The following is a 228,820-nucleotide window of genomic DNA, read 5'->3' on the forward strand; positions in this document are numbered from 1 at the left end:
CTGCAGCGCGCCCATGTCGGTGGCGAGCGTCGGCTGGTAGCCCACAGCCGAAGGGATACGGCCCAGAAGTGCGGACACCTCGGACCCTGCCTGGGTGAAGCGGAAGATGTTGTCGACGAAGAACAGAACGTCGGTGCCGGACTGGTCGCGGAACTGCTCGGCCAGTGTCAGACCGGTCAGAGCCACACGCGCACGCGCACCGGGAGGCTCGTTCATCTGGCCGTAAACCAGTGCCACTTTCGACTCGTCGAGCTTTTCGAGGTTGATAACGCCCGATTCGATCATCTCGTGATAGAGGTCGTTGCCTTCGCGCGTCCGCTCGCCGACACCGGCGAAGACCGAGTAGCCCGAGTGCACTTTGGCGATGTTGTTGATCAGTTCCATGATGAGAACCGTCTTGCCCACACCGGCGCCGCCGAAGAGGCCGATCTTGCCGCCCTTCGAGTAGGGGGCCAAGAGGTCGATGACCTTGATGCCGGTCACGAGGATCTGGCTTTCGGTCGATTGCGCATCGAAACCGGGGGCGGGCTGGTGGATGGCGCGGCGCTCGGTCGCCTCGACCGGCTTGCCTTCGTCCACGGGCTCGCCGACGACATTCAGGATGCGGCCCAGAGTGGCGTCGCCCACCGGCACCATGATCGGCTCGCCGGTATCGGTGACGGTCTGGCCGCGCACCAGACCTTCGGTTGCGTCCATCGCGATGGTGCGGACGGTGTTTTCGCCAAGGTGCTGCGCGACTTCCAGAACAAGGCGCTTGCCGTTATTGTCGGTTTCCAGCGCGTTCAGGATGGGGGGCAGCTCGCCGTCGAACTGCACGTCCACGACGGCGCCGATCACCTGTGTGATTTTGCCTTTGGTTGCCATTGTCATCTCTCTCCGGGTTCTCAGAGCGCCTCGGCGCCCGAAATGATCTCGATAAGCTCTTTGGTGATCGCGGCCTGACGCGAGCGGTTATACTGGATCGTCAGACGGTCGATCATGTCGCCCGCATTGCGCGTCGCATTGTCCATGGCGGACATCCGCGCGCCCTGCTCGGAAGCGGCATTTTCCAGAAGAGCGGTGAAGATCTGCGTGGTCACGGAACGCGGCAGCAGGTCTGCCAGGATCGCTTCCTCCGAGGGCTCGTATTCATAGAGCATCTCGGCGCCGGCCTCTTCCGGTACTTCGGCGGGAATGATCTGCCGGGGCGTCGGCACCTGACTGATCACCGATTCGAAGCGGTTGAAGAAGATCGTCGCGACATCGAATTCGCCCGCATCAAACATCTCGAAAATCTTCTTCGAGATGTCGGAGGCGTTCTCATAGCCCACGCGCTTGACTTCCGACAGGTCGATATGGCCGACCAGATGGGCGCCCAGATCGCGCTTGAGCTGTTCGCGGCCCTTCTTGCCGACCGTCAGGATCTTGACGGTCTTGCCCTCGCTCACCAGTTTTTCCGCCCGGTAGCGCGCGATTTTCACGATGGACGAGTTGAACCCGCCGCACAGCCCGCGCTCTGCGGTCATGACGACCAGCAGATGCGTCTGGTCGCTGCCGGTTCCGGCGAGAAGTTTCGGTGCCGTGTCCGATCCCGCGACAGAAGCCGCGAGACCATTGACCACATCGGCCATCTTTTCGGCATAGGGGCGCGCGGCCTCAGCCGCGTCCTGGGCGCGGCGGAGCTTCGCCGCCGCGACCATCTGCATGGCTTTGGTGATCTTGCGCGTCGATTTGACGCTGCCGATCCGGTTTTTCAGATCCTTGAGGCTTGGCATGAGTTGACCCTCTTACCCGCCCTCAGGCGAAGTCTTTCGCGAATTCGTCGAGCGCTGCGCGGATCTTCTCTTCCAGTTCGCCTTTCACCTTGCGGTCATTGTTGGTGATGTCATCGAGCAGCGCCTTGTGCTTGCCGCGCAGATGCGCCAGCAGGCTCTTCTCGAAGCGACCCACATCCTTGACCGCGATAGTGTCCAGATAGCCTTGGGTGCCTGCGAAGATCACGCAGACGATCTCGGCATTGGTCAGGGGCGAATACTGTGCCTGTTTCATCAGCTCGGTCAGGCGCGCACCACGGTTCAGCAGCTTCTGGGTCGAAGCGTCGAGATCCGAGCCGAACTGCGCGAAGGCCGCCATTTCGCGATATTGTGCGAGTTCCAGCTTCACCGGACCGGCGACGGATTTCATCGCGTCGGTCTGGGCCGAAGAGCCCACGCGGCTAACACTCAGACCGGTGTTCACAGCCGGACGGATACCCTGATAGAAGAGTTCCGTTTCCAGGAAGATCTGACCGTCGGTGATCGAGATCACGTTGGTCGGGATGAAGGCCGACACGTCGCCGCCCTGAGTTTCAATGATCGGCAGTGCGGTCAGCGAGCCCGAGCCGAAATCCTCGTTCAGTTTCGAAGAACGCTCCAGCAGGCGGGAGTGCAGGTAGAACACGTCACCGGGGTAGGCTTCGCGGCCCGGCGGACGACGCAGCAAGAGCGACATCTGGCGGTAGGCCACGGCCTGTTTCGACAGGTCATCATAGATGATCAGCGCGTGGCGGCCATTGTCGCGGAAATGCTCGGCCATCGAGGTGGCGGCATAGGGGGCAAGGAACTGCATCGGTGCCGGATCGGACGCGGTAGCCGCGACGACGATCGAATATTCGATCGCGCCGGTTTCTTCCAGCTTCTTCACCAGCTGCGCCACGGTCGAGCGCTTCTGGCCCACAGCGACATAGATGCAGTAGAGTTTCTTCGACTCGTCGCTGCCAGCAGCCTCGTTATAGCTTTTCTGGTTCAGGATCGTGTCGAGCGCCACAGCGGTCTTGCCGGTCTGACGGTCGCCGATGATCAGTTCTCGCTGGCCACGGCCGATCGGGATCATCGCGTCCACCGATTTCAGGCCGGTTGCCATCGGTTCATGCACCGATTTCCGGGGGATGATGCCGGGGGCTTTGACATCGGCAATCGCGCGGCCGGACGCCTCGATCGGGCCTTTGCCGTCGATCGGGTTGCCAAGCCCGTCCACCACGCGGCCCAGCAGGCCATCACCCACCGGCACGTCCACGATGGATTTGGTGCGCTTGACGGTATCGCCTTCTTTGATGCCGCGGTCATCGCCGAAGATCACGATCCCCACATTGTCGGTTTCAAGGTTCAGCGCCATCCCGCGGATACCGCCGGGGAACTCGACCATCTCGCCGGCCTGAACATTGTCCAGACCATGCACACGGGCGATCCCGTCACCGACCGAGAGCACACGGCCCACTTCGGCAACTTCGACATCCTGACCGAAGTTCTTGATCTGCTCCTTGAGGATGGCAGAAATCTCAGCAGCTTGGATACCCATTATCCGACCTCTTTCATGCTGTTCTTGAGGGCCGCGAGCTTCGCGCGGATCGAACTGTCGATCATTTGCGAGCCCACCTTGATGACAAGACCGCCGATGAGGGTTTCATCGACGGCCAGTTTGAGATTGATGTCCTTGCCGACACGCGCTTTCAGCGTTTTCACGAGATCGGCCTGCTGTGCGGTGCTCAGCGGCTTTGCCGATGTGACCTCGGCGGTGATCTCGCCTTTCTCGGCGGCAATCAGGGCGCGCAGGCTGGCCAGCACTTGCGGCAGCGTAAACAGGCGCCGCTTGTTTGCCATCAGCCCAAGCGCGCCGGTGACGGTCTGCGAAAGCTTCATTTTCTTTGCAACAGCGGTAATCGCATTGGCCACCTGGTCGCGCGAATAGACCGGCGAGGTGACCAGGCTGCGCAGATCGGCGCTTTCGGTCAGCGCGCCATCCAGCGCATTGACATCACTTTCGAGGGATTTGAGAGATTTGGACTCTTTGGCCAATTCGAAGATTGCCGTGGCATAGCGCTGGGCTACACCAGAGGAGATCGAAGCTGGTTCGGACACGTCCACCCTTCCATCTGTTCTGCACCCAGACCTCGCGCTGGCCTGATGCGATGACTGCTACTTACGACGCGGCATGTGAATTCGGCGCGGGTTTAGCAGAGGGGTTTTGATGCTGCAACCGCCAAGGTCACGTTCTTGTAAGCGATGGGACGATTAATTCACACGCTTCTGCGACAATCCGCCTCAGGCTTGCGCTACCAACGCCCCTTGCGGCGTATATAGCGCGCGCAGGCGCCCCGCCCGGCGGGGCGCAGCATGTGCGGGAAAGCTGATTCTGTCATCCTTGTTTTGGCCCGATTTCCGTCCGGATCCGCCAGGCCGGGCGGGTGACAGTCGGGCGCACCGGGTCCAGAATGCGCAGCGGTTTGCGCTCGCGCACCGCCAGTCCCGAGGCGCCGGGCGCGTCCGGGATGCGCGTGGCCTCGACCAGCAACACGCCGCCTGCAGGGTAGCGCGGCAGGCGCTGGCCCAGATTTTCGAGCACCATGGCCCAGCTCAGCCAGCTCTTGCGATCCTTTGGCGGAAAGAACAGCGCGCTGGAGGTCGCGTTGACCGCAAAGCCATGTTCGCGCAGCAAGGCCTCGACCTGCCGCAGCGAATAGGGGCGGCCAAGGGCGAAGGGCGTGCCCTCGTTGCGCGCCCAGAGCCCCGAGCGGTTGGGCACGATCAGCATGACCCGCGCGCCGACCTTGAGCACGCGCGCGATCTCTTCCATCAGTGCTGCCGGGCGTTCCGAGGTTTCCAGCCCGTGCAGCACCACCAGCCGGTCGATACTGTCCGACGCGAGCGGCCAGCTTGTTTCCTCGACCAGCACCGAATGGTTCTCGGTCTCGGCAGGCCAGTGCAGCACGCCCTGTTGTGCGGGCATCAGCGTCATGACGCGGCTGGCCTGTTCCAGAAAGGGGCGCAGCAGGGGGGCAGCGAAGCCGAAACCCGCGACCGACAGCCCGGTGACCGACGGCCAGCGCAGTTGCAACTGATCGCGCATCGCCTTTTGCGCCGCACGGCCCAGATGGGTCGTGTAGTAGAAATCGCGCAGGAAATAGACGTCCTGATGCATGCGGCCCTGTCCGGTCCTGTTGGTTGCGTCGGGCAACGGAATGTCCCAGACTGCCCCGACCTTATCGCAATCCAAGGAAAATGCCATGCCTCTGGAGATGATCGCCATTCCCTGCCTGCGGGATAATTACGCCTATCTGCTGTATGATCCAGAGACCGGACGCACGGGTGTTGTCGATGTGCCGGATGTGGCCCCGATCCATGCTGTGCTTGACGCCAAGGGCTACCGGCTGAGCGATATCTTCATCACCCATCACCATGATGACCATATCGGCGGGGTGATGCGCCTGCGCGAGGATACGGGCGCGGCGGTCTGGGGCGCGCGCGCGGATGCGCATCGTCTGCCGCCGCTTGATCATGCGCTGGACGAGGGCGACAGCGTGACCCTGGGTGCGGCGCAGGGCAGGGTGATCGAGGTCTCGGGGCATACGGTCGGCCATATCGCCTTTCACTTTCCCGAGAGCCGTCTGGCCTTTACCGCCGATAGTCTGATGGCGCTGGGCTGCGGGCGGCTGTTCGAGGGGAGTGCCGCGCAGATGTGGGAGAGCCTGTGCAAGCTGATGGCCCTGCCGGATGAGACGCTGATCTGTTCGGGCCATGATTATTCCGCCGGAAATGCGGCTTTTGCGCTGCATGTCGATCCTGAAAATGCCGATCTGAAGGCACGGGTCGCCGGATTTGACGCCGACCGCGCGGCGGGCCGCCCCATGGCTGTGGTGCCGCTTGGGCTGGAGAAGGCGACGAACCCTTTTCTTCGCGCCGGGCAGCATTATCTGAAGCAGGCGCATGGGCGTGAGAGCGCGTCCGATGCCGAGATGTTTGCCTATCTGCGCGACCTGAAAGACACGTTCTGAACGACCATCTCGCAGGCAGATCATCACGAAACTTGCCAGATTTCCTTGCATCCGGCAAAGTTGAAGAAAAAGCTCTTGAAGGACGGTGAATAAAACCGAAATTTAAGAAGAAGAGGCGATGCTGGAAACCGGGGACTGTCCGGTGACCACCCAGGAACAGGAGCGTCTGACGTGCCGAGCTTTTCAAACACTCTGGAGCAATCCATCCACGGGGCGCTGGCGCTGGCCAACACCCGGCGGCACGAATTCGCAACGCTTGAGCACCTGCTGCTTGCGCTGGTTGACGAACCCGATGCCAGCCGGGTGATGCTCGCTTGCAATGTCGATCTGGACGAGCTGCGCAAGACCCTGCACGAGTTCATCGAGGAAGAGCTGTCCTCGCTTGTGACCGATATCGAAGGGTCGGAAGCCGTGCCCACGGCGGCCTTTCAGCGCGTGATCCAGCGCGCGGCGATCCATGTGCAAAGCTCGGGCCGCAACGAGGTGACAGGCGCGAATGTGCTGGTCGCGATCTTTGCCGAACGCGAATCGAATGCCGCCTATTTCCTGCAGGAACAGGATATGACGCGCTATGATGCGGTGAATTTCATCGCCCATGGGGTGGCGAAGAACGCGAAATATTCCGAAACCCGGTCGGTATCGGGCGCGGAAGAGGAAGAGACCGAGCAAGGCGCCAAGGCCGAAGAAAAGGCCAAGGAAACCGCGCTGGGCAAATATTGCGTCGATCTGAACGCCAAAGCGCGCAAGGGCGAGGTGGACCCGCTGATCGGGCGTGCCTCGGAAGTCGAGCGCTGCATTCAGGTTCTCTGCCGTCGGCGCAAGAACAACCCGCTTCTGGTGGGCGATCCGGGCGTGGGCAAGACCGCGATTGCCGAAGGGCTGGCCAAGAAGATCGTCGAGGGGGAAACCCCGGCCATTCTGGCGCATTCCACCATCTTCTCGCTGGATATGGGCGCGCTGCTGGCGGGCACCCGCTATCGTGGCGATTTCGAGGAGCGGCTGAAATCGGTGGTGCAGGAGTTGGAAGATCACCCCGATGCGGTGCTCTTCATTGACGAGATCCACACGGTGATCGGGGCCGGGGCCACCTCGGGCGGGGCGATGGATGCCTCCAACCTGCTGAAACCCGCGCTGCAGGGTGGCAAGCTGCGCTGCATGGGATCGACCACCTATAAGGAATTCCGCCAGCATTTCGAGAAGGACCGCGCCTTGTCGCGCCGGTTCCAGAAGATTGATGTGGTGGAGCCGACGGTTGAAGACTCGATCAAGATCCTGATGGGGCTGAAGCCCTATTTCGAACAGCATCACGACATTCGCTACACCAATGACGCGATCAAGCAGGCGGTGGAACTGGCGGCGCGCTATATCAATGACCGCAAGCTGCCCGACAAGGCCATTGATGTGATCGACGAGGCGGGCGCGGCGCAGCATCTGCTGCCCGAGTCCAAGCGCCGCAAGACCATCGGCCCGAAAGAAATCGAGGCCGTGGTGGCCAAGATCGCGCGTATTCCGCCGAAGAACGTGTCGAAAGACGACAGCGAGATGCTGCGCGATCTGGAAGCCTCGCTCAAGCGGGTGGTTTTCGGGCAGGATGCGGCCATCAATGCGCTGTCCTCGGCGATCAAGCTGGCGCGTGCGGGTCTGCGCGAGCCGGAAAAACCCATCGGCAACTATCTCTTCGCCGGGCCGACCGGGGTGGGCAAGACCGAGGTCGCCAAGCAACTGGCCGATACGCTGGGTGTGGAACTGCTGCGTTTCGACATGTCGGAATATATGGAGAAACACGCGGTCAGCCGTCTGATCGGGGCCCCTCCGGGCTATGTCGGGTTCGATCAGGGGGGCTTGCTGACCGATGGCGTCGACCAGCACCCGCATTGCGTGCTGCTGCTCGATGAGATCGAGAAGGCGCATCCGGATGTCTATAACATCCTGCTGCAGGTCATGGATCACGGCAAGCTGACCGATCATAACGGCCGGACGGTGAATTTCCGCAATGTGATCCTGATCATGACCTCGAATGCCGGGGCTGCAGAACAGGCCAAGGCCGCGATCGGCTTCGGGCGCGACCGGCGCGAGGGTGAGGATACGGCGGCCATCGAGCGCACCTTCACGCCCGAATTCCGCAACCGTCTGGATGCGGTCATCAGCTTCTCGCCGCTGCCGCGCGAAGTGATCATGATGGTGGTCGAGAAATTCGTGCTGCAACTGGAAGCGCAGTTGATGGACCGCAATGTCACGATTGACCTGAGCGAGGATGCGGCTGCATGGCTGGCCGAGAAGGGCTATGATGACAAGATGGGCGCGCGTCCGCTCGCCCGTGTCATTCAGGAGCATATCAAGAAGCCGCTGGCGGAAGAACTGCTGTTTGGCAAGCTCGCCAAGGGGGGCGTGGTGCATGTGCGGCTGCGCGACGGGGCCATTGTGCTGATCACCGAAGGGCCGGATGCCAAGCAGATCACCGGGAACAACCCGCCTCTGCTGACGGCGGATTGACCCCGCGCCCCAGGAAAATATGCGCGGCGTCCGGGTCTCCGGGCGCCGTTTGCGTCTGAAAGTCCCCCCATGCTGATCCCCATTCGCGACCATAACCCCTCGGACAAGCGCCCCTATGTCACCTGGGCGCTGCTGGCGGCGAATGTGGTGATCTTCGCGCTCTATCTGCCGCTGTTCAGCGATGATTTCGCGCTGATGCATTTCTTTTACGACTGGGGCATGCTGCCTGCGCGGCTCAGCGCCGGGCAGGGATATGAGACGCTGATTTCGCATCAGTTCCTGCATGGCGACCTGTTTCATCTGGGTGCCAACATGCTGTTTCTGTGGATTTTCGGGGATAATATGGAAGAGGTCTGGGGCCACTGGAAATTCCTTGGCTTCTATCTTCTCTGTGGTCTTGCGGCGGCGGGGCTGCAATACGCGACCGAGCCCGGTTCGACGATTCCGATGGTCGGGGCATCCGGGGCGATTGCCGGGGTTCTGGGCGGCTATTTCCTGTTCTACCCGCGCGCCCGCGTCGATATGTTCCTGTTTCTGATCGTGATTTTCCGTATCATCCCGGTCCCCGCCTGGCTGGTGCTGGGAAGTTGGTTCGTGCTGCAGCTTCTGGGCGGGATTGGCGGGGCCATCGAGGGGGATGGCGTGGCCTATTGGGCGCATGCGGGGGGCTTTGTCGCGGGCGTGCTTTTCTGCCTGCCGCTCTGGCTGCGGCTGGGGGGACGCAGCTTCTGGGAGAAGTGCCACGGTACCCCACCGCATGAGGAAGCGCGCTACCGTTTCGTGAAAACCAGCGTGCCTGCAGCGGGAAAAAAGAAAGGGGTCAGGTTCAATCCCTGGCGGCGCTGAGCGGGCGCAGGCGCGCTGTAACAGTTGCGCAACATGGGTCTGAAAAGCCACGCGTCCGGAGTGATCCTGACTGTGCCGGGCTGCGCGACTGTGCTATTCACACGGAGTTGAATTTTGATGCTCCGGTTTCTGTATTCCACTGATCGTTCTCCACTCATTTCGGGAACCCTGTCGTGATCCTGCGTCTTGCTCTGGCGTTATTCCTCGGCCTTGCCGGTAGTGTTGCTGTTGCGGACTCTCCGCGTGTGATTGCAAGTCTGGGGCAGCAGATGACAACCAACGACCCTGAAGCCTATCTACGCTACATGGGCGCGCCGCTGCTCTATGGGGTGCAGCCTGTTCTGGGGCTGTCGGTCGCCGCGAACGGCGCGGGCTGGATCGGGGCCGGGGCGGCCTATACTTACCGGCCGGAGATGCAGGGGCTGTTCCTGCGCGTCAGTTCGATGGCGGGGTTGTATCGCAAGGGGGCGGGCAAGGATCTGCACGGTCCCGTCCAGTTCCGCACAGCGCTTGATCTGGGGATCACGCAGCCCAATGGCATGGAATACGGCATTGGCGCGGATCATCGCTCCAGTGCGCGGATCTACCAGCCCAATCCGGGGCTCAATACGCTCTATCTGTTTGCGTCGGTGCCCTTGCGCTGATCGGCGCGTCAGCTCAGCGGCACCACGCAGTCACAGATGCGCAGCCGCACCCGCGCGCCGACATCGATCATGGCGCCGGCCCCGGAAATCACCAGCATGCAGCGCTCGCCCTCCTGCACCCAGTAAAGCTGGTCATGGCCGCGGAATTCGCGCCCCACGACCGAGGCCGGGCCCTCGGGATCGGGTTCGAGCATGATCTGCTCGGGCCGCACGGACAGCGACACCGCGCCATTGGCCGCGCGTGACAGCGGCAGGGTGCCGAATTCGGTCTTGACCTCCATCCCCGAGGCGGTGCCGGTCAGGATATTCGAGCGCCCCATGAAAGAGGCCACGAAAGCCGAAACCGGGTTGCGGTAAATCTCGTCCGGGGTGCCGATCTGCAGCACGCGCCCCTTTTCCATCACCGCGATCCGGTCGGCGACGGCCATGGCCTCTTCCTGATCATGGGTGACAAGGATCGCGGCGGATCCGGCTTCTTTCAGCAATTTGCGCACTTCCTGCCGGGTTTCGACCCGCATGGCGGCGTCGAGATTCGAGAAGGGCTCATCCAGCAGCACCAGCGGCGGGGCAACGGCCAGCGTGCGCGCCAAGGCCACGCGCTGTTGCTGCCCGCCTGACAACTCATGCGGTTTGCGCGCGCCAAGCGCCTCCAGCCCGACCAGCGCCAGCATGTCGCGGGCGCGGGATTCGGCCTGAGCGCGGGGCAGTTTGCGCAGGCCGAATTTCACATTGTCGAGCACATTCAGATGCGGAAACAGCGCATAATCCTGAAACACGAAACCGATGCCGCGCGCTTCGGGGGGCAGGTGGGTGATATCGCGCCCGCGGAGCGTGATGCGGCCTTCATCCGGGGTTTCAAACCCGCCGATCATGCGCAGCGTCGTGGTCTTGCCGCAGCCTGACGGGCCCAGCAGTGCCAGCATCTCGCCTTCGCCCAGATCGATGCTCACGCGCTCGACGGCGGCGGACTCGCCCTTGGCAAAGGATTTGCGCAGGCGTTCCACGCTCAGAAGCGTCTTTTTCGGTTTGACCCGATAGCCCAGCGGCGAGGCTTCGGCGGGCATCTTGAATGAGAGGGTCTTGGGCAGGTTTGGCATTTCATCCTTCATCGCGCGCTATCCGCCCTTCTTGTCATGGCGCAAAACGACGCCCACGAAAAGGGCCGAAAAGCCCATGATCGCGGCGGCATAGGGGGCGGCCTCCATCAGCATGCCCTCGGAGGTGCGCGAGAACATGGTGATCGAGAGAGGGCGGAACCCGGTCGGCGCGAGCAGGAAGGCGATGGGCAATTCCTTCATGGCGATGACGAAAACCAGCACCATGCCCGCGATGACACCGGGGCGGATCGTGGGCAAGGTGACGCGGGCGAAGACCGAGAAGGGGCCATGCCCCAGCGCGCGCGCGGCTTCCTCGACCGAAGGTCGCGCCTGATAGAGCGCGGAACGGATCGGGCCGAGCGCGAGCGCGAGGAAGCTGAGCGCATAGACCGTCACCAGCAGGAGTTGCGTCTGATAGAGGAAGCGTGCAGCGTTGAGCGAGAAGAAGACGAAGGCCAGCGCAAAGGCCAGCGCGGGCACGGCATAGCCGACAAAGGCCAGCCGGTTGATGAAGGTCGAAAGCTTCGAGGGGTAGCGCACGGCCAGCACCGCGACCGGCAGGGCCATGGCCGCCGCCATCAGGGCAGCAGGGACCGCGACCGATAGCGATTGCGAAAAGGCGCGGATCAGCGCGGGCAGCACGGCAGGCAGGTCATCCAGCCGCACCATCCAGAAGCTGAGCACCGCGACTGGCAGCCCGATTGAGGCGAGCACCACGACCCCGACGAAGCCCCAGCCCAAGGCTTGCCCCAGCGGCCCGAGGGTCAGCCTGCGCCGCCCGATCCCGGTGCCCGATCCGGTGCGCGCGTAATGCGCGCCTTCGCGCAACCGGCTTTCCCACCAGACCACGGACAGGGCGATGGCAATCAGGATCAGCGCCAGCCACGCGGCATAGACCCGATCAAACGCGGCGGAATACTGGATATAGATGGCGTAGCTGAACGCCTCGTAGCGCATCAATGCGACCGCGCCGAAATCGCCGATGACATAAAGCCCCACGACCAGCCAGCCCGCCATCAGCGCGGGCATCAGATGGGGCAGGGTGACGCGGGTGAAGACCTCGCGCGGGGTGGCGCCCAATGCGCGGGCGGCTTCTTCCAGTGATTGGTCGAAACCGGAAAACCCGGCGCGCAGGTTCAGATAGATATAGGGGAATGTATAGAGCGAGAGCGCCAGCGTCGCCCCCAGCAGCCCGTCGATGCGCGGCAGCGTATAGTCAAAGACCTGCGCCATGAAGCCCGACCGCCCCGAGAGGCCCAGAAGCGCATAGGCCATCACATAGCCCGGTGTCGCGAGCGGGATCACCGCGAGCAGGTTGACCAGCCTGCGCCCGCGCAGATCGGTGCGGCTGACGAGCCAGGCCAGCGGCAAGGCGATGGCGGTCGACAGCGCCAGCACAGAGGCGACCAGCAGGGCCGTGTTCCACAAGAGCATCCGCGTGCGCGGGCGCAGGATCAGCGATTGCACGGTGGCGAAATCGGCCTCGAAGGCGCGCAGTGCCAGCCAGATCAGCGGCAAGAGCATCAGCGCGCCGATGGCAAGGCCAATGGCGGAAAAGATGAGACGGGCCGCCGGGATGCGGCGGCCCATCGGCAGGATTTGGGTCAGCGTGCTCACAGCACCCCGAGATCGCGCAGCATCTGCAACGTTCCTTCAAGATCGGTCAGGGTGTTCAGATCAACTTGCGGCGCTGCGGTCAAGACCTGCTCCATGTTCAGCATCCGCCCCGTCGGAATTGTCGCACCCGGCACGACCTCGAATTCCTGCACATCCGAGACGAAGAATTGCTGCGCCTTGGGCGAAAGCAGGAACTCGACGAATTGCACGGCCTCGTCGCTATGGCCGGAGCTGTTCAGCACGCCCACAGCGGCGACCAGAAGCAGGTTGCCGATATCGCCATCGTCAAACAGCGCCTGATCGACCGGGGCTTCGGCATCGCGCGAGAGGGCGCGGCTGACATAATAGTTGTTGGTGATGCCGATATCGCCTTCGCCGTCCAGGATGGACTGGACAATGGCCGTGTTGTTGCGCACGGCAATCGGTTCATTGGCGATCAGGGCTTCAAGGAAGGCGCGGGTCTCCTCCTCGCCGATGACCGCACGCATGGCGGTCAGATGGCCATGCAGCGCGCCATTGGTGGGGGCCCAGACCACGCGGCCCTTCCATTCGGGCGCGGTCAGATCGAAGATCGAGCCGGGCAGCTCGTCATCGCTTACACGGTCGGTTGCGCGGGCCATGATCCGGCCCCGGCCCGAAGTGGCGACCCAGCGGTTCTCCGCGTCGCGATAGGCGGCCGGGACCGAGCCCACAACCGCTTCGGGCAGCGATTGCATCAGTTCCGCGACGGCGCCCAGCGCGGTCGCATCCTGCGCCCAGTACAGGTCTGCGGGCGAGGCATCGCCTTCTTCCTGCAGTAGCACGGCCAGTTCGGCAGTGCCCGCATAGCGGACATTCACAGTGATCCCGGTCTGGGCGGTGAAGGCTTCGATGATCGGCGCGACCAGCGGTTCACCACGGCCGGAATAGAGGGTCAGATCTGCCAGTGTCGGCGTCGCGGCAAAGGCGGCCAGTGCAAAGACAGAGTTGCGAAGAAAGCTCATGGTGTCACCCCTTGGGACAGTTTCAGATCCATGCAGGAACAGGATCCCGGTACCGCGCGCCTGCGCTTCCCTTTCGCAGTGGCCTGCTCAATTCCTACTGATACGGTCAGTTATTATACCCGAGTGGTTTCGTCAACAACCTTTGCGCAGGAAATGACGCGTGGATGGGGATTGCCGATCCGGCTGCGCTTCGCGCATAGTGCGGGCAGAACAGGTGAGGCAAGGCATGACACATCCCCGCAATCCCGGCACAAGGCTGGACACAAGCGTCTTCACCCGCGTCAACCGTCCTGCAAGCGAGCGCCGGGCGGCATCGCTGGTGACACGGCGGTCACTGAAAGGCGCGCATCAGGCGGCGTGGCTGCTGAACGCGATTGCCTGCATGGATCTGACGACGCTCGCGGGCGATGACACGCCGGACCGGGTGCGCCGTCTCTGCGCCAAGGCGCGGCGGCCCCTGTCGGACGAGATCGTCGCCGGTCTGGGCCTGCCCGAGATGCCGAAAACCGGTGCGGTCTGCGTCTATCCGACGCTGGTCGCGCCTGCGGTCAAGGCGCTGGAAGGGGCGGGCATCCCGGTGGCCTCGGTCGCGACGGGGTTTCCGGCGGGGCTGATGCCGCTTGATCTGCGGCTGGCCGAGATTCGCTATGCGGTGGATCAGGGCGCGGCAGAGATTGATATCGTCATCACCCGCGCGCATGTGCTGGGCGGCGACTGGGCGGCGCTGTATGACGAGGTGGCGGCGATGCGCGAAGCCTGCGGCGCGGCGCATCTGAAAGCGATTCTCGCAACCGGTGATCTGGTGACGCTGACGAATGTCTATGCGGCCTCGATGGTGGCGATGCAGGCGGGGGCGGATTTCATCAAGACCTCGACCGGCAAGGAAGGGGTGAATGCGACCCTGCCTGTGGGGCTGACCATGTGCCGCGCGATCCGCGATTACCGGGCGGCCAGCGGGCATATCGTGGGGTTCAAACCGGCGGGCGGCATGAAAACCGCCAAGGACGCGCTGAACTGGCAGGTCTTGATGCGCGAGGAACTGGGGCGCGACTGGCTGCGGCCTGATCTGTTCCGGCTGGGCGCCTCAAGCATGCTCGCCGATATCGAGCGGCAATTGTCGCATCATGTGACCGGGCGCTACGCCGCCCATCACCGCCATGCGCTGGCCTGAGGAAAGACCCATGCCGACCATCACGGAGATCCTTGAGACCATGGAGTATGGCCCCGCACCCGAAAGCGAGACGCTGGCCCGCGACTGGCTGAAACGCGGCCCGTTCGGGCATTTCATCGGCGGCGGTTTCACCAAACCGGCGGCGTTGTTCGAGACCCGCAACCCGGCGCGGGACGAAGTGCTGGCAGAGGTCTCGCAAGGCAGCGAGGCGGATATTGACGCGGCGGTGAAGGCTGCGCGCAAGGCGCAAGGGCCATGGGCGAAGCTCTCCGGCCACCAGCGCGCGCGGTATCTCTATGCGATTGCGCGCCAGATCCAGAAGCGTGAGCGGCTGTTTGCGGTGCTGGAGGCGCTGGATAATGGCAAGCCCCTGCGCGAGGCGCGCGACGGGGATGTGCCGCTGGCGGTGCGGCATTTCTACCACCATGCGGGCTGGGCGGAACTGGTGGTCGAGGAATTTCCGGGGCAGGCACCGCATGGGGTCTGCGGGCAGATCATTCCATGGAATTTCCCGCTGCTGATGCTCGCGTGGAAAATCGCGCCTGCGCTGGCGGCGGGCAATACGGTGGTGCTGAAACCTGCCGAATACACGCCCCTGACCGCGCTTTTGTTTGCCGAAGCCTGTATCGAGGCGGGGCTGCCCAAGGGGGTGGTCAATATCGTCACCGGTGACGGCACGACCGGGGCGGCGCTGGTCGCGCATGACGGTGTGGACAAGATCGCCTTCACCGGCTCGACCGACGTGGGCCGCGAAATCCGGCGCGCGACCGCGGGCAGCGGCAAGGCGCTGACGCTGGAACTGGGCGGCAAATCGCCGTTTCTGGTCTTCGCCGATGCCGATCTGGATGCAGCGGTCGAAGGCGTGGTCGATGCGATCTGGTTCAATCAGGGCGAGGTCTGTTGTGCGGGCTCGCGGATACTGGTCGCGGAAAGCGTGGCTGCGCGTTTCACCAGCAAACTACGCGCGCGGATGGAAACGCTGCGCGTGGGGGAACCCTTGGACAAATCCACCGATATCGGCGCGATCGTGCATCCACGCCAAGCCGCGCGCATCCGCGATCTGGTGGCGCAGGGCGTGGCGGCGGGGGGCGTGGTCCATGCGGGCACGGCGCCCGAAGGGTGTTTCATCGCGCCTCAGGTGATGCTTGAAGTATCGCCTGCAAATCCCTGCTTTACCGAGGAAATCTTTGGCCCGGTTGCCGTGGTCTCGACCTTCCGAACGCCGGATGAGGCGATAGAACTCGCCAATAACACGCGCTATGGGCTGGCGGCCTCGATCTGGTCGGAGAACCTGACGGTCGCGATGGATATGGCCGCGCGGATCCGGGCCGGGGTGGTCTGGATCAATGCGACCAACCTGTTTGACGCGAACGCGCCCTTTGGCGGCATGCGTGAGAGCGGTTTCGGGCGCGAAGGCGCGCGCGAGGGGATGGCGGCCTATCTGCGGCCCAGGGCCGCGCTGGGCAAGGCAAGCGCGCCTGCCGGGATCGACGCGCTGCCGCAACCTGCCGCAATCGAGGGGATCGACCGCACCCACAAGCTCTATATCGGCGGGGCGCAGAAACGCGCGGATAACGGGCAAAGCTATGCGATTGTCGAGAAGGGCAAATTGCGCGGCCATGCACCGCTGGGCAGCCGCAAGGATATCCGCAACGCTGTGGAAGCGGCGCATAAGGCGGGCAAATGGACCGCGATGAGCGGCCATCAGCGCGCGCAGGTGCTGTATTTTCTGGCCGAGAATCTGAATGCGCGGGCGCAGGATCTGCGCGCCTTCGCCAGCGCCAAAGAGATCGACACCGCGATTGCGCGCGCCTTCTATTATGCGGCCTGGGCCGATAAATTCGATGCCCGCGTGCATGACACGCAAGGCGCTCATGTCACGCTGGCGATGAAGGAAGCTTACGGCGTGATGGGGCTGATCTGCGGGCAGGAAGCCCCTCTGGCGGGGTTCCTGTCGCTGGTCCTGCCTGCGATTGCGCTGGGCAACCGGGTTGTGGCGATCCCGGCGCAGGCACAGCCCTTGGCGGCGCTGGAACTGGCGCAGGTTTTCGCCTGTTCGGATGTTCCGGGCGGGGTGGTCAATATCGTCTCGGGCCCGGTGGGGGAACTGGCGGAGACGCTCGCCGCGCATGATGACGTTGGGGCCCTTTGGTGTGCCGAGCCTGCGCTGACGGGGCCGGTCGAGCGGGCGTCGGCGGGAAATCTGAAACCGGTCTGGACCGTGCCAGACGCGCAGGCACAGGGGGCCGACTTCCTGCAGGCGGCGGTGCAGATCAAGACCATCTGGGTGCCCTATGGCGCGTGATGCGGCATCGGTCTTAACAGTTCATTAACTGCGGGTTGCCTAGAGTAAACGCCTTGGCGCGAGGCGGGTGATATGCAGGGACGGGCGGCACGCGAATTGGGGCAGGCAGCGCGCGCGGCGGCGCCTCCCGTGCTGGAACTGGCCGTCCATCGCAAGACCGATGCCGCGCGCCGTCCCCTCGGCACGATCCTGCAGGAAATGGGCGCGCTCTCGCAAGACGGGCTGGTGCGCGCGCTGGAGATACAGGCGTCACAAGCCGGGTTTCTGGGCGATATCCTGCTTGCGCATGGGATGATCACCGAGACGGACCTGACCACCGCCCTGTCGCGTCAGTTCAGCACCAGTTTCCTGACCTCGGACGCCCCCTTGCCCGATCGCCGTCTGATCGAAATCCTTGGGGTGCGGCGTTGTCTGGCGCTGTATTGCCTGCCCTGGGAGCGGGCAGGGGATGTCACGGTCGTGGCCTGCGCCCGGCCCGCGCAATTCGGGTTCTATCGACCGGAACTGGAACGGATTTTCGGCCCGGTCGCCATGGTGCTGATCAGCGAGACCGATCTGCACGCGACCCTCCTCAAGACCCAGCGCACGCGGCTGAAACTCTGGGCCGAAACCTGCGTGGACGAAAGGGAAAGCTGCCGCATGCTGCAAAGCCGCAGCTTCGGACGGGTGCTGCGCTTTGCCGTGCTGGTGATCGCCGCGCTGGTACTGCTGGCACCGCAGGCCGCCCTGCTGGGCCTGACGCTGATCGCGACGGGGTTTTTGCTGCTCACCTCGCTGCTGAAACTCGCGGCTGCCATCGCTGTCCATCGCAGGCCCCCAGCACCAGAGCCGAGGATCCGGCTCTTGCGCGCGCGCAGGCCCATTGTGTCGATCATGGTGCCGCTTTACAAGGAACCGCGCGTGATCCCGCGGCTGATCAACCGGTTGTCACGGCTGACATGGCCGCGCGAGTTGCTCGATATCCTGCTGGTGGTCGAAGAGCATGACCATGCCACGCGCGCGGCGCTCGACGCCTGCGCCCTGCCACGCTGGATGCGGGTCGTGCCGGTGCCGGATGCGCCGCTGAAAACCAAGCCGCGCGCGCTGAATTATGCAATGCTGTTTGCGCGCGGCGCGATTATCGGGGTCTATGATGCCGAGGATGCGCCCGAGCCGGACCAGATCCACCGCGTCGTGAAATGCTTTCAGGACGGCCCGCCCGATCTGGCCTGCGTGCAGGGGGCGCTCGATTTCTACAACGCGCGCACCAACTGGCTGTCGCGCTGTTTCACCATCGAATATGCGACATGGTTCCGCATCGTGCTGCCGGGGATGCAGCGTCTGGGGCTGGCTGTGCCTCTGGGCGGCACGACACTGTTTTTCCGCCGCGATATTCTGGAGAGCCTTGGCGGCTGGGACGCGCATAACGTGACCGAAGATGCCGATCTGGGCATCCGTCTGGCGCGGCATGGCTATTACACGCAGCTTCTGGACACGGTGACGCTGGAAGAGGCGAATTGCCGCGCGGTGCCCTGGGTCAAGCAGCGCTCGCGCTGGCTGAAGGGCTATGCGGTGACATGGCTCGTGCATATGCGCGCGCCGCGCGCATTGTGGCGCCAGCTTGGGGCATGGCGGTTTTTCGGGGTGCAGCTGCTGTTTCTGGGCACATTGGTGCAATTCATGTTCGCGCCGCTGTTGTGGAGTTTTTGGCTGATGCTTGCGGGTCTGTCGCATCCGCTGCAGGCAAGCATCGGCGGGCCGGTGATGCTGGGCTTCTTTGCGGTGTTCGTGATGTCCGAAGCCGTCACGCTGAGCGTAGGTTATCTGGCGCTTGGCGGCCACAGGCACCGGCATCTGCGGCTCTGGCTGCCCACGCTGCATGGCTATTTTCCGCTGGCGGTGCTGGCGGTCTACAAGGCGCTGTGGGAATTGATCTCGGCCCCGTTCTACTGGGACAAGACCGCGCATGGCGAGCATGGGGCGGCATGCGATCAGGTCACGGTCGCGGGCGGCCTTGTCGCAAGCAGCTAGACCTGCGCCGCGCATCCCGCTAGCACAGAGAAAAACACGGGGTAGGCATGCTGTATTTTCACAAGGCCGGGCTGGTTTTTCTGGCGACACCGAAATCGGGCAGCACGGCGATTGAACGTGCGCTGACGCCCAAGGCGGATGTGGTGTTCCAGAATGACCCGAATTTCAAGCATTGCATCTTCCAGCGCTATCAATGGCGCGTCGAGAAGATGATCGGCATGTTCACCGACCGGGTGCCCGAAACCCTGGCCATGATCCGCGAACCCGAGGACTGGCTGGGAAGCTGGTTCCGGTTCCGCCACGGGGCCTGGCTGAACGGCACGCCGCGCAGCACGCGGGGGATGAGTTTCGATCAGTTCGTCGAGGGCTATCTGAGCGAGGCGCAGCCGCCCTTTGCGGCGGTCGGCAGCCAATGGAAATTCCTGACCCATCCCAGGACCGGCGAGCGGGTGCAGCATATCTTCCGCTATGACGCGATGCCCGCTTTCGTGGGCTATCTGGAAGCGCGGCTCGGCTGGTCGATTGAGGTCGAGCGGCACAATGTCTCGCCCGATTGGGAGATCACGCTCTCAGCGCCCTTGCGCGCGCGGCTGCGGGAGCAGTTCGCGGCTGATTATGCGCTGTATGAGGGGGCGCTGACCCGCGCGCCGGGCTGAGGCGCGCGAGAAGCAATTTCAGAAAAAGTTGACAGACTTTGTCGGTTCGAAATTGCGACAAGATATCAATGCGCCTCGGCCCAGTTGTCGCCAGTACCTGCATCGACGACCAGTGGCACGCTGAGTTTGACCACAGGCTCTGCCGCCGCTTCCATCACCTCGCGCACGCGGGCGATCGTGTCCTCGATGGCGTCTTCGGCCACCTCAAACACCAGTTCGTCATGCACCTGCAACAGCATTTTCGCAGGCAAGCCCTCGATCACATTCGGCAGGCGGATCATGGCGCGGCGGATGATATCGGCGGCTGTCCCTTGGATCGGCGCATTGATCGCGGCACGTTTGGCGAATCCCGCGCCGGGGCCTTTGGTGTTGATCTCGGGCGTATGGATGCGCCGCCCGAAGAGGGTTTCGACCCGGCCATGCTTTTTCGCGAATTCCACCGTGGCATCCATATAGGCGCGGATGCCGGGGAAGCGCTCGAAATAAGTGTCGATAAACGCCTGCGCCTCGCCGCGCGGGATACGCAGGTTGCGGGCAAGGCCGAAGCCGGAAATGCCGTAGATCACACCGAAATTGATCGCTTTCGCGCGGCGGCGGATTTCCGGGGTCATCTCGGACATGGGCACGCCGAACATCTGAGATGCGGTCATGGCATGGATGTCTTGTCCGTCACGGAAGGCCGCTTTCAGGCTGTCGATCCCGGCAATATGCGCCAGAATCCGCAGCTCGATCTGGCTATAGTCCAGCGCCACCAGTTTCATGCCCGGTTCCGCAACAAAGGCGGTGCGGATGCGGCGGCCTTCCTCGGTGCGGATCGGGATATTCTGCAGGTTCGGATCGGTCGAGGCCAGCCGCCCGGTCACAGCGCCGGTGATCACATAGGAGGTGTGCACGCGGCCTGTCTCGGGGTGGATATGGTCCTGCAGCGCATCGGTATAGGTCGATTTCAGTTTCGAGAGTTGCCGCCAGTCCAGCACGCGGGCGGGCAGGTCATGGCCTTCGGCGGCCAGATCTTCCAGCACATCCGCACCTGTGGCATAGGCGCCGGTCTTGCCTTTCTTGCCGCCCTGAAGTCTCATCTTGTCAAACAGGATCTCGCCCAGTTGCTTGGGGCTGCCCACGTTGAACGTCTCGCCCGCAAGTTCGTGGATTTCGGCCTCCAGCCCCGCCATTTTCTGCGCGAAGGCGTTCGACATGCGCGAGAGCACATCGCGGTCCACCTTGATCCCGTGCCGTTCCATCTGCGCCAGTACCGGCACCAGCGGGCGCTCCAGCGTCTCATAGACCCGCGTCACCTGCGACTGGTGCAGGCGCGGCTTGAACATCTGCCACAGGCGCAGGGTCACATCGGCATCCTCGGCGGCGTAGCGCGTGGCTTCGTCAATCGGGACCAGATCGAAGGTGATGGCGGATTTGCCGCTGCCCAGAAGCGTCTTGATCGCGATGGGTTGGTGGTTCAGGTAACGGTCCGAGAGCGTGTCCATCCCATGCCCGTGCAGGCCACCATGCAGCGCATAGGACATGAGCATCGTGTCGTCTATGGGCGCGACATGGATGCCGAGATTTGCGAAAATCTTGGCGTCATATTTCATGTTCTGCCCGATCTTCAGGACAGCCGGGTCTTCCAGAACGGGTTTCAGCGCCCTGAGCGCGTCCTCAAGCGGGATCTGCCCCTCGACCAGATCGGCACTGCCAAAGAGATCACCACTGCCCGCGCGGTGGGCAAGCGGGATATAGGCCGCGCGCCCCGCTGCGGTGCAGAGCGAAATGCCCACGAGATCCGCGCGCATCTCATCGAGCGAGGTGGTCTCGGTATCGACCGCAACATGGCCGAGTTCCTCGATATCCGCGATCCACTGCGCCAGCGTGTCCAGATCGCGGATGCAGATATAGTCCGCCTGCGCGAAATCGGGCTGTTCGGGGACGGCGCTGGGCGCGTCAGGTGTTACCTGCGGGGCGGCCACCGGCAGGGCCGGGGGCTCGGTGCCGAAATGATCGGCGACACGGCGGGTCAGGGTGCGGAATTCCATCGCGTTCAGAAAGCCCAGAAGCGCTTCGGCGTCAGGCGCGCGCACCTCCAGATCCTCTAGGGTGAAATTCAGCGGGGTCTGCTCGTCAAGCTGCACCAGCCGTTTGGAAATGCGGATCAGATCGGCATTGTCGATCAGTGCCGCGCGCCGCTTGGGCTGCTTGATCTCGCCTGCGCGCGCGAGCAGGGTTTCCAGATCGCCATATTCATTGATCAGAAGGGCGGCAGTCTTGATCCCGATCCCCGGCGCACCCGGTACATTATCGACCGAATCGCCCGCCAGCGCCTGTACATCGACCACCCGCTCGGGGCCGACGCCGAATTTCTCGACCACTTCCTCGACGCCGATCTGCTTGTTCTTCATGGCGTCCAGCATCTCGACCCCGCCGCCGACAAGCTGCATCAGATCCTTGTCCGACGAGATGATGGTCACGCGCCCCCCAGCTTCGCGGGCCTGCCGGGCGAGGGTGGCGATGATGTCATCGGCCTCATAATCCTCGATCTCGATCGTGGCGAGGTTGAAGGCGCGGCTGGCCTCGCGGGTGAGCGGGAATTGCGGGCGCAGATCCTCGGGCGGTTCGGGGCGGTTGGCCTTGTAGAGATCATAGATCTGGTTGCGGAAGGTTTTCGAGGAATGATCGAAGATCACCGCCGCATGGGTCGGCGCGTCAGCGCTTGCGCCGTTCTCGCCCAAGTACCGCCAGAGCATGTTGCAAAACCCTGCCACGGCCCCCACAGGCAGCCCGTCGGATTTGCGCGTCAGCGGCGGCAGCGCGTGATAGGCGCGGAAAATATAGGCCGAGCCGTCGATCAGATGCAGGTGATGGCCTTTGCCGAAACTCATCTTGCGGCGCTCCTTGTCAGATCCGGGTGGCTGTGATTAGCTGCGGCCCCGGTGTTTTCAAAGGCAGGTATTTCACATGCGCCACGCGGCTTCAATCTTGGCTTTCGGCAGTTTCCTGTCCCTGCCTGCCGCAGCGCTTGAGCTGCCCGATTGCGTGAGCCGCCCCAATGATGCCAGCAGCTGCAGCCCCGTTGTGGCCTGCATGCCCGGCGATGGGGTGTATCTGGTGGGCCGCGCCATCGGCTGGAACGAGGGCGCGCTGGAAGGGGTGACGAATACCGGCCTGTCCTGCAGCGGCACATGGCGGATCGGCCAGAGCCTGCGGCTGGGCCATGCCGAATTTTCCTGCGATGACGGGCTGGCGGGGCAGATGATCTATTACTATCAGGACAGTGCGACCGGAACCGCGCGCGGCACCGGGCTGATCAGTGGCTTCGGGCGCATCCGCGCCTGGTCGGGCCATAATATCCGGCAGTTTCTGGACCAGAGCGGCGCGCGGGTTGAGGGCGAGGTGATGTGCGGCGAAACGCCGATGCTGCTGAGTTGATGGACCTGCGCGGGCACCGGGCTGCGCCTGTTCAGAACAGGGTCAGGATCAGCCCCATCACTGCGCAGGCCAGCGCCGCATAGCCGCCGTCAATCGCAGCCAGCCGCAGCGGGCGCTGCGAGAACAGCACATTGAGCGTGATCCACGGCGCGATGAAGAACAGCCCCACCCCCAGCCCAGCCAGAAACCCGCCCCCTGCCGAGGTGACGCCCGATCCGGCCAGCATGTGCCGCATCATCCCGGCAACGACAAGAATGCACAGAAAGGCGCCGCCATAGGTCAAGGGGGACGCGCCGCCTTCGGGTTGGCCGGATGCGTCCAGCTTGATGCCAGCCGCGGCGATCCACGGTTTCGACAGCAGATTGTACCATACCGCGCCCAAGGCAAAACCGGCCAGAGCGGCAAGGATTACGGAAAGCACGGCCATCGCGGCCTCCTGCGCAGGGGTGACATCTTACGATATCAGCCTGCCCGCGATCAGGCAAAACCTTTGCGCCGGTTCAGCCCGCAGCTTCGCCAGCGTGATCGCGATGGATGAAGCGCTTGTCGCAATAGGGGCATTCGACCATGCCGGTCTCATGGCTGAGCGACAGCCAGACGCGCGGATGCCCCAGCGCGCCCTCGCCGCCGTCGCAGCAAACGCGCGTCGCGGTCACGATCTCGGTTTCGGGGGCGTCATGGGAGGTGGAAATGCTCATCTAACAAGCCTCTTGCAGGGATCGTCTCTTGATACAGGAAGAAGCGCCGGAACCACAAGCCTCAAGCAGGGGGCCTCAAGCAGGGGGCCTCAAGCAGGGGGCGGGCCATAGGCATTGGCTTCCGCATCGCCTTTCAGGATACCCAGTTCGATCAGCGCCCAGATGCCGACGCCCAGGCTGATCAGCCCGACCAGCATCGACGGCATCCCCGGCATGCTCTCGGCTCCGGGAACGCCGGGGACCGTCCGATAGCCGATGCGGAATGTGTCGATCAGCGTCAGCAGCAGGCCCGGCGCGATGAAGATCGCAAGCTTGGGCATGGGCGGCTGGCCCCGGTCCGCGAGCCGCTTGGTCCCCAGCGCCAGCCAGGGGTAGATCATGCCCAGCGTGACCAGCAGGACCAGCAGCCGCCCGAAGAGGGACTCGCCGAAGATGACGGTTATCAGGCCAAAGAGGATCACCGCGGCGACAACCAGCAGGATCACCCCCAGCCAGTATTGTCCCCGGCGGATGCGCCCGTCGAATGATGTCAGCAATTCCCGCATGGTCACTCTCCTTCGCATGAATATCTGTCCCACAGCCTGACCGCGCGACGCGCCCACGTCAACCCGGCGCTGCGGCAGGGTGCTTTTCATTCTGCGCGGGATTGTTATCTATGCCCCAGACAGAACGGAAAGGCCGCATATGACACAGCATGCCATCGAGATCACGGGACTGCGCAAGACCTATGTGGGCGGCAAGGAGGCGCTGAAAGGTGTCGATCTGACCATTCCGGCGGGCAGTATCTTCGGCCTGCTGGGGCCGAATGGTGCGGGCAAATCGACGCTGATCAATATTCTGGCCGGGCTGGTGAACAAGACCAGCGGTCAGGTGCGGATCTGGGGGTTTGATCAGGACGTGAACCCGCGCCAGTCGCGCGCGGCCATCGGGGTCATGCCGCAGGAATTGAACATGGACCCGTTCTTCACCCCGCGCGGCGCGCTCGATGTGCAGGCGGGGCTTTACGGCGTGCCCAAATCCCAGCGCCGGACGGATGAGATCCTGGAGATGATCGGGCTTGCCGACAAGGCCGAAGCCTATGCGCGCACGCTTTCGGGGGGGATGCGCCGCCGCCTGCTTCTGGGCAAGGCGCTGGTGCACGGGCCGCGGGTGCTGGTACTGGACGAGCCGACAGCGGGCGTGGATATCGAGCTGCGCCAGATGCTCTGGGCCAATGTGCGCAGGCTCAATGCGCAGGGTATGACCATCATCCTGACCACGCATTATCTGGAAGAGGCCGAAGCGATGTGCGACGAGATCGCCATCATCAACCATGGCGAGGTTGTGGTGCGCGACCGCACCACCGCCCTGCTGGGGCGGCTCGACGCCAAGACGCTGGTATTGCGGCTGGAGGTGCCGGTTCCGGGGCTTGTGCTGCCCGAGGGCGTGAAGCCAGAGCAGCGCCCGGATGGCAGGCTGGCGCTGACCTATCCGCGCAGCGCGGTCAGCGCGGGTGATCTGCTGGCGGCCGTGGCGCGGGCCGGGGGCGTGGTGGTCGATATCTCCAGCGAAGAGCCGGATCTGGAAGATGTGTTCCTGTCGCTGACTTCGGGGCGGGCGGCGTAGCGCTCAGGGCGCGACGCTGGCCCAGCCGCAGGCGGCTGCAAGGGCCACCGGATCAAGGCCCGTGTCCACCGCCATGGCTTGCCGCACGCCCCGCGCGCGCCAGTTATGCAGCCGCGCGCGCCAGAGCTGATGGCCCATGCGCGAGATCTTGATGATCGGGCTGCGCAGCGGCAGCCGGTCGGCCCATTTGCGCTGCAGATAGGCATAGGCCGCCCCGAATCCCTGATCGAGATTGTCCTTGTAGCCGTCATTGTGAATGAGCGGCAGCGCGCAGGCATAGGCCCCCAGCCCCTTCGCGCGCGCCTGCGTCACGATATCGGTGCCATAGAGATGCCAGCCCGGCAGGTCTGTGTCCCATGTGAGCCCGGCACTGCGGCGCATGACGATCAGGAGTTCGTCAAAACTCTGCACCGGCTGGGGGCTGAGCGCCACATGCCCTACGATCTGCCCCAGTGAGGACGACCAGACCGGCCCCCAGCCGCGCGCGTGATCATCCACCCCGTATGCGCCGATCAGCGCCCAGTCGGGATCGCGCGCTGCCACTTCGGCGATGCGCGCGCGCAGCAGCGCGTCCCAGCCGGGCGGCAGATAGATGTCATGATGCAGGAAGATGAGGATATCCTCGCTGGTCTCGCTCATCCCCTGCGCATAGGCTTTGGCTGCAGAAGCGGCGCCCTCAATCACGCTCAGCGGCAGCGACTCCAGTAGGGGCGAGCGGGCCAGATTATCCCCCAGAATGCCCGCATTGTTGCTGGCGCAGATCAGTCGCATCTCAGTCATCCGCGCGCGCAGCGTCGATATTGCGGATGCTCAGCCGCACGATCCGGTTGCCCTCGCGCTCCAGCACCTTGAAGCGGCAGCCGTAGAAGGAGAACACTTGCCCCGCATCGGGGATCGACTGCGCCTCATGGATCACCAGCCCGGCCACGGTCACGGCTTCCTCATCGGGCAGCGACCAGTCCATGGACCGGTTCAGATCGCGGATGGTCATGGTGCCCTCGACAATGACCTCGCCATCGGGGCGTGTTTCGACCTCGGGGGCAGAGGTGGTGTCATATTCATCCTCGATCTCGCCCACGATTTCCTCAAGAATATCTTCCAGCGTGATCAGCCCGTGCAGCGCGCCATATTCATCCACCACCAGAGCGAAATGCCGCTTCAGACGGAGGAATTCCTTCATCTGCTCATCCAGCGGCGTGGTTTCGGGCACGAAATAGGGCGGGCGGGCCAGTTTGACGACATCCAGCGCGCCGATGGCATCATAGGTGCCACCCGCCTCGACCACCAGCCGGTGCATCTCGCGCACCAGATCGCGGGCATAGAGGATACCGATAATATTCTCCTGTTCCCCGCGATACATGGGCAGGCGCGAATGCGACGAGTTGATACATTGCGCGATGATATCTTCTACCGGATCATCGGCATTCACCACCTCGATCTGGCTGCGGTGACGCATGATTTCCTCGACCGTGCGTTCAGACAGATCCAGCGCGCCCAGAAGTCGGTCGCGATGTTCCTTCTCGACCGAGCCGGTCGAATGCCCCAGCGCCAGCGTGCCCGCGATTTCGTCCTTCACCGACAGGATGTTGCTTTCGGGGTCGATGGTCACGCCGAACAGCGCCAGCACCCGGCGCACGATGAAGCGCACCACCATGACCACGGGCGAGAAGATCGCAACCACGATGCGCAAGGGCGCAGCCACGCGCAGGGCCGCGCTTTCGGGGTTGGAAATCGCATAGGTCTTGGGCAGCACCTCGGCAAAGACCAGCACCAGCAGCGTCATGATCAATGTGGCCAGCGCCACGCCACTATCGCCGAAGAGCCGCGTGAACAGTGCCGTCGCCAGCGAGGCGGCAAGGATATTGACCAGATTGTTGCCCAAGAGGATCGCGCCGATCATGCGCTCGCTGTCCTCGGTCAGATGCAACGCCTTTTCGGCACCCGGCACGCCCTTGTCGGCCTGCGCTTTCAGCTTGCCCCGGCTTGAGGCCGTGAGCGCGGTTTCCGAGCCCGAGAAGAAGCCCGAGATGACCAAGAGCAACAGAATAGCCCCGGCTGTGATCCAGAAGGCCGTATCAAGAAATGTGGCGGTATCGCCCATAAATGTTCAATTCCTGCACCAGTGACGCGGCAAGCGCCTGATCCTCTCTTAAGTCCTTGCACTGCGCGCGTCCAGCGCCAGACCGCCGGGACTTGACGCTGGCCTGCGGATTGGCCATCAGGTCGGGCATGTTCGCCTCTGATACTCTTGACCAGATCACCCGCCGTTTCGGCTATCTGGAAGCCCGCCTGATGGCGGGGGTCGCGCCCGAAGAGATCGCGGGCGTGACCCGCGATTATGCGGAACTCAAACCCGTCGTGGCGCAGATCCATGCCTATCAGCGTGCGCTGGCCGACCGGGCCGAGGCCGAGGCGATGCGCGGTGACCCCGAGATGCGCGCGCTGGCCGAAGAGGAACTGGCCCGCGTCGAGGCGGAACTGCCGGCGCTGGAACATGCGCTGCGGCTGGCGCTCTTGCCGAAGGACGCGGCAGACGCCCGCCCCGCGCTGGTCGAATTGCGCCCCGGCACGGGCGGCGAGGAAGCCAGCCTTTTCGCCGCCGATCTGCTGCGCATGTATCAGAAATACGCTGAAACGCGCGGCTGGCAGGTGCAGATGATCAGCTTCTCGGAAACCGAGATCGGGGGCCTGCGCGAAGCGGTGCTGCGGATCGCGGGCGAGGGGGTGTTCGCGCGGCTGAAGTTTGAGTCGGGCGTGCACCGGGTCCAGCGCGTGCCAGTGACGGAATCGGGCGGGCGGATCCATACTTCTGCGGCAACAGTGGCCGTGCTGCCCGAGGCCGAAGAGGTTGATATCGACATTCCCGCGACAGATATCCGCATTGATACGATGCGCGCGTCCGGTGCGGGCGGGCAGCATGTGAACACCACCGATTCGGCAGTGCGGATCACGCATATTCCCACCGGGATCGTGGTCACGAGTTCGGAAAAATCGCAGCATCAGAACCGCGCCATTGCGATGCAGGTGCTGCGCGCGAAACTCTTTGACATGGAGCGCCAGCGCGCTGCAACCGAGCGCGCGGATGCACGGCGCGCGCAGGTGGGCTCGGGGGACCGGTCGGAGCGCATCCGCACCTATAATTTCCCGCAAGGCCGGATGACGGATCACCGGATCAACCTGACGCTCTACAAGCTTGATGCGGTGATGCAGGGCGATCTGGACGAGGTGATCGACGCGCTGATCTCTGCCGATCAGGCCGCCAAACTCGCCGAGATGGACGGCTGATGCAGGCGCAGGTGCTGCTGGCCGAAGGGGTGGCTGCGCTGCGCGCTGCCGGGATCGAGGGGGCGGCCCGCGATGCCCGCTGGCTGATGGCGCATGCACTGGATCTGGGTCTCGACCGGCTGACACTCGCGCTGCAGGATCCGGTGACAGAGGCGCAGGCGGCGCGGTTTCAAGCGGCGATTGCCGCGCGCGCACACCGCCAGCCCGTCGCGCAGATCACCGGCCAGCGGCTGTTCTGGGGGCGGTTGTTCCGGGTGACGCCCGATGTGCTGGACCCGCGCCCCGAAACCGAGACCCTGATCGCCACGGCACTGGAACAGCCCTTTGGCCGCGTGCTCGATCTGGGCACTGGCAGCGGCGCGATTCTGGCGACACTTCTGGCAGAATGCCCCGAGGCGACAGGGACGGGCGTCGATCTCTCGCCTGCCGCACTCGGGGTTGCGCAGGGCAATGCGCAGGTGCTGGGCGTCGCGCCGCGCGTGTCCTTCCTGCACTCGGACTGGTGCGCTGGCGTCTCGGGGCAGTTCGATCTGATCGTGTCGAACCCGCCCTATATCGGCGCGGGCGAGATTGCGGATCTTGCGCCTGAAACCCGCGACTGGGAGCCGCGCATGGCGCTGGTGCCCGAGGGCTGCGACGGCACCGGCCTTGCCGCCTATCGCGCGATCGCGGCGCAGGCGCCTGCGCATCTGGCACCGGGCGGGCGGCTGATCGTCGAGTTGGGGCTGGGGCAGGGGCCCGCGGTGCTGGCGCTTTTTGCGCAGGCGGGGCTGACATCCGGGCGGCTGGTCGATGATCTGACCGGGCGCGCGCGTGTGGCGCTGGCCTATTCGCCCTGACCGCAGGACTATGGCAAATCTGCAAGATCGCGCTCAAATGACAGTTTTTGCAGAGTTAGGGCTTGTCAGAGGCCGCATGGCATGCCAAGTGAAATACAAGGTGAGCCAAAAAATCGTGGCTTGCCCGGTCATTCCCTTTCAGCAGTCTGGTTTGTCCGACATGTGACACTCAAGACGGGACTGCACTCTGTGCCATCTTCGGCAGGATAGAATCACGCATGAGATCACCCAATAAACGTTCGCGTTCGAAATCGAACCGCCCCAAAACGCTTGGCAATATCGTCAACCGTGTGTTCGACAGTTCCGGCCCCGAGGGCAAGGTGCGCGGCACGCCGCAGCAGATCATCGAGAAATATCAGGTTCTCGCGCGCGATGCGCAATTGTCCAATGACCGCGTGGCCGCCGAGAATTTCCAGCAGCATGCCGAGCATTACACCCGCATGCTGGCCCAGGCGCAGCGCGAATTGCAGGCCGAGCAGGAAGCCCGCCGCCAGAACAATGACGAACGCAACCGCCAGCCCTATGATGATCGTGGACAGGATCGCGGTCAGAACCAGCATGGCGGCAATCACAACCAGCATGGCGGGCAGCATGGCGGGCGCCGCTACGACCAGCGCCGTCAGCAGGAAGATGCAGGCCAGCAAAGCGCCGTGAGCCGCGACACCGCGGCACAAGAGGCATTCTCGGTGCAGGATACCGACAGCGCGCCGGAAGAGGATACGCTGGTCGAGACCCCCGAAAGCAAATCCTCGACCGAGGGGCCGCGCGCGCCCGAGCCGGTGGCGCAGGATGCGCCCGCCCCTGCTGCCCCCGCGCCAGAGGCTGACAGCAAGCCCCAGCGCAGCCGCAAGCCGCGCGCCCCGCGCGCGCCTGCTGCTGCCCCCGAGCCCGCGCCGAGTGAGGCGGAGGGCGCGGCCAAACCGCGCCGATATGTGCGCAAGCCGCGCAAACCCGCCGAATCCGCGTCGGATGAAGTGACGCCTTCGGCAGCCGAATAAGCAATAAACGCCCGTGTCACATCGTGCCACGGGCGTCATTCTATGGGCCGTCCACCTGTCGCGTCAGTTCAGCATACGGGCTCGCGCGGGTCGTGCCTTGCGATAGGCCGAAGGCGGCTCGCCGATATGCTGGGCGAAGGCGCGCGCGAAATAGCCTGCCGTCGAGAATCCCAGCGAGCGGGCGATATCCTGTACCGGAATATCGGTTTCCAGCAGCAGCTTGCGGGCTTCGAACAGGCGGCGTGCCTGCATCATCGCAAGCGCGGTCTGTCCGCAGCTTGCCCGGCAGGCGCGTGTCAGATGTGTGGCCGTCACCCCCAGCGCGGTCGCGTAATCGCTGATATTGAGTGCCGATCCGAATTCGCGCTCCAGCAGCGCGGCATAGCGCGCGGTCAGGCGTTCATTGGCGTTGAGCTGCGGGCTGGGCTGGGCGCCCTCTTCGGTCCTGTCCTGACTGCGCCGGTCGAGCCAGATCGAGAGCAATCCAAGCTGGTGATAGGCCGCTTTCTGGGCCAGCGGGCGGCCGCCATCCAGTTCGCGCTGCACGGAATCGATCAGATGCGCGACTTCGGCATGCTGGGACGCTTCGCGCAGCCGCAGATGCAGCGGTAGTTTCGGCAGATCAAGCCCGTGATCCTGCCCGAAATAGACAGCGGTGCCCTGCACCCGCGTCATCGCCTGAAACCCGTGCAGGGTGCCTGCGGGAATGAAGATCGCATTATGCGGATGAAAGCCGCGTGTGCTGCCGCCCAGATTGATGCGCCCCTGTCCCTGCGTGATCCACAAAAAGACCGGCTCGCGCAGGGCGCGCATTGTCTCAAGCTGCCATTTCGGGGCCGCCGCCAGTTTCGAGATCGGCACAAGGCGCAGCCGGAGCATCGGTTCGGGTATCTTGTTCATGGTGGTCTTGTCCCCCCGGATAAGGGCGAGATTAGGACACAGGCGCGACGAAGGAAGCCTTTTTTGCTCACGCGGGCGTGAAAATTTCTGTGCCGGACAGGGGGCGTTGCAAAACGGTGACTCTTCAGGCGGGGGGCGCAAACAGGTCCAGCCAGTCCTTCATGCGGGTGCGAAACCAGGTGCGCTGGCGTTTCGCATATTGGCGCGTGGCAAGTGTTGCGGCACTGACCGCCTCGTCCCACGACATCTGGCCTTGCAGATATGCGATCAGTTCCGGCGCCCCGATGGCCTTGGCCCATGGCGCGCGCGGATCCCAATGGGGCAGGGCGGCGCGGGCCTCCTCCAACGCACCTTGCGCCATCATCTCAGCGAACCGTCGGGTGATTCGCGCGTCCAGCCAGTCAACCTCGGGCCGCAGCACATAGGCGGTACACGCGGCGCGGGGCAGCAGGGGCGGCGGGGTCTGGTCCTGCCATGCAGCCAGTCCCTGTCCGGTCGCGTGCAGCACCTCCCAGGCGCGCTGCACGCGGGCGGGGTTGGCGCAATCAATGCGCGCGTGGGTCTTGGGGTCGATCTCCTTCAGCAGCGTCGCCAGCCCCTCTTGTGCCAGCTTTGCATCGGCGCGCGCGCGGATCGCTTTCGGCGTGGGCGGGATTTCGACCAGCCCTTCGGTCAGGGCGCGGAAATAGAGCCCGGTTCCGCCCACGATCACCGGGTTGGGGTGATCTTTCAGCACATCCGCCACAGCGCGCAGCCAATGGCCCGCCGACCAGTCCTGATCGCGCCCTACATGCCCATAGAGAAGATGCGGTGCGCGCGCGCAATCTGCATCATCCGGGCGGGCCGAGAGCACTTGCCACATATCATAGACCTGCAGCGCATCGGCATTGACGATCACGCGCCCCTGCGCCTGCGCCAGACAGAGCGCCAGCGCCGATTTCCCGCTCGCCGTCGGACCGGCCAGCAGGACGGGACGCGCCGGATCGGGCGGCGCGGTTCTCAGCCTTGCAAGGGCCCTGTCCAGAGGGTCGGCGTTTTTCGCCATCTGCGCCTGCTTTGCGATTGAACCTGCGCCCGTTTTCCGACATTTTGCGGGGCGATGAAAGCACCGGGTCTGCATTTTGTGCGACCTCGCGCGCCCGGCAAGAAGGACCGCCCCATGACCGACACCCCCCAGACCGCCTATAGCCGCGTCATGCTCAAGATTTCGGGCGAGGCATTGATGGGGGATCAGGGCTTCGGGTTGCACCCGCCGACAGTCCAGCGCATCGCGCGCGAGGTGAAATCGGTGCATGATATGGGCGTCGAGATTTGCATGGTGATCGGCGGCGGCAATATCTTTCGCGGGCTGCAGGGCTCGGCGCAGGGGATGGAGCGCACCCAGGCCGATTACATGGGGATGCTGGCCACAGTGATGAACGCGCTCGGCATGCAGACCGCGCTGGAGGATCTGGGCGTCTTTACCCGCGTGATCAGCGCCATTCCGATGGATCAGATTTGCGAACCCTATATCCGCCGCCGTGCCGTGCGCCATCTGGAGAAAAAGCGCGTCTGCATTTTCGCCGCAGGCACCGGCAACCCCTATTTCACCACCGATACGGCGGCGGCGCTGCGCGCCTCGGAAATGGCCTGCGAGGCGATCTTCATGGGCAAGCAGGTGGACGGCATCTATGACAGCGATCCGAAAACCAACCCCGACGCCACGCGCTATGACGATATCAGCTATGACGAGGTGCTGCGCGCGAACCTGAAGGTGATGGATGCCTCGGCCATCGCGCTGTGTCGCGACAACAAGATGCCGCTGATCGTGTTCGCGCTCGATGAGCCGGGCGGTTTCAGCGGTATCCTGCGCGGCGAAGGCACCTATACGCGGGTCCATGCCTGAGCAAAGGCGCATCAAGACTTACAAAATCGCGACAGGCGCGTTAAAACGCGCCAAAGCCCTCTGCGGGCGGGTCGCTTAGGACGGGGAAGAGCACCATGTCAGATGATCTTGAAATCGATCTCGATGATCTCAAGCGCCGGATGGACGGTGCCATGTCGGCGCTGCGCACGGAATTTGCCTCGCTGCGCACCGGGCGCGGATCGGCCTCGATGCTCGATCCGGTGATGGTCGAGGCCTATGGCCAGATGACCCCGGTCAATCAGGTGGGCACCGTCAACGTGCCAGAGCCGCGCATGGTCACGATCAATGTCTGGGACAAGTCCATGGTCGGCAAAGTCGAGAAGGCCATTCGCGAATCGGGGCTCGGGATCAATCCGCAGCTGAATGGCACGATCATCATGCTGCCCATTCCCGAGCTGAACGAGGAGCGCCGCCGTGAATTGACGCGCGTGGCCGCACAATATGCCGAACATGCCCGCGTCGCGGTGCGCAACCTGCGCCGCGACGGGATGGATCAGGTCAAGAAAGCCAAGGCGGCCGGCATGAGCGAGGACGAGCAGAAGCTCTGGTCCGAGGAAATTCAGGAATTGACGGACAAGTATATTGGACTTGTGGATCAGACCCTTGAGGCCAAGCAGGCCGAAATCATGCAGGTCTGATGCGCGGTCCGCGTAAAGGATAGTAATATGAAAATGGACCAGCCCCGACCGGGCGGCGGCGACCCGGAAGAAAGCAGGCTTCATGTCGCCGTCATCATGGATGGCAACGGGCGCTGGGCGAAGAACCGGGGCTGGCCGCGTCTGGTGGGCCACCGCAAGGGGGCAGAGCGCGCGCGCGAACTGGTCGAGGCCTGTCCGCGTCTGGGCATCCGCTACCTGACGATCTACGCATTCTCGACCGAGAACTGGTCGCGTACCACCGAAGAAGTGCTGGGCCTGATGTCGCTCTTTGGCCGCTACATCAAGCGCGAGGCGAGCCGGATCAAGAAAGAGGGTGTGCGGATGCGCTTTATCGGCGACCGCGACCCGCTTGATCCCAAGCTTCAGGCGCTGTTCGAGTGGATCGAGACCGAGACCGCGCATAATGACCGCGTGCATCTGACGGTCGCGATCAATTACGGCGGGCGCGACGAGATTCGCCGCGCGACGCAATCCGTGGTGCGCGCAGTGCAGGCGGGGACGCTGGATCCGGATGCGATCACCGACCGGACGCTCAGCGCGCATATGGACACTGCCGGGCTGCCGGATCCGGATCTGGTGGTGCGCACCTCGGGCGAAACGCGGGTGTCGAATTACCTGCTTTGGCAGGCGGCCTATGCCGAATATATCTTCACCCCCGTTCTCTGGCCCGATTTCACGCCGGATATCATGGCGGGTTTCATTGAAACCTATCGCCAGCGCGAGCGCCGTTTCGGGGCGGCCCCGGCATGAGCGGGACTGGGGCCAGCTTCACCGACCTGCGCGCCCGCGCGCTCTCGGGCATCGCGATGGCCGTCGTCGGCATCGGCGCTGTCTGGGCCGGTGGGATTGTCTTTGACCTGCTGGTGGCCGTGCTGGTGGGATTGATGGTCTGGGAACTGACCCGGATGCTGGACGCTGACGCAGGCTTCGGCAAGGCCGAGGCGCAGGGGATCACTGCCGCAGTTGCGATTCTGGTCTTCTGGCTGCAACTGGCCGGGGTGTTCCTTCTCGGGGCCGTCGTGCTGTCCATCGCACTTCTGGCCTGGCGTTTCCCGAAGGATCGCGGCATCGCGGCAGCCTATCTGGCGCTCATCCTCTTTGCCGGTCTGGGGCTGATGGGGTTGCGCAGCGATTTCGGCATGGTCTGGGTGCTCTGGCTGGTGCTTCTGGTCATCGGCTCGGATGTCGCGGGCTATTTCGCCGGGCGCATCATCGGCGGGCCGAAGCTCTGGCCGCGCGTCAGCCCCAAGAAAACATGGTCGGGCACCGTCGCAGGCTGGGGGCTGGCGGTGGTGATCGCGCTTGCCTTCATGGGGCCGCTCAATGCGGGGGCTGGGCTGATCCTCGCCTCGGTTCTGGTCGCGATGGCCGGGCAGGCGGGCGATATCGCCGAAAGCGCGATCAAGCGCCATGCGGGCGTCAAGGACAGCTCGACCCTGATCCCCGGTCATGGCGGCGTGCTGGACCGGTTCGATGCGATGATCGCGGCGGCGCTGATGGTGCTGATCCTCGCCGCGCTTGGCCTGCTGGGCTAAGGGGCAGGGGATGCGTGTCTCGGTCTTTGGCGCCACCGGCTCGATTGGCGAGAGCACATTCGATCTGCTGCGCCGCCGCGACGATATCAGAACGGTTGCCCTGACCGGCGGGCGCAATGTGACGCGGCTGGCCGAACAGGCGCGCGAATTGCGCGCGGAACTCGCGGTCACAGCGCATGACGATTGCTACCCCGCCCTGAAAGACGCGCTTGCGGGCAGCGGGATCGAGGTGGCAGCGGGCACAGAGGCCCTGATCGCCGCCGCCGAACGCCCGGCGGATTGGGTCATGTCGGCGATTGTGGGCGCGGCGGGGCTGGTGCCGGGGTTCCGCGCTTTAGCGCAGGGCGCGACACTGGCGCTGGCGAACAAGGAATCGCTGGTGACGGCGGGGCCGCTGCTGATGCGGGAGACCGCGCGCCATAGCGCCCGCATCCTGCCGGTGGACAGCGAACATTCCGCCGTGTTTCAGGCATTGGTGGGCGAGGATATCGCCGCCGTCGAGCGCGTGATCATCACCGCCTCGGGCGGGCCGTTCCGGGGCTGGTCGAAAGACCGGCTTGCCAAGGCCACACTCGCACAGGCCCAGACGCATCCGAATTGGGCGATGGGCCAGCGCATCACCATCGATTCGGCCAGCATGTTCAACAAGGCGCTGGAACTGATTGAAACGCGGGAATATTTCGGGCTGGAGCCCGCACAGATCGAAGCCGTGGTGCATCCGCAATCCATCATCCATGCGCTGGTGGGCTTCCGCGACGGGGCGCTGATGGCGCATATGGGGGCACCCGATATGCGCCATGCCATCGGCTATGCGCTGAACTGGCCCGAGCGTAGCGAATTGCCGGTGGCGCGGCTCGATCTGGCACAATTGGGCCAGTTGAGCTTTGAAGCCCCCGATCCTGACCGCTTCCCCGCCCTGCGCCTCGCGCGCGAGGTGATGGAGCTGCGCGGCCATGCGGGGGCGGCCTTCAATGCCGCGAAAGAAGTGGCGCTGGATCAGTTCATCGCGGGCCGGATCGGGTTTCTTGACATGGCCGCGCTGGTGGAACGCACGATTGACAGTCTTTTGTCCGACTCTGGCCTTACTTCGCCCGTAGAGTCGCTTGAATCCGTCATGGCCATGGACCAAATGGCCAGAGAGGTCGCAGGCCGCTTTGCCGCCGCAATGGCCTGACCTGCAAGACGACATAAAGGGGAATAGGTTTGGATCTGGTCGGGCTGCTGCCGAGTTTCGGGAATTTTTTCTACACGATTGCGGCGTTTATCGTCGTCTTGTCGATCATTGTCGCCGTGCATGAATATGGCCATTACATCATCGGGCGGCTCTCGGGCATTCATGCCGATGTGTTCTCGCTGGGCTTCGGCCCGGTGCTGGCACGGGGTACTGACCGGCATGGCACGGTCTGGCAGGTCGCGGCCATCCCTCTGGGCGGCTATGTGAAATTCGCAGGCGATGCTTCGGCGGTGTCCTCGAAGGACGAGGACGGCATGGCGCGCATGTCAGCGCGCGAGCGCCGCCGCACCATGCATGGCGCGCCGCTCTGGGCGCGGGCGGCAACTGTGGCGGCAGGGCCGGTCTTCAACTTCATCTTCGCCTTTTTCATCTTTGCCGGGCTGATGATGTATGAGGGCGTCGCGATTGACGAGCCGGTCGTGGGCGAGATCACGCCCTTGCCCGCGCAGCCTTTCGAACTGGCGCCCGGCGACCGGATCCTGGCGGTCGAAGGCATGGAAACCGCGACACTGGCGGATTTCGTCAACAGCGCCGAACATCTGCCCGCGCAAGCGGTGCTGGCCTATACGGTCGAGCGCAATGGCCGCGTGATCGAGGTGACGGGCCCGCATCCACAGCCGCCGCTGGCCGGCAGTGTGGCGCTGAAATCCGCGGCGCGCGACGCGCAGATGCAGCCCGGCGATGTCATCACCGCGATCAACGATACCGAGATTGCGACTTTCAGGGAGCTGCGCGACATGGTTGCGGCCTCGGGCGGCAATCCGCTGGAACTGCGGGTCTGGCGCGACGGGACCGAACTGGACCTGACCATGCAGCCGCGCAGCACCGATCTGCCCTTGCCCGGCGGCGGGTTCGAGACGCGCTATCTGATCGGGCTGACCTCGGGCGCGGTCTTCGATTACAGCACCCGCACCCCCGGCGTGCTGGAGGCCACGGGCATTGCCGCCGATCAGGTCTGGCGGGTCATCCGCACCTCGCTGGAGGGGCTGTATTACATGGTTGTCGGCCAGATCAGCACCTGCAACCTGTCCAGCCCGATCGGCATTGCCGAAGCCTCGGTCGCCAAGGCCAGTGACGGTCTGAGCGAGTTCATCTGGTTCATCGCCGTTCTGTCGGTGGCCATCGGGCTGCTGAACCTCTTCCCCATCCCGCCACTGGACGGGGGCCATCTGGTGTTTCACGCCTATGAGGCGGTGATGCGCCGTCCCGCGCCCGATCAGGCGGTGCGCGTGCTGATCACGCTGGGTCTGGCGCTGGTGCTGACGCTGTTCCTGTTTGCCATCTTCACCGATCTGACCTGCTGAGCGCACCGGACGCGCCGCGCAAATACCACGCCTTTGCCCCAATCCTGCCCGAATTGGCGATGATCCTGGGGCAAAGGAGAGCGGTCATGGCCCATATCGACGCGGAACTTCACAATGCACGCCTGTTCTGGGCGACGATCCGGGACCGGGTTCTGATCGTGGGCCTGATCGCGATGGCCATGCTGCTGGCCAGCGTGATCGCCGCACAGATCGGATACGCGCCCTATACGATGTGACACAGGCCGCCGCCCCTGACATTCCGCCCTTCCAGCGCCGCAGTTCCTGCGGCGCTCATTCATTCCGCAAGATGTCGCAGGCCGCTACGCCAGCAGCCTGTGACCCGCAGGCTGCGGTGGCCGCGTTTTCCCCCGATTGCTTTGACAAGGCAGGAGAGACTCGCTAGGCAGAGAGCAATAAAAATGCGGTAAGGTGGGGCCCGTCATGCGCGGAGATAACAAAGTATTGCCGTCGCGCAAGCAGGGGGTGGCGTGGGGGCGTCACATCTTCTCAGCGGCGATTTTTTCTGTATTCACAGCAACTAATCTTGGTTTCGCCGGTTTCGCCGAAGCCCAGACCTATCGGTTCAACACGATTGCGATTGATGGCAATATCCGGGTGGATGATTCTACCCTTTTCGGCATTGCGGGAATCGGTCGTGGTCAGCAGGTTTCGGCGGGGCAGCTCAACGAGGCCTATGCCAATCTGGCCGCCTCTGGCCTGTTCGAAACAGTGGAACTGGTCCCGCAGGGCAACACACTCGTGATCCGGGTGCGCGAATATCCGGTCATCGGGATCGTGAATTTCGAAGGCAATCGCCGGATCAACAATGACGCGATTGCGGAAGTGGTGCAGACCCGTGGCGGGCGCGTGCTCTCCCCTTCGGCGGTTGAGGCCGATGCCCGCGCGATTGCCGAACTTTACGCGCGCCGGGGCCGGACCGCAGCGGAAGTTACCCCCAAGGTCATCCCGCGCGGCAATAATCGCGTCGATCTGGCCTTTGAAATCCGCGAAGGCAATGTCGTCGAGATCGAGCGCATCTCCTTCGTCGGCAACCGGGCGTTTTCGAATTACCGCTTGCGGCAGGTGCTCAACACCAAACAGGCGGGTGCGTTGCGCTGGCTGATCCAGCGCGATACATTCGTGGCCGAACGCATTTCGCTGGACCGCCAGTTGCTGACCGATTTCTACCTGTCACGCGGCTATGTCGATTTCGAGGTGCTTTCGGCCACCTCCGAGATTGCCCGCGAGCGTGACCGGTTCTTCCTGACCTTCAATATCCGCGAAGGGCTGCAATATCGTTTCGGCAATATCAGCGTCGTCAGCGAAGTCGAGGGCATCAGCGCCGCCGATTACGAGCGCGAACTGCGCCTGCGTCCGGGCACGATCTTCTCGCCCAATGTGCTGGAGCAGAATATCGCCCGCATGGAGCGACTGGCCGAGCACCGGGGCCTGCGCTTCATCCGTGCCGAGCCGCGCTTTACCCGCAACAACCGCGACCAGACGATTGATGTGGAATTCGCCATCGTCCGCGGGGAGCGGATCTTCGTCGAGCGGATCGACATCCAGGGCAACACCACCACGCTGGACCGCGTGGTGCGCCGCCAGTTCGACTCGGCCGAAGGCGATCCGCTGAACCCGCGCGAAATCCGCGAAGCTGCTGAACGGATCCGTGCTCTGGGCTATTTCTCGGATGTCTCGGTCGAGCCGCGTCAGGGCAGCGCGCCCGATCAGGCGATTGTCGATGTCGAGGTCGAAGAGACCACGACCGGTTCGCTCGGGTTTTCGGTCAGCTATGGGGCTTCGCAGGGGATCGGCTTCGGAATCAACTTCTCCGAGATGAATTTCCTTGGGCGTGGGCAGCAGGTTGCGATTGCCTTCAACACGGTGCGAGGCTCGCGCGATCTGTCGGTCGATTTCACCGAGCCAGCGCTGTTTGGGCGTGACCTGTCCTATTCGCTGGGGATCGGCTACCGCGAGACCAGAAGCTTCTTCTCGGATTTCGACACGCGCGAGGCATTTTTCAACAATGCCATCGGCTTTCCGGTCAGCGAATTCGGACGGCTGCAACTGCGTCAGGGTCTGGTTGCAGACCGGCTGCGCGGGTTGGATGATCCAAGTGACCCGAAGTTCAGTGATCCGGCAAATACCGACCCGCAACCATCGTCGCGCCTGTTCGCGGATCAAGCTGCGGGCACCGCCATCACCGGCTCGCTGGGCTACAGCTACACGCTGGACACACGCAATGTCGGGATTGACCCGTCGCAGGGCTATGTCGTCAGCTTCAGCCAGGATTTCGGTGTTGGCAATCAAAGTCGGCGTTTCGTCAAATCCGAAGCGCGTATCGGCTATGAGATGAAGGTCTTCAACGAAGATATCACGCTGCGCGGCGATGCGCGCGCGGGCCTGTTGCACATGATCAGCGGCCAGTCGCGCTATCGCGAGCGGTATCAGCTTGCCAATGTGATGCGCGGCTTCGCACCCGGGGGCTCCGGTCCGCGTGACTTCACGGCGACCAATAATGATGTCCTGGGCGGCAATCGCTACTTTGCCCTTCAGGCCGAAGTGCAGTTTCCGCTGGGCACGCCCGAAGAATACGGGCTGAGCGGCGGTCTCTTCGCGGATGTGGGCTCGGTCTGGGGCGCGGATGGCGTGTCTGGTCTGACGCCTGCTGTGAATACTTCTGATGGCGGCGTGGACTATAACAAGATGCATGTCCGCGCCACGGTCGGGGTTTCGCTCTTCTGGGACAGCCCGCTCGGGCCGCTGCGGTTTGACCTGTCGCGCGCCGTGCGCAAGCTTGACCGCGACCGGACCCAGAGTTTCGACTTCTCGATCGTGTCACGCTTTTGATGCGACTGATCGCTGGACTGGCGGCGATATTCGGGGCGGCAGGTATGACACTTGCCGCCCCCTTGCATGCGCAACCGACGCTTGAATTCTCGCTGGGCGAGCGCGCGGATAATCTGGCGGCCCAGCGACTTTTGCTGCGCACCATTGATGAGGAGCGGCTGTTTCGCAACTCGCAATTCGGCGCGCGGGTTGCCGCCGAGATCGAGGCCGCTTCGCGCGCATTGGAGGCCGAGAATGAGCGGCTTCTGAACGAGTTGACAGCGCGCGAGGAAGAACTGACCGAGTTGCGCGCGGTCCTCAGTGTCGAAGAGTTTCGCAACGCCGCTGCGGCATTTGATGTGCAGGCCGAAACCATCCGGCGCGATCAGGCGGAAAAGCGGCAGCGCCTTGCCCAGTTCGAAGATGCCGAGCGCCGTCGATTCTTCAGCGAATCCGCCGCTGTCCTGCAAGAGGTTCTGGGCCGCTCGGGCGGGTTGGTACTGATTGATGCGCGCGCAGTGATCATCGGTGTGCCTGGGCTCGACATCACCGATGAGGCCGTCGCCGGCATGGATGCCGCAATCGGCGACGGGGGCGCACCGCCTTTCCCGCTCTCGGTGCCCTGAGGGCCCCCCAGCGCTTGCCAGCGCTTGCCAGCCCCAGCCTGCCTTGCTAGATCGGTCGCGCATGCCTGTCGCGCGGCGCGCGTCTGGCCCAGATTGTCGAAAGGACCAAGATGACCGACACCGTTCCAGCTACGGCGGATCTCGCCACGATCATGCGCATCATTCCGCATCGGTATCCGTTCCTGCTGATCGACAAGGTGCGCGATGTGGTGGCCCGGACATCCGCCGTGGGCATCAAGAACGTGACCTTCAACGAGCCGCATTTTCAGGGCCATTTCCCCGGCACCCCGATCATGCCCGGCGTGACCATTGTCGAGGCGATGGCCCAGACCTCGGCGGTACTGGTCGGTCTGTCCATGGGCTTTGGCGACAAGGCCCCGCTGGTCTATTTCATGTCCATCGACAAGTGCAAATTCCGCCGCAAGGTGGTGCCCGGGGACGTGCTGGAACTGCATGTGACAGTCAAGCGCGGTTCCACCAAAATCTGGAAATTCGAAGGCGTGGCCAAGGTCGACGGGCAGGTGGCGGCAGAGGCCGAATTTGCCGCAATGATCGACCTGAATGCGACGGTGGTCGAGTGAGCGAAGCCATGATCGACCCCAGTGCCGAAATTCACCCGATGGCCGTGGTCGAACCCGGCGCGCAGATCGGGCCGGGCTGCAGGATCGGACCTTTCGCTGTGGTCGGGCCAGAGGTGACACTGGCCGAAGGCGTCACGCTCAAACCCCATGCCCATGTGACGGGCTGGACCGAGATCGGGGCCGGGACGACCGTGTTTTCCTTCGCCTCGGTGGGCGAGGTGCCGCAGGATCTGAAATATGCAGGCGAGCGCACGCGGCTGATCGTGGGCGCGCGTTGCCGCATCCGCGAGAATGCGACCCTGCATATCGGCACCGAACAGGGCGGCGGCGTGACCCGTGTGGGCGACAATGTGTTGGTGATGGCGGGCGCGCATGTGGGGCATGACGCGCAGGTGGGCGATAATGTGATCCTTGCCAATTACGCGGGCGTCGCGGGCCATGTCACCATCGAGCGCAATGTGATCGTAGGCGCCTCTGCCGGGCTGCACCAGTTCATCCGTGTGGGCGAGGGGGCGATGATCGGCGCGCTGACACGGGTGACGCATGATGTGATGCCCTTCGGTCTGGTCTCTGGCCCTGACGGCGAATTGCACGGGCTGAACCTGATCGGGTTGAAGCGGCGCGGGATGGAGCGCGAACAGATTTCAGCCTTGCGCGCGGCCTATAAGCGGCTGGCGGGCGAAGGCGCCTTGACCGATCTGGCACAGGCTTTGCTTGATGAGGGTGCCGAGGATGCGGTCGCACAAATCGCGCGCTTCTTCACCGGCGAAGCCGGTCGCAACTTCCTGCGCCCGAAATGAGCCGCATCGCCCTGATTGCCGGTCGCGGTGGGCTGCCGGGGCTTCTGGCCGAGCGTCTGACCACCGAGGGGCAGACCCCGCTTCTGGCCGAGCTGGAGGGGTTCGAGAGCCTGAGCCGCGACACTGGCGATGTGCTGGGTTTCCGGCTGGAGCGGCTGGTGCCCTTCCTTGACCATCTGCAGGATCACGGCGTCACCCGCGCGGTATTTGCCGGTGGCGTGCATCGCCCGCGCCTTGACCCCGCGCTGATCGACCCTGCGACAATGCAGCTTCTGCCGCGCATCATGGCGGCGATGCAGCAGGGCGATGACGGCACCCTGCGCGAGGTCATCACCCTGATGGGCGAATGGGGGATCGAGGTTGTGGGCGCGCAGGATATCTGCCCTGATCTGGTGGCGGAACCGGGGGTCTTGGGCGCGCATCAGCCGAAACCCGGCGACAGGCAGGATGCGGCGCGCGGCTTTGACATCCTGCGCCTGACCGGGGCTGCGGATGTGGGGCAGGGCTGCGTTGTGGCGCGCGGCCAGTGCCTTGCGCTGGAAGCCCTGCCCGGAACCGATGTCATGCTGTCCCATCTGGCGGGGCTGCGCGCCGATGGGCTGGCGCTGCCCGATGGGGGGGTGTTCTGCAAGGCCCCGAAATCCGGTCAGGACCGCCGCATCGACCTGCCCGCGCTGGGGCCGCAGACCGTGGCCCGCGCGCATGAAGCGGGCTTGCGCGGGATCGCCTTTGAAGCAGGCGGCGTCTTGCTGATCGAACGCGCCGCCATGATCGCCCGCGCCGATGAACTGGGGCTTTTCCTGCAGGCTGTGGGGCCCGTGTGAGGGTCTTTGTCATCGCCGGTGAGCCCTCGGGCGACAAGCTTGGCGCGGCGCTGATGGCAGGGCTGCGTGAGCTTGCGCCAGACACCCGGTTTACAGGCGTTGGCGGCGAGGGCATGGCGGCGCAGGGCCTGACCTCGCTTTTCCCGATGTCCGATCTCAGCGTCATGGGGCTGGCCGAGGTGCTGCCGCGCCTCAGACTGCTGCGCCGCCGGATCCGGGAAACCGCTGCCGCCATCGCAGAGGCAAAGCCCGATCTGGTCGTGACCATCGACAGCCCGGATTTCTGCCTGCGCGTGCTGCGCGCGGCGCGCGCCGCCCGGCCTGATCTGCCGGTGGTGCATTACGTCGCGCCTTCGGTCTGGGCCTGGCGTCCGGGGCGCGCGCGCAAGATGGCGCCGCTCGTCGATCATGTGCTGGCGCTGCTGCCGTTTGAGCCGCCCTATATGGAAGCGGCGGGCATGAGCTGCGATTTCGTGGGCCATCCGGTCGTGTCTGAGCCGCGCGCGACGGAGAGCGAAATCGCCGCCCTGCGCGCGCGGATCACTGGGCCGATCTGGCTGGCGCTGCCCGGATCGCGTGGCGGCGAGATCGCCCGCCACGCGCCGCGCTTCGGGGCCGGTTTGGCGCAGGTCTTGCCCGAAGGGGCCTGCGTGCTGGTGCCAACCGTCCGCGCCTGCGCCGAGCAGATGCGCGCTGAAGTGGCGCGCTGGCCCTTCCCGGCACGCGTGCTCGATGATCCGGGCGACAAGCGCGCCGCCTTTGCCGGGGCCGAGATGGCGATCGCGGCCTCGGGCACGGTCTCGCTGGAACTGGCCGCCAGCCAGACCCCCATGGTCATCGCCTATGATCTGAACCCGCTGACGCGCTGGCTGGCGGAACGGCTGATCCGGCTCGACACTGTGACATTGGTCAATCTGGTCTGCGAGAGCCGCGCCATCCCCGAATGTCTGGGCCGCAACTGCACGCCTGAGCGGATCGCCGCAAGCCTGCAGGTGCTGCGCGACAGTGCCGCGGCGCGGGTGGCGCAGCGGCAGGCGATGGCGCTTGCGATGACGCGGCTGGGTCAGGGCGGAGAGGCGCCGGGCCTGCGCGCCGCCGCCTCGGTGCTGCGCTTCATGGAGCGCCACGCGCGATAAGCGCTGCGCTCAATCCTCATGCTGGGCATGGCGCAGCCAGTAGCTGTGATCGCCGCGGCTGGCGGGGCTGGCCTCTGCCGCCTCGGGTTTGCTGCTATAGAGCGGCACCTGCTGCAACAGCCGCCGCAACCGCCGCAGCGCCAGCGGTTTCGTCATCAGCAGAATGCCATTATCCTCGGTCTGCTGGATCAGATCGGGGCTGTGATTGGCGGTGATCAGAACTGCCGGGATCGGACCATGCTGCGCGCGCAGGCCCGCCACCACCTCCAGCCCTGTGGCCCCGGCATCCAGTTGATAATCCGCCAGGATCACATCCGGCGGCACGCCAAGTTCGGCAAGTTGCGCCTCGGCCTCTTGCAGGGTCGTCGCCTCGATCGGGCTCGCGCCCCAGTCTTCGAGCAGCCCCATCATGGCGTTGCGCACCTCTGCGTCATTCTCGACAACCAGAACCAGCAAATCCTCCAGCGCGCCGCGCGGGGCGTCATGCAGGGGCGGGGCGGCAGTATCGGTGGCAGGCGCACTGGCGCGCGGCACCGTGACGCTGAACACCGTGCCCCGACCGACCACCGAGCGCAGCGCCAGCGGATGATGCAAAAGCGCGCAGGCCTGTTCCACAATCGCCAGCCCCAGCCCCATGCCACTGTCGCCGCGCGCGGGGTCCAGCCGGGTGAATTCCTCGAAAATATCAGCCTGCCGGTCCTCGGGGATGCCGGGGCCAGTATCCCAGACCTCGATGCGCAAACTCTGGCCTCGCGGGCGCACCCCCAGCACCACGCGGCCCTGTTCGGTATAGCGAATGGCATTCGAGAGCAGGTTTTGCAGGATACGTTTCAGATATATCGGGTCCGAGGTGACATGCGCGCTTGTCACATGCACGCGCAGATCCAGCCCCCGCGCGCGCGCCACCGGCAGAAACTCTTCGCGCAGCCGCTCCAGCATCGGGGCCAGCGCCAGCGTCTCGGGCTTCGCGCGCGCCGCGCCGATATCGAATTTCGAGATATCGAGCAGCGCGCCCAGAATCTGCTCGACCGAGCCGAAGGCCGAGACGATCCGTTCGGTCAGACGCGCCTGCGCAGGCGTCTGCTCCATCGCACTCAGCGAGGCCAGAAACAGCTTGGCCGCGTTCAGCGGCTGCAACAGGTCATGGCTGGCCGAGGCCACGAAACGCGATTTCGAGGCATTGGCGCGTTCCGCCTCGTCGCGGGCGGATTCCAGCTCGACCGTGCGCGCCCGCACCCGCGCTTCCAGCGTCTCATTGAGCCGGTGCATCTCCGCGATGGCGCGGCGCTCCTTGGTCAGATCATTGACCGAGATCACGAAACCCCGGTCCGGCATGGCCTGCGCCGAGAGTTCCAGCACCGCCCCCTCATCCTGCACGATCTCCAGCGTCAGCGGCGGGCGATAGGGCGGGCCGTTCACCCAGTCGGTCAGCGTGGCGCGGATATTGCTGCGTCCCAGTTGCCGCCGCCGCATCAGATTGTTCAGCAGCGCGGCAAAGGGTGTGCCCGTGGCCAGAAGATCGACCGGGGGCGAGAAAAGCTCGCGCAGCCGCCGGTTCCAGCCTGCAAGCCGGGCTTTTGCATCAAAGATCATCACGCCCTGATCAATGTGATCGAGCGTCGCGCGTACCATCTGCGCCTGTTCATCCAAGAGCTTCGTGCGCTCTTCGCGGGCATTGCGCACCATGTTCGTGACATCGGTCTGCGTGACCGCCGTGCCGCCCGAGGACATGCGCTGTTCCGAGACCTGAAGCCATTGATCCTCGACCAGCGGCACCATGAAATTCACATCCCTGCGCCGGTGGCTTTCCAGCCGCTGCGCCACCCAATCCTGCCGTGTGAGCTGTTCGGGCAGCGTCAGCGCCCGGCTTTCCGACACGATCCGCACATAATCGCGAAACGAGAGTCCCGGCCCGATCCGGCGGCGCACATCGGGCAGATCGGCGCAGAAACGCGAGTTCCACATGGTCAGCCGGTCCTGCCCGTCGAACATGGCAAAACCTTCGCTCATCGCCTCCAGCGCGTCGGTCAATGCGTTGCGGGCGCGGACGGCTTCGCGTTCGGCCTGCGAGAGCCGCGCATTGGCGATGCGCAGCCGGTCCAGTGTTTCGGCCAGATCGCGGGTGCGGCTGCGGATCTGGCTTTCCAGTGCGACCACATGGCTAAGCTGGCCGATGGGGCGGTTCGGGCTTTGCGTCGCGCGTTCCGACCGGTCCATGAGCGCGGCCACAATGGCGCGCAGCCGCGCATTCTCCTCCTCAAGGCTCAGCCCGTCGGTCAGGAAATCCTCAAGCATCGGCCACTGCATCCGTATGAGAGGTCACGAAATCGGTGGCGGTCAGCGCATCGGTGTCTTCATCAGGGGGGTAGAAGGCCAGCCCGGTAAAGGTCTGGTTCACATGCACCAGATTGAACTGCTCGCCATAGGTGTTGAAGCCCGTCACCCCGTAGCGGTCCAGCACGGCCGAAATGCGGTGCCGCGTCTGGCTGTGTTCGGCCTCCAGCCTGCGCAGGATACAGTCGCAGGCCAGAATCGCGGGCTTCTCGCCATTGGGCGCAAGGCGCGAAAGCTCGCGCTCCAGATGCGCCTCCAGATCGGTGCTCTGCGCCAGCCGCAGCACCAGCCCGGTCTCGATGGCCGAGAAGAAGCGCAAGGTGCCATCGGGTTCCACCCGCTGGATGGCCAGAACATGATGCGCATCGCCGATTTTCGAGACGACCGGATTGGCCGCAAAGGTGAACGGCGAGAGTTGTTCAGGATCCTTGCCCAGCACGCGCGCATATTCCGGGCCTGCGGGCATGCCATTGATCGCGCGCACCAGCCGCTGCCCCGGATCGGCATCGGTCACGACCATGCGCTTGTCGGTGGGTTCCAGATGATCGAAGCGAAAGGCGGTCACGCGGCAGGGCGTGCGCAGCACCGCAAGCACGGCGGAATCGCTGGTGAACCGGCCCTGATGCATGACAAAGGTCTTGCCGAAATTCAGCCCGTCACCTGCCGAGCCGCCGACCAGCGGGCTTTGCCCCAGCGCCTCTGAGAGGGCCCAGACAAGCTGATCCTCCATCAGCGACAGGCCATCGGTCAGCAGAAACGCCACTTCATTGGCCCAGTCGGCGGTCGAGAAGGTGACTTCGGCGCGCAGGTTGAAGGCCAGATCTCGCGCGCGCTCGGGCTCGAAACTGCTCAGATCGGCCAGCCGCCCGGTGGCCACGCGAAACAGGCTGCGTGGCAGCCCAAGGGCCACGATCTGCCCTTCCAGATAGCCGCCCTTGCCGATCTCGCCCGCCGTGGTGCAGCCGATGATCTGCGTCGCCCGCGCCACCGGCAGCAGCGCCGCTTCGATCTTGGCCAGGTCATGGCCCTCGCCGACAAACAGCACGATCAGCGCCAGATCTTCGGGCGCGATCTGCGCCAATATCTCGCGCATCGCCTCTGCACTGTCAGGGGCCGCAGATTGCGCATGTGCGATGAATGGCTCTGACGCTTGCATCCAGCACCCCTCCCATGGCTGTCAGATCCGTCTTTGCACCAAATCTAGCGCAGCTTGCGGGCGCGGCGCAAAGGATTTGCGCCCGCGCGCGCTCAGGGCGTGCCCTTGTCGCGCAGAAGCTGGGCGAAACTGACCGAATTGGCGATCCGCACCGCCTGGGTGCGGCTTTGCGCCCCGAGCTTGCGCAGGATCGCGGTGACATGCGCCTTGACCGTGGTCTCGGAAATCGACAGTTCATAGGCGATCTGTTTGTTGAGATACCCCTCGCAGACCAGCGCAAGAATCCGCCCCTGCTGCGGGGTCAGATCATTGAGCCGGTCAATCGTGCTGCGCTCGCCGTCAGTGTCCGTGGTCTTCGAGGGCGCGGTATAGCCCTGCGGCAGATAGATCCCACCTTGCCCGGCCGCACGGATCGCGGTCACAAACGCCTCGCGCGGGCTGTGCTTCGGGACGAACCCCGCCGCCCCCGCATGCAGGACCGCCGTGATGATCCGGTCCTCGGACATGGAGGAGACCACAATCACCGGCACACCGGGGGCCGCGTTCCGCAGCCGCGTCAGCCCATCCAGCCCCGCCACATCGGGCAGGTTCAGATCCAGCACGATCGCATCCACTTCCAGCCCCGCGCGGATACGTTCCAGCGCCTTGCCCAGCGAACTGGCGGTCTCGATCCGCGCGGTCCCCAGCGCCTCGGACAGCGTCATCTGCAGCGCTTCGCAAAAGAGCGGGTGGTCGTCGATCACCAGTATCATCTCGTCCCTCTTTCCGGCGACAGCTTCCATGGTAATCATTGTTTCGCGCATGCGTCTGCTCTGTTCTTGCCGTCGACCATACTCCCCGGACTCAGGATAGGACGAAAACCCGGCGCTGAGGCCCCCCCAATAAGTCTTAGGCGCGCGCATCCAGCCGCCGCGCCAGATGCATCAGCGCCAGAAGATAGCCCTGCGTGCCGCAGCCTGCGATCATCGCATCGGCACGGGCCGCAACATAGGAATGGTGCCGGAACGGCTCGCGCTTGTGGATATTCGAGATATGCAGCTCGATTACCGGCCCGTCATAGGCATTGAGCGCGTCCAGAATGGCGACAGAAGTATGCGTATAAGCGCCTGCATTGATGACGATCCCCTGCGCCGCCTGCCGCGCCTCATGGATCATCTCGACCAGCGCGCCCTCATGGTTCGACTGGCGGAAATCCACCTCCAGCCCCAGAGCAGCGCCTTCCGCGGCACAGGCGCGCGCCACATCGTCAAGCGTCTCATGCCCGTAAATCTCGGGCTGGCGCTGGCCCAGCAGGTTCAGATTGGGGCCGTTGAGAATGAAAACCTTTGGCATGGGGGTGCGTCCTGCATGGCTACACATCCCTCATGCCACAGCATCACGCGGCTGAAAAGCCTGTGACTATTCGGGCCGCGCGCGGATGATCTTGGCGAAAGGTCCGAAAATCTCGGCATTGGCGGCGATCACCTCGCCGCGCTCCAGCATCTCGGCGCCCTCGCGGATCGGGCCGACAAAGCCGCCCGCCTCGCGCACCAGCAACAGCCCCGCCGCGATATCCCAGGCGTTCAGCTCGCGCTCCCAATAGCCATCATAGCGCCCCGCCGCGACATAGGCGAGGTCCAGCGCCGCCGCCCCCCAGCGCCGCACGCCGGCACAGGCGGGCATCAACTGCGCCAGATCATGCAGCGTCGCGGGCAGGGTTTTCTTGGCCGCAAAGGGCACGCCGGTCGCGAAAACGCACTCGATCATCGCGCTGCGGTTCGACACGCGCAAGCGGCGGTCATTCATGAAGGCGCCCGCGCCCTTTTCGGCCACGAACAACTCGTCCTTCGCCGGGTCGAACACCACCGCCGCCACGATCTCGCCCTTGAATTCCAGCGCGATGGAGACCGCCCAATGCGGCAGACCGTGCAGGAAATTGGTGGTCCCGTCCAGCGGGTCAACGATCCAGCGGCGTGTCGGGTCTTTGCCCTCGACAGGATCGGATTCCTCGCCGCACCAGCCATAATTGGGGCGCGCTTCCATCAGCATCTCGCGGATGATCTTTTCCGAGGCGATATCGGCGCGGCTGACGAAATCGCCCGCGGATTTCGAGGAGACCTGAAGGTTCTCGACCTCGCGGAAATCCTTGACCAGCGACCGCCCCGCCTTGCGGGCGGCGTTGATCATGATGGTGAGGTTGGCACTGCCTTGCATCGCTCTCGCTCCTGTCGCGGTCCTGAGAGCGGGCTATACTTGGGGATGGGGGGGAAGGGAAGGGGTTACAGCCAAGGATGATGGCACAGTATGGGCGGTATGAGACCTTTCATCTTTCTACGAAAACAGTTTCTTGATTTGCTTCGCGGCCCTATCAAATTCTGGATAAACAAAACTCTCACTAATTCCTATTGACCCTAGGGCTATTAAAAAATTATGCTTTGATTCTTCAGAGATATCGATAACTGTTTTCTTGATATTGTGTCGAATAAGATTGTTGTCAGACAATAAGTCATTCAGCCCAAATCCGAGAAAGGCGCCAGATTGAGCGGCAATTCTTGAGTTGCTCTTCTTTGGAAGTATGACGTCAGGCTTGAGTAGGTCAATGGGATCAATCTTTCCCTCAAAGTGAGGCTTTTCCTCGCGGATGAACTGGGTGAGGCGTCTTGCATTGCGATACTTGTTAAAGTTCTCAATGACATCTTTCCATTTGTCTGGAAACTCTTCTCTCCAATCTAAAAGTTTCTTTCTTTTGAACTTTTCTCCCAGCACTTTTTCGCATGACGCAAGAATGCATAGCTTTAAGGATGTATGTTCGACAGGGCTAAGCTGTGCCAAGTTTGATTTGCAGCTCACTGCGTCACTGAGAAAGAACTTTGTGCTTCCCTTTGGAACGTCTAAAACGACGATCTGGCCGCGATTCTTCGTGTGGGATTCGCATGCAAAGTAGAGCGCTATCAATGGATTTACTGTTAGATCCAAGAGGCGAGTTGGAATTCCATAATGTTGTGCTCGAACAAGTTTGTCAAAAAAGTATTTGTCCCTATCAAACTCTTTTGGACTCTCTGCCATCGCTCTATAAATTATGTTCTTCTCGTTCTTTTTGAGACTGCTTGAGCGAAATACCGAAGGTGTTAGTGTGAAAGATATGTCAGGATGCCCTCTGTAGAAAAGATCTCCTGTTGAGGCGTTTGAAAGCCTTTCAATTTTTCTGATGTATCCTGTCAAGGATGTAACTGACTTCGGCATTGAGGAGCTTTCGATGATATGGTTTACTTCTTGTGCGATGAGTTTCTCAAACGAGATCCACGGTGTCGACTAGTGTAAGAAATTAATCTATCGTACTTTTCTGTTTCCTACTATCTTATCTTTGTGAATTTGTCCGAAAATTACAAAGGCAACGTCGGCGTTAGCGTTGCTCCGTCGAATTCCTCACCCCCTTTGCAACTTCACCGGCTCCGTCCGCGCCAGCCTTAGCACATGCGCCATGAAGGGCTTGCCCGCATCCTCCTCGCGCACCGCCGCATAGAGACGCCGGGTCAGCCCGCCCTCGGTCAGCCGTTTCGTCACATAATCCGCATGATAGCGCACCTCGCGCAGCACCCAGTCGGGCAGCACCGCCACCCCGCGCCCCGAGGCCACCAGCAGCAATATCACCGCCGTCAGTTCCACCTGCCGGATCGCGCGCGGCTCGACCTTGGCAGGCGTCAGAAGCTGGGTGAAGATATCCAGCCGCGTGCGCTCCACCGGATAGGTGATCAGCACCTGATCGCGGAAATCCTCGGCCTCGATCCACTCGCGACCGGCCAGCGGGCTCCCCGAGGCCGCCACAAAGACCGGTTCATAATCAAAGAGCGGCAGGAAAGTGACGCCCTCGATCTCTTCGGGGTCCGAGGACACCACCAGATCCACCTCTTCACGCCGCAAAGCGGGCAGGGCATCGAAGGCCAGACCGGGGCGGATATCGACATCGACATCGGGCCAGGCCTTGCGGAACTGCTCCAGCACCGGAAACAGCCAGTCGAAACAGGCATGGCATTCGATGGCGATATGCAACCGGCCTGAACTGCCCTTGCGCAGCCCGGTGAATTCCTCCTCCAGCGCCGCCACACGCGGCAGGATATCTTCCGCCGCGCGCAGCATCTTCAGCCCCGCCGCCGAGAGTTTCAGCGGTTTCGAGCGGCGCGCGAACAGCTCCACCCCCGCCTGTTCCTCGATCCCCTTGACCTGATGCGACAGCGCCGATTGCGTCATGTTCAAGAGATCCGCCGCCCGCGCCAGCCCGCCCGCGTCGTGAATGGCCTTGATCGTGCGCAGATGGCGGAACTCGATATGCATGTCTGGCTCATAATCGTGTTGAAGATAATGAATTGGTTTCACATTCGCGACTGTGACACAAGGGGGCATCAAAACCGGAGCATACACCATGACCACGCCGAATGTGTCTTTCGAGTTCTTCCCGCCCAAGACGCTGGATGCCAGCTTCCGGCTGTGGGACACGGTGCGCATGCTCTCGCCGCTCTCGCCGTCCTTCGTGTCGGTGACTTACGGCGCAGGCGGCACCACCCGCGCGCTGACGCATGAGGCCGTCACCACCATCGGCGCGCAATTCGGGCTGAATGTGGCCGCGCATCTGACCTGTGTCGATGCCACCCGCGCCGAGACACTGGCGATTGCCGAGAGCTACGCCAAAGCGGGCGTGACCGAGATCGTGGCGCTGCGGGGCGATCCGCCCAAAGGGCAGGGCGGGTTTCAGGCCCATCCCGAGGGCTTTGCCCATTCGGTCGAACTGATCGAGGCACTGGCCGCCACCGGCAATTTCAAACTGCGCGTGGGCGCCTATCCAGAGCCGCACCCGGATGCCGCCGACAATCTCGCCGATGTGCGCTGGCTGAAGCGCAAATTCGAGGCGGGCGCGGATAGTGCCATCACGCAGTTTTTCTTCGAGGCGGACACATTCCTGCGCTTCCGCGACACCTGCGCGCGCGAGGGGATCACCGGGCGCATCATTCCCGGCATCATTCCGATCGGCAACTGGCAGGGCATCCGCAAATTCGCACTGGCCACCGGGGCGAGCGTGCCCGCATGGCTGGACGAGGCGTTTGAGAAAGCGCAGCGCGACGGGCGCGAGGAGCTGCTGGCGACCGCGCTCTGCACCGAGCTTTGCGACAAGCTGGTGCGCGAGGGGGTCGAGGATCTGCATTTCTACACGCTCAACAGCCCGCATCTGACCCGCGATGTCTGCCATGCGCTGGGCGTTCAGCCGCAGGTCGCGCTGGAGAATGTGGCGTAAGAAGCGCCCGCCCGATGCAAGCCGATACGCCTCAAAGGTGCTGGCCGATGCTGTCGCATCGGCCACTGTCGTTTCACCCATGACACTCCCCGCTTGACCCTGCGGTGAAAACCTCTTAGCGCAATGCTCAGGCCTCTGGCCCGTGGCGCTTTGTTTTCCGGATTGCGGGCCACGTTAAACATGCCGCTAAAGAGGTCAGGGCGCAGCCCCCGGCCTTTGAATCGGTCCGGGGGTTTTCTTTTGGCCGAAAGGGTCGGGCGGGATGACACAGGATTGGGGCAAGCGCACGAAGCTCGTGCATCAGGGCGCGCGGCGCAGCCAGTATGGCGAAGTGGCCGAAGCCATCTATCTGACGCAGGGTTTCGTCTATCCCAGCGCCGAGGCGGCCGAGGCGCGGTTTGTCGAGACCGGCGCGGATGAATTCATCTATGCCCGCTACGGCAACCCCACTGTCGCGGTATTCGAGGAACGGATCGCGGCGCTGGAAGGGACCGAGGATGCCTTTGCCACCGCCTCGGGCATGGCCGCCGTCTCGGGCGCGCTGAGCGCGATGCTGCGCGCAGGCGATCATGTCGTCTCCGCGCGCGCGCTCTTTGGCTCATGCCTTTATATCCTGGAGGAAATCCTCGCCCGCTACGGGGTCGAGATCACCCTGGTCGATGGCACGGATCTCGATCAGTGGCGCGCGGCGGTGCGGCCCGGCACCAAGGCGGTTTTCCTTGAAACCGTCTCGAACCCGACACTCGAAGTCATCGACCTGAAATCCGTGGCCGAGATCGCCCATGGCGTGGGCGCGCAGGTGGTGGTGGATAATGTCTTTGCCACGCCGGTGTTCAGCCGCGCGACCGAGCTGGGCGCGGATGTGATCATCTATTCCGCCACCAAACATATCGACGGGCAGGGGCGCGCGCTGGGCGGCGTGATCTGCGGCACGCGCGAGTTCATCCGCAATACGGTCGAGCCCTATATGAAACACACAGGCGGCGCGCTCTCGCCCTTCAATGCCTGGATCATGCTCAACGGGCTGACCACGATCGACCTGCGGGTGCGCGCGCAGGCCGCGTCCGCGCAGGCCATCGCCGAAGCCTTGCAGGGCGATCCACGTCTCGCGCGCGTGATCTATCCCGGCCTGCCCGATCACCCGCAGCATGCGATTGCGAAAACCCAGATGGGGGGCTTCGGCACGGTGCTGTCGCTCGATCTCAAATCCGGGAAAGAGGCCGCGTTCAGATTGCTGAACGCGCTGAATGTCGCGGTGATTTCGAATAATCTGGGCGATGCGCGCACCATCGTCACCCATCCGGCCACCACCACCCATCAGCGCCTGCCCGAGGATCAGAAGATCGCGCTTGGCATCACCCCGGGCCTGATCCGCATGTCGGTCGGGCTGGAAGATGTGGCGGATCTGATTGCAGACATTCGCGCGGGCCTTGATATGATCTGATTGCGCGATCCCCGCGTATTCTTGTGGAAAAGCGGAAACCACTGCCTATCTTTCAGGGGCGGAGAGGAAGGAAATCCCACAATGAACCTGCATGTTCCCAGTTTCGACACGGCGCCCAGCCGTGAAGAGGCCGAAGCGGCCCTTGATCTGCTGCGCCGATTCAGTGATGCGGCCCCGGCCGAAGAGAAGGCGGAACTGGAAGCGGCGGTCACAAGCCTGATGCCCGCCGCAGGCTATCCGCTGCTCAATCGCGACTATCCGTCCGATTTTGCGGTGGACACGGCCTATAAGGCAGGACTGCCGGACCTGCAGAACGGCCCTGCGAGCCTGATCAAGGGCGCCAAGGCGGCGATCCAGCATGTGGGCATCTCGAATTTCCGCCTGCCGATCCGCTACCACGCGCGCGACAATGGCGATCTGACGCTGGAAACCTCGGTCACGGGCACGGTGAGCCTGGAGGCCGAGAAGAAGGGCATCAATATGAGCCGGATCATGCGCAGCTTCTACGCGCATGCCGAACGCACTTTCAGCGCCGATGTGATCCGCGCGGCGCTGGACGATTACAAGACCGATCTGGACAGTTTCGACGCGCGTATCATGATGCGTTTCAGCTTTCCGATGAAGGTGCAGTCGCTGCGCTCGGGGCTTTCGGGCTATCAGTATTACGATATCGCGCTGGAACTGGTGGATCTGGGCGGGGTGCGGCAGATGTTCCTGCATCTCGATTATGTCTATTCCTCGACCTGCCCCTGTTCACTGGAACTGAGCGAACATGCCCGCGCGACACGCGGTCAACTGGCCACACCGCATTCGCAGCGCTCGGTCGCGCGGATCTCGGTCGAGGTGCTGGAGGGCGCGAAGCTCTGGTTCGAGGATCTGATCGAGCTGTGCCGCGCGGCGGTGCCGACCGAGACGCAGGTCATGGTCAAGCGCGAGGATGAACAGGCTTTCGCGGAACTGAACGCGGCCAATCCGATCTTTGTCGAGGATGCGGCGCGCAGCTTCTGCGCCCAACTGGAGCGCGAGGCCCGGATCGGGGATTTCCGCGTGGTGGCCAGCCATCAGGAAAGCCTGCACAGCCATGATGCGGTCAGCGTGCTGACGCGCGGGCCGAGCTTCGAGGCGGCAAGCCTCGATCCGCGCCTCTTCGCGACGCTGTTTCATGTTGGCTGAGGCTGCGCGTAAGGTGCGTGCTGAGCACGCACCCTACCTTCGCACCGGAACGCCATCGCGCAGGGGCGGTTTCGTGACACAAATCCGGCTCAGCCTGACCCCATGAGCACGCAAATCCTGTCTGCCACCCTGAACCCCGCGCTGGATCTCTCCGCGCGGGTGCCGCGCATGGAAGCCGGGCCGAAACTGCGCCTTCAGGCGCCACTCATCGAGCCGGGTGGCGGCGGGGTCAATGTCGCGCGGGTGATCCACGAGTTGGGCGGGGATGTCCTCGCCTGGGTCGCGCTGGGCGGCGCAAGCGGGGCGCAGCATCTGGCGCTTCTGCGCGCCCTGGGCGTGGCGGTGCATGGCTTTGACGCCCCTGGCGAGACGCGGCAAAGCTGGGCAATCACCGATTCCTCGGGTGATCAATACCGGCTGCAACTGCCCGGCCCGGACTGGGCGCCCGAGATCGGGGCGGCGGCACTGGACAGCATTCTGGCGCAGGCCACCGGGCTGGTGGTGCTGTCGGGCAGCCAGCCGCCGGGGCTGGACGCAGGCTTTGCGCAGCGGCTTGCGGCAGGGCTGGGGCCGGGGCGGCTGCTGGTCGATACATCGGGCGATGCCCTGATCCGCCTGCTCACCCGGCCCGAGACCCCGCTCTGCCTGTTGCGGCTTGATCAGGCCGAGGCAGAGCTGCAGGCCGGTCATCCCTTTTCCGACCCCGGACATGCCGCAGCTTTCGCCCAAGCGCTGCGCAAGCGGGGCGTGGCCGAACTGGTCGCCATCGCCTGCGGGGCGGATGGCAATATCCTCGCCACGCCTGACGGGGTATTTCACGTCCGCCCGCCGCAGGTGAAGGTCATCAGCAAGATCGGCGCAGGCGACAGTTTCACCGGTGCCTTCACGCTGGCGCTGGCGCAGGGGCAGCCGCCGCGAGAGGCGCTGCGCCTTGGCACCGCCGCCGCCGCCGCGACGGTCATGAGCGCGGGCAGCGCGCTTTGCCGCGCCGCAGATGTCACCCGCCTGCAGCGCGACTGCACGCTTGCACAGCTTGACGCTTGACACTCGACCATCGCGGCGCGAAGGCTGCACCCCATGCTGAACCTGCGCCCTGTCTTTCATCTGATCGGCCTTCTCAGCCTGACTCTGGGCGTGCTCATGCTGATCCCGGCTGCGCTGGACTGGCGCTCGGGCAATGACAACTGGCATGCCTTCGCGCGCGCCAGCTTCCTTGTTTGCCTGATCGGCGGGGTCGCGGCGATGGCCACGCGGCAGGCGCTGGCCGACGGGCTGGGGCGGCGGCAATCCTTTCTGCTGACCGCGAGTGTCTGGGCGGTGCTTCCCGCCCTTGGCGCGCTGCCCTTCATCTTCGGCGCCCCCCATGCCAGCCCCACCCATGCCTTGTTCGAGGCGCTTTCGGGCATGACCACCACCGGCACGACAGTGTTCACCGGACTTGATGATCTGCCGCCGGGCGTGTTGCTCTGGCGCTCGATGCTGCAATGGCTGGGCGGGCTTGGCATCATCATCGTTGCGCTGGTCTTTCTGCCGGTCCTGCGCGTCGGCGGCATGCAGCATTTTCAGGCCGAGGCGTTCGACACGATGGGCAAGGTGCTGCCGCGCGTCTATGATATCTCGATGGGGCTGTTGCAGGTCTATATCGGGCTGACCCTCGCGGCCATCATGTCCTATATGGCCTATGGCATGAACGGGTTCGACGCGATCAACCATGCGATGACGACCATTGCCACGGGCGGGTTTTCCACCTCTGACCAGTCCTTCGCGAAATTCACCGGCCCGCTGGAATATGTGTCTGCCCTCTACATGATCCTCGCCGGGCTGCCCTTCATCCGTTTCGTCCAGCTGGTCGGGGGATCCTGGACGCCGCTGCTCAGGGATGTGCAGGTGCGCGCCTTCCTGCGCTGGTCGGCTTACGCGGTGCTTGTGATCATCGTCTACCGGCTGATGAACAGCGACGACCACCCGCTTGATGTGCTGCGCGGCACCCTGTTCAATGTGGTCACCCTCATCACCGGCACCGGCTATGGCAGCGAAGCGGTCGATGGCTGGGGCGATTTTCCGCTGCTGGTCATTGTGCTGATGGGCTTTATCGGCGCCTGCACCGCCTCGACCGGCTGTTCGCTCAAGGTGTTTCGCTACCTTGTGCTCTTCGAGGCTATCCGCGCCCAGATGCAGCGCTTGCGCCGCCCGCATGAGGTGGTCTCGCTCAAACTGGGGGGCAAACGGCTGGAAGAGGACGTGATTTCCTCGGTCATCGTGATGTTCACGGTATTTATCGCCAGTTTCATGTTGTTGTCAGTCGGGCTGTCATTGACCGGCCTCGGATTGCGCGCTTCAATGACAGCGGCCTGGACCTCAATTTGCAATATCGGCCCGGTTTTTGGGCCGGAAGTCGGAGCTACCGGCGCGGTTGATAGTTTCCCCGAAGCCGCAAAATGGCTGATGATGCTGGGCATGTATCTGGGCAGGCTCGAAGTTCTGGCGGTGATGGTGCTTTTGCTGCCGCGCTTCTGGCGCGGCTGAGGAGGGCGCGGCATGAAACCCTTTCTGATCCTCCAACTGCGCCCCGAGGCCGAGGCCGCGGATGAAGAGTTTTCCGCCATCCTGCACCGCGCCGGGCTGGGCGAGGGGGATGTCCACCGCATCCGGCTGGACCAGACCGCATTGCCCGAGACGCTGGCGCTCGCGCGCTATTCCGGGGTGATCGTGGGCGGCGGTCCGGGCTGCGTCAGCGATCCGCCCGAGGAAAAAGACCCGGTCGAGGCCCGGATCGAGGCGCAGATCCTTGGCCTGATGCCGCGTATCGTGGCCGAAGACCTGCCCTTTCTGGGCTGCTGTTACGGGATCGGGATATTGGGCCGCCATCTGGGCGCGCCGGTCAGCAAAGCGTATCACGGCGAAGCTGTCGGCCCGATCACCTGCACCCGCCGCCCCGAGGGCGCGGATGACCCGCTGCTGGAAGGGCTGCCCGACAGTTTTACCGCGCTGGTGGGCCATAAAGAGGCAATGGACGCTCTGCCCGAAGCGGCGACCCATCTGCTGGAAGGGCTGCACTGCCCGATCCAGATGCTGCGCTACCGCGATCGCGTCTATGCCACGCAGTTCCATCCCGAAGCCGATGGCGAAAGCTTCGCCTTGCGCATCCGCGTCTATCGCGAGAAGGGCTATTTCCCGCCCGAGGCGGCAGACAGCCTGACCGCGCGGGTCAATGGTGTCGATACGGTCTATTCAGGCCGTATCCTTGCCAATTTCGTGCGTCACTTCGCGCAAGGGTGACGCGCCGGGCCTGAAACGGAAGGTGATGGGGGCGGTCCGGGGGGCGCGGGTGATCCGCAGCGTTGCGCGCTCTCGCGCGGTCAGAAGCGCCCGCTCACGGCCCGCCCGCCCACCCTTGCCATTCGCGGGCGCTGTCCGGGCCAGTGGCCCGGACGGGTCAAGCCCGCAGGCTCAGTTCCAGCACGACACCAGCACGGTCAGATCGCCCGCGACCCGCGTCAGTACTTCGGGCGGCATCACCACATCCTCGCGCAAGGTGCCGCTGGAGACGCTCGCCGTGTCCAGAAACGCCCGGATCGCCGGGGCCGGGACCGCATAATTCACATCGCCCGGCAATTGCCGCGCGCCATCCTGCGGGGCACCGGCCAAGAGCCCGATCACACCGCCATTGCTGCCGAAAACCGGCCCGCCCAGATCGCCCAGCCGCACTTCTGCACTCAGCCGCAAACGGTTATCCTCGCCCGCCAGTCCGCGCAGATCCTCGATCCGCCCGAAGGTCAGCACCGGGCGCGTCATCATATCCTCGAAAGAGAAACCCGAAATGGTGATTTCCGAGCCAAGGCTCGCATCACGATCCTCGAATTGCGCGAAAGCCAGCGGCACCAGCGGCGTTTCCGGCTTCAGCACGGCCACGCCAAGCGCCTCATCCACTGCATGGACGCGGGCGTTATAGGCTTCGTCAATCGTGATCCGCCCGCATTGCGCCACGGCATCCGCCTTGGTCAGAACTGTGCCGGTTGCGTCGATATAGAAGCCAGAGCGCGAAAACTCCGGCCTGCGCACCGACAGCCCCGCCAGCAGCGCGTCGCGCTGCACCGTGCTGGGCTGGCCCGCGCTCTCGGGCAGCACACCGGGCAGGGTGGCGAAACTCGCCTCCATCATCGGCAACACGCGCGCCATCTGCTCATCGCGCTCGGGTGTCCAGATCAGCGTATAGCCCTTCACCGCGCCGTCGCGGAACTGCGCGAATGTATGCGAGCGCAGGCTGTCATTCTGCCCCGTCAGCAGAAAGGAATTCTGCCGCCGCTCGCGTTCGCCTTCCAGCGGTACGATGTCCAGCGTCTGCATGATCTCATACATGCCGAACAAGGTGGCCTGCGTGCCGGGCTGGCTGATCAGCAGCACCTGCACCCCGCTGTCATTCTTGGCGCGGAAATGCGCGAATGGTGTCTCGTGGCGGTCAAATTCCACCATCGCCATGGGCAGGTCGATGCTGATCCCCGCTGTCTCGTCGCGCATATTCTGCATGCCAAGCGCGGCCAACTCGCCGAAATAGCCCCCGATCAGCTCTTCCCGCTGGCGCGTGGTCAGAACTCCGGTGGGCTCATGCCCGTTCGCCTCCTGCCATGCACTGATCGAGCGTCGCGTGCCGGGGCCGAAAGCCGCGTCAATCGCCATGGTGTAATGGCCGAACCATTGCAGCGCCGTCTGGATCTCGGCGCGCTCATCACGGCTGAGCGCCCGCTCATTGGCTTGTGCTTCGCGCAGGGTTTCCTCGGGTTCCGGCTCCGGCTCTGGCTCAGGTTCCGGCTCCGGGATCGCGGCAAGCTCCGTTTCCTCCTGCACTTCCGGTACAGGGGCCTCAGCCAGCGCCTCCGGCGCGGCTTCGGGCACGGGTTCTGCCTCAGGCGTCAGGGCAGGGCGCTCTACCCCATCCGACGGAAAGACCTGCTCCAGATAATCCAGCCCGTTGCTGACAAAGGCATCCGCCGGAATCGCCCCTTCCGCGCGCAACTGACGCCGCACGGTAAATGCATCCACCTCGCTCTCATAGGGACCGATGCTCAGCGCATACCAGTTGCTTGGCAGCAGAAAGCCGCTGATATTGCCCAGCCGCTGATTGAGCAACTCGGCGCGTTCCAGCGTGGTCTCTATGTCGCGATGTGCCTCAACCTGCACCCAGCGCTGCTCCTGCGCCTGAACCGATCCTGTCGCAATCAATGCAAAAACCGAGGCCGAGGCCGCCAGCCCCCCCCAGCGGCGAAAATATGCCTTCATTCCCTGTGCCCTTCCAATATCCTTGTCTGGCAGTGCTGCAGCGCCGCGGGAACAGGTTTGTCCGTTGACCCTGTGCGACAGCTTGCCTATTGAGACGCAGCATTAAGAATATCTGCGCAACAGACAAGAGGCGGCCATGGGTGAACGCCCTGAAATCCGATCACAAAAACCCCAGAGCTTTCAGGAAATCATCCTGAGGTTGCAAAATTACTGGGCGGAACAGGGCTGCGCCGTGCTGCAACCCTATGACATGGAAGTGGGCGCAGGCACATTTCACCCCGCCACCACGCTGCGCGCGCTGGGATCGCGGGCATGGGCGGCAGCCTATGTCCAGCCCTCGCGCCGCCCCACTGACGGGCGCTATGGCGAGAACCCGAACCGCTTGCAGCATTATTACCAGTATCAGGTGATCATCAAACCCTCGCCCCCCGATCTGCAGGAACTCTATCTCGGATCGCTCCGCGCCATCGGGATTGATGATGCGCTGCATGATATCCGCTTTGTCGAGGATGACTGGGAAAGCCCGACTCTGGGCGCATGGGGTCTGGGCTGGGAAGTCTGGTGCGACGGCATGGAAGTGTCGCAATTCACCTATTTCCAGCAGGTCGGCGGGCATGATTGCCGTCCGGTCTCGGGCGAGCTGACCTATGGTCTGGAACGTCTGGCCATGTATGTCCTGGGCGTGGATCACGTCATGGACATGCCCTTCAACGCCCCCGATGCGCGTATCCCGCTCAGCTATGGTGATGTCTTCCGCCAGACCGAACAGGAATATTCGCGCCATAACTTCGACGGCGCCGATACCGACAAACTGTTCCAGCATTTCAAGGATGCCGAGGCCGAATGCCAGCGCCTGCTGGGCTTTGACCCGAGCGACCCGAAACTGGGGAACCGCGCGAATATCATGGTCCACCCGGCCTATGACCAATGCATCAAGGCCAGCCATCTCTTCAACCTTCTGGATGCGCGCGGCGTGATTTCCGTCACCGAGCGGCAAGCCTATATCGGGCGGGTGCGCGCGCTGGCGAAGCTTTGCGCGGATGCCTTCGTGCAGACCGAGGCGGGCGGGGCCTGATGGGAAAATTCCTCGTCCTCCTGCTGGTCGCCTGCACTCTGCTGGCCGGGGTCGGCGCGTGGTATTTCCAGACCCGCGCCTTCTATGACCGCCTGCCCGAACAGACGACCATCCAACTGACCCCGCTGGCCGCAACCAGCGCGCAGGACTTCCCGGTCACGAATTTCCGCGGCATCGACAGTGACAGCTCGCCCATCCGCTACCGCGCCTGTTTCGACATCACTGTGGACGCCGCCCAACTGACCCCCTATGAGCGCGCCACCCCCCTGATCGCGCCGGGCTGGTTCGACTGTTTCGATGCCGCCGCGCTGAGTGACGCGCTGGCAGAGGGAAGCGCGCAGGCGGTGCTGGGCGTGGCCAATATCCGCTACGGCATTGATCGCGTCATCGTCCTGATGGACGGGCGCGGCTATGCCTGGCACCAGATCAACCCTTGCGGCGCAGCCCATTTCGACGGCGATCCCGTGCCGCCCGGCTGCCCGCCGCCCCCCGAACGCTGAACGCTGAACGCTGAACCGAACGCCAAGAGGCCCCAATGGCTGACCTTCTGATCGAGCTTTTCTCCGAGGAAATCCCTGCGCGGATGCAGGCGAATGCGGCGGATGCGCTGAAAAAACTGATGACCGATGGTCTGGTCGAGGCCGGTCTGACCTATGCGCATGCGGCCGCCTTCGCCACGCCCCGCCGCCTGGTGCTGGCGCTGCAGGGCCTGTCCGAGCATTCCCCCCGCCTGACCGAGGAACGCCGCGGCCCCAAGGTGGGCGCGCCCGAACAGGCGATCGAGGGCTTCCTGCGCGGGGCAGGTGTCGCGCGCGAGGCGCTGGAGATCCGCGACGACAAGAAGGGCCAGGTCTATATCGCCACCATCGTCACCGAGGGGCGCGCGGCCCCCGTGATCGTGGCCGAGGTGCTGGAACGCGCGATCCGCAATTTCCCCTGGCCGAAATCCATGCGCTGGGGGTCGGGCAGCTTGCGCTGGGTGCGCCCGCTGCATTCGATCCTGTGTATCCTCTCGCGCGAGGACGGGGCCGAGGTCGTGCCGCTGGACGTGGACGGGATCGTGGCGGGCAACCAGACGCGCGGCCACAGATTCATGGCGCCGGACGCATTTTCTGTAAGCAGTTTCGAGGATTACGCCGCGAAGCTGAAGCGCGCTTTCGTCCTGCTGGACCCGGCCGAGCGCGCCGATCATATCTGGAACGAGGCCAGCCAGATGGCCTTCGCCGCCGGGCTGGAACTGGTCGAGGACCGGGGATTGCTCTCCGAGGTCGCGGGGCTGGTGGAATGGCCGGTGGTGCTGATGGGCCGGATCGAGGAGCGCTTTCTCGACCTGCCGCCCGAGGTGTTGCAGACCTCGATGCGCGAGCATCAGAAATTCTTTTCCGTGCGCGACCCGAAATCGGGGCAGATCGTGGCCTTTGTCACCGTCGCGAACCGAGCGACGGTGGATCACGGCGCGACGATTCTTGCGGGCAATCAGAAGGTTCTGGCGGCGCGGCTGTCGGATGCGAAATTCTTCTGGGACAATGACTTGCGCGTGGTTCTTGAGAAAGGACTCGAAGCGATGGGGGCGGGGCTCAGCGATGTGACCTTCCACAACAAGCTGGGATCACAAGCCGACCGCGTGGCGCGGATCGAGGCTCTGGCGCGCGAGATCGCGCCGCTGGTCGGCGCGGATGCGGATCAGGTGGCGCTGGCTGCAAAGGTGGCGAAGGCCGATCTGCGGTCAGAGATGGTCGGCGAATTCCCCGAATTGCAGGGGCTGATGGGCAGCTATTACGCCCGCGCCGCAGGGCTTCCCGAGGATGTGGCGCGCGCCTGTGTCGAGCATTACCAGCCGCTGGGGCCGTCGGATTCGGTGCCCTCCGCGCCGGTCTCGGTGGCTTTGGCATTGGCCGACAAACTCGACACGCTGACCGGATTCTGGGCGATTGACGAGAAACCCACCGGCTCGAAAGACCCCTATGCGCTGCGCCGCGCGGCGCTGGGGGTTATCCGGTTGGTGTTTGGGAATGGGGTTCGGGTAAGTTTCAAAGGCATCATTCAACTACATAAAGATATCGTCGTGCTGGATATAATCGCGGGTAAGCACTTTGCGGATGAGCAGGCTGCGGCCCTTCGTGAAGCTCGAACTCAGCTAAGTAGAGCGCGCGCCGTTTCTAATTTGAATGTCAATGCGATTTCCGCGGCTGAGGCTGCGGTCAGAAAACTTGAAAGCGATGCATCTACGACTGTTCACGAGGTTCGCGCCGCACTGCAACTGCTGTTAAATCTTGAAGCCGACCTCCTCACCTTCTTCCACGACCGCCTCAAGGTCCATCTGCGCGATCAGGGCATCCGCCATGACGTGATCGACGCTTGCCTTGCCATGCCCGGCAACGACGATCTAACCTTGCTGGTCAAACGCGCGGAAGCCCTCAGCGCCTTCCTGAAAACCGCAGATGGCGAGAACCTGCTGCAAGGCTTCAAGCGCGCCAATAACATCCTCAGCCAGGCCGAGGCCAAGGACGGGGTGGAATACAGCTTCGGCCCCGATCCCAAACTGGCCGAGACGGACGCGGAACGCGCGCTTTTCACCGCCCTCGATCAGGCCGAAGCCGCGATCAGCCCCGCCATGCAGGCCGAGGATTTCGGCGCGGCGATGCAGGCCATGGCCGGTCTGCGCGCGCCGATTGATGCGTTTTTCGAGGCGGTGCAGATCAATGCCGAGAACCAGATCCTGCGCCGCAACCGGCTGAACCTCTTGCACCGCATCCGCGAGATCTGCCTGCAAGTGGCCGATCTGACCCGCGTCGAAGGGTGAGCTACGAAACGTAGGGTGCGTGCTCAGCACGCACCCTACCTGCCACCGCATCTATCGCCGCCAGCGTCCGCGCGCTGGCCCCGCCATGTTCCGCCAGAAACCGCGCAATCGCCGCCTGATCCGCCTGCGCCTCTTGCCGCAATTCCGCCAGCAACGCGGGCAGATCCGGCACGCTCACCGCGATCCCCGCGGCTTCGGCCTCGACAAACGGATATTCAATCGTCCATGTCACCGGCCCGGTCAGCACCGGCTTGCCCAGACTCAGCGCCTCGATGATATTATGCGCCCCCTTGGGCGTGAACCCCGCCCCCACGATCACCCGATCCGCCAGCGCAAGGTAGAAATACATCTCGCCGAAACTGTCGCCCACCAGCACATCAACTCCGTCGAGCGGCGCTGTCGCCGCCAGATCCGCGTCCAGACACTGGCTGCGCCGCGCCACAAGCAGCCCCGCGCCCTCCAGCCCTTGGACCACCGCATCAAACCGCTCCGGCGCGCGCGGGACATAGACGAAAAGCGGCGCCTCCGCGCCCTGCATCTGCAGGATCAGATCGCGGTAAAGTGCTTCCTCATCCGCAACCCCGCTGGCAATGGTGATGACCTCGCGCCCGCCAATTTGGCCGCGCAGCGCGGCCCCCGCGTCCAGATGCGCCGGCGGAATCGGCTGGTCAAAGCGCAGCTCCCCCGTGACCTGCAGATTGCGCAGACCGACCGAGCGGAACCGCTGCGCCTGCAATTGCGATTTCACGAAAGCCCCGTCAATCGCCCCGATCAGCCGCTGGCGCAGCCGCAAGCCCCGCCCGTCGCGCGCCAGCGGCCCTTCAGCATATTGCGCATTGCATAAGTACAGCGGCACCCCCATCGCGCGGCAGGTGAAGATCATCTCGGGCCAGATCTCGACCTCCAGCGGCAGCCCGATCCGGGGGCGGCAGGCACGCAGAAACCGGCGCAGCGCGAAGGGCATGTCGAACGGCGCCCAGACCACCGCCACCTGCCCGCGCGCGATCTCGGGCGCAAACAGCCGCTGCGTCTCGCGCCGCCCGGCAGGGGTGATATTGGTGACAATCACCCGGTCGCCCCGCGCCAGCATCAACCGGATCAGCCCCTGCGCCGAGCGGATTTCACCAAGGCTGACCGCATGCACCCAGATCGCGCCCTGCGGCAGCGGGGCCGGATAAAACCCGAAGCGTTCCGCGATATGGCGGCTGTAATCGGCATCGCGCCGCCCGCGCCGCCACAGATACAGCAGCACCAGCGGCCAGAGCAGCAGCCAGGCCAGCCGGTAGCCCCAGAGCGCCAGGCGCAGGATCATGCCCGCCCCTCCATCAGCGCCAGCAGATCGCGCGCCAGACGCGCCGCATCGGCGCGCGCGGCCTCGACCAGCGCGGTTGCGTCGCGTGGCGGGGCAGGGGATTGCAGCGCCTGCGCCAGTTCCCCGGCGGTGATCTGCCGCGCCAGCCCCTCGGCCTGCAATTGCGCATAGTCAGTGGCGAAATTCGCGGTGTTCGGCCCGTGCAGCACCGGCAGGCCCAGACAGATCGCCTCCCAGGGGTTATGCCCCTCGACGGGACCAAAAGAGCCGCCGATCAGCGCGCGACTGGCCAGCCGATACCAGAGCCCCATCTCGCCGAATGTATCGGCCAGCCAGATCGCCATGTCCGGCCCCGGCACGCCACCCGCGCTGCGCAGCGCATAGGGCAGCCCGGCGGCGTCAAGCGCCTGCAGGATCTCGGGCGCACGACCGGGCAGGCGGGGGGCAAGGATCAGCAGCCAGTCTGGGTCTTGCGCAAAAAGCTCTGCCTGCGCGGGCAGCGCTGCGGCCTCGTCTTCCGGGTGGGTCGGGGCCGCGACCCAGATCCTGCGCCCCGCCAGATGCGCGCGCAATAGCGCAAGCTCCGTTTGATCCACCGCCAGCGGCGCAGCAGCGGGTTTGAGCGCGCGCATCACCCGCACCGCGCGCCCCGAGAGCGCGCCGATATGCGCCGCACTCTGCGCGTCCTGCGCCGCGATCAGTGCGAAACGGCGCAGCATGTCGCGGTAAAGACCGCGCGCGCGCTTGCGCCGCGCCAGCGCGCGCGCATTCATCCGCGCATTGACATAGGCCAGCGGTACGCCGCGCGCGGCCGTGTCGCAGATCAGACCGGGCCAGAGATCCTGCTCGGACCAGATCGCCAGATCGGGCCGCCAGTGATCCAGAAAGCGCTGCGTATAATCCGCCACATCCAGCGGCAGCGACTGATGCACCACGCGGGGCGGCAGATTCGCAGCCATCACGGCACTGGCCGACCGCGCGGTCGAGGTGACAAGCACCGATACACCGGGCCGCGCCTCCTGCAGCGCCGAGATCAGCGGGCGCAGCGCCAGCACCTCGCCCAGCCCCACAGCATGCAGCCAGATCAGCGTGCCCTCGGGCCGGGGCAGACTGGCGCGGCCCTGTTTCTCGCCCATGCGCGCGGGGTCTTCCTTGCCCTGCCGCAGCCTGCGCCGCAGCGCCAGTTCCGCCAGCGGGCGCAGCAGCGGCCGCGCCGCGAGATAGAGGCGCATCTGCCAGCCGTCACGCCTGCTCATGCTGCGCCGCCCCTCGCGCGGGCGGCGGCTGGTCGGTCACAGCGGTCGGCTACTCTCTGGATCATGGCGCGGCTCATATCACCTGCCAGTGAAGTGGTCGAGAACCAAAGCCGCCCCGCGCCCCTTAGCATTACTGCAGCTTTGGCCACGGTCACGAATTAGCTGCGAAAGAAGTTTCCAAACCGCTTGCAATAAGGGAGTTTCTCGATTTATGTGGGTTTCATGTTAGGGCTAACGCCCGCGCGTTTGGAAATTTCCCAGGGAAGGGCGACAGCAACAATGCTCAAGGCACAGGACTGGTGGCGCGGATCGGTCACCTATCAGATTTACCCCCGCTCCTTCATGGATAGCGACGGCGACGGGATCGGCGATCTCAAGGGCATTACCGAACGGCTGGATCATGTCGCCTCGCTTGGCGTCGATGCGATCTGGCTCTCGCCGATCTTCACCTCGCCGATGAAGGATATGGGCTATGATGTCTCGGACTATACCGGCATCGACCCGTCTTTCGGCACGATGGAGGATTTCGACGCGCTGATCGAAAAAGCCCATGGGCTCGGGCTGAAAGTCATCATTGATCAGGTGCTGTCGCATGCCTCCGACCAGCATCCGTTCTTCATCGAGAGCCGGTCCTCGCGCGACAATCCCAAGGCCGACTGGTTCGTCTGGGCCAATCCCAAGCCCGATGGCTCGCCGCCCAATAACTGGCAGGCCATTTTCGGCGGGCCGGGCTGGGAATGGGATGCACGGCGCAAGCAATACTACCTGCACAACTTCCTGCGCGAACAGCCCGACTGGAACCTGCATAACCCCGAGGTGCAGGATTATCTCTTGGGCACCATGCGCTTCTGGCTGGAACGTGGCGTAGACGGGTTCCGCCTCGATACGGTCAATTTCTACTTCCATGACAAGCATCTGCGCGACAATCCGGCGAATTTCCTGCCCTGGGGGATGGATGCCTTCCGCCCCTATGACATGCAATATTGCCTGTTCTCCAAGAACCAGCCCGAGAATCTGGCCTTTGTCGAACGCATCCGCGCGCTTCTGGATGAATTCGACGCACGCACCACTGTGGGCGAGGTCGGCGACAGCCATCATTCCATCGAGCTGATGGGCCAGTATACTTCCGGAAAACGCCTGCATATGGCCTATTCCTTCGAGATGCTGGGGCCGAATTTCTCGCCCGATCATTTCCGCTCGCGGATTGAAGAGTTCTTCAGGAAAGCCCCCACCGGCTGGCCTTGCTGGGCGTTTTCCAACCATGACGTGCCGCGCCATGTCGGCCGCTGGCTGCCCCATGCGCAGGACAGCGATGCGCTTGCCAAACAGGCAGCGGCGATGCTGCTGGCTTTCCGTGGCTCGATCTGCCTCTATCAGGGCGAGGAACTGGGGCAGGTGGACACAGATCTGGAATTCCACGAACTGACCGACCCCGAAGGCATCAATTTCTGGCCCGATCACAAGGGCCGCGATGGCTGCCGAACGCCGATGGTCTGGGAAGCCTCTGCCGCCAATGCCGGATTCTCGCAGGCCAACGCGACCTGGCTGCCGGTGAAGGCGCCGCAGGCCGCGCGCGCGGTCGATACGCAATCGGGGCCGGACTCGGTGCTGAATTTCTACCGCCAGATGCTCGCCCTGCGCCGCTCCGAGGCCGATCTGCAAGAGGGCAGCATGGCCTTTCTCGACCTGCCCGACCCGATTCTGGGCTTCACACGCGGCGAGGGGCTGGTCTGTCTTTACAACCTGTCGCCGAATGACGCCGAATGTGAAACCAATGAAACGCTTGCGCCACTGCTGTCGCAAGGTGTTACACTGGGCGGGGACAGGATTGCTTTCGCGCCCAATGGTTTCGTAATCGCCCGCAAGACGGCTGCATAAGGAATTGCTCATGACCGACGCTCTGCCGCCGCATATGACCTCGGATGATCTGGAGCGACTGATGCAGGGCCGTCATGACCGACCCTTTGACGTGCTCGGCCTGCATGATCATGGGGGCAAGCGCTGGCTTGTGGCGATGGCACCGGGGGCAGAGGCACTGGAGGCGAAATTCGCCCGCAAGAACGTCGCGCTCCAGCGCCTTGCCGGGCCGGTTTTTGCCGCCTCCGTGCCGAAGTCGAAACATCCCTACAGTCTGCGTGCAAGCTATGCCGATGGCGCGGTCTGGGACCATGACGATCCCTACCGTTTCGGCCCTTGCTTGGGCGAGTTGGACCAGTATCTTCTGGGTGAGGGCACGCATCGCCAGATCTGGCAGGCGCTGGGCGCACATGTCACCACGCATGAGGGCGTGACGGGCGTCCATTTCGCACTCTGGGCCCCGAACGCGCAGCGCGTCTCCGTGCTGGGGGATTTCAACCACTGGAACGGCGCGCAATTCCCGATGCGGCGCGTCGGGCATACCGGCGTCTGGGAATTGTTCATCCCCGCCCTCGGCGAGGGCGTGATCTACAAATACGAGTTGATCACGGCGCATGGCCATGTCGCGCAGAAGGCCGATCCGGTAGGATTCGGCGCTCAGCATCCCCCCGCCACGGCCTCGGTGGTGCGCGATATCTCGGGCTACGCCTGGCGCGATGACGCATGGATGAAAAGCCGCGCCATCACCAACCGCCGCGATGCGCCAATCTCGATCTACGAGGTGCATCTGGGATCGTGGAAACGCCGCTGGGAAGAAGATGGCCGCCCGCTTTCCTACCGCGAACTCGCCACCGAACTGGTGGAATATGCCGTGGATATGGGCTTCACCCATCTCGAATTCCTGCCCGTCAGCGAATTTCCCTTCGATGGCTCCTGGGGTTATCAGCCCGTGGGCCTCTATGCCCCCACGATCCGTTTCGGCCCGCCGCATGAATTCCGCGATCTGGTGGAAGCGGCGCATAAGGCCGGGCTTGGCGTGATCCTTGACTGGGTGCCGGGGCATTTCCCGACCGACGCGCATGGGCTGGCGCAGTTCGATGGCACGCATCTTTATGAACATTCCGACCCGCGCGAAGGCTTCCATCAGGACTGGAACACGCTGATCTACAATTACGGCCGCACCGAGGTGCGCAATTTCCTGACCGCCAATGCGCTCTATTGGTTCAAGGAATACCATATCGACGGGCTGCGCGTGGATGCGGTGGCTTCCATGCTCTACCGCGATTATTCGCGCAAAGATGGCGAATGGATCCCCAACCACATGGGCGGGCGCGAGAATTTCGAGGCCATCGCCTTCATGCGCGAGATGAATACCGTCGCCTATGGCGAGGCTGATGGCATCATGACCATCGCCGAGGAATCAACCGCCTTTCCCGGGGTCTCCAGCCCGGTCGATACCGGCGGGCTTGGCTTTGGGTTCAAATGGAACATGGGCTGGATGAATGACACGCTGCGCTATATCCAAAAAGACCCGATCTATCGCAGCTATGATCATCATCTGATGACCTTCCCGATCGACTGGGCCTGGACCGAGAATTTCATCCTGCCGATCAGCCATGACGAGGTGGTGCATGGCAAGGGCGCGATGATCGACAAGATGCCCGGCAATGAATGGGAGAAATTCGCGAATCTGCGCGCCTATTACGGCTATATGTGGGGCTTCCCCGGCAAGAAACTTCTCTTCATGGGCTGCGAAATCGCGCAATATGGCGAATGGAACCATGACAGATCGGTGGATTGGGACGCGCTCGCGGGCGAGAACCATCGCGGCGTTCAGGCATTGGTGCGCGATCTGAACCGCGTCTATCGCGACACGCCCGCGCTCTACCGGCGCGATTGCGAGGCGCCGGGATTCCAATGGATCGCCAATGACCCGTCGATCTCGAAACTCGCCTTCGCACGCTACGGGCTGGAAGGCGACGCGCCGGTGCTGGTGATCTGCAATTTCACCCCCATCGAGCGCAGCGACCTGCCCGTGGGCGTGCCCGCCGCAGGGCATTGGGAGGAAGTGCTCAACACCGATGCCGCGATCTATGGCGGCGGCAATCGCGGCAATATGGGGGGCTGCGACACGCTGGCCGAAGACTGCGACGGCATGGCGCAACATATCCGCATCACACTGCCGCCGCTTGCGACGGTGATATTCCGCCTTCGGGCAAAGGATTGATTGACCCAAAGGTTCAGGGAGGACTGGGATGGCTGAAACTTCAAGACTGGCACAGCGCTCGATGGCATTCGTGCTGGCGGGCGGGCGCGGCTCGCGGCTGAAGGAACTGACCGACAACCGGGTGAAACCGGCGGTCTATTTCGGTGGCAAGACCCGCATCATCGACTTCGCACTCTCGAACGCGCTGAATTCGGGCGTCCGCCGCATGGCGTTGGCCACACAATACAAGGCGCATTCCCTGATCCGGCACTGCCAGCGCGGCTGGAACTTCTTTCGCGCCGAGCGCAATGAATATCTCGATATCCTGCCCGCCTCGCAGCGCATGGGCGAGGAGATGTGGTATCGCGGCACCGCCGATGCCGTGACCCAGAATATCGACATCATCGACAGCTACGGCATTGAATATATTATCCTTCTGGCCGGTGATCACATCTACAAGATGGATTACGAGCTGATGCTGCGCCAGCATGTCACGCAAAAGGCCGATGTGACGGTCGGCTGCCTCACCGTCCCGCGCGAGGAAGCGACCGCTTTCGGCGTCATGGCCGTGGATGACGACAGCCGCATCACGTCCTTTCTGGAAAAGCCCAAAGATCCGCCCGCCATGCCCGGCCACCCGGACAAGGCGCTGGCCTCGATGGGGATCTATGTCTTCACCTGGTCCTTCCTGCGCGACCTGCTTCTGCGCGATGCCGAAGACCCCAATTCCAGTCATGATTTCGGCAATGACCTGATCCCCGAGATCGTGAAAAACGGCAAAGCGGTCGCGCATAAATTCGACGATTCCTGCGTGCGCGATCCCGGCGCCGAGGCCTATTGGCGCGATGTCGGCACGATTGATGCCTTCTGGCAGGCCAATATCGACCTGACCGATTTCACGCCGACCCTCGATCTGTGGGACAAGAACTGGCCGATCTGGACCTATTCCGAATCCGTGCCGCCCGCGAAATTCATCCATGACGAGAAGGACCGCCGCGGCATGGCGATTTCCTCGATGGTCTCGGGGGGCTGCATCATCTCGGGGACGGAAGTGCGCAATTCGCTTCTGTTCACGCAGGTCCATACCAATTCCTATGCGGTGCTCGATCATGCGGTGGTCCTGCCGCATGTCGTGGTCAACCGTTCGGCGCGGCTCAGGAAATGCGTGATCGACCGGGGCGTGGTCATTCCGGCAGGGCTTGTGGTCGGCGAAGACCCGGTGGAAGATGCGAAACATTTCCGCGTCACCGAGAAAGGGATTACCTTGATCACCAAACCCATGATCGATGCATGGAAAGCCGCACAGTGACACGCGTTCTGTCGGTTGCATCGGAATGCGCCCCGCTGGTGAAAACCGGCGGGCTCGCGGATGTGGCCGGCGCGCTTCCGGGGGCGCTGGCGGGCGCAGGTGTCGAAATGCGCACGCTTCTGCCGGGCTATCCCGCCGTCATGGCCACGCTGGAAGGGGCCGAGATCTGCGCCCGCCTCCCGGACTGTTTCGGGGGCGCGGCGCGTGTCATTGCGGCCACTGCATCGGGCCTCGATCTTCTGGTGCTCGATGCCCCGCATCTCTATGACCGGGGCGCGGGGATCTATCTCAGCGATACCGGCCGCGACTGGCCCGACAATCCCGAACGCTTCGCCGCGCTGTCATGGGTGGGTGCCGAAATCGCGGCGGGCCTGCTGCCCGACTGGCGCCCCGAGATCCTCCATGCCCATGACTGGCAGGGCGGGCTTGCCCCCTATTACATCGCGCGCGGCCCTGCGGCGGGGCAGGTGCGGAGCATCGTCACGATCCACAATATCGCCTTTCAGGGGCTGGCCCCCGCCAGCCGCCTTTCGGCCCTCAAACTCGATTCCGCCGATTTCACCCCCGAAGGCTTCGAATATTGGGGCCAGATCTCCGCGCTCAAGGCCGGGCTGATCTTCGCCGACCGGATCACCACAGTCTCGCCCACCTATGCCGAGGAACTTCTGACACCCGAATTCGGCATGGGGTTGCAGGGCGTGCTGATGGTCCGGCAGGATGTGCTCTCGGGCATCCTCAACGGCATTGACACCAGTGTCTGGTCGCCCGAACTTGACCCGCTGATCACCCCCTATGACACGCCAGCAGGCAAGGCCGCCAATAAATCCGCCCTGCGCGCCGAGTTTGGCCTGCCAGAGGCCGAAGGGCCGCTTTGCGTTGTCATCTCGCGCATGACCGAACAGAAAGGGCTCGATCTGCTCTTGCAGGCGCTGCCTGCGCTTACCGACCGGGGCGGGCAGCTTGCGGTTCTGGGCAGCGGCGATCCGGCGATGCAGGCCGCGTTCGAGCGCGCCGCGCGCCATCCCAATGTGGCCGTGCGCATCGGCTATGACGAGGCGCTGTCACACCGGATGATGGCGGGGGGGGATGCAATCCTTGTGCCCTCGCGCTTTGAACCCTGCGGCCTGACCCAGCTTTACGGGCTGCGCTACGGCACCCTGCCGCTGGTGGCGCTCACGGGCGGGCTGGCGGATACGGTCATCCCTGCCACGCCCGCCACGCTGGCGGCCAAGCCCGTCGCAACCGGCATCCAGTTCGCGCCGGTCACAGCGCAGGCGCTGGCCAGCGCACTGGCCCGGCTTTGCGGGCTTTATGCCCAGCCAAAACTCTGGCGGCAGATGCAACGCAATGCTATGGCCCAGCCTGTCGGATGGGATCATTCGGCCGCTGCTTATGCGGCGCTTTACAAGGGCTTGCTTGGCATCACGACATGATCAGTTCGTTTCAGCTTACGGCTGGCCGTCCCTATCCGCTGGGGGCCACATTCGACGGCGAGGGCGTGAATTTCGCGGTCTTCTCGCAAAACGCGACCCGCGTGACCCTGTGCCTGTTCGATGCACAGGGCAACGAGACCCTGCTGATCGACCTCTCCGAGCGCGATGGCCATGTCTGGCACGGCTATATCTCGGGCATGCGTCCGGGCCAGCAATATGGCTACCGCGTCCACGGCCCCTATCTGCCCGAACAGGGGCATCGCTTCAATCCGCACAAACTGCTGATCGACCCCTATGCCAAGAAGCTGACCGGCCATCCGGTCTGGAATGATGCGCTTTATGGCTACCGCATCGGTGATCCGCTGGGGGATCTGAGCTACGACACGCGCGATTCCGCGCCCTTCATGCCGCGCTCGGTCGTGGTGGACCCGGCTTTCAGCTGGGACGCCAACAAGGGGCGGCCCAGCCATAGCTGGTCGGAAACCGTGATCTACGAGGCGCATGTCAAGGGCCTGACCGCCATGCGCAGCGATATCCCCCATGCGGGCAAGTTCCTCGGGCTCGCCTCCGACCCGATGCTGGAGCATCTGACCAAACTCGGGATCACCGCGATCGAACTTCTGCCGGTGCAGGGCTTTGTCGATGACCGCTTTCTGACCGAGCGCGGATTGCGCAATTACTGGGGCTATATGACCTATGCCTTCTTCGCCCCCGAGCCGCGCTATATGTCGGCAGGCGAGATTGCCGAGTTCCAGCAGATGGTCGCGCGCTTCCATTCGGCGGGCATCGAGGTGATCCTCGATGTGGTCTATAACCACACGGCAGAGGGCGACCAGCGCGGCCCGACGCTCTGTTTCCGGGGTTTTGACAATGCCGCCTATTACCGGCTGGCCGATGACCGGCGCTATTTCATCGACGATACCGGCTGCGGCAACACCATCAACATGGACCATCCTTTCGCGCTGCGGCTGGTGATGGACAGCTTACGCTACTGGGTCGAGGTGATGCATGTCGATGGCTTCCGCTTTGATCTTGCCTCGACACTGGCGCGCACCGGCGGCATGTTCGACCGCGACGGCCCCTTCTGCCGCGCGGTCCGGCAGGATCCGGTGCTCAATCGGGTGAAGCTGATCGCCGAGCCCTGGGATATCGGCCATGAGGGCTATCAGCTGGGCGCCTATCCCGCGCCCTTCCGCGAATGGAATGACAAATATCGCGACACGGTGCGGTCTTTCTGGCGCGGCGATGACGGGCAGGCGCGCAAACTCTCGCGCCGCATTTCGGGCTCCGCGCTGCATTTCGACCATGACGGTCGGCCCGCCACATCCGCTGTCAATTTCCTGACCGCGCATGACGGGTTCACGCTGATGGATACTGTCAGCTATGCCAGAAAGCACAACCTCGCCAATGGCGAGGAAAACCGCGACGGGCATGACCATAATTTCTCGGATAATTGCGGCCATGAAGGGCCGAGCGATGACCCCGACGTGCATGCCTGCCGCGCGCGCCGCCGCCGCAACATGTTTGCGACCCTGATGTTCAGCCAGGGCACGCCGATGATCCTTGCCGGTGACGAGATCGGCAATTCGCAGGGCGGCAACAACAACGCCTATGCGCAGGACAATCCCATCGGCTGGGTCGACTGGGACAAAGCCGATACCGAATTTCTGGAGTTCTGCCGCGCCGCCATCGCCTTTCGCAAGAACAATCCGATCCTGCGCCAGAAACGCTTTCTGCATGCCAAACCCCGACCGGAAGATGGCATGCCCGATATCTTCTGGCGCAAGCCCAATGGCGCGGTGATGCGCGACGAGGACTGGAACCGCCACGATCTGCGCTTTCTGGGCGTGGAAATCCGCATGGCCCATTCCACCCCGGCCTATGAACGCCAGTTTGACGCGATCTTTGTCGTGTTCAACAATGGGGGCGATGTGAAAGTCACCATGCCCGAGGCGCAGGATGGCCAGTTCTGGCGCCGCGTCTTCGACACGACCGATCTGACCATGGAACACCCGCCGCTTGTGGCCTCGCTGGTCAAGGGCAATTCGGTGGCGGTGTTCAAGATGACCAGGGACGCGCCAACCCGCGCGCGCCCGCAACGCAGGGGGAAAGAGCAATGAGCCAGATCCAGATCATCCCGACCCAGCCCATTGCGGGCCAGAAACCCGGCACATCGGGGCTGCGCAAGAAAACCTCCGTCTTCATGGAGCCCCCCTATCTGGAAAACTACGTTCAGGCGATCTTCGAGGGGATTGGCGGTGTGGCGGGCCAGACGCTGGTCGTGGGCGGCGACGGGCGCTATTTCAATGACAGTGCCGTCGCGGTGATCCTGCGCATGGCCGCCGCCAATGGTGCCGCGCGCTGCATCGTGGGGCAGGGGGGGCTATTGTCCACGCCCGCGGCCTCGCATCTGATCCGCAAGCGCGGGGCCGATGGCGGGCTGATCCTGTCGGCCAGTCACAATCCCGGCGGGCCAGAGGCTGATTTCGGCCTGAAATACAACGGCCCCAATGGCGGTCCGGCAACCGAGGCCGTGACCGACCGCATCTTCGCCCGCACCCTCGATATCACCGAATACCATATCTGGGAGGGCGACGCGCCCGATATCGGCCTGATCGGCGAGGCGCATCTGGGCGCGATGGTGGTCGAGGTCATCGACCCGATCACCGATTATGCCGATCTGATGGAAAGCCTGTTTGATTTCGCCGCGATCCGCGCGCATCTCAAGGGCGGCTTCCGCCTCCGCTTTGATGCGATGCATGCGATCACCGGCCCCTATGCGCATGAGATTCTGGAAAACCGCCTAGGGGCCGCCCCCGGATCGGTCGTCAACGGCACGCCCTCGCCCGATTTCGGCGGCGGCCATCCCGACCCCAACCCGATCTGGGCGCATGAGTTGATGACGGCCATGTATGCCCCCGACGCCCCCGATTTCGGCGCGGCCTCGGATGGCGACGGCGACCGCAACATGATCGTCGGGCGCAACTGCTATGTCAGCCCCTCGGACAGCCTTGCGGTGCTCGCCGATCTCGCACATCTGGCACCGGGCTATGCGGATGGCCTCGCAGGTGTGGCGCGCTCCATGCCCACATCCGCCGCCGTGGACCGTGTGGCGGCGGCCAAGGGGATCGACTGTTTCGAGACACCCACAGGCTGGAAATTCTTCGGCAATCTCCTTGATGCAGGCCGCGCCACGCTTTGCGGCGAGGAATCCGCCGGGACCGGCTCGAACCATGTGCGCGAGAAGGACGGGCTCTGGGCGGTGCTGCTGTGGCTCAACATTCTGGCCAGCACGGGCAAGGGCGTGTCCGAGCTGATGGCCGATCACTGGGCGCGCTACGGGCGCAATTACTATTCGCGCCATGATTATGAGGAAGTGGATAGCGAGGCGGCGAATGCCCTGATAGCCGATCTGCGCGCCGAATTGCCCGCGCTGCCGGGCAAGGTCTTCGGCGCGCTGACCGTCGAGCGCGCGGATGAGTTTTCCTATGACGACCCGGTGGATGGCTCGCATGCCGCAGGGCAGGGGATCCGCGTCTATTTCACGAATGGCGCGCGCGCCGTCCTGCGCCTTTCAGGCACCGGCACGGCAGGGGCCACGCTGCGCGTCTATCTTGAAGCGCTGGAAACCGACCCCGCCGCGCTGCACCAGGATCCGCAGACGGCGCTGGCCGATGTCATCACCGCCATTGACGCCATCGCGGGCATTGCCGCGCGCACGGGCCGCACTGGCCCCGATGTGATCACCTGAGCCATGGCCCGCACTGCGCCCGCCTCCGAACTCTATGATCTGCGCGCCGCGCGCAGCGCGCCCGATCTCTGGCCGATGCTGGAACGGCTCTATGGCGGCCATCCCGACCTTGCCGCCATGTCCGCCGCGCTCCGCGACGAGATGGCGCGGGCATGGAAGGCCCGTCCCGCAGATCTGAAACGCCTCGATCTGCAACGCGATCTCGAACCCGACTGGTTCCTGCGCCCCGATATGGTGGGCTATGCCGCCTATGCCGACCGTTTCGCAGGCTCGATCAGCGCGATCGAGGGCAAGCTCGACTATCTCGACGGGCTGGGCGTGCGTTACCTGCATGTCATGCCTTGCCTGAAGCCCCGCAAGGGGCCGAATGACGGCGGCTATTCGGTGCAGGATTACCGCCGTATCAACCCGGCCTTAGGCAGCATGGCCGATCTCGAACGGCTCGCGCGCAAGATGCGCGGGCGGGGCATGTCGCTCTGCGTCGATCTGGTGCTGAACCACACGGCGCGCGAACATGACTGGGCGCAAAAAGCGATTGCGGGCGAGAAAGCCTATCAGGAATACTATTACATCTTCGATGACGACACCCTGCCGCGCCAATATGAACAGACGCTGGTCGAGATCTTCCCCAATGACGCGCCGGGCAGTTTCACCTTCGTGCCGGAACTCGGCAAATGGGTCTGGACCACCTTCCATGAACATCAATGGGATCTGAACTGGTCGAATCCTTGGGTGTTTCTGGAAATCTCCAAGATCATGCTGTTTCTGGCCAATAAGGGCGTGGATGTGCTGCGCCTCGATGCCGTGGCCTTCATGTGGAAACGCATGGGCACCCGCTGCCAGTCCGAACCCGAAGTGCATATGATCCTGCGCGCGCTGCGCGCCGTCTGCCGCATCGTCGCGCCCGCCGTGATCCATCTGGAAGAAGCCATCACCGCGCCCGCCGAAATGCTGACCTATCTGGGCACGGGCGAGCATGACGGGCGCGTGGGCAATCTCGCCTATCACAACTCGCTGATGGTGCAATACTGGTCGGCGCTTGCCTCGCGCGACACCAAGCTGATGCGCCATGTCCTGGCCACGCATTTCCCCGAACGGCTGAGCAACGCCACTTACGTCACCTATCTGCGCTGCCATGATGATATCGGCTGGGCCGTGACCGATGAGGACGCCGCCGATCTGGGCTTTTCGGGCGCGGCGCATCGCGCCTTTCTGTCGGATTTCTACGAGGGCAGCTTTCCCGGCAGCTTCGCCAAGGGCGCGCTCTTTCAGGAAAACCCGGCCACCGGCGACAAGCGCATTTCGGGCACATTGGCCTCGCTCACCGGGATCGAGTCCGGCCCGGAACAGGCGGAACTTGCCGTGCAGCGCATGCTGCTGGGCGTGGCCCTGATCGCCAGCTACGGCGGCGTGCCGATGATCTATATGGGCGACGAGATCGCGCTTGCGAATGACTGGTCCTATCTCGACAATCCGCTGCACGCCCCCGACAGCCGCTGGCTGCACCGTCCGGTGATGGACTGGGACAGGGCCGATGCGGCCGAGAGTGACCCGGCCAGCCCGCAAGGGCAGGTGCTGCAGGGCACGCGCGCGATCCTGCACCGCCGCGCCGCCTTGCCGCAGCTTCATTCCGGCGTGCCGACCCGCATCCTGCATCCCGAGAATACGCAGGTTCTGGCCTTCGCGCGCCTCGCTCCCACCGGGCCGGTGCTCTGCCTGTTCAACTTCACCGAAGCGGTGCAGCGCATCCCCGAGGGTTGGCTGCGCGCCCAAGGGGCGGAAAAGATGCATGATCTGCTCTCGGGCCATGATATCGGCCTGCATGACGGGGCGCTGGTGCTCCTGCCCTATGCGCGGGTCTGGATGATCTGAGGGCTGGCCGCGAGAGGTGTAAAGACCCGGCCTATGGCCGGGGCGCCCCGCTGCGCGGCCTCACACCTCGACCCGATAATGCAGCCCGTCTGTCTTGATCCAGGAAAGGCGCAACTCCACAGGCTGTTCCGAATAATCCAGCGCCACCCGGCGCACCAGCAGGACTGGCGCGCCCACAGCCAGACCCAGTTCGCGCGCACAGGCCCCGGTCGCACGATCCGCCGTGATCTCTTCGCGCGCGCGATGCACGGTCGCGGCATATTCGGTCTGGTAGAGCTGATAAAGCGTGTTCGGCAGCACCTCCGGCCAGGTCTCCAGCGCCTTGAACCGCGCGGCATCCAGCAGGATATGCTCATAAAGGATCGGCACCCCGTCGCCTTCGCGCACGCGGGTAATGCATAGCAGATCCGCCCCCGGCTCGACCCCCAGCGCCTGCGCCTCCTCGGCATTGGCACTGCGCCGCCCCCGCGCCAGTACCCGGCTTTCGGGGCGCAGCCTGCTGCCATCGGCGCGGCGCATGTTGAAGAAGCGAAACAGCACCGCATCGCTGTCATGGCTTGCGACCACCGTGCCCTTGCCCTGACGGCGCAGCACCACCCCCTCGGCGGCCAGATCCAGCAGCGCCTTGCGCAATGTGCCCACCGCCACGCCATAGTGTTCGGCCAGTTTGATCTCGGGCGGCAGATAGGTTCCGGGCGACCATTCCCCGGCTTCGATCCGGGCCATCATCAGATCACGCAACTGCCGGTGCAGCGGCTGGGCAAAGGGACGCGCGGGGATTGGGCGGGGCATAGGGGGCCTTTCGGGGATGGGCGTTGACACTTCTCTATTATATAAACTATACAGCTTTCAAGCAACGGTTTTCGTGAGTCGTCCGCCCCACAGGAAGAATGATGACAGAGCTTGAAATATCCCTGCAAACCGCGACCGAACTGGCGCTTTCGGCCTTCACCACTGCCGGAATGCCCCAGGAGCTGGCCCTGCCTGCTGCCCGCGCGCTGGTCATGGCCGAGCGCGAGGGGCTGCCCTCGCATGGTCTGGCGCGGGTGCCCTTCTATGTGGCGCAGATGCGGGCAGGTAAGGTGCGGGCTTCGGCCGCACCGCAGGTCACAACAGATGGCGCGGTGATCCGCGTCGATGCCGGTTTTGGTCTGGCTTTTGCCGCGATCGAGGCCGGTGCGCAAGCCGCCCGCGCTGTCACCCGCGATCTGGGCGTGGCCGTGGTCAGCGTCACCCATTCGCATCATTTCGGCGTCGCAGGACAAGCGGTCGAACCTTTCGCCCGCGAGGGTCTGATCGCGCTGGCCTTCGCCAACGCCCCCGCCGCGATGGCCCCCTGGGGCGGCAATCGCGCGCTTTACGGCACCAATCCCGTGGCCTTTGCCTGCCCGCGTGCGCAGGGTGCACCACTGGTCATTGACCTGTCGCTCAGCCATGTCGCCCGCGGCAAGGTGATGCTGGCGCAGAAGGCCGGAAACCCCATCCCCGCCGATTGGGCGCTGGACCCGGATGGCAACCCCACGACCGATGCCGATGCCGCGATGGCGGGCACCATGCTGCCCTCGGGCGGGGCCAAGGGCGCAGCCCTTGCGCTGATGGTGGAATTGCTGACGGCAGGGCTCGCCGGGGCACAATTTGGCTATGAAGCCAGCTCGCTTTTCGACGATCAGGGCCCGCCGCCGGATCTCGCGCATTTCCTGCTGGTGCTGGACCCGGCGCGCTTCGCCCCCGGCTTTGCCACGCGCGCCGAAGCGATGTTTCAGGCCATCGAGGCACAGGAGGGCGCGCGCCTGCCCGGCTCGCGCCGCGCCACCGAACGCGCCGCCCGCGCCACGACACTCCGAATTTCCCGGACCCTGCATGACACGCTTGCAGATCTGGCCACCATCTGACCGACCTGAAGGGAGAGAGCACCATGACCACCCATCCGCAACTGCTTGTCCATGGCAAGGCCGATAATGTCGGCGTCGTCGTGGTCGAGGGGCTGACCGCCGGCACTGACATGCTTTGTGTCTGCACCGAGGATAACAGCGATTTCCGCCTGACCGCGAAAGCCGATATTCCCATCGGCCACAAGGTCGCGCTGCAAGACCTGCAGGCAGGCGATACCGTCCTCAAATATGGCGAGGATATCGGCAAGATGGTGGGCGCGGCGGAACGCGGCGGCCATGTCCATACCCACAATCTTAAAACCAAGCGCTGGTAAGGGGGAACGATCATGGCTTTTGATTTCACGCAAGAAACCGTCAAGGCTTGGCGTCGCGAGAATGGCCGCGTCGGCGTACGCAACCATGTGCTGATCCTGCCGGTCGATGACATTTCCAATGCCGCCTGCGAGGCTGTGGCCAATAACGTCAAGGGCACGATGGCCATTCCCCACGCTTATGGGCGTCTGCAGTTCGGCGAGGATCTGGATCTCCATTTCCGCACCATCATCGGCACTGGCGCGAACCCGAACGTGGCCGCCGTCGTCGTCATCGGGATCGAGCCGGAATGGACCAAGATCATCGTGGACGGCATCGCCAAGACCGGCAAGCCGGTCGAGGGGTTCTGGATCGAACAGAATGGCGATTTCGAGACGATCCGTCGCGCAAGCTGGAAAGCCAAGGAATTCGTGCATTGGGCCTCGGAACTGCAGAAGGAAGATTGCCCGCTGACCGATCTCTGGGTCTCGACCAAATGCGGCGAGAGCGACACCACGACCGGGCTTTCCTCCTGCCCGACCGTCGGCAATATGTATGACAAGCTCCTGCCGCACGGGCTTTACGGGGTGTTCGGCGAAACCTCGGAAATCACCGGGGCCGAGCATATCTGCGAAAAGCGCGCCGCCAATCCCGAAGCAGCGGCCAAATTCATGAAGACCTGGAAAGCCTATCAGGACGATGTGATCGAGCAGTTCAAGACCTCGGATCTCTCCGACAGCCAGCCCACCAAGGGCAATATTCTGGGCGGCCTCACCACCATCGAGGAAAAGGCGCTGGGCAATCTGGAAAAGATCGGCCGCACATCGACCTATATCGACGTGCTCGAACCGGCAGAAGCCCCGGCCAAGGGGGCAGGGCTCTACTTCATGGACACCTCTTCGGCGGCGGCGGAATGCGTGACCCTGATGGCCGCTGCGGGCTATGTCATCCACACATTCCCCACCGGGCAGGGCAATGTGGTCGGCAACCCCATCGTGCCGGTGATCAAGATTTCCGGCAACCCGCGCACGCTGCGCACCATGGCGGAACATATCGATGTCGATGTGACCGGCGTTCTGACCCGCGAAATGACCATTGATCAGGCGGGTGACGCGCTGATCGAGATGATCAAGCGCACCGCCAATGGCCGCATGACGGCAGCCGAGGCGCTGGGCCATCGCGAATTCTCGATGACCAAGCTCTACCGCTCCGCCTGATCCGGCGCATCTGTCATGACGCAGGGGCGGGCTGCAAGGCCCGCCTTCCTTCTCCCGCGCCCCCGAGAGGCCCGAATGACCCCCATCGCTCGCCTGCGCGCCTTCGCCACGCCCCTCGCGCCGGGGCTGATGCTGGCCGCGACCATCGCCGCTGCAGCAGCCTTCCTTGGCGCGCATTACGGTGCGCCGGTGATGCTGTTTGCGCTTCTGCTCGGCATGGCGTTCAACTTCCTGCATCAGGACGGCCCCTGCCGCGCAGGTATCGAATTCGCGGCGAAATTCATCCTGCGGCTGGGGGTGGGGCTTCTGGGCATCCGCATCGCGCTTGATGACGTTGCGCAGATCGGGCTGACGGGCGCGGGCGTGCTGGCGGGGCTGATCGTGCTGACCATCGCGACCGGCTTCATTGTGGCCCCGCTCTTCAGGCGCCAGTGGCGTTTCGCGCTCCTGACCGGGGGCGCGGTGGCGATCTGCGGGGCCTCTGCCGCGCTCGCCATCGCCGCCGTCATCCCGCGCAATGACAAGACCGAGCGCAACACGCTCTTTACCGTCATCGCGGTCACGGCGCTCTCGACCATCGCCATGGTCGCCTATCCGCTGCTGTTTCAGGCGCTGGGCTTCACCGAAGTGCAACAGGGCTTCCTGATCGGCGCCACCATTCACGATGTGGCGCAGGTGGTCGGCGCAGGGTTTTCGGTCTCGGATGCCGCGGGCGAAATGGCCACCATTACCAAACTCTTCCGCGTGGCCATGCTGCCCGTGGTGCTGGTCGCGATCGTGCTGCTGCTGCGTGCAACCGGCACCGGGGCAGGGCAGGGCAAGATCCCGCTGCTGCCATGGTTCATGGTGCTGTTTCTGGCCCTCGTGGTGCTTGGCAGCGCGGTTGATCTGCCCGAGCTTCTGGTGCTGAAGCTTGACACGATCTCGCGCGCCTGCCTGATCACCGCGATTGCGGCGCTGGGCGTCAAGACCTCGCTCAAGACGCTGACCGCCGTGGGCGGCGGCCATCTGGCCATCGTGGTGATCGAGACACTGGCGCTTCTCGCCCTCGCCATGGCAGCACTCCACTGGCTCAACCTGTTGTGATGGGGATTCCCGCTCGACACTCTGGCCCGCTTGCCCTATAGCGCGGGGTTTGATGCGCACCTTGCGGGTGCCAGCCCCAAGGATTCCCTGACGATGATCGCTACCCTGAAAGAAGCCCTCACCGAGCGCGGCTTCGACACGATGACCGATGTGCAAGAGGCCGTCACCGCGCCTGAACTGGCCGATGCCGACCTGCTTGTTTCTGCGCAGACCGGATCGGGCAAGACCGTGGGCTTCGGCCTTGCCATTGCGGGCACGCTGCTGGGCAGCGACGAGCGCTTCGGCCCGCCCGCCCTGCCGCTGGCGCTGGTGATCGCCCCCACCCGCGAACTGGCCTTGCAGGTGCAGCGCGAGTTGCAATGGCTCTATGCCAAGACCGGCGCCAAGGTCGTGTCCTGCATCGGCGGCATGGATGCGCGCGACGAGCGCCGCGCGCTGGAACGCGGCGCGCATATCGTTGTCGGCACGCCGGGGCGTCTGCGCGACCATATCATGCGCGGGGCGTTTGATATGTCCGACCTGCGCGCTGTGGTGCTGGACGAGGCCGATGAAATGCTCGATCTCGGCTTCCGCGAAGACCTCGAATACATGCTGGGCGAAGCGCCCGAGACCAAGCGCACGCTCCTTTTCTCGGCCACCGTCCCGCCCGCGATTGTCGAGATCGCCAAGACCTATCAGCGCGACGCCGTGCGCGTGACGACGATCTCGCGCGGCGTGCAGCATAGCGACATCTCCTATCAGGTGGTCAAGGTCGCCGCCTCCGAGGCCGAACACGCCATCATCAACCTGTTGCGCTTCCACGATGCGCCTGCCTCGATCGTCTTTGCCAATACCCGCGCCACGGTCGCGCGTCTGGCGGCACGCTTTGCCAATCGCGGCCTCTCGGTCGTCAGCCTTTCGGGCGAACTCAGTCAGGATGAACGCAGCCACGCGCTGCAATCGCTGCGCGACGGGCGCGCGCGGGTCTGTGTGGCCACCGATGTCGCCGCACGCGGGATCGACCTGCCCAATCTCGATCTGGTGATCCATGCCGATCTGCCGATGAATACCGAAGCGCTCCTGCACCGCTCTGGCCGCACCGGTCGCGCCGGGCGCAAGGGCGTCTCGGTCCTGATCGCGCCGGATCGCGCCGCAGCCAAGGCCGAGCGCCTCTTGAAATGGGCCAAGATCAACGCCGAATGGGTGCCCCCCCCCACCGCCGAGGAAATCCTTGCCCTCGATGAACAGCGCCTGCGCGAAGCCCCGGTCTGGCAGGGCGAGATGACCGAGGATGAGGCGCGTTTCGCCGCAGACCTGCTCACCGAGCGCAGCCCCGAAGAAATCGCCGCCGCCTGCCTGCGCCTCTACCGCGCGGGGCTCTCCGCGCCCGAAGATATCGAACTGGCCCCGAACCCCAAGGCCCGCCCCGAGCGCGCCGCTTTCGGCCCCTGGGTCTGGTTTGAACTCTCGGTGGGTCAGGACAAACGGGCCGAAGCGCGCTGGCTGCTGCCGATGCTGTGTCGTGCCGGAAATCTCGACAAATCCAGTATCGGGCGGATCAAGGTGCAGACCAGCACGACCGCTGTGGAAATCGCCGAAAGCGCCGCCCCGGCGCTCATCGCGCGTCTGGGCGACAGTGGCGTGCTGGAAGAAGATATCACCGCCCGCAAGCTCGACAGCGCCCCCGACGATACCCGCACCCCGCGCGCCGCACCCCGGCCCGAACGCCGCGAGCGCCCGCGCGACGACCGCCCCGCACGCCCGCGCGATGATGCGGCGCCGAAGCCCCGCTGGTCCGACGCGCCCGAAGGTCCGCGCAAATCCGCGCCGCGCCGCGATGGCGAGACCCCCAAACCCCGCTGGTCTGATGCGGGTGACGCCCCGCGCAAACCCTACAAACCGCGCCCGTCCGACGCGCCCGAAGGCCCCGCCCGGACGCCGCATCGCGCCTTTGCCGAAGATCGCGCGCCGCGCGCCCATGGCAGCGACAGCGCGGATGCCCCGCGCAAACCCCGCCACGCCAAACCCGCGCGCCCCGAGGGCGGCAAGAGCTACGGCACCCCCCGCCCACAGGGCGGCAAGCCGACATACGGCACCGACCGGCCTAAAGGCCCGCGCCCCAGTGGCCCGAAAGGCGCACGCGGCAATGACCAGACCCCGCGCAGCAATGACGCCGCGCCCGCCCGCGCCGAGGGGGCCAAATTCCGCGCCGGTGCCGCCAATGTCTCGCAGCGCATGGAACGCCCCGGCAGTGCCAAGCCGAAATCTGGGGGCAAACCCTTCGCGGGCAAGCCGGGCGGGGCAAAGCCCGGTGCAGGGAAATTCGGTGGCCCCAAACCCTCTGGCTTCAAGCCGCGCGGCCCGAAGCCCGGCGGCGGTAACACGCCCCCGCGCCGCAAACCCTGAGCAGTCAAGACAAATCCCGCACCGGCCCATAGCCGATGCGGGATTTTTCATGGCGCTGGATAGCGATTGCCGCCCCGGAACCGGGCAGGGACCGCAACTGGCGCCCTTCCCGATCAGCCTGCGCCTCAGCCCGCTTTCGGGCCCCCAGACTTCAACTTACCCAACTTCGTCTTGCCGAAAAATACTCTCACTGAGTGGCAACGGGCCGCAAGGCCCGTCCCCCGTCAACAGCGCCTGCGGCGCAGCCTGCCCAGGCTGGTTGAGGTGCACTCTGAGCGGCAGAAGTCCCGCGCCTGTCGCATCAGCCTCAGCGTGACACTGTGCGCGCATTCTGCGCGCCGCGCACGATGATGCGGCTTACTCCCTGCAGGCGGGCCGTGGAAATCTTGACCCCCGCCGTCACCGTGCGCGAGGCTTCGGTCGACACGGCAGTCGGCCCACGCGGCGCGGCCAGAACGAATTCATAGATCAAGGCGCCGTCCAGCGGGCGCTCGTCATTGACCGGGCGCAGTTCCGCATCCCACCAGCCCTGCGTCTGCGTCACACCGCTTGCGCGCAGCAGTGCGCCCCCGGTGGTTGGAATGACTTCCATCTCGGTCACGACAGGCACCAGCGCGCGCCGGTCAACGGTCGTGTCCCAGCCTGCGCGCGGGGCCAGCGTCTCGGTGCTCTCGCGGCCGAACCAGTTCATCGGATTCAGGCGCGACTCGCGCATCGTCCCGCAGGCCCCAAGGGCAAGCACCATGGCCAGCGCGGCGAGAAGGGGCTTTGTCATGGAGAGTCCTTCCGATGGATCATGGAAAACGGTTTGGACTTTGGGTAGCGCAATAACGCCGCTTTGAAAAGTGCCTCGCAACAGCGCAAGGGCTTTTGCGGCGCAATCATGGGCGGGGCGCAGGGCTCTGGACCTTTGGGCCGCCAGAGCTTAGCTATCGGGCGAAAGTGAAGGAAGACCGCACCGATGGCCACAGCCCGTTTCGAGGAAATCGCCGAAACCTTCGAGTTTCTGGACGACTGGGAAGACCGCTACCGCCATGTCATCGAGCTTGGCCGCGCCATGCCACCGATGGACGCGGCGCTGAAATCGCCCGCCACCAAGGTCGAGGGCTGTGCCAGTCAGGTCTGGATCCATCCGGTGGTCGAGGGGGAAGGGCCCGAGGCGCGGTTCGATTTCGCAGGCGACAGCGACGCGATGATCGTGCGCGGGCTGATCGCGGTGCTGCATGCGCTCTATTCCGGCCTCAAGCTGCGCGAGGCCGCACAGGTCGATGCGATCGCTGAGCTGGCACGGCTGGGGCTGGATGAGCATCTCTCCTCGCAGCGCTCGAACGGGTTGCGCGCCATGGTGGGCCGGATCCGGGCGCTGACCTCGGGCGCCTGAGGCGTCAGCGCGGACGGCGCGCCGGATCGTGCCGTTGCAGTGAGTATTTTTGGCAAGAAAATGAGCCAAGGCTTGCGCATTTGCAGGCTTTGCGTCTATGCCGTGCCGACAGGTTTTCAGGGGAGTGAGCATGAGCCGCGCATTTGTTTTTCCGGGTCAGGGGGCGCAGACGATTGGCATGGGCAAGGCTCTGGCCGAAGCCTATCCTGCGGCCAGAGCCGTCTTTGACGAGGTGGATGCAGCACTTGGCGAGAAGCTCTCAAGCCTGATCTGGGACGGCGACATTGCGGACCTGACGCTCACCGCCAATGCCCAGCCTGCATTGATGGCGACCTCGCTTGCCGCCCTGCGCGCGCTGGAGGCCGAAGGCGTGGCCGTGACGGATGCGGCCTTTGTGGCGGGCCATTCGCTGGGCGAATATTCGGCGCTGGCGGCAGCGGGCGCGCTGGAGATCGGCGATGCCGCGCGGCTGCTGCGCATCCGGGGCCGCGCCATGCAAGAGGCGGTGCCAGTGGGCCTGGGCGCGATGGCAGCCCTGCTGGGGCTCGATTTCGCCACCGCGAGCGAGGTTGCGGACGAGGCCGCGCAGGGCGAGATCTGTCAGGCCGCCAATGACAATGACCCGGCGCAGGTCGTGGTCTCGGGCCATAAAGGCGCGGTCGAGCGCGCGGTCGAGATTGCGAAAGCGCGCGGCGCCAAACGCGCGCTGATGCTGCCGGTCTCCGCGCCCTTCCATTGCGCCCTGATGCAGCCCGCCGCCGAGGCGATGCAGGCGGCGCTTGCGGATGTGACCCTGCGCGCGCCCCTCGTGCCGCTGGTCGCCAATGTCCGGGCCGAGGCCGTGTCCGACCCCGACATGATCCGCGCGCTGCTGGTCGAGCAGGTCACAGGTTCGGTGCGCTGGCGCGAGTCGGTGGCTTGGATGGCCGGGCAGGGCGTGAGCGAATTCTGGGAAATCGGCGCGGGCAAGGCGCTGTCGGGCATGATCAAGCGCATCGCGCGCGAGAGCGCGACACGCAATTTCGGCACACCCGAGGATGTGGCGGCGGTAAACGCCTGATCCCTCTCAGGGGATGATGCGGGCGTATTTCACGCCAGCGAGCGAGGCGCCCGCCATGATCCCCGACTGGCCGAACACCACTGCGATAACGGGTGAGAATTGCGTCGTCGTCTCGGTCCCCATCGAGCCGCCCTGCGTGGGCGTCGCATAGCGCAGATCGGCGCTCGCGGCCCAGCCCGGCGAATAGCGGAAATCCGACAGCGCCTGTTCGGTCATGAAAAACAATGCATGGGCATATTGCTGCGCCCCGGCCTGCAGCCCGAAACTGGCGCGGGTGGCGGAATAGTAATCCACCGTGGCGTCATTGATGCGCAGCGCGCCGCGCCCATAGGCCCCGCCAATGAACAACCCGCCCTCGGTCACGACCGGAATATAGAGGATGCCGCGGGCATTCTGGAACAGCTCGTTCAGCCCCGGATAATTCGAGCGCAGATAGTCGCGTGCCGCATCGACACGGGCATCCAGATCCGCCGCGCCCTGGCTGCCGATCGGATTGGAACAGGCCGCAAGCGCCGCAATCGCGGCCAGCCCGGATGTTGCGAATACCCGCCGGTTCATCTGTGTCATGTCTCTGCCTCTGCTCATGGTGCCTGACGCACTCTCGGTATTGTCAAGTGATAGCCTGAAAACAGAGGCTTGTCACCCGCAACAGGCCCTGCATGGGCCGAATCGGCAAGGCTTCGCCGCGATCAGCCGCGCAGGGCGCGCGCCACGCGCGGCGCGAAATAGCTCAGCACCCCGTCACAACCCGCGCGTTTGAACCCCATCAGGCTCTCAAGCATCACCTTCTCGCCATCAAGCCAGCCATTCTGCGCCGCCGCCATCAGCATCGCATATTCCCCCGAGACCTGATAGGCGAAGGTCGGGCGCTGGAAGCGATCCTTGGCCGCGCGGCAGATATCAAGATAGGGCATTCCGGGCTTGACCATGATCATATCCGCCCCCTCGGCCAGATCGCGCGCGATGCAGGCAAGCGCTTCCTGCGCGTTGGCCGGGTTGATCTGATAGGTCGCCTTGTCGCCCACCAGACGGCCAGAGGCGCCCACCGCATCGCGGAAGGGGCCGTAAAAGCCGGAGGCGAATTTCGCCGCATAGGACAGGATCGCGACTTGGCTGTGACCCTCGGCCTCCAGCGCCATGCGCAGCGCCCCGATCCGGCCATCCATCATGTCGGACGGCCCAAGGATATCCGCCCCCGCCTCGGCCTGCGCCAGCCCCATCCTCACCAGCGCGGCGACGGTTTCGTCATTGACGATTTCGCCATTGACCACCAACCCGTCATGCCCGTTGGCATTGTAAGGGTCGAGCGCGATATCGGTCATCACCATCAGATCGGGCAATTCGCGCTTCAGAAGCCGGATCGCGCGATTGGTCAGGTTCTCGGGATTCCAGGCCTCGGCACAATCCTCGGTGCGCAGGCTCTGATCGGTATAGGGAAAGAGGCAGATCGCGGGAATGCCGAGATCATGGGCCTCTTCGGCGGCCTGCAGCATCCGGTCAAGCGACAGCCGGGCAACACCGGGCAGCGAGGGGATCGGCTCTTCCACCCCCGCGCCATCGCGGATGAAGACCGGCCAGATCAGGTCGCGGGCGCTCAGGCCCTGTTCCTGCACCATCTCGCGCAGGGCGCGGGTGCGGCGCAGACGGCGCATGCGGGCAGCAGGAAAGGGGGCAGGGGTCATGGGTCCGGGCCTCTCAAACAGATGTCAGGGACTTGGTGCCATGCGATGGAGCGGAAGGGAAGCCCTCTCGGCTGGGGTAGGGTGCGTGGTCACCACGCACCCTACGGCGCTTCACCCGATCTTAAGTATTATGCGCGAGGCTTGGCCCATGTCCCAGTATCGCCGCCCCCGCATCCCCGGTGCCACCATCTTCTTCGAGGTCGTTCTTGCCGAACGCCCGAGCGATCTGCTCATCCGCCATATCGGGCTCTTGCGCGACGCCCTGCGCCAGACCCGCGCGGATCACCCGTTCGATATTCTGGCATGGGTGGTCCTGCCCGACCGGATGCTCTGCATCTGGACCCTGCCGGAGGAGGATAGCGACTATTCCACGCGCTGGCGGCTGATCAAGGCACGGTTCTCGCGCGCCCTGCCGCCGGGCCGGCGGCGGGTCTCGCATATGCGCCGTGGCGAAAGGGGGATCTGGCAGCGGCGTTTCTGGGAACACCATATCCGCGGCCATGCCGATCTGCAGGCGCATCTGAGCCTCTGCCGCGACAGTCCGGTCCTTGCGGGTCTCGTGTCCGATCCGCTGGCCTGGCCCTATTCCTCCTTCACGCGCGCGGCGGCAGGTAGGGTGCGTGCTGAGCACGCACCCTACGGCAGGATCTGCAACCAGACCCAGCCTGTCACCATCACCCCCAGCGTGCCGATCAGCACCGCAGAGGCCGCCACCCGTTTCGCCCGCCCATAGAGATTGGCAAAGACATAGGCATTCACCCCCGGCGCCATCGCCGCTGTCACCACCGCCGAGCGCAGCGCTTCGGTCCCCAGCCCGAAGGCGCGTGCCAGCCCGTAGGTGATCAGCGGATGCACCACCAGCGACAGCGCCACCACATAGCCGATGGTGCGCAGATCGCCCTCGGGCCGGTAGCGGTAGAGCACGCCCCCCAGCCCGAACAGTGCCACCGGCAATGCCGCGCGCACCATCATGTCCAGCGCCTGATCGGCGACCCCCGGCATGGGAAAACCCGTCAGATTCACGACGAAACCCAGGCCGATGGCAATCACCAGCGCATTGCGGAACATCGCCGAGAACACCTGCCGCGCCGTGTCGCGCAGCCGCCCCCCGCGATTGCGGATCAGCTCCATCGAGGTGATCCCCACCGCATAGCACAAGGGCGAATGGATCGCGATGATCGCATAATTGGCCGCCAGCGCATCTGACCCATAGGCGCGTTCCGTGATCGGCAGACCCAGCAGCACCGAGTTGGAAAACAGCGCCACGAAACCGATGGCCACGCAATCCTCCCAATCCCGCCTGAACAGAACCCGCGCGCCGAAAAATCCCAACCCGAACCCCGCAAGCGCGCCGGTATAGAAGGCCACCAGCAGCCGCCAGTCGAAATCCTGCGCCAGATCCAGCCGGGCGATGGCCACGAAAAGCAGGCAGGGCACAGCGAAATTCTGCGCGAATTGCACCACCCCATCGACATGCTCATCCGTGATCAGCCTGCGCCAGCGCGCAACATAGCCAAAGCCGATGACCAGAAAGACCGGAAGGATGACATCCGCCAGCGCCTGCATCGTCTAGACCTTCAGCGACAGGATCATGCCGTCATGCGCGGGCCGGATCTGATCGGGCAATTCCGCACAGAGCGTCGCATAATCCAGATCGACATGCATATTCGTCAGCACCGCCTGCCGCGGCTGCGCCCGCGCGATCCAGTCCAGTGTCATCTCCAGATGCGCATGGCTGGGATGCGGCTTGCGGCGCAGCGCATCGACGATCCAGATATCCAGCCCCTCCAGCATCGGCCAGCTTTCGGGATAGATCCCCACCACATCCGGCGCATAGGCCAGCCCCTCGACCCGGAAGCCCAGCGCATCGACCGTGCCATGATTGAGCCGGATCGGATGCAGCACCATCGGCCCGCCCGCGCCCTCGATCGTCACCGCGCCCGAGATTGTGTTCAGATCCAGAATCGGCGGGTAGGGCGAATTTTTCGGCTGCACGAAGGCATAGCCGAAGCGCGACAGCAGCGCATCCTGCGTCGGCCCATCCGCCCAGACCGGCAGCCGCTTGCGGGTCGTGAACACGATCTGGCGCAGATCATCGATCCCGTGGACATGATCGGCATGGGAATGGGTAAAGACCACCGCATCCAGCCGTGCAATCCCGGCATCCAGAAGCTGGGCGCGCATATCGGGCGCCGTGTCGATCAGGACCTGCGTGCGCCCCTGATCGGTGATCCGCTCCAGCAAGAGCGAGCAGCGGCGGCGGATATTGCGCGGCTCATTCGGGTCGCAATCGCCCCAGACCCCGCCAATGCGCGGCACACCGCCCGAAGAGCCGCAGCCCAGAATCGTCGCGCGCAACTCAGCCATCAGGCAGCCTTTCGGAACAGGCGGTTGAAATTCGCCGTGGTCGCTGCAGCAAATTCGGACAGCGGTAGATCGAAAAGCGCCGCCCCTGCCTCGGCCGTATGCACGGTATAGGCGGGCTCATTGCGTCGGCCGCGATAGGGCGGCGGGGCAAGATAGGGCGCGTCAGTTTCCAGCAGGAGACGCTCCAGCGGCGCCGCCCGGAAAATCGCGCGCAAGCTCTCGCTTTTCGGGAAAGCCGCAATCCCCGACATCGACAGGTAAAACCCCAGATCCAGCGCGGCCTGCGCCAGCCCTTCGCCGGAGGAGAAACAATGCATCACGCAACTGTAGCTGCCTGCGCGATGCTCTTCCGTCAGGATCCGCGCCATATCCTCGTCAGCGTCACGCGCATGGATGATCAGCGGCAACCCGGTCTGGCGCGCGGCCTCGATATGCACGCGCAGGCTTTGGCTCTGCACCCCCGCACTCTCCGCCGTGTAGTGATAATCCAGCCCCGTCTCGCCAATCCCCACCATCTTCGGATGGGCCGCCAGCGCGACCAGTTCTTCCACAGACACCATCGGCTCATCCGCCACGCTCATCGGATGCGTGCCTGCCGCGAAGAAAACCCCCTCATGCGCCTCGGCAATCGCCTGAACCCGTGGCAATTCCCGCAGCTTGGTGCAGATCGTGACCATCCGTGTCACCCCCGCCGCGCGGGCACGCGCGATCACGGCCTCCAGATCCTCGGCCAGTTGCGGGAAATCCAGATGGCAATGGCTGTCAACGATCTCGGGCGGCATGATCTCTCCGGGCGCGGGCTCAGCTTTCAGAGGAACCTGCGCGCCTCTGCTTCGGTCTGCGTGATCATATCAAGCACCACAGCGGCAGGGTCAAGGTTCACCGCGCGCCCATGCCGCGCCCGCGCCCCCAGCGACTGCGCCAAAGCCGCATAGGCGCGCGCCGCCGCGTCATGGGGCGCAAGCCGGGCGAAAACCGCCGCTTCCCCCGGCACAGCCTCGGGTGGGGGGCCGGAAATACCCGCCCGCGCCAGCCGCGCCATGAACAGATCATAAAGCGCGAGCAGCATCGCAAAGCGCGTGTCATTGGCCTTGCCCGCAACCGATTCGGCCAGTTTCAACGCCAGGGCGCGATCCACCCGTGGCACGCCGCCGAAAATCGCCACCAATGCCGCATAGATCTCGGCGCCCCCGCCCTGCGCCAATGTCACCGCCGCGCCCACCGATCCGCCCGAAAGCTGTGCCAATGCCGCGCTGTCCTCGGCAATCCCCGCCTGCGTCAGAGCACCCGCGAAATCCGCCCCCGAAAGCGGCATCAGCCGCAGATCGCGGCAGCGCGAACGGATCGTCGGCAGCAGTTTCGAGGGCTGATGCGCGACCAGCAGCAGAAACGCCCGCTCCGGCGGCTCTTCCAGCGCCTTCAACAGCGCATTGGCGGCATTCGGGTTCATCTCGTCGGCAGCGTCGATAATCACCACCCGCCGCCCGCCATCCGGCGCCGACAGGCCGAAAAACCCGTGCAGCTTGCGCATCACATCCACGGTGATATCGCGCCGCAGATTGCCCTTGTCATCCTGCCCCCGCCGGATCACCAGCAGGCCCCCATCCGCACCCGCGCGCAACCGCCGCGCGACCGGGTGATCCTCGGGAATATCCAGGCTCTCGGGCGGCGGGGGGGCGAACATGCCGCCATCCTCCGGCGGCGTCGCCAGCAGAAACCTTGCAATCTTCCACGCGAGCGTCGCCTTGCCCACCCCGCGCGGCCCGGAAATCAGCCAGCCATGATGCATCCGCCCCGAGCTATAGGCCCGCAGAAACGCCGCTTCCGCGCGTTCCTGCCCGAAGAGCCGCGCCGTCTCGCGCGGATGCGGGGCGCCCTCGATCTGATCGGGCGGCAGAATGTCGCCTGCATCAGCCATCAAGCCGCGCCCTGACCCGTTGCGCCACATCGCGCGCCACATCCTCTGCCGCCCGCGCGCCGTCGATCATCTGGATACGGTCGGGGCAGGAGAGCGCAAGATCGAAGAACCCCGCGCGCAGCGCTTCCTGAAAACCCAGCCCCAATTCCTCGAACCGGTCCTCGCCCGATCCGCGCGCCAGCCCGCGCGCCAGCGCCACTTCCGGGTCCATGTCGATCACGAAAGTCATATCCGGCTCGATCCCGATCACCAGATCATGCAACTGATCCACCAGCCCGCGCAGACTGGCCCGCGCCACGCCCTGATAGACCCGCGTCGAATCCGCGAAACGGTCGGTGATCACTACTGCGCCCCGCGCCAGCGCAGGCCGGACAGTCTTTTCCACATGATCGCGCCGCGCGGCGTTGAACAGCAGGATCTCGGTCTCGGCAGACCAGCGGTCGGGGTCGCCCTCGACCAGCAGCCGCCGGATCGCTTCGGCCCCGTCAGAGCCGCCGGGCTCGCGCGTCAGCACCACCTCACGGCCTGCGCCGCGCAGGCTCTCGGCCAGCGCGCGCGCCTGTGTGGATTTGCCGGAACCGTCGATCCCCTCGAAACTGATGAACAGGCCAGCGGGCAGGGACATGCCTCAGTTCATCACGTCTTGCGCATGCCCCATGACCATGCCCAGCAGCCGCTGCGCCGAGGCCAGGGCGCGCACGCCAAAGCCACCTTCCGCGACCGAGGCCCCGGCCAAGAGCGGCACCCGCATCTCACCCAGTTCCGGCACATCCACCGCGACATGGCCCACCACCTCGCCCGCCGCAATCGGCGCGGGCAGGGGGCTGTCATAGACAACGGTCGCGGCCATATTGCGCTGCGCCATTGCGGGGATCAGGATATCGGGGCTTTCGCCCAGCACCAGCGGCACGGTCTTTTCCGCCCCCAGCCAGACCGGGGCCTCGCCCATCACCTGACCTGTGGTGCCAAGCGAGACCTTCTGGAACTGCCGGAATGCCCAGTTGATGATCGCCTCGGCCTCTTGCCGCCGCTCGGCCTCGCTGTTCAACCCGCCAAAGGCAAAGACGATCCGCCGCTCACCCTGCCGCGCCGATCCGGTCAGCGAATAGCCCGCCTGAGACGTGTAGCCGGTTTTCAGCCCGTCCAGCCCCACACCCGCGCCCAGAAGCGGCACGCGGTTGGGCTGCGTGATCCCGTTCCAGGTGAAGTCGCGCTCGGCCAGATAGGGGTAAAACTGCGGATAGGTCTCGATGATATGTTCTGCCAGGATCGCCAGATCCCGCTTCGACATCAGGTGATCCGGATGCGGCCAGCCCGATGCATTGGCAATCGTGGTGTTGCGCATCCCCAATTCCCGCGCGCGCCGTGTCGCAAGCTGGGCAAAGGCCTCTTCCGTGCCCGCCAGCCCTTCGGCCACGACCACAGTGGCGTCATTGCCCGACAGCACCGCAATCCCGCGGATCAGATCCAGCGCCGTGGGCCGGTCACGCATTTCCAGAAACATGCGCGAGCCGCCCATCGCATGCGCGCGCTCCGAGACTGTGAAGGTCGTGTCCAGCGCCATGCGCCCGTCCTCGATGGCCTCGAACAGCATCAGAAGCGTCATCAGCTTGGACATGGATGCCGGCGGCAAGGGCACATCCGCGCCGCGCTCCATCAGCACGACACCTGTCGTCAGATCGCGCACATAGATCGAGGGCGCACGCGGCTCGAAACCTGCGACCTGAGCGCCCGCAGGGGCCGACAGGCCAAGGGCAAGAATCGCCCCGGCGGCAGCCGAGGTGACAGCATGACGGATGACAGAACGCATGAATTGGCTCCTTCGGGTTGCCTCAGCGGCGGACCGCATAGGCGTCATTAAAGCCCAGGCCCTTGACCCGCGCAAGCATCTGGCTGTGTTCCGCCTGCGTGCTGGCCGGACCGACAACCACGCGCCAGAACTGGTTGCCCGAGGCCTGACCCGGAACAATCCGCGCGCTCAGCCCCGCGCCTGCGGCCATGGATTCCGCCTTGCGGGCATTGGCCTGAACACTGAAAATACCAAGCTGGATATAAGGTTGGGCAAGGGTGCTGGCTGGTGCGGGTGGCGCGGCCACGGGCGCTTGTGCGGCCGGTTCCGGCTCTGCGCCCAGCGTCGCGGCGGGCGCGGCCTGTGCATCCCCCAGAACCTGCGTCGCAATCGCCGACGACTCCATGGCGGGCGCAGGCTGCGGGCTGCGCCGCCCGAAGACCCGCCCGAAGAACCCGCCCTCACGGCGCGGCGCAGAGGCCGCGTCCTCTTCGGGCATGGCGATCAGGAAATCGCCCTCGGCCTCGCCGGGCGCGACCGGCTGCGGCGCGGGGCCAGGCTGCGCGGCGGCGACCTCAGTCCCGGTGACATCTGTGGCTTGCAGCGCATCGGCCGGCGCTTCAGCCATAACGGGCTGCGCCTCTTCGGTGCGCAGCGCCACCACCTCGATCACTGTCGGCGCTCCGGCCAGCATGCCCACGGCATTGGCGGCCTCGCCCGAGACCTGAAAACTTGGCCCCGGATTCATCCGTTCGCGCCGGAACAGCGCGCCGATGGTTTCCTGACCATTCTCGGTATTGCGGATGATCACCCGTTCGGGCGATCTGACATCAGGATGCGCGACCCAGACCCCGCCCAGCGAGGGGCGCCCGTCCCAAAGCCCGTTCTCGCGCTTCGAGAACACCCTGGGATCCTCGATATCGCGGTCCATCGGCCCTGCGCTGCGCGCGGCCCCGTTCCCGTTCGTGCCCGAGCGGGAGCCGGACCCGTCCATACAGCCTGCAAGACTGATACTGACCACGACCGCAAGGCCCAGAAACCGATACTGTGACGTCTGCATACTGCCTCTCTCCGCCTCATGCCGCCCCTGATCTGATGTCAGGTTGTCCACGGGCCATGGGTAACTGCGTTCTTATACTCTGAAACCTGCGGCTCTGACAGTCCGAATGATGCCCCGCGCGGATCGTTGCGCATCCTAGCGGCTTGCCCTGCGACCGAAAAGCGACAGTTCCGTGATCACGACACTGCTCAGCGCCGGTCGCGCCAGCGATTGACCATCGGATAGCGCCGGTCCAGCCAGAAGGCGCGAGCCGTCAGCCGCGTGCCCGGCGCCGACTGGAACCGCTTCCACTCCGAAATCGCCACCAGATGCTCGACCCGCTCGACCACTGCGCGCTCGTACCCCTCGGCCACGATTGCCGCAATCGGCATATCCCGCTCGACCAGCGCCTCCAGAATCGCATCCAGCACCGGATAGGGCGGCAGGCTGTCCTCGTCGCGCTGATCGGGGCGCAGCTCCGCCGAAGGCGGCTTGTCGATGATCCGCAGCGGGATCACCTCGCCCCCCGGTCCCTGCATCCAGTCGCGGTGGTTCGTGTTGCGCCAGCGGCAGATCTCGAAAACCCGCGTTTTATACAGATCCTTGATCGGATTATAGCCGCCATTCATGTCGCCATAGATCGTGGCATAGCCCACCGCGACCTCGGATTTATTGCCGGTGGTCAGCAGCATCGCGCCGGTCTTGTTGGACAGCGCCATCAACAGCGTGCCCCGGATCCGCGACTGCAGGTTTTCCTCGGTCACATCGGGCTCCAGCCCCGCGAACAAGGGCGCAAGCGCGGTCTCCATCGCCGCGCGCGGCCCTTCGATGCTGATCTCGTCCAGCCTGCAGCCCAGCCGCCGTGCAAGATCCGCCGCATCCTCTAGCGAGTGAGAGGCGGTATATTCCGAGGGCAGCATCACGCAATGCACATTCCCCGCCCCCAGAGCATCCGCCGCGATCACCGCCACCAGCGCCGAATCGATCCCGCCCGAGAGACCCAGAACCACCTTGGTGAAGCCTGATTTGCCCAGATAATCGCGCAGCCCCACCACCATGGCGCGGTAATCCAGCTCCCATTCCCCCGGCAGCACCGCGCGCGGCCCGATCTCTGCCCGCCAGCCGTCAGTTCCGTGGACGAAATCCACCGTGGCGATCGCTTCCTCATGCGCAGGCATCTGCAGCGCCAGTCGCCCGCCGGGATTCAGCACGAATGACGCCCCGTCAAACACCTGATCATCCTGCCCGCCGACAAGGTTCAGATAGACCAGCGGCAGCCCGGTCTCGACCACCCGCGCCACCATATGCGTCATCCGCGTGTCATAGCGCCCCCGCGCATAGGGCGAACCATTGGGCACCAGCAGCAACTCCGCCCCCGATTCCGCCTGCGCCTCGGCCACATCCTCAAACCAGGCATCCTCGCAGATCGGCGTGCCGATCCGCAGCGGCCCCGCCCGATAGGGCCCCGAAATATCGCCCGAGGCGAAGACCCGCTTCTCGTCGAAGACATCCGCGTTGGGCAGATGATGCTTGCGGATCACTGCCGCCAGCTTGCCGCCCTCCAGCACCGCGAAAGCGTTATAGAGCCTGCCCCCCTCCACCAGCGGCACCCCGATCCCGAGCCTCGGCCCCTCGGCACAATCGCGCGCCAGCGCGTCGAGCGCGTCGCGCAGATCGGCCTGAAAGGCCGGACGCCAGACCAGATCCTGCGTCTGATATCCCGCGAGAAACATCTCGGGCAGGGCGAGCATATCGGCCCCCTCGCGCTTGGCGGCGTCCCATGCCGCGCGGGCCTTGGCGGCATTGCCGGAGATATCGCCCAGAGTGGGGTTCAACTGCGCGAGGGTCAGGCGGAAACGGTCGGACATGCGGCGCTCTTTGGCTGGTTTCGGGCTGACATATCATGTTGACGGGCCGAGGGAAGCCGAAAGGCGCTCTCTGGGCGGGGGGGGGTGTTCTCGTGCGGGAAAAGAGGGCAGCGCCTGCCGGGGGAGGCGTTGACGCGCGGCGGTCCGGTGAGCAAACGACGGCTTTGGGCCCGAAATAATGATGCCGATCAACTTGGAGTGTGCTCAGCGCCCGAGATGATCCACAGATACCACGCTGATAAAAATTCGAGACCCGCGTATTTCAACTGTGCCGCTTCCGCTGATGGTGCAAAGCTCTGAAAAGCTGAACATAAAGCCTGATCCGGCGCACTCAGTTTCTACCTTCTCTCGAATATCGCGCCCGGTATCCATTGTGACACCGAAAGGCTCACGATCCTCATTATAGAAAGTAAAATCGCGATCACTGGAGTTGTATCGTATGCGCCCGGAGAAGGTGATCTCAGATCGGTCGACGGACGACAGATATTGAGCGAGCGGGACCGTATCCGCAAGTGCATGCGAGCCAAAGAGCATTGCCAGAGTAGAGGTGATGGTCGAGGCGCATTTAAAGATCAATTTCATCGTGACTTCATTTCCGGTTGCTGGGGTTTATCCGCTGTTGGTTCTCAACAATGATGACTTCTCTTGCGCCACCTAAGCTGAGCACAAGGCCGATAATCAGAAAGATCGTTCCTAAAATGAGGCCAAAGAATGTTGCGACCCCAGTAACTGCAATTCCTGCAAGTCCTGCACCTATAGCCGTAAAGGCTTCGGTACCGTCGCTAGTGGAACCAATAACTTCAGATGCGGCGCGACCCGAAAGAAGAAATGCGGATAATGGGAGCGCGAAAACTGACGCCCCAAGCGCCAAGAACCCGCGACCGAACGCTCGACGGATCGTCGGAGCAAAAAAACAAAGGGCCGTGCAGATCAGGATCACAGCTAATACCAAGAGCGGTGCCGTTTGATCTGTGTCAGAGTGAAAGGCTGCAAACGCTGGACTCAACGCAGTCACGGACAAAACGCCAAAAAACAAACCTATGACGATACGGAAGGTTGCTTTTATTACGAGCATTCATCGACCTTTGAGGTGGAACTAAGAAAAACTGACATGAAAGACCAACTCAAGCAACCGTTCAGCGCCGCGCTGAATACCGCCACTCTGCCGCCCCCCTCACAGCCGCGCAAGGCAAAACCCCTTGCCAGCCCCAGCGCACCCGCTTACCCTCGCCCCCAAAAGTCCAAGGGAGTTCCGCGACATGCCCCAACGCCCCCCCTATACAGGCGCGATGATTGCCGCCCTCACTCTGGCCCTTGCCGCGCCCCTTCATGCCCAGACCGATGGCACCCTGTCGCGCCAATATGACGATGGCGGCATCTATGAGGGGGAATTCCTCGACGGTCTGCAGCACGGCACCGGCACCTACCGGCTGCCCAACGGGTTCGAATATTCCGGCGACTGGGTCGCGGGCGAGATCAGCGGGCAGGGCGTCGCCCGCTACCCTTCGGGCGCGGTCTATGAAGGCGCTTTCGCCGCCGGTCGCCCGCATGGCACCGGGCGCATGACCTTCGCCGATGGCTCCAGTTATGAGGGCGAATGGGTCGAGGGCCGGATCGAGGGGACAGGCACCCGCCACTTCGCCAATGACTCCCTCTATGAGGGCGATTTCATCGATGGCCAGCCGCAGGGCGCAGGCACCCTGACCCGCCCCGATGGCTACCGCTATGAGGGGGATTGGGTCGCGGGCCTGCGCGAGGGCAGCGGCACCATCACCTATCCCGATGGCTCGGTCTATGAGGGCGAGATGCAGGCCGATCTGCGCCATGGCAACGGCATCCTGACCAGCCCCGACGGGCTGCGCTATGAAGGGGACTGGCTGGAAGGGCAGTTGCACGGGCAGGGCGTGCTCACCCAGGCCAATGGCGATGTCTATACCGGCGGCTTCCGCGCCGGGCTGCGCGATGGCGAGGCGCGGGTCGAACAAGCCGACGGGCTGGTCTTCGAGGGCAGGTTCGTCAATGACATGCGCGAAGGGCCGGGGCGGCTGAGCGGCGAAGACGGCTATCTGTATGAAGGGACATGGGTCGCAGGCCAGATCGAGGGCGAGGGGCGGCTGACCCAGCCCGATGGCTCGGTCTATGAGGGCCAGTTCCGCGGCGGCCTGCCGGATGGCACCGGTCAGATCACCTATGCCGATGGCAGCACCTATGAGGGGGAATGGCGCGAGGGTCAGTTCGAGGGCGAGGGCCGCGCGGTCTTTGCCGATGGCGGCATCTATGAGGGCGGCTTCGTGCAGGGCCTGTCCGAGGGCGAGGGCGTGATGAGCTTCGCCGATGGCCGCGTCTATACCGGCGAATTCCTGGGCGGCGAGATGCACGGGCAGGGCGAGATGGTCTTTCCCGATGGCTCGGTCTATCGCGGCGAATTCGCCGAGGGCACGCGCGAGGGCGCGGGCCGGATCGAACTCGCCGATGGCTTTGTCTATGAGGGTGCGTGGTCCGGCGGCCAGATCACCGGGCAGGGGGTTGCCACCTATTCCACCGGCGATGTCTATGAGGGCGAATTCCTCAACGGCCAGCGCCACGGCAGGGGCGTGTTGCGCTACGCCACCGGCGAGGTGCTGTCGGGCGATTGGGAAGACGGGCGCATGACCGTGCGCGACGACGACTGAATTCTCCTGCGGGCGCGGCGGCGCAAGGGCGATCAGCCCGAGACGCCCTGCGCCCACTGCGCCCGACCCTTCGCATGACGCAGGACATAGGCCAAGTTGCGCTTCTGTCCCGTCTGCGACCGGTCCGGGGCAACAGCCTCAAGCGACAGCCTCAGCGCGCAAGGGCCGCGCGCAGGGCCGGTGCGAATTCCGGGTGATCATAGATCGTGTTATGACCGGTTTCCAGCCGCGTGACCTGCGCCTGTGGCAGGGCTGCGACCAGCGCCTCGGCGCGGGCAGGCGGGATCACCTCATCGCGGCGCGCAAGGATCAGGTGGATCCCGGCATCGCTGCGCTCCAGCGCATCCAATGCGTTCATGTCATGGCGAAACAGCAGCCCCACAGGCGCAAACGGATAGATCTGCCGCGCCACGGCGCTCAGGCTGTCAAAGGGCGTGACCAGCACCACCCGCGCCAGCGCGCGTTCCGCCGCCAGATGGGCGGCAATGCCTGCCCCGATGCTGAACCCGACCGCGATCACGCCCGTGGCCTCCGCTGCGATCAGATCATGTATCGCCTCGGCATCCGCCATCAGCGCCTGTGCCGAGGGGCGGCCCGTGCTGGGCGCATAGCCGCGATAATGGAATGTCACCACGTCATGTTCCGGGGCGATCTGATGCAGGAACAGCGCCATGGCTTCGGCATTCCAGGCATTGCCGCCAAAGCCAAGGATCACAGGCCGCGCCGGATCGCGCCCGGCAATCCGGACGCCCTGCAAGGTTTCGCCGCCCGCGCTGGTCAGTTCCAGCCGCGCGGTGCCCGCAGGCAGGTCCGGGGCCGGGCCGACCAGCGCGCGGGGAAACAGGAGCGAGGTCTGAAACGCGGCGAGCAGGGCGATCAGGGCGATACCGAGGGCCGCAAGGAGAAGCAGAAATTTCGCCAGCGTCCCCATCACTCCGGCACAGTATCCGCGCGCGGCATATGCGGTTTGATGTCGATCAGCGGGGTGCCATCGACCGCATCAATGGCGTCAATCCCGATGATCCCGCTCTCCATGTCGATTTCCAGCACCTTCACCACCCCCATGCCGATCGGATTGGGCCGCACCGGCGAGCGCAGGTTGAAAGTGCCGGTTCCTTCACTCCGGTGGCGCGGCACCTGCCGCAGAAGATTGCGCGGCGCATGGCTCATCCAGTAGAGCAGCACCAGCGCGTCGCCTGCCGCGATCCCATCAAGCGCGGGGCGGAACTGGGGCGCGACATGCACCCGCGCAGGAGCGCCCCTTTCGCGGGCCTGACGCAGGTTCTTGGGGCAGTCATTCAGGCTCCAGCGGCTTTCGATCCGGCCGATGAAGGTCACGCGTTCATGAAAAACGATTTCAGAATCGAGCAATAATTCGCCCTTACGGGCCTCAAACCGGCTCATCTGATGCATCACTTGAAGAACGCCCGCGAAACCCTTGGGCTACAACGTATTTTTCGGAACTGTCCGAGCGGCTGGCCGGGGGCTTCACATTGGCGACTTTCTTGAAGTTTTTCTTCAGAAGTTGCTGCAATTCGCCTTCCGCACCCCCTGCCAACACTTTGGCAACGAATGTGCCGCCCTCTTCCAGCACATCGAAGGCGAAATAAGCCGCCGCTTCGCAGAGCGCCATGATCCGCAGATGGTCGGTCTGCTTGTGCCCCGAAGAGGCCGCCGCCATATCCGACATCACCACATCCGCAGGCCCGCCCAGCCAGACCTTGACCTGTTCTTCCGCGCCTTCCTCAAGGAAATCAAGCACATGCGCCTCGGCCCCGGCCAGCGGCTCGACCTCTTGCAGATCGACGCCCAGCACCGTGCCCACGCGCTTGCCCTGTTTCTCGCCCAATGCATTGACGCGAGCTACCGCGACCTGCAGCCAGCCACCGGGCGCGCAGCCCAGATCGACCACGCGCGCGCCGGGCACAAGAAAGCGGTATTTATCGTCCAGTTCCAGCAGCTTATAGGCCGCGCGCCCGCGATAGCCGTCACGCCGCGCGGCGGCGACATAAGGGTCATTCAACTGCCGCTCCAGCCAGCGGGTTGAGGACAGCTTACGCCCCCGCGCGGTCTTGACCTTGACCCTCAACTCGCGCTGACCGCGCCCGGATGTATTCTTTGTCGTCATAGACTTAACATGCTTTCTTCAACTTGTCAGATCAAGTACGCCATCGCGGCTCATCTGCGCGAACAAGAGCCCTTCGCGCAGACCGCGATCCGCGACCGACATGCGATCAGTGGGCCAGACCCGCATCAGCGCGGTCAAAATCGCAGCGCCCGACATGATCTGCGTGTGCCGGTCGCGCCCGATTCGCGGATCCTGCCGCCGCCCGATGGGCCCAAGCGCCAGATATTCGCGGATCACCTGATCGACCTGCGTCGAGTTCATCACCAGCCCATCGACCTTGTTGCGGTCATAGCGTTTCAGCCGCAGATAAGAGGCGGCCACCGTGGTGATCGTCCCCGAGGTGCCGATGATCTGGAATTTCTCATGCGCCGTGCCGTCGCGATAAGGCGCGAAAGCTTCAAGTTGTTCCTCGAAATACCAGCTCATCAAGGCAAAACGCGCGGCATCATCGTCGACTTCGCGGAAATAATCCTTCAGCGTGGCCACGCCCAGCGGCACCGAAATCCAGTCCACCACATGCGGATGCCCCTGGGCGGGTGCGCGCATGAACGGGCCGCGATGCATGGCCATGATCGCATTGCCGCGCTTTTCGGGGGCGACGCGGGACAGGTCGATCCACACGAGTTCGGTCGACCCGCCGCCAATGTCGATGACCAGCAACTGCTCGGTATCCGGCGCCACCAGCGAGGCACAGGAGACCACCGCCAGCCGCGCCTCTTCCTCGGCGGTGATGATATCGAGCCGCAGCCCGGTTTCACGCTGCGCGCGGCGCACGAAATCGGCTGAATTGCGGGCACGGCGACAGGCTTCGGTCGCCACCAGTCGCATCCGGCGCACGCCATGATGCTCCAGTTTCGTGCGGCAGATGCGCAGCGCCTGCAGCGTGCGCTGCATCGGCCGGTGCGACAAAAGCCCCGAACTTTTCAACCCGGTGCCCAGTTCGACGGCCTTGGAGAAGCTGTCCACAACCTCAAAATGCCCGCCCTGCGGGCGAGCGATCAGCATGCGACAACTGTTCGTACCCAAATCCAGCGCCGCATATAGCTGCGGTCGGCCAGATCCGGGGCGGCGCGGTGCCTTTTCCGAAGGGGGGCCGGCAGCATCGGGCTGCAGGTCCAAAGGGGTCAGGGAAGCGCCCGCGCCATCGGGACGCTCGGGCGCCATATTTCGCCCTCCAAACTCAAGTTGATGTGAAGGTAATGCGCCCGGCGCACTTAAGCAAGAGTTTGCATGCCGGTCGGATGCAACGCCGCATGCGGTTGCCGTCATAATCTAGTTGAGAAAATTGATGACGGGGTGCTCTCGCCAAATGCCGCGCCCCTGCGTTAGAAGCAGGTCGGCGAACCGGGCTGCGCTGTCGCTTTGCGGATATCGCAAGCAGATCCGGTCGCTTAAGGACTGAGGGCAGGCCAGGGAAAGGACCGCATGATGGCGCAGCTTGTGATCGTATATTGGCGCGATATTCCGGCGCAGGTGATTGTCGGCAAGGGCCGCAAGGCGCAGAAGATCCAGCTCTCGGAACGCTTTGAGCAGGCGATTGACCGCTGTGCCATGAAGGTCGGCGCGAAGGATGCCGATGCCTATCTGGCCGAATGGCGCAAGGCCGCCCCGGTCGAGGTCGCTGGCAGTGACGAAGATGTCGCGAAAACGACCGCATCGGCGCTGGAAGCCGAGTATGACACCGACAGGCTGAAAGCTCTGATCGCCAATGATGGTTGGGCGTAAGGGAGCCGGTCTTGTCACGCTCGCACCTGCTGGAGGGTCTCATGTCGCTTCTGAATTTCCGCCGTTCGGCGCCCGCTGCCCCTGTACAGAACGGTGCTGTCGAGGCCCTGATGCAGGGTTTTTCTCTGGAAGTGATGCCGCGCACCGCGGAAAAAGTTGCGGATTTCCGCGCGATCCTGCCCGAGGGCACGCGGGTCTATATCGCCCATATCGAGGGCACGCCGATTGCGGATATGGTCGCCACCGCCGCGCGGCTGCGGGCCGAGGGCATGGAGCCGATGCCGCATTTCCCGGCGCGTATCATCGCGGATCGGGCTGAACTGGGCGATTGGGTCGCGCGCTATCAGGGCGAGGCCGATGTGCGCGAAGCGCTGATGCTGGGCGGCGGGGTCACGACCCCTGCGGGCATTTACGACAATTCGATGCAGTTGATGGAAACGGGTCTGTTCGACGGGTTCCGGCGGCTGCATGTGGCGGGCCATCCCGAGGGCAACCGCGATATCGACCCCGATGGCGGCGCGCGCGTGATTCTGGAAGCGCTGCGCTGGAAAGAGGAATTCGCCCGCGCCAAGGGCATCGACATGGCCATCGTGACGCAATTCGCGTTTGAATCCGCGCCGATCATCGACTGGGCCGCGGGGCTGCGCCGCGAAGGTATTGATCTGCCGGTGCATCTGGGTGTCGCCGGGCCTGCGAAATTGCAGACGCTGATCAAATTCGCCATTGCCTGCGGGGTTGGCCCCTCGCTGCGCGTGCTGCAGAAGCGTGCCAAGGATGTGACCAAGCTGCTGTTGCCGTTTGAGCCCACGGATCTGGTGGCGGATCTGGCCGCGCATAAGGCCGCGCATCCCGAATTTGCCGTCGAGGCATTGCATTTCTTCCCGCTGGGGGGGATCAAGGCCAATACTGACTGGACCATCGCGCAAGGCGGGGCTGCGGCCCGGCCTGCATCCCACGCTTAAGTTTCTGGAGAGAGCATGACCCGCACTGTGATTGAATCGGCCACCAAGACGGTCGTTATCGGTTTTGACGAACCTTTCTGTGTGATCGGGGAGCGGATCAATCCGACCGGCCGCAAGAAGCTGGCGGCGGAACTGGAACTGGGCGATTTCTCGACGGTCGAGAAAGACGCGCTGGAGCAGGTGGCCTGCGGGGCGACGGTGCTGGATATCAATTCGGGTGCGGTGTTCTCCAACAAGATGGCCGAAGATCCGCGCTATGCGGATAACAATTTTGTCGAGCCGCCCCTGATGCGCGAATTATGCGCACGGGTGCAGGCGCTGGTGGATGTGCCGCTGTGCATCGACAGTTCGGTGCCCGAAGCGCTGAAAGCGGGGCTGGAAGCCTGTAACGGGCGGCCTCTGCTGAACTCGGTGACGGGTGAGGAAGAGCGGCTGGAGGTGATCCTGCCGCTGGTCAAGAAATACAATGTGCCGGTGGTGGCGATCTCGAATGATGACACCGGCATTTCGGAAGACCCGGATGTGCGTTTCGCGGTCGCGAAGAAGATCGTCGAACGCGCCGCCGATTTCGGCATTCCGGCGCATGATATCGTGGTGGACCCGCTGGTCATGCCGATTGGCGCGATGGCGACGGCGGGGCATCAGGTGTTCCGGCTGGTACGCCGGTTGCGCGAGGAACTGGGCGTGAACACGACCTGCGGCGCGTCGAATATCAGCTTCGGTCTACCCAACCGGCATGGGGTGAATGCGGCCTTTCTGCCGATGGCGATTGGCGCGGGCATGACCAGCGCGATCATGAACCCGGTGCGTTCGGTCGAGATGGAGGCCATTCGCGCGGCCAATCTGCTGATGAACCATGACCCGAATGGCGGCGCGTGGATCGGGCTGTCCAAAGTGCTTGAGGCGATGAAGGACGGCACGAGTTTTGCGGAAGCCTCGCGCGCAGCGATGGATGCGGGCGCGCGCACGGGCGGGCGTCGCGGCGGGCGGCGCGCGCGCTAAGGCCCCTATACAGCGTTTCGGTGCAAGGCGGGTGTCAGCCCGCCTTCACTTGTTTTTACGGGCCGAAGCTAGCGCAGCAGACGCGCCAGAAAGCCGCTCAGATCATCCGTGTGGTGGTGGATATGCGCCGCTTTCAGGGCTTGGGGCGCGACATGGACGGTGCGCATGCCCAGATCATGCGGCACGAGCAGATTGCGCGGATCATCCTCGAACATGGCGGCACCTGCAGGCTCCAGCCCGTCGCGGCGGAACACCTGCCCGAACGCCTCGGCCTGGGGTTTGGGGTGATAGCCTGCATCCTCGATGCCATAGACCGCATCGAACAGGCCCGAGAGCCCGCGCGCCTCAACCACGCGGCGGGCATAGGGGGCAGAGCCGTTGGTATAGACAATCCTGCGCCCCGGCAGGGCCTTGATGCGCGCGCGCAGCTCTGCGTCAGGGCGGAGCACGGAAAAATCGATGTCATGCACATCGACCAGATAGGGCTCGGGATCGAGGTCATGATGCGCCATCAGCCCGGCCAGCGTGGTGCCGTATTCCGCCCAGTATTTACGGCGCAGGCGCGTGGCCTCGGTCTCGTCCACCTTCAGCGCCTGCATGACATAGGCGGTCATGCGCGCCTCGATCTGGTCGAAGAGCCGCATTTCGGACGGGTAGAGCGTGTTGTCGAGGTCGAAGACCCAGGCGCGCGTGTCGCGGAAATTTTCTGTTTGCATGGCTGGAACTCTAACCTTGCCGGGCGCACAGGCAAGGGATGAGGGCTTGCTATCCCCCTCAAAAACAGGCTTTTGTGAGAGCAAATCCCTGCGAGTGCCCCATGACCGAGACCAGACCCGTGAAAGACGCCTATACGCTGATCCTGGAAGCCATTGATAACGGCATTTACAAGCCCGGCGACCGGCTGGTGGAATCGGAACTGGCCGAGCGTTTCGGGGTCTCGCGCACGCCGATCCGCGAGGCGTTGCAGCGGCTGGAGACGCAATCGCTGCTGACGCGCGACGGTCGGTCGCTGATCGTGGCCTCGCTGGATCACAATCAGCTGGCGGAGCTTTATATCGTGCGCTCGGAGCTGGAGGGGCTGGCCGCACGGCTGGCCGCGCGCCACGCCACGACCGAGGAAATCCGCCTGCTGCGCGCGATGATCGAAGAGGATCGCAAGCTGATCGACGATCCGCAGGCTTTGAGCCGGGCGAACAAGCGCTTTCACAAGCAGATCCATCTGGCCTCGCATAACCGCTATCTGGTGCAGCAACTGGATCTGGTGCATCGCTCGATGGCGCTCTTGGCCACGACCTCGATTTCCTTTGAGGGGCGGGGGCAGCAGACGCTGGAAGAGCATCACCGCATCGTGGAAGCGATTGCCGCAGGTGACGGGGACCGCGCCTATGAGGCGCTGAAAGCGCATATCTCGCTCGCGTTCGAGACCCGGCTCAGGCAGGATTCGATGGCGCTGGAGCGCTATTCGGTCTGAGGCTTACAGGTAGCGGCGCGCGTGGCGCTGGCCGAGGCTGGTGAGGATTTCATAGCCGATGGTGCCGATCACATCGGCCAGCGCATCGACGCCTTGATGCGGGCCGAGCAGGTCCAGCCATTCGGGCGGCTCCGGCGCGTTGCTCACGTCGATCGTCAGCAGATCCATCGAAACGCGGCCGACAAGCGGGCAGGGGGTGTCGCCCGCCCAGAGCGTGGCCTTGCCCGAGAGCGCGCGGCTGATCCCGTCGGCATAGCCTGCGGCGATGGTCGCCAGACGCATGTCGCGGGGGGCAGTGTAGGTGTTGCCATAGCCCACGGTTTCGCCCGCCATCACATCGCGGATCTGGATCACGGGGATTGACAGGCGCACGACTGGCTGCGCGTCCATGAAAGGGGCCGCGCCATAAAGCCCGATGCCGGGGCGGGTGATCTCGAAATGATACTCTGGCCCCAGAAGCACGCCGCCGGTGGCTGCAAGCGAGCGCGGCACGCCGATCCCGTCGGTCATGCGGCGGAAGGCGGCCAGTTGCTGCGCGTTCATCGGGTGGTCGGGCTCATCGGCGCAGGCCAGATGCGACATCACAAGCTGCGCGCCCTGTGCCAGCGCGATTTCGGCCACGGCCTCCCATTCGGGGGCCTCCATGCCCAGCCGGTTCATGCCACTGTCAAGCTGGATGCCGAAAGGATGGCCGGGCAATGTCTCCAGATGCCGCGCAAGCTGTTCGGCAGAGTTCAGCATCGGGATCAGTCCGGCCTCGGCAATCAGGCGGCTGTCGCCATCCATATGGCCGGAATAGACATGGATCGGCAGGTCGGGGCCAAGGGCCGCGCGCACGGCGATGCCTTCTTCCGCGACGGCGACGAAGAAGCGTCGCGCACCGGCATGGGCCAGCGCATGGGCCACATGACCCGCCCCCAGCCCGTAGCCATTGGCCTTGACCGTGGCGGCGGTCTGCACGCCGGGGCCTGATTTCGCGTCAAGTGCGCGCCAGTTGGATTGAAGCGCGGAGAGGTCGATGGAAAGCTGTGCCTGTGCCATGCGCGATCAAGTGCTTGAAGCCTTGGCCGTCGTCAAGCGGGAAATCCGCGCGCGCGCCACCCGCGCGGGTGGCGCAGCCGCATCCTGGCGCATCAATGCCCGAGAATCTGGCTCAGGAACAGTTTGGTGCGCTCGGATTGCGGGTTGTTGAAGAAGGCGTGCGGCTCGTTCTGCTCGACGATCTGGCCCTGATCCATGAAGATCACGCGGTTCGCCACGGCCTGCGCGAAGCCCATTTCATGGGTGACGCAGAGCATGGTCATGCCCTCTTCGGCAAGCGAGATCATCGTGTCGAGCACTTCCTTGATCATCTCGGGGTCCAGCGCCGAGGTGGGTTCGTCAAAGAGCATGATGCGCGGGCGCATGCAGAGCGAGCGGGCGATGGCGACGCGCTGCTGCTGGCCCCCGGATAACTGGCCCGGATATTTATGCGCCTGTTCGGGGATCTTGACCTTCTCCAGGAAATGCATCGCGGTCGCTTCGGCTTCGCGTTTCGGGATCTTGCGCACCCAGATCGGGGCCAGTGTGCAGTTTTCCAGAATCGTCAGATGCGGGAAGAGGTTGAAATGCTGGAACACCATTCCGACCTCGGAGCGTACCTTGTCGATATTCTTCAGGTCGCTCGTCAATTCGGTGCCATCGACGATGATCTGCCCCGCCTGATGCTCTTCCAGCCGGTTGATGCAGCGGATCAGGGTTGATTTGCCCGAGCCGGAGGGGCCGCAGATCACGATGCGTTCGCCCCGGTTGACGGTCATGTTCACGTCGCGCAGCACATGGAAGCTGCCATACCATTTGTTCATGCCGGTGATCTGGATCGCAACCTCGTCGGTCACTTTCATCTGGCTGGTGTCGATCTTGCGATCAACCGGGAGTTCGATAACAGGTTCGGTCATGGTCCTGTCCCTTCCTGAGTTAGCGATGGTCGGTTTTCAGCTTGCGCTCTAGATACATCGAGTAGCGCGACATGCCGAAACAGAAGATGAAGAAGAGCGCACCGATGAAGATGAACAATTCCCAGTAAATGCCGTTCCAGTTGGTATCGGCGCGGATGGCATTGGCCAAAGCGAGCGGTTCCAGAATGGCGATGAAAACCAGCAGCGTCGTGTCCTTGAACATGCCGATGAAGGTGTTGACGATGCCGGGGATCGAGATTTTCAGCGCCTGCGGCATGATGATCAGGCGCTGCGCCTTCCAGTAGTCCAGCCCCAGCGCATCGGCGGCTTCATACTGGCCCTTGGGGAGCGCTGCGAGCCCGCCCCGGATCACTTCGGCCATATAGGCCGAGGCGAAGAAGGTCAGCATGATGATCACGCGCAGGATCAGATCAAAACTGGTGCCCGGCGGCAGGAAGAAGTTCAGCAGGAGCGAGGCGAAGAGCAGGAGCGTGATCAGCGGCACGCCACGGATAAACTCGATGAAGACGACGCAGACGGTCTTGATGAACACCATATCCGACTGCCGCCCCAGCGCCAGCAGGATGCCCAAGGGCAGCGAGAGCGAGATCGCCGAGACGCCCACGATCATCGAGATCAGGAACCCGCCGATCCGGTCGGAACGGACGAAATCCAGCCCCAGCGGCATGATGGAATAGAGCGCCGAATCGAGCGGCCCTGCGGCGAAGACCCACCACAGCACCGGTGCGAGAATGGCGGCGAAGATTGCGGCCAGATTGTTGAGTTTGCGCATGAGGAGATAGGCCAGCGCGCCGACCCCGAAGCCCATCAGCGCCGTAACCGGGAACCAGAGCGAGCCGCCCCAGATCAGGTGATAGCCGATAAATGGGTAGAGGGCGGAGAAGGCCAGCATCCGGCGCGGCAATCCGGTGAAGAGCACCGGGGCCAGCGCCACGAACAGAAGCAGCAGCGCCAGTACCGGACGCCAGTAGAGGGCAGGCGGGTAGAAGCCGAAGAGAAGCTGATGCCAGCGATCCACGATCACGGCGAAACAGGCCCCCGAGGTGCCGTCCAGGATAGCACGACATTCCGAAAGCGACCCGGCACGCCAGACCGAATTCAGCAGCCAGGGGCTGATCCCGCTGACCAGCCAGAAGATGACCAGCAGCGAGATCAACGTCAGGCCGGTATTGATCCAGCCGGAGAACAGGTTCTCATGAACCCATTTCACGGCACCGGTCTGACTGCGCGGCGGGTCTTGTGGCGCAAGCATGGTCTCGCGCACATAGCTGACAGTCTGGGCGTGGGTATCGCTCATCCTACCGCTCCTTCAGCTTGATGCGGGAATTATAGACATTCATCAGCGCCGAGATGGTCAGGCTGATCGCGAGATAGGTCAGCATCAGAAGGAACATGCCCTCCAGCTCGCGCCCCGTCTGGTTGATGGTGATCCCGCCCAGCGTCGAGCGCAGATCCATATAGCCCACCGCAAGCCCGAGCGAGGTGTTCTTGGTCAGGTTCAGATATTGCGAGATCAGGGGCGGGATGATCACCCGCAGCGCCTGCGGCAGGATCACCAGCCGCATCGTCTTGCCCGGTTGCAGGCCAAGGGCGAAGGCGGCCTCGGTCTGGCCTTTGGTAATCGCGAGAATCCCGCCGCGCACGATCTCGGCAATGAAAGCGCCGGTATAGAAGCTCAGGCCCAGCCACATCGCAAGGAAGGAGTTGCGCAGATGCGTGCCGCCCGCGAAATTGAAGCCGCGCAATTCGGGATAGTCCAGATACACCCCGAGCGAGAGTTTCACCACAGCCAGCGGGACAAGAAAGATCAGGATCGACTTCCACCAGGTCTTGGGCCGGATGCCCGTTGCGTTCTGGGTGCGGGTCGCGTGCGCAATCAGGGCGCGATTGGCAAAGACACTGCCGATGAGGATCGCGAAGATCAGCAGCCAGTTCAGCGACGGGGCGACCGGCCCCAGTTGCAGTGCGCCCAGATCGGTGGTGAACAGGATCGACGGGATATAGACGCCGCGATTGGTGATCGCGATGGCGTCGAAAATCATGCTTGAAGCCGGATCATCCCCCCGGAAGGCAGACGGCGCCGGCATGCTTTCGGCCATGACCGCGCCGAAGATCAGGATCCAGATCAGGGTCGGGATATTGCGGAAGATCTCGACATAGACTGTGATCAGGCGCGAGACGATCCAGTTGCTGGACAGGCGCAGCACGCCCGCAAGTACCCCCAGAACCGTCGCGAAGATACAGCCAAGGATCGCCAGAATGACCGTGTTCAGGAACCCCACCAGCGCCGCGCGACCGTGGGACATGGTGCTGTCATAGGCGATCGGGCGCTGGTTGATGTCATAGCCCGCCGATTGCCACAGGAAATTGAAGCTGAAACTGCGGCCCAGAAGGCGCATGTTGCTGATCACATTGTCGATCAGCCAGGCCGCCCCCAGCATCAGCAGGAAGAGCGCGAAAATCTGGATGGTGATGGAGCGGTAGCGCTGATCATAGAGCAACATGCTCGGATGAAAGGCCGGTTTTCCGGGTGTGGCGGCCGTCAGGCGCGGATCTGTTGTGCTGGACATGTAAGACCCCGTTCACCGGCTCGGACAGCTTCCGGGCCAGAGGCTTCAATGCGACTGTGGGAAAAGTGAAGGATGCGCATCCGACGGGCGGATGCGCATCCAGGCTTCCCTTAGCGGAAGGGCGGTGCGTAGAGCAGGCCACCCTGCGTCCACTGAGCGTTCAGACCGCGGGCAAGGCCGATCGGGGTCTGGTCGCCGATGGTATTGGCGAAAAGCTCGCCATAGTTGCCGACAGCGGCGATGGCGCGTGCGGCCCAGTCATTGTCGAGGCCCAGCATGTCGCCGAAACCGCCGGTGGTGCCGAGCAGGCGCCCGACTTCGGGGTTGTTGGAGCCGGTTTTCATTTCTTCGACATTGGCCGAGGTGACGCCAAGCTCTTCAGCGGCGATCAGTGCAAAGAGTGTCCATTGCACGATATCAGCCCAGTTGTCATCGCCCTGCCGCACGACGGGACCAAGCGGTTCCTTGGACACGACTTCGGGCAGGATCACATGATCGCCCGGTTCGGCAAAGGCGGCGCGGCTGGAGGCCAGCGCTGAAACATCGTCCGTGTAAACATCGCAGGCACCGGCCAGATACTGCTGCTGGGCTTCGGCCGCAGTATCAACGGGCACCGGCTCGTAGTCCATGCCGTTGATGCGGAAATAGTCGGCCAGATTCAGTTCGGTCGTGGTGCCGGTCTGGATACAGACGGTTGCGCCGTCAAGTTCGAGGGCCGAGCTGACGCCGAGTTCACGGTTCACCATGAAACCCTGACCATCATAATAGTTGGTGCCGACGAAGGTCAGGCTGAGGTCGACATCGCGCGTGAAGGTCCAGGTGGTGTTGCGTGCCAGCACATCCACTTCGCTGGAGGCCAGTGCCGAGAAGCGGGTCTGGCTGGTCAGCGGCACGAAGGTCACGGCCATCGGGTCGCCCAGCACCGCAGCGGCCAGCGCGCGGCAGAAGCCCACGTCGAAACCCTGCCAGACGCCATTCGCGTCCGGTGCGCCGAAGCCGACCTGACCTGTGTTCGATCCACAGACCAGTTCGCCACGGTTCTTCACTTGCTCAAGTGTGGATTGCGCCTGGGCCAGTCCGGCCACAAGTGCTGACGCGGCGAAAGCGCCGACAAAAACGGATTTTCTCATTTCAACCTCTCTGTTGTCGCCGCCTTCGCGGCGGTCTGTCCCGTTGCTCGGGGATGTGCTCTTGCGGCGGTCGCGCGCAAGGCATGCTTGACAGTGAGCCTATTTCCGCCGACCGGTCAAGCGGGGATTCGGCGCGCGCGGATGAAACCGCCCAAAAAACCGTCACTGGCCGCATTTTCGGGCGTATCGTCTGTCGTGTCGGGGATTGTGGTGAAAACGCCCGCTGCCCTCGCCGGGCAGTGGCGATTTCCGGTGCCGCAGCCTTTGCATCGTCGCTGCGACCGGGCGCAGGCAATCATGGGGTGGCGGGCTGTGGGCCGAAGGGGCAGGGGTTTACCACCTGAGATGCCGCGGTCCGAGCCATGCGCCGAGAAGCACCACGCCTGCGATGGCAGTCCCATAGGCGGGCAGGACGAAGAGCATCATGTCCTTGTCGCAATAGAGCGAATAGATGGCCGCCGCGCCACTGCCCGCCACCAGCCCTGCGGTCGCCCCGGACAGGCCCGGATGGAGTGATGCCCCTGAGGACAGCGCCCGGAGCATCGCAACCAGCAATGGCAGCGCCAATGCCGGGATCGACAACAGGCAGATCACGAGGCTGCGCGTCGAGAGCGATTCGACCAGTCCGGCCTGCCCCTCGCGCGCAAGCGCGATCATGAAAGCCGCGAGGGGCAGCGCGAGCATGGCGCCCAGCGCCGCGCCATGGCCGGTGACGCGCTGTCCGGGATGCGCCAGCGCAAGCGCGAAAGCCATCGACAACACTAGAAGAAGCAAGGGCACAAGGGTTTTCAGCATCGTGAGCGATCCCAGTGCCGCCCCGATATCCGGCCGCGGCCCCCAGAAGAGGGCGAAAGCGGTCAGGGATATGGCGGTTGCCACCAGCATGGCGCGGCGCATGCGCCAGCCCACGGGCTGGCGCGGCAGCGTATCGGCTGCGAGGGCGGAGATCAGTTCCTCGGTTCTCATTCGATCATCCTTTCGCGCAGCCGGGCGATGGATTTCAGCGCCCGGTGCAGGGCGGTTCGGACGGCACCTTCGGACATGTCCAGCCGCGCGGCGGTTTCCGCCGTGGTTTCGCCCTTCAGGCCGAAGGCGCGCACGATCTCTGCCGCGCGCGGGTCGAGTTTTCCGAGCACCTTTTCCATATCACGCCCGTCGGTCGGATCTGGGCCGGTCTGCGCCGCCAGCGCCTCGGTGAAATCGTCTATCGAGAGTTCGACACGCCTGCCGCGCGCCCGGAAGACATCCACGACCTTGTGGCGGGCGATGGCATAGAGCCAGGGGCGCAGCGGCGCATCCTCGCGCCAGGTATGCCGCTTGCTGTGGATCGCGAGCAGCACGTCCTGCAGCACATCTTCGCAGCCTGCGGGGCCCAATGCCGCCCCGCGGGCCTGCACCACCCGGCGCAAGAGGGGCGTGATGGCAGTGAGCAAACGATGATAGGCCGCCGCATCCCCGCGATTGGCCGCGCGCATCAGTTCCTCCAGGGTATCGAGATCGTCCAATCCGGTCGATTCCTCTGTTCGGGCCATCGCTGCGGATCGTTACAGAACAAAGCGCAGGGTTTTTCCGTAACCTGTATCCGGGCGCCCTTGGATCACGTCAGTGTGATCCTGCGCGCCGATTGGAGCTTGTCGTGCTGCGTCTTGTTGCCGTTGCGCGACTACGGCGGAAGGGGGGCGTCGCGCCAATTCGCCCTGCTACGGTTTTGCAGCCGTCGCGCGTTCGGGGGGCCGACAGCGGTAATGTCACCATCGCCCTGCGCGCAGGGGTTTTCTTTATCATCAACGCGTTGGAATGGTGCTGCGAGAGAGGATTGAACTCTCGACCTCTCCCTTACCAAGGGAGTGCTCTGCCACTGAGCTACCGCAGCCTGATGCGCGGCTAGGTAGTCGGAAATTCCGGGCGGCGCAACCCTTATCTGGACGGTTTTTCAAACTTGGGCTAGGAGGAGGCATGCGCGAGACGAGATCAGAGAAAACAGGCCAGCAGAAAGCTGCGGATGCGGCGCGCGCCGCGCGGTTGAAAGCGGCGCTGAAAGCGAATATCGCCAAGCGCAAGGCACAGGCGCGCGCGCGCCAAGGCGGGCAGGAGCGCCCGGATAACGATAAAGCATAGAGGGTAGAGCGGATGGATTCGATTGTAGTGAGCGGGAATGGCCCTCTGAACGGGCAAATCCCGATTGCGGGCGCCAAGAATGCCTGTCTGACGCTGATGCCCGCAACGCTGCTGACCGATCAGCCGCTGACCCTGACCAATGCGCCCCGCCTGTCGGATATCCGCACCATGTCGGCGCTGCTCGGCTCGCTTGGCGCCGAAGTCGCCAGTCTGCAGCAGGGGCAGGTTCTGGCATTGTCGAGCCATGACCTGACCTCGCATCGCGCGGATTACGAGATCGTGCGCAAGATGCGCGCCTCGATTCTGGTGCTGGGGCCGATGCTGGCGCGGGACGGGCATGCGGTTGTCTCGCTGCCCGGTGGTTGTGCGATTGGTGCGCGGCCTGTGGATCTGCATCTGCGCGCGCTGGAGGCGATGGGGGCAGAGCTGGATCTGCGCGATGGATATGTGCATGCGAAAGCGCCCGGCGGGCTGAAGGGTGCGCGATTCGAATTTCCCATCGTCTCGGTCGGGGCCACGGAAAATGCGCTGATGGCGGCGACATTGGCCAAGGGCACGACCGTTCTGGTCAATGCCGCGCGCGAGCCTGAAATCGTCGATCTTGCCCAATGCCTGCGGCGCATGGGCGCGCAGATCGAGGGCGAGGGCACATCGACCATCACCATTCAGGGGGTGGCCAGCCTTGGCGGGGCCACGCATCCGGTGGTGACAGACCGGATCGAGCTGGGCACCTATATGCTGGCGCCTGCGATTGCGGGGGGCTCGGTCGAATGTCTGGGCGGCAGGCTCGATCTGGTGCAATCCTTTGCGGACAAGCTGAGCGAGGCGGGCGTCGAGGTCGAGGAAACCGCGCGCGGGCTGAAAGTCACGCGCAACAGCGACCGGCTGCGGGCGGTCAATGTGGCGACCGAGCCCTTTCCCGGCTTTCCGACCGACCTGCAGGCGCAGTTCATGGCGGCGATGTGCACGGCGGACGGGGTTTCGGTGCTGGAAGAGCATATTTTCGAGAACCGTTTCATGCATGCGCCGGAACTGATGCGGATGGGGGCGAAGATCGATGTACATGGCGGCACGGCCACTGTGACCGGCGTCGCGAAACTGCGCGGGGCGCCGGTCATGGCGACGGATCTGCGCGCCTCGGTCTCGTTGATTCTGGCCGGACTGGCTGCCGAGGGCGAGACGGTGGTGAGCCGCGTCTATCATCTGGACCGGGGTTACGAGCATGTGGTGCGCAAGCTTGGCGCCTGCGGGGCGAAGATCGAGCGGATCAAGGGATCATGAGCGACGCGCGATTCGAGGACGGGGCCGAACGCCCGCTGCGGCTGGCAGCACAGGATGGCGAGGATCTGAAAATCCTCTCCGCGCTGGTGCAGGATGCTGTCTTTCCGGTCACGGAAATGGCCTGGGATGCGAAGCGCCGCCGTTTCGCGCTGCTGATCAACCGTTTCCGCTGGGAGGACCGCGCGCGGGCCGAGGCTGCGGGCGATTTCGAGCGCGTGCGCGCGGTGCTGCTGATCAATGACGTGCAGGCGGTGGCCTCGAACGGGATTGACCGCGATGACCGTGACCTGATCCTGTCGCTGCTGGCCATCGAGTTTCACGGCACAGAGGACGGGGCAGGGCATGTGCATCTGATCCTTGCGGGCGACGGGGAAATCCGGCTGGCGGTGGAATGTCTCGATGTGGTGCTTTCTGATGTGACGCAGCCTTACCGCGCGCCATCGCGCAAAGCGCCGAAACACCCCGAGGTGGAATGATGCCGGTTTTTCTGGACAGTGCCGCGCCCGGTTTCGAGGCGCAGTTTTCGGCGCTTTTGAGCGCCAAACGCGAAGAAGCGGTCGATGTGGATGACACGGTGGCGGCGATCATCGCGGATGTGCGCGCGCGCGGCGATGCGGCGGTGATCGAGCTGACGGCGAAATTCGACCGGCTGGATCTGACGTCCGCGACGCTGGCTTTCACGCCAGACGAGATCGACGCGCATTGCGCGCGCGTGCCCGACCATGAGCGCGCGGCGCTGGAACTGGCGGCGGAACGCATCCGCGCCTATCACGCGAGGCAGCGCCCCGAGGATGCGCGCTGGACCGATGCCAGCGGCGCGGAACTGGGCTGGCGCTGGGGGCCGGTGGCGGCGGCGGGGCTCTATGTGCCGGGGGGGCTGGCAAGCTACCCGTCCTCGGTGCTGATGAATGCGATCCCGGCGCAGGTGGCGGGGGTCGAGCGGCTGGTGATCTGCGCGCCGACACCGGCCGGGCAGGTCAATCCGCTGGTGCTGCTGGCCGCGCGGCTGGCGGGGGTCGAGACGGTCTACCGGATCGGCGGCGCGCAGGCGGTGGCGGCGCTGGCCTATGGGACCGAGACAATCGCGCCGGTGGACAAGATCACCGGGCCGGGCAATGCCTATGTCGCCGCCGCCAAGCGGCGGGTCTTCGGGCGCGTGGGGATCGATATGATCGCGGGGCCATCCGAGATCCTCGTCATCGCCGATGCCGAGAATGACCCGGACTGGATCGCGCTTGATCTGCTGTCGCAGGCCGAGCATGACGAAAGCGCACAATCGCTGCTGATCACGACGGATGCGGATTTCGGGCGCGCTGTTGCGGCGGCGGTCGAGACGCGGCTGCAGACGCTGGAGCGCCGCGCCATCGCGGGCGCAAGCTGGCGCGATTATGGCGCGGTGATCGTGGTGCGCGATCTGAGTGAGGCCGCGCGCCTGTCAGACCGGATCGCGCCGGAGCATCTGGAGCTTTGCGTCGCTGATCCCGACGCGCTGCTGGGGCAGATCCGCCATGCGGGGGCGGTGTTTCTGGGCCATTGGACGCCCGAGGCGATTGGCGATTATGTCGGCGGGCCGAACCATGTGCTGCCCACTGCGCGTTCGGCGCGATTCTCCTCGGGGCTGTCGGTGCTCGATTTCATGAAACGCACCACACTGGCGCGGATGACGCCCGAGGCGCTGGCGGCGATCGGGCCTGCGGCGGAAACTCTGGCGATTTCCGAGAGCCTGGAGGCGCATGGGCTGTCGGTGCGGGCGCGGCTGGACCGGCTGAACCGCTGAGGTTTCGCGCGGGCATTGAGCTCGGATTGAGTATTTTTGGCAAGAAAATGAACAGGGGCTTTTCCCTGTCCTGCTGCCGTGACACTCTGGCGCGCGATGGAGGGAAGCATGGTCCGGCTTTGCGTCTTTGATGCCTATGGCACCTTGTTCGATGTCGATGCGGCGGCGCGGGAAAGTGCTGTGCCGGGGGAACTCTGGCCTGCGCTCTCGGCGGATTGGCGGCGCAAGCAGCTGGAATATAGCTGGTTGCGGACCGTGGCGGGGGCGCATGTCGATTTCTGGCAGGTGACGCAGGATGCGCTGGACTGGGCGCTGGCGGCGCACGGGCTGACGGATGCGGGGCTGCGCGCGGAATTGCTGGGGCTCTATCTGCGGCTGGCGCCCTTTCCCGAGGTGGAGCCAGTCCTGCGGGCCTTGCGCGCGCGGGGGATGGCGCTTGCGATTCTGTCGAACGGATCGCGGGACATGCTGGATCAGGCTGTGCGCGGCGCGGGGTTCGGGGATATGTTCGAGGCAGTGCTTTCGGTCGATGATGTGGGCGCGTTCAAGCCCGCGCGCGCGGTCTATGACATGGTGGGCGCGCGGTTTGGCATCGTCCCGCGCGAAGTGCTGTTCATCTCCTCGAATGGCTGGGATATCTGCGCGGGCGCAGCTTACGGGTTCCGCACGTTCTGGCTCAATCGTGCGGGTGCGCCGCCGGACCGGTTGCATGGGCGGCCCGAGGCCGAGGCGCGGGACATGGGCGAATTGCTGTCGCATCTGGAAAGGCTTTGAGATGCCTGAATTCACGGCCCCGGACGGGGCGACGCTGCATTACCGCGATGAGGGCCATGGCAGGGCGCTGCTGTGCCTTGCCGGGCTCACGCGCAATGCGTCCGATTTCGACTATCTTGCCCCGCATCTGCCGCCCCTGCGCCTGATCCGCCCCGATTATCGTGGGCGGGGGCAATCCGACTGGACCGGGGCCGACACTTATACCGTGTCGCAGGAGGGCGCGGATGTTCTGGCGCTGCTGGATCATCTGGGGCTGGATCAGGTGGCGATCCTGGGCACCTCGCGCGGCGGGCTGATCGGCATGTACTTGGCCGCAGTCGCGAAGGACCGGTTGCGCGGGCTGTGCCTGAATGATGTGGGGCCGGTGATCGAGACCGGGGGGCTGGCCCGTATCTCGGATTATGTCGGGCGCAACCCTTCAGCGCGCAGCCATGCCGAGGCGGCGCTGGCGCTGGAGCGCGCGCATCCCGAGTTTTCCGGCCTGCCCGAGGGGCGCTGGCTGGAAGAGGCGCGGCGGCATTTCATCAAGACCGATCAGGGCCTGCAGATCAATTACGACCCGGCGCTGCGCGCGGCGTTTCTGGCCGCAATGACCGGCGGCGGGGGGGATCTATGGCCGATGTTCGACGCTTGCGCGGGGCTGCCACTTGCGCTGATCCGCGGCGAGACATCGACCCTGTTGAGTGCCGCGACCGCAGAGGAGATGCAGCGCCGTCGCCCGGATATGGTTTATGGCGAAGTGCCGGGGCGCGGGCATATCCCGTTTCTCGATGAGCGCGAGTCGCTGCGCGTGATCCATGAATGGTTGGGGATGTGCCTGTGAATATCGACCTGATCCGCGCCGCTGAAGCGCGCCTTGCTGGCCATGCGCGGCGCACGCCGCTTTTATCCTCGCCCTTTCTGGACCGGATCGCGGGGCGGCGGGTGCTGGTCAAGGCCGAATGCCTGCAACATACCGGCAGTTTCAAGTTTCGCGGGGCATGGTCAGCGATCACGGCCTTGCCTGCGGATGTGCGCGGGGTGCTGGCCTATTCCTCGGGCAATCACGCGCAGGGGGTTGCCTATGCGGCGTCGCTGCGCGGGCTTGCGGCGGTGATCCTGATGCCGCGCGACGCGCCCGCGATCAAGATCGCCAATACCCGCGCGCTGGGGGGCGAGGCGGTGCTCTATGACCGCGCGACCGAGGATCGCGATGCGCTGGGCGCGGGCCTGGCGCAAGAGCGCGGGCTGGAGCTGATCCCGCCCTATGATCATCCGCAAGTGATTGCCGGGCAGGGGACGGCGGGCTTGGAAATCGCTGAACAGGCGCGCGCGCTGGGGGTGAGCAAGGCCGAGATGCTGGTCTGTTGCGGCGGGGGCGGGCTGAGTTCCGGCATTGCACTGGCGCTGGAGGCCGAGGCGCCGGAGATGCGCGTGCGCACGGTCGAGCCCGAGGGCTTCGATGATGTGGCGCAGTCGCTGGCCTCGGGCACGGTCGTCACCAATCCGCTGCGTTCGGGCCTGTGCGACGCGATTGTCACGCCCGCGCCGGGGCGTCTGACCTGGCCGATCCTGCAGCGGCTCTGCGGGCCGGGGCTGGTGGTCAGCGATGCGCAGGCGCTGCGCGCGATGGCGCTGGCGCAGGAACGGCTGAAACTGGTGCTGGAACCGGGCGGCGCGGTGGCCTTGGCGGCGGCGCTGTTCCTGCCCGGTCAGATCGAGGCGGACACGGTGATCGTCACCGCCTCGGGCGGGAATGTGGACCGCGATGTGGTTCTGCGCGCGCTTGCCATGGGAGAGAGCGATGCCGAGTGCTGAACTGGGGGATATCCGCCTGAATTATGAGCTCACCGGTCCCGAAGAGGGGCTGCCGGTGGTGTTCTCGAACGGATTGGGATTGAGCCTTGCGATGTGGGAGCCGCTCCTGCCGCATCTGCCCGCAGACTGGCGTATCCTGCGCTATGACCGGCGCGGGCATGGGGCATCACAGGTCTCGCCGCCGCCCTATACGATGGGCCAGCTTGTGCGCGACACGGAAGGGCTGCTTGACCATCTGGGGATCAGGGAGTGTGTCTTCGTCGGCCTGTCGCTGGGGGGCATGGTGGCGCAGGGGCTGGCGGTCAAGCGCCCGGACCTGATCCGCGCGCTGGTTCTGTCGAACACAGCGGCGCGCATCGCCACCGCCGGGATCTGGCAGGATCGCGCCCGTCTGGCCCGCGAGGGCGGGCTTGCCGTGCTGCTGGATGGCACGCTGGAGCGCTGGTTCACGCGCGACTTCCGCGAAAGCCCCGAGGTCGCGCGCTGGCGCGAGATGTTCCTCGCCACGCCGCTGGAGGGCTGGCTGGGCGGCGCGCAGGCCATTGCCGGGACGGATTTCTACACCACGACTGCAGCCCTGACCCTGCCCACGCTTGGCATTGCCGGCGACCGCGATGGCTCGACCCCGCCGGATCTGGTGCGCGAAACCATTGATCTGATCGCGGGTTCCGAATTTGCGCTGATCCGCAAGGCGGGCCATCTGCCGCATGTCGAACAGCCCGCGCACTACGGCGAAATCCTGACGCGCTTCGTGCAGGCGCATGTCACCTGATCCATGTTTCATTTTCTTGCCAAAAATACTCAGACACAGCCGCGCGGCACAGCGCAGCGCCGCCGCTCACAAAACGGCGTTTCCATCCGGCCCGGCCCGCGCTAGGTTGCACAGGATCAGAACAGGCAGACCCGCATGAGTGACACCCAAACCCCCTATCAGGTTCTGGCGCGCAAATACCGCCCCGAGAGCTTTGCCGATCTGATCGGGCAGGAGGCGATGGTGCGCACCCTGCGCAATGCCTTTGCCGCTGACCGCATCCACCATGCTTTCGTGATGACGGGCATCCGTGGTACCGGCAAGACCACCACCGCGCGGATCATTGCCAAAGGGCTGAACTGTATCGGGGCGGAGGGGCAGGGCGGACCCACGACCGAACCTTGCGGGGTTTGCGAGCATTGCGTGGCGATTTCCGAGGGGCGCCATGTCGATGTGCTGGAAATGGACGCAGCCTCGCGCACGGGCGTTGATGATATCCGCGAGATCATCGCCTCGGTCGCCTATCGTTCGGCAAGCGCGCGCTACAAGATCTATATCATCGACGAAGTGCATATGCTGTCGAACAATGCCTTCAACGCGCTGTTGAAGACGCTGGAAGAGCCGCCCGCGCATGTGAAATTCATCTTTGCCACCACCGAAATCCGCAAGGTGCCGGTCACAGTGCTGTCGCGCTGCCAGCGCTTCGATCTGCGCCGGATCGAGCCCGAAGTGATGATCGCGCATCTGGAGAAGGTCGCGAAGGCCGAGGGCGGGCAGGTGGCCCATGATGCGCTGGCGCTGATCACCCGCGCTGCCGAGGGCTCGGTGCGCGACGCGATGTCGCTTCTCGATCAGGCGATCAGCCATGGCGCGGGCGAGACGACCGCCGATCAGGTCCGTGCCATGCTGGGGCTCGCGGACCGGGCGCGGGTGCTGGATCTCTTCGAGCGGATCATGCGCGGGGATGCGGCGGGCGCGCTCACGGAACTGGCCGCGCAATATGCCGACGGGGCCGATCCGATGGCGGTGCTGCGCGATCTGGCCGAGATCACGCATTGGCTGAGCGTCACCAAGATCACGCCCGAGGCCGGAAATGACCCGACCATCCCGCCCGAGGAGCGCGACCGCGGCGCGCAGATGGCCTCCAGCCTGCCGATGCGGGTGCTGTCGCGCGCCTGGCAGATGCTGCTGAAGGCGCTGGAAGAGGTGGCACAGGCCCCGAATGCGATGATGGCGGCGGAAATGGCGATCATCCGGCTGACCCATGTGGCCGATCTTCCCTCGCCCGAGGAACTGGTGCGCAAATGGCATGATGCCACGCCTCCGCCTGCGGGCGGGCCGGGCGGACGGCCTGCGGCGCCAGCGCCTGCAGGCGCTGGCGCCCCGCGTGCCTCAGGCGGGCGCGGTGGCGGTTCCGGGCCACAGGCCGCGCTGGCCGGTGCGGTTCCGGCGCTGGCACATTACCCGGATTTCGACGCCGTGGTGGCGCTGATCCAGCAAAAGCGCGATATGGCGCTGCTGCTGGAAGTGGAAACCACGCTCCGGCTGGTGAAATACAGCCCCGGCCGGATCGAGTTCCAGCCGACCCCGGATGCCGCGCCCGATCTGGCGGCGCGGCTCGCCGGGCGGTTGCAGGGCTGGACCGGCGCGCGCTGGGGGGTCTCGGTCACATCCACCGGCGGCGGCGCGACGCTTGCGGAATTGCGCACGGCGGAAAGCGACGCGAAAGCGGCGCAGGCGCGGGAAAACCCGGTTGTGGCGGCGGTCTTCGCGGCATTTCCCACCGCCCGGATTGCGGAAATCCGCGACCTGCGCGCCCCGGAAGCGGAGGCAGAAGACGCCAGTCTGACCGAGACGGTGGCGGCATTTGATCCCGATTGGGATCCCTTTGAAGATACATGAGGAAAGGCTGACAAGATGCTGAAAGGTTTGGGCGGAATGGCCGATATGGCCAAGATGATGAAAGCCGCGCAGGATATGCAGACCAAGATGGCGCAGCTTCAGGAGGATCTGAAGTCGATCAAGGTCACGGGCGAATCCGGGGCGGGACTGGTCAAGGCCACGGCGACCGCCAAGGGCGAATTGACCGCGCTGGATATCGACCCCTCGATCTTCAATGCGAAGGACAAGGAGGTGGTCGAGGATCTGATCCTCGCCGCGATCAAGGATGCGCAGGCCAAGGCCGAAGCGCGCGCGCGCGATGAAATGGGCCGGATCGCCGAATCCATGGGCCTGCCGCGCGACATGAACCTGCCGCTCTGAGGCGCGCTTGGACCGCGCCCCGAGCGAGATCGAGACGCTGATCGCGCAGCTTGCGCGACTGCCGGGCTTGGGGCCGCGCTCGGCCCGGCGCATGGTGCTGCATCTGCTGCAGCGGCGCGACCAGAGCTTGCGGCCCTTGCTGGCCGCGCTGGAGCGGGTGGCGCAGACCGCTGTGACCTGCCGGCGCTGCGGCAATATCTCGACCCTGCCGGAATGCGAGATCTGCACTGATCCGCGCCGGGCGACCGGCGAGATCTGCGTGGTCGAGGATGTCTCGGGCCTCTGGGCGATGGAGCGCGCGGGTGTGTTTCGCGGGCGCTATCATGTGCTGGGGGGCACTTTGTCGGCGCTGGATGCAGTGGGGCCGGAGGATTTGCGGATCCCGGATCTGCTGGCGCGGGTCGCGGAGGAGGGGCTGCGCGAGGTGATCCTTGCGCTGCCCGCCACGGTCGATGGTCAGACGACCGCGCATTACATCGCCGATGCTTTGGCGGCGCAGGATGTGCAGGTCACGGCGCTGGCGCAGGGGGTGCCGCTGGGGGGCGATCTGGATTTTCTGGATGACGGCACGATCGGCGCGGCGATGCGCGCGCGGCGGGCGTTCTGAGGGGGCTTTGCCCCCTCTGCGGCTGCGCCGCATTCACCCCCAGAGTATTTTTGGCAAGAAAATGATCAGTAGAGGGTGAGGTCCTGGGGCGGGGTGGCGCGATACTGTGCGAGGCGCGACGCGAGGTCGCCCAGATGCAGTTCCAGCTTGTGGCCGTCGGGGTCGAGGATATAGAGCGACGCGCCCTCGGAGCAGTTCACCTTCCAGACCGGGGCTTCCGCGAGGCGGGCGCAGAGGGTGTGATAATCCTCGGGCGTGCAGGAGAGGGCGATATGGCTGTCATCCTCGCGCAGAGAGGGCGTGCCGTGCTCAAGGCAAAGCCAGAGCGTGCCGCCTTCCAGATAGGCCATGCCTTGGCTTTGCGCGCGCAGCGTCAGGCCGAGCCTGCCCTGCCAGAAGGCGAGGCTGCGCGCCAGATCAGAGACCACCAGCGTCACATGGTTGACGCCCGTGATCACCTCAGAAGCCCTGATCGCCCTGCTGCCAGGGCTTGATCAGATTGCCGAAACGGGTGAAGCGGCCCTCGAAGCTGAGTTCGACCGTGCCGATCGGGCCGTGGCGCTGCTTGCCGATGATGACCTCGGCCTTGCCATGCACGGTTTCCATGATCTCCTGCCATTTCGCCATGGCTTCGAGATCATGATCCGAGGGTTTCTCGCGCTCGCGGTAATATTCATCGCGATAGACGAACATGACCACATCGGCATCCTGCTCGATCGAGCCGGATTCGCGCAGGTCCGAGAGTTGCGGGCGCTTGTCCTCGCGGGACTCTACCTGACGCGAAAGCTGCGAGAGGGCGATCACCGGGATGTTGAGTTCCTTGGCGATGGCTTTCAGCCCCTGCGTGATCTCGGACACTTCCTGCACGCGGCTTTCCTTGGACGTGCCGCGCAAAAGCTGGAGATAGTCCACCATCAGCACATCCAGCCCATGGGTGCGTTTCAGGCGCCGCGCACGGGCGGCGACCTGTGAAATCGGCAGGGCAGGCGTGTCGTCGATATAGAGCGGGCAGGCCTCCAGCGCTTTTGCGGCCTCGACGAAGCGGCGGAATTCGGCCTCGGTCATGTCGCCACGCCGGATCTGCTCGGAGGGGACTTCGGCAGCTTCCGACAGGATCCGCGCGGCCAGCTGTTCGGCGCTCATCTCCAGAGAGTAGAAGCCCACGACGCCGCCATCGACCGCGCCTTCGCTGCCGTCATGGCGCATCCCGCGCTTATAGGCTTTGGCGATGTTGAAGGCGATATTCGTGGCCAGCGAGGTCTTGCCCATCGAGGGGCGCCCGGCCAGGATGATCAGGTCGGAGGGGTGCAGCCCGCCCAGTTTCTTGTCGAGATCGATGAGCCCGGTGGAGATGCCCGCAAGCCCGCCATCGCGCTGATAGGCGGCATTGGCCATGTTCACGGCATCGGTGACGGCCTTGAGGAAGCTCTGAAACCCGCGTTCGGCCACGCCCTGTTCGGCGAGTTTATAGAGGCGTTGCTCGGCCTCGACGATCTGCTCTTTCGGCTCCGAGGCCACATCCATTTCGGCGGCCCGCGCCGAAATATCCTGCCCCAGCCGGATCAGGTCGCGCCGTACCGCCAGTTCATAGATCATCTGTGCGTAATCGCGCGCGGCATAGGCGGAAATCGCGGCGGCGGCGATGCGCACCAGATAGGCCGGGCCGCCCAGTTCCTTCAGCCCGGCATCTTCGTCCATGAAGGCTTTCAGCGTGACCGGCGAGGCCAGCGCATTCTTGCGGATGCGCGCGCTTGCGATCTCGAAGATGCGCTGATGGACAGGATCGAAGAAATGTTCGGGTTTCACGAAGCTCGATACCCGGTCATAGACATCGTTATTGACCAGAATCGCGCCGAGAAGTTGCTGTTCGGCCTCGATATTATGGGGCAGACCGATTTCTGCACCACTTTCCCGCGACCGGATCGCCGTGATCTCGTTCATTCCTGTCCACCAGTGCTCTGCTCGATTTTGTCCGACACTAGCAGGATTCGGGGCTGTCGCGCAAATTGTATATTCCTGTGGGCAAGCTGTGGATAAGCCGATCTTGTGGGGCTTCGCGTGTTTTGCCCCCATATGCTGGGGTCGGGGCGCGGGACTGGTCAGCAGGCTTGCCCCTTTGACGGCCATCCGTTAAGCGAGAGCCGCAAGCTTTCAGGGAGCCGTCCGCATGGCGAAGAACAAGGGCCCGAGACGCCCAAGGGCAGAGACGCCCAAGGGGTTCCGCGACTATTTCGGCGCGGAAGTGACCGCGCGCAAGGCGATGCTGGACAAGATCGCGGCGGTCTATCATCGCTACGGGTTTGACGCGCTGGAAACCTCTGGCGTGGAAACGGTCGAGGCTTTGGGCAAGTTCCTGCCCGATGTGGACCGCCCGAATGAGGGTGTCTTTGCCTGGGAAGAGGATGGCGACTGGCTGGCGCTGCGCTATGACCTGACGGCACCCTTGGCGCGGGTGGCGGCGCAGTATCGCAATGACCTGCCGACCCCTTACCGGCGCTATGCGATGGGGCCGGTCTGGCGCAATGAAAAGCCCGGTCCGGGGCGGTTCCGGCAGTTTTATCAATGCGATGCGGATACGGTGGGCGCGGCCTCGGTGGCGGCGGATGCCGAGATCTGCGCGATGCTGGCCGATGCGCTGGAGGCCGTGGGGATCGAGCGCGGGGATTATGTGATCCGGGTGAATAACCGCAAGGTGCTGAACGGGGTGATGGAGGTTGCGGGGATATTGGACCCGGCGGACCCGTCCAAGTTCGAGGCCGAACGCGGGATCGTGCTGCGCGCTATCGACAAGCTGGACCGGCTTGGGGTGGAGGGCGTGCGCGCGCTTCTGGGCGAGGGGCGCAAGGATGAGAGCGGGGATTTTACGAAGGGGGCGGGGCTCAGTAGTGCGCAAGGCGATGTTATCATTGGTTTCTTGAACGCAGGGCAGGCTCATGTTGAAGCCCGAAAGGCTAGGGAGACGCTCCAAAATGAGCAGATTGCTTCGGGGCAAGCCTGCCGGGCGACCTTCACTGGCTCGAATCCGAATTACGCTGTTCTCGGACTACTCGAAGGTTTGGTCGGTTCGTCTGCTGTCGGTATGGAGGGCGTTCGGGAGTTGGAAGAGATTGCTCAGTTGCTCTTCACTCAACGATATTTTGCCGACCGCATCATCATCGACCCCTCCGTCGTCCGCGGCCTCGGCTACTATACCGGCCCGGTCTATGAGGCGGAACTGACCTTCGAGATCAAAGACGAAAAAGGCCGCCCGCGCCAGTTTGGAAGCGTGGCAGGCGGCGGGCGCTATGATGATCTGGTCAAGCGCTTCACCGGGCAGGCCGTGCCTGCAACTGGCGTCAGTATCGGCGTGGACCGCTTGCTTGCGGCCCTCGCGGCCAAGGGTCGGCTCGACACCAGCGCGCAAGGGCCTGTCGTCGTGACCGTCATGGACCGCACCCGCATGGGGGATTACATGGCCATGGTCAATGAGTTGCGCGCAAATGGCATCCGCGCCGAGATGTATCTGGGCAACCCCAAGAATTTCGGCAATCAGCTCAAATACGCCGACAAGCGCCAAAGCCCGGTCGCCATCATTCAGGGCGAGGATGAGGCCGCGCGCGGTGTGGTGCAGGTGAAAGACCTGATCCATGGTGCGCAACTCGCGCAGGAGGCCACACTGGAGGAATGGAAATCGCAGCCTGCCCAGCAGGAAGTCAAACGTGAAGACCTCGTGGCCACGGTGCGCGAGATCATGGGGCGGCACGGATGACACGGGCCGAGGCGCTGGCCGCAACACTTCTGGCCGAGATGCAGGCTGCGGGCGCGGTGCCTGTGGCCGCCGATATCCTGCAACCGGCAGAGACGCTGCTTGATCTTTATGGCGAGGATATCCGCGCGCGGGCCTATGTCACCCATGACCCCGATCTGGGTGAAATGATGCTGCGCCCGGATTTCACCGTGCCGGTGGTGCAGGCGCATATGCGCGAAGGCGCGGAGCCCGCGCGCTATTGCTATGCCGGGCCGGTGTTTCGCAAACAGACCGGCGGGCGGGCGCGGGAATATCTGCAGGTGGGCTATGAGATTTTCGCCCGCAATGATCCGGCGCGCGCGGATGCGGAAGTCTTCGCGCTGTTTGCGCGGTTGCTGGCTGCCTATGATCTGCGGCCCGTCACTGGCGATATCGGCATCCTCAAGGCCGCCGTGGCGGGGCTGACGACCAGCGATCTGCGCAAGACCGCGCTGTTGCGCCATATCTGGCACCCGAACCGGTTTCGCGCGCTTCTGGAGCGTATGGGCGGGCAGGGGCCATTGGCCGGGGCGCGGGCGGATCTGATCGCGCGGCTGCGTGAGAAGCCCACGGGGACGCTGCTGGCAGAGGCGGGGCAGATGCTGGGTCTGCGCTCGGAAGCCGAGATCGCCGCGCGGGTTGAGCGTCTGATTGCGGATGCCCAGACCCCGCCGATTCCGCAGGCGGAAGTGGCCGCGCTGGAGGGGTTGCTGGCGCTGAAATCCCCGGCCTCGGAGGCTCTTGCGCAGATGCGCGCAATGGGATGGGACGCGCTGACCCCTGCGCTGGACCGGCTGGACGCGCGGCTTGACGCGCTGGCGAGTGCCGGAATTGACCCTGCCAGCCTGCCGTTCGAGGCCAGTTTCGGGCGCACCACGATGGAATATTACGACGGGTTCGTGTTCGGCTTCCTGCCCGCGCGTGAGGGGCTGCCGCCCGTGGCGACCGGCGGGCGCTATGATGCGCTGACGGCGGTGCTGGGGCAGGGGCAGGCGATCCCGGCAGTGGGCGGCGTGATCCGGCCCGCGCTTCTGGAGGCGCTGATATGAGCCTGAAACTCGGGGTGCCGTCCAAGGGGCGGCTGATGGAAAAGACCTTTGAGTGGTTCGCCGAACGCGGCATCCGCATGGCCCGCACCGGCGAGGCGCGCGAATATGCGGGCGCGGTCGAGGGGGTGGAGGGCGTGGAACTGGTGCTGCTTTCGGCCAGTGAAATCCCGCGTGAACTGGCGGCAGGGCGCATCCATCTGGGGGTCACCGGCTCTGATCTGGTGCGCGAGACGCTGGCCGACTGGTCCGCGCAGGTCTGGGAACTGGCGCCGATGGGCTTTGGCCATGCCGATCTGATCATTGCCGTGCCGAAATCCTGGGTCGATGTCGAAACCCTCGACGATCTGGACGCGGTGGCGGCGGCCTTCCGTGCCGAGCACGGCTTCCGGCTGCGGATTGCGACCAAATATCACCGGCTGGTGCGCGACTATCTGCGCGCTTACGGGGTGGCGGATTATCAGCTGGTCGACAGTCAGGGCGCGACCGAGGGCACGATCCGCAACCTGACCGCAGAGGCCGTGGCTGATATCACCTCGACCGGCGAGACGCTGCGCGCGAACCATCTGAAAATCCTGCGCGAGGCGCCGGTGCATTGCTCGCAGGCGACGCTCTTTGCGGCGCGCGGGGCGGATTGGAGTGGCTGCAGGGAGGCCTGCGCAGAATTGACGCGGCTGATCGGGGTCGGGATGCCGGATATCGCGTAGCCAGCGCAATGCTTGCACCACGCTCAGTTTTCCTCGTCCGACCGCGAGACCCGAGGCACGAACAGGGGAACCACCGCAAGGATGAGAAGCACCATCGCTGTGGACAGGATGGCGGTGGCTTCGAGGCCCAGTCCGACAATCACCCCGATTCCGGCTGTGGCCCAGATGCTGGCCGCTGTGGTCAGCCCCTCGACCTGATGCGCGGAGCGGTGCAGGATGATCGCGCCCGCGCCCAGAAACCCGATGCCCTGAACGATGCCTTGCAGGACACGTGACATATCGGCCATTGGCATCCCGCTCTGCATCGGACCAATCACGAAGAGGCAGGCCCCGACCGCGACCAGCATATGGGTGCGGACCCCAGCGCTGCGCGCCTTGCGTTCCCGCTCATAGCCCAGAATGCCGCCAAGGATCGCAGCAAGGCTCAGTCGGAGCGCGATGACCGTGATCGCCACGGTATCAGGGATTTCCTGAAATTCGGCGCGGGTCGTGGCCCAGATCTCCTCAAGCATCCTGGTATCCGTTCGCGTCTGCGGCAGCTATTTTTGCAACGCATGTCGCAAGCGTCCGTTCCCTTGCCACGCATGCGCAGGCGCGCAACGTGACTCTGCGCGCGGCGGCCTGCGCGGGGTGGTGGCGCAGGAGCGGCTTATTCTCGCCCGATTTTCGCGCTATGCTGCCGCCGAACAGAGCAGGCGATATCCATGAAGGCCGAGCAATTCGACACCCCGCCAGAGCCCGCCGCGCAGCAAAGCGTGGCGCGGCGGCATGTGTTCTACATTCCCGGCTATGACCCGTTTCCGCCACGGCGCTACCGCGAGCTTTATCGCTGCGAATCGAGCGATCAGGCGAGGATCTCGGGCTACCGGATCAAACAGCGCCCGAGAAAGGGCGAGGGGCCGTATGGCTGGATCGTATCTTCAGACGTCGATGGCATGACCACTGAGGCCGATATCACCATTCTGGAATGGTCAGATATCGTGAAGGATTCGATGCAGGCCGGGATTGCCGCGACCTATTGGCTGCTGGTCAAGACGGCGTGGATTTACCTGTCCACCGGGGTTCTGTTCCGCCTGTTTCGCCTGCGTGCGGGGCCGGGGATTGCGGCGATGTATCCGGTGGTGATGCTCTTGGGGCAACTGGCGCTGGCGCTGCTGGCGGCGGGTCTGGTCGGCTGGGGGCTGTCCTTCCTGCTGCCCGGCTGGCTGGCCTATCTCCTGGGGCTGGGGGTGGTGGTGCCCATCCTGCAGGGGTTTCGCCGCATCGACGGGCGATTTTTCGTGCATTACCTGCTCCTGGATTTCGCCTTTACCGCCAAGCACAAGGGCCGCAACCCGCCCGAGCTAGAGAGGCGGCTGGATGAGTTTGCGCTGCGCATCCGGGGCGCGCTGGAGGATCCGACGCTCGATGAAGTGCTGGTCGTCGGCCATTCCTCGGGCGTGCATCTCGCGGTCTCGGTGCTGGCGCGGGTGATCCGGGCGGGGGGCGTGCCAGAGGGCAAGCTTGGCTTTCTGTCGCTGGGCCATGCTGTGCCGATGCAATCCTATCTGCCGCAGGCGCAGCATCTGCGCGAGGATCTGCGCTATCTCTCGACGCGCGAGGAACTTTTCTGGCTGGATGTCACGGCACCCGGCGATGGCTGTTCCTATGCGCTTTGCGATCCGGTGTCGTCCTCCGGGGCCGCCCCCCGCGAGGGCAAACGCTGGCCCATCGTGATTTCAGCGGTGTTCAGCGAAAGCCTGTCGCCTGAAACCTATCGCAAATACAAGCGCCGCTATTTCCGGCTGCATTTTCAGTATCTCTGCGCTTTTGACCGTCCGCGCGATTACGATTACTTCCTGATCACGGCAGGGCCGCTTTCGCTGGCGGACCGCTACCGGGGCCGCAAATCCTCGGCCTCGGTCAGCCATGCCTGTTATCTGCCCGAGGATCAGCGCCTGCCATGACCCGCCCGCCCATGCCCGCGCACCGGCCTGACCGGGTGCCCTTGTGGCGGCATCTGGCGATGTTCCGGCGCGATATCCTGTCGACGCAGCCCGCGCGGCTCTACCGGGCGAAAATGGCAGAGGTGAAGCTGCCCTTCCTGCATTCGGTGATGGTGAACACGCCCGATCTGGTGCGGCTTGTGCTGCAGGAGCGCCCGCGCGATTTTCCGAAATCCGAGCGCGTGCGCGAAGGTTTGCGGCTGCTTCTGGGCAATTCGGTCTTTGTCACCAATGGCCCGGTCTGGGAGCGCCAGCGGCGCATGATCGACCCGGCTTTCGAGGGCGGGCGGCTGCGCGAGACCTTTCCGGCGATGTGGGACGCGGCGCAGGCCAGTGCCGCCCGGCTGCAGGGGGGCGAGACCGAGATTGAAGAGGCGATGAGCCATGCCGCCGCCGATGTGATCTTTCGCACGCTGTTTTCCCTGCCGATCGAGGATGCCACGGCGGCAGAGGTCTATCAGACCTTCCGCGCGCATCAGCGTTCCGCGCCCATCCTCAACCTTGCGGCGCTGATCCCGCTGCCGCGCTGGCTGCCGCGCTTCTTTCCGCGCGCGACCCGTGAAACGGCGGCGCATATCCGCGAGCTGATCACGCAGATGGTGGCGCGGCGCGCGCGAGAGATTGCCGATGGCACCGCGCCCGATGATCTGGCGACCAAGATCATGACCACGCGCGACCCGGTGACGGGCGAGAGGTTCACCCGCGAGGAAATGGTCGATCAGGTCGCGATCTTTTTTCTGGCCGGGCATGAGACCAGCGCCTCGGCGCTGGCCTGGACGCTCTATCTGCTGGCCACGCATCCCGACTGGCAGGCGCGGCTGGCGCAAGAGGCGCAGGCGTTGCGGCCCTGTATCGAGAGCGGCAGCGCCCCGGATTTCGGGCTGCTGAAACGCTTTCCCCTGATCCGCGACACGTTCCGCGAGAGCCTGCGTCTTTATCCGCCGGTGCCGATGCTGGTGCGCGAAACCCTGCAGCCGGAAGAGTTCCGGGGCCGCAACCTGGGGCGGGGGGCGCAGGTGGTGGTGTCGCTTTGGCATATGGGGCGGCATGAGGCGGTCTGGGACGCGCCGCATGAGTTCCGCCCCGAACGCTGGCAGGAGGCGGCGACCAAAGCCTGCGCGCGCGATGCGTTCCTGCCCTTTTCCAGCGGGCCGCGGGTCTGCACCGGGGCGGGCTTTGCGATGGCGGAAGCTGTGCTGATTCTGGCGCGGCTCCTTTGCGACTGGGAGTTTACAGCCATCGAGGGGCGGGAGCCGGTGCCGATGGCGCATATGACGGTGCGCGCGCGTGACGGGATCTGGCTTCGTCTGAGCGCCCGCACGGTGTCGCCACAGGAAAGCCCCGATATCTGACCGGCGCACCGTTGCCGAGCTGACTGTCCGGCCCGGCACAGATGCAAATCTGCCCGGGGGGCGGGCGAGACCGATTCGAAATCAGCGGTATCGGGCAGGCGAGTCCCGCCGGTGGGTTACCCGCGTTTTCCCTGCCAGCGCCACGAGGCAAGGTGAGACGTCCAAAAAATTAACCTTTTGTCATATCGCGTCATGCAAAGAGGCCCGCGCGACGCCATCGCTTGCGGCAAACCCCGTTGCGGCAGCCTGCCGCTGTGATTCGCAGGCGACAGGCCGGGCGCATTCAGGGGGCCGTCTTGCGGGGTGCGGGCCTATGCGACCTCGGCGTCCGACATCAGACCGGCCCGGAATGTCATCACTGTCACACCACTGTCATAGAGCCTCGCTATCAGCAGCGCATCGAAACAGCCCGGACCGGGCGCTATCCAAAAGGAGCGTTTCATGCGCAACTTCCGTACCCTCACGCTGACAGCTTCGGCATTGGCCCTGAGCGTTGGTGTGGCCAATGCCCAGAATGTCGATCCCAACCTGCCGACCTATGAGGCAGGTTCGGGTGTATCGGGCAACCTGACCTCGATCGGGTCGGACACGCTCAACAACCTGATGACGCTCTGGTCGGAAGGGTTCCGCAGCTTCTATCCGAATGTCGCCGTGCAGATTCAGGGCGCTGGTTCGGGCACCGCTCCGCCCGCGCTGATCGAAGGCACCGCCCAGTTCGGCCCGATGTCGCGCGCGATGCGTGGCTCCGAGATCGAAGAATTTGAAGCCCGCTACGGCTATCCGCCGATCCCGCTGCGCGGCGCGATTGACGCGATTGGTGTCTTCGTGCACCGCGACAACCCTGTCACCTGCCTGAGCCTGCAGGAAGTTGATGCGATCTTCTCCTCGACCCGCGCGGGCGGTGCCGATGCGGCGATCACGACCTGGGGCGAAGTCGGTGCGGAAGGTGAATGGGCAGATCGCCCCATCGCCATGTATGGCCGGAACTCGGCCTCGGGCACCTATGGCTATTTCAAGGATGTGGCGCTGTTTGGCGGCGATTACAGCCCCGAAGTGCGTGAACAGCCCGGTTCCTCGACCGTGATTCAGGGGGTTGCCGCTGATCTGGGGGGCATCGGCTATTCCGGTGTGGGCTATGGCACGGCTGACGTGCGCGCGCTGGAAATCCGTGGCGAGGATGGCAATTGCTATTCGACCGAGGATGCGCCGGAAGGCACCTATCCGGTTGCCCGGTTCCTCTATGTCTACATGAATGTCGATCCTAATGCTGAACTGGAGCCGCTGCGCGCCGAATTCGTGCGCTATGTCTACAGCCAGCAGGGGCAGGCCGATGTGGTCCGCGCAGGCTTCTTCCCGGTGACGGCGCGCATTGCAGACATGGATCTGGAAGCTTTCGGTCTGAAGTAAGATCGCAACTCTCGCGGGTGAGGCAGTTTGCGCTGCCTCACCCTCTCGTTTTTTCCGGCACGCATGGACAGGACCAGATGAGCGACAGCCAAGCCATAAGTCAGACTCAGGAGCGCGCGGCCTCTGCGCGAAAACGCCGGATGACCACCCGCGCCAGCGTCAAGATCGGCGAGCGGGTTGCGGGGGGCGTCATTACGGTCGGTGGCCTGATGGTCATTGTTGCGGTTCTGGGGATCATGGTGTTCCTGTTCCGGGTCGTGGCCCCCCTGATGGCGGGCGGCGAGATGCATGGGTCGGTGCGCCACCAGCTTGCCACGCCTGCGCCGGTGGTCTGGGTGAATGGTGATGAATTCCAGACCCTTTCAACGGTCCTGAGCAGTGACGGCACGGCGCTGACCTATCACCTGCCGACGGGCACAGAGATTTCGCGCGAGGTTCTGGATTTCGAGGGCGCGACGGTCACAGCGATCAGCGGCACGCTGGAACGCGACCGCGTGGCGCTGGGCTTTGACGATGGCACAGTGCGTTTCGCGACGCTGGGGTTTGAAGCGACAGCAACAGCGCAGGCGCGCATGCCGACCGGGCTGAGCGCGCTGACCATGCGCGACCAGCGGCTTGAGGGTCGGGTCTTCACGCGCGTGGGGTCGGGCGATTTCCGCACCCTGTCGGCCCTGTCAGAGCTGCGCACGGTCGAGCAGATCTCGGATGAAGCGATCATTGCGCTGGATTACCGCATCGGCGGCACGCCAGAGCGCCCGATCATCGCTTTTGCGACGGTCGATGCGCAGGGGCAGGTGCGTGTGAGCCGCTCGCGCGTGCAGATCAACATGATGACCGGCGACGAGACTGTGACCACCACCACCACCGACTTGCCGCCCATCGGGCTGCAGGGCGATGAGCAGGTGACGGGGATCCTGCTGTCGGGCAATGCCGACCGCGTACTGATTTCCTCGGATGGCGGGTTCATCTACCGCTATGACCTGCGCAATCTGGACGCCGCCAGCATGGCCGAGCGCCGCCGCGTCGCCGATGACGGGATTGCGGTGACGGCGATGACCTTTCTGACCGCCGAGGATGCGCTGGTCGTGGGCACCGAGCGCGGCGATGTGATGGTCTATTTCCGGCTGCAGACCGGGACCGGCACGACGACAGACGGGCGCGAACTGGTGCGCGCGCGGACCCATGCTTCGATGCCCGCCAGCGTGACCGATATCTCGGAAGCGCAGCGCTCGAAGGAATTTGTCGTCACCGATGCCGAGGGCAATGTCTGGGTCTATCATTCGACCTCGGATCAGGTTCTGATGCGCATGTCGCGCAGCGGCGCGCTGGGGGCCGAGACGCAGGCTATGATTTTCCCGCGCGGCAATGGGGTACTGCTGGCGGCCGAGACCGGTGAGGTGGAAGGCTGGCAGTATTCGCAGGCCCATCCCGAAGTGACGCTGAAAGTGCTCTTCGGCAAGATCTGGTATGAAGGTTACAATCAGCCCGAATATATCTGGCAGTCCACCGCCGGAACCGATCTGGCAGAACCGAAATATTCGCTCGTGCCGCTGATCTTCGGCACGTTCAAGGCGGCGTTCTATGCGATGATCTTTGCCGTGCCGATTGCGCTGATGGCGGCGATCTATACGTCCGAATTCGTCGACAAGCGCGTGCGCGGTACTGTCAAGCCGATGATGGAAATGATGGAATCGCTGCCGACCGTGGTTCTGGGCTTCATTGCGGCGCTGGTGCTGGCGCCGCTGGTCGAGGAATGGATCGGCGCGGTGCTTCTGGGCTTCTTCGCGCTGCCGATGGGGCTGATGATCGGGGCTTTCCTATGGCAGACCCTGCCTGCGCAAATGGCCCTGAAATATGACGGTTTCCCGAAATTCACGCTGATGGGGGTGTCCATCCTTGTGACGGCCTGGATTGCGTCGCGGCTGGGTGTCACGCTGGAACAGCTGCTGTTCTATGGCGATTTCAAGCAATGGACCACGGGCCGGATCGGCACTGGGACACCCTTCATGTTCCTGATCCTGCTGCCGCTGAGCTATTTCGTGACCGCATGGGCCTTCCGCAAGCAATTCGGGCATCATTACCGCGACCTGATCTCGGGCATGGACCGTTCGCGGGCCGGGATGGTCGATGCCGGTCGCTGGATCGCACTTCTGGGGATTGCGATGATCCTGTCCTATGCGGTGGCCGCGCTCCTGACGCTGATCGGCTATGACCCGCGCGGCAGTTTCATCGACAGCTACCAGCAACGCAACGCGCTGGTGGTGGGCTTCATCATGGCTTTCGCGGTGATCCCCAATATCTACACGCTGGCAGAGGATGCGCTGAATTCCGTGCCCGGCCATCTGCGCGCAGCCTCGCTGGCTTGCGGCGCGACGCCCTGGCAGACCGCGCGCTGGGTGGTGCTTCCGACCGCCGCGTCAGGCGTGTTCTCGGCAGTGATGATGGGCATGGGCCGCGCGGTGGGCGAGACGATGATCGTGGTCATGGCGGCAGGCAATACGCCGATCATGGAATGGAACATCTTCTCGGGGCTGCGCACGCTTTCGGCCAATATCGCGATTGAACTGCCCGAAGCGGTGAAGGATGGCACGAATTACCGCGTGTTGTTCCTTGCGGCGCTGACGCTCTTCATCATGACCTTCGTCATCAATACAGGCGCGGAACTGATCCGCCAGCGCTTCCGCAAGCGCGCCTTCAATCTGTAAATCAGGGCTTGGGAACCGATATGACCAGCTTGAACGAACAACTTCCGCCCGCATCCGGTGCTGCAGGTGCGGCTGGCGTGGCCGCGCGAGAGGCGGTCGCCCCGCGCGGGCGGCGGCGCTATTCGGCGGATCTCTCCGCGCTTGGGGAACCCGCGCTCTGGGGTTTCGGGGGCGCGCTTGCGCTCGGGATCATCATGATCGCGCTTTTTCTGATGGTGGTGCTCTATAACGGGGCCACGACATTCTGGCCGAAACCCATCGAGCGCGTGGAGCTGACCGATGGTACGGTGCTTGCGGGTGTCGAGCGGCGCGGCACGATCTTCCGCCCCGATCTGGCCCGACTGGAGCCGGAGGTGCGCGAGACGGTTCAGGAGAATGACGGTTTCGCCTATCGCACGCTCTATCAGACTGCGAATTTCGACCTTTACGGCGATGATTTCCGCTGGGTGGCGGATTTCGAGATCGCCGATGTGACCCGGCCCGCCGAGTTCTACTATTTCGAGCGGCAGGTCTGGGGGGTGTTCGTCGGCCGGATTGCCGGGATGCAGGTCAATGGCGTCGCGATGGAGTATGACCCGGCGGTGTTCCGCCGCGAACAGGCCGCCGCGCGCGAGCGGTTCCGCGAGATCCGCAGGCTGGAGCGCAATGATATCGGGCGCATCAACAATCTGATCGAGCGCGAAAGGCTGAACCAGCGCCGCGCCATCCTGCGCCAGGGCGAGGAAGCTGCAGCGCCCACGATTGCACAGTCACAGGAACGTATCGCGGAATTGCAGGCCGAGTTTCAGGTGCTTCAGGCGCGCGTCAACGAGATCCGGGCGCTGGACCGCGGGTTTCGCGTAACATTGGAAGAGGTCGGCGGGCGTCAGATCGAGCCGGAGATGAGCCAGATCGTGCGCTATTTCGCGGCGAATGACCTGAGCTGGGCGCAGAAACTCGGGATTTACGTCTCCCGTTGGGGCGAGTTCGTCTCGGCAGAACCGCGTGAGGCCAATACGCAAGGCGGTGTGCTGCCCGCGATCTTTGGCACGGTCGCCATGACGCTTCTGATGGTGATCTTCGTGGCGCCCTTCGGTGTGATCACCGCGCTCTATCTGCGTGAATATGCCAAACAGGGGCGGATCACCTCGATTGTTCGTATTTCCGTCAACAATCTGGCCGGTGTGCCCAGTATTGTTTACGGTGTCTTTGGTCTGGGCTTTTTCGCCTATACGATGGGCGGCACGATCGACCAGTTGTTCTATCCTGAGAACCTGCCCAACCCGACCTTCGGCAAGGGCGGGATCCTCTGGGCCTCGCTGACGCTGGCGCTGTTGACGGTGCCCGTGGTGATTGTCGCCACTGAAGAGGCGCTGGCCGCCGTGCCGCGCTCGATGCGCGAAGGCTCGCTCGCCTGTGGTGCCTCGAAATGGCAGACCATCCGCTATGTCGTGCTGCCCAAGGCCCTGCCGGGGATCATGACCGGCATGATCCTGGCGATGGCGCGCGGGGCGGGCGAGGTGGCGCCGCTGATGCTGGTGGGGGTCGTGAAACTGGCACCCGCCCTGCCCATCGACGGCTTCTACCCCTTCATCCATCTGGACCGCAGCTTCATGCATCTGGGCTTCCACATCTTCGACGTGGGCTTCCAGTCGCGCAATTCGGAAGCGGGCAAGCCCATGGTCTTTGTGACCACGCTGCTGTTGCTGACGCTTATCGTGATCATGAACGCCACCGCCATCATCGTCCGCAACCGCCTGAAGCGCAAATACGCCACTGGCCAGTTCTGAGATAGACCCATGCAAGACACACTAGAGTTCGAGCCGACCGCCTATCACTTCAAGACATCCGACGAGGGCACGGCGCTGGATATCCGCGATTTCAACCTGTGGTATGGCCAGAAACAGGCGCTGTTCGACAATAATCTGGAGATCCAGAAAGGGCAGGTGACAGCCCTGATCGGCCCCTCGGGATGCGGAAAATCCACGCTGCTGCGCTGTCTGAACCGGATGAATGATCTGGTCGATGATCTGCGGATTGAAGGGCGGATCACGGTGGATGGTTTCGACATCTATGCCAAGGGCGTCGATGTGATCGCGTTGCGCAAGCGCATGGGGATGGTGTTCCAGAAGCCCAACCCGTTTGCCATGTCGATCTATGACAACATCACCTATCCGCTGCGCGTGGACGGGGTGACAAAGAAATCCATTCTGGATGAAACGGTCGAGCGGGCGCTGCAACAGGCGGCGCTGTGGAAAGAGGTCAAAGACCGGCTGAATGACAGCGCATTGGGTCTGTCGGGCGGGCAACAGCAGCGTCTGTGCATCGCGCGGGCCGTGGCCTCGGACCCGGAAGTGTTGCTGATGGATGAGCCCTGTTCGGCGCTGGACCCGATTGCCACCGCGCGGATCGAGGAACTCATAGAAGAGCTGAAAGGCACCTATTCGATTGTCATCGTGACCCATTCGATGGCGCAGGCCGCGCGTGTGTCGGACAATACCGCCTTCATGTATCTGGGGCGTCTGATCGAATATGGCGATACCGACACGATCTTTACCAACCCGCAGAAATCGCGCACCAATGATTATGTGACGGGGCGTTTCGGGTAAGGGAACCCTCGGGGTCTCAAGCGCAGGATCAGCGGCCCTTCGCGGGGCCGCAGATGGCGTTCCGGTACCGGGCCTGCGCGGGCCGCGCGGCTGTCCCTGATTGGTCACGCTTGGGCCGCTGCAGCGGCGAACGGGCAGGGTCAGCTTGATCTGCCCGGGGCGCTCTGTCACTGTCAGTTCAGTCAAGCGCGTGTCGGTGCAGGGATTGCAGGGAGAAGAATGTCCATGGGGGCCCTGAAGGACCGGCTGAAGCGATCACTGGCCTGGCGTTTGTCAGAGACGCGCCGCCATCTCGATGACCTGACAGGCCGCATCCGCTATGCTGTGCAGCGCCAGACGGGGGCATTGCAGGTGACGGACGGGGCTGTGCAGATGTCAGAGCGTCTGGCCGTCTATGCGCTTTATCCGCAGCAGGGGATTCGGGACAGCCATATCCATGCGCTGCGTGCGCTCTATGATTGTGGCTACACGACCGTCGCGGTCTCGAACCTGCCGCTGACAGAGCAGGATCGCGCCCGGCTGGCACCGCTTTTATGGAAGCTGATCGAGCGGCCGAATTTCGGCTATGATTTCGGTGCCTATCGCGAAGGGATCCGGGCCGTGACCCCGCATCTGGCAGGGGTGCAGCGGCTGGTGCTGATGAACGATTCGGTCTGGTTTCCCTTGCCCGGCGGGGCGGACTGGCCCTTGCAGGCCGAGGGGCTGGGCGTGGATGTCGCAGGCGCGGTGTCGAATTACGGGGTGGCCATGCCCGAGGCGCTGGCGCTGGACGGGTTTCAGTGGCGCTATGATCCGGGTCTGCCCCAGTTTCACTACTGTTCCTTCGCGCTCTCTTTCGGCCCAGTGGCGGTGCAGCATCCCGCATTCACGCGGTTCTGGCGCAGGATTCGTCTGACGGACAGCAAATTCCACACGGTGTTGCGCGGCGAGGTTGCACTGTCGCGGGCCCTGATCGGGGCAGGGCTCAGCCATGCGGAAACCTTGCGGATCAAGGATCTTGATACGCGGCTGGCGGCGCTCTCGACCGCTGATCTGCATCGCTTCGTCGCCGAACTGGCGATTCCCGAGGATCCGCGGCTGGAGGCCCTGCGCCAGCGTGTCCTTGCAGATCCGGAAGGGCCGGGGCAGCGGGTGCGGCTCTATTCAGCGGCGCTCGGGATTGTCGCGCTGACCGGACCGGCCTATGCGATGCCCGCCTATGCCCATGAGGTGCTGGGCCATCCCTTTCTGAAGAAATCGCCCCTGCGCCTGTCGCGCCCTGCGGCCGAGGCCACGCTGCGCCTGTCGCGGCGATTGCCGGGAACGGTCGGGGCCGCGATCCATGCCGAGGCGCTGGAGCTTGCGCGCGCGCGTTTCGGCGAGGGGATCGGAAGCTGACCCCTGCCGCGCCGCGCGCGCCGGGCGGATGTGTCACAGCTGCCGCAGAGTGAAAGAATACGCGCCGGTGCTGGCCTGAGGGGCGGCTGCTCTATATAGATCGGCAACGAGTATGGGAAACAGTGACATGGTTCAGATACTGCCTGACACCGCTCCGGCGAGCCGCGCCCCCGCGCGCGCGCGCATCGAGGCTGTGGGCGCGGGGGCGCATGCCCTCTCCGGTGTTCTGGATCTGCGCAGCCTGCCTGCGATCCTGCCGCAGCTGGAGGCACTGGAGGGGCGCGATGTGCAGATCGACCTGTCCGGGCTGGAGAAGATCGACACGGCCGGGGCCTATGCCCTGATCCGCCTGCGCGCGCGCTTGCAGGAACAGGGCGCGGGGCTGTCGCTGTCAGGGGTGCAGCCCGATCATCAGGCGCTGATCGAGCGTGTGGCGCAATCGCTGCCCAAACCCGAAACCGAAACAGCGGCCCCGCGCAATCTGATGGCGCTCTTTGACACTCTGGGCCGCAAGGTTGTCGATTTGCTGCGGTTTCTGGGCGATCTGCATGCGATGCTCGGGCTGTTTCTGGCGCGGCTGGTCTATGTGATCCGGCACCCGACGGAATTTCGCCTTACCGCGCTCATTCATCATTGCGATCAGGTCGGGCTGAAAGCCGTGCCCATCGTGGCGCTGATGGGCTTTCTGATCGGGGTGGTTCTGGCCTTTCAGGGCTCGGTGCAGTTGCGCCAGTTCGGGGCCGAGATTTTCGTGGTGGATCTGATCGCCATTTCGATCCTGCGCGAATTGGGGATCCTGCTGACGGCGATCATCGTCGCGGGGCGCACGGCGTCAAGCTACACTGCCGCCATCGGTTCAATGAAGATGCGCGAAGAGATCGATGCCATGCGTACGCTGGCGATTGACCCGGCGCTGGCGCTCTTTGTGCCGCGCATACTGGCGCTGCTGATCGTGCTGCCGATCCTTGGCATGCTCGCCAATCTGACCGGCCTGATCGGCGGAGCGATGATGGCCTGGATCGAGCTGGGTATTTCTCCGGGGATGTTCATGGCGCGCCTTCTGGATGACACCAGCCTTGACCATGTGATCGTGGGTTTCGTGAAAGCCCCGGTCTTCGCGCTGATCATCGGGGTGATCGGCTGTCATGCGGGTATGCAGGTTGGCGGCAATGCCGAAAGCCTTGGCGCGCAGACCTCCAGCGCTGTGGTGCGGGCCATTTTCATGGTGATCGTGGCCGATGCGCTGTTCTCGGTCTTTTTCGCGCTGTTGGGGATCTGAGATCATGCCGGAGACCGTCATCGAGTTGCGCGGGATCGTCAACCAGTTCGGGCAGCACCGGGTGCATGACAATCTGGATCTGGACGTTTATCGCGGCGAAGTTCTGGGCGTGGTCGGCGGCTCTGGCACCGGCAAATCGGTGCTGTTGCGCTGCATCGCCGGTTTGCGCCCGCCGCAGGGGGGCAGCGTCCGCATTTTCGGACAGGATGCGCTGAACTGCTCCGAGGCCGAACGCCGCGCCATCGACATGCGCATGGGGGTGATGTTTCAGGACGGGGCGTTGTTTTCCTCGCTGACCGTGCGCGAGAATGTCGAAGTGCCGATGCGCAACCTGCCCGGGCTGGATGCGGGGTTGCGGCGCGAACTGGCGGATCTGAAGATCGCCATGTCGGGCCTGCCCTACAAGGCGGGGGACAATTACCCGTCCGAGCTTTCGGGGGGGATGCGCAAGCGGGCAGGGCTGGCGCGCGCGCTGGCGCTTGACCCTGAAATCGTTTTTCTGGACGAGCCGACAGCGGGTCTCGACCCGATCGGGGCTGCGGCTTTTGATGAATTGATCAAGGCGCTTTCGGAAACTCTGGGCCTGACCGTGTTTCTTGTCACACATGATCTTGATACGCTGCATGCCACCTGTGACCGGATTGCCGTACTCGCGGAAAAACGGGTCATGTACACTGGAACCATGGCCGATATGCTGCATATCGAACATCCGTGGGTGCATGAGTATTTCCATGGGCCGCGTGCGCGGGCGGCGGTGGAGACATTGGAAAGGAATGCCTGACGCATGGAAACCAAGGCCAATTACACGCTGATCGGGATCTTCGCGGCGCTGGGCTTTCTGGGCGTGCTGGGCTTCTTTCTGGCTTTCGGCAAGTTCCAGCTTGATCGCCAGTTCGCCTATTACGAGGTGCGCTTCGACTCGGTCTCGGGCCTGTCGCGCGCCGCTGATGTGCGCTTCGCCGGGCTTCTGGTCGGGCAGGTGACGGATGTGCGGCTGGCGCCCGAAGGCGACGGCACGGTGCTGGTGCGGCTGGAAGTCGATCGCGCAACGCCGGTGCGCGCGGATTCGGTGGCGACTGTGGACAGTTCGGGCATTACCGGCGTGTCTTTCGTGGCAATTTCCTCGGGCTCGACCGATATGCCGCTGATCAATGACCGTACGGACACACCGCGACTGGAGGCGGGGCGCTCGACCATCGCCTCGCTGACCGAAGGTGCGCCGCGCGTGCTGGATGAAACCCTGCGCGTGCTCGAACAGGTCAATCAGCTTCTTGGCGATGAGAATCAGGGCAGGGTCGCGCGCATTCTGGAGAATGTCGAGCAATCCACCGGTGAGGTGTCGCGGGCGCTGGACAATTTCGCGGGCTTTACCGACACGATTGCTGCTGCGACCGAAACCTTTTCCGAGTTCAGCGACAATCTGACCCCGATCCTGTTGCAGGCCGAAAAGACCGTCGAGAGCCTGCAATTCGCCATCGACGAATTCGCGCTTCTGGCGACCGAGTCGCGCATCACCTTCGAGACCGGGACCACGACCCTGCAGACAGTGGATGATTTCGTGGCGCAGGACATGACCGAGATGGTCGCGCAACTGCGCGCGGCTGCCGATCAGGTGGGCGCCGAGATCACCGAATTGTCGCGCGAGGCGCAGGTGACATTCGCGGAATTTGCCCGCACCGGCGCCGCCGCCACGCAGCGGATCGAGGCGCTGGATCCCGCGCTTGCGCGGATCGAGCCGCTGCTGGCGCGGGCCGATACCGCGCTGGAGGCGCTGGAAGCGATGTCGCGCAATGTCGATGCGCTGGTCACGGGTGACGGTGCGCTTCTGGTGGCAGAAGCGCGCGAAATGGTGCAGGCGGCAACCGCAGCCACGCGCAATATCGCGGAAGTGGCCGAAAGCGATCTGCCTGCGATCATGACGGATGTGCGTCTGGCAACCGCCGATATCCGCCGCGTCGTGGCCACGGTCGGGGCCGATCTGGAACAGGTCTCGGGGCGGATCGAGGCGCTCTCTGACAGTGGGGTCAGGACGCTGGATCAGGTGACAGAGACTTTCGCCAATGCCAATGCGACGCTGGCCGCGATCAACCGTGCGCTTGCCACCAGCGAAGGCGCCATTCAGGCCGCCGAGCGCGCCTTTGTCGGGGCGGACCGGGTGATCAATGAAGAGATCGGCCAGATCACCGAAGATCTGCGCGATGTGCTGGGTCGGCTGGGCCGCGCCGTGGATTCGGTTTCCGCCGATATTCCCGAAGTGACCGCCGATCTGCGCCGCACAGCCGAGACTGCTGCGCGCGCCTTTGACGATCTGGGCCGGATGGTGCGCGACAGTTCCGGGCCGGTGCGCGACTTCACCACCACCGGCCTGCCCAATATCACGCAGCTTGCGCGCGAGACCCGTGGGCTGATCACCAATCTTGACCGCCTGACGCGCCAGATCGAACGGAACCCGGCGCAGTTTCTTCTCAATCGTCAGACACCGGAGTTCAGAAGATGACATTTCCCAGACGCGATTTCCTGATGGGCGCGGGGGCGCTGTCACTTCTGTCGGGTTGCGGCGCGCTTTCGGCGATCAGCGATGCAACCACGCCGCTCGATGCTTATGAGCTGCGCGCGCCCGATCTGCCGCAGGCCGGGCGCTCGCTCGCGCGGTCCCTGAGCATCGAGCCCCCCACGACCTCGGGTGCGCTGGATATCGACCGGATCCTGATCAAGCCCAATGCGCTGCAATCGCTCTATCTGCCCGGCGCGCGCTGGTCGGACAAGGCGCCGCTGATGTATCAGACCGTGATCCTGCGCGCCTTTGAGGATACCGGCGCGCTGGCCTATGTCGGGCGCAGGCCGCTGGGCGGGACGGGCGATTTCGCGCTGATCTCCGAGATCACCGATTTTCAGGCGGAACTGTCGGCGGATGGCAACTCGGTCAGCACCCGCATCCGGCTGGTCGCCCGCATGGTGCGCGAGGCCGATGCCCGCGTGTTGTCGCGGCGGAGTTTTCAGGCGGTGGCGCCTGCGGCCTCGACCGAGGCGCTGGATGTGGTCCAGGCATTCAACATCGCCTCTGACGCCGTGCTGAACGATCTGGTGCGCTGGGGGCTGGAGGTGATCGGTCTGCGCCTGCCTGCGGTGTGACGGGCCGCGCGGGCGTATGAGTATTTCGGGCAAGATGAAAGCGAAACGGCTGTGATCCGCGCCCTCTATGACTGGACCCTGTCGCTGGCGCGGCATCCGCACGCGCTCTGGGCGCTGGCTTTTGTGGCTTTCATCGAAAGCTCGGTCTTTCCGATCCCGCCCGATGTGCTGATGGTTGCGATGATCGTGGCGCGCCCCTCACGGGCCTTTATGATCGCCGGGGTTGCGACTCTGGCCTCCGTTGCGGGGGGACTCTTGGGCTACTGGATCGGCTATGGCGCGTTCGAGGCGGTGGGGCGGCCGGTGCTGGAGTTTTACGGCAAGGACGCCTATTTCGCCGAGTTTCAGCAGCGCTACAATGAATGGGGCGCATGGGCCGTGCTGATCGCGGGTGTGACACCATTTCCCTACAAGGTCATCACCATTCTGTCGGGCGTCACCGGGCTGTCGCTGGGGGTGTTTCTGGTGGCCTCGGTGATTGCGCGGGCGCTGCGGTTTTTCGTCGTCGCGGCGCTGCTGTGGAAATTCGGCGCACCGATTCGTGATTTCATCGAAGCCCGTCTGGGGCTTGTCTTTTCCGTGCTGATGGCGCTCCTGTTGGGCGGGTTTCTGGCGATAAGGGTTCTGTGATGCGCAGACAGGTGCAGCTTCTGGCTTTGGCGGGCTCGGCGGGGCTTTTGCTGGGGGCGCTTGCGTTTCAGTATATCGGGGGGATGGCGCCCTGTGCGCTCTGCATCTGGCAGCGCTGGCCGCATCTCGTAGCGCTGCTGGGGGCAGGCGGGCTGGTCATCGCCAACCCGGTTTTCGCGCTGACGGGGGCATTGGGGGCCGCGACATCGGGCGGGATCGGCGTCTATCACACTGGCGTCGAGCGCGGCTGGTGGCCGGGGCCGTCCTCATGCAGCGCCGGGGGCGATCTGTCGCGACTGACACCCGAAGAATTGCTGGCGCAGATCATGGCGGCGCCGGTCGTGCGCTGCGACGAGGTGCCCTGGGAGATGCTGGGCCTGTCCATGGCCAGCTGGAACGCCGTCGCATCCTTCGGCATCGCGGGGCTGTGGCTGGTCAGCCTGAAACTACGTTAATGCAGGCGCAGATCTCGTCTGCTGAATTTGCCGACCTCGAATTCGCCCACGACATGGCGCCATTCGCTGGGCGCAAGTTGCTTGCGATGGGTGAAGCGCACTGAATGCAGCGGCCCGTCGATACTCTCCTGCCAGAATTCGATGAATTCGAACAGGCGTGGGTAATCCGGGGCCAGATCATACTCCTGCCAGACGAAACTGTTCAGGACATGAATGTGATCGGGCATGCGGTAGATCATTTCGGCGGTGGTCAGGCCATAGCCCTTGAGCAGTAGTTCAACCGTGCGTGTTTCCATATGATACCTCTTTTCGCCCCTCCGTGACTCGAATCTTGCCAGAGAAAAGATAATAATCAATGAAAACATATTGTTATCACTGCCCTGTGATGGCTGCCAAAGGAAAGCATTGCGGGGCATTGCACCCTATATCGTGCATCTGATAGAGTGCGCCCAACCATATCTAGAGTATGTGACAGAGCTGCGAGGATGACGTGAGCGATAGCCCGGAAACCCCTGAAAACATGGACGAAACCCCGCCAGCCCACCCCTCGGGCCCGTCGGTCTCCATCACGCAGGAAATGCGCAGCTCGTACCTTGATTATGCGATGAGCGTGATCGTCAGCCGCGCGATCCCGGATCTGCGCGACGGCTTGAAGCCTGTGCATCGGCGTATTCTTTATGCAATGCATGAATCCGGCAACACCCATGACAAGCCCTATCGCAAATCCGCGCGTGCCGTGGGCGATGTGATGGGCAAATACCACCCGCATGGCGATTCAGCGATCTATGACGCGCTGGTGCGCATGGCGCAGCCGTTTTCGATGTCGCTGAAACTGCTGGACGGGCAGGGCAATTTTGGCTCGATGGATGGCGATAACGCGGCTGCAATGCGCTATACCGAAGTGCGCATGGACAAGGCCGCGAGTTTCCTCCTGGCCGATATCGACAAGAACACGGTCGATTTTCAGGACAATTATGACGGGCGCGATCGCGAACCCACGGTGCTGCCTGCGCGTTTCCCGAATATGCTGGTCAATGGCGCGGGCGGGATTGCGGTCGGCATGGCCACCAATATCCCGCCGCATAATCTGGGCGAGGTGATCGACGCGACGCTCGCGCTGATTGAGAACCCCGATCTGACCAGTTCGGATCTGATGGAATTCGTGCCCGCGCCCGATTTCCCGACCGGCGGGCTGATCCTTGGTCGTTCCGGCGCGCGCAAAGCCTATCTTGAGGGGCGCGGCTCGGTGCTGATCCGGGCAAAAACCCATGTCGAGGAGATCCGCAAGGACCGTTTCGCCATCATCGTCGATGAGATCCCCTATCAGGTGAACAAATCGACCATGGTCGAGAAGATCGCCGATGCGGTGCGCGAGAAGAAGATCGAGGGCATTGCCTCGGTCGCCGATGAATCCGATCGCGTGGGCGTGCGGGTCGTGGTGGAACTGAAACGCGACGCGACGCCCGATGTGGTGCTGAACCAGTTGTTCCGCTTCACGCCGATGCAGACCTCTTTCGGCTGCAACATGCTGGCGCTGAATGGTGGGCGGCCCGAACAACTGACGCTCCGCGATTTCCTGACAGCCTTTGTGGGCTTCCGCGAGGAAGTGGTGACGCGGCGCACGGCGTTCGAGTTGAACAAGGCGCGTGAGCGGTCCCATGTTCTCTGCGGGCTGGCGGTCGCGGTGTCGAATGTCGATGAAGTGGTGGCCACGATCCGGGCCTCGGCTGACCCGGCAGAGGCGCGCGAGAAGCTGATGACCCGGCGCTGGCCTGCGGCGGATATCGCGGCCTATATCCGGTTGATCGACGATCCCAGCCACACGATGAACGAGGATGGCACCTATAACCTGTCGGAAGTGCAGGCCCGTGCAATCCTTGAACTGCGCCTGCAGCGCCTGACCGCAATGGGCGTGAAGGAAGTCACCGACGAGCTGGAAGCGCTTGCTGCCAAGATCAAGGATTATCTCGATATCCTGCGCTCGCGGGCGCGGGTGATGGAGATCATCTCGACCGAACTGGCGGAAGTGCGCGACTTGTTCGCGGTGCCGCGCCGGACCGAGATTGTCGATTGGGCCGGTGATCTGGATGACGAGGATCTGATCGAGCGCGAGGATATGGTCGTCACGATCACCTCGGGCGGCTATATCAAGCGCACGCCGCTGGTCGAGTTCCGCGCGCAGCGGCGTGGCGGCAAGGGGCTGTCCGGGATGGCCACCAAGGATGATGATGTCGTCACCACGCTATTCGTGGCCAATACCCATACGCAGCTTCTGTTCTTCACCACCGATGGCATGGTCTACAAGCTCAAGACCTGGCGCCTGCCGCTGGCCGGGCGCAATGCGCGGGGCAAGGCGATGGTGAATATCCTGCCGATTGCCACCGGGGTCAGTATTGCGGCCATTATGCCGGTCGAGCGGCCAGAGGAAGAATGGGAAAACCTGCAGATCGTTTTCGCGACCTCGCAGGGCGATGTCCGGCGCAATGCGCTGTCGGATTTCACCAATGTCATGCGCAATGGCAAGATCGCCATGAAGCTGCCCGAAGGGGTGACGCTGGTGAATGCACGCATCTGCGACGAAAATGACGATGTGATGCTGGTTACATCCTCGGGTCGCGCGATCCGCTTCCCCACGACCGATGTGCGCGTCTTCAAGGGCCGCGATTCGACCGGTGTGCGCGGGGTGCGTCTGGGCGAGGGGGATCGTGTGGTCTCGATGGCCGTGATCCGCCATTTCGAAACCACGCCCGAAGAGCGCGAAGCCTTTATCCGCCAGCGCCGCCTGATTGCCGGTGTGGTCGAGGATGAGGCGGAAGAGGCCGGCGATGAGGCGGTCGAGGCCGGGCAACTCTCGCCCGAGCGCTATGCCGAAATGTCTGCTGCCGAGGATTTGCTCCTGACAATCACGGCGGGGGGCTTGGGCAAGCTGACCTCCAGCCATGACTACCGCATAACCGCGCGGGGCGGGCAGGGGGTTGGCGCGACCGACAAGCAGATGCGCGGCGGTGCGCTGGTGGCGCTCTTCCCGGTCGAGATGGCCGATCAGGTGATGCTGGTCACTTCGGGCGGGCAGTCGATCCGCGTGCCGGTCGATGGCATCCGCTTCCTGCGCCGCACCGGCGGGGGCGTGAAAGTGTTCAACATGAACGGATCGGGCGAGCAGGTCGTCTCGGTCGCGCGCATTGCCGAGGCCGGAGACGAGGACGCCGCGACGGACGAGGCATGAGCGAGGCGCGTCTGCGTGCGGCCCTGGAGGGCTGCGCGCGGGCGGGGCAGCTTGTGACCTATGGCGCGCTGGCCGCCGAGATCGGGCTGGACGGGGCAGGACGGATCGCGCGGCTGACCGCGATGCTTGAAGCGCTGATGGTGGAAGATACGCAAGCAGGCCAGCCGCTGCGCGCCGCGCTGGTTCTGGGCCGGGTCTCGGGTGGGTTGCCCGCACGCGGGTTTTTCCTGAAAGCGGCCGAACTGGGCCATGATGCTAGCGACCCGGCGGCATTTCACCGCGCCCAGATCGCGGCACTGTTTTCTGCCGCGGGCAAGGCAGCTGACCCCTCCGCATGAGACTGCCCGTTCGGCGGGAAATCACCCGCCGGATCGATTTCTGATCCTGCTCTGATCGCGCAGTCGGGCAAGCGTGTTCATCAAGTACTTTCTTGACCTGCGTAAATCCGAGATCAACAGGGCGCGCGCATATCAGAAGGCCGCCCGGTCGGTGCGACCCCATGGGCGATGCAGGCCCGTCATCGCTGTCGGTGCCTGTTGTCCATGCCTGCAGGTCATCGATGATCCAGCGCATCCAGAGGCTGATCCGAGCCAAGCAATTCCTGCACCACATCACGAACATGATTTGCGAAAATCTGCATAGTCTTGGGCCGCGCGGGCCGTTGCAACCGGGCAAGCTGGAACCGGTGGCGCGGTGATTTGGCGAAGGGCACGCAGATCAGGTCCTCACCGGCTTCCGCGCGCGCCAGCAACGCATTGGCAATGGTAATCCCCAGCCCCTCGCGCACGAAGCTGCAAGCCGCGCTGACCGCCTGGGTTTCGATCATGATTTCGGGGCGGACGCGGGCGCTTTCGAATATCTGTTCGAGCTGCACACGAAAGGGGCGGTTGCGGCCCAGCAGGATCAGGCGTTCCCTGTCCAGATCCTGCGGCGTGATACTGGCCCGTCCTGCAAGCGGGTGGGTCTGTGGCATGACCACATCAGTGCCGACCTCGACCAGATCGGTCAGGTCCAGTGCCGGATGGGCGACCGGCGCCTTGACAAAGCCCAGATCCACCCGCCCCGAGGCAACCGCCCCCATGATGTCGTAATAGGACATGATCTCTGCCACCACCTTCACGCCGGGGTGGTCGCCCTGCAACCGGCGCAGGGCTGGCGCGAAGATGCGCGTCACCACCCCCGCAGGTGCCGCAAAGCGCAAGGTCACGACCGAACCCTCACTGCGCGCGCGCAGATTCTCGACTTCGGCCAGCGCGCGCTCAACGCCTGCAAGCAGCGAGACCGCGGTTTCACGCGCGCTCAGCTTGCCATTGGCCCGGATGAACAGCGTCTCGCCCGTGGCATCCTCGAACTCGGCCAGCAACCGGCTGACCGAGGGCTGCGAGATCCCCAGCGCCTGTGCGGCATCCACGGTCGATCCGGTCTGCATGACCGCCCGAAAGGCGCGCAGGTGGCGCAGCTCCATCTATTCGCCTCGCAAATACAACCCTGCCTGGAAATAATAGGATTGCAGCGAATCCCGGTCCAGTCAATCCTTGTGGCAAATCAAAACATGTGCTGGCCCGCCTCTCTGGTCCGGCATGCCATCAGGGAGATGGGTCTTGGTCTTTGTCATCCGACGTCTGCTGCAGGCGTTATTTCTGGGGCTGGTCATGTCGGCACTGGTCTTTGCCGGTATCTTTGCGGTGGGCAACCCGGTAGATATCTTGATCGACCCGGACGCCACGCAGGCCGAACGCGCACGCCTGATCGCGCAACTGGGGCTGGATCGGCCCTTTCACGAGCAGTATTTCATCTTTCTGGGCAATCTGCTGCAGGGCGATTTCGGCAATTCCTTTGTCTATAACCGTCCCGCTCTGACGCTGATTCTGGAACGGATGCCCGCCACACTGGAACTGGCCTTTGCCGCCATCGTGATCGCGGTGGTGCTGGGCATTCCGCTGGGGGTCTATGCCGGGTTGCGCCACGGAACCCCCGGCAGTCAGGCTGTGATGGCAGGCTCGATTCTGGGGTTTTCAGTGCCAAATTTCTGGCAGGCGATCATGCTGATCATGGTCTTTTCGGTCATGCTGGGCTGGTTCCCGGTCTCCGGGCGCGGCGAGGTCGGCACGTTTCTGGGGATCCGCTCCTCGCTCTTCACGCTGAACGGGCTGCATCATATCGCGCTGCCCGCGATCAATCTGGCCATCGGGCATCTGGCGCTGGTGATCCGCCTGGCGCGGTCGGGCACGCGCGAGGTGCAGGCGCAGGATTTCATCCGCTTCGCCCGCGCGAAGGGGCTGTCAGAGCCGCGCATCGTGCTGGTGCATCTCTTGCGCAACATCCTGATCCCGATTGTCACGCTGGTCGGCATGTCCTTCGGCGGGCTGATCGCATTCGCGGTCGTGACCGAGACGATCTTTGCATGGCCGGGCATGGGCAAACTGATCATCGATTCAATCCGCATGCTCGACCGCCCCGTGGTGGTGGCCTATCTCATCGTGATCGTCGTGATCTTCATCATTCTGAACCTGCTGGTGGATCTGCTGTATTCGCTGATCGACCCGCGCATCCGGCTGGACGAGGCGCGGCAATGAGCGTCACCGACACCCAGCCGCCCGCTGCCGCGCCGCTGATCCCCAGGGCGCAGCCACCCGAGCGCCCCGCGGCGCGCATCATCCGCGATTTTGCGCGCTCGCCGCTGGCGTTGTTCGGATTGGCGCTTTTGCTGGTGATTGTGCTGGCCGCGCTGCTGGCACCCTGGATCACCCCGCAAAACCCCTACGACCTGCGCAGCCTGTCGATAATGGACAGTCGCCTTGCGCCGGGCGAGGTTGGGTTCAGCGGAGTGTCCTTCTGGCTGGGCAGTGACGGGCAGGGGCGCGACATGTTCTCGGCCATCCTCTACGGCTTGCGGATCTCGCTGATGGTGGGGCTGATCGCCTGCACCTCGGCGCTTCTCATTGGCCTGACCCTGGGGCTGGTGGCGGCCTATTTCGGCGGGCGTACTGATACCGTCATCATGCGGCTGGTGGATCTGCACCTGTCCTTTCCCCCGATCCTTGTCGCGCTGATCCTCTTGGCCATCCTTGGCCGGGGCCTGGAAAACATCATCGTCGCGCTGATCATCGTGCAATGGGCTACATTCGCGCGCATGGCCCGTGCCACGGCCCTGTCGGAACGTGGCCGCGAATATGTCGAAGCCGCGCAATCGCTTGGCCTGTCGCGTATTCGCATCCTCTTCGGGCATCTCTTGCCCAACTGTCTGCCACCGCTGATGGTGCTCTACACGGTCGAGATCGCAAGCGCGATCGCGCTGGAGGCCACGCTTTCCTTCCTTGGCGTCGGTCTGCCCGCCACGCAACCCAGCCTTGGCCTGCTGATCTCGAACGGCTTCCAGTTCGTGCTCTCGGGCCAATATTGGATCAGCGTTTTCCCCGGCATTGCGCTTTTGCTGCTGATCGTCGCGATCAACCTTGTCGGCGACCGGCTGCGCGATGTGCTGAACCCGCGGAACATCACATGAGCCTGTTGCAGATCGACAATTTGCAGACGCATTTCTTTACCTCTGCCGGGGTGGTGAAAGCCGTCGATGGCGTCAGCTATGCCGTGGACCGGGGCGAGGTGCTGGCCGTGGTGGGCGAAAGCGGGTCAGGCAAATCCGTCACCGGGCTGTCGGTGATGGGGCTGATCGACGCGCCGGGGCGTGTGGTGGGTGGCGCGATCCGCTTCGACGGGCGCGAGATCGCGGGGCTGCCGAATGCCGAGATGCGCAAACTGCGCGGCGCGCGCATCGCCATGATTTTCCAGGATCCGATGATGACACTGAACCCGGTGCTGCGCATCGACACGCAGATGGTTGAAACCATCCTTGCGCATCGTGCAATGTCGAGAAGCGAAGCATGGGCGCTCTCGCGCGACACGCTGGGCCGGGTGGGCATCCCAAGCCCGGATGAACGCATGCGCGCCTATCCGCATCAGTTCTCCGGGGGTATGCGCCAGCGCGTGGCGATTGCCATCGCGCTCCTGAACAAGCCCGACCTGATCATCGCCGATGAACCGACCACAGCGCTGGACGTGACCATTCAGGCGCAGATCCTGCATCTGATGCAGGGGCTGGTCGAGGAAGAGCGCACAGCACTGGTCTGGATCACCCATGATCTGTCGGTCGTGGCCGGTTTCGCCGACCGCGTGGCGGTGATGTATGCAGGCGAGATTGTCGAAGAGGCGCGCACGGATGATCTGATCGCCGCCCCGCGCCACCCCTATACCCGCGGCCTGATTGGCTCAGTGCCCTCGCGCAACCTGCGCGGCAGACGGCTGGCGCAGATCCCCGGTGGCGCGCCGCCCGCGCTGAACCGCCCCGAGGGCTGCCGTTTCGCGCCCCGCTGCGCCTTCTGTACCGAAGGGTGCGAAAGGCCACAGGAATTGCGCGACAAGGTGCGCTGCTGGCGCGCCGCCGAGCTGCCGGAATACGCGGAGGCACTCGCATGACCGCGCTGCTGGAGATGCAGAATATCTCGAAACGCTTCGAGAAAAAGGCCGATCTGGCAATCCGCATCGCGCGGCGGCTGGGGGCGAAAGTGTCCGCGCCCATTGTGCATGCGGTCGATGATGTGACGCTGTCCATTCAACCGGGCGAGGTCGTGGGGCTGGTGGGCGAATCCGGCTGTGGCAAATCCACGCTGGGGCGCGTCGCGGCGGGCATTCATGCGCCGAGCGAAGGACAGCTTCTGTGGAACGGCAAACCCGCCACGCGCGACCCCCAGGCGCGGCTGAAAGTGCAGATGGTGTTTCAGGATCCGATGTCCTCGCTGAACCCCCGCCACCGGATCGACCGCATCATCTCGGAAGCGCCGCGATTCCACGGCCAGATCACCTGGCGCGAGGCCGATGGTTTCGCTGCCGCGATGCTGGAAAAGGTCGGCCTCGACCCCGGCTTCCGCACCCGCTATCCGCATCAGTTCTCGGGCGGGCAGCGTCAGCGCATCGCGATTGCCCGCGCGCTGGCGGTAAAGCCCGAAATCATCGTGGCCGACGAATCCGTCTCAGCGCTGGATGTGTCGGTGCAGGCGCAGGTGCTGAACCTGTTCATGGACCTGCGCGCCGAACTGGGGCTGGCCTATCTCTTCATCAGCCATGATCTGGGCGTGGTCGAGCATATCGCCGACCGTGTGGTGATCATGTATCTGGGCCGCGTGGTCGAGGCTGCGCCCACCGAGGCGCTGTTTGCCAGCCCGCTCCACCCTTATGCGCAGGCGCTGCTGGCCGAAGTGCCGCGCCTGACACGCGGCAAGCGCCGCTTCCAGCCGATCAAGGGCGAAATTCCTTCACCGCTGAACCCGCCATCGGGTTGCCATTTTCACCCCCGCTGCCCGCTGGCAGACGGGGAATGCCGCGCCACACGCCCTGCTTTGCGGCAGGTCGCGGACGGGCGCATCGTTGCCTGCCACAAGGTGGCGGGCGCATAACAGGGAGAGAGATGACCATGACCAGACTATCGCAGTTTCTTGGCGCCACTGCCATTGCCGCGCTGATGGCGGGGACGGCGGGCGCGCAATCGATCACCGCCGGGCTGGCCGCCGCGCCATCCTCGATGGACCCGCATTTCGCCTCCACCGGGCAGAACCAGCAGCTTGCGGCCGTCATGTATGACCGGCTGATCCATATCGCTCCTGATGGCAGTTTCGCGCCGGGGCTGGCCACCGAATGGAGCGTCTCGGAGGACCGGCTGACATGGACCTTCACGCTGCGCGAAGATGTCACTTTCCATGATGGCAGCCCCTTCACCGCCGCCGATGTGGTATTCACCTTCGAGCGCATCCCCGAAGTGCCCAACAGCCCCGCGCCCTTCACCCCGCGCCTTGCCGCGATTGATAGCGCCGAGGCCGTGGACGACCATACGCTGGTGATCACCACATCAAGCCCCGCGCCGGGCCTGCCCACCGATCTGTCGACGATCTACATTGTGTCGCAGAATGTGGGCGATGCGGAAAGCGCGGATTTCGACCGCTCGTCCGCCTCCATTGGCACCGGTCCCTTCCGGCAGGTCGAGTACTCGCCCGGCGAACGTCTGGTGTTGGAGCGCAACCCCGATTACTGGGGCGAGGTGCCCGATTTCGAGCGTGTGACGATCCGCTTTCTGGAAACCTCTGCCAGCCGAATCGCGTCCCTGCAGGCCGGTGAGGTCGATTTCGTCGATGCCGTGCCGCCAAATGATCTGGAGCGACTGGAAGCGACGGAGGGGGTCAGCGTGATTGCCGCGCCCTCCGCGCGCATGGTCTATATGGGCCTCGATCAGATGGAAGACACCACCGTGATGATCGACCCGGCCGTGGGCAACCCGTTCCGTGATGTGCGTGTGCGCGAAGCGCTGAGCCTTGCCATCAACCGCGAGGCGATTGTGGACCGTATCCAGTTCGGCTCGGGCCTGCCTGCCAATCAGTTCGCCCCCGAGGGCATTTTCGGCCATAATCCCGATATCCCCGCATTGGACTATGATCCGGAGCGGGCGCGGGAATTGCTGGCAGAGGCAGGCTATGGCGATGGCTGGGCGATGACCATCCACGGGCCGACCGGGCGCTATGTCAATGATGTCGATGTGTTGCTGGCGGTCGGGCAGATGTGGTCTCAGATCGGTCTTGATATCGAGGTCGAGAATGTGCCGACCAATGTCTATTTCGGGCGCGCGACGGATCGCGAGTTTTCGGCCTTCATGGTCGCGTTCGGGATCACCACGGGCGAAAGCTCGCTTGCACTGCGCAATGTGCTCGGCACCTACGATGCTGATCGTGGCTGGGGCGCGAATAACCGCTTCCGCTATTCGTCGGACGCCTTTGACGCCGCTTTGGCTGAAGCTTTCGAGGCTTTCGAGGATGATGCCCGCGAAGCCGCCCTGCAGGAAGCCGCGCGGATTGCAGCAGAAGAGCACGCGATTATTCCGATCCACTGGGAGGGCAACAACTGGGCGGTGCGCGGGGACATCACCTTCACCCCCAGCCCGGATGGCCGCTCACTGGTCACCAATCTGAGCGCGAACTGACGCCCATGTCCGTGGCCCGCCGCAAGGCGCATGATCGCGCCGTGAGTGACATTATGGTGCCGATGCGCGATGGCGTGCGGCTCGCAACGGATGTGTTCCTGCCCGATGGCGCGGGCCCCTGGCCCGCGCTTCTGGAACGCACCCCCTATGACAAGCGCGCCGCCCGCGCGAATGAATATACCGCCGCCCATCCCGAGGTGTTCGGTCGCAGCGAACTTGCAGGTTTCTTCACCGCTGCGGGCTTTGCGGTCGTGTTTCAGGATTGCCGGGGCCGCTACGGATCCGAGGGGCGGTTCACCAAATACCGGGGCGAGGCCGAAGACGGGTTCGACACCATCGGCTGGATCGCCGGGCAGGACTGGTGCGACGGTCAGGTGGGCATGATGGGCATGTCCTATTCGGCCCATACCCAGATGGCTGCAGCCTGCCTGAACCCGCCCGCACTGGCCGCGATGATCTGCGATTGCGGCGGGTTCTCCAATGCCTATCAGGGCGGCATCCGTTTCGGCGGTGCATTGGAACTGAAACAGGTGACATGGGCCTTTCGCCACGCCCTGCGCTCGCGCGCTGCCGCCGCCGACCCGGTGGCCAAGGCCGCGCTGGAGGCAACTGATATCCGCGCATGGATGGCGCGCATGCCGTGGAAGCGTGGCCATTCACCGCTGTCGCCGGTGCCTGATTACGAGGATTTCCTGTTCGAGCAATGGGAACATGGCGCGTTCGATGCGTCCTGGAAGATCCCCTCGCTCTATTCCGCGGGCTGGTATGACCGGATGCGCCGCGTGCCCTCGGTCCATATTTCCGGCTGGTATGACCCCTATGCGGTGACGGCGGTCGAGAATTTCACCGGGCTCGCGGCGCGCGGGCAGGATGTGCAGCTTGTGCTCGGGCCGTGGACGCATGGCAACCGCTCCCGCACGCATGCCGGCGAGGTCGATTTCGGCACGGACGCGACATTCGAGAACGGCATGGGGCAGGATTTCGTGCAGTTCCGCATCCAAACGTTCCGCCGCCACCTGCGCGGCGAGGGTCTGCCCTTGCATCCGCCGGTGCGCTATTTCGTGATGGGCGGCGGCAGCGGAGGGCGCGGCGATCACGGGCGGCTGCAGCATGGCGGCAGCTGGCGCAGTGCCGCGTGCTGGCCGCCCGAAGATGCCTTTCCCCTGGCGCTCTATCTGCAAGAGACCGGGGCGCTGAGCGCTGCGAAAGCGTCTCATGACGGGATTTGCAGCTACATTGCCGATCCGGATAACCCGGTGCCGACCCGTGGCGGCCCGATAACTTCGGGTGCACCGATGATGGAGGGCGGTGCCTTTGATCAGCGCGAGGGCGCAACCGGCCTGCCCATCGCCAGCCGTCCCGATGTGCTGGTCTTCGAGACCGCGCCGCTGGACGCGCCCCTGACCGTAGCCGGGAATGTTTCGGTGCGCCTTTTCGTCAGTTCTGACCGCCCGACCACCGATTTCACGGCAAAACTGGTCGATGTCTACCCGCCCAGTTCCGATTATCCGCAGGGATTTGCGATGAATCTGACGGATGGCATTCTGCGCGCTGCCTATCACGCCGGGTTCGATGAAGCACGCCCGCTGCCTGCGGACGGTGTGACGATGCTGACAGTTCAGCTTTATCCGACCGCCAACAGGTTTGAACGGGGCCATCGCATCCGGCTGGAAATCGCATCCTCGAACTTTCCGCGATTTGATGTGAATCCGAATGACCAACCGGGCGCAGATCTCTCGCCGAACCGAAGGATTGCCCGAAATTCGATCCATACAGGGGGGGGCACACCGTCATGTCTGAACCTGTCTGTGCTGCCCGATGGCTGAAGCGCCAGCGTTGCGCAATCGTGCCCCGTCAGGGTGACCATAACGGCCCATAGGAGGCGGGCTGCCGCGGCGGGTGCCCCCCGGTACTCTGGGGGGGGCTTGTGACTGCGCGCACCGATTTTCAGCGGGAAGAGATGCTTCAGAGCCGGGCTCCGCGTCGAAGCGCAGGACTTCGGCGCCGCTCCAGACAAAACCAATGACTTGCATGGAGGTCCGACCGAGGCTGCAGCGGCTTGCGTGCTGTATGCGCTGATCCTCGAAATGCTGGTTTTCCGCTCGATGGATTTCAAGGCTCTTGGCGCCACCGCGCGCTCCACCGGGCTTATCACGGCCGTGGTGTTCATCCTAGCGGGGGCAGGTGCAATAGGCAGTTCTGGGCGCCATCGGCGTGCTCTTCGTGATCTCGATCACCTTTTTCACCGGCTGCATGTTTGTCGATCCGATCGTGGTGATTCTGGTTCTGGTCCCGATCTTTGCGCCCGTTCTGAATGCCATGGGGCTGGAGCCGGTTCATGTCGGCGCGATCACCGTGCTGCAAGTCGCCATCGGATCACGATACTTTTTGCTGTCTGGTCTGGGCCTTGCGGCTTTCCAAATGCACCGCACTGAACCAGCCAGACCGCAATATCTGTGCAATGCCGCGCGCATCGGTCCGGTCGGTCTTGTTGCGAATCGCCGACAGCGCGGCATTCACTTGTCGGGCCTCCATGCAGACCATGTAGAAGCCCGTCTCCTTCAGACCAACGCGCCTGAAATGCATGCAGCCCAAGTGTTCCTTTCACTGTTCAGAAGCCAATTCTCTGATGTCGCACTCGAACTTTGAGGCTGGCGAAATTTAGCCAAAACATCAGAAAAACACTGATTTTTCAGTGATTTCATCATCACAGGCGGGATGCCCCCTTTGCCCAAAGTAAGAAAATCCCATTCTACTCAAAAAAACAGCATGACATTCTGCGCGATTTCGTAGATGTTACAAACAGTCCGGACGGCTTGTAAGGAGAGATGATGTCTGACGAATACTCTTCGCGCCTCACGCGCCTGCAGAAATCGCTGCAGTGGCAGGGAGTCGACGCGGCGCTGATCACCTCGACCGACAGCATCTATTACTTGACTGGGTTCAGATATGTGCCCTTCGAGCGAGCCTTTTTCCTGGTTGTCCGTCCCGAAGGGCAAATTGTCGTCGTCACGCCGCGTATCGAGGCGGAGAATATGGCAACGATCCCACTGTCGCACCGGATCGTTGAATATACCGACTACCCGGCCCCGAGCGGCGAGACCTATATGGACGCGCTGAACAGCGTCATCAGCACCTCCGAGACCATTGCGGTTGAGCCCAGCCTGCCCGCCGAGTTGATGGTGGCGGTGCAGGCCTACCAGCCCAAAGTGCTGCCTCTGATTGAAACTCTACGGTTGGTGAAATCTGCGGATGAAATTCGTCGGGTGGAGCGTGCGGCGAAATATTCTGACCTCGGGCTGCGGATGATCATGCAGGCCGCGCGGCTCGGCGAGTCCATCCAGGGCGGCTATGATCGGATCCCCGAGTTGCGCGCCGAGATGATCAAGGGGGAAGGCGCACTCGATCAATATACCAGTACAATCTGGCTCGGTGTCTGGGCCGCGCCTTACAGCGCCCAGCCTCATCGTTTCCCAGAGCCGCAGGATGTCTTTGCCGAAGGACCCAACGTCGGCCTCTCGTTTCTTCGGGTGAACGGGTATTCGGCCGAAACGGAGCGGACATTCTTCCTTCATGAACCCTCCGCGGAACAGGCAGAGGTGTTCCGGGTGATGATCGAGGCCGCGGACATCGGCTATGCGATGCTGCGGCCCGGCGTGAGTTGCCACGAGGTCGACCACAAAGTGATGAGCTTCCTGCGTTCGGAAGGGTTTAGTGACAACCTGCTGCATCGCGTTGGACACGGGATTGGCATGGGCGGACACGAAGGCCCTTGGGTCGCAGAAGGCAGCGACGACGTTCTGGAAGAGAACATGATCATCAGCATCGAACCCGGCATCTACTGGCGCGGGCAGGGTGGCTATCGCCATTCGGATACTGTGCTGATCACTGCGGACGGCTATCGCAAGCTCACCGATTTCCCACGAGATCTAAAATCAATGATCTTGGCCTAACCAAGGCACCTATCGCAGTCTGACAAGGAGGAACATGATGTCCAGACTCAACACGACCAGCCTTCTTTCCCTTCTTACCGCAAGCATCCTTGCGGGTAACGCCGCGGCGCAGGCCGTGACGCTGAACTTGTCGAACGAGTATGCCGCCAACTCGATCCACGGAGTGGGCGACGCGAGTTTCGCCGAGGCCGTGGCTGAAGAAACCGGAGGTGAAGTCGAGATCATCGTCCACTATGGTGGAGCACTTGGATACAAATCTGCCGACCATTTCGATGCTGTGGGCGAGGGTGCACTCGAGATTGCAAACACCTTCGGTGGTGCGCTCGGCGGGCTCGATCCACTTTTCCTAGTGTCCTCGCTTCCGTTTCTTGTGACAACAGTTGAAGACGCAAGGCTACTCTACCAAGCCTCGGAGGAACGCTTCCGCGAGATCTTTGACGATGGCGATCAGATTCTGCTCTATGCCTCGCCGTGGCCCCCATCTGGACTCTGGGGTAGGAAGCCGATGAACAACCGCGATTCCTTGCAAGGCGTGAAAATCCGGACTTACGATAGGAACGGTACGATAGCCCTGAACATACTTGGCGCAAATGCGATAACTATGTCTTGGGCGGATGTCGTTCCTGCGATCTCAACCGGTGCAATCGATGCTGTGCTGAGCTCTGCCGAAGGCGGCGTTAGCTCAAGCTTTGGTGACTATTTCAACAGTTATACAGAAATCTACAACTACGCTATCCCGCTCAACTTCGTTCATATGAACCGCGTCATCTTCAATGATCTCACCGAGTCACAACAAGAAGGCATCATGCGTGCCGCGGCGCGCGTCAACGAGGTGATCTGGGCGGCCATACCTGATCGTTTGGAGGCCACCTATCAACAGCTTGCAGACCAGAACATCACCGTAGTTGCATCGGACAATGAAGAGTTCCGGGTTGCGCTACAGGAAGCTGGCGAAACGACCCTGCTGGAGTGGCTTGCAGTCACGGGCGAGGACGGGCAGTCGATCATCGACGCTTTCGAAGCTTCGCGCGGTGAGTGATCGCCTGCGGGCGGGCGGATCGGTTTCTTCGTCCGCCCGCGACCGAGAAATCAAAACAACAGAGAACGTCCATGCGCATTCTTCAATCAGCCGCAGATTGGGTCTCGAAAGCGGCCATGGCCCTTGCTGCGCTTATCCTGATCTACGCGGTCTGTCACATCCTTCTCGAAACGATCTTGCGCTCTATTTTCGCTACCTCAACGCATGTGCTCTCCGAGTTTATCGGTTTCGCAGTCATGTCAATCACCTTTTTGTCGCTTTCCTGGACGTTGCGCAGTGGCGCGATGATCCGCGTGTCGTTGATCACTGACCGGCTGCCGAGTCTCGTCTTCCGCGCACTCGAGGCGATCTTGGCTTTTATAGGCTTTCTGCTGGTGTCGGGTTTGTGCAGTTTTCTGTTTCGCAACATGGCCAAGGATTGGAGTCGCGGTGCGGTGAGCACGAGTATTGCCGAAGTACCGCTGTGGATACCCGGCCTGATCGCATTGATCGGAGCCTCCTTATTGGCGATCCAGTTGCTGCTGCGCGCACTCAGTGCCGTCTTTGGAACTTTCGCGCGCGAGCATGCTGCCGAGGAGGCGCTTTGATATGGACCCGATACTGACTACAGCATTGGTCTTTTTGATCCTGATCGTCTTCCTCGGCTCTGGGCTCTGGGTGTTTCTCAGCCTCGCACTTGCCGCTGCCGTCTCGCTGAGCCTTTTCATGGGGTATTCGCTGGATCGTATTGGCGCGATTGCAAGCCGCATCATCATGCGCAGTGCAAGCTCATGGGAACTTGCCGCCGTACCAATGTTCATCTGGATGGGCGAGTTAATGTTCCGCACCGATATTTCTGACCGGTTATTCCGTGGCCTGGCGCCGCTTGTTCGGCGCGTCCCGGGCGGACTTCTGCATACGAATATCGCCGGTTCGACTATGTTTGCCGCTGTCTCGGGTTCGAGCGCAGCGACCACAGCCACCGTCGGTAAGATCACAACCACGAAATTGCTGCAACGCGGCTATTCGGAAAGCCTTGCTCTGGGCTCATTAGCAGGGGCAGGCAGCCTTGGCCTTTTGATCCCGCCGTCAATCGTGCTGATCATCTACGGAGTTCTCGCAGAAGTCTCAATTGCCAAGCTGTTCATCGCTGGAATTTTGCCTGGACTGCTCATCGCCATGCTCTATTCGATTTACATTGCTGGGCGCTGCATGATTAATCCTGCACTCGCCCCGGCCGGGGAACATAGTGCCGAGGACGCGCGGCCGCTCGAGATCATCAAGAACCTTTCGCCGGTCGTTTCGATGGTAGTGCTCGTACTTGGCGCCATTTACACAGGATGGGCGACACCCTCAGAGGCAGCAGGGATCGGCGTATTTGTGGCCATTGTTTTCGCCGCAACAACGCGCCAGCTCAGCTGGACGATCTTTGTGGGCTCTCTTTCGGGGGCGCTTAAGACCTCGGCGATGGTCTGCGCAATCCTGATGTGCGCCGCCTTTCTATCTTCTGCGATCGGCTACATGCGTATTCCGCGCGAGATATCTCTGTTCATCGAAGGCCTCGGCATGTCACCGCTCGCACTAATCCTCTGTCTTGCGTTGTTCTACATTGTGCTGGGCTTGTTCCTTGACGGGATCTCGATCATCGTGATGAGCCTGCCGATCACCCTGCCGATTATCGTACAGGCCGGCTTCGATCCGCTCTGGTATGGCATTTTTCTTGTCATCATGATCGAGCTTGGACTGATGACACCACCTGTGGGGTTCAACCTCTTCGTCATCCAGTCAATCAGCGACCGGAATATTGGAAAAGTAGCGCTCTATTCGGTACCGTTCTTCCTGCTGATGTGTCTCGCTCTCACCTTTATCGTACTGTTTCCAGAAATCGTGCTTTGGCTACCAAATGCTCTGACCGCATCCCCGTGAACTCCCCGAAGGAATAGAAATGACTGTTCAGTCCCCTCGTCACCGTCGATCGCAAGAAGAAAGGTCGCAAGATACGCAACAGCGTATCCTGCGCGGGGCGCTCGCCTGCATTACGCGGAACGGCCTTCAAAGGACTTCGACACATGACATTGCTCGGGAAGCGAAGGTGAGTCGGGGCGCGCTTTTGCACCACTATCCGACGCGCGCTGCTCTTCTTGAGGCGGCCTTTTCGCTGTTGTTGGAAGAAGAGGCTAAGCTGATTGAAGAATTCTCCGAGGATCTTTCTCGCGACGGGTCCTCGGTAGCACTTCTGGTCAAGTTCATTCGCGAGCGTTACGCAGGCGCGCTCTTTTCTGTTACCCTGGACTATTTGTCTTTGGCGCGTGTGGACGATGAGACCATGAGTGCGGTCACCCCTGGCGCAAGTAGATACATCGAAACGCTTAACAGACTTTGGGACCGTTGTTTGTCCGAAGTTTCAATACCGGCTGAGCAAAAGCGTAACCTGATGAACCAAACCATGCTGCTGATCCGAGGCATGTCCTTCCAAGCGATCTGGCGACAGGACCCAGCGTATTTCGACAAGGAGCTCGATGCATGGATTCGCGAGTTGGAAACACATTTTCGCGGCGGCTGAGTGCTCCGACATCTTGTGCTGACGGAAGCAATTTCAGCCGATCGAATGTCGATTACGGCGCGAAACAAAGCGCAAAATGAAAGCGGGAATGCAGCAGGAGGTTAACCAGTGCTTTCGAATTCTCTCGACGCCCTCGACAGGGCACATCTTGTCCACCCAGTTGTGTCGCTTCGCGGCCACGAGAAGCGCGGGGTCACCGTGCTGCAGTCTGGACAGGGTGTCTATCTTACCGATGTGAAGGGCAATGTCCTTCTGGATGGGTTCGCGGGCCTTTGGTGCGTGAACGCTGGCTATGGCCATAAATCTATCGTGGCCGCCGCAGCGGAGCAGATGGAGCGTCTGCCCTACGCCACGGGCTATTTCTCTTTCGGCAGTGAACCGGCGATCCGTCTCGCGGCGGAGCTGGCCGAGTTGACGCCCGAGGGACTGGACCACGTGTTCTTCACCTTGGGTGGCTCGGACGCGGTGGACACCGTCATCCGCCTCGTTCGGTACTTCTGGAACGCCCAAGGAAAAACGGAGAAGAAGCACTTTATCGCGCTCGAATCCGGATATCACGGCTCTTCCTCGACCGGCTCCGGCCTCACGGCGCTGCCCATGTTCCATGACAAGTTCGATGTGCCCGGTCCCTGGCAGCACCATATTCCGTCGCCTAATCCCTATCGCCATCCCGCTGGGCCGGACGGCGAACCGATCATCGCGGCCTGCGTCCAGTCGCTGCGCGACAAGGTGGCTGAGCTGGGCGCCGAAAAGGTTGCTGCATTCATCATGGAGCCGATCCAGGGGTCGGGTGGAGTGATAGTGCCGCCGAAAGGCTTTGCCAAAGCCATGGAGCTTGCCTGCCGCGAACTTGGGATACTCTTCATTGTCGACGAGGTGATCACCGGCTTCGGACGTACCGGCCCAATGTTCGCGTGCGAACACGAGGGGCTGACCCCCGACTTCATGACTGTTGCCAAGGGGCTTACCTCCGGCTACGCCCCGATGGGCGCGGCGATAATGTCCCGCCAGGTATACGAGGTGTTGGCAGATGCTGTGCCGGAAGGCGTGGCTCTGGGTCACGGGCTGACCTACTCGGGGCATCCTGTAAGCGCTACCGTCGGGCTGGAGGTCCTCAAACTCTATCGCGGCGGCATGATCGAGAACTCCATCAAAGTCGGTGCCTACTTCGAGGAACGCCTTCGCATGTTCCGGGATCACCCGTTGGTTGGGGACGTTCGCGGCAAAGGGCTGCTCGCCGCGATCGAGCTTGTCAGTGACAAAAAGACCAAAGCAAAATTCGCACCCGAGAAACAAATCGGCGCAAAGCTTGCCGAAGCGGGCTACCGTAATGGCGTGATTTTCCGGGCATTCAATGATGGCACTTTGGGCTTCGCGCCCCCCATCTGCATCACGGAAGCCGAAATCGACATTCTTGTCGATCGGGTTGACGAAACCCTTCAACAACTCTCTGACAACTAAGGAAGACTGAGATGAAACTGACTGATTTCAAAGCCCTGACGTTTGACGTCTACGGCACACTGATTGACTGGGAAACCGGTATGGTGAATGGTCTTGCAGACCTTGTCGCTAAGGTCGACCGGGTCCTCTCTCGCGACGAGATTCTGGAGGCGCATGCCCGCCACGAGTCGAGCCAGCAAGCCTATACCCCGGCCAAAAAGTACAGCGAAATCCTTGAGATCGTTTACAAGCGCTTGGCCGAGGAGTGGGGTGTGGTCTACTCTCGCGAAGAGTGCATCGCCTATGGAAACTCGGTCAAGGACTGGCCTGCATTCCCCGATAGCGAAGGCGCGCTTCAGCATCTCAAGAAGCATTACAAGCTGATCGTTCTGACGAACACCGACAACGACAGCTTCAAAGCCTCCAACGAAAAACTCGGCGTCGAATTCGACGGACGTTACACTGCGGAGGACGTCGGCAGCTATAAGCCTGCTGATCGCAACTTCGACTACATGCTTGAGAAGATGAAGACACTTGGGCTTGAGAAATCTGATATTCTTCACACTGCTGAAAGCATGTTCCATGATCATGCGCCGGCGAACAAATATGGTCTGACCAACTGCTGGATCTATCGTCGGCACGATCAGAAGGGCTTTGGCGCCACGATGAACCCCGGCGAAATGCCGAGCTACAAGTTCCGCTTCAACTCGATGGCAGACTTGGTGAAAGCGCATCAGGAAGAACTGCGCGGCTGACCAAAGGATGCGCGAGAGGAGGAATCGGCTTGCTTGGAAGCCCGATACTCGACCGCATCGATATCGATACTCTCGCGCAACTTCAGGCCCTCGGCGGACTGACCAAAGTCAAGTTGGCGGCCTGTCCCGCTCGCCTTGCCTCTTCTGTGGCGTGATCCTCGGGTCATAGTCACGCCGCATGTTGCGGCGCAAACCAGCCCGGTCGAGGGCACCCGGCACGCGTTGCCGGTTGTCCGCGCGTTGCCGGCGGACTCTGCTGTGCCGGGGCTGGTCAGTCAGGAGAAGGGGTATTGAGGATTAGGCGCCGGGCAGCACGTATCAATGATTTGCCCTTGCACCTGATCAGCCCCTGTCGGCGAACAGCCGGGTCAGGGGTTGGACCACTAGCCACTATTATTCAAAAGACGAAGCCGAAAGAGGATTCAGAATGAGACGAGAAGACAAAGACTTGGGTATGGGCTCAAGCATAACACGCCGCGATCTGTTGCAAGGTGTTGCGATGGTCGGAGCAGGGCTCGCCCTTGCTTCGCAAGGCTCGGCACAAGTGTCCGCACCTGTCCCCAATGGAGAGGTCCCTTCGGCAGATAACTATCCGCCGCTGCGCAATGGCCTGCGTGGCCAGCATCCCGGCGCGTTCGAAAATGCACATGCACTGCGCGATGGGCATGATTTTGGTGCGCCCGAATCCACCGGCGAAACCTATGACCTAGTGGTGGTCGGCGGTGGGCTAAGCGGTCTTGCCGCAGCCTATTTCTTTAAGAAACGCTTTGGCGCGGATGCCCGCATCCTCATCCTCGACAACCATGACGATTTTGGTGGTCACGCCCGTCGCAATGAGTTCCACCACGATGGGAAGACCCTCATGATCAATGGCGGCTCATCATATATGGTTGCTCCTTCCTACTGGACGCAGGATGCACGCAATCTACTGCAGGAACTCGGCGCAATGGAAACCGACCCCAATGGGCGCGGCAACGATGCCATCCGCTCGCGCAATATGGGAACGGCCACTTTCTTCTCGCGCGAGCATTTCGGCCAAGATCTGCTTGTCAAAGGCGGCACCCCGCAAGATGGCGATGCGGCATTCCTGAAGCAAACTCCGCTTTCGCCTCGAGTGCAAGAAGATCTAGTGCGTCTGATCACCGGCGCTGTCGACTTCATGCCCGGTGTTCCCACCCAAGAAAAAATAGCCCGACTGCGCGCCATGAGCTATCGGGATTATCTGTTGAACGTGGCCAAAATCGACCCCGAGGCGGCGCGACTGGTCGGCGGTATCTGGTGTCTGGGTCAGGACATGGGCAGCGCATGGTTTGCCTTCTTCCGCAACAAACCAGGGTTTGAAGGGTTGGGGCTCACGCGTCCATGGGGTTCGCCTGAGAAAGAGGAAATCACCTCGGACAATTTCAGCATGTTGGCAGGCAACAGCGATCTGGCCCGTTTGTTGCTGCGTGATCTGGTTCCCGATGCACTGTCAGCCGGCGGCGTTCCCGAGATCCAGATGACTCGCATCGACTATTCCAAGATGGATGTGGAGGCGAGCAGCGGACGCTACCGCTTAAACAGCACAGTGGTGCGGGTGAAGCCGGTTGCAACAACCAAAGCCCGCCCACTATTCGAGCCTGACAACAGCGAAACCGAGATCACCTATATCCGAGACAATCGCCTACAGACGGTGCGTGGCAAGAATGTCGTGCTTGCCTGCATGAACAATATCATCCCGTATCTGCTACCAGAACTGCCGCAGGAGCAGAAAGACGCTTTGTTCGATGCTGTCCGTTCGCCGAACCTGGTGACCAACGTCATGTTCCGCAACTGGCGCGCCTTTGAACAGGCTGGCGTCAGCAGTTTCACCTTCCCTAAGATGTTCTATGCCCGGATGAGTTTGTTAGAGCAGCGGTATTTCGGCAATTATGTCCCCTCTGAATCACCGGACGAGCCGATCGTCGTCAGTTTCAGCGGCGGCAGCAGTTCGGGCATCGCCAACAGCCGTGACATGGTCGAACAACTCATGGGCGAATATGCACCGGAATTCGGCACGCCGATGGACGACCAGTTTCGGATGATCCGCTACGCCCTTTTGGAGACGCCTTTTGAAGATTTCGAACGCCGCATCCGCCAACAGGCTTCGGATGCCCTGTCAGGGACGGATTTCGATCCGGCTCGCGACATTCTGGGCATTACGGTTAATCGTTGGGCGCATGGCTTTACGGTCGGACGCAACACCCTGTTTGAGCCCGGTGCAGAGCATGAGCCTTCCCCTACGCTTGCCGCGCGGGTCCCGTTCGGGCGGATCACCATCGCCAATGCCGACGCTGGCGGGGTCAGCACGGCGGCCACTGCGATCAACGAAGCTTTCCGCGCGGTGCGCGAACTAGAGCAGCAGACCTTCGGCTTCTACGAAACATTTTGATCTGCACCCTGCCGTTGCGCCTCTTTTGGGCGCGACGGCTTTTCCCCGAAGGAGGTGGCCATGAACTCGATTCTGCCCACAGCAGCAGCCTCAATCTTGTTTACCCTCCCAACATACCTACAAAACACCACCCAGCATCGCTATGCGCGCGCATAGATCTCAATAAACTTCCGTCGGTTTTTTTTGCAGCGCGCGGTCTGGAGAACCCTCGTGCCCTGTTATGGGCAGACGTAGTCAGCGCCCGATCCTTAGAACAAGGCAGCTCCGGGACGAAAACACGGTCATGCGGTATCCAACCCGCGTATGAGAGCTTGTTCAACCGTCGTCTAAGTTCCGTCTCCTACCCTGCGCGTCTACACCACGCCACGTCCGGCCACGCCGGACATTTACCATGCCACAAGGGGTTGACCGAGATCATGAGTGCAGGGCGCTGAAATCGTCCAGCCTCGAGAGTGGTTTGAGAACATGGTTCACCCTGCGCACTGCAGCGGCGGGGATTTAGATACGCAGGACAGACGAGGCGAGTGGATCACTGTTCAGCTATGTCGATCTGGAGGGGGGACTTTGTCTGGCTGCTACTTTGATATCTTCTCCTGTCAGGGTCGAAGAAAACCTTCTCCCTTGCGGCAGAAAGTGCTGAAGACCTGTGCCAATGCCCGCGGCGCGCCTGAAATGCCTGCCGATTTGGTGAAAGCTTCCAATCTTCGCCAACTAGTATTGCAAAGCAACGCAAGACAGGAGCAGAGCCATGTCTCAGGAACAGATCATCTACGACGAATTTGCCAAGGTAGACATGCGGATTGGCCAAGTGATTTCGGTCGCGCCTTTCGCCCGCGCCCGCGTCCCATCCTACAAGGTCGAGGTAGATCTTGGTGATTTGGGTACCCGCTGGTCCAGCGCTCAGATCACCAGTTACCCCGCCGCGAGCTTAATCGGCCAGCAGGTTGTCTGCGTGGTGAACCTGGCGCCGCGCAATATTGCCGGGTTCCAGTCGGAGGTGCTCATCCTAGGTGCAAATAACGATGAGGGAAATGTAATGATCCTGACCCCGGCCGGTGAGGCCGTGGTTGGCAGTCGCATCTTCTAGCAGGAGTCGTTCTCGTTTCATCGCCAGAACATGACGGTTGTGGTGAGGGCGACTGAGGAAGGGAAGACCTTTGGGCATCTGTCGTCACGGGTGGCACCTCTCCTCCAATCCTTGAGACGGCCGAACATGATCTCGATCCGGTTGCGGCTCTTCTAGCGGCGCTTGTCGCGCCTGACGGGCTTTTCGCGTGACTTGCGGCCCGGCAAGCGGGGATTTATCCTCTTGTCTTTCAACGCATCTCTGGACCAGTCGGCGTCATAGCCCCGGTCCGCCGGCAGCCACTCTGCTTTTGGCAAACCGTCCTGCAGGGCGGCCGCTCCGGTGTAGTCGCTTCTGTGGCTGACGCCCGTATCCGCGGCTGGCTTGGTCACTTGAGGCTCGACACCACCAATCATTATGCGAATCCCCCCTTTTTGACCGGGTGCAGCCGTAGAACTCACGCGGCCATTTTCAGTTTCTGGGCGGGGGTGAAGCCGTCGATTCTCATGTTCGGCTGGTCATTGTTGTAAACCTTGGAAGGACGCCAAGACGAATGCATAACTAAATTCTGTCATGTTCGGAACATCGGTTGATCCTGCTGTAAGATCGGCGGCATTCGGCCAATTCTCTGTCTGTTCCGTGTCAGAATTGTTGACGGATGGCTTGGCGCGGGTTCTCCGAACCGACGCTCAGGGGAGATCAACCGACGTGGCAGTGATACACGAACAGATGGCGGCAAAAGGTCAGAAACACCTTCACCTATCATATTTCAGTGAAATTTTCCCCAATGCCATTGGGCCGGTCATCGCCGCGGCTACCCTGACAGTGGCCCGTTCCATCCTGCCGGAGGCCTATATCAGCTTTCCTGGCAATGAGCCCAGCCGCCGCTGCCAAGCAGGGGCAACATGCTGAACGGAGCGCAGCAACATCTGGCAAGCGTGTCTTGGTCGGCGATCATCCCGGGTATCGCGATCACCATCACCGTGGCGAGCTCCGACTTCATCGGCGACGGCCTGCGCAACGCGCTCGACGTGCGCAATGACACTGTATGAGGAGAAAACCGATGCACGAACAAGCCAAACTGGCCGAATATTCCACACCCTATTGGTGGGAAGCCGCCCCGGTCCGACCGGTGGCATCCCAGCAGCTTGCCAAGCGGGTCGATGTGGCGATTGTCGGCGCGGGCTATGCAGGGCTGACTGCTGGGTTGACCCTGGCGCGTGCCGGGCGTGCGGTCGCGGTGTTTGATGCGATGAATCCGGGCGAGGGCGCATCTTCGCGCAACGGCGGGATCACCAGTGGTAGCATCCGGCCGGGACCTGCCGCGATCGCCCGTCGCTTTGGCGAGGCGACTGCGCTGGCCATCGAGGCCGAGGGCAAGACCGCCCGGGAGTATCTTTACGACTTTATCCGCACGGAGGGGCTGGACTGCGATTTCCGGCTGACTGGTGAGTTCAAGGGCGCTTTGGGCTATGACCAATACGAGACCATGGCACGCAGCGCCGACATGTTGGCGAAGCGTCTGGGCATCGAGTCCTATGCCGTGCCGCATACCGAACAGCAAAGCTACATCGGCACCGGGTTTTATCGCGGCGGGACGGTGCGGATGGATATCGGGGGATTGCATCCCGCCAAATTCCACGCTGAACTGCTTCGCGTGGCACTGAACGCGGGGGTGGTGGTCCATGCGCAGACGCCTGTAACCGCCGTAGATCGGGCGGGGCCGGATTTCAGCGTTGCAACGGGGGCCGGAATCGTCCTTGCGCGGCAGGTGCTGGTCTGTACCAACGGCTATACTGATGGCGCAGCACCTTATCTGCAGCGGCGTCTGGTCCCAGTCCGTAGCCGGATCATCGCAACCGAAGTGCTGCCGCCTGACTTGATGGCGCGGCTGATGCCGCGTCGTATGATGATGCGCGAAAACCGTCAATTGGGTTTTTACTACCGGCCATCGCCCGATGGCACACGCATTCTGCTAGGCGGGCGCGACAGCTCGCGCGTGGGCGATCCGGTGGCCCCGACCCAGCGCTTGCGCAACGGCCTGATGCAACTGTTTCCCGAGTTGGAAAATGTGCGCCTGTCACACAGCTGGTTTGGCAATGTCGCCATGAACCGTGACATGCTGCCGCGCATCTTCGAACGCGACGGCATCCTTTATGCCAGTGGGTTCTGCGGGTCCGGTGTTGTCTGGGCGCCCTGGCTTGGCAGCCGCGCAGCGCACAAGCTGATGGGCCACGAGGCCGAGGCCCGCACCGCGTTCGATTTTCGCCCGCCCGCCGCCGTGCCGCTGTATCGGGGCACTGCGTGGTTCATGCCTGCAATCATCCAAGGCTACGCTTTGCAGGATCGTTTTGCAATGTGGCGCGCGCGCAGATGACGGCATCGGGCCACCGTCAGTTTATGGTTGAGATCGGCGATGTGCGGCGGTTCGAGACACCGGTGAAGTAGATAGCCTATCTGGGGTTGGTGCCGAGCGAATAAACGAAGGTATCGAGGGCCTCGTTGAGCGCGTCGTCGCGCTTCGGCGGCCAGGCGGCTGTGCAACGAACCCCGTGTATTTGACGCGATCTGAATGTCCGCTGCCGCCAGCTCCCCCTTGGTTCGATCTGCCCACGTTGCGGATATGGCTAGTGTCCGACCAGCTTGTCGATTGTATTGCGATCGCGAGCTGCTTCGCGCAGTAAATCAAGGCACTGATGCACGCACAAGCAAAATCAACAACTTACCTGGTAGTGGCAATAAATACCCCGAAAGTGGCACGCCAAAATGCGCTTTTTGGCAGAGATGGATCCGCCATTACAGTTCCGGGGCTTCACCGCTCAACTGCATTTCGAATGGCCGCAGGCACGGCAGGTCATGCAGCCCTCGATCATCACCATCTCATAGGCCCCGCAGGCCGGGCAGGATTTGCCGCGGGGGGCCTCGCCCACGGCCATGCGCTCGGCTTCCGGATCGGTTTTCAGCCCCAGCCCTTCGCCCTCGATAAAACCGATGCGGATCAGATGCTGCTCGATCACCCCGCCGATGGCCGCGAGGATCGAGGGAATATAGCGCCCTTCCACCCAGGCCCCGCCGCGCGGGTCGAAGACGGCTTTCAACTCCTCGACCACGAAGGACACATCACCCCCGCGCCGGAACACCGCCGAGATCATCCGCGTCAGCGCCACGGTCCAGGCGAAATGCTCCATATTCTTCGAGTTGATGAAGATTTCAAAAGGCCGCCGATGGCCGTTGATCACCGTGTCATTGATCGTGACATAGATCGCATGTTCCGATCCGGGCCATTTCAGCTTGTAGGTATGGCCTTCCAGCGCGGCGGGCCGGTCGAAGGGGGTGGACAGATAGACCACATCCGCGCCCTTGTCGGCCTCGGGCGCGGCCTCGGTCTTTTCCGAGACCGACAGGACCGAGCCGGTCACCTCATTCGGGCGGTAGGTGGTGCAGCCCTTGCAGCCCATATCCCAGGCCGCCATATAGACATCCTTGAAATCGTCGAAGCTGATATCTTCCGGGCAGTTGATCGTCTTGGAAATGGAACTGTCCACCCATTTCTGCGCGGCGGCCTGCATCTTCACGTGATCCATCGGCGCCAGCGTCTGGGCATTGACGAAATAGGCGGGCAGGGGGGCGTCGCCATGCGTCTCGCGCCAGAGCCGCACCGCATAATCCTCGACCTTTTCCTCGGTGCGCGATCCGTCCTTTTGCAGCACTTTGCGCGTATATTCATAGGCAAAGACCGGCTCGATCCCGGAACTGACATTGCCCGCATAGAGGCTGATCGTGCCAGTGGGCGCGATCGAGGTCAGCAGCGCGTTGCGGATGCCATGGGTGCGGATCGCTTCGCGCAGATCCTCATCCATGTTCTGCATATTGGCGGAGGCGAGATACCCCTCTGCCTCGAAGAGCGGGAAGGCGCCTTTCTCGCGCGCCAGATCGACCGAGGCCAGATAGGCCGCCCGCGCAAGCGCGCCCATCCATGCGTCAAGCTGCGCGACCGCCTCATCCGAGCCATAGCGCAGACCAACCATCAAGAGCGCATCGGCAAGCCCCGTCACCCCCAGCCCGATGCGACGTTTGGCCTGCGCCTCCTGCGCCTGCGCCTGCAGCGGGAAGCGCGAGGCATCGACGACATTATCCATCATCCGCACCGCGACGCGCACCAGATCATCGAGCGCCTGAGCGTCCAGCCTCGCCCCATCGGTGAACGGATCGACCACCAGCCGCGCGAGGTTGACCGAGCCCAGCAGGCAGGCGCCATAGGGGGGCAGGGGCTGTTCGCCGCAAGGATTGGTCGCCGCAATCGTCTCGCAATAGTTCAGGTTATTGGCCTTGTTGATCCGGTCGATGAAGATCACACCGGGTTCGGCGTAATCATAGGTCGCGCGCATGATCCGGTTCCACAGATCGCGCGCCTGCACGGTCTGATAGACCCGGCCCTCGAAAACCAGATCCCAGGGCCCGTCAGCCTTGACCGCCTCCATGAACGGATCCGTCACCAGCACCGAGAGGTTGAACATGCGCAGCCGCGCCGCATCCTGCTTGGCGGCGATGAAAGCTTCGATATCGGGATGATCGCAGCGCATCGTGGCCATCATCGCGCCGCGCCGCGACCCCGCCGACATGATCGTGCGGCACATCGCGTCCCAGACATCCATGAAGGACAGGGGGCCAGAGGCATCCGCCGCCACCCCGTGCACCGCAGCCCCTCTGGGGCGGATGGTCGAGAAATCATAACCGATCCCGCCACCCTGCTGCATGGTCAGCGCCGCTTCCTTCAGCATCTCGAAAATCCCGCCCATCGAATCGGGGATCGTGCCCATGACGAAACAGTTGAACAGCGTCACCGAACGCCTGGTGCCGGCGCCTGCGGTGATGCGCCCCGCAGGCAGGAATTTGAAATCCTCAAGCGCCGCGTAGAAACGGTCCTCCCAAAGCGCGGGATCGGCCTCGACCGCGGCCAGCGCCCGGGCGATGCGGCGCCATGTATCCTCGATACTGTGGTCGAGCGCTGTGCCATCTGCCGCTTTCAGACGGTATTTCATATCCCAGATCTGTTCGGCAATAGGGGCGGCAAAGCGGCTCATGGCGCGTATCCTTTGGGGGGTATGCAGGAGAGGATACAAGATAGGCGTCGCGGGCGGGCGCGTCAATCGCATTACCGGATTTGCCGCACTACCCTTGGCATGGCGCGCAGCAGGCGTATAGTCGCGCCCGCAGAGGCAGGGCAGGGCGCGGCATGAACGGGATTTCACAGGGCTGGGCGCGTTTCGTCGGGGCCTTGGGGGTGACCCAGATCCTGGGCTATGGCGCGGTCTATTACGCCTTCCCGGTGCTTGTGCCCTCGGTCGCAGCGGAATTCGGCATCCCCGAGACCTGGCTTTACGGGGCGTTTTCAATCGGCTTGCTGCTCAGTGCCGGGGTGGCGACCCTTGCAGGGCCTTGGCTGGACCGCTTCGGCGCGCCACGGGTGATGAGTATCGGCTCGATCCTCGTGGCGCTGCTGCTGGCGATGCTGGGTCTGGCGCCGAATGCCATCATCTACATGGGCTGCGTGATCCTGCTCGAAGCGATCAGCTTTCTGGTCCTATATGACGCGGCCTTCGCAGCCCTTGCGCTGGGGGTGCCCACCGGCACCCGCAAGGCGATCACCCGGCTCACGCTGATTGCGGGCTTTGCCTCGACCATCTTCTGGCCGCTGACCGGATATCTGAACGAGGCGATTGGCTGGCGCGCGACCTATCTGATCTTTGCCGCGCTGAATCTGCTGGCGGCATTGCCGCTGCATCTGTGGCTGGCGCGGATTGCCCGTCAGGCGGGCGGCAGGGTCGAGGACAAGCCCGCCCCGGTCATCGCCCCTGACTGGCCGATCCTGACCGGCCCGGCGGCGCGGCAGGGCTTCTGGCTTCTGGCCATCGGATTCGCGCTGATCGCGGTCGTGATCGCGGCTTTGGGTGTGCATCTGGTGCCCTTGCTGCTGGCGCTGGGTCTTGGCTCTCAAGCCTATCTGGTCAGCATGGCGATGGGGCCGACGCAGGTGGCCATTCGCGTGGTCGACGCGACGCTCTGGCGGCGCACCCATCCGCTGACCGTGGCGCTGGTCTCCTGCATGGCACTGATGGCCGCGATCCTCGCGCTGATCTTAGCCAGTGACGGGCTGGGGCTGGCACTGGGTTTCGCGATCCTGTTTGGCGCGGGGCAGGGGCTGACCAGCATCGTGCGCGGGGCGGTGCCGCTGGCGCTGTTTGGCCCCAGCGGGATCGGGCGCAAGCTGGGGCATCTGGCCGCGATGCGTTCGGTCTTCGCGGCGGCGGCCCCCTTCATCTTCGGGCTGGGGCTGACCCGGCTCGGCATGGATGCGACGCTGGTGCTGACCCTTGCGATCACTTTTGCAGGGCTTGGCCTGCTCATATGGCTGCACCGTCTGGTGCAGCGCCAGTCCGCGCGCTAAATGGGGGACATGAGCACCCTTCATCTGATCAAACTTTGCGTCGGCGCGGAACAGGTCGAGGATCTGATCCAGTGGCAGCGCGACCCGCGTGCGCTGGGGCCGGACGGGCTGCCGCGCCATGTGACCCGCATGTGGCCCAAACGGGCTGAAGAATTGCTGAAGGGCGGCTCGCTCTATTGGGTGTTCAAAGGGGTGGTGCTGGCGCGGCAGCGGATTTTGCGGCTGGATGAGGTGATCCGCGCCGACGGGATCACGCGCTGCGGGATCGTGCTGGAACCAGAGATCATCCGCACCGCCGCCGCCCCCAAACGCCCGTTTCAAGGCTGGCGCTATCTGGCGGCGGCGGATGCGCCGCCCGATCTGCCGAAAGCGCGGGCGGGCGATGACGCCCTGCCGCCGGAACTGGACGCGGCGCTGGCGGATCTGGGGCTGCGTTAGGGTTTGTCGTCGAGGGCGCGTTCCAGCGCTTCGCGGATCAGACGTTGATAGGGGATTCCGCGCGCTTTGGCTTGCGCTTTCAGGGCCGCGATCAGGGGTTCCGGCAAGCGCATGGTGATCCGCGCCGATTTCGGCAGGGTTTCAAAGCGCATGGGTTTGAACTGGCTGAAATCGAGGGTTGAGAGGTCTTGATCGAGGAAGTCCTCGGCCTCCGCGTCAGTGGTCAGGACGGGGACGGATTTCGGGGAAGGATCTCGCATAGCGGGCGACCTCTCTTGCGTGCATGTAGCGGGCGCTGATGGGGCGGATTCTGCCATCCCGCCAGCAAAAGGCGATGAAGGCGGCGCGGCCTTCGGGTGTCAGGCCGACAGCGATGAAGCGCTGTTCAGCGATGGTGGAATGTTCCGGGTCAGGGGCGACGTGAAGCCCCGCGCGGAACATGGCCTCGATCTGGGCGCGGGTCAGACCGTGCTTTTCACATTTGGCGCTGTTGCCGTGGTCCCAGTCGAAGGTGATCATAATGTATGTACAAATGTGCGGACGGTCAAGGCCAAGCGCCTCTTTCAGAGCATTTGATATTTTGGGCGATTGTTCCTGAGACTGATTAAGAAATCCTGAACTTCGGCAGGCACGCCTAAATCCTCTACTGAGTGAATTGGTTTGATGCCAGCAGGTAAGATTAGCCCATTCTTGCTTGCGAAGAAGGTAGGAGATAGTTCTTGAAGATATCTAAACTCAGGAAGACAAAAACGTCGCTCATCGCGAAGAACAACAGAAAACAAGGCGTTTGATGCACAATCTGCAAGAATAAAGCACTTATCATCGGTTTTCTTGACCGCTGACAACGTAAATGGATTGATGTGCCTTAAATCGCTTGCTCGATGATCAAGCGGGTTGTTTTGTATTTTCTTTACGAAAGAAATAAGTGAGCTGTACTGCTGATCCCTCGCTTCAATTTTTATACTTACACTGTCTTTATCGATTCCCAGAGTGGCAATAATTCGCCCTAATCTCTCTAAAAGATACTGTGTGACCTTGTTGTAATAATGAGTATTTGTGGAGTTCGCCTGCTGGAGATAATCTAGTAGAGAGAGTTTGTTTGAGATCACTCCAATGATACCAACCGGTAAACTTGAGATGCGCCTTGATAAATAAGCTTTCTCAAAATGGCTCAACTTTTTTGAGTGTTTTCCTGAGCCGAGAAATGGAAGGGAGGAAATTTCTCTTTCGATTGCCTCTCTGTTTCTCTCCCGAAACATAACGGCCGCCATACAAAAATATTGTGTCGGGCCAACAGAGGGGTCTGGCAACACATTTTTGAGACCCGTGTTGCCAGACTCGTCAATCAAAACAGTGAACACCTCACCTCGCAAACTTCTTATACTTCACCCGCTTCGGCTCCAGCGCATCCGGCCCCAGACGGCGTTTCTTGTCCTCTTCATAGGCCTCGAAATTGCCCTCGAACCATTCCACATGCGCCTCGCCCTCAAAGGCCAGAATATGCGTGCACAGCCGGTCAAGGAAGAAGCGGTCGTGCGAGATGATCACCGCGCAGCCCGCGAAATCTTCCAGCGCCGCTTCCAGAGCCTGCAAGGTTTCCACATCCAGATCGTTGGTCGGCTCGTCGAGCAAAAGCACATTCCCGCCCGCGCGCAACAGCTTCGCCATATGCACCCGGTTGCGCTCGCCCCCGGAGAGCAAGCCGACCTTCTTCTGCTGATCGCCGCCCTTGAAGTTGAACGCCCCCACATAGGCGCGGGAATTGACCTCGGCATCGCCCAGCATGATCACATCCAGCCCGTCCGAGATTTCCTCCCACACGGTCTTGTTCGCGTCCAGCGCATCGCGCGACTGGTCGACATAGGCCAGTTTCACCGTGTCGCCGAATTCCACCGTCCCCGCATCGGGCGTTTCCTGCCCGGTCAGCATGCGAAACAGCGTCGATTTCCCCGCCCCATTGGGGCCGATCACGCCGACAATGCCACCCGGCGGCAGGGCAAAGCTCAGATCCTCGATCAGGAGCCGGTCGCCATAGCCCTTTTTCAGCCCGTTGATTTCAATGACCTTGCCGCCCAGACGCGGGCCATTGGGGATGATGATCTGTGCGCGGCCAACCTTCTCGCGCTCGGACTGGCTGGCCTTTTCCTCATAGGCCTGAATCCGGGCTTTCGATTTGGTCTGACGGGCCTTCGCGCCCGCGCGAATCCACTCAAGTTCGCGTTCCAGCGATTTCTGCCGTGCCTTGTCCTCGCGCGCTTCCTGCGCCAGACGTTTGGCCTTCTGCTCCAGCCATGCGGAATAATTGCCCTCATAGGGAATGCCCCGGCCGCGGTCGAGTTCCAGAATCCAGCCGGTGATGTCATCCAGAAAATAGCGGTCATGGGTGACGATCAGGATCGTGCCCTTGTACTCGATCAGGTGCTTTTGCAGCCAGGCGATGGTTTCGGCGTCCAGATGGTTGGTCGGCTCGTCCAGGAGCAGCATGTCGGGCGCTTCCAGGAGCAGCTTGCACAGCGCCACCCGGCGCTTTTCGCCGCCCGACAGATTGGCGACCGAGGCATCATCGGGCGGGCAGCGCAACGCTTCCATCGCGACATCGATCTGGCTGTCCAGATCCCACAGATTCTCGGCGTCGATCTGGTCTTGCAGAGCGGCCATCTCATCGGCGGTCTCGTCCGAGTAGCTCATGGCGAGCTCGTTATAGCGATCCAGCTTGCCTTGTTTTTCCGCGACGCCCTGCATGACATTGCCCCGCACATCGAGCGACTCGTCCAGTTGCGGCTCCTGCGGCAGATAGCCCACGCGCGCACCTTTCGCGGCCCAGGCCTCGCCGGTGAAATCCTTGTCCATGCCCGCCATGATGCGCAAGAGCGTGGATTTGCCCGCGCCATTCACGCCCACAACCCCGATCTTCACACCGGGCAGAAAATTCAGGCGGATGTTTTCAAAGCATTTCTTGCCGCCGGGATAGGTCTTGGACACACCATCCATGTGATAGACATATTGATAGGACGCCATGAGAGTCTCCGCGCGTGATAGGGGTTTTCCTTCCCCTACAAGGGGCAGCGCAGGCGCGCAAGGCTGTAGCAATGACGCAATTTCCCCTGCGTCAGGCGCCTGAGCAACGCGCAACAGGCTTGCCAAACCGGTGCGACTGCGTGCTAATGGGGAAAAGTTGATCAAATCCAGAGCCCCATGCCCGCCACCCCTGTCATCGAGATCCGCGATCTGCACAAGGCCTATGGGTCGCTGGAGGTGCTCAAGGGGGTCAGCATCAATGCTCAGAAGGGCGATGTGGTTGCGTTGATCGGCTCTTCCGGTTCGGGAAAATCGACGCTCCTGCGCTGTTGCAACCTGCTTGAGGACAGCCAGCAGGGCGAGATCCTGTTCAAGGGCGAGCCGGTGGCGTGGAAAGGGCAGGGGCTGGCGCGTCAGCCCGCCAATCGCGCGCAGGTCACGCGCATCCGTACCAATCTGTCGATGGTGTTCCAGAGCTTCAACCTGTGGTCACATATGACGGTGCTGCATAATGTGATGGAGGCGCCGGTTCACGTTCTTAAGCAGGATCGTGCGACAGTCGAGGCCCGCGCCCGCGCGCTGCTTGACAAGGTGGGGATCGGCGACAAGGCCGATGTCTACCCCGCGCAGATGTCGGGCGGCCAGCAACAGCGCGCCGCCATTGCCCGCGCGCTCTGCATGGAACCCGAGGCGCTGCTCTTCGACGAGCCCACCTCGGCGCTCGACCCGGAACTGGAGCAGGAAGTGATCCGCGTCATCAAGGCGCTGGCCGAAGAGGGGCGCACCATGCTGATCGTGACCCATGACATGCGACTGGCGGCGGATGTCTCCGATCATGTGGTATTCCTGCATGACGGCCGGATCGAGGAACAGGGGCCGCCCGAATCCCTCTTCAGATCACCGCAATCGGCGCGGCTCAGGCAATTTCTCAGTCATTCATTCGCTGAGTGACCGAGGGCAACGACCCCAAAACCAAGAAACAGGGAGATACTCGATGAAAAAGACCACTCTGGCCGCTCTGGCCATCCTTTTCGGAACCTCGGGAGTATTTGCGCAGGACGTGCTGCGCATGGGGTCCGAGGGCGCTTACCCTCCGTATAACTTTCTCAATGACGCGACCGGCGAGCTCGACGGGTTCGAGCGCGAGCTGGGCGACGAGATCTGCGCCCGTGCCGAGCTGAATTGCGAATGGGTCATCAATGACTGGGACACGATCATCCCCAATCTCGTCTCGGGCAATTATGACACGATCATGGCCGGGATGAGCATCACCGAAGCGCGGATGGAAGTGATCGCCTTCACCCAGAATTACCTGCTGCCCGAGCCTTCGGCCTTCATCTCTCTGGCCGATACTGATGTCGCGATGCGCGACAGCGGTGTGATCGCCGTGCAGTCGAACACGATTCAGGCAGGTTATGTCGCGGAAACCGACGCCGATCTGCTGGAATTCCCGACACCTGACGAGACCATCTCGGCGCTGCGCAATGGTGAGGCCGATGCCGTACTGGCCGACAAGGCTTTCCTCGCGCCCTATGTGGCCGATTCGGGCGGTGAACTGGTGTTCCTCGGCGATGACGTGATCCTTGGCGGGGGTATCGGCATCGGCCTGCGCCAGTCCGACACTGACCTGCGCGACACGCTGAACGCCGTGATCGACGAGATGAAGGCTGACGGCTCGCTCAATGTCATGATCGAGAAATGGTTCGGCGCAGACCATCCGAAATTCTGACCTGAGAACCGGGGCAGGGCGCGACCCTGCCCCGGATCGCGCATTTCCCCATGTTCAGTTTCTGCACAGACCCCTCGATCCTGCCGGACTGGCAATGGTTCGCCTGTTACCTGACGAATGCGACCCATCTGCAGTTCTACCGCGCTTTCGGCGTGGTGATCGTGCTTTTGGCGATCACCGCCCCTGCGGCACTGGGGATGGGGCTTCTGGGCGCGCTGGCGCTCCGCTCGCGGATATGGCCGCTGAACTGGCTCGGGCAGGGCTATGTCAATATCGTGCGCGGCGTGCCCGATATCGTGTTCTTTCTGTTCGTGCCGATTGCGCTGGGTCAGGGCATCGAATGGGTGATGCACCAGATCCACTGTCCTGACTGGGACCAGCCAATCCGGCAGGGCAATGATTTCATCGTCTGCCGCGAAGCCAAGGTGCCGCCCGTCAACGCGCCCGCCTGGGTGCGCGACATCTATGCTTTCGGCATGGCGGTCACCGCCTTCGCGCTGGTCTTCGGCGCCTTCGTGGCCAACACATTATATGGCGCGATGCAGGCCGTGCCCAAAGCGCAGATCGAGACCGCCGAGGCCTACGGCATGACCCGGCGTCAGGCGTTTCGCCGCATCGTGCTGCCGCAGATGTGGGTCTATGCGCTGCCCGGCCTGTCGAATATCTGGCAGATCCTGATCAAGGCCACGCCGCTTCTCTTCCTTCTGGGCATTCAGGATATCGTCTATTGGGCGCGGGAGCTTGGCGGACAGAAAACCTCGCTCTTCGCCTATCCGCATCCCGACTGGCGCATGTGGTATTTCCTCGGGCTACTGTGCTTCTACCTGTTCCTGACCTGGGCGTCAGAACGCGCTTTCGCGCGGCTGAACACAAGGCTCTCGCGTGGTCAGGCCACGGCCGCAGGCGAACGGATGCGAAAGGCGGCTGCCGCATGAGCCGGACCCTCCTCATTTTCTTGCCTGAAATACTCCGGGGGGCGGCGCAGCCGGGGGGGCAGCGCCCCCCACGCGACCGCGACGCCACGAGGGCCGCCCGATGAGAAGCTGTGCAGAAAGCTTCAGCGAGTATGCGCTGCGTGCTTTGGGACGCGACTACGGCGCGAACCTGCTGCCACGCGGTCTCGACATCACGCTTTGCGATCAGCTTTTCCTGATCGGCGGCGGGCTGATCTGGAATGTCTATTTTGCCTGCCTCGCGCTCGTGATCGGCTTCGGTCTCGCCGTGGTGGTCGCAGTCGCGCGCTTCAGCGAGAACCCGTTTCTCAGCCGCCCCGCCGGGGCCTTCATCTTCATCTTCCGCGGCTCGCCGCTCTTCATCCAGTTCTTCTTCTTCTATTCCGCCTTCGTGCTCTTGCCGCGTGCCGGGATCGACATTCCGCTGGGCTTTCTCACACTGACCGTCAACACATCGGCCCTGACCACCGCGCAGGTGGGCGGCGTGATCGTGCTTGTGCTGAACACCACCGCCTATTCGGCAGAGCTTTTCGTAGGCGCCCTGCGCGCGATCCCGAAGGGCGATCTGGAGGCCGCCGACGCCTATGGCATGTCCGGTTTCACCAAATTCCGCCGTGTGGTCTTCCCCTCCATGCTGCGGCTGGCCTGGCCCAGCTATACCAATGAGGCGATTTTCCTGACCCATTCCACGACGCTTGTGTTCCTCTCGGCCTTTCCCGCGCGCCAGCAATCGGGAGAGGCGTTTTATTACGCGCGCTATTTCGTTGATCAGACCTTCAATCCTTTCGTGGCCTATCCGATCGTCGCGGCCTATTTCATCCTGCTCACGCTCGCGATCATCGGCCTTTTCGGCCTCGCCAACCGGCGGCTGAACCGCCATTTGCCCAAGGTGCAGCGTCCGCGCCTGCGCTTCCGTCCCACATATATTCGGTGATCCATGACGCCTGACCCCGCGCTTCTGCACAATATCCGTGTTGCTGTTGCTGACCTGAATGGTCAGGCCCGCGCCAAGCGCGTGCCTGCGGCACAGTTTGACAAGCTGATGCAGGGCACCTCGAAGATGCCGCTTTCGGCGCTCAATCTCGATATCTGGGGCAATGATATCGTGGACAGCCCGCTGGTGTTCGAAACCGGCGATGCGGATGGTTTCCTTTATCCGACCGAGCGGGGCTTGCTGCCCATGCCCTGGATCGGCCCCGAGGCGGGGCTCTTGCCGATGTGGATGTTCCATGCCGATGGCCGGCCTTTCGAGGGCGATCCGCGCCATGCGCTGGCCCGGATCAAGGCGAAGCTCGATGCGAAGGGCTGGCGCGCCATCACCGCGACCGAGCTGGAATTCTACCTGATCGACGACAGCGAGCCGCAATTCCTGCCGCCGCGCAGCCCGGTCTCGGGGCGGCGCGCCATGGGGGCGGCGACGCTCTCCATGCGGATGCTCGATGAATATAACGCCTTTTTCGACGCGCTCTATGCGGGCTGCGAGGCGATGGGGATCGACGCCGATACCGCCACATCCGAGGCCGGGCCGGGCCAGTTCGAGATCAATCTGCATCATGGCGATGACCCGCTGAAAATGGCAGATGACACATGGCTCTTCAAGATCCTGATCCGCAGGCTGGCGCGTGCGCATGGGATGGCGGCCAGCTTCATGGCCAAACCCTATCCGGCGGCCTCGGGCAACGGGCTGCATATGCATGCCTCGATCCTGGACCGCGACGGGCGCAATATTTTCGACAATGGCGGGCCGGAAGGGTCAGAGGCGCTGCAACATGCCATCGGGGGCGTGCTGCGGCTGATGCCCGCCTCGACGCTGATCTTCGCGCCCCATGCCAACAGCTATGACCGGCTGGTGCCCAATGCCCATGCGCCCACCGGCATCTGCTGGGCCTATGAGAACCGCACCGCCTCGGTCCGGGTGCCGCTCGGGCCGCCGAAAGCGCGCCGCTTCGAGCAGCGTGTGGCGGGGGGCGATGTGAACCCCTATCTGCTGATGGCGGCAATCCTTGGCGCGGCGCTGGTGGGGCTCGAAGACCAGCTTGCCCCGCCCAGGCCGGTCACGGGTGACGCCTATGCGCAGAACCTTCCGCAAATCCCCGGCACATGGGCCGAGGCGCTTCGCACTTTCGAGACCGAGCCCTTGATGTCGCGCCTGTTTGAACCGATGTTGATCGACAATATGATCCGCACCAAACGTCAGGAAATGGCCGGGGTGGCTGCACTCTCCGAACAGGCTGTGCGGGATCTCTATCTGGAATCTGTCTGACCTCTTGCCAGAGCACTGCAGAGAATGCTAAATTTGATCAAATTAAGCGAGGCAGGCATGAAAATCGGCATCTTGCAAACGGGTCAGGCCCCCGAGCCGATCCGCGACAGCATCGGGGACTATCCGGTGCATTTCGCGCGCCTGCTCGACGGGCAGGGTTTTGATTTCGCCACATGGCATGTCGAGGCGATGGAATTTCCCGCATCCATTCATGACGCCGATGGCTGGCTGATCACCGGCTCGCGCCACGGGGTCTATGAGGATCACCCGTTCATCCCGCCACTGGAACAGTTCATCCGCGACGCCCTCGGGGCCGGGGTGCCGGTCGTGGGCATCTGTTTCGGCCATCAGATCATGGCGCAGGCGCTGGGCGGGCGGGTCGCGAAATTTACCGGCGGCTGGGCCGTGGGCGCGCAGGAGTATGATTTCGCGGGCGAGCGGCTCACGCTGAACGCCTGGCATCAGGATCAGGTGATCACGCCCCCCAAGGGCGCGCAGGTTCTGGCCAGCAATGACTTCTGCGCCAATGCCGCGCTGGCCTATGGCCCGCATGGGCTTTCGGTTCAGGCCCATCCCGAGTTCGAGGATGATTTCATCCAGGGGCTGATCGACACACGCGGGCGCGGGGTCGTGCCCGAACCGCTGTTGCAGAAGGCCGAGGCGCGTCAAGGCGGCGCGCGTCACGCAGATGCGATAGCGGCGCGGATCGCGCGCCATTTCAAGACCCATGCGCGGGCAGACACGCCATCGGAGGCCATATGAGCAACTGGCGCGACCAGATCCCGCAAGCCGCCCGTGATTTCCTGTCCGGGCGCAGGCTCGACGAGATTGAATGCATCATAGCCGATATGGCCGGTGTGGCGCGTGGCAAGGCCATGCCCGCCTTCAAATTCGGCGAGGATACCAAATATTATCTGCCGAATTCGATCTTTCTGCAGACCATCACCGGGGACTGGGCCGAGTTCCGCGACGGGGCCGATCTGGAACCGGATATGATCATGCGACCCGATTTCTCCACCGCCACCGCCGCCCCCTGGACAGCGGACTGGACATTGCAGATCATCCATGACGCCGAAGACAGCGAGGGCCGCCCGATCAGCACCGCGCCGCGCAATGTGCTCAGGCGCGTGCTCGATCTCTACCGCGCCGAGGGCTGGCAGCCGGTGATCGCGCCCGAGATGGAATTCTTCTTCGTCGCGCGCAATCTCGATCCCAATATGCCGATAATCCCGCCGATGGGCCGCACCGGACGGCGCGCAGCGGCGCGGCAGGCCTATTCCATGTCGGCGGTCGATGAATATGGCAAGGTGATCGACGATATCTATGATTTCGCCGAAGCCATGGGGCTGGAGATTGATGGCATCCTGCAGGAAGGCGGGGCCGGGCAGGTCGAGATCAACCTCGCGCATGGCGACCCGCTCAATCTCGCCGATCAGGTCTTCTATTTCAAACGCATGATCCGCGAAGCGGCGCTGCGCCACGACATGTTCGCGACCTTCATGGCCAAACCCATCGAGGGCGAGCCGGGCAGCGCCATGCATATCCATCATTCGGTCATCGACACTGCGACCGGCAGGAACCTCTTTTCCACCGAAGCGGGCGAGAGCACGCCGGAATTCATGTATTTCATTGGCGGGCTGCAACGGCATCTGCCATCGAGCGTCGCGCTGATCGCGCCCTATGTGAACAGCTACCGCCGCTATGTGCCGGATTTCGCGGCCCCGATTAACCTCGAATGGGGCTATGACAACCGCACGACGGGGCTGCGCGTGCCGATTTCCTCGCCTGCCTCGCGCCGGGTGGAAAACCGGCTGGCCGGGATGGATTGCAACCCGTACTTAGGCATCGCGGCATCATTGGCCTGTGGCTATCTGGGGCTGAAGGAAAAGCAGAACCCGCGCGAGGAATGCCGCACCAATGCCTATATGGATGACAATGAACTGCCCATGACGCTGGGCGCGTCACTCGACATGTTCGACGGCGCCACGCGGCTGCACGAGATCCTCGATCCCGAATTCTGCCGCATCTATTCAGCGGTCAAGCGCAATGAATATAACGAGTTTCTGCAGGTCATCAGCCCCTGGGAGCGCGAGCATCTGCTGCTGAACGTATGAATCTGCTTTTCGCCAATGACCGGGCGGGGGAATACCCGCCCAGCTATTATGCCGCGACGGCTGAGCTGTTGCCGCGCCAACCTGCGCTGCAAGGCGCGGTAAAGTCCGATATCTGCATCATCGGCGCGGGCTATACCGGGCTTTCGGCCGCCCTGCATCTGGCGGAACGCGGCTATTCGGTGGTGGTGCTGGAAGCGCATCGCGTGGGGTTTGGCGCTTCGGGGCGCAATGGCGGGCAGGTGGGGCCGGGCCAGCGGATCGAGCAGGATGCCATCGAGCGCATGATGGGGCGCGAGGATGCGCGTAAACTCTGGGAGATCGGCCTGCAGGCGCGCGATCTGGTGCAAGCGCTGATCGCGCGCTTTGACATGGATGTGCAATACAGGCCCGGAGTGCTGCATGCTGACTGGCAGGCGCGCGATGTGCCCCATGCCCATGCCTATGCCGAGAAACTGGCGCGGGATTATGGCTACACGGATATCGAGGCGCTGGACCGCGAGACGGTGCAGGCCATCGTGCGCACGAAAGCCTATCAGGGCGGTGTGCTCGATCATGGCGCGGGGCATCTGCACCCGCTGCGCTATTGTCTGGGGCTGGCGCGCGCGGCGCTGGGGGCCGGGGCGCAGATCTTCGAGGACTCGCTGGTCGTCGATATTCAGCACGGCGCGACAGCGAAGGTGCAGACCCGGCAGGGCCATGTCGAGGCCGCGCATGTGCTGGTGGCGGCCAATGGCTATCTGGGCGGGCTGGTGCCGCAGGTCGCGGCCAAAGTCATGCCGATCAACAATTTCATCATTGCGACCGATCCCTTGCCGCAAGGCACAGTGCTGACGCGCGATGTGGGTGTTGCCGACAGCAAATTCGTCATCAATTATTTCCGGCTGGCGCAGGACGAGCGCTTGCTGTTCGGGGGCGGTGAAAGCTATGGCTACCGCTTCCCCGATATCATCCGCACTGTGCGCAAACCGATGCTGGAAGTGTTTCCGCAACTGCGCGATGCGCGCATTGCCTATGCCTGGGGGGGGACGCTGGCGATCACCATGACGCGGCTGCCCTGTTTCGCGCGGCTGGCGCCGAATGTGCTGTCATGCTCGGGCTATTCCGGGCATGGGGTGGCGCTGGCGACACTGGCCGGGCAGATCATGGCGGAAACCCTTGCGGGCCAGTCGGAACGCTTCGATGTGATGGCACGGGCGAAGCTGCCGAGCTTTCCGGGCGGGCCTGCCCTGCGCAGCCCGCTGCTGGTGCTGGCGATGACATGGTATGCGCTGCGCGACCGGCTCGGGCTGTGAGCGGCGGTCCGGGGTAGGGTGCGTGCTGCAGCACGCACCTTACGCGATCAGTTCATGCCCGAAAGCTTCTTCTGCAATTCCGCAAGCTGCTTCTTGATCTCGTCGAGCTCATCCTTGCTCTCTTTGCCATTCTCGGCTTTCGGCATCCCCGGCCAGCCCGCCATCATCGTTTTCAGGAAAGCCTGCTGCTGGCGCTGCATCTCCTCGAATCCCGGCATGGCGGCCATGGGATTGGCCTTGCTCATATTCTCCATGATCGTCGACTGCCCCTCGCGCAGCATCTCGAAGGACATGGCCAGAAACTCCGGCACCACGCTCTGCGCCTGCGTGGTGTAGCTGCGCACCAGATCGGTCAGCACATCGATGGGCAGGACATTCTCGCCCCGGCTCTCATGCTCGGCAATGATCTGCAACAGATATTGCCGCGTCAGGTCATCGCCGGATTTCAGATCGACGATCTGAACCTCGCGGCCTTCACGGATGAAACCTGCAATATCTTCCAGCGTCACATAATCGCTGGTCTCGGTATTATAGAGCCTGCGGCTGGCATATCGCTTGATCAGGAGCGGCTTTGCAGTGTCGGACATGGTTCCCCCTCAGGCCAGACAATATTGCATTGCAGCAAGACTAGACGGGGTTTTTACAAAAGGAAAGGGCGAGCGTCATGCGCTCGCCCTTGGTCAGGCATCTTCAGGGAGGATCAGATGCCCGGCGAAACCCGGAGGCTTACTTCGCAGGTGCTGCAGCCTTGGCAGCTTTCGTTGCCGTGTCGGTGGCTTTCTTGACAGCAGCAGCGGTTTCTTCCTGAATGTCCTTGCCGGCAGCCATCATCAGCTCAACCGTGTCCATCTGCACTTTTTTCGCGATTTCAGCGAAAGCAGCGACATGCTCGGCGGTCATTTCAGCCTGAGCCGAAGCGAAATCGGTGATGGCTTTGGTGTAGTCAGCCGGATCTTCCTTGACGGTCGACACTTCGCCAACCTTGGCCAGCGTGGCTTTGGTCCATTTGGTCGAAACTTCGGTCGATTTCTCGGCAGCTTCCAGAGCAACCTTGCTCATTTTCTCTGCCAGAGCGGCTTGCGATTTGAACGCGTCCTGCATGGCGGAAGTGTCCACCGGGAATGCGCCCATCATGTCTTTCATCATCTTGGTGTAGTCAACGGTCTTGGTCATGGCATGTCTCCTTGCTACATGGCGGTCGCAGGCCAGAACATCCGGTGTCTGCGTCTGATCATGAATATGCATGCTGCGGCGCAGCATTTCAAGGATTTTTTCTGCAGTGCAGCAAAATTATCCTGCACTGCAGCGCAAGCCTATGACATAGCGGCGTTTTTCGAACTGATCACATAAGTGCCGGGGGCATCCGCCAGCGCCGGATAGTCCGAATCACCGGGGTTCCGGGCCGGAACCAGCGCCCCGGACTTGCTGCGCAGCCACTCTTCCCAGCGCGGCCACCATGAACCCTCGTGGAATTCCGCCGCCGCGTGCCACTCCTCGGGCGTGCCCTCGGGCGCGGGCCCCGCGTAATGGCCGTATTTCTTCTTGCTCGGCGGGTTGATGATCCCGGCGATATGGCCCGATTCCGACAGGAGGAAGGTCTTGTCCTTGCTGCCCATTTTCGAGATACCCCGGAAGCTGGAGCGCCAGGCGGCGATATGGTCGGTCTCGCAGGCAATCGCGCAGACCGGGTGCTTCACATCCGAAAGCGACACATCCTCGCCGCAGATGCGGAAGCTCTGCGCCGCGAACCGGTCCTGCTGGCACAGCCCGCGCAGATATTCGACGCACATCGGGCCCGGCAGATTGGTGCCATCGCCATTCCAGTAGAGCAGGTCAAAGGCGGGCGGGGCCTCGCCCATCATATAGGCGCGGATCGCGGGGCCATAGATCAGGTCATTCGAGCGCAGGAAGGAAAAGGTCCGCGACATGAAGAAACTGTCGAGATAGCCTTTCTCATTGCACTCCGCCTCGATCCCGTCGACGAAATCATCCTCCAGGAAGACACCGACCTCGCCCTGATCCGAAAAATCCGTGAGCGTGGTGAAGAAAGTGGCCGAGCGCACCGACTTGTCCTTGCGCTTGTTCATCAGCGCAAGCGTCAGCGACAGCGTGGTGCCCGCGATGCAATAGCCGATCACATTGACCTGTTTCTCACCCGTGATGTCGCGCGCGACGCGGATCGCTTCCAGATAGCCATCTTCGACATAGGTATCCATGCCGACATCGGCAAAGCTGGCATCCGGGTTCACCCAGGAGACGACGAACAGCGTATAGCCCTGATCGACGATCCATTTGATCAGGCTGTTCTGCGGTTTCAGATCCATCACGTAAAATTTGTTGATCCAGGGCGGGAAGATCACCAGCGGCGTGCGATGGACCTTTTCGGTCGTGGGCGTGTACTGGATCAGTTCGAACATGCGGTTGCGGAACACAACCTTGCCGGGCGTGGTCGCCAGATTCTCGCCCACCTTGAACGCGTCCTTATCGGCCAGCGTCACCAGAAGATCACCCTTGTTCGCCTCGATATCGCGCACAAGGTTCTCCAGCCCCCGCACCAGACTTTCGCCCTCGGTCTCGACCGCCTTCATCAGCGCGTCGGGGTTGGTCGCCAGAAAATTCGTCGGCGCCATCATGTCGACGATCTGCTGGGTGAAATAGCCCAGACGGCGTTTTTCACGCTCGTCGATCGTCTCCAGCGACTGGACCGCATTGGTCATCGCCTCGGTGGCCAGCATGTATTGCTGTTTGACATAGTTGAAATAGGGGTGCGATTTCCACAGCGGATTGGCAAAGCGCCGGTCATCGGGGGTCTTGTCCTCGGGCGCCGCGATCTTGCCGCTGCGCAGCACCTCCTGCGCCTCGATATTGTGCTTGAGCGCTTTTCCCCAGTAATCAAGCTGCTGTTCCAGCGCTTTCGACGGGTTCTTGACCATTTCGGTCCAATAAGCGGTGACGGCGTGCAGAAACAAATCCGAATCAGGGGCTTGCAGGCTGGGGCGCGGGGGATCGCGATGGGCAAGGGCCTCGGTCAGGCGCTGGGTCAGCTCCTCGACCCGTGCCATATTTGCCTTCATGCGCTCGACTTTTTGGTCATCATCATATTCGGAAGTTGTCATGTTAAGAATTCCCCCCTATTCTTCGCATGTGCAGCATAGGTCGCTCCGATTGATCTTAACGAGGCACGGATACGAATAAAAGCGTCGAATCTTGCAAGATTATGTCGCGCAGCATGGGGACAGACATGAAGGGTATGGCGACCTACGACCTGATGGAGTCGATTCGCAACACGAATGAATGGATGGGTGCCTCTGCCCGTGCCTTTGCGTCCTACCCGATCTGGGGCATGACCCCGAACCCCATGTTCAAGGTGATGTCGGCCTGGGGCCGGGTCACGGAACGCAGTTTCGCCCGTATGGTGATCAAACCCGATTGGGGGATCACCTCGGTCGTGGCCGAGGACGGGCGCGACCATATCGTCGAGGAAAAGATCGAGATCGCGCGCCCCTTCGGCGCCCTTTTGCGCTTCAAGGTCCATGGCCGCCCCGAGAAAGCGCGCCGCGTGCTTCTTTGTGCGCCGATGTCGGGTCATTATTCCACGCTGCTGCGCTCGACCGTGGCCAGCCTTCTGCCCGATTGCGAGGTCTGGGTGACGGACTGGCACAATGCGCGCGATATTCCCGTCTCCGAGGGCAAATTCGATATCGAGGATTACACGCTCTATCTGACCGATTTCATGCGCCATCTGGGTCCGGACACGCATGTGATCGCGGTCTGCCAGCCGGTGCCGCTGGCGTTGGCCGCGACCGCTTATCTGGCCGAACTCGACCCTGCCGCGCAGCCGCGCACCCTGACGCTGATCGGCGGGCCGGTCGATCCGCATGCCGCCCCCACCGAAGTGACCGATTTCGGGCGCAGCGTGACCATGGGCCAGCTTGAGCATCTGGCGATCCAGCGCGTGGGTTTCAAATATTCGGGCGTCGGGCGGTTGGTCTATCCGGGGCTGTTGCAGCTTGGCGGTTTCATCTCGATGAATATGGAACGCCACGCACAGGCTTTCGTCGACAAGATTTCCGCCGAGGCGCGGGGCGAGGCGGGCGAGCGCGACAAGCACAACCGTTTCTATGACGAATATCTTGCGGTCATGGATATGACAGCGGAATTCTACCTCTCGACCGTCGAGCGCATCTTCAAGAATCGCGAGATCGCGCGCAATGCCTTCACGGTGGACGGCCATAAGGTCGATTTCGCGAAGATCACCACAGTTGCCGTGAAGATCGTCGAGGGCGAGAAGGACGATATCAGCGCGCCGGGCCAATGCCTCGCGGCGCTGGACCTGCTGACCGGCCTGACCGACAAGCAGAAAGCCAGCCATCTGGAACCCGGCGCGGGCCATTACGGCATTTTCGCGGGCAAGTCCTGGCGCAACAATATCCGCCCGCTGGTGATGAATTTCATGGATACCCATTCGGGCGGTGGCGGGCAGGGCGCGACCCGGCTGAAAATCGCGGCCTCGAACGGCTGACCCTGACCAAGGCCCCGGCATCCGCGCGGGGCCTTGGCCATCCTAGCGCAGCATCATCCAGAGCGCGACACCGGCGAGCAGCAGCGCCGAGCCGCGATTGAGCAGGGCCGCGCTGATCCGGTTCTGCCACAGGCCCAGCAGCCGCGCCCCGGCCCATGTCCAGACCGTGAAAGCCACAAGGTTGTTCAGCGTAAACAGCGTCGTCACCCAGAGCACGCGCTCGATGCTGCGGTCATCGGCCAGAAACTGCGCGAACATGGCCGCGATGATCGCATAGGCTTTGGGGTTCAGCAGCAGAAGCACCGCCCCGTCCTGCACGCCCGCGCGCGAGGCCCGCGCCCCCTCCGCGACCATGCCCGCCCCCCAGAGCCGCCAGGCCATCCACAGCACATAGGCCCCGCCCGCCAGCGCCATGCCCTGCGCGGCTTGCCCCGCGACCCCGGCCAGATGGCCGAAGCCGAAGCCCAAAGCCAGCGTCACGACCCATGTCGCCAGATGATAGCCCAGCGAGGCAGGCCAGCTTGCCGCCAGCCCGGCGCGGGCGCCCAGCGTGGCGAAAAAGACATTGCCCGGCCCCGGCGACCAGGCCAGCGGCAGGAGAAACAGGATCAGCGCGAGGGATTCGAGTGGCATGGCAGGACTCCGTTATGGTCCTGAGCAGATGCGCGATCCCTCTGCGCCCGCGCGACCCGGAAGTTGCGCATTGTGCATCCCGGGGCAAATTTCGGCATCCGGGATTTCTTTTTCGTGGCCAAGCGACTAGATCAGACCGAAGCATTCGCCCCGGAGCCCAGCCCATGTTCGACGATCACCTGACCGCGCCTCTGAAATCCGTCACCAATGCGCTGTTGAAAGCGGCGAAAGCGGCGGGGGCGGATGCGGCGGATTCCATCGTGATCGAAGGGCGCTCGATCTCGATTGATGTGCGCAAGGGCGGGCTTGAACAGGCCGAGCGCTCGGAAGGGCTCGATATCGGGCTGCGCGTCTTTGTCGGCCAGCGGCAGGCCTGCATCTCCTCCTCCGACACCCGCCCCGAGACGCTGGAGGCGATGGCCGCCCGTGCGGTCGCCATGGCCCGCGAGGCGCCCGAAGACCCCTATGCGGGGCTGGCCGAGACGCATCAACTGGCGATGCTGCGCTCTGCCGAGGGGCTGGAACTTTTCGACCCGGCGCCCGAGCCTGCGCCCGAGATCCTGCAGGAAGATGCCCGCCGCGCCGAGGCTGCGGCCGAGGCCGTGCGCGGCGTGAGTCAGGTGCAATCGGCCTCTGCCGCCTATGGCTCGCAGGCGATCTGGATGGCCGCGACCAACGGCTTTCAGGGCGGCTACGGGCGCTCTTCGCGCCATATCTCCTGCGTGGCGATTTCGGGCGAGGGGACGGGCATGGAGCGCGACTGGTGCGCCGAGGGGCGTATCTTTCAATCCGACCTGCCCGACGCTGAGGAAATCGGCCAACTGGCCGGGGAACGCGCGGTTGCGCGTCACGGCGCGCGCCGCCCCAAGACCGGCGCCTATCCGGTGCTCTATGACGAGCGCATCGCCTCCAGCCTGATCGGCCATCTGGTGAGCGCGATCAATGGCAGCGCGATTGCGCGCGGCTCCAGCTGGCTGCGCGATGCGATGGGCGAAGCGGTGTTGCCCAAGGGCATCAGCCTGCGCGAGGATCCCCTGCGCCCGCGCCGCTCGGGCTCGCGGCCATTCGACGCCGAAGGGCTGCAAAGCCGCGCCAAGGATCTGGTGGCGGACGGGGTGCTGCAAAGCTGGGTGCTGGATCTGGCGACCGCGCGCAAACTGGGGCTGGAGAGCACCGCGAATGCGGTGCGCGGCACCTCGGGCCCGCCCTCGCCCTCGACCTCGAACCTGATCCTGACGCAGGGGTCGCAGACACAGGCCGAGTTGCTGGCCGGGATGGGCACCGGGCTGCTGGTCACATCGCTGATCGGCTCGACCATCAACCCCACGACCGGGGATTACTCGCGCGGGGCCTCGGGCTTCTGGGTGGAAAACGGCCAGATCGCCTGGCCGGTCAATGAATGCACTATTGCGGGCAATCTGCGCGAGATGTTGGGCCGGATCACGCCCGCGAATGACGCGAAGGACCATCTGTCCAGCGTCGTACCCTCGCTACTGGTTGAAGGGATGACCCTTGCCGGGGCGTAAGGATCTGGCGCTGCTGACCGATGCCGCCCGCGCGGCGGGTGACATAGCCCGCCGGTATTTCGGTGCCGCGCCCCGCATCTGGGACAAGGGCGACGGGCAGGGGCCTGTGACCGAGGCCGATCTGGAAATCGACACCATGCTGCGCGCGCGCCTGATGGCGGCGCGCCCCGGTTATGGCTGGCTGTCCGAAGAAAGCGCGGGCGATGCGGACCGGCTGACAGCACCGCGCAGCTTCATCATCGACCCGATCGACGGCACCCGCGCCTTTATCGACGGGCAGAAGGGCTTTGCTCATGCGCTGGCCGTGATCGAGGATGGGGTGCCGCTGGCCGCTGTGGTCTATCTGCCGATGCTGGAGCGCTGCTACGGCGCCGCGCTTGGCCATGGCACGCATCTGAACGGGCAGCCGGTGCAGGTCAGCCCGCGCGCGTCTATAGGCGGCGCGCAGGTGCTGGCGGCCAAACCCCAGTTGCAGCCGCATCAATGGCCCGGCGGCGTGCCGCAGGTCACGCGCCATTTCCGTCCTTCGCTGGCATGGCGCATGGCGCTGGTCGCCGAAGGGCAGTTCGACGCCATGCTGACCCTGCGCCCGACATGGCATTGGGATATCGCGGCAGGGGCGCTCCTGATTTCCGAAGCGGGGGGCGTCGTCACTTCGGGGCAGGGGCAGGGGCTGCGCTTTGACACGGCGCATCCGGCCTCGGACGGGGTGATCGCCGCCAATCCGGCACTGCATGCCGCGCTTCTGGCGGCCCGGACCGGATAGGCCGCGACCGGGACCGGGAGCCAAGCGATCTGGTCTTCGCCGCCTGACAAGGATAGCTTGGGCTGGCGTGAAGCCCGTCTCCCCATCCGTGGAAAGGGCCGTTTGCCGAAAACAGTTTGGGGCGCCCCTTGGGCCGTAGGGAATATGGATCAACCCGCCAAGTCGTCTTCGCCCCGCAACCTGCCCGCCGCTTTTGCAGGGGGGGCGGTCATCGGCACGCTTGGCGGCCTGATCGGCCTCGGGGGGGCCGAGTTCCGCTTGCCGCTCCTGATCGGCCTGTTCCGCTTTGCCGCGCTTGAAGCGGTGATCCTGAACAAGGCCATGAGCCTTGTCGTTGTGGCAACGGCGCTTCCGTTCCGCGCAGGAACCGTTCCTTTCAGCGAGATCACGGCGCATTGGCCCATCGTGCTGAACCTTCTCGCCGGGAGCCTCGCGGGCGCATGGCTCGGGGCGGGATGGGCAACCCGACTGAAATCTGAAACGCTCTACAGGCTTCTCGCCCTTCTGCTGGTGCTGATCGCCGTGGTTCTGCTCTTCGGGCATGATACCGGCGCATCAAGCCCGCTTCTGACCGGCGCGGGCCAGATGATTGCGGGTGTCGCGGCCGGATTCGGCATCGGCATTATCGCCTCGCTGCTGGGCGTCGCGGGCGGCGAGTTGCTCATTCCGGCGCTGGTGCTGCTCTTTGGCACTGACATAAAGCTGGCGGGGTCGCTGTCGCTGGCGATCAGCCTGCCGACCATGCTGCTGGGCTTCGCCCGTTACAGCCGCGATCAGAGTTTCGCCGTCCTTGGGCGGAACCGGCGCTTCCTTCTGGTGATGGCGACCGGGTCCATCCTCGGCAGTTTCATCGGGGGCATGCTGCTGGGCGTGGTCCCGGGCACTATCCTCTTGCCCGCGCTGGCGTTGATCCTGCTCATCTCCGCTATCAAGGTCTGGCGGCACAAATAGCCGGGCCCCAACGGATAGCGGCAATGCGCCTGCCGGTCGCGGATCAGGCCTGTGCAGCGGTCCTTACGGAGGATCGCGCCCCCGCGCCGCTGGGGCTGGAGTATGAGCGGCAGGTTAGGGTCCGGAGAGGGCGCTGGCGGCGCATGGGTAGGGTGCGTGCTGTAGCACGCACCCTACGGGGAGCTGCCAAGCGCCCTGCGGCAGGACAGCTTCTGCCCGGATTTTGTCCAGAGCCTGCGCGCGCGCAAAGCCCGGCAAGATCATCGCCTTCGCCATCGCCCGACTGCCGGACTATGCCGCACCATGAACTGCCCGTCAAAACCGGCAGGAGCGCCCACCCGCGACCGGGCATTGCGCGGCTACCCTCGCGCCGTCAGCCGTCCGTTCTGTCTGGTGCCTCTGTCGCGGAGCACGAATACGCCCGACCTGCTGCGCCGGGCAGGGCGCGCGCGCCGGTGTGCGTCTCTTCGTCACCTGACAAGGATATCCGGGCATAGGGCGGCGCCTGTTGCTGACCATTACCCAGAAAGCCCCCGCGCGGAATCAAGGCCGCAGGCCGCCGCGCAGCGCCCGACCGCCCCACCGGGCGGGCGCTTCTCGCTGTTGGGCATTTCAAAACCGCTGGAATATGCCGCGCCATAAATTGCCTGCCTTCACTGTGGGAGCGCCCACCCGCGGTCGGGCGCTGCGCGGCGCTTCGCGCGCCGTCGACTGTCGGTTCGTCCCGCTTTGCCGACGCGCTCAGAGACGCCCCCGCGCGGGACCAAGGCGCGCTTTGGGGGCGGGCGGTGCGGAGGCGCTGGAGGTGGCGTTCGCGGAAGTGGTGGGGGGAGGGGGAAGTCCCCGTTGCGGGGGCACCAGTCATGCGCGGCGTGTCGCACGGAGCTGGATGGGGCGGAGCCTATTTCCGACGCTCATGCAGAATCTCCCGCGCGGGATCAAGGCGCGCTTGCGCGCTGCCGCGCAGCGCCCGACCGCCCCCCAGGCGGGCGCTCCTCGCTGTCAGGCATTTCAAAACCGCTGGAATATGCCGCACCATAAACTGCCCTCAAAACCGGCAGGAGCGCCCACCCGCGACCGGGCACTGCGCGGCTTTCTCGTGCCGTCAACTGTCGGTTCTGTTCGGCCCCTCTGTAGCGGATCAGAATACGCCCGGCCCGCTGCACCGGACAGGAGGCGCGCGTCTGGGTGCTTCCCTTCACGCCGCTTTCCGGCCTATCTAGGGGGATAGGCAACATGAAAGATCACGCCCCGCCGTGCTGTCCCATTCGCTGATCATAAACCCGCCCGGCCCGCTGCCCCGCACAGGGGGGCTCTGAGCATGCGCAATCTCGCGGGCCAACTCTACCTTCTGTCACGCAACCGCTCCACGTCGGTCCCTGCCGCGCTCGCGCAGCTGCCGCAGCCCTGCCTGTGGATGCATAGCGATGATCCGCGCGAGGCGCAGATCCTTGTCACCCTCTCCGAGGCGGTGCTGCAAAAAGAGGAAGGGCTGGGCGTGCTTCTGACCCTGCCCCGGAGTGCTGCTGCCGGGCTGCCCGATCTGCCGGGGCGCGTGATCCTGCCGCTGGAGGGCGATACCCCCGCACTGGTGCAGGAACTGGCGGCGCATGGGTATCTGCCCGCGGGTTTTCTGGTTGCCGCGACTGTCCTGCCTGCGGGCATGATCACCGCGCTGAGCCGCCGCAATGTCCCGGTTTTCGCCATCGACACGGATGCGCCCGGTTTCGCCTCGGGCTGGCGGCATCTGCCGGGATTTGCGCGCGCGGTGCTGGCCTGTCTGGACCATGTGTTCCTGCAATCGCCTGCCGCGCGGGGGGCGTGGCTGGATCAGGGCCTGCCTGCTGACGCGCTCAGCCTCTGCGGCAGACTGTCTGCGACCCCGGCGGCGCTGGGCTGCAACGAGGCCGAGCGCGATGCGCTGGCCGAGGCCTTCCGCCATCGCCCCATCTGGCTGGCCGTGGGCGTGCCCGAACGCGAAGAGGCGGTGATTCTGGCCGCCCATCGCGAAGCCTTGCGCGAAAATCACCGGCTGGCCCTGATCCTGCATCCGGCGGATCCGCAGCGCGGCCCGGAGCTGAAAGAGATTTTCGCCGCCCAGTTCATCACCGCGCTGCGCTCGCTCGATGATCTGGTGACCCCCGAGACCCAGGTCTATATCGCCGATACCGAAGGCGAGCGCGGGCTGTGGTACCGGCTCGCCACCGCCTGCTATCTGGGCGGCTCGCTGACGGGTGAGGGGGCGCTGGTCTCGCCGCTGGAACCTGCGGGTCTGGGCTGCGCCATCGTGCATGGCCGCGTCTATGGGCGCCATGCCGAGGCGTTTGACCTGCTGCGCGAAGCCCGCGCGACGCGGATGATCCAGAGCGCGGATGCGCTCGGATCGGCGATCTGCACCGCCCTGCGCCCCGAACGCGCCGCAGATCAGGCGCATCGCGGCTGGCAGGTGATCTCAAGCGGCTATGAGGCCACCGAGACCGTGATCGAGGCGCTGCTATCCGCCGCCCATACGCAGAAAGGCCCATGATGCGCCCTCCGGGATTCTGGTATAACCCGCAAGCGCGCCCCGGCCTGCTCGCGCATCTTCTGGCGCCCTTGGGCGCGCTTTATGCAAGCCAGACCGCCCGGCGCGTGGCCCGCGCACCCGACTGGCGCGCGCCGGTGCCGGTGATCTGCGTCGGCAATCTGAATGTCGGCGGCACTGGCAAGACCCCCACGGTCATCGCAGTGGTGCAGATGCTGCAGGCGATGGGCGCGGGCCCGCATGTAATCTCGCGCGGTTATGGCGGGCGGCTGGAAGGGCCGCTACGCGTGTCCGAACGCGCGCATACTGCGGATGATGTCGGCGACGAGCCGCTGCTGATTTCGGCCTTCGCCCCGGTCTGGGTGGCGCGCGATCGGGCGGCCGGGGCGCGCGAAGCCGTCGCGGCAGGCGCGCAGGTTCTGGTCATGGATGACGGGTTTCAGAACCCGGCGCTCGCGAAGGATCTGTCGCTGATCGTGGTCGATGCTGCCGTGGGCTTCGGCAATGGCCGCGTCCTGCCCGCTGGGCCCCTGCGCGAGCCGGTGGCGGTGGGGCTGAGGCGTGCAGATATGATCATCAGCATCGGCCCGCCCGAAATGCAGGCGCGGTTCAGCCCGGAAGCGCTGGGCCTGCCGGTGCTGCGCGGCGCACTCAGGCCGTTGCAGATGGGGATGTCCTGGCAGGGGCTGCGGGTGCTGGCATTCGCGGGCATCGGGCGGCCCGAGAAATTCTTTGCGACCCTGCGCAGCGAGGGGGCAGAGGTGCTGCGCGCCGAAGCGCTGAGCGATCACCAGCCGCTGACCGACGCGCTGATGGCGCGGCTGGCGCTGGAGGCCAAGGCGCTGGGGGCGCAGCTGGTCACGACCGAGAAGGATGCGGTGCGCTTGCCGCCCTCGTTCCGGGCGAAGGTTCTGGCATTGCCGGTGCGGCTGGAACTGGAAGACGACGCGCGGTTGCGCGCGGCGCTCTCCGGGCTTTTCCCGCCCCGGTGAGGCGGGAAGGAAGCCGGACCTCGGGGGCATCGAGCCCCCTCGGTCCGGTCGCAGGGCCCGCGCGCTGGCGCGCTTGCAGCCCTGCTCCGGTGCGCTCAGACGCTCAGGCAGACATATTTCATCTCCAGGTAATCCTCGGTGCCGTGCAGCGAGCCCTCGCGCCCGAGCCCCGATTGCTTGACCCCGCCGAAAGGCGCCACCTCGGTCGAGATGATCCCGGTATTGACGCCGACAATCCCGTATTCCAGCGCTTCCTGAACGCGGGTGATCCGGCCCACATCGCGGGCGTAGAAATAAGAGGCAAGACCGAAGATCGTGTCATTGGCCATGGCGATCACCTCTTCCTCACTCTCGAACCGAAACAGCGGCGCCAGCGGGCCAAAGGTTTCCTCAGTCGCGACCTTCATCGCCTGCGTGACGCCGGTCACGATGGTCGGCTCGAAGAAACTGCCGCCATTGCCATGTTTGCGCCCGCCGGTCAGCACCGCGCCGCCCTTGGCCAGTACATCGGCGATATGATCCTCGACCTTCTCGACGGCTTCAGTATTGATCAGCGGACCCAGATCCGTGCCCTCTGCCAGCCCGTCACCGACCTGCAATTTCTCGACCGCCGCTTTCAGCTTTTCGGCAAAGGCATCATAGACCCCGGCCTGCACATAGATGCGGTTGGCACAGACGCAGGTCTGCCCGTTATTGCGGTATTTCGACATCATCGCGCCCTGCACGGCGGCATCCAGATCGGCATCATCAAACACGATGAAAGGGGCATTACCGCCCAGTTCCATGGAACATTTCATCACCTGATCGGCGGCCTGCCGCAGCAGGATCCGGCCCACCTCAGTACTGCCGGTGAAGGTCAGCTTGCGCACGATCGGGTTCTCGCAGAACTCCTTGCCGATATCCGAGGCCCGGCTGGAGGGCAGCACCGACAACAGCCCCTTCGGCACGCCCGCGCGTTCCGCCAGCACCGCCATCGCCAGCGCCGAAAGCGGGGTTTCCGCCGCCGGGCGCGCGACGAAGCCACAGCCCACCGCCAGCGCGGGCGCCACCTTGCGCGCGATCATCGCATTGGGGAAATTCCACGGCGTGATCGAAGCCGCAACCCCGATCGGCTGGCGCAGCACCGAGATGCGCTTGTCGGGCTGATGGCCGGGGATGATCTCGCCATAGACGCGCCGCGCCTCCTCAGAGAACCATTCGACAAAAGCCGCGCCATAGGCGATCTCGCCGCGCGCTTCAGCCAGCGGCTTGCCCATTTCGGCGGTCAGGATCACGGCCAGATCTTCCTGATTCTCCATCATCAGATCGAACCAGCGCCGCAGCACGCCCGCACGCTCCTTGGCCGTGCGCGCGGCCCAGCCATGGCGCGCGGTCTCGGCGGCCTCGATGGCGCGCGCGGCTTCCTTGCGCGTCACATCCGCCACCCGCGCGATCACATCCCCGCGCGCCGGGTTGCGCACTTCGAATGTCGCACCGTCATCCGCGTCAATCCACTCGCCCGCAACAAGCGCGCGGGTTTCCAGCAGCGAGGGGTCGCGCAAAAGCGATTTCAGATCAGTGGGCTGGTCGAGCATTTCTCTTCCTCCTTGACGGGTCTTGATCCTGCACGGGCGTCGCGCGCCCCGCATCATGGGGGAAAGCTAGGCGCTTTGCCGGGCTTTGTCACGGGCAGGGCAGGGCGCAAGGCAAGAAAGTCTTAACAATCCTGTGCGATTCTCGGGGGCGCAGGGCAGATCACAGGGGCGCCGCATGTGCGCGAAAGACCTCAAGGACAGCGCGGCTGAAAGCGCCGAACGCTTCTATTCCGAACTTGTGCTGCGGCACTCTTCGGATGCTGTCATCATCTCGGACCCGGCGCATATGGCGCTCTGGGTCAATCCCGGTTTCACTGCACAATCGGGCTATTCAGAAACCGAACTGATCGGCCAGAATGCCGGGCTGGCCCTGCGCGGGCCGGAAACCGACCCCGACACGCTGCGCCAGATCAGCCTTGCCTGCCAGCAGCGTCGCGAAATTCGCTGTGATATCCGGCTCTATACGAAATCCGGCGCGCCCTATTGGGTGGATCAGAAAGTGACGCCTGTCCATGACGCGACGGGGCGGCATACGCATTTCATCTCGACCATGCGCGACATCACCGAACGCAAGCTCTTGGAAGAACAGAATGAGGAAATGCGCCATGCCGAGGCGCTGCGCCAGTCCGAGCGCCAGCTTCTGGCCCTGACCAGCGAATGGCTCTATTCCGCCAAATCCTTCGAGGAACTGCTGATGGTGATCCAGCGCGCCATGCACACGCTGATCCCCGAAGCCGATGGCGCGCTCTATGTCTATAATGACAGCCGCACCATGCTCGATCTGGCGACAAGCTGGGGCAGCCAGCCGGAATTTCCCCGCCATATCCTGCCCGATGATTGCTGGGCGCTGCGACGGGGCCGTGCCTATGCTTACGGCCAGAAACCGATCCAGTTCGTCTGCGATCATGTCGCCAGATCCGGCACGCCCTATTTCTGCCTGCCGATCATCGCGCATGGCGAAACCATCGGGCTGATGCATATCGTCTTCGACGGGTTCGAGGACACTGGCGTCATGCGCCATATGCGCGATCAGGTCCTGGGCAATCGCTGGGAAATCTCGCTGATCTGCGGCGAGCAGATCAGCCTTGCCGTGGCCAATGTCCGTCTGCGTCAGGAATTGCACGAGAAATCCCTGCGCGATCCGCTGACGGGCCTGTGGAACCGGCGCTGGTTCATGGAGCAGGCGCAGCGCGAAATCACCTTCGCGCTGCGCGACGGGCGCGCGCTTTCGCTGATCGCGGTCGATGTGGACCATTTCAAGGCGTTCAACGACCGTTTCGGCCATGATGCCGGCGATCTGGTGCTGGGCGAGGTAGGTCGCGCGATGGCCCGGCTGGCCTCTGAGAGCTTGCATCCCTGCCGGATCGGCGGCGAGGAATTCATCCTGCTGGGCGTCGATCACGATATGTCTCAGGCGCTGGCGAAAGCTGAAGAATTGCGCGCCGCCATCGGCAAGGTCGAATTGGCGGTTCTCGGGCAGACCCTGCCGCCGATTGCGATCTCGGCAGGGCTGGCGGTGCTGGGGCGCGACGGCAATGACCTGCAGCAACTGATGCACGCCGCCGACCGCGCGCTTTATCACGCCAAGGCGACGGGGCGGAACCGCGTCGTGTCGCACCCCCCGCCCGCGAGCGCGCCCGGTGCGGGGTAGGGGGCCGGGCGCGTAACGCGCGTCCCAGCGCAGATGCGACATCCGATCCCCGGACCCGCCCGCGCCATCCCGGCGCGCCAGCCCGCCTGCGCCGCAGACGCCCGGCTCAGGCTTTCGGCAAATCCCGGCAAAGCCTCTGGATGCGACGCTAAGAAATTGACTTTCCGCGAAATCCTTCCTATCACCGCGCTGTCGGCGGTATGGTCGACGCTGAATCACGGGACAACAATGGACGGCAGTTCCAGTTGGGCGCAGAGCCTGCGCCCTGACACAGATGACACAGATCAGCCGCGCCGGGCGCGGGCCGCCATCCGGGTGTAACCCCGCCGTGCTGCCCCGCTCCCGAGCGAAGCAGCACGCAGGAGAACACCATGTCATTCCAGACCACGCTCAACGACCTGCGCAATGAGGTGCAGACCGACCGTGCCGATTTCGACGCCGCCTTCATCGCCATCGAGATTGCCCGCCTGTTGCGCGAAGAGCAGCCCGGCGCGGTGCGCGAATTTCTCGAAACCCAGGAACTCGCCGATATCGCCGCCCTGATCGAGGAACTGGACGAGGGCGATGACCTGACCGTGCTGCGCCTGCTGCCGCTGCATGATCAGGCCGAGCTTCTGGGCTATCTGCGGGCCAGCGCCCAGGTCGATCTTGCCACCCGAATCCCGCGCCGCGAACTGGTCGCGCTGATGACCGCGATGAGCCATGACGAGCGCGCCGACCTCTTCAAACAGCTTGACGAGGAAGCGCAGGAAGCCATCCTGCCCGCGCTCTCGAAAGCCGAGCGCGAGGATCTGCGCCGCCTTGCTGCCTATGAGGAATGGACCGTCGGCTCGGTCATGACCTCGGATTACGCCACGCTCCAGCCCGAGCTGACCTCGACCCAGGCCATCGAGGCGCTGCGGATGCAGGCCATCGAGGCCGAGACCATCTATTACGCCTATATCATCGACGAGGCCCGCAAGCTGGTGGGGGTGGTCAGTCTGCGCGATCTGCTGACCGCCCGCCCACGCCAGCGCATTTCCGAGATCATGGATACCGAACCGGTCTGGGTGCGCGCCGATGACGAACAGGAAGAGGCCGCGCGTCTGGTCGCGCGCTATGACCTTCTGGCGCTGCCGGTGCTCGACAATAACGACCGCCTCGTGGGGATCGTCACCGCCGATGACGCGATGGATGTCACCGAGGAAGAAGTGACCGAGGATTTTCACAAGGGCTCGATCGTTCAGCCGCTGGATATGTCGGTGGCCGAGGCCACGATTGCGATGCTCTACCGCGCGCGGATCTTCTGGCTGGTGCTGCTGGTCTTCGGCAATATCTTCTCGGGCGCGGGCATCGCGCATTTCGAAGATACGATTGCCGAGCATCTGTCGCTGCTGTTCTTCCTGCCGCTGCTGATCGCCTCGGGCGGGAATGCCGGCACGCAATCGGCCACGCTGATGGTGCGCGCGCTGGCGACAGGCGATGTGCGGCCCTCGGATTTCGGCCGCCTGCTGACGCGCGAAGTGGTGATCGCGCTGACGCTGGGGCTGACCATGGCGCTTGCCGTCTCGGTGATCGGGGTCTGGCGCGGCGGGCCGGATATCGCCGTGGTCGTGGCGCTGGCGATGGTGACGATCGTGCTGATGGGCGCGCTGATCGGCATGTGCCTGCCGTTTCTGTTTGCGAAATTCAACCGCGACCCGGCGGCAGCCTCGGGGCCGCTCGTCACCTCGATCGCCGATGTGCTGGGGGTGCTGATCTATTTCACCATCGCGGCGCGTCTGCTCAGTCTCTGAGCGGCACATGCTTGCAATCGGCGGGGCGATTGGCTAGGCCCTCGCCCACAGCACCAGCACCCCGCCGCAGGCGGGCAGGAGACGGATATGGATGGCATCGACGCGCTTCGCGGCAAATTCCTCGATCAGATATCATCGGCGGCAGATCCTGACGCGCTGGAAGCCGTGCGCCTCGCCGCGCTGGGCAAGAAGGGCGAGATCAGCCTGAAGATGCGCGATCTGGGCCAGATGAGCCCCGAGGAACGCCAGAGCGCCGGGCCGGTCCTGAACGGGCTGAAATCCGAGATCGACGCGGCGCTGAAAGCGCGCCGCGCCAGTCTTGAGGATGCGGCCCTAGACGCGCGGCTCAAGGCCGAATGGCTCGATGTCACCCTGCCGGGCCGCCCGCGCCCCATGGGCACGATCCACCCGATCAGCCAGGTCATGGATGAATTGACCGCGATCTTCTCGGATATGGGCTTTGCGGTCGCCGAAGGGCCGCAGATCGAATCCGACTGGTATAATTTCGACGCGCTCAATATCGCGCCCGAACACCCGTCGCGTCAGGAAATGGACACGTTCTACATGCACCGCGCGCCGGGGGACAACCGCCCGCCCCATGTGCTGCGCACCCATACCAGCCCGGTGCAGATCCGCGCCATGCAGGATCAGGGCGCGCCCATCCGCGTGATCGCGCCGGGCCGCGTCTACCGTATGGATATGGACCAGACCCATACGCCCATGTTCCATCAGGTCGAAGGGCTGGCGATTGACCGCGATATCTCGATGGCGCAACTGAAATGGACGCTGGAAGAATTCTGCCGGGCTTTCTTCGAGGTCGATGAGGTCGAGCTGCGCTTCCGTGCCTCGCATTTCCCCTTCACCGAACCCTCGGCCGAGGTCGATATCCGCTGTTCCTGGGAGGGTGGCCAGCTCAAAATCGGCGAGGGGAAGGACTGGCTCGAAATCCTCGGCTCCGGCATGGTGCATCCGCATGTGCTGCGCGCGGGCGGGATTGACCCGGATCAGTGGCAGGGCTTTGCCTTTGGCGTGGGGATCGACCGGATCGCGATGCTGAAATACGGCATCCCCGATCTGCGCGCCTTTTTCGAGAGCGACCTGCGCTGGCTGCGCCATTACGGTTTCGCCGCCCTTGACCAACCGGCACTGGCCGCGGGCCTCAGCCGCTGACCCTCATTTTCTTGCGATAAATACTCACGGGGGTTCTCAGGGGATCGACATGAGAGCGCCATTGGTCCGAGCGATCATGTCGATGTGCGCCCCTTGAGGCGGGGGGCTTGGCGGGCGGCAGCCCTCCAAGCCCCCCTCTCCCGAACAGCCCATCCCAGCGCAATAGCCCCCCGACCTGCGGGGCTCTTGCGCGCGACCTGCGCTGGCCGCGGGCCTCAGCCGCCCGGCTTCATCTTGCCCGAAATACTCACGGGGGTTCTCAGGGGATCGACATGAGAGCGCCATCGGTCCGAGCGATCATGTCGATGTGCGCCCCTTGAGGCAGGGGGTTTGGGGGGCGGCAGCCCTCCAAGCTCCCCCTCCCGGGAAAGCCCGCCATGAAAAAAGCCCCCGACCAGCGGGGGCTTTTTCCGTCTCTCGCGCTACTGATCAGCAGCTGTAATACATCGCATATTCGATCGGGTGCGGGGTGTGCTCGTAAGTATACACCTCTTCCCATTTCAGATCGATATAGGCCATGATCTGGTCCTTGGTGAACACGTCACCGGCCAGCAGGAAGTCATGGTCCGCCGCGAGCGATTCCAGCGCCTCGCGCAAGCTTGCGCAGACCGTGGGGATGCCTTCCAGCTCTTCGGGCGGCAGATCATAGAGATCCTTGTCCGAAGCGGGGCCCGGATCGATCTTGTTCTTGATCCCGTCCAGACCTGCCATCAGCAGGGCGGCGAAAGCCAGATAGGGGTTGGCCGAAGGATCGGGGAAACGGGCTTCGACGCGCTTGGCTTTCGGGCTTTCGGTCCATGGGATCCGGATGCAGCCCGAGCGGTTGCGGGCCGAATAGGCGCGCAGCACAGGGGCTTCAAAGCCGGGGATCAGGCGCTTGTAGCTGTTGGTCGAGGGGTTGGTGAAAGCGTTCAGCGTCTTGGCGTGCTTCAGGATGCCGCCGATGAACCACAGTGCTTCCTGGCTCAGATCGGCATATTTGTCGCCTGCGAACAAGGGCTTGCCGTCTTTCCAGATCGACATGTTGACATGCATGCCGGTGCCGTTGTCGCCCTTGACGGGTTTCGGCATGAAGGTCGCGGTCTTGCCATAAGCGTCAGCCACGTTGCGGATCACGTATTTGTATTTCATGATCTCGTCAGCCTGCTTGGTCAGCGAGCTGAAGATCAGGCCCAGTTCATGCTGCGCGGTCGCCACTTCGGTGTGATGCTTGTCGACCTTCATCCCCATGTCTTTCATGGTGGTCAGCATTTCCGAACGCATGTCCTGATTGGCGTCAATCGGGTTCATCGCGAAGTAATGGCCCTTGACGCCCGGACGGTGGCCCGAATTGCCATGCTCATAGGCCGTGTCAGAGTTCCAGGCCGCTTCCTCGGCATCGACCTCGAAGCTGACCTTGTTGATCTTGTCCGAGAATTTCACGCTGTCGAAGACGAAGAATTCAGCTTCCGGCCCGAAATAGGACACATCGCCGATCCCGGTCGATTTCAGATAGGCTTCGGCTTTCTCGGCGGTGCCGCGCGGGTCGCGCTCATAGGGCTCGTTCGTGTCGGGCTCGACGATCGAGGCATGGATCGCCAGCGTCTTCTCGGCATAGAACGGGTCGATATAGACCGAGTCGAAATCGAACACGAGTTTCATGTCGGACGCCTCGATACCCTTCCAGCCCGGCACGGAAGAGCCGTCGAACATGAAGCCTTCCTCAAGGAAGTCCTCGTCAACAAGGTCATTGATGATGGTCACATGCAACATGCGCCCGCGCGGGTCGACGAAACGGATGTCGAGATAGGCGACATCTTCGTCTTTCATCAGTTTGAGAACGTCAGCAGCACTCATTTGTTCTTCCCTTTTGGTTTAGAGAGCAGGATCAGGCGCGGCGCGACAGGCCAGCCTGAACTTTGGATTACAGCGCGTCATCCCCGCTTTCGCCGGTGCGAATGCGGATGGCCTGTTCGACAGGAGAGACGAAAATCTTGCCATCCCCGATCTTGTCCGTGCGCGCGGTCGAGACGATGGCCTCGATGGCCTCATCGACCTGATCATCCGGCAGAACGACCTCGATCTTCACCTTGGGCAGAAAATCGACGACATATTCGGCGCCACGATAGAGTTCGGTATGACCCTTCTGGCGCCCGAAGCCCTTGACCTCGATCACGGACAGGCCCTGCACGCCGATATCCTGAAGCGCCTCTTTCACCTCATCGAGCTTGAACGGCTTGATGATGGCTTCGATTTTCTTCATCCCTTCGCTCCCGCATGGTCGCCAGCCTGCGCGCTGGTCACACCCGTTCAGATCATTTTCATTCTGGAGGAACAATCTGATAGGCTTCTCTGCGGCGGGGCGGCGGCAAGAAAACAGGCATAAGTCAATATAATGTGCAAAACGACTAAAAAATCAGCAGAAAATGAAAACTGGATTCTGGAAAATGACTGAATTTCTGACATCTGCCCAAATGCGCGCCATTGAGCGCGCGGCAATCGATTCTGGACAGGTCACGGGGCTGGAGCTGATGGAACGCGCGGGGCAGGGCGTTCTTGACGCTGTTTTCGCGACATGGCCGGATTTCGCGCGCGCCCCCGCCACGGCCTTTCTGCTCTGCGGGCCGGGCAATAATGGCGGCGACGGGCATGTGATCGCGCGCGTGCTTGCGCAGGCAGGCTGGACGGTCACAATTGCCCAAGATGGCCCGCCCCTCGCCACGGCCCCCGATGCGCTGGCCTGCTATCACAAGGCGCAGGCGGCGGGCTGTGCCTTCCTTCCCCTCTCGGCGCAGCTTGCCCGTGATATCGCGGCGGAGGCCGCGCCGGTGCTGGTCGTGGATGCGCTTTTCGGCACCGGTCTGACCCGCCCGCTCGTGCCCGAAATGCAGGCGCTGGCCGCGGAACTGGCGCAAAGCGCTGCCCGGTCCAAAGGCGCGATCCGCGTGGTCGCGGTCGATATCCCCTCGGGCCTGAGCGCCGATACCGGGCAGGTGATCGCGGGGCCAGAGGGCGGGCGCGCCTTCCGGGCCGATCTGACCGTCACCTTTCACGACCGCAAGCGGGGGCATATGTTGCAGGACGGTCCCGCCTACTGCGGTCAGGTCAAGGTTGTCGATATCGGCCTTGGCCCATGGGACGGGCTGCGCCATGGTGCCTGATCCCGCCCTGATCACCGCGCTGCGCAAATCGCAAGCCGCGCATAAATACAGCCATGGTCACGCGCTGATACTTGCGGGCGGCGTCGGGCGCGGGGGGGCTGCGCGGCTGGCCGCGCGCGGCGCCCTGCGCATGGGCGCCGGGCTGGTCACGGTCGCCTGTCCGCCCGCTGCGCTTCAGGAAAACGCCGCGCGGCTCGATGCGATCATGCTGCGCCCCCTGCGCGACGGGGCGGCGCTCGGCGCGATGCTCGACGATCCGCGCCTCACCGCGCTCTGCCTTGGCCCCGGTCTGGGCCTTGGCGCGCGCGAGGCGGTGTTGGTCGAGGCCGCTTTGCAGCCCCGACCCGCGCGGGAAACCGTGATCCTGGATGCCGACGCGCTGACGCTTCTGGCCCAGTCCCCGGATCTGCGCGCGCTCTTGCACCCGTCCTGCATCCTGACCCCGCATGAGGGCGAATTCGCGCGGCTCTGCCCCGATCTCGCGGCAGGCCTGCGCGATGCGACCACATCCGACGCGCGCGCGGCTATCGTCACGCAGGCGGCGCAGGATCTGGGCGCTGTGGTGCTGCTGAAAGGTCCGCTGACTGTGATCGCCGCCCCCGATGGCGCGGTTGCGACCAGTGCTGCGCGTGGCGACCGCGCTGCCCCTTGGCTCGCCACAGCCGGATCGGGCGATGTTCTGGCAGGGTTTATCACCGGCCTTGCCGCGCGCGGCGTGGCGCCGATGCAGGCGGCAATCTGGGGCGCCTATCTGCATCTCGAAGCGGCGCTGGATTTCGGCCCCGGCCTGATCGCCGAGGATTTGCCCGAGCGCCTGCCGAAAATCTTCCGGCGCTTAGGCGTCTGAAGCGCGCACCAGCGCGGGCATGCCATTGGCCACGACCACAATGTCGCGGTCAAAGCCGAGACGATAGAGCATCGCCCCCTCTGTGGGACGCTGCACAGTCGCCGAATCAATCAGGGCCTGCGCCTCGGTCAGCGCGGGGGCGCCATAGATCAGATCGGTGCGCCAATCGCGCATGCCCAGCTTCTGCCCTGCGCCCACGACCAACGATTTCTGCCGCAGCGCCGGTGCCAGCCCCAGCCCCAGCGCGGCAGGGGTGATCTCGACCAGTTCGCGGGCGCTGGCGCGGCGACAGCGCAGGCTGCGCAGCTCAATGATCTGGCCCTCCGCATCCAGCAGAAGATCGCCCGCCATGATCCGCTCGACCGCGCGCGGCCCGGTAATGGTGCGCAGCAGCGTGCCCGCAGCAAAACCCGGCAGGGCAGAGGTGCGCGCGCGCGGTTTGGCGCGGGCGAGGGGCGGAGCAAGGCTTATGGTCGTGGCATACATCACGCGAATCTCCTTAACGCATCCTTGCAACAGAAATATAACTGCAAGGTAAACACTCACCGTCGATATTGTCTCTATTCTCGCAACAATGCCGGGGGAATCGGGCAGGAATGCGGCAAAACCATGCAACTTGCCGGGCAGGTGTTTTCCCTCTCGCATCCGCCAGAGGCATTTGCTAACAGAGCACCAGTTGCGGGTGTGGCGAAATTGGCAGACGCACCAGATTTAGGTTCTGGCGCCGCAAGGCGTGGGGGTTCAAGTCCCTCCACCCGCACCATGATTCACCTGATACGGCGCAGCGCCCGTTCCAGCGCATCCAGAAAGCGCGAACGATCCGCTTTCGAGAAACTCTTGCCCCCGCCCTGCCGGAACGGATCGGCGGCGCGCAGATCGGCCATCAGATCGCGCGTGGCCAGCACCGAGCCGATATTGTCAACGGTCAGCGCCTCGCCATTATGTTTCAGCACCTGCGCGCCCGCGCTGACGCAGCGATGCGCGAGCGGGATATCACCGGTGATCACCACATCGCCCTCGCCTGCGCGTTCGGCAATCCAGTCATCGGCCACATCCGGCCCTTCCGGCACGATCACTGTCTCGATCAGCGGATTGGCTGACGGCCTGATACCCCCGTTCGACACAATCACCATTCGGACGCGGTGGCGGGTGCCCACACGCTCGACCTCGGCCTTGACCGGGCAGGCATCTGCATCGACATAAATGGTCATGCCTGTGGCCATAACACGCGGCCCGCGCGCTGAACATCGGGAAATGCGCAGCCGACTGGTCCGGGACAGACGCGCAGGCGGGGGGCGCGAATTTTCCATGGGCACAGGGCTGAACCCGCGCGCGCGGGCGCCGCATCGCGCCAGAATCGGGGTTGATCCTGTGGCCCGCCCACACTAGGAAGGCGCAGATTCAATCAGGCCGCCCTCGTGCGGCCTGTCATACATGCGAGGATGCTCATGCAAGTCACCGAAACCCTGAACGAGGGCCTGAAGCGCGGATACACGATCACTGTGACCGCTGCCGAACTGGCCGCGAAAGTCGATGAAAAACTGGTCGAGGCCCAGCCCGAGATCGAGATGAAAGGCTTTCGCAAGGGCAAGGTGCCGATGGCGCTGCTGAAAAAGCAGTTCGGCCAGCGCCTCCTGGGCGAGGCGATGCAGGATGCGGTTGACGGCGCGATGAACCAGCATTTCGAGACCACCGGCGACCGCCCCGCCGCCCAGCCCGATGTCAAGATGACCAATGAGGACTGGAAAGAAGGCGATGATGTCGTTGTCGCCCTGAACTATGAAGCGCTGCCCGCGATTGAAACGCCCGATTTCTCCGGCATCGCGCTGGAGAAGCTGGTGGTCAAGGCCGATGACGCCGCCGTGCAGGAAGCGCTGGAGAATCTGGCCAAGAACGCGCAGAATTTCGACGATAAAGATGGCGCGGCCGAAAACGGCGATCAGGTCACGATGGACTTTCTGGGCAAGATCGACGGCGAGCCGTTTGATGGGGGTGCCGCCGAAGATTTCCCGCTGGTGCTGGGCTCTGGCCAGTTCATCCCCGGTTTCGAAGAGCAGCTTGTCGGCGTGAAAGCCGGTGAGGAAAAGACCGTCACGGTCAGCTTCCCCGAGGAATATGGCGCCGAGCATCTGGCGGGCAAGGAAGCCACGTTTGATTGCACCATCAAGGCGGTGAAAGCTCCTGCCGAGGCCAAGATCGACGACGAGCTGGCGAAGCAATTCGGCGCCGAAAGCCTTGAGGCGCTGAAAACCCAGATCACCGAGCGGCTGGAAGCCGAATACGGGCAGGCCTCGCGCGCCGTGCTGAAACGCGGGCTTCTGGACGCGCTGGACGAGAAAGTGAATTTCGACCTGCCGTCCTCGCTGGTCGAGGCCGAAAGCAAGCAGATCGCGCATCAACTCTGGCATGACGCGCAGGAAGGCGTGGATCAGCATGACCACAGCCATGGCGATATCGAGACCACCGAGGAAAGCGACAAATTCGCAGTCCGCCGCGTGAAGCTGGGGCTGTTGCTGGCCGAAATCGGCCAGAAGGCCGAAGTCACGGTCTCTGATCAGGAAATGACCCAGGCGGTGATCGCACAGGCGCGGCAATATCCGGGTCAGGAGCGCGCCTTCTTCGAATTCGTGCAGAAGAACCCGCAGATGCAGCAGCAATTGCGCGCGCCGATCTTCGAGGACAAGGTGGTGGACCATATCCTTGAGCAGGTCAGCGTGACCGAGAAAGAGGTCAGCAAGGACGAGCTGCAGAGCGCCATCGAGGCGCTGGAAAGCGAAGCCTGAGCCAGACCAACCCGGTCTGATCCAAATGCGAAGGGCGGCCCGCTGGGCCGCCCTTCAGGTTTATACGAGGGGTTTGGCCCGCGAGGCGCTTACGCGCCGCGTGCCAAAGCGGCAACACCGGTGCGCGCCACCTCGACCAGCCCCAAGGGGCGCATGAGTTCGGCAAAGGCATCGACCTTTTCGGGCGTGCCGGTCATCTCGAACACGAAGCTTTCCAGCGTGGAATCGACCACATTGGCGCGGAAAATCTCGGCCAGACGCAGCGCCTCGATCCGGTGCTCGCCCTGACCACGCACCTTGAACAGCGCCAGTTCCCGCTGCACCGAGGGGCCTTCGACCGTCAGGTCATGCACCTCATGGACGATCACCATGCGCTCCAGCTGCGCCTTGATCTGCACGATCACTTGCGGCGTACCCGAGGTCACAACCGTGATGCGCGAGCGGTGGCCCAGATGATCCACCTCGGCCACGGTCAGGCTGTCGATATTATAGCCGCGCGCAGAAAACAGCCCGATCACCCGCGCCAGCACCCCGGATTCATTATCCACGATCACGGTCAGCGTATGGGTCTCGATCACCTCGGCATTCGGGTCGCGCAGGTCATAGGCGGAATGCTTGGACGAGCCTTTTTTGATTTGCAGCGGGGACATTCTTGCGTTCCTTTACACCAGCACCGCGCCAGACGCGCCGATCACGCCCTGCGTGTCCACTTCACCCAGGATCATGTCATTATGGGCATTGCCCGAAGGGATCATCGGGAAGCAGTTCTCATGCTTCTCGACGATGCAATCAAAGATCACCGGCCCGTCATAGGCCAGCATCTCGCGGATCGCATCATCCAGATCCGCCTCATTGTCGCAGCGGATGCCCTTGCAGCCGAAAGCTTCGGCCAGTTTCACGAAATCGGGCAGCGCTTCGGACCAGCTATGCGAATAGCGCTCGCCATGCAGGAGTTCCTGCCATTGCCGCACCATGCCAAGGCGTTCATTGTTCAGGATGAACTGCTTGACCGGCGCGCGATATTGCACTGCCGTGCCCATCTCCTGCATATTCATCAGCCACGAAGCCTCGCCCGCAACATTGATCACCAGCGCATCCGGATGCGCGATCTGAACGCCAATGGAGGCGGGCAGCCCGTAGCCCATCGTCCCCAGACCGCCCGAGGTCATCCAGCGGTTGGGCTCTTCAAAGCCCAGATATTGCGCCGCCCACATCTGATGCTGGCCCACTTCGGTGGTGATATAGCGGTCCATGCCCTTGGTCAGCGCCTCCAGCCGGGCCACAGCATGCTGCGGGCGGATGACCGAGCTGCCGGGCTTGTAGGCCAGACAATCGACGGATTTCCATTCCTCGATCTGCGCCCACCAACGCCCCACGGCCTCGCGATTGACCTTGCGGCCGCGCGCTTTCCACAGATCCAGCGCCGCTTCCAGCACATGCGCGACATCGCCGATGATCGGCACATCGGCGCGGATCACCTTGTTGACCGAGGAAGGGTCGATATCGACATGGATCCGGGTCGAGCCGGGGCTGAAAGCGTTGATGCGGCCCGTGATCCGGTCGTCAAACCGCGCCCCGATATTGATCATCACATCGCAATCATGCATCGCCCAATTGGCCTGATAGGTGCCATGCATCCCCAGCATGCCCAGCCAGGATTTGCCGCTGGCCGGATAGGCGCCCAGACCCATCAGGGTCGAGGTGATCGGGAACCCCGTCGCCTCCACCCATTCGCGCAACAACTGGCTGGCCGCAGGCCCGGAATTGATCACCCCGCCGCCCGTGTAGAAAACCGGCTTCTCGGCGGTCTCGATCAGCTCCACCATGCGTTCGATCATCTCGGCATCGCCCGCGACGCGGGGCGCGTAATGGCCGGTCTGGACCGTCGGTTTCTCGACATAGGCGCCGGTCGCGAATTGCACATCCTTCGGGATATCGACCAGCACCGGGCCGGGACGCCCCGCCGTGGCGACATGAAACGCCTGATGGATGGTCTCGGCCAGCTTGTCGGTTTCCTTCACCAGCCAGTTCATCTTGGTGCAGGGGCGGGTAATGCCCACCGTGTCGCCTTCCTGAAACGCATCCGAGCCGATCATGAAAGTGGGCACCTGACCCGAGAGCACGACAATCGGGATCGAATCCATCAGCGCATCCACAATCCCGGTGACGACATTGGTGGCACCGGGGCCGGATGTCACCAGCACCACACCGGGCTTTCCGGTGGAGCGCGCATAGCCCTCGGCGGCATGGATCGCACCCTGTTCATGGCGCACCAGAATATGGCGGATGTCGTTTTGCTGGAAGATCTCGTCATAAATCGGTAGCACCGCGCCGCCGGGATAGCCGAATACCACTTCCACACCCTGATCTTTCAGGGCTTCAACAACCATTCTGGCTCCGGTCATCTGACGTGTCATCTTGTGCTCCATCAAGGCGTCATCTGCATGTCGCTTTAGCGCGGCTTCAGGCAATAAAAAAGCCCCCGGTGAGGTTCGGGGGCGCATGGGGGTCCGTTCTGGATATCCGTCACCGGCCCATGCGCATCTCGCTTACAAGTACAACCAGGCTGACTTTCATTGCTTTCATCCGCTCCTTTGGCGTGGCCGGACCCTATGTCCCGCGCGGGCCGAGGTCAATGCCGAAAACGCATCCGATTGCGCAGAACGGGGCGATTTCTTTTCATTTGTTGCGCGGCTTTCGGAATGCGGAAATATCTTTACATAACCAGAAAAGTGGTCATAATGGCGGGCATGACCTGTGATGATGACAAAGCCGCAATCGCACTCGCCGCCCTGGGCCATGCTGCCCGCCTGTCGGTCTTTCGCCTGCTGGTAAAGGCCGGGCCGGACGGGCTGATGGTGGGCGAGATCGGCGCGCATCTTGATATGCCGCTCTCGACCCTCGCGCATCATCTGCGCGCGCTGAAACAGGCGGGGCTGATCAGCCAGACCCGCGCCGGGCGCGAAGTGCTGACGCGGGCGGAAACCGCGGCGCTGCATGGCGTGGTGGATTACCTGCTCAGCGAGTGCTGCCAAGGGGTCCATCCGCGGGCGCAATCGGCGTGACAGCCTTGCCCAAAATAACCACAAAACCGGAGATTTAAGGATGACTGACCACATACTTCCCCAGCCTCGGCCCGTTGCTGCGCTGTGGTCGCATCTGTGGCGCAAGGAAAAGCCGTGGCTCGCCTTCGCGCTGATCGTGCTGGCCTTGACCACGCTCGACCCTGCGCAACTCGGCCCGTCCTTCGCCAAGGTGACCGGCGCCCTGGTCTCGATCGCGCCTTTTCTCGCAGCCTCGATCCTGATCGCCGCCGGGGCAGGGGCCACGGGCGCGGATAACCTGATCGCAAAGGCCTTCACCGGCGCCCCCGCAATGATGATCGCGATGGGTGCGCTGGCCGGGGGCCTGTCGCCCTTCTGTTCCTGCGGGGTGATCCCCTTGATCGCGGCGCTGCTGGCGATTGGTGTGCCATTGGCCCCGGTCATGGCCTTCTGGCTGGCCTCGCCGCTGATGGACCCGTCGATGTTCGTGCTGACAGCCGGAGTTCTGGGGCTGGAATTCGCCATCGCCAAGACGCTGATCGCAGTGGGCATGGGGCTTCTGGGCGGGACCGTCGTGCATCTGCTGATGACGCGCGGCGCGCTGGCCGATCCGCTGCGCGAAGGCATCGGCAATGGCGGCTGCGGCGGCGCGAGACTGCGCAATCCGCAACCCCCGGTCTGGACCTTCTGGCATGATCCCGCCCGCGTCGCCAAATTCCGCAGCGAGGCGGTCAAGACCTTCCTCTTCCTGCTGAAATGGCTCTCGCTCGCTTTCCTGCTCGAAAGCCTGATGCTGGCCTATGTGCCCGCCGAACTGGTGACACAGACGCTGGGCGGAAATGGGCTGCTGCCGATTGTACTGGCAACGCTGGTCGGGGTGCCTGCCTATTTCAACGGCTATGCCGCCTTGCCCCTGATCGGCACGCTGATGGAACAGGGGATGCAGCCGGGCGCGGGCATGGCCTTTCTGGTGGCGGGCGGCGTGACCTCGCTTCCGGCAGCGATTGCGGTCTGGGCACTGGTCAGGATCCGCGTCTTTGCCCTCTATCTCGCGATTTCGCTGGGCGGGGCGTTCGCAATGGGGCTGATCTTCCATCTCTGGACGTTGCTGTAACGCGTCACACCGTCTAAGACAGCAGGGCGCAGGGACTAAACCTTGCGCCTTTTGCGCTGCAATGGTCTATTGGTAGCGCATTCCACCCAAGAAGAATCGAGCAGCGCCCCCATGAGTGACCTGTTAAGCCCGGCTGAAACCTATGATGCTTCCTCAATCGAGGTTCTGGAAGGGCTGGAACCTGTCCGCAAACGTCCCGGCATGTATATCGGCGGCACGGATGAGCGCGCGCTGCATCATCTGGTCGCCGAAGTGCTCGACAACTCGATGGATGAGGCGGTAGCAGGCCACGCGAACCGCATCGAGGTCGAGTTGCACGGTGATTATTCGGTCACGATCCGCGACAACGGGCGCGGCATCCCGATTGACCCGCATCCGAAATTCCCCGGCAAATCGGCGCTGGAGGTGATCCTCTGCACGCTCCACGCGGGCGGCAAGTTCTCGGGCAAGGCCTATCAGACCTCGGGCGGTCTGCACGGGGTGGGCGCCTCGGTCGTCAACGCGCTCTCGGATCACATGCGCGTCGAAGTGGCACGCAATCGCGAGTTGTTCGCGCAGGAATTCTCGCGCGGCATCCCGCAGGGGCAGGTCGCCAAGGTCGGCCCGGCCCCGAACCGGCGCGGCACCACCGTCACCTTCCACCCGGATGCAGAGATTTTCGGCGCGCTGAAATTCCGCCCTGCGCGGCTGTTGAAAATGGTGCGCTCGAAAGCCTATCTCTTCTCGGGGGTAGAGATCCGCTGGAAATCCGCCATCCCCGATGGCGATACGCCGATGGAAGCGACCTTCCATTTCCCCGGTGGTCTGGCCGATTACCTGAATGAACAACTGACCGGGGCCGTGACCTATTCCGACAAGCCCTTCGCGGGCAAGGTCCAGTTTCAGGAGAAATTCGGCCAGCCCGGTTCGGTCGAATGGGCGGTGAACTGGACGCCCGTCCGCGACGGGTTCGTGCAAAGCTACTGTAATACTGTGCCGACGCCAGAGGGCGGCACGCATGAACAGGGCTTCTGGGCCGCGATCCTCAAGGGCATCCGCGCCTATGGCGAGTTGGCCAATAACAAGAAAGCCGCTCAGATCACCCGCGAGGATATGACCGCAGGCGGCTGCGCGCTGGTTTCGTGCTTCATCCGAGAACCCGAATTTGTGGGCCAGACCAAGGACCGCCTCGCCACGACCGAGGCCGCGCGCATGGTCGAAGGGGCGGTGCGCGACCATTTCGACAACTGGCTGGCGGCGGATCCCAAGGCCGCAGGCGCGATCCTCGATTTTCTGGTGCTGCGCGCAGAAGAACGGCTGCGGCGCAAGCAGGAGAAGGAAACCTCGCGCAAGACCGCGACCAAGAAGCTGCGGCTTCCGGGCAAGCTGGTGGATTGCTCAGCCACCACGCGCGATGGCACGGAACTCTTCATCGTCGAGGGCGACTCGGCGGGCGGCAGCGCCAAAATGGCCCGCGACCGGCGCAATCAGGCGCTTCTGCCCCTGCGCGGCAAGATCCTCAACGTGCTGGGCGCGGCCTCCTCGAAACTCGGGACCAACGCGGAAATCAGCGATCTCTGTCAGGCGATGGGCGTGGGGCTGGGGACGAAGTTCCGCCTTGATGATCTGCGCTATGACAAGATCATCATCATGACCGACGCCGATGTGGACGGCGCGCATATCGCGGCACTTCTGATGACCTTCTTCTTCACCCAGATGCGGCCGATGATCGACGCGGGCCACCTCTATCTGGCCTGCCCGCCGCTCTTCCGCCTGACGCAGGGCGCAAAGCGCGTCTATGCGCTGGACGAGGCCGAGAAGGACCGGCTTCTGGCCGAGGGGTTCGGCGGCAAGGGCAAGGTCGATGTCTCGCGCTTCAAGGGTCTGGGCGAGATGGACGCGAAAGACCTGAAAGAAACCACGATGGACCCGTCCTCGCGCCGTCTGATCCGCGTCAGCGTGGACGACGACCTGCCGGGCGAAACCGGCGATCTGGTCGAGCGGCTGATGGGCAAGAAGCCGGAATTGCGCTTCCAGTATATCAGCGAGAATGCGCGGTTTGTGGAGGATGTGGATGTGTGATCCGTTAATGGGTTGTTGAATTTTTGTTCTTATTGTGTTCTGACAGATAAAACCGAGGATAATCGATGACACAAAACCCTTCGGACGATCTGCGAAATTTCCTGCAAGGGGACAGGTTTGGAACAGTCATGGCCGATCCGCCATGGCGCTTTACCAACCGGACGGGCAAGGTTGCGCCCGAACACAAGCGGCTGTCGCGCTATCCGACGATGGATCTGGACGACATTTGCGCGTTGCCTGTCGCCGAGCATATGGCAGAGACGGCACATTGTTATCTCTGGGTGCCCAATGCCCTTCTACCGGATGGGTTGAAAGTGCTTGAAGCGTGGGGCTTCAGCTATAAGAGCAACATCATCTGGCATAAGGTCCGCAAGGATGGGGGGTCCGACGGGCGCGGCGTGGGCTTCTATTTCCGCAATGTGACCGAGATCATCCTCTTTGGGGTCAAGGGCAAGAATGCCCGAACGCTGCCGCCGGGCCGCACGCAAGTCAATCTGTTCGCGACCCGAAAGCGTGAACATTCCCGCAAGCCGGATGAGCAGTACGGAATCATCGAAGCCTGTTCAGCAGGGCCCTATCTGGAGTTGTTTGGCCGGGGCAGGCGCGAGGGCTGGACGGTCTGGGGCAATCAGGCAGAGGATGATTACAAGCCCACTTGGCAGACCTACAAGTATAATTCCAGCTTGGCGGCAGAATAGGCTTGGAACAGATCGATACTGATATTTCAGACGGAAAAATCGCGGATCCTGATGCGGCGTTCCGTCACTATTTTCCAGATGATATACTACAGAAATTCGAGATTTTTTCCTATCGCAATGCCGCGGGCGTGCTTGCCAGCAGCTTTCCCGACCAGTTCCAGACTGTGCTGAACGTGTTGTCCGAGTTCCGGATCACACGCGAACAAATCCGAACGCCAGGGGGAAGCAAAGGCCCGATTGCGCAATATGTTGACGCGCTCTTTCCGGAAGATTGGGTCGAGGCGCGGATTTCGGCAGATCTGCATGTGAAGCTGCTGCACGCGAAAGGCTCTGGCGTCTTTCGGCAATATGTTCGCGAAGGGTTTCTGGATGGCCACAGGATCGACTTCGTGAATGGAAAGGTTGCGCTGGATCTGGAGTGGAACAGCAAGGACCAGACCTATGACCGTGACCTCTATGCGTTTTCTGCATTTTACGAGGCGGGTGCGATCGATGTGGGCATCATCCTGACCCGTGGTTCATCGCTGGACAACGCGTTTTTCCGCTCGCTCGGGAAAGTCCTGAACAAGGATGGCAGCGAAGGTCGCGAGGATGTTTACAAGAAGTTCGGTGCCTCGACAACATGGATGGGCAAGCTGCTTTACCGGCTGGATGCGGGCCGCAACGGCGGCTGCCCGATCCTCGCCATCGGCATCACCCCGCATTGCGTCGCCTGACCCCGCCCGCGCGATCAAAAATATACATAGCAGATACAAAATATTCTTGCCGCACCCCCCCGGCAGGTCTAGCTTTTTAGTTGCAGACAGGGCGCGTCACCATCCGGAAGACATACTCCTCGTTCCCTCCTTTCGGGCCCGCGCCCTGTCTGCACCCATCCCCCCGCGACCCCTTGCCATTGCAGGCATTTTTCCCGATAAGAGGGCGTCATTTCAGGAGGTGCCCATGCGCGCTCGCATCTATCGTCCCGCCCGCAACGCCATGCAATCGGGCACGGCCAAGACGAAACTCTGGGTGCTGGAATTCTCGCCCGCCGAAGCGCGGCGCATCGACCCGCTCATGGGCTGGACCAGTTCGGCGGATATGAATTCGCAGGTCCGGCTGCGGTTTGACACACAAGAGGCCGCAGAAGCCTATGCCAAGGCCCATGGCATCGACTATAACGTGATCCAGCCCAAAGCCCGCCGCGTCAATCTGCGCCCCGGCGGCTATGGCGACAATTTCGCGACCAACCGCCGTCAGGTCTGGACCCACTGAGACCCGCGCGCGCGAGAGGGACGGCCCGATGCGGATAGGGTATCTGATGAACACCTATCCGGTGACCTCCGCGACCTTCATCCGGCGCGAGATCGCCGCGCTCGAAGGGCAGGGGGTCGGGATCACCCGTTTCGCCGTGCGCAAATGGGATCAGGCGCTGGTCGATCCGCTGGACCAGCGCGAAGCTGCGCTTTGCACCTATCTGCTTGCCCCCGGCGGGTTGCGCCTTGGCCTGCAAGCGCTGCGCGAGGCGGCTGCCAACCCCCGCGGCATGGCCCGCGCCATCGCAGGCACTTGGGCCTTGTGGCGCAAGGCCGGGCAGGGCGCGTTGCTGCGCCACATCGCCTATCTGCTCGAAGCGGTGGAGTTGAAACGCCGCAGCGCGGGCCTCACCCATCTCCACGCGCATTTCTCGACCAATACCGCCGCAGTGGCGCTTCTCTGCGCGCGGCTGGGCGGGCCGGGCTACAGTTTCACCGCGCATGGGCCGGATGAATTCACCGATCCCGGCCCCTCATCGCTGGCGCAGAAAATCCGCGAGGCGCGTTTTGTGGTCGCCATCACCCATTACGCCCGCAGCCGTCTTGCGCTCTCGGGCGGCATGGCCAACTGGGACAAGCTGCATGTCATCCGCTGCGGCGTCGATCTGGCCGATCTCGCCCCCGCGCCCGCACCCGACCCCGATGCGCCCCTGCTCTGCATCGGCAGGTTATGCCCGCAGAAGGCGCAAACCCTGCTGGTCGCGGCCATGGCCCGGCTGCGCGACACCCATCCCAAGGCCCGCCTGATCCTGATCGGCGATGGCGAGACCCGGCCCGGGATCGAGGCCGCGATCCGCAACCACGGGCTGGAGGCGCAGATCGAAACGCGCGGCTGGGCCGATAATGCGGCGGTCAGCGCCGCATTGGCGCAATCGCGCGCCCTCGTCCTGCCCAGCTTCGCCGAAGGTCTGCCTATCGTCATCATGGAAGCCTTCGCCCGCGCCCGCCCGGTGATCTCGACCTATATCGCGGGCATCCCGGAACTGGTGGACGAAAATTGCGGCTGGCTCGTGCCCGCAGGCGATGTGGACGCACTGGCGCAGGCGCTGAGCGCCTGTCTGGACGCCAGCCCCGACAGGCTCGCCGCAATGGGGGCGGAGGGGCGCGCAAGGGTCACAGCCGCCCATGACCTGCACAAAAGCGCCGCCCAACTGCGCGCGCTTTTTGCCGCCGCGCCTTAGCCCGCCTCAGCCATTCCCGCGCAGCGCCTCCGGGTGCTCGGCCAGAAACCCTTTCAGCGCCAGATAAAGCCCCCGCGCGCGGTCCAGATCATCGGCATGCAGCGCCTCTGCGATATCCTCGCAGATCATCGCCTGCACCTTCTGCGGCCCATGATGCAGATGCATCAGATACTCGCCCAGTTCCGCCGCCGCCACCGCGCCCAGATGCTCATGCGCGGCAATCGCCTCGATCTGCGCGCGGGTCAGACAGGTCATGTCCAGAATGTCATTCTCATTGATCATCGTGCCACCTCCTCCATGACACGAGCTTAGCATGTCCGGGCGGCAGGGGCCTTGTTCTGTGTCAAGCTTCGGACAGGGGGCGGGGTGTTCGCCACCTGACGACAGGTTTGCGCGCCTTGGGCGATATGGTGCCGACAGGCGGCTAAGCGGGACTATGCAGACAGGTGACGGAAAGCGAAAGCCGCGCAGCGCCCGACCGCGGGGGGGCGCTCCCACAGTGAAGGCGGGCAGTTTATGCTGCGGCATACTCCGACGGTTTTCGAGTGCGCGACAGCGAGAAGCGCCCGCCCGGGGGGCGGTCGGGCGCTGCGCGGCGGCCTGCGGCCTTGATTCCGCGCTTGGGCTGCTAAGGGACCGTCCGCAATGCGCTCAACCCGCCCGCAGATACCCTCCCTCTCACACCGAACCCTAACACCCCGCCTTGAACCCGTCGATGATCGCAATCGCCTCATCCGCCGTTTCGGCAAAATGAAACAGATCCAGATCCTCCGGGCTGATCGTGCCCGCATCCGCCAGCGCCTCCCAGTTGATGATCTTCTCCCAGAACTCCCGTCCGAACAGGATGAAGGGCATGGGCCGCATGCGCCGGGTCTGAATCAGCGTCAGCGCCTCGAACAACTCATCCAGCGTGCCGAAACCCCCCGGAAACACCGTGATCGCCTTGGCGCGCATCAGAAAATGCATCTTGCGGATCGCGAAATAATGGAAGTTGAAGCACAGATCCGGCGTGACATAGCCATTCGGCGCCTGCTCATGCGGCAGTACGATATTGAGCCCGATCGAGGCCCCGCCCGCCTCCTGCGCACCGCGATTTCCGGCCTCCATCACACCGGGGCCGCCGCCGGTGACGATCACATCCTCGCGCCCATAGCTCTGCACCGAGCGCAGCGTCATCTTATGCGCGAAGTCATGCGCGACCTCATAGAAGCGCGACAGATCGGCCAGTGTCTGGGTGCGCGCGCTGGCCGCATCCTCGGGGCGCGGGATGCGCGCGCCGCCAAACAGCACGATGGTGGACTGAATGCCGCGCTCGCTCATCAGCAATTCGGGTTTCAACAGTTCCAGTTGCAACCGCACCGGGCGCAGCTCATCGCGCAGCAGGAAATCCTGATCGGTATAGGCCAGCTTATAGGCCGGGTGCCGGGTCTGGGGCGTGTCGGGGCCCTCATCCCAATGGCGCAGATCTTCCCCGGCATCGGGAAAAGGATGGGCTTTCGTCTGATCTTTCACGCAAGAACTCCTGCACGCGCTGCCTGATTGCGGTTTGCTCGGGCCAAGGCTATAGCGGGGACCAACAGATGACCAGCCCCACGGAGCCTGACATGACTGATATCGCCACACTGGAGACCGCAATCGAGACCGCATGGGAGGTCCGCGACACGCTGTCCCCCGCAAGCCGCGGCGAAGCGCGCGACGCCATCGAGGCCACGCTTGACGCGCTCGACAGCGGTGCGCTGCGGGTGGCCGAAAAGCGCGACAGCGGCGAGTGGCATGTCAACCAATGGGCGAAAAAGGCCGTGCTGCTGGGCTTTCGTATCAAGGATATGGAACCGCAGTCCGGCGGCGCCCAAGGCGGCGGCTGGTGGGACAAGGTGGACAGCAAGTTCAAGGGCTGGGGCGAGAACCGCTGGAAAGAAGCAGGCTTCCGCGCCGTGCCCAACTGCATCGTGCGCAAATCGGCCTATATCGCGCCCGGCGTGGTGCTGATGCCCAGCTTCGTCAATCTCGGCGCCTATGTCGACAGCGGCACGATGGTCGATACCTGGGCCACGGTCGGCTCCTGCGCGCAGATCGGCAAGAATGTGCATCTCTCGGGCGGGGTGGGCATCGGCGGCGTGCTGGAACCGATGCAGGCCGGCCCCACCATCATCGAGGATAATTGCTTCATCGGCGCGCGCTCCGAAGTGGTCGAAGGCTGCATCGTGCGCGAAGGTTCGGTGCTGGGCATGGGCGTCTTCATCGGCAAATCCACCAAGATCGTGGATCGCGAAACCGGCAGCGTCACTTACGGCGAAGTCCCGCCCTATTCGGTCGTGGTCGCAGGCTCCATGCCCTCGAAGCATGGCATCAACCTCTATTGCGCGGTGATCGTGAAACGCGTCGATGCCCAGACCCGCTCCAAGACCGGCATCAACGAGCTTCTGCGCGACTGATTTTCTTGCTGAAAATACTCACGGGGGTTCTCAGGGGGCGCGTGCGCCCCTTGAGGCAGGGGGGTTGGGGGGCGGCAGCCCTCCAAGCCTTCCCTTGATCACCCACGCGGCGCCGCCGCCCGGCGCAGCCGGTCATTGATCGCCGCCCCAAGCCCCGCCACAGGCACCGGCGCCACCGCAATCGGGCGGCCCAGATGATCGGCCTCATGCAGCACCGCAAAAAGCCGCGCCGCCGCCTCATTCAGATCGCCCGTCGCCGAAAGCGTCAGTTCCGCGCCTTCGCATTCCGGCCCGAAGCCGATCCAGACCTCGCCGGGGGCAGGGGCCAAGACCCCCAGCCGCAATGCCGCGCGCGGCGCGTAATGCGACGCGAGCTGCCCCGGCGCCGTCACTTTCCCGCTCGCATCCTGCGAAAGCGCCCCGCCCATCACCGCCTCCAGCGCCTCGCGGCTGACCCCGCCTTCGCGCAGCAGCACCGCGCGGCCCGCGTCAAATCCCACAATGCTCGATTCCAGCCCCACCGCGCAGGCGCCGCCATCCAGCACCGCCGCAACCCGGTCGCCCAGCCCCGCCAGTACATGCGCAGGCGTGGTCGGGCTGATCCGGCCCGAGGGATTGGCCGAGGGCGCCGCCACCGGCCCGCCGAATGCCGTCAGCAGCGCGCGCGCCACCGGATGCGCGGGCAGGCGCAGCGCCACTGTCGGCAGCCCGGCTGTCACCGCAGGCGCA

The 228,820-nt window shown here is 63.6% G+C and carries 208 protein-coding genes, 2 tRNA genes, 3 pseudogenes and 1 riboswitch (2 of these 214 cut by a window edge); of the genes and pseudogenes, 133 read left to right on the forward strand and 80 right to left on the reverse strand.

The features are described 5' to 3' along the window. The 5 genes from atpD to BG457_RS15275 all read right to left on the reverse strand — a co-directional run. Positions 1 to 870, reverse strand: the 5' portion of a protein-coding gene (gene atpD, locus BG457_RS15255) for a F0F1 ATP synthase subunit beta (RefSeq protein ID WP_175546813.1). 555 nt of this gene lie to the left of the window's left edge; 870 of the gene's 1,425 nt are visible here — the first part of the coding sequence; it begins with the start codon at positions 868 to 870; its stop codon lies beyond the left edge, outside the window. Between the two features lie 14 nt (positions 871 to 884). Continuing rightward, a complete protein-coding gene (locus BG457_RS15260; protein WP_071798220.1) occupies positions 885 to 1,754 on the reverse strand; it encodes a F0F1 ATP synthase subunit gamma in 870 nt (289 codons plus the stop codon). 22 nt (positions 1,755 to 1,776) lie between these two features. Next, a complete protein-coding gene (gene atpA / locus BG457_RS15265; RefSeq protein WP_071798222.1) occupies positions 1,777 to 3,315 on the reverse strand; it encodes a F0F1 ATP synthase subunit alpha in 1,539 nt (512 codons plus the stop codon). After that, positions 3,315 to 3,881 carry a F0F1 ATP synthase subunit delta gene (locus BG457_RS15270; RefSeq protein ID WP_071798224.1) on the reverse strand — a complete coding sequence of 189 codons (567 nt, stop codon included), beginning with the start codon at positions 3,879 to 3,881 and terminating at the stop codon, positions 3,315 to 3,317. Before BG457_RS15270 ends, atpA begins: the two co-directional genes overlap by 1 nt. A gap of 271 nt (positions 3,882 to 4,152) precedes the next feature. After that, on the reverse strand, positions 4,153 to 4,935 hold the full coding sequence (locus BG457_RS15275) for a class I SAM-dependent methyltransferase (RefSeq protein WP_071798225.1): 783 nt from the start codon (positions 4,933 to 4,935) through the stop codon (positions 4,153 to 4,155). An 85-nt stretch (positions 4,936 to 5,020) separates the two neighbouring features. Between BG457_RS15275 and gloB the strand changes: the two genes are divergently transcribed. The 4 genes from gloB (at position 5,021) to BG457_RS15295 (ending at position 9,771) form a co-directional block, all read left to right on the forward strand. Next, complete coding sequence (gloB, locus tag BG457_RS15280; RefSeq protein ID WP_071799216.1) at positions 5,021 to 5,788, forward strand: hydroxyacylglutathione hydrolase; 768 nt, start codon at positions 5,021 to 5,023, stop codon at positions 5,786 to 5,788. Between the two features lie 171 nt (positions 5,789 to 5,959). Next, positions 5,960 to 8,281 (forward strand): ATP-dependent Clp protease ATP-binding subunit ClpA, encoded by a 2,322-nt coding sequence (clpA, locus tag BG457_RS15285; RefSeq protein WP_071798227.1) that lies wholly within the window; start codon positions 5,960 to 5,962, stop codon positions 8,279 to 8,281. Positions 8,282 to 8,353: 72 nt separating this feature from the next. Continuing rightward, positions 8,354 to 9,127, forward strand: coding sequence for a rhomboid family intramembrane serine protease (locus BG457_RS15290; protein ID WP_071799217.1), 774 nt, complete (start codon positions 8,354 to 8,356; stop codon positions 9,125 to 9,127). A 269-nt stretch (positions 9,128 to 9,396) separates the two neighbouring features. Continuing rightward, positions 9,397 to 9,771, forward strand: coding sequence for an acyloxyacyl hydrolase (locus BG457_RS15295; RefSeq protein WP_139257800.1), 375 nt, complete (start codon positions 9,397 to 9,399; stop codon positions 9,769 to 9,771). A gap of 8 nt (positions 9,772 to 9,779) precedes the next feature. On the opposite strand, the gene BG457_RS15300 is transcribed toward BG457_RS15295, so the two are convergent. Genes BG457_RS15300 through BG457_RS15310 form a run of 3 tightly spaced genes read right to left on the reverse strand, consistent with a single transcriptional unit; the run spans position 9,780 to position 13,468 of the window. Next, complete coding sequence (locus BG457_RS15300) at positions 9,780 to 10,880, reverse strand: ABC transporter ATP-binding protein (protein WP_139257802.1); 1,101 nt, start codon at positions 10,878 to 10,880, stop codon at positions 9,780 to 9,782. A 6-nt stretch (positions 10,881 to 10,886) separates the two neighbouring features. Then, positions 10,887 to 12,485 (reverse strand): ABC transporter permease, encoded by a 1,599-nt coding sequence (locus tag BG457_RS15305; RefSeq protein WP_245771018.1) that lies wholly within the window; start codon positions 12,483 to 12,485, stop codon positions 10,887 to 10,889. Beyond that, positions 12,482 to 13,468, reverse strand: a complete 987-nt coding sequence (locus BG457_RS15310; protein WP_071798231.1) for an extracellular solute-binding protein — start codon at positions 13,466 to 13,468, stop codon at positions 12,482 to 12,484. Before BG457_RS15310 ends, BG457_RS15305 begins: the two co-directional genes overlap by 4 nt. A gap of 226 nt (positions 13,469 to 13,694) precedes the next feature. On the opposite strand from BG457_RS15310, the gene deoC reads away from it, so the two are divergent. From deoC to BG457_RS15330, 4 genes are all read left to right on the forward strand, one after another. Continuing rightward, the gene (gene deoC, locus BG457_RS15315) at positions 13,695 to 14,639 is read left to right on the forward strand and encodes a deoxyribose-phosphate aldolase (RefSeq protein ID WP_071798233.1); all 945 of its coding nucleotides are present in this window, start codon (positions 13,695 to 13,697) and stop codon (positions 14,637 to 14,639) included. Between the two features lie 10 nt (positions 14,640 to 14,649). Further along, positions 14,650 to 16,944: an aldehyde dehydrogenase family protein gene (locus tag BG457_RS15320; RefSeq protein ID WP_071799220.1), complete on the forward strand. Its 2,295-nt coding sequence runs from the start codon at positions 14,650 to 14,652 to the stop codon at positions 16,942 to 16,944. A 72-nt stretch (positions 16,945 to 17,016) separates the two neighbouring features. Beyond that, complete coding sequence (locus BG457_RS15325) at positions 17,017 to 18,954, forward strand: glycosyltransferase (protein ID WP_084657669.1); 1,938 nt, start codon at positions 17,017 to 17,019, stop codon at positions 18,952 to 18,954. Positions 18,955 to 19,001: 47 nt separating this feature from the next. Further along, complete coding sequence (locus BG457_RS15330) at positions 19,002 to 19,610, forward strand: hypothetical protein (RefSeq protein WP_071798235.1); 609 nt, start codon at positions 19,002 to 19,004, stop codon at positions 19,608 to 19,610. 65 nt (positions 19,611 to 19,675) lie between these two features. Here the strand turns inward: BG457_RS15330 and polA are convergent, their stop codons facing one another. Further along, positions 19,676 to 22,483, reverse strand: coding sequence for a DNA polymerase I (polA, locus tag BG457_RS15335; RefSeq protein ID WP_071798237.1), 2,808 nt, complete (start codon positions 22,481 to 22,483; stop codon positions 19,676 to 19,678). Between the two features lie 76 nt (positions 22,484 to 22,559). Here polA and BG457_RS15340 point away from each other — a divergent pair, with 76 nt between their 5' ends. Then, complete coding sequence (locus tag BG457_RS15340; protein WP_071798239.1) at positions 22,560 to 23,030, forward strand: hypothetical protein; 471 nt, start codon at positions 22,560 to 22,562, stop codon at positions 23,028 to 23,030. Between the two features lie 31 nt (positions 23,031 to 23,061). Here the strand turns inward: BG457_RS15340 and BG457_RS15345 are convergent, their stop codons facing one another. The 3 genes from BG457_RS15345 to BG457_RS15355 all read right to left on the reverse strand — a co-directional run bounded on the left by BG457_RS15345 (position 23,062) and on the right by BG457_RS15355 (position 24,273). After that, positions 23,062 to 23,457, reverse strand: coding sequence for a DUF1761 domain-containing protein (locus tag BG457_RS15345; protein ID WP_071798241.1), 396 nt, complete (start codon positions 23,455 to 23,457; stop codon positions 23,062 to 23,064). A gap of 73 nt (positions 23,458 to 23,530) precedes the next feature. Further along, the gene (locus BG457_RS15350) at positions 23,531 to 23,728 is read right to left on the reverse strand and encodes a zinc-finger domain-containing protein (protein WP_071798243.1); all 198 of its coding nucleotides are present in this window, start codon (positions 23,726 to 23,728) and stop codon (positions 23,531 to 23,533) included. An 89-nt stretch (positions 23,729 to 23,817) separates the two neighbouring features. Beyond that, positions 23,818 to 24,273, reverse strand: a complete 456-nt coding sequence (locus tag BG457_RS15355; RefSeq protein WP_175546814.1) for a DUF805 domain-containing protein — start codon at positions 24,271 to 24,273, stop codon at positions 23,818 to 23,820. A 139-nt stretch (positions 24,274 to 24,412) separates the two neighbouring features. Between BG457_RS15355 and BG457_RS15360 the strand changes: the two genes are divergently transcribed. Further along, positions 24,413 to 25,333, forward strand: a complete 921-nt coding sequence (locus BG457_RS15360; protein ID WP_071798247.1) for an ABC transporter ATP-binding protein — start codon at positions 24,413 to 24,415, stop codon at positions 25,331 to 25,333. 3 nt (positions 25,334 to 25,336) lie between these two features. Here BG457_RS15360 and BG457_RS15365 read toward each other — a convergent pair whose 3' ends face one another. Together BG457_RS15365 and BG457_RS15370 are read right to left on the reverse strand one after the other, a co-directional pair. Continuing rightward, positions 25,337 to 26,104, reverse strand: coding sequence for a hypothetical protein (locus tag BG457_RS15365; RefSeq protein WP_071798249.1), 768 nt, complete (start codon positions 26,102 to 26,104; stop codon positions 25,337 to 25,339). 1 nt (position 26,105) lies between these two features. After that, a complete protein-coding gene (locus BG457_RS15370) occupies positions 26,106 to 27,434 on the reverse strand; it encodes an HlyC/CorC family transporter (protein WP_071798251.1) in 1,329 nt (442 codons plus the stop codon). A 128-nt stretch (positions 27,435 to 27,562) separates the two neighbouring features. Between BG457_RS15370 and prfA the strand changes: the two genes are divergently transcribed. The 3 genes from prfA to BG457_RS15385 all read left to right on the forward strand — a co-directional run bounded on the left by prfA (position 27,563) and on the right by BG457_RS15385 (position 30,455). Beyond that, complete coding sequence (gene prfA, locus BG457_RS15375; protein WP_071798253.1) at positions 27,563 to 28,618, forward strand: peptide chain release factor 1; 1,056 nt, start codon at positions 27,563 to 27,565, stop codon at positions 28,616 to 28,618. Then, entirely contained in the window at positions 28,618 to 29,457 is an 840-nt protein-coding gene (prmC, locus tag BG457_RS15380; protein ID WP_071798255.1) for a peptide chain release factor N(5)-glutamine methyltransferase, read from the forward strand. The genes prfA and prmC overlap by 1 nt, the downstream gene beginning before the upstream one ends. A 218-nt stretch (positions 29,458 to 29,675) precedes the next feature. Further along, on the forward strand, positions 29,676 to 30,455 hold the full coding sequence (locus BG457_RS15385; RefSeq protein ID WP_071798257.1) for a DUF4167 domain-containing protein: 780 nt from the start codon (positions 29,676 to 29,678) through the stop codon (positions 30,453 to 30,455). Positions 30,456 to 30,518: 63 nt separating this feature from the next. Here the strand turns inward: BG457_RS15385 and BG457_RS15390 are convergent, their stop codons facing one another. Together BG457_RS15390 and miaA are read right to left on the reverse strand one after the other, a co-directional pair. Further along, positions 30,519 to 31,355: an AraC family transcriptional regulator gene (locus BG457_RS15390; protein WP_071798259.1), complete on the reverse strand. Its 837-nt coding sequence runs from the start codon at positions 31,353 to 31,355 to the stop codon at positions 30,519 to 30,521. Positions 31,356 to 31,479: 124 nt separating this feature from the next. Continuing rightward, entirely contained in the window at positions 31,480 to 32,400 is a 921-nt protein-coding gene (miaA, locus tag BG457_RS15395; RefSeq protein WP_071798262.1) for a tRNA (adenosine(37)-N6)-dimethylallyltransferase MiaA, read from the reverse strand. Positions 32,401 to 32,514: 114 nt separating this feature from the next. On the opposite strand from miaA, the gene pyrH reads away from it, so the two are divergent. The 13 genes from pyrH to lpxB all read left to right on the forward strand — a co-directional run bounded on the left by pyrH (position 32,515) and on the right by lpxB (position 44,789). After that, on the forward strand, positions 32,515 to 33,240 hold the full coding sequence (pyrH, locus tag BG457_RS15400; RefSeq protein WP_071799222.1) for a UMP kinase: 726 nt from the start codon (positions 32,515 to 32,517) through the stop codon (positions 33,238 to 33,240). Positions 33,241 to 33,335: 95 nt separating this feature from the next. Next, positions 33,336 to 33,899, forward strand: coding sequence for a ribosome recycling factor (gene frr, locus BG457_RS15405; protein WP_071798264.1), 564 nt, complete (start codon positions 33,336 to 33,338; stop codon positions 33,897 to 33,899). Positions 33,900 to 33,926: 27 nt separating this feature from the next. After that, complete coding sequence (gene uppS / locus BG457_RS15410) at positions 33,927 to 34,670, forward strand: polyprenyl diphosphate synthase (protein WP_071798265.1); 744 nt, start codon at positions 33,927 to 33,929, stop codon at positions 34,668 to 34,670. Next, entirely contained in the window at positions 34,667 to 35,455 is a 789-nt protein-coding gene (locus BG457_RS15415) for a phosphatidate cytidylyltransferase (protein ID WP_071798267.1), read from the forward strand. The genes uppS and BG457_RS15415 overlap by 4 nt, the downstream gene beginning before the upstream one ends. A gap of 10 nt (positions 35,456 to 35,465) precedes the next feature. Then, entirely contained in the window at positions 35,466 to 36,629 is a 1,164-nt protein-coding gene (dxr, locus tag BG457_RS15420; protein WP_071798269.1) for a 1-deoxy-D-xylulose-5-phosphate reductoisomerase, read from the forward strand. A gap of 29 nt (positions 36,630 to 36,658) precedes the next feature. Further along, complete coding sequence (gene rseP, locus BG457_RS15425; RefSeq protein ID WP_071798271.1) at positions 36,659 to 37,993, forward strand: RIP metalloprotease RseP; 1,335 nt, start codon at positions 36,659 to 36,661, stop codon at positions 37,991 to 37,993. Positions 37,994 to 38,079: 86 nt separating this feature from the next. Next, the gene (locus tag BG457_RS20330; protein ID WP_175546815.1) at positions 38,080 to 38,229 is read left to right on the forward strand and encodes a hypothetical protein; all 150 of its coding nucleotides are present in this window, start codon (positions 38,080 to 38,082) and stop codon (positions 38,227 to 38,229) included. Positions 38,230 to 38,434: 205 nt separating this feature from the next. After that, on the forward strand, positions 38,435 to 40,843 hold the full coding sequence (gene bamA / locus BG457_RS15430) for an outer membrane protein assembly factor BamA (RefSeq protein ID WP_084657671.1): 2,409 nt from the start codon (positions 38,435 to 38,437) through the stop codon (positions 40,841 to 40,843). Continuing rightward, positions 40,843 to 41,448, forward strand: coding sequence for an OmpH/Skp family outer membrane protein (locus BG457_RS15435; RefSeq protein WP_084657672.1), 606 nt, complete (start codon positions 40,843 to 40,845; stop codon positions 41,446 to 41,448). Before bamA ends, BG457_RS15435 begins: the two co-directional genes overlap by 1 nt. Positions 41,449 to 41,558: 110 nt before the next feature. Then, positions 41,559 to 42,029, forward strand: a complete 471-nt coding sequence (gene fabZ, locus BG457_RS15440; RefSeq protein WP_071798273.1) for a 3-hydroxyacyl-ACP dehydratase FabZ — start codon at positions 41,559 to 41,561, stop codon at positions 42,027 to 42,029. Between the two features lie 8 nt (positions 42,030 to 42,037). Then, entirely contained in the window at positions 42,038 to 42,829 is a 792-nt protein-coding gene (gene lpxA / locus BG457_RS15445) for an acyl-ACP--UDP-N-acetylglucosamine O-acyltransferase (RefSeq protein ID WP_071799225.1), read from the forward strand. Then, the gene (locus BG457_RS15450; RefSeq protein WP_071798276.1) at positions 42,826 to 43,653 is read left to right on the forward strand and encodes an LpxI family protein; all 828 of its coding nucleotides are present in this window, start codon (positions 42,826 to 42,828) and stop codon (positions 43,651 to 43,653) included. The genes lpxA and BG457_RS15450 overlap by 4 nt, the downstream gene beginning before the upstream one ends. Further along, positions 43,650 to 44,789, forward strand: a complete 1,140-nt coding sequence (gene lpxB, locus BG457_RS15455) for a lipid-A-disaccharide synthase (protein WP_071798277.1) — start codon at positions 43,650 to 43,652, stop codon at positions 44,787 to 44,789. Before BG457_RS15450 ends, lpxB begins: the two co-directional genes overlap by 4 nt. A gap of 9 nt (positions 44,790 to 44,798) precedes the next feature. Here lpxB and BG457_RS15460 read toward each other — a convergent pair whose 3' ends face one another. The 7 genes from BG457_RS15460 to BG457_RS15490 all read right to left on the reverse strand — a co-directional run bounded on the left by BG457_RS15460 (position 44,799) and on the right by BG457_RS15490 (position 52,590). Next, a complete protein-coding gene (locus BG457_RS15460) occupies positions 44,799 to 47,084 on the reverse strand; it encodes a hybrid sensor histidine kinase/response regulator (RefSeq protein ID WP_071798280.1) in 2,286 nt (761 codons plus the stop codon). Continuing rightward, positions 47,077 to 48,279 (reverse strand): FIST N-terminal domain-containing protein, encoded by a 1,203-nt coding sequence (locus tag BG457_RS15465; protein WP_071798281.1) that lies wholly within the window; start codon positions 48,277 to 48,279, stop codon positions 47,077 to 47,079. The genes BG457_RS15460 and BG457_RS15465 overlap by 8 nt, the downstream gene beginning before the upstream one ends. A gap of 92 nt (positions 48,280 to 48,371) precedes the next feature. Continuing rightward, positions 48,372 to 49,082, reverse strand: a complete 711-nt coding sequence (locus tag BG457_RS15470; RefSeq protein ID WP_084657674.1) for a response regulator — start codon at positions 49,080 to 49,082, stop codon at positions 48,372 to 48,374. Between the two features lie 85 nt (positions 49,083 to 49,167). Next, entirely contained in the window at positions 49,168 to 49,611 is a 444-nt protein-coding gene (gene aroQ / locus BG457_RS15475; protein WP_071798284.1) for a type II 3-dehydroquinate dehydratase, read from the reverse strand. Between the two features lie 66 nt (positions 49,612 to 49,677). Further along, complete coding sequence (locus BG457_RS15480) at positions 49,678 to 50,472, reverse strand: inositol monophosphatase family protein (protein ID WP_071798286.1); 795 nt, start codon at positions 50,470 to 50,472, stop codon at positions 49,678 to 49,680. Between the two features lie 117 nt (positions 50,473 to 50,589). Then, positions 50,590 to 51,480, reverse strand: a complete 891-nt coding sequence (locus BG457_RS15485) for an FRG domain-containing protein (protein WP_175546816.1) — start codon at positions 51,478 to 51,480, stop codon at positions 50,590 to 50,592. Between the two features lie 204 nt (positions 51,481 to 51,684). Further along, entirely contained in the window at positions 51,685 to 52,590 is a 906-nt protein-coding gene (locus tag BG457_RS15490) for a LysR family transcriptional regulator (RefSeq protein WP_071798290.1), read from the reverse strand. Between the two features lie 88 nt (positions 52,591 to 52,678). Between BG457_RS15490 and metF the strand changes: the two genes are divergently transcribed. From metF to BG457_RS15520, 6 genes are all read left to right on the forward strand, one after another. Then, entirely contained in the window at positions 52,679 to 53,545 is an 867-nt protein-coding gene (gene metF, locus BG457_RS15495) for a methylenetetrahydrofolate reductase [NAD(P)H] (protein WP_071798292.1), read from the forward strand. A gap of 132 nt (positions 53,546 to 53,677) precedes the next feature. Further along, a riboswitch (SAM riboswitch) is annotated at positions 53,678 to 53,756 on the forward strand. A gap of 51 nt (positions 53,757 to 53,807) precedes the next feature. Further along, a complete protein-coding gene (gene metZ / locus BG457_RS15500; protein WP_071798294.1) occupies positions 53,808 to 54,989 on the forward strand; it encodes an O-succinylhomoserine sulfhydrylase in 1,182 nt (393 codons plus the stop codon). An 81-nt stretch (positions 54,990 to 55,070) separates the two neighbouring features. Continuing rightward, on the forward strand, positions 55,071 to 56,162 hold the full coding sequence (gene folE2 / locus BG457_RS15505; protein ID WP_071798296.1) for a GTP cyclohydrolase FolE2: 1,092 nt from the start codon (positions 55,071 to 55,073) through the stop codon (positions 56,160 to 56,162). 102 nt (positions 56,163 to 56,264) lie between these two features. Then, on the forward strand, positions 56,265 to 57,206 hold the full coding sequence (locus tag BG457_RS15510) for a 1-phosphofructokinase family hexose kinase (RefSeq protein ID WP_071798297.1): 942 nt from the start codon (positions 56,265 to 56,267) through the stop codon (positions 57,204 to 57,206). A 33-nt stretch (positions 57,207 to 57,239) separates the two neighbouring features. Beyond that, complete coding sequence (locus BG457_RS15515) at positions 57,240 to 58,688, forward strand: TrkH family potassium uptake protein (protein ID WP_071798299.1); 1,449 nt, start codon at positions 57,240 to 57,242, stop codon at positions 58,686 to 58,688. 12 nt (positions 58,689 to 58,700) lie between these two features. Continuing rightward, entirely contained in the window at positions 58,701 to 59,441 is a 741-nt protein-coding gene (locus BG457_RS15520) for a glutamine amidotransferase (RefSeq protein ID WP_071798301.1), read from the forward strand. Positions 59,442 to 59,612: 171 nt separating this feature from the next. On the opposite strand, the gene BG457_RS15525 is transcribed toward BG457_RS15520, so the two are convergent. After that, entirely contained in the window at positions 59,613 to 61,439 is a 1,827-nt protein-coding gene (locus BG457_RS15525) for a serine protease (protein WP_071798303.1), read from the reverse strand. Positions 61,440 to 61,575: 136 nt separating this feature from the next. On the opposite strand from BG457_RS15525, the gene BG457_RS15530 reads away from it, so the two are divergent. The 3 genes from BG457_RS15530 to glyS are packed head-to-tail and all read left to right on the forward strand — an operon-like array spanning position 61,576 to position 65,317. Next, positions 61,576 to 62,514, forward strand: coding sequence for a glycine--tRNA ligase subunit alpha (locus BG457_RS15530; protein WP_071798305.1), 939 nt, complete (start codon positions 61,576 to 61,578; stop codon positions 62,512 to 62,514). Next, entirely contained in the window at positions 62,514 to 63,014 is a 501-nt protein-coding gene (locus tag BG457_RS15535; RefSeq protein WP_071798307.1) for a DUF6446 family protein, read from the forward strand. The genes BG457_RS15530 and BG457_RS15535 overlap by 1 nt, the downstream gene beginning before the upstream one ends. Before the next feature lie 35 nt (positions 63,015 to 63,049). Further along, entirely contained in the window at positions 63,050 to 65,317 is a 2,268-nt protein-coding gene (glyS, locus tag BG457_RS15540) for a glycine--tRNA ligase subunit beta (RefSeq protein WP_071798309.1), read from the forward strand. Between the two features lies 1 nt (position 65,318). On the opposite strand, the gene BG457_RS15545 is transcribed toward glyS, so the two are convergent. After that, positions 65,319 to 66,629 carry a 3-deoxy-D-manno-octulosonic acid transferase gene (locus tag BG457_RS15545; RefSeq protein WP_071798311.1) on the reverse strand — a complete coding sequence of 437 codons (1,311 nt, stop codon included), beginning with the start codon at positions 66,627 to 66,629 and terminating at the stop codon, positions 65,319 to 65,321. Next, positions 66,626 to 67,885, reverse strand: coding sequence for a 3-deoxy-D-manno-octulosonic acid transferase (locus BG457_RS15550; protein ID WP_084657675.1), 1,260 nt, complete (start codon positions 67,883 to 67,885; stop codon positions 66,626 to 66,628). The genes BG457_RS15545 and BG457_RS15550 overlap by 4 nt, the downstream gene beginning before the upstream one ends. A gap of 279 nt (positions 67,886 to 68,164) precedes the next feature. Here BG457_RS15550 and BG457_RS15555 point away from each other — a divergent pair, with 279 nt between their 5' ends. From BG457_RS15555 to BG457_RS15585, 7 genes are read left to right on the forward strand one after another with little or no spacing between them, the layout of a single operon-like run. Further along, the gene (locus tag BG457_RS15555) at positions 68,165 to 69,763 is read left to right on the forward strand and encodes an alpha-amylase family glycosyl hydrolase (RefSeq protein ID WP_071798315.1); all 1,599 of its coding nucleotides are present in this window, start codon (positions 68,165 to 68,167) and stop codon (positions 69,761 to 69,763) included. A gap of 10 nt (positions 69,764 to 69,773) precedes the next feature. Then, complete coding sequence (gene glgB / locus BG457_RS15560) at positions 69,774 to 71,969, forward strand: 1,4-alpha-glucan branching protein GlgB (RefSeq protein WP_071798317.1); 2,196 nt, start codon at positions 69,774 to 69,776, stop codon at positions 71,967 to 71,969. A 28-nt stretch (positions 71,970 to 71,997) separates the two neighbouring features. Then, a complete protein-coding gene (gene glgC / locus BG457_RS15565; protein ID WP_071798318.1) occupies positions 71,998 to 73,257 on the forward strand; it encodes a glucose-1-phosphate adenylyltransferase in 1,260 nt (419 codons plus the stop codon). Beyond that, positions 73,239 to 74,690 (forward strand): glycogen synthase GlgA, encoded by a 1,452-nt coding sequence (glgA, locus tag BG457_RS15570; protein ID WP_245771019.1) that lies wholly within the window; start codon positions 73,239 to 73,241, stop codon positions 74,688 to 74,690. Before glgC ends, glgA begins: the two co-directional genes overlap by 19 nt. Continuing rightward, positions 74,687 to 76,810 carry a glycogen debranching protein GlgX gene (glgX, locus tag BG457_RS15575; RefSeq protein WP_071798320.1) on the forward strand — a complete coding sequence of 708 codons (2,124 nt, stop codon included), beginning with the start codon at positions 74,687 to 74,689 and terminating at the stop codon, positions 76,808 to 76,810. Before glgA ends, glgX begins: the two co-directional genes overlap by 4 nt. Next, complete coding sequence (locus BG457_RS15580; RefSeq protein WP_071798323.1) at positions 76,807 to 78,441, forward strand: alpha-D-glucose phosphate-specific phosphoglucomutase; 1,635 nt, start codon at positions 76,807 to 76,809, stop codon at positions 78,439 to 78,441. The genes glgX and BG457_RS15580 overlap by 4 nt, the downstream gene beginning before the upstream one ends. Positions 78,442 to 78,444: 3 nt before the next feature. After that, on the forward strand, positions 78,445 to 80,313 hold the full coding sequence (locus BG457_RS15585; RefSeq protein ID WP_071798325.1) for an amylosucrase: 1,869 nt from the start codon (positions 78,445 to 78,447) through the stop codon (positions 80,311 to 80,313). A 60-nt stretch (positions 80,314 to 80,373) separates the two neighbouring features. Here BG457_RS15585 and BG457_RS15590 read toward each other — a convergent pair whose 3' ends face one another. Next, positions 80,374 to 81,105 carry a GntR family transcriptional regulator gene (locus tag BG457_RS15590; RefSeq protein ID WP_071798327.1) on the reverse strand — a complete coding sequence of 244 codons (732 nt, stop codon included), beginning with the start codon at positions 81,103 to 81,105 and terminating at the stop codon, positions 80,374 to 80,376. Positions 81,106 to 81,206: 101 nt separating this feature from the next. Here BG457_RS15590 and BG457_RS15595 point away from each other — a divergent pair, with 101 nt between their 5' ends. The 5 genes from BG457_RS15595 (at position 81,207) to BG457_RS15615 (ending at position 87,184) form a co-directional block, all read left to right on the forward strand. Next, entirely contained in the window at positions 81,207 to 82,205 is a 999-nt protein-coding gene (locus BG457_RS15595; protein WP_071799228.1) for an Ldh family oxidoreductase, read from the forward strand. 23 nt (positions 82,206 to 82,228) lie between these two features. Next, positions 82,229 to 82,519 (forward strand): UxaA family hydrolase, encoded by a 291-nt coding sequence (locus tag BG457_RS15600; protein WP_071798329.1) that lies wholly within the window; start codon positions 82,229 to 82,231, stop codon positions 82,517 to 82,519. A 12-nt stretch (positions 82,520 to 82,531) separates the two neighbouring features. Next, positions 82,532 to 83,713 (forward strand): UxaA family hydrolase, encoded by a 1,182-nt coding sequence (locus BG457_RS15605; protein WP_071798331.1) that lies wholly within the window; start codon positions 82,532 to 82,534, stop codon positions 83,711 to 83,713. A gap of 75 nt (positions 83,714 to 83,788) precedes the next feature. Further along, positions 83,789 to 84,799 (forward strand): YeiH family protein, encoded by a 1,011-nt coding sequence (locus BG457_RS15610; protein ID WP_084657676.1) that lies wholly within the window; start codon positions 83,789 to 83,791, stop codon positions 84,797 to 84,799. 93 nt (positions 84,800 to 84,892) lie between these two features. Further along, positions 84,893 to 87,184, forward strand: a complete 2,292-nt coding sequence (locus BG457_RS15615) for a DEAD/DEAH box helicase (protein ID WP_071799229.1) — start codon at positions 84,893 to 84,895, stop codon at positions 87,182 to 87,184. A 307-nt stretch (positions 87,185 to 87,491) separates the two neighbouring features. Here the strand turns inward: BG457_RS15615 and BG457_RS15620 are convergent, their stop codons facing one another. Continuing rightward, positions 87,492 to 87,959 carry a hypothetical protein gene (locus BG457_RS15620; RefSeq protein WP_071798334.1) on the reverse strand — a complete coding sequence of 156 codons (468 nt, stop codon included), beginning with the start codon at positions 87,957 to 87,959 and terminating at the stop codon, positions 87,492 to 87,494. A 186-nt stretch (positions 87,960 to 88,145) separates the two neighbouring features. On the opposite strand from BG457_RS15620, the gene BG457_RS15625 reads away from it, so the two are divergent. Then, positions 88,146 to 88,565 (forward strand): SufE family protein, encoded by a 420-nt coding sequence (locus BG457_RS15625; protein WP_071798336.1) that lies wholly within the window; start codon positions 88,146 to 88,148, stop codon positions 88,563 to 88,565. 130 nt (positions 88,566 to 88,695) lie between these two features. Beyond that, positions 88,696 to 89,625: an ACP S-malonyltransferase gene (gene fabD, locus BG457_RS15630; protein WP_071798338.1), complete on the forward strand. Its 930-nt coding sequence runs from the start codon at positions 88,696 to 88,698 to the stop codon at positions 89,623 to 89,625. Between the two features lie 6 nt (positions 89,626 to 89,631). On the opposite strand, the gene BG457_RS15635 is transcribed toward fabD, so the two are convergent. Next, a complete protein-coding gene (locus BG457_RS15635) occupies positions 89,632 to 90,192 on the reverse strand; it encodes a lipid-binding SYLF domain-containing protein (RefSeq protein ID WP_071798340.1) in 561 nt (186 codons plus the stop codon). Positions 90,193 to 90,314: 122 nt separating this feature from the next. Beyond that, positions 90,315 to 91,307, reverse strand: a complete 993-nt coding sequence (gene hemB, locus BG457_RS15640; RefSeq protein ID WP_071798342.1) for a porphobilinogen synthase — start codon at positions 91,305 to 91,307, stop codon at positions 90,315 to 90,317. Positions 91,308 to 91,455: 148 nt separating this feature from the next. Here hemB and BG457_RS15645 point away from each other — a divergent pair, with 148 nt between their 5' ends. Further along, on the forward strand, positions 91,456 to 92,040 hold the full coding sequence (locus BG457_RS15645) for an REP-associated tyrosine transposase (RefSeq protein WP_071798344.1): 585 nt from the start codon (positions 91,456 to 91,458) through the stop codon (positions 92,038 to 92,040). Here BG457_RS15645 and BG457_RS15650 read toward each other — a convergent pair. The 10 genes from BG457_RS15650 to BG457_RS20040 all read right to left on the reverse strand — a co-directional run bounded on the left by BG457_RS15650 (position 91,944) and on the right by BG457_RS20040 (position 101,363). After that, positions 91,944 to 92,873, reverse strand: a complete 930-nt coding sequence (locus BG457_RS15650; RefSeq protein ID WP_071798346.1) for an AEC family transporter — start codon at positions 92,871 to 92,873, stop codon at positions 91,944 to 91,946. The genes BG457_RS15645 and BG457_RS15650 overlap by 97 nt on opposite strands. A gap of 3 nt (positions 92,874 to 92,876) precedes the next feature. Then, complete coding sequence (locus tag BG457_RS15655; RefSeq protein ID WP_071798348.1) at positions 92,877 to 93,674, reverse strand: MBL fold metallo-hydrolase; 798 nt, start codon at positions 93,672 to 93,674, stop codon at positions 92,877 to 92,879. After that, entirely contained in the window at positions 93,674 to 94,456 is a 783-nt protein-coding gene (locus tag BG457_RS15660) for a TatD family hydrolase (RefSeq protein ID WP_071798350.1), read from the reverse strand. Before BG457_RS15660 ends, BG457_RS15655 begins: the two co-directional genes overlap by 1 nt. Positions 94,457 to 94,482: 26 nt before the next feature. Further along, entirely contained in the window at positions 94,483 to 95,592 is a 1,110-nt protein-coding gene (locus BG457_RS15665; protein WP_071798352.1) for a DNA polymerase III subunit delta', read from the reverse strand. Then, positions 95,585 to 96,217 carry a dTMP kinase gene (gene tmk / locus BG457_RS15670; protein WP_071798354.1) on the reverse strand — a complete coding sequence of 211 codons (633 nt, stop codon included), beginning with the start codon at positions 96,215 to 96,217 and terminating at the stop codon, positions 95,585 to 95,587. The genes BG457_RS15665 and tmk overlap by 8 nt, the downstream gene beginning before the upstream one ends. A gap of 3 nt (positions 96,218 to 96,220) precedes the next feature. Continuing rightward, positions 96,221 to 97,402 carry a D-alanyl-D-alanine carboxypeptidase family protein gene (locus BG457_RS15675; protein ID WP_071798356.1) on the reverse strand — a complete coding sequence of 394 codons (1,182 nt, stop codon included), beginning with the start codon at positions 97,400 to 97,402 and terminating at the stop codon, positions 96,221 to 96,223. Between the two features lie 22 nt (positions 97,403 to 97,424). After that, complete coding sequence (locus BG457_RS15680; RefSeq protein WP_071798358.1) at positions 97,425 to 98,441, reverse strand: SPOR domain-containing protein; 1,017 nt, start codon at positions 98,439 to 98,441, stop codon at positions 97,425 to 97,427. Positions 98,442 to 98,629: 188 nt separating this feature from the next. Next, complete coding sequence (locus BG457_RS15685; RefSeq protein WP_071798360.1) at positions 98,630 to 100,288, reverse strand: NAD+ synthase; 1,659 nt, start codon at positions 100,286 to 100,288, stop codon at positions 98,630 to 98,632. A 204-nt stretch (positions 100,289 to 100,492) separates the two neighbouring features. Continuing rightward, on the reverse strand, positions 100,493 to 100,870 hold the full coding sequence (locus tag BG457_RS20035; RefSeq protein WP_139257803.1) for a hypothetical protein: 378 nt from the start codon (positions 100,868 to 100,870) through the stop codon (positions 100,493 to 100,495). A 7-nt stretch (positions 100,871 to 100,877) separates the two neighbouring features. Next, positions 100,878 to 101,363 (reverse strand): hypothetical protein, encoded by a 486-nt coding sequence (locus tag BG457_RS20040; RefSeq protein WP_139257804.1) that lies wholly within the window; start codon positions 101,361 to 101,363, stop codon positions 100,878 to 100,880. Positions 101,364 to 101,547: 184 nt separating this feature from the next. Here BG457_RS20040 and BG457_RS15690 point away from each other — a divergent pair, with 184 nt between their 5' ends. Next, entirely contained in the window at positions 101,548 to 102,960 is a 1,413-nt protein-coding gene (locus tag BG457_RS15690; protein ID WP_245771020.1) for an MORN repeat-containing protein, read from the forward strand. A 151-nt stretch (positions 102,961 to 103,111) separates the two neighbouring features. Here the strand turns inward: BG457_RS15690 and BG457_RS15695 are convergent, their stop codons facing one another. The 4 genes from BG457_RS15695 to BG457_RS15710 are packed head-to-tail and all read right to left on the reverse strand — an operon-like array spanning position 103,112 to position 106,252. After that, positions 103,112 to 103,891, reverse strand: coding sequence for an alpha/beta hydrolase (locus tag BG457_RS15695; protein WP_071798364.1), 780 nt, complete (start codon positions 103,889 to 103,891; stop codon positions 103,112 to 103,114). Then, positions 103,891 to 104,364 (reverse strand): tRNA (N6-threonylcarbamoyladenosine(37)-N6)-methyltransferase TrmO, encoded by a 474-nt coding sequence (gene tsaA / locus BG457_RS15700; RefSeq protein ID WP_071799230.1) that lies wholly within the window; start codon positions 104,362 to 104,364, stop codon positions 103,891 to 103,893. The genes BG457_RS15695 and tsaA overlap by 1 nt, the downstream gene beginning before the upstream one ends. Then, complete coding sequence (locus BG457_RS15705) at positions 104,351 to 105,088, reverse strand: RlmE family RNA methyltransferase (protein WP_071798366.1); 738 nt, start codon at positions 105,086 to 105,088, stop codon at positions 104,351 to 104,353. The genes tsaA and BG457_RS15705 overlap by 14 nt, the downstream gene beginning before the upstream one ends. 18 nt (positions 105,089 to 105,106) lie before the next feature. Further along, on the reverse strand, positions 105,107 to 106,252 hold the full coding sequence (locus tag BG457_RS15710) for a Ppx/GppA phosphatase family protein (RefSeq protein ID WP_071798367.1): 1,146 nt from the start codon (positions 106,250 to 106,252) through the stop codon (positions 105,107 to 105,109). 264 nt (positions 106,253 to 106,516) lie between these two features. Between BG457_RS15710 and BG457_RS15715 the strand changes: the two genes are divergently transcribed. From BG457_RS15715 to BG457_RS15725, 3 genes are read left to right on the forward strand one after another with little or no spacing between them, the layout of a single operon-like run. Beyond that, the gene (locus tag BG457_RS15715) at positions 106,517 to 106,813 is read left to right on the forward strand and encodes a virulence factor (RefSeq protein ID WP_071799231.1); all 297 of its coding nucleotides are present in this window, start codon (positions 106,517 to 106,519) and stop codon (positions 106,811 to 106,813) included. A gap of 41 nt (positions 106,814 to 106,854) precedes the next feature. Beyond that, the gene (locus tag BG457_RS15720) at positions 106,855 to 107,775 is read left to right on the forward strand and encodes a methylenetetrahydrofolate reductase (protein WP_071798370.1); all 921 of its coding nucleotides are present in this window, start codon (positions 106,855 to 106,857) and stop codon (positions 107,773 to 107,775) included. A gap of 15 nt (positions 107,776 to 107,790) precedes the next feature. After that, positions 107,791 to 108,777 (forward strand): methyltetrahydrofolate cobalamin methyltransferase, encoded by a 987-nt coding sequence (locus BG457_RS15725; RefSeq protein WP_071798371.1) that lies wholly within the window; start codon positions 107,791 to 107,793, stop codon positions 108,775 to 108,777. 68 nt (positions 108,778 to 108,845) lie between these two features. Here BG457_RS15725 and BG457_RS15730 read toward each other — a convergent pair whose 3' ends face one another. Beyond that, entirely contained in the window at positions 108,846 to 109,493 is a 648-nt protein-coding gene (locus BG457_RS15730) for a pyrimidine 5'-nucleotidase (protein WP_071798374.1), read from the reverse strand. 101 nt (positions 109,494 to 109,594) lie between these two features. On the opposite strand from BG457_RS15730, the gene BG457_RS15735 reads away from it, so the two are divergent. Continuing rightward, positions 109,595 to 110,248, forward strand: coding sequence for a GntR family transcriptional regulator (locus BG457_RS15735; protein WP_071798376.1), 654 nt, complete (start codon positions 109,595 to 109,597; stop codon positions 110,246 to 110,248). 3 nt (positions 110,249 to 110,251) lie between these two features. Here the strand turns inward: BG457_RS15735 and alr are convergent, their stop codons facing one another. From alr to BG457_RS15775, 8 genes are all read right to left on the reverse strand, one after another. After that, positions 110,252 to 111,289: an alanine racemase gene (gene alr, locus BG457_RS15740; protein ID WP_071798378.1), complete on the reverse strand. Its 1,038-nt coding sequence runs from the start codon at positions 111,287 to 111,289 to the stop codon at positions 110,252 to 110,254. Between the two features lie 92 nt (positions 111,290 to 111,381). Further along, complete coding sequence (locus tag BG457_RS15745; RefSeq protein WP_071798380.1) at positions 111,382 to 112,185, reverse strand: amino acid ABC transporter ATP-binding protein; 804 nt, start codon at positions 112,183 to 112,185, stop codon at positions 111,382 to 111,384. A 19-nt stretch (positions 112,186 to 112,204) separates the two neighbouring features. After that, on the reverse strand, positions 112,205 to 113,503 hold the full coding sequence (locus tag BG457_RS15750; protein WP_071798382.1) for an amino acid ABC transporter permease: 1,299 nt from the start codon (positions 113,501 to 113,503) through the stop codon (positions 112,205 to 112,207). 1 nt (position 113,504) lies between these two features. Next, entirely contained in the window at positions 113,505 to 114,776 is a 1,272-nt protein-coding gene (locus BG457_RS15755) for an amino acid ABC transporter permease (protein ID WP_071798384.1), read from the reverse strand. A gap of 110 nt (positions 114,777 to 114,886) precedes the next feature. Further along, positions 114,887 to 115,906, reverse strand: a complete 1,020-nt coding sequence (locus BG457_RS15760; protein WP_071798386.1) for an amino acid ABC transporter substrate-binding protein — start codon at positions 115,904 to 115,906, stop codon at positions 114,887 to 114,889. A 333-nt stretch (positions 115,907 to 116,239) separates the two neighbouring features. Then, positions 116,240 to 116,872: an NrsF family protein gene (locus BG457_RS15765; protein ID WP_071798388.1), complete on the reverse strand. Its 633-nt coding sequence runs from the start codon at positions 116,870 to 116,872 to the stop codon at positions 116,240 to 116,242. Next, on the reverse strand, positions 116,869 to 117,438 hold the full coding sequence (locus BG457_RS15770; RefSeq protein WP_071798390.1) for a sigma-70 family RNA polymerase sigma factor: 570 nt from the start codon (positions 117,436 to 117,438) through the stop codon (positions 116,869 to 116,871). Before BG457_RS15770 ends, BG457_RS15765 begins: the two co-directional genes overlap by 4 nt. 266 nt (positions 117,439 to 117,704) lie before the next feature. Then, a tRNA-Thr gene (locus BG457_RS15775) sits at positions 117,705 to 117,779 on the reverse strand. Between the two features lie 83 nt (positions 117,780 to 117,862). Here BG457_RS15775 and BG457_RS20335 point away from each other — a divergent pair. The 11 genes from BG457_RS20335 (at position 117,863) to recR (ending at position 127,273) form a co-directional block, all read left to right on the forward strand. Next, positions 117,863 to 118,024 (forward strand): hypothetical protein, encoded by a 162-nt coding sequence (locus BG457_RS20335; RefSeq protein WP_175546817.1) that lies wholly within the window; start codon positions 117,863 to 117,865, stop codon positions 118,022 to 118,024. Positions 118,025 to 118,036: 12 nt separating this feature from the next. Further along, positions 118,037 to 119,305: a UDP-N-acetylglucosamine 1-carboxyvinyltransferase gene (gene murA, locus BG457_RS15780; protein WP_071798392.1), complete on the forward strand. Its 1,269-nt coding sequence runs from the start codon at positions 118,037 to 118,039 to the stop codon at positions 119,303 to 119,305. After that, the gene (locus tag BG457_RS15785; protein WP_071798395.1) at positions 119,302 to 119,781 is read left to right on the forward strand and encodes a DUF2948 family protein; all 480 of its coding nucleotides are present in this window, start codon (positions 119,302 to 119,304) and stop codon (positions 119,779 to 119,781) included. The genes murA and BG457_RS15785 overlap by 4 nt, the downstream gene beginning before the upstream one ends. After that, positions 119,781 to 121,082: a histidinol dehydrogenase gene (gene hisD / locus BG457_RS15790; RefSeq protein WP_071799232.1), complete on the forward strand. Its 1,302-nt coding sequence runs from the start codon at positions 119,781 to 119,783 to the stop codon at positions 121,080 to 121,082. The genes BG457_RS15785 and hisD overlap by 1 nt, the downstream gene beginning before the upstream one ends. Positions 121,083 to 121,190: 108 nt before the next feature. Beyond that, positions 121,191 to 121,856, forward strand: a complete 666-nt coding sequence (locus BG457_RS15795; RefSeq protein ID WP_071799233.1) for a haloacid dehalogenase type II — start codon at positions 121,191 to 121,193, stop codon at positions 121,854 to 121,856. Between the two features lies 1 nt (position 121,857). Beyond that, entirely contained in the window at positions 121,858 to 122,679 is an 822-nt protein-coding gene (locus tag BG457_RS15800; RefSeq protein WP_071798397.1) for an alpha/beta fold hydrolase, read from the forward strand. Next, complete coding sequence (locus BG457_RS15805) at positions 122,658 to 123,653, forward strand: threonine ammonia-lyase (protein ID WP_071798398.1); 996 nt, start codon at positions 122,658 to 122,660, stop codon at positions 123,651 to 123,653. The genes BG457_RS15800 and BG457_RS15805 overlap by 22 nt, the downstream gene beginning before the upstream one ends. Further along, entirely contained in the window at positions 123,640 to 124,425 is a 786-nt protein-coding gene (gene pcaD / locus BG457_RS15810; protein ID WP_071798400.1) for a 3-oxoadipate enol-lactonase, read from the forward strand. The genes BG457_RS15805 and pcaD overlap by 14 nt, the downstream gene beginning before the upstream one ends. A gap of 135 nt (positions 124,426 to 124,560) precedes the next feature. Continuing rightward, positions 124,561 to 126,306 (forward strand): DNA polymerase III subunit gamma/tau, encoded by a 1,746-nt coding sequence (locus BG457_RS15815; RefSeq protein WP_071798402.1) that lies wholly within the window; start codon positions 124,561 to 124,563, stop codon positions 126,304 to 126,306. Positions 126,307 to 126,321: 15 nt separating this feature from the next. Further along, complete coding sequence (locus tag BG457_RS15820; RefSeq protein ID WP_071798404.1) at positions 126,322 to 126,666, forward strand: YbaB/EbfC family nucleoid-associated protein; 345 nt, start codon at positions 126,322 to 126,324, stop codon at positions 126,664 to 126,666. 7 nt (positions 126,667 to 126,673) lie between these two features. Continuing rightward, on the forward strand, positions 126,674 to 127,273 hold the full coding sequence (gene recR, locus BG457_RS15825; RefSeq protein ID WP_071798406.1) for a recombination mediator RecR: 600 nt from the start codon (positions 126,674 to 126,676) through the stop codon (positions 127,271 to 127,273). Between the two features lie 65 nt (positions 127,274 to 127,338). Here recR and BG457_RS15830 read toward each other — a convergent pair whose 3' ends face one another. Continuing rightward, entirely contained in the window at positions 127,339 to 127,731 is a 393-nt protein-coding gene (locus tag BG457_RS15830; RefSeq protein ID WP_071798408.1) for a VOC family protein, read from the reverse strand. Position 127,732: 1 nt separating this feature from the next. Then, positions 127,733 to 129,214 carry a replicative DNA helicase gene (locus tag BG457_RS15835; protein ID WP_071798410.1) on the reverse strand — a complete coding sequence of 494 codons (1,482 nt, stop codon included), beginning with the start codon at positions 129,212 to 129,214 and terminating at the stop codon, positions 127,733 to 127,735. Between the two features lie 226 nt (positions 129,215 to 129,440). Between BG457_RS15835 and hisS the strand changes: the two genes are divergently transcribed. The 3 genes from hisS to hisG are packed head-to-tail and all read left to right on the forward strand — an operon-like array spanning position 129,441 to position 132,792. Next, positions 129,441 to 131,021: a histidine--tRNA ligase gene (hisS, locus tag BG457_RS15840; protein ID WP_071798413.1), complete on the forward strand. Its 1,581-nt coding sequence runs from the start codon at positions 129,441 to 129,443 to the stop codon at positions 131,019 to 131,021. Then, on the forward strand, positions 131,018 to 132,088 hold the full coding sequence (locus BG457_RS15845) for an ATP phosphoribosyltransferase regulatory subunit (protein WP_071798415.1): 1,071 nt from the start codon (positions 131,018 to 131,020) through the stop codon (positions 132,086 to 132,088). Before hisS ends, BG457_RS15845 begins: the two co-directional genes overlap by 4 nt. Then, positions 132,085 to 132,792: an ATP phosphoribosyltransferase gene (hisG, locus tag BG457_RS15850; protein ID WP_071798417.1), complete on the forward strand. Its 708-nt coding sequence runs from the start codon at positions 132,085 to 132,087 to the stop codon at positions 132,790 to 132,792. Before BG457_RS15845 ends, hisG begins: the two co-directional genes overlap by 4 nt. 23 nt (positions 132,793 to 132,815) lie before the next feature. Here hisG and BG457_RS15855 read toward each other — a convergent pair whose 3' ends face one another. Then, positions 132,816 to 133,304, reverse strand: a complete 489-nt coding sequence (locus BG457_RS15855; RefSeq protein ID WP_071798419.1) for an MgtC/SapB family protein — start codon at positions 133,302 to 133,304, stop codon at positions 132,816 to 132,818. A 192-nt stretch (positions 133,305 to 133,496) separates the two neighbouring features. On the opposite strand from BG457_RS15855, the gene BG457_RS15860 reads away from it, so the two are divergent. Continuing rightward, complete coding sequence (locus BG457_RS15860) at positions 133,497 to 134,738, forward strand: hypothetical protein (protein WP_071798421.1); 1,242 nt, start codon at positions 133,497 to 133,499, stop codon at positions 134,736 to 134,738. Beyond that, entirely contained in the window at positions 134,735 to 136,129 is a 1,395-nt protein-coding gene (locus tag BG457_RS15865) for a cytochrome P450 (protein ID WP_071798422.1), read from the forward strand. The genes BG457_RS15860 and BG457_RS15865 overlap by 4 nt, the downstream gene beginning before the upstream one ends. A 311-nt stretch (positions 136,130 to 136,440) precedes the next feature. On the opposite strand, the gene BG457_RS20650 is transcribed toward BG457_RS15865, so the two are convergent. After that, positions 136,441 to 136,572 (reverse strand): hypothetical protein, encoded by a 132-nt coding sequence (locus BG457_RS20650; protein WP_281249246.1) that lies wholly within the window; start codon positions 136,570 to 136,572, stop codon positions 136,441 to 136,443. Between BG457_RS20650 and BG457_RS15870 the strand changes: the two genes are divergently transcribed. The 11 genes from BG457_RS15870 (at position 136,571) to BG457_RS15920 (ending at position 149,702) form a co-directional block, all read left to right on the forward strand. Then, a complete protein-coding gene (locus tag BG457_RS15870) occupies positions 136,571 to 137,536 on the forward strand; it encodes a PstS family phosphate ABC transporter substrate-binding protein (RefSeq protein WP_071798425.1) in 966 nt (321 codons plus the stop codon). The two genes, BG457_RS20650 and BG457_RS15870, sit on opposite strands and share 2 nt — an antisense overlap. Before the next feature lie 77 nt (positions 137,537 to 137,613). Next, positions 137,614 to 140,241 (forward strand): ABC transporter permease subunit, encoded by a 2,628-nt coding sequence (locus BG457_RS15875; protein ID WP_217649532.1) that lies wholly within the window; start codon positions 137,614 to 137,616, stop codon positions 140,239 to 140,241. Positions 140,242 to 140,261: 20 nt separating this feature from the next. Continuing rightward, positions 140,262 to 142,010 carry a phosphate ABC transporter permease PstA gene (gene pstA / locus BG457_RS15880; RefSeq protein WP_084657678.1) on the forward strand — a complete coding sequence of 583 codons (1,749 nt, stop codon included), beginning with the start codon at positions 140,262 to 140,264 and terminating at the stop codon, positions 142,008 to 142,010. A 9-nt stretch (positions 142,011 to 142,019) separates the two neighbouring features. Next, a complete protein-coding gene (gene pstB / locus BG457_RS15885; protein WP_071798427.1) occupies positions 142,020 to 142,829 on the forward strand; it encodes a phosphate ABC transporter ATP-binding protein PstB in 810 nt (269 codons plus the stop codon). Positions 142,830 to 143,054: 225 nt separating this feature from the next. Next, the gene (locus BG457_RS15890; RefSeq protein WP_071798429.1) at positions 143,055 to 144,206 is read left to right on the forward strand and encodes a rhamnan synthesis F family protein; all 1,152 of its coding nucleotides are present in this window, start codon (positions 143,055 to 143,057) and stop codon (positions 144,204 to 144,206) included. A gap of 127 nt (positions 144,207 to 144,333) precedes the next feature. After that, positions 144,334 to 145,485, forward strand: coding sequence for an ABC transporter permease (locus BG457_RS15895; protein ID WP_071798431.1), 1,152 nt, complete (start codon positions 144,334 to 144,336; stop codon positions 145,483 to 145,485). Between the two features lie 4 nt (positions 145,486 to 145,489). After that, entirely contained in the window at positions 145,490 to 146,266 is a 777-nt protein-coding gene (locus BG457_RS15900) for an ABC transporter ATP-binding protein (RefSeq protein ID WP_071798433.1), read from the forward strand. A gap of 3 nt (positions 146,267 to 146,269) precedes the next feature. After that, on the forward strand, positions 146,270 to 147,982 hold the full coding sequence (locus tag BG457_RS15905) for an MlaD family protein (RefSeq protein ID WP_071798436.1): 1,713 nt from the start codon (positions 146,270 to 146,272) through the stop codon (positions 147,980 to 147,982). Further along, complete coding sequence (locus BG457_RS15910) at positions 147,979 to 148,617, forward strand: ABC-type transport auxiliary lipoprotein family protein (RefSeq protein WP_071798438.1); 639 nt, start codon at positions 147,979 to 147,981, stop codon at positions 148,615 to 148,617. The genes BG457_RS15905 and BG457_RS15910 overlap by 4 nt, the downstream gene beginning before the upstream one ends. Positions 148,618 to 148,668: 51 nt before the next feature. Continuing rightward, positions 148,669 to 149,247, forward strand: coding sequence for a YqaA family protein (locus BG457_RS15915; protein WP_071798439.1), 579 nt, complete (start codon positions 148,669 to 148,671; stop codon positions 149,245 to 149,247). Further along, entirely contained in the window at positions 149,247 to 149,702 is a 456-nt protein-coding gene (locus tag BG457_RS15920; protein ID WP_071798441.1) for a disulfide bond formation protein B, read from the forward strand. The genes BG457_RS15915 and BG457_RS15920 overlap by 1 nt, the downstream gene beginning before the upstream one ends. Here the strand turns inward: BG457_RS15920 and BG457_RS15925 are convergent. Next, positions 149,699 to 149,998 (reverse strand): usg protein, encoded by a 300-nt coding sequence (locus tag BG457_RS15925; protein ID WP_071798443.1) that lies wholly within the window; start codon positions 149,996 to 149,998, stop codon positions 149,699 to 149,701. The two genes, BG457_RS15920 and BG457_RS15925, sit on opposite strands and share 4 nt — an antisense overlap. A 194-nt stretch (positions 149,999 to 150,192) precedes the next feature. Here BG457_RS15925 and gyrA point away from each other — a divergent pair, with 194 nt between their 5' ends. Beyond that, the gene (gyrA, locus tag BG457_RS15930) at positions 150,193 to 152,928 is read left to right on the forward strand and encodes a DNA gyrase subunit A (protein ID WP_071798445.1); all 2,736 of its coding nucleotides are present in this window, start codon (positions 150,193 to 150,195) and stop codon (positions 152,926 to 152,928) included. After that, the gene (locus BG457_RS15935; protein WP_071798447.1) at positions 152,925 to 153,266 is read left to right on the forward strand and encodes a hypothetical protein; all 342 of its coding nucleotides are present in this window, start codon (positions 152,925 to 152,927) and stop codon (positions 153,264 to 153,266) included. The genes gyrA and BG457_RS15935 overlap by 4 nt, the downstream gene beginning before the upstream one ends. A 215-nt stretch (positions 153,267 to 153,481) precedes the next feature. On the opposite strand, the gene BG457_RS15940 is transcribed toward BG457_RS15935, so the two are convergent. Beyond that, positions 153,482 to 154,393, reverse strand: a complete 912-nt coding sequence (locus tag BG457_RS15940; protein ID WP_071798449.1) for a LysR family transcriptional regulator — start codon at positions 154,391 to 154,393, stop codon at positions 153,482 to 153,484. 136 nt (positions 154,394 to 154,529) lie between these two features. Between BG457_RS15940 and BG457_RS15945 the strand changes: the two genes are divergently transcribed. The 7 genes and pseudogenes from BG457_RS15945 to BG457_RS15975 all read left to right on the forward strand — a co-directional run. Then, the gene (locus BG457_RS15945) at positions 154,530 to 155,504 is read left to right on the forward strand and encodes an ABC transporter permease (protein ID WP_342715524.1); all 975 of its coding nucleotides are present in this window, start codon (positions 154,530 to 154,532) and stop codon (positions 155,502 to 155,504) included. Beyond that, positions 155,501 to 156,433, forward strand: a complete 933-nt coding sequence (locus BG457_RS15950; protein WP_084657680.1) for an ABC transporter permease — start codon at positions 155,501 to 155,503, stop codon at positions 156,431 to 156,433. Before BG457_RS15945 ends, BG457_RS15950 begins: the two co-directional genes overlap by 4 nt. Then, entirely contained in the window at positions 156,430 to 157,401 is a 972-nt protein-coding gene (locus tag BG457_RS15955) for an ABC transporter ATP-binding protein (protein WP_071798453.1), read from the forward strand. The genes BG457_RS15950 and BG457_RS15955 overlap by 4 nt, the downstream gene beginning before the upstream one ends. Beyond that, on the forward strand, positions 157,398 to 158,378 hold the full coding sequence (locus BG457_RS15960) for an ABC transporter ATP-binding protein (RefSeq protein ID WP_071798455.1): 981 nt from the start codon (positions 157,398 to 157,400) through the stop codon (positions 158,376 to 158,378). The genes BG457_RS15955 and BG457_RS15960 overlap by 4 nt, the downstream gene beginning before the upstream one ends. Before the next feature lie 17 nt (positions 158,379 to 158,395). Continuing rightward, complete coding sequence (locus BG457_RS15965) at positions 158,396 to 159,949, forward strand: ABC transporter substrate-binding protein (RefSeq protein WP_071799237.1); 1,554 nt, start codon at positions 158,396 to 158,398, stop codon at positions 159,947 to 159,949. A gap of 41 nt (positions 159,950 to 159,990) precedes the next feature. After that, positions 159,991 to 161,775 (forward strand): CocE/NonD family hydrolase, encoded by a 1,785-nt coding sequence (locus BG457_RS15970; RefSeq protein ID WP_217649533.1) that lies wholly within the window; start codon positions 159,991 to 159,993, stop codon positions 161,773 to 161,775. Between the two features lie 201 nt (positions 161,776 to 161,976). Further along, positions 161,977 to 162,328, forward strand: a pseudogene (locus BG457_RS15975) (TRAP transporter large permease subunit); the annotation flags it as partial. 21 nt (positions 162,329 to 162,349) lie between these two features. Here the strand turns inward: BG457_RS15975 and BG457_RS20615 are convergent. Next, a pseudogene (locus tag BG457_RS20615) lies at positions 162,350 to 162,514 on the reverse strand (IS110 family RNA-guided transposase); the annotation flags it as partial. A 266-nt stretch (positions 162,515 to 162,780) separates the two neighbouring features. Here BG457_RS20615 and BG457_RS15985 point away from each other — a divergent pair. The 9 genes from BG457_RS15985 (at position 162,781) to BG457_RS16025 (ending at position 173,175) form a co-directional block, all read left to right on the forward strand. Next, entirely contained in the window at positions 162,781 to 163,902 is a 1,122-nt protein-coding gene (locus BG457_RS15985) for a M24 family metallopeptidase (protein ID WP_175546818.1), read from the forward strand. A gap of 37 nt (positions 163,903 to 163,939) precedes the next feature. Next, on the forward strand, positions 163,940 to 164,941 hold the full coding sequence (locus tag BG457_RS15990) for a TRAP transporter substrate-binding protein (RefSeq protein ID WP_084657724.1): 1,002 nt from the start codon (positions 163,940 to 163,942) through the stop codon (positions 164,939 to 164,941). 71 nt (positions 164,942 to 165,012) lie between these two features. Beyond that, on the forward strand, positions 165,013 to 165,528 hold the full coding sequence (locus BG457_RS15995) for a TRAP transporter small permease (RefSeq protein WP_071799238.1): 516 nt from the start codon (positions 165,013 to 165,015) through the stop codon (positions 165,526 to 165,528). Position 165,529: 1 nt separating this feature from the next. Beyond that, positions 165,530 to 166,846, forward strand: coding sequence for a TRAP transporter large permease (locus BG457_RS16000; RefSeq protein ID WP_071798465.1), 1,317 nt, complete (start codon positions 165,530 to 165,532; stop codon positions 166,844 to 166,846). 19 nt (positions 166,847 to 166,865) lie between these two features. Next, complete coding sequence (locus tag BG457_RS16005) at positions 166,866 to 167,483, forward strand: TetR/AcrR family transcriptional regulator (RefSeq protein ID WP_071798467.1); 618 nt, start codon at positions 166,866 to 166,868, stop codon at positions 167,481 to 167,483. Positions 167,484 to 167,591: 108 nt separating this feature from the next. Next, a complete protein-coding gene (locus tag BG457_RS16010) occupies positions 167,592 to 168,944 on the forward strand; it encodes an aminotransferase class III-fold pyridoxal phosphate-dependent enzyme (RefSeq protein WP_071798469.1) in 1,353 nt (450 codons plus the stop codon). Positions 168,945 to 168,955: 11 nt separating this feature from the next. Then, positions 168,956 to 169,678 (forward strand): haloacid dehalogenase type II, encoded by a 723-nt coding sequence (locus BG457_RS16015; protein ID WP_071798471.1) that lies wholly within the window; start codon positions 168,956 to 168,958, stop codon positions 169,676 to 169,678. Between the two features lie 427 nt (positions 169,679 to 170,105). Then, complete coding sequence (locus tag BG457_RS16020) at positions 170,106 to 172,088, forward strand: NAD(P)/FAD-dependent oxidoreductase (RefSeq protein WP_071798473.1); 1,983 nt, start codon at positions 170,106 to 170,108, stop codon at positions 172,086 to 172,088. A gap of 748 nt (positions 172,089 to 172,836) precedes the next feature. After that, positions 172,837 to 173,175 (forward strand): tRNA-binding protein, encoded by a 339-nt coding sequence (locus BG457_RS16025; RefSeq protein WP_071798475.1) that lies wholly within the window; start codon positions 172,837 to 172,839, stop codon positions 173,173 to 173,175. Positions 173,176 to 173,192: 17 nt separating this feature from the next. On the opposite strand, the pseudogene BG457_RS16030 reads toward BG457_RS16025, so the two are convergent. Beyond that, a pseudogene (locus BG457_RS16030) lies at positions 173,193 to 173,507 on the reverse strand (transposase); the annotation flags it as partial. Between the two features lie 552 nt (positions 173,508 to 174,059). Here BG457_RS16030 and BG457_RS20445 point away from each other — a divergent pair. Both BG457_RS20445 and BG457_RS16040 read left to right on the forward strand, forming a co-directional pair. Continuing rightward, on the forward strand, positions 174,060 to 174,206 hold the full coding sequence (locus BG457_RS20445; protein ID WP_217649534.1) for a hypothetical protein: 147 nt from the start codon (positions 174,060 to 174,062) through the stop codon (positions 174,204 to 174,206). A gap of 11 nt (positions 174,207 to 174,217) precedes the next feature. Continuing rightward, positions 174,218 to 175,531 carry an NAD(P)/FAD-dependent oxidoreductase gene (locus BG457_RS16040; protein WP_071798477.1) on the forward strand — a complete coding sequence of 438 codons (1,314 nt, stop codon included), beginning with the start codon at positions 174,218 to 174,220 and terminating at the stop codon, positions 175,529 to 175,531. Positions 175,532 to 175,973: 442 nt separating this feature from the next. On the opposite strand, the gene BG457_RS16045 is transcribed toward BG457_RS16040, so the two are convergent. After that, on the reverse strand, positions 175,974 to 178,238 hold the full coding sequence (locus BG457_RS16045) for an adenosylcobalamin-dependent ribonucleoside-diphosphate reductase (protein ID WP_071798479.1): 2,265 nt from the start codon (positions 178,236 to 178,238) through the stop codon (positions 175,974 to 175,976). A gap of 152 nt (positions 178,239 to 178,390) precedes the next feature. Here BG457_RS16045 and BG457_RS16050 point away from each other — a divergent pair, with 152 nt between their 5' ends. After that, on the forward strand, positions 178,391 to 179,602 hold the full coding sequence (locus BG457_RS16050) for an MFS transporter (RefSeq protein ID WP_071798481.1): 1,212 nt from the start codon (positions 178,391 to 178,393) through the stop codon (positions 179,600 to 179,602). A 9-nt stretch (positions 179,603 to 179,611) separates the two neighbouring features. Then, entirely contained in the window at positions 179,612 to 180,040 is a 429-nt protein-coding gene (locus tag BG457_RS16055; RefSeq protein WP_139257808.1) for a DUF1489 family protein, read from the forward strand. Here BG457_RS16055 and BG457_RS16060 read toward each other — a convergent pair. From BG457_RS16060 to ettA, 4 genes are read right to left on the reverse strand one after another with little or no spacing between them, the layout of a single operon-like run. After that, entirely contained in the window at positions 180,037 to 180,300 is a 264-nt protein-coding gene (locus BG457_RS16060) for a CopG family antitoxin (protein WP_071798484.1), read from the reverse strand. The genes BG457_RS16055 and BG457_RS16060 overlap by 4 nt on opposite strands. After that, positions 180,257 to 180,559 (reverse strand): BrnT family toxin, encoded by a 303-nt coding sequence (locus BG457_RS16065; protein ID WP_071798486.1) that lies wholly within the window; start codon positions 180,557 to 180,559, stop codon positions 180,257 to 180,259. Before BG457_RS16065 ends, BG457_RS16060 begins: the two co-directional genes overlap by 44 nt. A 44-nt stretch (positions 180,560 to 180,603) precedes the next feature. Then, complete coding sequence (locus BG457_RS16070; protein ID WP_071798488.1) at positions 180,604 to 181,401, reverse strand: DUF3800 domain-containing protein; 798 nt, start codon at positions 181,399 to 181,401, stop codon at positions 180,604 to 180,606. 1 nt (position 181,402) lies between these two features. Continuing rightward, positions 181,403 to 183,058 carry an energy-dependent translational throttle protein EttA gene (gene ettA / locus BG457_RS16075; protein ID WP_071798490.1) on the reverse strand — a complete coding sequence of 552 codons (1,656 nt, stop codon included), beginning with the start codon at positions 183,056 to 183,058 and terminating at the stop codon, positions 181,403 to 181,405. Positions 183,059 to 183,235: 177 nt separating this feature from the next. On the opposite strand from ettA, the gene BG457_RS16080 reads away from it, so the two are divergent. The 8 genes from BG457_RS16080 (at position 183,236) to BG457_RS16115 (ending at position 191,409) form a co-directional block, all read left to right on the forward strand. Beyond that, positions 183,236 to 184,009, forward strand: coding sequence for an ABC transporter ATP-binding protein (locus BG457_RS16080; protein ID WP_071798492.1), 774 nt, complete (start codon positions 183,236 to 183,238; stop codon positions 184,007 to 184,009). Positions 184,010 to 184,052: 43 nt separating this feature from the next. After that, positions 184,053 to 184,787, forward strand: a complete 735-nt coding sequence (locus tag BG457_RS16085) for a transporter substrate-binding domain-containing protein (RefSeq protein WP_071798494.1) — start codon at positions 184,053 to 184,055, stop codon at positions 184,785 to 184,787. Between the two features lie 50 nt (positions 184,788 to 184,837). Next, positions 184,838 to 185,722 carry an ABC transporter permease gene (locus BG457_RS16090; protein WP_071798496.1) on the forward strand — a complete coding sequence of 295 codons (885 nt, stop codon included), beginning with the start codon at positions 184,838 to 184,840 and terminating at the stop codon, positions 185,720 to 185,722. Between the two features lie 100 nt (positions 185,723 to 185,822). Then, positions 185,823 to 186,674, forward strand: a complete 852-nt coding sequence (locus BG457_RS16095) for an ABC transporter permease (RefSeq protein ID WP_071798498.1) — start codon at positions 185,823 to 185,825, stop codon at positions 186,672 to 186,674. A 3-nt stretch (positions 186,675 to 186,677) separates the two neighbouring features. Continuing rightward, on the forward strand, positions 186,678 to 188,003 hold the full coding sequence (locus tag BG457_RS16100; protein WP_071798501.1) for a glutamine synthetase family protein: 1,326 nt from the start codon (positions 186,678 to 186,680) through the stop codon (positions 188,001 to 188,003). A 57-nt stretch (positions 188,004 to 188,060) separates the two neighbouring features. Continuing rightward, entirely contained in the window at positions 188,061 to 188,765 is a 705-nt protein-coding gene (locus tag BG457_RS16105) for a type 1 glutamine amidotransferase (RefSeq protein WP_071799239.1), read from the forward strand. After that, complete coding sequence (locus tag BG457_RS16110) at positions 188,762 to 190,117, forward strand: glutamine synthetase family protein (RefSeq protein ID WP_071798503.1); 1,356 nt, start codon at positions 188,762 to 188,764, stop codon at positions 190,115 to 190,117. The genes BG457_RS16105 and BG457_RS16110 overlap by 4 nt, the downstream gene beginning before the upstream one ends. Beyond that, positions 190,114 to 191,409: an NAD(P)/FAD-dependent oxidoreductase gene (locus BG457_RS16115; RefSeq protein ID WP_071798504.1), complete on the forward strand. Its 1,296-nt coding sequence runs from the start codon at positions 190,114 to 190,116 to the stop codon at positions 191,407 to 191,409. The genes BG457_RS16110 and BG457_RS16115 overlap by 4 nt, the downstream gene beginning before the upstream one ends. Before the next feature lie 47 nt (positions 191,410 to 191,456). Here the strand turns inward: BG457_RS16115 and phaR are convergent, their stop codons facing one another. The 3 genes from phaR to phaC all read right to left on the reverse strand — a co-directional run bounded on the left by phaR (position 191,457) and on the right by phaC (position 194,525). Then, on the reverse strand, positions 191,457 to 191,996 hold the full coding sequence (phaR, locus tag BG457_RS16120) for a polyhydroxyalkanoate synthesis repressor PhaR (protein WP_071798506.1): 540 nt from the start codon (positions 191,994 to 191,996) through the stop codon (positions 191,457 to 191,459). A gap of 139 nt (positions 191,997 to 192,135) precedes the next feature. Continuing rightward, on the reverse strand, positions 192,136 to 192,582 hold the full coding sequence (locus BG457_RS16125; protein WP_071799240.1) for a Phasin: 447 nt from the start codon (positions 192,580 to 192,582) through the stop codon (positions 192,136 to 192,138). A gap of 140 nt (positions 192,583 to 192,722) precedes the next feature. After that, positions 192,723 to 194,525 (reverse strand): class I poly(R)-hydroxyalkanoic acid synthase, encoded by a 1,803-nt coding sequence (gene phaC / locus BG457_RS16130; protein ID WP_071798508.1) that lies wholly within the window; start codon positions 194,523 to 194,525, stop codon positions 192,723 to 192,725. Positions 194,526 to 194,650: 125 nt separating this feature from the next. On the opposite strand from phaC, the gene phaZ reads away from it, so the two are divergent. Continuing rightward, on the forward strand, positions 194,651 to 195,931 hold the full coding sequence (phaZ, locus tag BG457_RS16135) for a polyhydroxyalkanoate depolymerase (RefSeq protein WP_071798511.1): 1,281 nt from the start codon (positions 194,651 to 194,653) through the stop codon (positions 195,929 to 195,931). 42 nt (positions 195,932 to 195,973) lie between these two features. Here the strand turns inward: phaZ and BG457_RS16140 are convergent, their stop codons facing one another. Beyond that, positions 195,974 to 196,564 (reverse strand): LysE family translocator, encoded by a 591-nt coding sequence (locus BG457_RS16140; protein ID WP_071798512.1) that lies wholly within the window; start codon positions 196,562 to 196,564, stop codon positions 195,974 to 195,976. A gap of 164 nt (positions 196,565 to 196,728) precedes the next feature. Here BG457_RS16140 and BG457_RS16145 point away from each other — a divergent pair, with 164 nt between their 5' ends. The 5 genes from BG457_RS16145 to lpxK all read left to right on the forward strand — a co-directional run bounded on the left by BG457_RS16145 (position 196,729) and on the right by lpxK (position 203,323). Further along, a complete protein-coding gene (locus BG457_RS16145) occupies positions 196,729 to 198,090 on the forward strand; it encodes a TldD/PmbA family protein (protein WP_425434934.1) in 1,362 nt (453 codons plus the stop codon). Further along, a complete protein-coding gene (locus tag BG457_RS16150) occupies positions 198,077 to 198,856 on the forward strand; it encodes an inositol monophosphatase family protein (protein WP_071798514.1) in 780 nt (259 codons plus the stop codon). Before BG457_RS16145 ends, BG457_RS16150 begins: the two co-directional genes overlap by 14 nt. A gap of 144 nt (positions 198,857 to 199,000) precedes the next feature. After that, entirely contained in the window at positions 199,001 to 199,807 is an 807-nt protein-coding gene (locus tag BG457_RS16155) for a sulfite exporter TauE/SafE family protein (protein WP_071798517.1), read from the forward strand. Positions 199,808 to 201,128: 1,321 nt separating this feature from the next. Continuing rightward, the gene (locus BG457_RS16160; RefSeq protein ID WP_071798519.1) at positions 201,129 to 202,334 is read left to right on the forward strand and encodes a 3-deoxy-D-manno-octulosonic acid transferase; all 1,206 of its coding nucleotides are present in this window, start codon (positions 201,129 to 201,131) and stop codon (positions 202,332 to 202,334) included. Then, the gene (gene lpxK, locus BG457_RS16165) at positions 202,334 to 203,323 is read left to right on the forward strand and encodes a tetraacyldisaccharide 4'-kinase (protein ID WP_071799242.1); all 990 of its coding nucleotides are present in this window, start codon (positions 202,334 to 202,336) and stop codon (positions 203,321 to 203,323) included. Before BG457_RS16160 ends, lpxK begins: the two co-directional genes overlap by 1 nt. 95 nt (positions 203,324 to 203,418) lie before the next feature. Here lpxK and BG457_RS16170 read toward each other — a convergent pair whose 3' ends face one another. Next, entirely contained in the window at positions 203,419 to 204,897 is a 1,479-nt protein-coding gene (locus BG457_RS16170) for an NAD-dependent succinate-semialdehyde dehydrogenase (protein ID WP_071798521.1), read from the reverse strand. 175 nt (positions 204,898 to 205,072) lie between these two features. On the opposite strand from BG457_RS16170, the gene BG457_RS16175 reads away from it, so the two are divergent. The 3 genes from BG457_RS16175 (at position 205,073) to pheS (ending at position 209,493) form a co-directional block, all read left to right on the forward strand. After that, the gene (locus BG457_RS16175) at positions 205,073 to 206,548 is read left to right on the forward strand and encodes a sensor domain-containing diguanylate cyclase (RefSeq protein ID WP_071798522.1); all 1,476 of its coding nucleotides are present in this window, start codon (positions 205,073 to 205,075) and stop codon (positions 206,546 to 206,548) included. 371 nt (positions 206,549 to 206,919) lie between these two features. Next, on the forward strand, positions 206,920 to 208,323 hold the full coding sequence (mgtE, locus tag BG457_RS16180; RefSeq protein WP_071798524.1) for a magnesium transporter: 1,404 nt from the start codon (positions 206,920 to 206,922) through the stop codon (positions 208,321 to 208,323). A 96-nt stretch (positions 208,324 to 208,419) separates the two neighbouring features. Then, positions 208,420 to 209,493 (forward strand): phenylalanine--tRNA ligase subunit alpha, encoded by a 1,074-nt coding sequence (gene pheS / locus BG457_RS16185; protein ID WP_071799243.1) that lies wholly within the window; start codon positions 208,420 to 208,422, stop codon positions 209,491 to 209,493. 429 nt (positions 209,494 to 209,922) lie between these two features. Here pheS and glnA read toward each other — a convergent pair whose 3' ends face one another. Beyond that, positions 209,923 to 211,329, reverse strand: coding sequence for a type I glutamate--ammonia ligase (gene glnA / locus BG457_RS16190; protein ID WP_071798526.1), 1,407 nt, complete (start codon positions 211,327 to 211,329; stop codon positions 209,923 to 209,925). A 67-nt stretch (positions 211,330 to 211,396) separates the two neighbouring features. Then, positions 211,397 to 211,735, reverse strand: coding sequence for a P-II family nitrogen regulator (locus tag BG457_RS16195; RefSeq protein ID WP_071798528.1), 339 nt, complete (start codon positions 211,733 to 211,735; stop codon positions 211,397 to 211,399). A 184-nt stretch (positions 211,736 to 211,919) separates the two neighbouring features. On the opposite strand from BG457_RS16195, the gene BG457_RS20655 reads away from it, so the two are divergent. Further along, on the forward strand, positions 211,920 to 212,633 hold the full coding sequence (locus tag BG457_RS20655) for an NAD(P)H-hydrate epimerase (RefSeq protein WP_342715529.1): 714 nt from the start codon (positions 211,920 to 211,922) through the stop codon (positions 212,631 to 212,633). Further along, entirely contained in the window at positions 212,623 to 213,480 is an 858-nt protein-coding gene (locus BG457_RS20660; protein ID WP_342715530.1) for an NAD(P)H-hydrate dehydratase, read from the forward strand. The genes BG457_RS20655 and BG457_RS20660 overlap by 11 nt, the downstream gene beginning before the upstream one ends. On the opposite strand, the gene BG457_RS16205 is transcribed toward BG457_RS20660, so the two are convergent. After that, on the reverse strand, positions 213,469 to 213,966 hold the full coding sequence (locus tag BG457_RS16205) for a Hint domain-containing protein (protein WP_071798530.1): 498 nt from the start codon (positions 213,964 to 213,966) through the stop codon (positions 213,469 to 213,471). The two genes, BG457_RS20660 and BG457_RS16205, sit on opposite strands and share 12 nt — an antisense overlap. A 192-nt stretch (positions 213,967 to 214,158) precedes the next feature. On the opposite strand from BG457_RS16205, the gene BG457_RS16210 reads away from it, so the two are divergent. Beyond that, positions 214,159 to 214,243 (forward strand) — tRNA-Leu (locus tag BG457_RS16210). A 4-nt stretch (positions 214,244 to 214,247) separates the two neighbouring features. Here BG457_RS16210 and BG457_RS16215 read toward each other — a convergent pair. Then, complete coding sequence (locus BG457_RS16215; RefSeq protein WP_071799244.1) at positions 214,248 to 214,691, reverse strand: YaiI/YqxD family protein; 444 nt, start codon at positions 214,689 to 214,691, stop codon at positions 214,248 to 214,250. A gap of 237 nt (positions 214,692 to 214,928) precedes the next feature. Between BG457_RS16215 and tig the strand changes: the two genes are divergently transcribed. Further along, on the forward strand, positions 214,929 to 216,263 hold the full coding sequence (gene tig, locus BG457_RS16220) for a trigger factor (protein WP_071799245.1): 1,335 nt from the start codon (positions 214,929 to 214,931) through the stop codon (positions 216,261 to 216,263). A gap of 89 nt (positions 216,264 to 216,352) precedes the next feature. Here tig and ilvN read toward each other — a convergent pair whose 3' ends face one another. Next, on the reverse strand, positions 216,353 to 216,913 hold the full coding sequence (gene ilvN / locus BG457_RS16225) for an acetolactate synthase small subunit (RefSeq protein WP_071798533.1): 561 nt from the start codon (positions 216,911 to 216,913) through the stop codon (positions 216,353 to 216,355). A 12-nt stretch (positions 216,914 to 216,925) separates the two neighbouring features. Then, a complete protein-coding gene (locus BG457_RS16230) occupies positions 216,926 to 218,680 on the reverse strand; it encodes an acetolactate synthase 3 large subunit (RefSeq protein ID WP_071799246.1) in 1,755 nt (584 codons plus the stop codon). 333 nt (positions 218,681 to 219,013) lie between these two features. On the opposite strand from BG457_RS16230, the gene BG457_RS16235 reads away from it, so the two are divergent. From BG457_RS16235 to BG457_RS16265, 7 genes are all read left to right on the forward strand, one after another. Next, positions 219,014 to 219,328, forward strand: a complete 315-nt coding sequence (locus tag BG457_RS16235; RefSeq protein ID WP_071799247.1) for an ArsR/SmtB family transcription factor — start codon at positions 219,014 to 219,016, stop codon at positions 219,326 to 219,328. 40 nt (positions 219,329 to 219,368) lie between these two features. Next, the gene (locus tag BG457_RS16240) at positions 219,369 to 220,421 is read left to right on the forward strand and encodes a permease (RefSeq protein ID WP_071798535.1); all 1,053 of its coding nucleotides are present in this window, start codon (positions 219,369 to 219,371) and stop codon (positions 220,419 to 220,421) included. A gap of 111 nt (positions 220,422 to 220,532) precedes the next feature. Next, positions 220,533 to 222,482: a DNA topoisomerase IV subunit B gene (gene parE / locus BG457_RS16245; protein ID WP_071798537.1), complete on the forward strand. Its 1,950-nt coding sequence runs from the start codon at positions 220,533 to 220,535 to the stop codon at positions 222,480 to 222,482. 65 nt (positions 222,483 to 222,547) lie between these two features. Next, complete coding sequence (locus BG457_RS16250; protein WP_071798539.1) at positions 222,548 to 223,180, forward strand: MT-A70 family methyltransferase; 633 nt, start codon at positions 222,548 to 222,550, stop codon at positions 223,178 to 223,180. A gap of 2 nt (positions 223,181 to 223,182) precedes the next feature. Continuing rightward, entirely contained in the window at positions 223,183 to 223,896 is a 714-nt protein-coding gene (locus tag BG457_RS16255; RefSeq protein WP_217649535.1) for a BglII/BstYI family type II restriction endonuclease, read from the forward strand. Positions 223,897 to 224,122: 226 nt separating this feature from the next. Beyond that, positions 224,123 to 224,434, forward strand: coding sequence for an ETC complex I subunit (locus tag BG457_RS16260; RefSeq protein ID WP_071798540.1), 312 nt, complete (start codon positions 224,123 to 224,125; stop codon positions 224,432 to 224,434). 46 nt (positions 224,435 to 224,480) lie between these two features. Further along, positions 224,481 to 225,656, forward strand: a complete 1,176-nt coding sequence (locus BG457_RS16265) for a glycosyltransferase (RefSeq protein ID WP_245771021.1) — start codon at positions 224,481 to 224,483, stop codon at positions 225,654 to 225,656. A gap of 6 nt (positions 225,657 to 225,662) precedes the next feature. Here the strand turns inward: BG457_RS16265 and BG457_RS16270 are convergent, their stop codons facing one another. Both BG457_RS16270 and BG457_RS16275 read right to left on the reverse strand, forming a co-directional pair. Beyond that, positions 225,663 to 225,938: a hypothetical protein gene (locus tag BG457_RS16270; protein WP_071798545.1), complete on the reverse strand. Its 276-nt coding sequence runs from the start codon at positions 225,936 to 225,938 to the stop codon at positions 225,663 to 225,665. A 408-nt stretch (positions 225,939 to 226,346) separates the two neighbouring features. Further along, the gene (locus BG457_RS16275) at positions 226,347 to 227,168 is read right to left on the reverse strand and encodes an LOG family protein (RefSeq protein WP_245771022.1); all 822 of its coding nucleotides are present in this window, start codon (positions 227,166 to 227,168) and stop codon (positions 226,347 to 226,349) included. 92 nt (positions 227,169 to 227,260) lie between these two features. Between BG457_RS16275 and dapD the strand changes: the two genes are divergently transcribed. Then, entirely contained in the window at positions 227,261 to 228,091 is an 831-nt protein-coding gene (dapD, locus tag BG457_RS16280) for a 2,3,4,5-tetrahydropyridine-2,6-dicarboxylate N-succinyltransferase (protein WP_071799250.1), read from the forward strand. A 98-nt stretch (positions 228,092 to 228,189) separates the two neighbouring features. On the opposite strand, the gene BG457_RS16285 is transcribed toward dapD, so the two are convergent. Continuing rightward, positions 228,190 to 228,820, reverse strand: the 3' portion of a protein-coding gene (locus BG457_RS16285; RefSeq protein WP_071798546.1) for an L-threonylcarbamoyladenylate synthase. 320 nt of this gene lie beyond the right edge of the window; only the last 631 of its 951 coding nucleotides appear in the window; its start codon lies beyond the right edge, outside the window; the stop codon is at positions 228,190 to 228,192.

Source organism: Natronohydrobacter thiooxidans (assembly GCF_001884735.1).
In the GTDB taxonomy this organism is placed as follows: Bacteria; Pseudomonadota; Alphaproteobacteria; order Rhodobacterales; family Rhodobacteraceae; genus Roseinatronobacter; species Roseinatronobacter thiooxidans_A.

Excerpts from the sequence above, each read along its gene's own strand:
- BG457_RS15260 (WP_071798220.1), bottom strand. The coding sequence starts at position 1,754 with ATGCCAAGCCTCAAGGATCTGAAAAACCGGATCGGCAGCGTCAAATCG.
- atpA (WP_071798222.1), bottom strand. The coding sequence starts at position 3,315 with ATGGGTATCCAAGCTGCTGAGATTTCTGCCATCCTCAAGGAGCAGATC.
- BG457_RS15275 (WP_071798225.1), bottom strand. The coding sequence starts at position 4,935 with ATGCATCAGGACGTCTATTTCCTGCGCGATTTCTACTACACGACCCAT.
- gloB (WP_071799216.1), top strand. The coding sequence starts at position 5,021 with ATGCCTCTGGAGATGATCGCCATTCCCTGCCTGCGGGATAATTACGCC.
- BG457_RS15295 (WP_139257800.1), top strand. The coding sequence starts at position 9,397 with ATGACAACCAACGACCCTGAAGCCTATCTACGCTACATGGGCGCGCCG.
- BG457_RS15300 (WP_139257802.1), bottom strand. The coding sequence starts at position 10,880 with ATGAAGGATGAAATGCCAAACCTGCCCAAGACCCTCTCATTCAAGATG.
- BG457_RS15310 (WP_071798231.1), bottom strand. The coding sequence starts at position 13,468 with ATGAGCTTTCTTCGCAACTCTGTCTTTGCACTGGCCGCCTTTGCCGCG.
- deoC (WP_071798233.1), top strand. The coding sequence starts at position 13,695 with ATGACACATCCCCGCAATCCCGGCACAAGGCTGGACACAAGCGTCTTC.
- BG457_RS15320 (WP_071799220.1), top strand. The coding sequence starts at position 14,650 with ATGCCGACCATCACGGAGATCCTTGAGACCATGGAGTATGGCCCCGCA.
- BG457_RS15325 (WP_084657669.1), top strand. The coding sequence starts at position 17,017 with ATGCAGGGACGGGCGGCACGCGAATTGGGGCAGGCAGCGCGCGCGGCG.
- BG457_RS15330 (WP_071798235.1), top strand. The coding sequence starts at position 19,002 with ATGCTGTATTTTCACAAGGCCGGGCTGGTTTTTCTGGCGACACCGAAA.
- polA (WP_071798237.1), bottom strand. The coding sequence starts at position 22,483 with ATGAGTTTCGGCAAAGGCCATCACCTGCATCTGATCGACGGCTCGGCC.
- BG457_RS15340 (WP_071798239.1), top strand. The coding sequence starts at position 22,560 with ATGCGCCACGCGGCTTCAATCTTGGCTTTCGGCAGTTTCCTGTCCCTG.
- BG457_RS15345 (WP_071798241.1), bottom strand. The coding sequence starts at position 23,457 with ATGGCCGTGCTTTCCGTAATCCTTGCCGCTCTGGCCGGTTTTGCCTTG.
- BG457_RS15350 (WP_071798243.1), bottom strand. The coding sequence starts at position 23,728 with ATGAGCATTTCCACCTCCCATGACGCCCCCGAAACCGAGATCGTGACC.
- BG457_RS15355 (WP_175546814.1), bottom strand. The coding sequence starts at position 24,273 with ATGCGGGAATTGCTGACATCATTCGACGGGCGCATCCGCCGGGGACAA.
- BG457_RS15360 (WP_071798247.1), top strand. The coding sequence starts at position 24,413 with ATGACACAGCATGCCATCGAGATCACGGGACTGCGCAAGACCTATGTG.
- BG457_RS15365 (WP_071798249.1), bottom strand. The coding sequence starts at position 26,104 with ATGCGACTGATCTGCGCCAGCAACAATGCGGGCATTCTGGGGGATAAT.
- BG457_RS15370 (WP_071798251.1), bottom strand. The coding sequence starts at position 27,434 with ATGGGCGATACCGCCACATTTCTTGATACGGCCTTCTGGATCACAGCC.
- prfA (WP_071798253.1), top strand. The coding sequence starts at position 27,563 with ATGTTCGCCTCTGATACTCTTGACCAGATCACCCGCCGTTTCGGCTAT.
- prmC (WP_071798255.1), top strand. The coding sequence starts at position 28,618 with ATGCAGGCGCAGGTGCTGCTGGCCGAAGGGGTGGCTGCGCTGCGCGCT.
- BG457_RS15385 (WP_071798257.1), top strand. The coding sequence starts at position 29,676 with ATGAGATCACCCAATAAACGTTCGCGTTCGAAATCGAACCGCCCCAAA.
- BG457_RS15390 (WP_071798259.1), bottom strand. The coding sequence starts at position 31,355 with ATGAACAAGATACCCGAACCGATGCTCCGGCTGCGCCTTGTGCCGATC.
- miaA (WP_071798262.1), bottom strand. The coding sequence starts at position 32,400 with ATGGCGAAAAACGCCGACCCTCTGGACAGGGCCCTTGCAAGGCTGAGA.
- pyrH (WP_071799222.1), top strand. The coding sequence starts at position 32,515 with ATGACCGACACCCCCCAGACCGCCTATAGCCGCGTCATGCTCAAGATT.
- frr (WP_071798264.1), top strand. The coding sequence starts at position 33,336 with ATGTCAGATGATCTTGAAATCGATCTCGATGATCTCAAGCGCCGGATG.
- uppS (WP_071798265.1), top strand. The coding sequence starts at position 33,927 with ATGAAAATGGACCAGCCCCGACCGGGCGGCGGCGACCCGGAAGAAAGC.
- BG457_RS15415 (WP_071798267.1), top strand. The coding sequence starts at position 34,667 with ATGAGCGGGACTGGGGCCAGCTTCACCGACCTGCGCGCCCGCGCGCTC.
- dxr (WP_071798269.1), top strand. The coding sequence starts at position 35,466 with ATGCGTGTCTCGGTCTTTGGCGCCACCGGCTCGATTGGCGAGAGCACA.
- BG457_RS20330 (WP_175546815.1), top strand. The coding sequence starts at position 38,080 with ATGGCCCATATCGACGCGGAACTTCACAATGCACGCCTGTTCTGGGCG.
- bamA (WP_084657671.1), top strand. The coding sequence starts at position 38,435 with ATGCGCGGAGATAACAAAGTATTGCCGTCGCGCAAGCAGGGGGTGGCG.
- BG457_RS15435 (WP_084657672.1), top strand. The coding sequence starts at position 40,843 with ATGCGACTGATCGCTGGACTGGCGGCGATATTCGGGGCGGCAGGTATG.
- fabZ (WP_071798273.1), top strand. The coding sequence starts at position 41,559 with ATGACCGACACCGTTCCAGCTACGGCGGATCTCGCCACGATCATGCGC.
- lpxA (WP_071799225.1), top strand. The coding sequence starts at position 42,038 with ATGATCGACCCCAGTGCCGAAATTCACCCGATGGCCGTGGTCGAACCC.
- BG457_RS15450 (WP_071798276.1), top strand. The coding sequence starts at position 42,826 with ATGAGCCGCATCGCCCTGATTGCCGGTCGCGGTGGGCTGCCGGGGCTT.
- BG457_RS15460 (WP_071798280.1), bottom strand. The coding sequence starts at position 47,084 with ATGCTTGAGGATTTCCTGACCGACGGGCTGAGCCTTGAGGAGGAGAAT.
- BG457_RS15465 (WP_071798281.1), bottom strand. The coding sequence starts at position 48,279 with ATGCAAGCGTCAGAGCCATTCATCGCACATGCGCAATCTGCGGCCCCT.
- BG457_RS15470 (WP_084657674.1), bottom strand. The coding sequence starts at position 49,082 with ATGCGCGAAACAATGATTACCATGGAAGCTGTCGCCGGAAAGAGGGAC.
- aroQ (WP_071798284.1), bottom strand. The coding sequence starts at position 49,611 with ATGCCAAAGGTTTTCATTCTCAACGGCCCCAATCTGAACCTGCTGGGC.
- BG457_RS15480 (WP_071798286.1), bottom strand. The coding sequence starts at position 50,472 with ATGCAAGGCAGTGCCAACCTCACCATCATGATCAACGCCGCCCGCAAG.
- BG457_RS15490 (WP_071798290.1), bottom strand. The coding sequence starts at position 52,590 with ATGCATATCGAGTTCCGCCATCTGCGCACGATCAAGGCCATTCACGAC.
- metF (WP_071798292.1), top strand. The coding sequence starts at position 52,679 with ATGACCACGCCGAATGTGTCTTTCGAGTTCTTCCCGCCCAAGACGCTG.
- metZ (WP_071798294.1), top strand. The coding sequence starts at position 53,808 with ATGACACAGGATTGGGGCAAGCGCACGAAGCTCGTGCATCAGGGCGCG.
- folE2 (WP_071798296.1), top strand. The coding sequence starts at position 55,071 with ATGAACCTGCATGTTCCCAGTTTCGACACGGCGCCCAGCCGTGAAGAG.
- BG457_RS15510 (WP_071798297.1), top strand. The coding sequence starts at position 56,265 with ATGAGCACGCAAATCCTGTCTGCCACCCTGAACCCCGCGCTGGATCTC.
- BG457_RS15515 (WP_071798299.1), top strand. The coding sequence starts at position 57,240 with ATGCTGAACCTGCGCCCTGTCTTTCATCTGATCGGCCTTCTCAGCCTG.
- BG457_RS15520 (WP_071798301.1), top strand. The coding sequence starts at position 58,701 with ATGAAACCCTTTCTGATCCTCCAACTGCGCCCCGAGGCCGAGGCCGCG.
- BG457_RS15525 (WP_071798303.1), bottom strand. The coding sequence starts at position 61,439 with ATGAAGGCATATTTTCGCCGCTGGGGGGGGCTGGCGGCCTCGGCCTCG.
- BG457_RS15530 (WP_071798305.1), top strand. The coding sequence starts at position 61,576 with ATGGGTGAACGCCCTGAAATCCGATCACAAAAACCCCAGAGCTTTCAG.
- BG457_RS15535 (WP_071798307.1), top strand. The coding sequence starts at position 62,514 with ATGGGAAAATTCCTCGTCCTCCTGCTGGTCGCCTGCACTCTGCTGGCC.
- glyS (WP_071798309.1), top strand. The coding sequence starts at position 63,050 with ATGGCTGACCTTCTGATCGAGCTTTTCTCCGAGGAAATCCCTGCGCGG.
- BG457_RS15545 (WP_071798311.1), bottom strand. The coding sequence starts at position 66,629 with ATGATCCTGCGCCTGGCGCTCTGGGGCTACCGGCTGGCCTGGCTGCTG.
- BG457_RS15550 (WP_084657675.1), bottom strand. The coding sequence starts at position 67,885 with ATGAGCAGGCGTGACGGCTGGCAGATGCGCCTCTATCTCGCGGCGCGG.
- BG457_RS15555 (WP_071798315.1), top strand. The coding sequence starts at position 68,165 with ATGCTCAAGGCACAGGACTGGTGGCGCGGATCGGTCACCTATCAGATT.
- glgB (WP_071798317.1), top strand. The coding sequence starts at position 69,774 with ATGACCGACGCTCTGCCGCCGCATATGACCTCGGATGATCTGGAGCGA.
- glgC (WP_071798318.1), top strand. The coding sequence starts at position 71,998 with ATGGCTGAAACTTCAAGACTGGCACAGCGCTCGATGGCATTCGTGCTG.
- glgA (WP_245771019.1), top strand. The coding sequence starts at position 73,239 with ATGGAAAGCCGCACAGTGACACGCGTTCTGTCGGTTGCATCGGAATGC.
- glgX (WP_071798320.1), top strand. The coding sequence starts at position 74,687 with ATGATCAGTTCGTTTCAGCTTACGGCTGGCCGTCCCTATCCGCTGGGG.
- BG457_RS15580 (WP_071798323.1), top strand. The coding sequence starts at position 76,807 with ATGAGCCAGATCCAGATCATCCCGACCCAGCCCATTGCGGGCCAGAAA.
- BG457_RS15585 (WP_071798325.1), top strand. The coding sequence starts at position 78,445 with ATGGCCCGCACTGCGCCCGCCTCCGAACTCTATGATCTGCGCGCCGCG.
- BG457_RS15590 (WP_071798327.1), bottom strand. The coding sequence starts at position 81,105 with ATGCCCCGCCCAATCCCCGCGCGTCCCTTTGCCCAGCCGCTGCACCGG.
- BG457_RS15595 (WP_071799228.1), top strand. The coding sequence starts at position 81,207 with ATGACAGAGCTTGAAATATCCCTGCAAACCGCGACCGAACTGGCGCTT.
- BG457_RS15600 (WP_071798329.1), top strand. The coding sequence starts at position 82,229 with ATGACCACCCATCCGCAACTGCTTGTCCATGGCAAGGCCGATAATGTC.
- BG457_RS15605 (WP_071798331.1), top strand. The coding sequence starts at position 82,532 with ATGGCTTTTGATTTCACGCAAGAAACCGTCAAGGCTTGGCGTCGCGAG.
- BG457_RS15610 (WP_084657676.1), top strand. The coding sequence starts at position 83,789 with ATGACCCCCATCGCTCGCCTGCGCGCCTTCGCCACGCCCCTCGCGCCG.
- BG457_RS15615 (WP_071799229.1), top strand. The coding sequence starts at position 84,893 with ATGATCGCTACCCTGAAAGAAGCCCTCACCGAGCGCGGCTTCGACACG.
- BG457_RS15620 (WP_071798334.1), bottom strand. The coding sequence starts at position 87,959 with ATGACAAAGCCCCTTCTCGCCGCGCTGGCCATGGTGCTTGCCCTTGGG.
- BG457_RS15625 (WP_071798336.1), top strand. The coding sequence starts at position 88,146 with ATGGCCACAGCCCGTTTCGAGGAAATCGCCGAAACCTTCGAGTTTCTG.
- fabD (WP_071798338.1), top strand. The coding sequence starts at position 88,696 with ATGAGCCGCGCATTTGTTTTTCCGGGTCAGGGGGCGCAGACGATTGGC.
- BG457_RS15635 (WP_071798340.1), bottom strand. The coding sequence starts at position 90,192 with ATGACACAGATGAACCGGCGGGTATTCGCAACATCCGGGCTGGCCGCG.
- hemB (WP_071798342.1), bottom strand. The coding sequence starts at position 91,307 with ATGACCCCTGCCCCCTTTCCTGCTGCCCGCATGCGCCGTCTGCGCCGC.
- BG457_RS15645 (WP_071798344.1), top strand. The coding sequence starts at position 91,456 with ATGTCCCAGTATCGCCGCCCCCGCATCCCCGGTGCCACCATCTTCTTC.
- BG457_RS15650 (WP_071798346.1), bottom strand. The coding sequence starts at position 92,873 with ATGCAGGCGCTGGCGGATGTCATCCTTCCGGTCTTTCTGGTCATCGGC.
- BG457_RS15655 (WP_071798348.1), bottom strand. The coding sequence starts at position 93,674 with ATGGCTGAGTTGCGCGCGACGATTCTGGGCTGCGGCTCTTCGGGCGGT.
- BG457_RS15660 (WP_071798350.1), bottom strand. The coding sequence starts at position 94,456 with ATGCCGCCCGAGATCGTTGACAGCCATTGCCATCTGGATTTCCCGCAA.
- BG457_RS15665 (WP_071798352.1), bottom strand. The coding sequence starts at position 95,592 with ATGGCTGATGCAGGCGACATTCTGCCGCCCGATCAGATCGAGGGCGCC.
- tmk (WP_071798354.1), bottom strand. The coding sequence starts at position 96,217 with ATGTCCCTGCCCGCTGGCCTGTTCATCAGTTTCGAGGGGATCGACGGT.
- BG457_RS15675 (WP_071798356.1), bottom strand. The coding sequence starts at position 97,402 with ATGCGTTCTGTCATCCGTCATGCTGTCACCTCGGCTGCCGCCGGGGCG.
- BG457_RS15680 (WP_071798358.1), bottom strand. The coding sequence starts at position 98,441 with ATGCAGACGTCACAGTATCGGTTTCTGGGCCTTGCGGTCGTGGTCAGT.
- BG457_RS15685 (WP_071798360.1), bottom strand. The coding sequence starts at position 100,288 with ATGTCCGACCGTTTCCGCCTGACCCTCGCGCAGTTGAACCCCACTCTG.
- BG457_RS20035 (WP_139257803.1), bottom strand. The coding sequence starts at position 100,870 with ATGAAATTGATCTTTAAATGCGCCTCGACCATCACCTCTACTCTGGCA.
- BG457_RS20040 (WP_139257804.1), bottom strand. The coding sequence starts at position 101,363 with ATGCTCGTAATAAAAGCAACCTTCCGTATCGTCATAGGTTTGTTTTTT.
- BG457_RS15690 (WP_245771020.1), top strand. The coding sequence starts at position 101,548 with ATGCCCCAACGCCCCCCCTATACAGGCGCGATGATTGCCGCCCTCACT.
- BG457_RS15695 (WP_071798364.1), bottom strand. The coding sequence starts at position 103,891 with ATGGGGACGCTGGCGAAATTTCTGCTTCTCCTTGCGGCCCTCGGTATC.
- tsaA (WP_071799230.1), bottom strand. The coding sequence starts at position 104,364 with ATGAGCCGGTTTGAGGCCCGTAAGGGCGAATTATTGCTCGATTCTGAA.
- BG457_RS15705 (WP_071798366.1), bottom strand. The coding sequence starts at position 105,088 with ATGACGACAAAGAATACATCCGGGCGCGGTCAGCGCGAGTTGAGGGTC.
- BG457_RS15710 (WP_071798367.1), bottom strand. The coding sequence starts at position 106,252 with ATGGCGCCCGAGCGTCCCGATGGCGCGGGCGCTTCCCTGACCCCTTTG.
- BG457_RS15715 (WP_071799231.1), top strand. The coding sequence starts at position 106,517 with ATGGCGCAGCTTGTGATCGTATATTGGCGCGATATTCCGGCGCAGGTG.
- BG457_RS15720 (WP_071798370.1), top strand. The coding sequence starts at position 106,855 with ATGTCGCTTCTGAATTTCCGCCGTTCGGCGCCCGCTGCCCCTGTACAG.
- BG457_RS15725 (WP_071798371.1), top strand. The coding sequence starts at position 107,791 with ATGACCCGCACTGTGATTGAATCGGCCACCAAGACGGTCGTTATCGGT.
- BG457_RS15730 (WP_071798374.1), bottom strand. The coding sequence starts at position 109,493 with ATGCAAACAGAAAATTTCCGCGACACGCGCGCCTGGGTCTTCGACCTC.
- BG457_RS15735 (WP_071798376.1), top strand. The coding sequence starts at position 109,595 with ATGACCGAGACCAGACCCGTGAAAGACGCCTATACGCTGATCCTGGAA.
- alr (WP_071798378.1), bottom strand. The coding sequence starts at position 111,289 with ATGGCACAGGCACAGCTTTCCATCGACCTCTCCGCGCTTCAATCCAAC.
- BG457_RS15745 (WP_071798380.1), bottom strand. The coding sequence starts at position 112,185 with ATGACCGAACCTGTTATCGAACTCCCGGTTGATCGCAAGATCGACACC.
- BG457_RS15750 (WP_071798382.1), bottom strand. The coding sequence starts at position 113,503 with ATGAGCGATACCCACGCCCAGACTGTCAGCTATGTGCGCGAGACCATG.
- BG457_RS15755 (WP_071798384.1), bottom strand. The coding sequence starts at position 114,776 with ATGTCCAGCACAACAGATCCGCGCCTGACGGCCGCCACACCCGGAAAA.
- BG457_RS15760 (WP_071798386.1), bottom strand. The coding sequence starts at position 115,906 with ATGAGAAAATCCGTTTTTGTCGGCGCTTTCGCCGCGTCAGCACTTGTG.
- BG457_RS15765 (WP_071798388.1), bottom strand. The coding sequence starts at position 116,872 with ATGAGAACCGAGGAACTGATCTCCGCCCTCGCAGCCGATACGCTGCCG.
- BG457_RS15770 (WP_071798390.1), bottom strand. The coding sequence starts at position 117,438 with ATGGCCCGAACAGAGGAATCGACCGGATTGGACGATCTCGATACCCTG.
- BG457_RS20335 (WP_175546817.1), top strand. The coding sequence starts at position 117,863 with ATGCGCGAGACGAGATCAGAGAAAACAGGCCAGCAGAAAGCTGCGGAT.
- murA (WP_071798392.1), top strand. The coding sequence starts at position 118,037 with ATGGATTCGATTGTAGTGAGCGGGAATGGCCCTCTGAACGGGCAAATC.
- BG457_RS15785 (WP_071798395.1), top strand. The coding sequence starts at position 119,302 with ATGAGCGACGCGCGATTCGAGGACGGGGCCGAACGCCCGCTGCGGCTG.
- hisD (WP_071799232.1), top strand. The coding sequence starts at position 119,781 with ATGCCGGTTTTTCTGGACAGTGCCGCGCCCGGTTTCGAGGCGCAGTTT.
- BG457_RS15795 (WP_071799233.1), top strand. The coding sequence starts at position 121,191 with ATGGTCCGGCTTTGCGTCTTTGATGCCTATGGCACCTTGTTCGATGTC.
- BG457_RS15800 (WP_071798397.1), top strand. The coding sequence starts at position 121,858 with ATGCCTGAATTCACGGCCCCGGACGGGGCGACGCTGCATTACCGCGAT.
- BG457_RS15805 (WP_071798398.1), top strand. The coding sequence starts at position 122,658 with ATGGTTGGGGATGTGCCTGTGAATATCGACCTGATCCGCGCCGCTGAA.
- pcaD (WP_071798400.1), top strand. The coding sequence starts at position 123,640 with ATGCCGAGTGCTGAACTGGGGGATATCCGCCTGAATTATGAGCTCACC.
- BG457_RS15815 (WP_071798402.1), top strand. The coding sequence starts at position 124,561 with ATGAGTGACACCCAAACCCCCTATCAGGTTCTGGCGCGCAAATACCGC.
- BG457_RS15820 (WP_071798404.1), top strand. The coding sequence starts at position 126,322 with ATGCTGAAAGGTTTGGGCGGAATGGCCGATATGGCCAAGATGATGAAA.
- BG457_RS15835 (WP_071798410.1), bottom strand. The coding sequence starts at position 129,214 with ATGAACGAGATCACGGCGATCCGGTCGCGGGAAAGTGGTGCAGAAATC.
- hisS (WP_071798413.1), top strand. The coding sequence starts at position 129,441 with ATGGCGAAGAACAAGGGCCCGAGACGCCCAAGGGCAGAGACGCCCAAG.
- BG457_RS15845 (WP_071798415.1), top strand. The coding sequence starts at position 131,018 with ATGACACGGGCCGAGGCGCTGGCCGCAACACTTCTGGCCGAGATGCAG.
- hisG (WP_071798417.1), top strand. The coding sequence starts at position 132,085 with ATGAGCCTGAAACTCGGGGTGCCGTCCAAGGGGCGGCTGATGGAAAAG.
- BG457_RS15855 (WP_071798419.1), bottom strand. The coding sequence starts at position 133,304 with ATGCTTGAGGAGATCTGGGCCACGACCCGCGCCGAATTTCAGGAAATC.
- BG457_RS15860 (WP_071798421.1), top strand. The coding sequence starts at position 133,497 with ATGAAGGCCGAGCAATTCGACACCCCGCCAGAGCCCGCCGCGCAGCAA.
- BG457_RS15865 (WP_071798422.1), top strand. The coding sequence starts at position 134,735 with ATGACCCGCCCGCCCATGCCCGCGCACCGGCCTGACCGGGTGCCCTTG.
- BG457_RS15870 (WP_071798425.1), top strand. The coding sequence starts at position 136,571 with ATGCGCAACTTCCGTACCCTCACGCTGACAGCTTCGGCATTGGCCCTG.
- BG457_RS20650 (WP_281249246.1), bottom strand. The coding sequence starts at position 136,572 with ATGAAACGCTCCTTTTGGATAGCGCCCGGTCCGGGCTGTTTCGATGCG.
- BG457_RS15875 (WP_217649532.1), top strand. The coding sequence starts at position 137,614 with ATGAGCGACAGCCAAGCCATAAGTCAGACTCAGGAGCGCGCGGCCTCT.
- pstA (WP_084657678.1), top strand. The coding sequence starts at position 140,262 with ATGACCAGCTTGAACGAACAACTTCCGCCCGCATCCGGTGCTGCAGGT.
- pstB (WP_071798427.1), top strand. The coding sequence starts at position 142,020 with ATGCAAGACACACTAGAGTTCGAGCCGACCGCCTATCACTTCAAGACA.
- BG457_RS15890 (WP_071798429.1), top strand. The coding sequence starts at position 143,055 with ATGGGGGCCCTGAAGGACCGGCTGAAGCGATCACTGGCCTGGCGTTTG.
- BG457_RS15895 (WP_071798431.1), top strand. The coding sequence starts at position 144,334 with ATGGTTCAGATACTGCCTGACACCGCTCCGGCGAGCCGCGCCCCCGCG.
- BG457_RS15900 (WP_071798433.1), top strand. The coding sequence starts at position 145,490 with ATGCCGGAGACCGTCATCGAGTTGCGCGGGATCGTCAACCAGTTCGGG.
- BG457_RS15905 (WP_071798436.1), top strand. The coding sequence starts at position 146,270 with ATGGAAACCAAGGCCAATTACACGCTGATCGGGATCTTCGCGGCGCTG.
- BG457_RS15910 (WP_071798438.1), top strand. The coding sequence starts at position 147,979 with ATGACATTTCCCAGACGCGATTTCCTGATGGGCGCGGGGGCGCTGTCA.
- BG457_RS15920 (WP_071798441.1), top strand. The coding sequence starts at position 149,247 with ATGCGCAGACAGGTGCAGCTTCTGGCTTTGGCGGGCTCGGCGGGGCTT.
- BG457_RS15925 (WP_071798443.1), bottom strand. The coding sequence starts at position 149,998 with ATGGAAACACGCACGGTTGAACTACTGCTCAAGGGCTATGGCCTGACC.
- BG457_RS15935 (WP_071798447.1), top strand. The coding sequence starts at position 152,925 with ATGAGCGAGGCGCGTCTGCGTGCGGCCCTGGAGGGCTGCGCGCGGGCG.
- BG457_RS15940 (WP_071798449.1), bottom strand. The coding sequence starts at position 154,393 with ATGGAGCTGCGCCACCTGCGCGCCTTTCGGGCGGTCATGCAGACCGGA.
- BG457_RS15950 (WP_084657680.1), top strand. The coding sequence starts at position 155,501 with ATGAGCGTCACCGACACCCAGCCGCCCGCTGCCGCGCCGCTGATCCCC.
- BG457_RS15955 (WP_071798453.1), top strand. The coding sequence starts at position 156,430 with ATGAGCCTGTTGCAGATCGACAATTTGCAGACGCATTTCTTTACCTCT.
- BG457_RS15960 (WP_071798455.1), top strand. The coding sequence starts at position 157,398 with ATGACCGCGCTGCTGGAGATGCAGAATATCTCGAAACGCTTCGAGAAA.
- BG457_RS15965 (WP_071799237.1), top strand. The coding sequence starts at position 158,396 with ATGACCAGACTATCGCAGTTTCTTGGCGCCACTGCCATTGCCGCGCTG.
- BG457_RS15985 (WP_175546818.1), top strand. The coding sequence starts at position 162,781 with ATGTCTGACGAATACTCTTCGCGCCTCACGCGCCTGCAGAAATCGCTG.
- BG457_RS15990 (WP_084657724.1), top strand. The coding sequence starts at position 163,940 with ATGTCCAGACTCAACACGACCAGCCTTCTTTCCCTTCTTACCGCAAGC.
- BG457_RS15995 (WP_071799238.1), top strand. The coding sequence starts at position 165,013 with ATGCGCATTCTTCAATCAGCCGCAGATTGGGTCTCGAAAGCGGCCATG.
- BG457_RS16000 (WP_071798465.1), top strand. The coding sequence starts at position 165,530 with ATGGACCCGATACTGACTACAGCATTGGTCTTTTTGATCCTGATCGTC.
- BG457_RS16005 (WP_071798467.1), top strand. The coding sequence starts at position 166,866 with ATGACTGTTCAGTCCCCTCGTCACCGTCGATCGCAAGAAGAAAGGTCG.
- BG457_RS16015 (WP_071798471.1), top strand. The coding sequence starts at position 168,956 with ATGAAACTGACTGATTTCAAAGCCCTGACGTTTGACGTCTACGGCACA.
- BG457_RS16020 (WP_071798473.1), top strand. The coding sequence starts at position 170,106 with ATGAGACGAGAAGACAAAGACTTGGGTATGGGCTCAAGCATAACACGC.
- BG457_RS16025 (WP_071798475.1), top strand. The coding sequence starts at position 172,837 with ATGTCTCAGGAACAGATCATCTACGACGAATTTGCCAAGGTAGACATG.
- BG457_RS20445 (WP_217649534.1), top strand. The coding sequence starts at position 174,060 with ATGCTGAACGGAGCGCAGCAACATCTGGCAAGCGTGTCTTGGTCGGCG.
- BG457_RS16040 (WP_071798477.1), top strand. The coding sequence starts at position 174,218 with ATGCACGAACAAGCCAAACTGGCCGAATATTCCACACCCTATTGGTGG.
- BG457_RS16045 (WP_071798479.1), bottom strand. The coding sequence starts at position 178,238 with ATGAGCCGCTTTGCCGCCCCTATTGCCGAACAGATCTGGGATATGAAA.
- BG457_RS16050 (WP_071798481.1), top strand. The coding sequence starts at position 178,391 with ATGAACGGGATTTCACAGGGCTGGGCGCGTTTCGTCGGGGCCTTGGGG.
- BG457_RS16055 (WP_139257808.1), top strand. The coding sequence starts at position 179,612 with ATGAGCACCCTTCATCTGATCAAACTTTGCGTCGGCGCGGAACAGGTC.
- BG457_RS16060 (WP_071798484.1), bottom strand. The coding sequence starts at position 180,300 with ATGCGAGATCCTTCCCCGAAATCCGTCCCCGTCCTGACCACTGACGCG.
- BG457_RS16065 (WP_071798486.1), bottom strand. The coding sequence starts at position 180,559 with ATGATCACCTTCGACTGGGACCACGGCAACAGCGCCAAATGTGAAAAG.
- ettA (WP_071798490.1), bottom strand. The coding sequence starts at position 183,058 with ATGGCGTCCTATCAATATGTCTATCACATGGATGGTGTGTCCAAGACC.
- BG457_RS16080 (WP_071798492.1), top strand. The coding sequence starts at position 183,236 with ATGCCCGCCACCCCTGTCATCGAGATCCGCGATCTGCACAAGGCCTAT.
- BG457_RS16085 (WP_071798494.1), top strand. The coding sequence starts at position 184,053 with ATGAAAAAGACCACTCTGGCCGCTCTGGCCATCCTTTTCGGAACCTCG.
- BG457_RS16090 (WP_071798496.1), top strand. The coding sequence starts at position 184,838 with ATGTTCAGTTTCTGCACAGACCCCTCGATCCTGCCGGACTGGCAATGG.
- BG457_RS16095 (WP_071798498.1), top strand. The coding sequence starts at position 185,823 with ATGAGAAGCTGTGCAGAAAGCTTCAGCGAGTATGCGCTGCGTGCTTTG.
- BG457_RS16100 (WP_071798501.1), top strand. The coding sequence starts at position 186,678 with ATGACGCCTGACCCCGCGCTTCTGCACAATATCCGTGTTGCTGTTGCT.
- BG457_RS16105 (WP_071799239.1), top strand. The coding sequence starts at position 188,061 with ATGAAAATCGGCATCTTGCAAACGGGTCAGGCCCCCGAGCCGATCCGC.
- BG457_RS16110 (WP_071798503.1), top strand. The coding sequence starts at position 188,762 with ATGAGCAACTGGCGCGACCAGATCCCGCAAGCCGCCCGTGATTTCCTG.
- BG457_RS16115 (WP_071798504.1), top strand. The coding sequence starts at position 190,114 with ATGAATCTGCTTTTCGCCAATGACCGGGCGGGGGAATACCCGCCCAGC.
- phaR (WP_071798506.1), bottom strand. The coding sequence starts at position 191,996 with ATGTCCGACACTGCAAAGCCGCTCCTGATCAAGCGATATGCCAGCCGC.
- BG457_RS16125 (WP_071799240.1), bottom strand. The coding sequence starts at position 192,582 with ATGACCAAGACCGTTGACTACACCAAGATGATGAAAGACATGATGGGC.
- phaC (WP_071798508.1), bottom strand. The coding sequence starts at position 194,525 with ATGACAACTTCCGAATATGATGATGACCAAAAAGTCGAGCGCATGAAG.
- phaZ (WP_071798511.1), top strand. The coding sequence starts at position 194,651 with ATGAAGGGTATGGCGACCTACGACCTGATGGAGTCGATTCGCAACACG.
- BG457_RS16140 (WP_071798512.1), bottom strand. The coding sequence starts at position 196,564 with ATGCCACTCGAATCCCTCGCGCTGATCCTGTTTCTCCTGCCGCTGGCC.
- BG457_RS16145 (WP_425434934.1), top strand. The coding sequence starts at position 196,729 with ATGTTCGACGATCACCTGACCGCGCCTCTGAAATCCGTCACCAATGCG.
- BG457_RS16155 (WP_071798517.1), top strand. The coding sequence starts at position 199,001 with ATGGATCAACCCGCCAAGTCGTCTTCGCCCCGCAACCTGCCCGCCGCT.
- BG457_RS16160 (WP_071798519.1), top strand. The coding sequence starts at position 201,129 with ATGCGCAATCTCGCGGGCCAACTCTACCTTCTGTCACGCAACCGCTCC.
- lpxK (WP_071799242.1), top strand. The coding sequence starts at position 202,334 with ATGCGCCCTCCGGGATTCTGGTATAACCCGCAAGCGCGCCCCGGCCTG.
- BG457_RS16170 (WP_071798521.1), bottom strand. The coding sequence starts at position 204,897 with ATGCTCGACCAGCCCACTGATCTGAAATCGCTTTTGCGCGACCCCTCG.
- BG457_RS16175 (WP_071798522.1), top strand. The coding sequence starts at position 205,073 with ATGTGCGCGAAAGACCTCAAGGACAGCGCGGCTGAAAGCGCCGAACGC.
- mgtE (WP_071798524.1), top strand. The coding sequence starts at position 206,920 with ATGTCATTCCAGACCACGCTCAACGACCTGCGCAATGAGGTGCAGACC.
- glnA (WP_071798526.1), bottom strand. The coding sequence starts at position 211,329 with ATGAGTGCTGCTGACGTTCTCAAACTGATGAAAGACGAAGATGTCGCC.
- BG457_RS16195 (WP_071798528.1), bottom strand. The coding sequence starts at position 211,735 with ATGAAGAAAATCGAAGCCATCATCAAGCCGTTCAAGCTCGATGAGGTG.
- BG457_RS20655 (WP_342715529.1), top strand. The coding sequence starts at position 211,920 with ATGACTGAATTTCTGACATCTGCCCAAATGCGCGCCATTGAGCGCGCG.
- BG457_RS20660 (WP_342715530.1), top strand. The coding sequence starts at position 212,623 with ATGGTGCCTGATCCCGCCCTGATCACCGCGCTGCGCAAATCGCAAGCC.
- BG457_RS16205 (WP_071798530.1), bottom strand. The coding sequence starts at position 213,966 with ATGTATGCCACGACCATAAGCCTTGCTCCGCCCCTCGCCCGCGCCAAA.
- BG457_RS16215 (WP_071799244.1), bottom strand. The coding sequence starts at position 214,691 with ATGACCATTTATGTCGATGCAGATGCCTGCCCGGTCAAGGCCGAGGTC.
- tig (WP_071799245.1), top strand. The coding sequence starts at position 214,929 with ATGCAAGTCACCGAAACCCTGAACGAGGGCCTGAAGCGCGGATACACG.
- ilvN (WP_071798533.1), bottom strand. The coding sequence starts at position 216,913 with ATGTCCCCGCTGCAAATCAAAAAAGGCTCGTCCAAGCATTCCGCCTAT.
- BG457_RS16230 (WP_071799246.1), bottom strand. The coding sequence starts at position 218,680 with ATGACACGTCAGATGACCGGAGCCAGAATGGTTGTTGAAGCCCTGAAA.
- BG457_RS16235 (WP_071799247.1), top strand. The coding sequence starts at position 219,014 with ATGACCTGTGATGATGACAAAGCCGCAATCGCACTCGCCGCCCTGGGC.
- BG457_RS16240 (WP_071798535.1), top strand. The coding sequence starts at position 219,369 with ATGACTGACCACATACTTCCCCAGCCTCGGCCCGTTGCTGCGCTGTGG.
- parE (WP_071798537.1), top strand. The coding sequence starts at position 220,533 with ATGAGTGACCTGTTAAGCCCGGCTGAAACCTATGATGCTTCCTCAATC.
- BG457_RS16250 (WP_071798539.1), top strand. The coding sequence starts at position 222,548 with ATGACACAAAACCCTTCGGACGATCTGCGAAATTTCCTGCAAGGGGAC.
- BG457_RS16260 (WP_071798540.1), top strand. The coding sequence starts at position 224,123 with ATGCGCGCTCGCATCTATCGTCCCGCCCGCAACGCCATGCAATCGGGC.
- BG457_RS16265 (WP_245771021.1), top strand. The coding sequence starts at position 224,481 with ATGAACACCTATCCGGTGACCTCCGCGACCTTCATCCGGCGCGAGATC.
- BG457_RS16270 (WP_071798545.1), bottom strand. The coding sequence starts at position 225,938 with ATGATCAATGAGAATGACATTCTGGACATGACCTGTCTGACCCGCGCG.
- dapD (WP_071799250.1), top strand. The coding sequence starts at position 227,261 with ATGACTGATATCGCCACACTGGAGACCGCAATCGAGACCGCATGGGAG.